Source organism: Bacillus cereus group sp. MG16 (assembly GCF_040459875.1).
In the GTDB taxonomy this organism is placed as follows: domain Bacteria; phylum Bacillota; class Bacilli; order Bacillales; family Bacillaceae_G; genus Bacillus_A; species Bacillus_A paranthracis.
Map to the genome: position 1 here is coordinate 5,080,001 of NZ_JARVHE010000001.1, position 187,500 is coordinate 5,267,500.

The window sequence follows — 187,500 nt, forward strand, 5'->3', positions numbered from 1 at the left end:
GGCTCGTAAATGGCTGGGCTAGCTGGATTCGAACCAGCGCATGACGGAGTCAAAGTCCGTTGCCTTACCGCTTGGCTATAGCCCATCGAAATACTTATCTTATTTTCAAAGACAAATGTTATTGTACCATAATGACCAATAAAAAACAACTGCCAATTAGCAGAAGTTAAAATGGCGGTCCCGACCGGGGTCGAACCGGCGATCTCCTGCGTGACAGGCAGGCATGTTAACCACTACACCACGGGACCATTTAATCTTTACATTAATGTCATTTTACTTTTCATTATAATATTATGGTGGAGGATGACGGGATCGAACCGCCGACCCCCTGCTTGTAAGGCAGGTGCTCTCCCAGCTGAGCTAATCCTCCGAAGTGGTGACCCGTACGGGATTCGAACCCGTGTTACCGCCGTGAAAGGGCGGTGTCTTAACCACTTGACCAACGGGCCAATATGAATGGCAGAGAAGAAGGGATTCGAACCCTCGCACCGCGTTCGCGATCTACTCCCTTAGCAGGGGAGCCCCTTGAGCCACTTGGGTACTTCTCTGTATGGCTCCGCAGGTAGGACTCGAACCTACGACCGATCGGTTAACAGCCGATAGCTCTACCACTGAGCTACTGCGGAATAATAAAGACAATTTGTATCTTATAAAAATTCTCATCGTAAGTCAAGAAGTTTTTTCACAACATCTTGTACAAACGTGACATGTTTATAATATACTGGATTGCGTTTTCACTGTCAAGATGTTTTCTTTATCAAGATTAGTTTCCCTTTACACTTTCCGCAGACATATCTTTTTGTATTTATTTGATGCTTCCTTACATATTGAAGTGAGCATCCCATACATTCATACATATAAACCTTTTTTCCCTTCTCTTCATTTATCATTCGTTTACAAAAGCGTGGTGCATCAACTGCCTTTAATAATTCTCGAAAATCCTTATCCCGATGCTTATACCCTCTTCCCGCAATATGTAAGTGATAATGACAAAGTTCATGTTTAACAATCCCAACTAATTCTTCTTTCCCATACATTTCATAATATCGATAATTCAGTTCAATATTATGTGTATTCAACAGATAACGTCCACCAGTTGTACGCAACCTACTATTAAACATTGCTTTATGTAAAAACGGCATTCCGAAATATTGTAGTGATACTTCTTCCACTAGCCGCTGTATTTCTTGCTCATCCATTTTCATTCCTCCTAAACAAAAAAATATTTTTACACTTTTCTCCTCTCTTATACATATATTAAATAGTACATATACCCATCCTCATTCAAGAAGCGTGGTTTCTAAAAACATAGCAAAAATAGAAATCCACTCACCAACCTCTCATCAATAGTACTTTACATTTATGAGAGTAGGATTAAACAAGGAGGGATTCCTATGCCTACATGGCTCAAAAAACAAATGCAACGCGCATATTTTGAAAAAAACCGGTATCAAATTAAATTACTAAATGAATGCTGGTTTTATTATAGCAAAATACATCAAAGTTCCTAATCCATTACACGTTTTATCCTATAAAAAAAGAGCAGTTTCATCTGCTCTCTTCTCTTACTATTCAATCGGCAACATAGATAATGCAACGCGACCTTTTTTCGTATCAATATCATCTACCCATACTTTGACGATTTGTCCGACAGATACAACATCTAACGGATGCTTCACGTATTGTTTGCTTAGTTTAGAAATATGTACTAAACCATCTTGTTTCACACCTACATCAACGAAAGCACCGAAATCAACAACGTTACGAACTGTTCCTTCCAGTTCCATACCACGTTTTAAATCTTCTAATTTCAAAATCCCTTTTTTCAGAAGCGGTTTAGGCAACTCATCCCTCATGTCTCGCTCTGGACTAATGAGTGCATCTATAATATCAACTAATGTCGGTTCTCCAACTCCCGTTTCTTGCGACAACTTAGAAATCTCTACTTCTTCTAAACTCTTTTGTAATTGCGGTTGCCCTACGTCATCTTTTGATAAACCTAGACTCTTTAATAACAATTCAACATTTTTATATTGTTCTGGGTGAATACCTGTACGGTCTAACGGATTTGCCCCTTCTAATATACGTAAGAAACCTATACATTGTTCATATGTCTTCGCACCTAGACGCGGTATTTTCTTTAAGTCTGTTCGTTTTGTAAATTTCCCTTCTTCTTCACGCTTTGCTACAATATTTTTCGCAACAGTTTTTGATAAGCCTGAAACATATTGCAACAACGCAACTGAAGCTGTATTTACATTCACACCGACTTGGTTAACTGCTGTCTCTACTACAAACGTTAATGATTCATTTAATCTTTTTTGAGACACATCATGTTGATATTGTCCAACCCCAACTGATTTCGGATCAATCTTTACAAGTTCAGCAAGTGGATCTTGCAGACGTCTACCAATAGAAACCGCACTTCTTTCTTCAACCTGTAAATCCGGGAATTCCTCACGTGCTAAATCAGAAGCCGAATACACACTCGCACCAGCTTCGTTTACAATAATATAGAAGACTTCTCGTTTCACATTTTGTAATACATCAACTATAAATTCTTCCGATTCTCTAGAAGCTGTACCATTCCCAATCGCAATCATTTCAACTTGATATTTATCTATAATTGAAAGAACTTTCGCTTTTGCATCTTCATATTTACGCACTGGTGGATGCGGATAAATAACATCAATATATAGAACTTTCCCCGTATCGTCTACGATAGCTAATTTACAACCCGTTCTATATGCAGGGTCTACAGCTAACACAACCTTTCCTTTCATTGGAGGTTGTAATAACAAATTACGTAAGTTCTCAGAGAAAATATGTATCGCTTGTTCCTCAGCTGTTTCTGTTAATTCTTTTCGAATCTCCCTTTCAATAGAGGGTTGAATTAATCGTTTATAACCATCCTCAATTGCTAACTTTACATACTGTGCACTTTTTGAATCGTTATCACGAATTACTTTCTTATATAAGAAAGTTACTATCTCATCTACTGGTGGAACAACAGAAACTCTCAATATATCTTCTTTCTCACCTCGATTCATCGCTAATACGCGATGCGGCACGACTTTCTGCAACGGTTCTTCATAACTGTAATACATTTCATATATATTTTTTTCATCTTTCTCTTCATCTTTTACAGCCGAAGACATAACACCTTTTCGAAAAGTAACATTCCGAATCCAACTACGATATGCCGCTTCATCTGAAACGATTTCTGCAATAATGTCTTGAGCACCTTGCAATGCTTCCTCTGCAGATTGCACTTCTTTCTCGGCATTTATAAACTCTATTGCCTTCTGATTCGGATCTTCTTTCGTATATAACAATAACCATTCAGCTAATGGCTCTAACCCTTTTTCTTTTGCAATCGTTGCTTTCGTTCTTCTCTTCTCTTTATACGGACGATATAAATCTTCTACTTCTTGCAACTTTGTAGCTTTCACAATTTGCTGACGTAATTCTCCTGTCAGTTTCCCCTTCTCATCAATAAGACGAAGAACCTCTTCTTTTCTATCTTCAAGCTGCATCATATATTGCCATCTCTCTAAAATTGTACGAATTTGCACTTCATCTAAAGAGCCTGTCCATTCTTTTCGGTAACGAGCAATAAATGGAACTGTGTTACCTTCTTCTGTTAATTGAATAACATGACGAACTTGCTTTTCGGTAAAGCCTAATTCCTTCACTAACATTTTCATTAACGCTTGTCGATTATCTACCATTTCCATATACACAACCGTAACCTCCTCTATAATAAAAAAAGTTGCCCTTCAAAGAGAGCAACTTAAACTGCCGATTTAAAAATCTATTAGTCCTAAACTAATTTGTAGCGCTTCATCTACACGAATCATCATCACTTCATCTAAGTGAGTGATTTTGTCCGTTAAGCGCTGCTTATCGATTGTTCGAATCTGCTCAAGTAAAATAACAGAATCTCTCTCAAAACCGTACTTTTTCGCATCAATTTCCACATGAGTGGGTAATTTCGCTTTTTGAATCTGTGCAGTAATAGCCGCTACAATCACCGTTGGACTAAAACGATTTCCGATGTCATTTTGAATGACAAGAACCGGACGAACGCCTCCTTGCTCAGAACCAACAACTGGGGAAAGGTCTGCAAAATACACGTCGCCGCGTTTTACAATCAAAATATTACCCCCCGCTAACTAAGCGTTCTACTGTATGAGCTGCTTCATACTCTGCTAAGAAAGCTTCAGATGCAATACCAAGATTAATTTTTCCCATTTCAATGTACCCACGTCGCATTGATTCATGTTGGTAGCGTTTCTTCGTCTTATGTTGACGCAATAACAGTTGTGTTGCCTGGCAAATTAGTTCATGGCGATTCTTATTCTCTTGTTTTCCAATTCCGTCCAATTCCGTTACCATTTGCTTTGGCAACCGAACCACGATTTCAGTAGTTACACTTGATTCGGACACAAAAATACACCTCCACCGTCAACTACACACCCAAATATATATATGACACCTATTGTAATAATACCATTGTATGGAGCCTGTTGCAAAGACTTCCTTATTCCTTGCTTATGTTTTCCAATTCACAAACAAAACATTCATATTCTTTTATTTTTTATCTCATTACAACAAGAAACGGAAGAGTTTCCACGTTAAATTATGTTAAAAGTAATGATAAGTAAAAAGCCTCTCGTCAAAAAACGAACTTATTCTTAGCCAAGGAAAAGTCCTCTCACATGACAAGAAGCAAATCATACTACCTTCTATATATCATTCAAATAATTGATTACTTCCACAACTTTACCGTTCCGTATAAATATTCTCGGCACACGGAAACTAATCGTTGTAATAATTTCATAATTAATAGTCCCTGAATATTCCGCAACCTCTGTAGCGCTAATATATTCATCTCCTTGCCTTCCAATGAGTGTAACTTTCGTACCAAGAGGCACTTTACAAGGAAGGTGAATCATGAATTGATCCATTGTTACTCGCCCTACAATCGGTACTCTTTTACCATTTACAAGCACTTCAAATCCTTGTAATCTTCTAAGCCAGCCATCTGCATAACCAATTGCAACGGTCGCAATCCATTCTTCCGTCTTCGTTCGATAAGTGACGTTATAACTAATTCCATCCCCTTTAATCACCTGTTTAATATGAGCAACTTTCGTATGCAATGATAGCGCTGGTTCTAATTTAAACGGTAAAAAAGGGCGTATTTCTACAGATGGAGATAACCCATACATCGCAATACCAATTCGTACTGCATTAAATGTAATCCCTTGAAAACGTAGCGTTGCAGCACTATTAGCTGTATGAACAAACTTAGGATCCACTCCGAATTCTTTCAACCAACTTAACTGCTCCAAAAATGTGTTATATTGCTTATCAAAGTAAGAAGTCTCCACCTCATCTGCCGTTGCAAAATGTGTATAAACTCCTTCCAATTCTAAGAATGGTGCACCTTCTAAGCTTTTTAAAAATCCTTTTAATTCTTTACGTTCACGTATTCCAATTCTCCCCATACCACTATCGAAATTAATATGGTATTTCATCGTAGACGAACCATCCCAAAGTTTGATTGCTTCATCTACCCATTCCTTTTGAAAAACAGTTAATGCTACATCATTTTCAGCAGCTACATTTATATCACGAGGAGGAGAAGGACCTAACACTAAAATCGGCGCAGTAATACCAGCTCTTCGAAGCACTAAAGCTTCATCTAAGAACGCAACTGCTAACCTTGTCGCCCCCGCTTCTAATGCTGTTTTAGCCACCGGTACATAATCGTGCCCATATGCATTCCCTTTAACAACGGCAAAAATTTCTACATCACTCGGGATAAATTCTTTAATATGTGTAACGTTGTTATAAATGGCATCTAAATCCACTTCCACCCAAGTGTCACGGTAAAATGGCGCTTCTTCCATAAACACACTTCCTTATACACGATATGCGAAGCTTATTCTTTTATATGCTTCTTTTATGAAATCCACCCTTCAAACTAAGAAAAGACGTGGTGCACATATATCACCACGTCTAAGAAGTTTACTTCACTTGCTTCTCTGTAACTGAACGAGCAACCATTAACAGCTCCTTCGGCTCTAAACCTTTAGACACGAGCATATATTCTACTCCGTTATGCGACCACGTTAAAGAGTCTTTCGTCAACGCTCCAATTGTAAAGCCAAGATCAACCAATTCCCCGCTCACACTTATCGCTGACGAAGCCTCTGCAACTTTTGCCTTTTCTTGTATTAAAGTAAAGGATTTCTTACTTCCAGTGTATGTGAGTATCGCACGCTTGCCACTGTCTGTCTTCAACTCTTTTTCATCTTTCAAAGTCATGCCTTGCGGCGTATCACGCGGATACAAAATAGCAAATGGTTTGTCTTCTTTCGCTGTCGTTTGAACATCTACTTGCGCTCTAGACATATTTTGTTTCGTATCAAATGCACCTTTATCAAATTTCGCGTCGAATTTCACTTTAGAGAAATCTACTTTCACAAGAACATTTTGATCATTATCCATTAACTTCACCGAAACTGGTGTTAAATCACTTTTCTTCAATGTAATCTCTTGTCTCGGCAACATGTTTTGATGCTGATAGTTTGTTTTTGTTTTAAAGATATAATACTTATCTGTTTTTTCAAAAGTAAGGTTTTTCTTATCCTGCAAAATATCCCTCACAAGGGATTCGTATAAATAAGCCTGGCTACTATTTTGCGGCCAATCACTTTGGAAACGGAAACTCTTATTAAGCGCTGGCGTTAATACAAATACACCTTCTTCATTTCTTAAAATAATTTGACTTTGATCTTTTTTCGCATTCTGCAAATTCACACGATAAAAAGAAGGTTCCTTATGCCATATTTCTACCTTATACTCCTGAGGCTCATTCCCTGTTTTAATAGATAATTTCGCTTCAGCTTGATAGCTTTTCAACCCTTTTACTTTCGCCTCTAAATCTCTCACAACATCATCTTGTTTCTTTTCCATACAACCGGCCAACACAAAAACGGTTAATAAACCGACAAGAACTAAAAACAGACGCCTTTTCATCACTTCAGCCCCTTTGCCCCTATAAATGAATGGAAGATGTACCTTCCTTATCGCTACCACAAATATATGAGACAAAGATATAAAATATGCAGACTAGCGTGACGAGCTTTCTAAAACAACTTGAGCAACAGCAAATTCCTTACTATGACTAATTGATAAATGAACAATATGCTCTGTACTTGTAATAAGAATCGGCTTACCTCTATCATCATTTCTTACTTCAACATCTAAAAAACTCACTTCTTTCCCGATACCAGTCCCTACCGCTTTTGAATACGCCTCTTTCGCTGCAAATCTTCCAGCTACAAACTCTGTAAGGCGACTTCCCTTCAGCCCCTTAGCAACATTACGTTCACTTTCAGTTAAAATACGTTCCATAAATTTAAGCTTTCCATCTAGCATTTTTTCAATTCGATTCAATTCAATAATATCGATTCCAATCCCTACAATCATTTCAAAATCCCCTTCTTCTATTTAGCTTTCTTTTTTCATATTGTAAGAATAACAGAGAATCTTTCTGATGCAAAAGGAGTGATACTCACCATATGCTAATACCATCCACCCGCATTTCCTTACAACCAATCACCATTGCTTTACTTCTCATACAATTAATCATGATTATATTAGGTGATTTCCCCCTCTTTCCTATGGCAGCTTCTAATGAATATATCGCTAAAGGAGAATGGTGGCGCCTCCTAACTTCCCTGCTCGTACATGTAGACTTACAACATTTTCTTTTTAATAGTATTTGTTTATTCGTGCTTGGCTCTTGTATTGAAAAACAACTAGGGCACTTGTCTTTCATCATTATTTTTTTCCTTTCTGGCATTCTCGGAAATATGTCCTCTTATCTTATTATGCCTCATGAATATATTCATGCCGGGGCATCTGGTGGCATTTTCGGATTGCTAGGCGCACAGTTATTTCTATTGTATAGCCGATATCGTTCTTCCAATCCAAGAGACATCGCTATTTTTTCAATTATTATATGTATATTACTACTATTCACTTTCTTCAATCCCTCTGCCAACCCTATCAGCCATTTAACAGGATTGATCATTGGTGGTATTTGCACTCCTCTATTAATAAAAAAACTCGATGGTGCAGAGCTCATTTAATATAAAAGCTCGCACCATCGACAATTTCCACATCTGTTTGTTCACTTAAATCTCTCATGAGTTGAAATAAAGACTCATCCTTCATCTTCGCTTCAATCATACAATCAATTTGCGGAACACTTCCTTTTATCTTTTTTAAAAAAGATAAAAAAGTATCTACATTAATAAAGTCTGCATGTGCCCTTGGGTCTTTTCCCTCTCTAGGACTAGAAATGTGCATTTTCACCGGTAACAAAGACGATTCCCACGTATGTACAACACGCGCCCAATCTTCATGCCAATCTTCTCGATCATGATTCATCATATGATGATGTAAATCAAATACAACGGGAATGTCCAACTTTTCTCCTAAATATAATGTGTCCTCGAGCGTAAAAGTTGTATCATCATTTTCTAACATAATCATTTCCTGAATACCTCTTGGGACGTTAGACCAATTCTCTATAAAACGCTCTAATGCGAGCTCTTTATCTTTATATCCGCCCCCAACATGCATTACACATCGTTGCTTATGTTCAATTCCCATACCTTTTAATAATTTTCTATGCATTTGTAATGTCTTGACAGATTGTTTAAAAATATTCTCCTCGGGTGAATTAAGTACAACAAAATGATCTGGATGAAAATCAATACGCATATTCATTCGAATAGCGTAATCACCTAACACTTTTAAATTTTCTTTTAAGGGACGAATGTAGTTCCACTCTAACAACTCCTCATGATTCGCTAAAGGAATCAACTTGGAACTAAGTCGAAAAAAGGATATATCATGGCCTTTGTTATGTTTTAATAACCTTAAGCAATTTTCCAAATTCGAATTAGCAATTCTTTCAAGTTTACGAATCGCCGCTTCCCGATCATCTATTTTTTGAAACTGCGCGTACGTCATCGTTTGAGATGGAGATGCGTTTTTCAAATGTACACTCATCGCAACATACCCAAGTCTTACAAGCATGTAGCACCTCATTTCTACACAAGTTATTATGTAGTATGTACAATTACAGAAATAAAAAAAGAGAATGCCGGAAAAGGGCATTCTCTTTTTTACTATTAAGCTTGTGGCTTACGGCTATGATGTTTTCTTTCGCCGCGTCCGTTTGAAGATCCTGGGCGACCTTGACCTTCTCCACGACGACCACGGTTGCCGCCATCACGATTGCGATCACGGTTACCGTCACGATTACGACCATCACGATTGCGGTCACGGTTACGACCATCGCCACCGCGTCCATCACGACTACGATTACGGTTACCATCACGGTATCCGCCTCCGTTACCGCCGCGTTTTTTAGAACCGCCACCTCTTGCAACAACTGGTGGTTCTGATGTTAAAGCGATTGGAGTTGTATCTGGCTCTTTTGTCATCATTTTTAAAGCAGCAGCTACTACTGTTACGGAGTCGTTCTCTTCTAACATTTCTTCCGCAATACGCTTGTAGTATGCTAAGTTTTCATTTTCAATTGTGTTTTGAAGTTTTTCAGCGATTAAACGTTGTTGACCTTCTAGTGCCTCGTCAAGTGTTGGTGCATCCATGCGGTCCATTTTACGTTTTGTTGTACGCTCGATATTTTTTAATTGTCCAGATTCACGTGGTGTTACAAATAGCATTGCAATACCTTTTTTACCTGCACGACCAGTACGGCCAATACGGTGAACGTATGATTCTGGATCTTGTGGAATATCGAAGTTGTATACGTGTGTTACACCTGAAATATCAAGACCACGTGCAGCAACGTCTGTTGCAACAAGAACTTCAATAGAACCTTCTTTGAACTTACGTAATACAGACATACGTTTCGCCTGAGTTAAATCACCATGGATACCTTCGGCAGCATAACCACGTAAATTTAATGCTTCTGATAATTCATCAACACGACGCTTTGTACGACCGAATACAATCGCAAGCTCTGGAGATTGAATGTCTAATAAGCGTGTCAATACATCAAACTTTTTCTTTTCTTGCACTTCTAAATAGAACTGCTGAATGTTTGGCATTGTTACTTCTTTTGCTTTTACTTTAATGTGTTGAGGCTCAGTCATGAAACGCTCAGCAATACGACGGATTGGATCCGGCATTGTCGCTGAGAATAGTAATGTTTGGTGTGTTTCTGGCACATCTGTTAAAATTGCTTCAATATCTTCAATGAAGCCCATGTTTAACATTTCATCCGCTTCGTCAAGAACAACTGTCTCTACGTTTTGTAAGCGAAGTGTTTTACGGTTAATATGATCTAAAATACGACCCGGCGTACCAACAATAATGTGTGGGTGTTTTTTTAGAGCACGAATTTGGCGGTTAATATCTTGACCACCGTAAATTGGTAAGATACGAACGCGTTTATGTTTACCAATTTTGTATAGCTCTTCTCCAACTTGAATTGCTAATTCACGCGTTGGCGCGATAACAATACCTTGAACCGATTCTTTATGTGTATCCACTTTATCTAATAGTGGTAATCCGAATGCTGCTGTTTTCCCTGTACCTGTTTGTGCTTGCCCAATAATATCCTTACCTTGCAATGCATGTGGAATTGTTTCAGCTTGAATTGGCGTAGCCTCTTCAAAGCCCATACTTTCAACAGATTGCAGTAAAGAATCACTTAATCCTAATTCTCGAAATGTTGTCAATGTTACTTCTCCTTTTCTATCCTATACTTATCATTTAAAAAAAGGCGTTTTCCGAATTTGCGGAAAAGCCCTTTTCCTGAATGCTCACGTATATAAACGGGCGTATATTCTTCACGAAAATACTTCTAAACGTTATTACACTTTATCAATTATAAGTTTTGTATGTGTAAAAAGCAAACCCAACTGTTACCTTATTTTCATATTCAGAGGTTTTTTCTTCACTTTTATTTTTTTATATTTACTGTAAGCGCTTATTATAAGTTTCTTCTTTTTTCGTTGCTATCGTCCCTATTTATATACACCAATTATTTCAACATCGTAATTACTTCTTCCAATTTCATACCGCGAGATGCTTTTATTAATACAACATCTTTTGCATCGACTACTGCTTGCAACTCTTTTACTAACTCTTCTTTATTATCATAAGCCTTTACACGTTCGTTAGGGAAATTAATTTTCGCTCCTTCAGCAATTTGAGCCCCTAATTTACCATATGTGAACACATAGGAGATTTTTGCTGGATCGATTAATTTACCTACCTCATAATGAAACTGTACTTCTTGATCTCCAAGCTCTAACATATCGCCGAGAACAACAATTTTTTTAGAGAATCCATCTAAACCATTCATTAGGTGGAATGCTGCTTCCATAGCTGTTGGACTTGCATTATAAGCATCGTTGATAATTGTTAATCCACTATTTGTTTTTACAATTTCCATACGCATGCCTGTCATTTGAAGTGTTACTAAACCTTCTTTCATCTCTTCCCACGTTACACCAAAATGTTTCGCAATTGCCATAGAAGCAAGCGTATTATACACATTGTGTTTCCCTAATACCGGTAGATAGAATGAAATGTTTTCTTCTCTATTCATTTTAAAGTGTGTCCCAGTTGCTTGTAACGTTACAGTCGTTGGATAGTAATCATTTGCTCTAGCATCACCAAACGTAACTGTTTCAGCTATTAAATTCATTTCAGGAACACGATTCGTTAATAATGGCTCATCTCCGTTATATACGAACACTCCACCTTCTTGTAATCCTGTCACAATTTCTAATTTTGCTTCAGCAATTGCCTCGCGAGAGCCTAAGTCCATTAAATGTGCTTCACCAATGTTCGTAATGATAGCTGCATTTGGACGAGCTAACTTAGATAAGAATTCAATTTCCCCACGGCTTGACATTCCCATTTCTAATACAGCTACTTCTGTATTTTCTTCTAAGTTTAAAATAGTAAGAGGTAGCCCGATATGATTATTGAAGTTTCCTTCTGTTTTTTGAACTTTGAATTTAGTCGCAAGAAGACTTGTTACAATATCTTTTGTAGATGTTTTACCGTTACTACCTGTCACACCAATCACTTTAACATCCAATTGGTCGCGATAGTTTTTTGCTAACATTTGTAATGCTGATAGCGTGTCTTCTACAAAAATAACCGGAAGATTCTCAGGTGGATTTGCTACATCTTTCATCCATAATGTCGCCACAGCTCCATTTTCAACAGCTTTATCTACAAAAGCATGTCCATCGAAACGTTCACCTTGAATCGGAACATATAAGTTTCCTTTTTCGATTTTTCTCGTATCAATAGACACTCCTTGTATAGTAATTCCCTCATACTGCTCTGCTAATCCCGTACCATTTGTCATTTGTTCTACTTGTTTTAACGTTCGATTTATCATAAAAACACTCCTTACATAGAGGAAGCACTATTCCTTCGAATAGTGCCTCCTCCTTTTTTTGTTAGATTGTATATTTAATTTTTTGTTTTTCTTCGTGACGCTCCATTGCTAAACGAATTAGCTCTTCAATTAATTCCGGATACGGTAATCCAGTATGTTGCCATAGTAGAGGGAACATACTAAACGGCGTAAATCCTGGCATCGTATTCACTTCGTTAATGTATACTTCTCCATCTTTCGTTAAGAAGAAATCAGCTCGCGTTAAGCCAGCACCATCTAACGATTGGAATGCAACAATCGCATCTCGCTTAATAACATTAGACTCTTCTTCTGTCATTTCAGCTGGAATAATTAACGCTGTATCACCATCGATGTATTTCGACTTATAATCATAGAAGTCTTTTTTAGGTACGATTTCACCTACAACTGAACATTTCGGTTCATCATTACCTAGTACACCAACTTCTACTTCACGTCCAACGATATTTTCTTCCACAATAATTTTACGGTCAAATTGGAATGCCTCTTCAAATGCATTCTCAAGTTCTTCACGATTTTTACACTTATTAATCCCAACACTTGAACCAAGGTTTGCTGGTTTTACGAAGCAAGGGTAACCTAATACTTCTTCTACTTTTTCATATGCTGTTTCACGATCTTTTTCCCATGCACTACGAATAAATGATGCATATTTTGCTTGTTTCAATCCAGCTTCTGCAAAGATGTTTTTCATAACAACTTTATCCATACCAGCAGCAGATGCTAGAACACCATTTCCTACATAAGGAATATTCATTAATTCTAATAATCCTTGTACCGTTCCATCTTCACCATTTGGTCCATGTAGTAATGGGAAAATAACGTCGATAGCATTTTCCTCAGCATTTGCAGATGGAATGATTTCTGTGCTTAATGATAGCGGAGAAATCGCATTTTCTGCACCGCTCATTTTTAGAACTTCAACATCTGTTACTTCACCTTCAATACGCTCACCGCGTACCCATTGACCTTGTTCTGTAATATAAATTGGATGAATCTCGAATTTATCTTGATTTAATGCTTTAATAGCAGCAAGAGCCGTTTGTAGCGAAACTTGATGCTCAGCTGATTTTCCACCATATAATAAACCTAATTTAATTTTTGTCACTGAAATCACCCTAACCAATTGTTTTCATTTTTCTATTTTAGCACTTTTTATAAAAATAGGTAGTTCCTATTTGAAATAAAATGCAACTTCCACAAATAATTAAATGACACCACTTATTGGTTTTCTATACTTTTTCCACTTAACTTTCTTCATACATATATAAAGTGAAACTTTAATCAGCCCTCACCAATCGGACTTTAATGTGCAGCCCGCCCCCTACCTAACTTCTTTGCTTTCGCTGCATTTTGAGGTGGGGGTCTTACTGCCCATTAAAGTGGGATAAAATTGTAAACCAATCTAGTTATGTACCTAAAATATGTAGAAATCCCTGTTTTGTGTATGTCATCTAATTATTAAGAAGATTGTTTGGTTAGTGTGCCTTTTTGCCTTTGTTCAACGAGACGATCTAAAGAAATATATACAACACCTGCAACTACACATCCTATAGCCAAAATTGTAAATAGGAAGTGACCAAGTAATCGATCTAATAAAAACCCCCCAAGAAGTGGACCAAATGCATTTCCTGTAATCCACTGCAAACTTGCAGCCCCCATATAAGTCCCTCTTAAATGCTCAGGGGCCAAATTCGCTACAAACGTCATCTGTACAGGCGACATAATCATCTCGCCTAATGTATATATGGCATACACAAACAGTAACGTTATTAAAATAATTGTAGCATTCGTATCTAATCCTCCAAACCACTTCGGTAACCAACCTATAAAAAACAAACCTATCCCGAACAAACATGCACCATATAACATCGTCTTTCCGACAGGTTTATCTGTGGCCCATTTTGAAATTTGAAATTGGAACAACACAACTAATAGTCCGTTTAACGCCATTAAATATGGGTATGGATTGTTAGTTCCAAAAATATCTTTCATTTCATTATCAAAGTGCAATGGCAACATACCTTCTGTTTGAGAAAATCCCATCGAAATAATGATACCTGCTAATAAATAAATCATGAGTGCCTTATCTCGCAATACAATTTTCCACACCACTCCTGATTCCTTTTCGTTATCCTCTTCCTTATTCTCAATCTTTGGCATTGTCTCTTGAATAAGAACGAATACAAGTAATGCATAGAATAACATCGTAGACGAGGCAATAATAAACACAAGGTTCTTCGACAACATAACTACTGAAGCTCCCATTATCGGGCCAATTGCAGCACCTATATTATGCCCCATCCGCAACAAACCATATGCTTCTGTTCTTTTTTCTGGCGCTGTTACATCCGCAACCATCGCTGATGCAGCTGGATGAAATAGCGAATTGCTTAACCCTAAAAAAATTGATAAAATCGCATACGGAATAAATCCTTCTATAAATAAAAAACCGAGCATTAATAATGCATTACTCACCATCGAAAATATCATAATCGGCTTTCTTCCATATATATCAGCGATTCTTCCCCCTATAATGGATCCAAAACTCGCAGCAATTGGAGAAAGCGCCATAATAACTCCAACCTGTAATAATGAATCTACCTTATCTTTTAAATATAATGCAAAGAAAGGCATCAACATCATCATTGCAATTCCATTTAACGTCTCACCAATAAACCGAATCCATACGTTACGGTCCATCTCCCTTAATTCACGCCACGTATTCTTCATCATTTCACCCCTTTAGTTCACCAACAATTATCTTATAATAGATTCAGAAAAATGTAAATTTTCAAATAAAAAAATCCATTCCAACAGAATTAGAATGGATTTTCCTACTTATAAATTTGCTACATCATCTTCGTCTTTACTATTATTTAAAGCACTATGTTTTCGGCTATATAAAAAGTAAACCGCAATACCAATAACCATCCATACGCCAAAACTAATCCAAGCCGTTCCAGATAATTGAAGCATTAAGTATAAACAAAAAATTACCGTTAACGCTGGTAAAAATGGTACAAGCGGCGCCTTAAATGCTCTTGGTAAATCAGGATGCGTTCTTCTCATTACAATAACAGCAACAGCTACAAGTGCAAAGGCTGATAAAGTCCCCATATTTACAAGATGCGCTAACACATTTAAATCTATTAATCCTGAAATAAGTGCTGCAATAATTCCCGTTGTCCACGTATTTAAAAACGGTGTTTTAAATTTCGGGTGAACTTTAGCAAGACGTTTCGGCAACAATCCATCTCTACTCATTGCATATGAAACTCGTACTTGCCCATACATCATAACTAACATTACTGTTGTGATTCCGGTAATTGCGCCTACTGAAATTACTCCCGCTAAACTATCTTGTCCAATAAATTGAAGTGCAAAAGCGACTGGATCTGATATATTCAACTGCCCGTATGGAACAATTCCTGTCAAAATAAGCGAAACGATAATATAAAGAGCCGTACAAATTAATAAAGATGCAATAATACCAATTGGTAAATCACGTTGTGGACGTTTCACTTCTTCTGCTGCCGTTGAAACTGCATCAAACCCTATAAATGCAAAGAACACTGTAGCAGCTCCAGCCATTACACCATCTAAGCCAAATGGCATAAAAGGCGTCCAGTTTTCAGGTTTCACATAATTAAAACCAGCAAATATAAAAATAAGAACAACCGCTAGTTTAATAAATACCATAATATTATTTACACGTGCACTTTCACGAACACCTCTAGATAAAAGAACCGTCATCACTAAAATAATTAGAACTGCTGGCAAATCAATTATTCCACCCTTTCCTGTACCAGGGGCTGAGGAAAGAATGGTAGGAATATGAATTCCAAATCCCTTTAATAAAGATTGGAAGTACGCGGACCAACCATTTGCCACAGCAGAGGTTGCAAGTAAATACTCAAGCATTAAGTCCCATCCAATTAAAAATGCGAATACTTCTCCCATCGTCGCATATGTGTACGTGTACACACTGCCTGAGACAGGAACTGAAGAAGCAAATTCAGCATAACAAAATGCAGCAAAGGCACATGCTAACGCGGCTATCGCAAATGATAATATAATAGCTGGTCCAGAATGTTTCGCTGCTACCACGCCCGTTAGAACAAAAATACCCGTTCCAACAATTGCCCCGATTCCAAGCATCGTTAAATCTAGTGCGCCCAATGTTCTTGCTAACGCCTTTTGTTTACTCTCTTGCATTAACTTTGCAATAGGCTTCTTTTGAAAAATTTGCTTCATAGCATGCTCCTCCAAGTTTTAAATTTTCTGAAAATTTTTAATTCGCTTTTTCATTTTACTCATAGTACTTTTTCCAGTCAATACTTTTGTCGAAATAAGTAGAAACTCTTATGAATATGCACGATTTTTATCATTCTTTCTATATATCTTTCTATAACTTTTTTTGGTATTATTATACATGTCGATTCCATGAAAAAGGCATGCTCTGTTATTGAGCATGCCTTTTTTTACTTATTTCACAGTATATGATCCCTCTTCAATCCAGCTATACATATATTTTTCATCTTCTGTTTCATGTGCTTGTTTTACAATACGAAGCGGACGGAATGTATCTATCATAACAGCTAATTCAAGCGTTTCTTTTTTCCCTATACTCGCCTCTGTTTTCCCAGGATGTGGCCCGTGAGGAATGCCGCTCGGATGAAGTGTAATAGACCCTTCCTCCACACCTTTTCGGCTCATAAAGTTACCTTCTACATAGTACAGTACTTCATCACTATTCACGTTACTATGATAATACGGTGCCGGAATAGATTCTGGATGATAGTCATATAAACGTGGTACGAAAGAACAAATAACGAAATTGTGACCCTCGAACGTTTGATGTACTGGAGGTGGCTGATGAATACGACCTGTAATTGGTTCAAAGTCTTCTACATTAAAGACCCACGGATATAAATAGCCATCCCAACCAACAACATCTAACGGATGATGTCCTAAAACATGTTTATGCATATATCCCCTCGACTTTGTCATTACGACAAACTCACCTTTTTCATCATACGTCTCTAATTTTTCAGGACCACGAATATCTCTCTCACAAAACGGACTATGCTCTAGCAATTGTCCATATTCATTACGATAGCGACGCGGTGTTGTAATTTGACTATTTGCCTCTACAACAAGAAACTTAGTCTCTCCTTCATCCGGAATAACACGATAAATCGTTCCAATTGGAATTGTTACATAATCGCCTTTTCGATAATGAATCGTTCCAAACATCGTTTCAATTTTTCCTGTTCCGTAATGGACAAACAACATTTCATCGCCATCACCATTACGGTAGAAATAGTCCATTTTTTCTGTTGGGCTCACTACTCCGATTAATAAATCCTCATTCCCAAGTATAAAGTTTCTTCCGCTTACTGCATCACCACTTTTTTTATTTTCTTTCGTGCGAAAGTGACGATGAGAAAGAGCAATATCTTCTTCATACTGCAACTGACAAGAATGAGATAATGCCGCATGCCCTACTTCCGTTGGCATATAATGATGGTACAAAATAGATTGCGTACCAGAAAAACCTTTTGTTCCCATTACCTGCTCACGATAAAGCGACCCATCTTTTTTACGGAATTGTACATGTCGTTTATGAGGTAACTCCCCCATGTGACGATAAAACATGCCCATCACCTGCTTCCCTTTCTATTTTGACCGTATTACGTAATGTACCTAAACCAGTAATCGTAAGTTCTACCACATCACCATCTTGTAGCCACTCTTCTGTGCCTAGTTCTAAAATGCAACCTGTTCCTACTGTTCCAGAACCAATCACATCGCCTGGATATAACGTAACGTCTTCCGAAGCACGTTCAATCATTTCAGCAAATGTATAGTAAATATCTCGGAAGTTCCCTTTTGATAATAGCTTTCCATTTACATGAGCAGTCATCTCTAACTCATAACGGTCACCATTACGATAAATATCTAGTTCCTCTTTCGTAACAAGGTACGCTCCTAATGAAGTTGCAAAATCTTTTCCTTTCGCTGGACCAAGTCCTACCTTCATTTCTGTTGCTTGTAAGTCCCTTGCACTCCAATCATTCATAATACAATAACCAAAAATATATTCCTCTGCTTGCTCACGAGAAATATTTCTTCCTTCTTTCCCAATTACGCAAGCAATCTCTAACTCATAATCAAGTTTTTTAGATTTCTTCGGACTAATTACAACATCATCTGGACCAATTACAGCACGGTGGTTCGTAAAATAAAAAACCGGGATATCGTACCATTCAGGTACAACATCTAACCCTCTTCGGCTACGTGCCGTTTTTACGTGCTGTTCAAATGCATAAAAATCCCTAATACTACTCGGATTAGGAATCGCTGCTGCTAATTGCACTTCCTCTAAAGAATATATGCCCTTTTCCGGATTATTAATATTACGCAACACTTCTACATACTCATCCGCTTTCTCTAAAAAGGCGAACATAGAAGAAGGTAATTTTCCACCACTAGCAAGATTCATATCGATTACTTTGTCACCTTCAAGCCATCCAGTTCGCATTTCTTTTGAAGGAAGACGAAATGTAACAAATTTCATCATGATTCCTCCTTATGAAAATGAAATTTCCACCAGCAAAAGAATTTCTGCTGGTGGATATAAATTTTATAAATTTCCGCGACGCTCTTGTTCTCTTTCAATTGATTCAAATAACGCTTTAAAGTTTCCTTCTCCAAATCCACGAGACCCTTTACGCTGAATGATTTCAATAAATAAAGTTGGACGATCTACAATTGGTTTCGTAAAAATTTGTAGTAAATAGCCTTCATCATCGCGATCTACTAAAATCTTTAATTCTTTTAACTTATCAATTTCTTCATCAATTTTTCCAACTCGTGCAGTTAATTCATCATAATAAGTATCTGGTGTATCTAAAAACTCCACACCATTTGCACGAAGCGCTTCTACTGTTTTAACAATGTCATTTGTTAGTAAAGCAAGATGCTGTACACCTGCTCCATTGTAGAATTCTAGATATTCTTGAATTTGTGATTTTCGCTTTCCATCTGCTGGTTCGTTAATAGGGAACTTAATACGACTTCCATTTGTCATAACCTTCGACATTAATGCTGAATACTCTGTACTGATATCATCATCATCAAAATGGATCATTTGTTTAAAGCCCATAACGTTCTCGTAATAACTAACCCACTCTTCCATCTTTTCAACATTACCAACTACATGGTCTACAGCAATTAAACCTGACTCTTCAAATGGAATATCAAACTCAGCCTTTTGGAATCCTGGCATAAATGTTCCTTTATAATTTTTACGCTCTACAAGCGTATGAATTGTATCACCATACGTACCAATAACTGCTTTTTTCAATGTACCGTTCTCATCTGTTAACTCTACAGGCGGAGCAATTGCGACGGCACCACGTTTCACTGCTTCTGAGTATGCTTTATCAACATCGTCAACAAGTAATGCCACATCTTTCACGCCATCACCATGAGTCTTTACAAACTCTGCAATACGATTGTCACTACTTAAAGCCCCAGACACAACGAAACGCATATTTTTTTGCACAAGAACATAAGATACTTTTTCACGATTACCAGTTTCTAATCCAGAGTAAGCCACAATTTTGAATCCGAATGCTCTCGCAAGATAATAACTTGATTGCTTTGCATTTCCTACGTAAAATTCCAAATGATCTACATCACGTACTGGAAAAAAGTCCTCCATTTGTGCAGCTAGCGTATCCATAGATTTTTGTTTCATAAAATCCTCATCCCCCTGTAAATAGATTAAATGGTTCATACTTAAAACCAACCGAAAACGCTTCCAACATCAATTAATAGAAATTAGTTAGCAAGCTAACAAATTCTGACCTTTAAAATTTTCTATCTTTTCTGTCAAATTCCTCTTTTTTTCTTACATATAAAATTCGACTTTTTTCTCTTTAAAATAAAGGGGGCTATTCATACTTGAAGGGATATAGAAGAAAAAATAAAAAAGACCCCAACATATTAATTACTTACTAATATGCTAGAGTCTTTATTTTTTTTGAATGATTGTATTTATATGTCTCATACTAATACTTTTGCAAGCAATAGAATAAATGATGTTAATACTACCGCTCCACCTAATGATCCTAATAAATCTGTTTTTGTTACTTGTAACACTTGTTCACTGTTCATATTCCTCATTCTCCTTTCGTTTTATAGGATTTAAAACCTCTATTACACTAATACACTTGATAGAAATACGATTAATGCTGTTAATACTACCGCTCCACTTGCTGATCCTACGAAGTCACCTTTTGTTACTTGTAATACTTGCTCCTTCATGTTTTTCATTCTCCCTTCATTTGTTTTTTGTTACAAAATTTCTATTATACTAATACGCTTGATAGAAATACGATTAATGCTGTTAATACTACTGCTCCACTTGCCGATCCTACGAAGTCACCTTTTGTTACTTGTAATACTTGCTCTTTCATATTTTTCATTCTCCCTTCATTTGTTTTTTATTACAAAACTTCTATTATACTAATACGCTTGATAGAAATACGATTAATGCTGTTAATACTACTGCTCCACTTGCTGATCCTACGAAGTCACCTTTTGTTACTTGTAATACTTGCTCTTTCATATCTTTCATTCTCCCTTCTCTTCTTTTGTTACAAAGTTTTTATTATACTAATACGCTTGATAGAAATACGATTAATGCTGTTAATACTACCGCTCCACTTGCTGATCCTACGAAGTCACCTTTTGTTACTTGTAATACTTGCTCTTTCATATTATGTATCCTCCTTTTAATAAGTTATCTATATGTAATTTCTAAGAAATGTTTATTTCATAGTTTTTATGTTGACGTTACATTAAATTTAATAACGTAACGTTTGTAACATTAATGTAACATAACTATTATTACGTTGCAATATAATTACGTAAATTTTATTACACTTTTTTTACGTTTTTTTATAAACACCCTTAAAAACCTTGTTTTAATGCATTTTTTACTACCTTCACGTTTGTAACATTCATGTAATATTACCGTCATATAGCGAAACATCCCCATATCCACCTCTACTTTTGTTACAAATTAACATAAATCTTTCATGAATAAAGTGGAATCTATCAAATTCTTACTGATAGTTCATGCGGGATAAAATACAATCTTTCCAAGATAAGTTTATATGTTTCCTCCATATAACTATGTATAATAAAAACAAAGAGGTGGTCATTTTGAAATTAATCGCATTAGATATGGATGGAACACTACTATCATCTAGTCTTGAAATCTCCAAAGAGAACTTACAAGCTATCCAAACTGCAAAAGAGGCTGGTCATATAGTCATGATTTGTTCTGGTCGTGCAAAAGAGGATGCTTTGAAATTATTGGAAGAATATAAACTATCTCTTCCAGTTGGAGCGAGCAATGGGGCAATTGTTTATGTGGATGGAAAAGTAATTAACTCGCGTTGTTTACAAAACGATAAAGTATACAAGCTTGCAAAATTACTAGAATCTGAAGGTTTTCCTTATAAGCTATATACGAATAAAGGAGTTTATTCTCCATATACATGGCAAGATCAAGTCATGCAAGCGTTCGAAGAGAACAAGCATGCACTAGATGTTACACTTGAGGAACTTGAAAGAATTACAGAGAAACAAAAGAAATCAAACTTAATTACTGATTTCCAAAAGATTGAAGATGTTGTAAATAATCCAAAATTAGAAATATCTAAATTCTTCATTTTGACGTTTAATGCAGGGCATCGCGCACAGCTATTAAGTATGTTACAAGAAGACACTGATATTATGGTTACAGCATCTGCTCCTACTAATTTAGAAATTATGGATAAGAATGGACATAAAGGAAATGGACTGAAACAAATGGCAGCCCATTTTAATATACCAATTGAAGATACAGTTGCTATCGGTGACAATTTTAACGATGTACCCATGTTACAAGTAGCTGGTTTATCAGTGGCAATGGGAAATGCTGAAGAAGATGTAAAAAAACTATGTGATGTTGTAACATTAACAAACAATGAACATGGTGTTGCTCATGCAATCGAGCAATTTGTATTGAAACAAGCTTCATCTAGTAAATAAAAAAAGGACTCTTTCTATTTGAAAGAGTCCTTTTCTTTTATACATGATGACAAGCAACAAAATGCTCCTCACCAACATTACGAAATTCAGGTACCGTTTGTTTACAAATATCTGTTGCAAACGGACAACGTGTATGAAAGCGGCAACCTGAAGGTGGATTCGCTGGGCTTGGAATATCACCCTCTAATATAATTCGCTCTCGTTTCACTGTTGGATCTGGTATTGGCACAGCGGATAACAATGCTTTTGTATACGGATGAAGTGGATTTGTAAATAACTCATCACGTGGCGCTGTTTCCACAATCGTTCCTAAATACATAATTCCAATCTTCGTACATAAATGCTCTACTACGCTTAAATCATGTGAAATGAATAAATAAGATAGTCCCTTTTTCTCCTGTAACTCGCTAAATAAATTAATGATTTGTGCTTGAATAGATACATCTAGTGCTGCCACAGGTTCGTCAGCTACAATAAATTCTGGATTTAATACCATAGCTCTTGCGATAACGATACGTTGGCGTTGTCCACCAGAAAACTCATGAGGGTACCGGTCAATATGATATGGGGCTAAGCCACATAACTCTAATACTTCTTTCACTTTTTCACGAACATTTTCTTTCGTCGCTAATCCGTGAGCTAACATCGGCTCGCCAAGCGCTTCCCCAATTCTCATTCTCGGATTTAACGAGCTAAATGGATCTTGGAAGACAAGTTGCATATTAGGACGATGTTTTCTCAATTCTTCCTTAGATAAAGAGTGAACATCTTGCCCTTTAAACTTCACTTCCCCTTCCGTTTTTTGGACGAGACGTAAAATTGTTTTTCCTATCGTCGTTTTTCCGCTTCCCGATTCACCAACGAGGCCGAATACTTCACCTTTATTAATAGTAAAACTTACTCCATCAACTGCTTTTACATGTCCAACCGTTCTACTAAATATGCCGCCTTTAATTGGAAAATATGTTTTTAAGTTCTTTACTTCTAATAATGGTTCACTCATTGTTCCGCACGCTCCTCATATAACCAGCAAGCAACTTTATGATTCTCATCATGTACATTCAAACTTGGCGCTTCTTCTTTACATATTTCCATACAATGCTCACAACGGCCGCTAAAGTAGCAAAACTCATCCAAACCAACTAAATTAGGAACTTGCCCTGGAATAGAATATAGTTTATCTATTCGTTTACCCATCACTGGTTTTGATTTCAACAAACCTTTCGTATACGGGTGCTTCGGATTTTGGAATATTTCTAGTACTGGGGCTTCTTCAATAACTTTCCCGCCATACATAACGACAACATAATCAGCCATTTCCGCTACGACACCTAAGTCATGTGTAATTAATAAAATCGACGTTTTAAATTCTTCTTTCACTTGTCTTAGTAGATCTAATATTTGAGCTTGAATCGTAACATCAAGAGCCGTTGTCGGTTCATCTGCAATTAATAACTTAGGATTACAACTAAGTGCAACAGCAATCATAATACGTTGTAACATACCACCACTTAGTTCGTGTGGATAAGAATGAACGATTTCATCCGCACGAGCTATGCCGACTTTACGAATTAACTCAATCGCCTTCTTATATGCTTCATTTTTACTAAGCAGTTCATGCTCCCTTAACGTCTCTACAATTTGTTCCCCTACAGTAAAGACTGGATTTAGCGATGTCATCGGTTCTTGGAAAATCATCGCAATATCATTCCCTCGTAAACTACGAAGCTCTTTCTCTTTCATTCCTAAAAGACTTTTTCCTTCATATAAAATGTCTCCGCCTACTACACTACCTGATTCAGCAATAAGTCCCATAATGGATAAAGCTGTTACACTTTTCCCGCAACCTGATTCACCTACAACACAAACAGTTTCACCTTCTCGAACAGAAAAACTAACATGATTCACAGCTTTTACTGTCCCTTCTTCTGTCTGAAAGTGTGTTTGTAAATCTTTCAGCTCTACTACCGCTTTACTCATATTCCCTCACCTACCGTCTCATCTTTGGATCTAACGCATCACGAAGTGCATCACCAAGTAAATTAATGGATACAACTGTTATAAAGATTGCAAAACCAGGCGGAATCCATAACCACGGACGCTTTTGAAAATCAATTAATGAGTTCGCTGCGCTAATCATATTCCCCCATGAAGGTGTAGGTGGGACAACGCCGAGACCTAGGTAGCTTAGTGCGGACTCTCCTAAAATAGAACCTGCAACGCCTAATGTGGATACAACAATTAATATCGGTAAAACATTAGGAATTAAGTGATAGATAATTTTCCGGTAATCTTTTATCCCTAACACATCAGCAGCTTGCATAAACGCTTGCTCTCTGAGTGATAAAATTTGACCTCTTACAAGGCGTGCAAGCCCTGGCCAACCTACTAAACTTAAAATAATCATAATGACATACAAACGATAATCAGACGGTACTTTCCACTCTGATAAAATCGCACCCATTATAATAAGTAGCGGTAATCCTGGCATCGACATTAAAATATCGGCAAGACGCATAATAATATTATCAACGATGCCACGATAAAAACCTGCAATAGCCCCTAATACAGCCCCTAGTATCACTGATAAAACCATTGAAGCTAGGCCAATCGTTAATGAAATTCGTCCCGCTTGCATAAGTCTCGTTAAAATATCTCTCCCTAATTGATCTGTACCAAGCCAATGAGAAAAACTAGGTGGTTTATTAATTAACGCAACTTGTATTTTCCCTGATGCATATGGTGAAAAGAACGGACCGATAAAACAAAATATAAACATAAAAATTAATGCATACAATCCTACGAGCGCCATCTTATTTCTTTTTATCTTTTTAAGAGCTTGTCGCCATGGCGATGATTCATTTTTTCTTCTATTTTTTTCTTTCTTCTCTTTAATTACTGTAACAGTTTCCATCTCATTCCCCCCTTACTTCAACCGAATTCGCGGATCAACAACTGCATATACGATATCTGCGAAAAAGTTTGAAACGATTGTTAAACAAGAAAGAAACATCGTAAATGCCATCAATACTGTATAATCACGGAAATTTAGTGCTTCCAATTGAATACCGCCAATCCCTGGCCAGTTAAAAATTTGTTCAATAATAATCGCTCCAGAAAACAATCCAGGTAACTCAAACGCAAGCAATGTAATAGCCGGTAAAATGGCGTTTTTTAATGCATGTTTATAAATAACAGTCTTCTCTTTTAACCCTTTTGCTCGTGCCGTTCGTATGTAATCTTGTCTTACAACCTCTAACATACTCGTTCTAAAGTAGCGAGTTAATGAGCCCACACCAAGAAGAGTCAAAATAAATACCGGTAAAACCATATGCTTTGCAACTTCTATCACATAAGCGAATCCAGTTGAATTACTACCAACATCAATCATTCCACCTATTGGCAATAAATTAAGATCTACTGCGAACACCTTAATTAGAAACAGACCTATAAAAAATGAAGGAAATGACATTGCTGCAAAGATACCAATTGTTACAAGCTTATCGAATAAAGAATGTTGCTTCGTCGCTGAAAATACACCGATAATAAGTGCGATTAGCCAAATAAAAAACAATGCAACAATTGCTACAATAAAAGAGTTCCAAATAAATTTATTTAATAGTGATGTTACAGGTTCTTGATATTGAAGCGAAAAACCAAAGTCTCCTTGTAACGCATTACCTAGCCAGTGAAAATAGCGTTCAACAATTGGCTTATTTAATCCGTACAATTCCCGAAGCTCTTCCGCCCTTTGCGGTGTAATCTTAGGATTCGAATCAATATAATCCCCTGGAAGAAGTGCAAACAGGAAGAAAATAACAACTGACGTTCCCAAAAGTGTAGGAATCATTTGTAACAACCTACGAACGATATACGTTTTCACCCTTTTTCTCTCCAATCTTATGCTTAAAATAGAAGAACATTTTTTCGAATCAGCATATTACTAGCCGAATGAAAAAATGTCTTCTACTTATACATTCTTCTCGTTATTTCTCAATAGATAATACTGGTGAGTTCGAACTAATACTGTCATACTTCTCAGGATCAATCCCTTTAATGTTTCCATTGTAAGCTGTGATGACTCTGCGATAATTCAATAAAATTACTGGCGGATCATCGCTTAGTTCTTTGTACAGTTCTTTGTAAATTGGTTTACGTTTCTCAATATCTACAGTTTCAATTCCTTTTTTAATTAATGCATCTACTTTTTCATTTTTATAACCTAAGGTATTATCATCACCTTCTGAGGAGTAACCACTTACAGTTTCACTTGGATCTGTTGTAATTGGTGTTGCAACTGAAGCTAAATCATAATCGCCTTTTTTCACTTTTGACAGCATCGTATTGAAATCCATAAATTCAGGATTGAACTCAACACCTAATTCTTTATAGTTCTCTTTTGCTATCGGAATAAACAAATCACCGTCTTTTGCTGAACTTGCACCATAATACGTTAATTTAAGCTTTTGACCATCTTTTTCACGAATTCCGTCTGAACCAGCTTTCCATCCAGCTTCATCTAATAATTTCTTCGCCTTATCTAAGTTATATTCGTACTTATTAATCCCCTCTTCTGTATAAGCCCAAGATGTTGGATGAATTGGAACATTAGCTACTGTACCGTATCCTTTGAAAGCTGTATCTACATATTTTTTACGATCCAAACCATAAATAAGAGCTTGACGAACTTTCTTATCTTTTAAATACGGTTTTTTACTATTCATTCTTATATAACTAAATGAAGAAGCCGTCTCTATTTCAACATTTGCAAACTGCAAACTCTTCACTTGTTCTAAAATTTCATCCCCGTAACCTACTCCTGTATAATCTATCTCACCTGTTTGGAATAATTGGAATTTTGTATCTGGTGAAGTAATCTTATAAATAAAGTTTTGAATTTTTGGTTTACCTGCATAATAATTTTCATTTGCTGTAAAACGAACTTCCTGTCCTGGGATATATTTTTCAAACTTATATGGTCCCGCAGCTATCGGTTTCCCATATAACTCTTTTAAATAATCTAAACTAGTATTTTGCTTATATTCTTTTCCATAATAAGCTTTTGATAATACTGGACCACCTAAAGCAATTAGCGCTTGTGAGTTAACTTTTTCAGTCGTAACTTTAATTGTTTGTGGATCAACAACTTGAATTCCTTCAATAGACGTGGCTTTTCCTTCTTTATATTCCTTACCACCTTTAATTGCATATTGTGAAATATCATCGCCACCTTCATAAGCTTTATCATGTAGAAGTGATAATGTAAATGCTACATCGTCAGCAGTTAATGGCGACCCATCACTAAATTTCAAGTCTTTGCGTAAATGAAATGTATATGTTAATTGGTCTGAAGAGACATCCCATTTCTCGGCAAGATCTGGTATAGGTTTCCCTTGTTTATCTGTTGTAACAAGAGAGGCGAAAATAACCGATGTCACATTGCCATCCCAACCGTTCTCTTGAAAGTAAGGTAGGAAAACTCCCCCCGGCTTTGAGATACCAGAAATAAACGTATCTTTTCTATTTTTCGCCTTATCAGGTACTTTCGTCTTATCTGTAGCCGCAATTTTTTCAACTTTTATATTTTTTAAATCCTGCTGTTTAACCGGTTCTGTAGAAGCCGTATCTTCCTGTCCCCCACAAGCAGATAACACAAGCGAACTACTCAGTAATACCGAAAATACACCAGCCCATTTTTTTGTCTTTTTCTTCATTGTCCCCACCCTAACTTTTTAATAGTGATACCCTTTGAACTTATTACTTTATGTATGCCTCCCACAGCAACATTTATAGCCAATCGGAAAAGTCGGTTTTAATCGTAAAAAAATAGATGTTTTTGAGGGGTAACAATCCTATTCCGACCTTTCCGGTAGACTTTATGGTTATTAGCTTATATCTTACGTTATATTTTGTCAATTCTTTCTAAATAAATATTTTTAAAATTTTTCAAAAATTATTATTCTATCTTTAATTTAGGTAAACTTAACAAGATACCGTTATAGTTATCTTCTTGCAATCCTTGAATGCGCGCATGATGTGCAGACACAACCTTGCTATTATTTAAGAAGATTACAGGCGGATCTTCACTTAACTCCTGGTACAACTTTTTATAAATTTCTTTTCGTTTTTCAATATCTAATGTTTCTAGTGCCTGCTTCGCTAATTCATCTACTTTCGGATTATGGTATCCATCATAGTTTCGTTTACTTGTTGAAACAAACTCTTCAATCGTTCCACTCGGATCATCAATCATTGGCGTAGATACCATCGCTAAATCATAATCACCTTTTATCACTTTTGAAATCATCGTATTAAAGTCCATATATTCTGGATTAAACTCTACACCAAGCTTTTTATAATCCTCTTTCATCACCGGGATCATTACATCATTTATTTTACTTGCAGAAGAAGCAAAATAACTTACCTTCAATTTTTGGCCATCTTTTTCGCGAATTCCATCTGAACCAGCTTTCCATCCAGCCTCATCCAATAATTTCTTTGCTTTCTCTAAGTTATACTCATATTTATTAATCCCTTCTTCTGTATACGCCCAAGAAACTGGCGTAATCGGTACATTAACGAGTGAAGCATAACCTTGGAAATACGTATCAATAACTTTTTGACGCTCTAATCCGTAAATAAATGCTTGGCGGACACGCTTATCTTTAAAGTATGGTTTCTTATAATTCATTTTAATGTAACCATAAGAGCTTCCTGTATATACATTAATATTGGCAAAACCTAAATCCTTTAACTGTTCAATCGTCTCCGTGTTTGTCGTAAAACCATCAGAATCTACTTCCCCGGCTTGAAATTGTTGTAGCTTTGTATCACCTTTTGAAATTTTATAAATAAAGTGCTCAATCTTCGGTTTTCCTTCAAAATAATTTTCATTAGCTACAAATCGAACCTCTTGACCAGGAATATATTTATCTAACTTATAAGCTCCTGCTCCCATCGGTTTTCCATACAACTCTTTTAAATACTCCAGGTGCCCTTGTTTATACTCTTTCCCGTAATAAGCTTTAGATATAACTTCTCCACCGATTAATGATAGTGTTTGAGCATTTACCTTTTCAGTCGTAATCGTAATTGTTTTCGGATCAATGAATTGAATTCCCTCAATAGAGGTTGCCTTTCCTTCTTTATACGCTTGCCCACCCTTTATTGCTGTTTGACTTATATCAGTCGCTTCACTATAAGTTGGATCGTGTAATAGCGTTAATGTAAATGCTACGTCATCTGCAGTTAGTGGTGATCCATCACTAAACTTTAAACCATCTTTCAAATAGAACGTGTATGTAAGCTGATCCTCCGAAATATCCCACTTCTTCGCTAAAATTGGAATTGGTTTTCCTTCCTTATCGAGTCCAACAAGAGGTGCAAAGATAGCTTGCGTTATATTACCATCCCATCCATTCTCCATAAAGTGCGGAAGGAATATCCCTCCAGGACTCGGCATTCCAACTACAAAAGTATCTTTTCTTTCTTTTGCTTTTACGGGACTTTTTGCTTTGTCGCTTGCCTGAATAAATTCATCTTTTACTTTCGGGACGTTCCTGGCCTCGTTTGTACTCGCTTCCTCTTGACCACATCCGGCTAGTAATACTGATACACTCAAAAATGTAGCAATTGCTCCTTTAAAAACATTTTTCATTGCACTATCACCTTTACCTTCCTAATTTTTAACGATGTAGGAACATAGGACTCCTTTCTACAACTATATGAATTATTCCTATAAAAATAGTATGAATTGATTTCAAGATTATTCCTTTCCTTTAAATATGTCAATCGTTCTCTTTTATTTCTTATTAAAAAATTAAAAATTCACTTCTATTCGTTCCGTATGAAACATAGAATACTAATAACCAATTACCAAAAAGGGGGCGAAAACATGGACAACCTATTCCAATACGTCCTTCACTACGTATTATTAACAATTATGATAGTTGGGGCGCTATTACTATTCCCGTTCTTCCCAAAGTTCGTCCTCTTTTTAGCTTTTTTTATTATGCTCGGGATCGCTATTATCATTTCAACAAAGGAAGATACCAAACAAAAAGAAAACAGAGTTCAGCGTGTAAAGCTGTAACTCTGTTTTTTTCAGTCGTAACGTATTCTTGTTAAACTAATTATGAAAAAGACTCCTGCAAATAAAATGAGTATACCAATATATCCTCCTATATCTGCCAATGTACCTCCCCTTACAATTAACTCCGTAAAGCCACGCATCGCCCAAGTTTGCGGAACAAAATTTGCTGCCGTCTGCATCCATGCTGGTTCAATTTCAATTGGCCAATACAGGCCACCAATCATGCATGTTGAAATCACAACGATATTACCTAATGCAGACTGTTGTTCTGTTGTTTTCACGATACTTGCTAATAATAAGGCTAGGCCAATGACAGCTAATAATAATACGGAAACGAGTATCATAACCCCTAACAAATTTCCCCACTGCACATTAAATAAGGAATGCGTTAATATCATTAGAACACCAAATTGAATCCATCCTATTAAGAAGAATGAAAGGATATATCCCGTTAGTATTTGAACTTTTGAAACTGGCGCTTCTAATAAACGAGACCAAACACCAAGTTGTCTAGCTTTCAAAATAGTCCCCGTCGCACTTAACATAACAATCATAACGAATAGAATTGAAAAGCCTGCCGCTCGCCCTGTAACGTTATTTAACTTTTGATCATCATGTGAAATTGACTCTTTTTGAATCGAAGCAGGTTCTACTTTTGTATAAATTTCTTTATACATAGGTTCCCACGAAGCGTTACTTTTCTTCTCAAAATCTCTCGCTGCACTAACTTCTATCTCCATTTTTTTTAATGCACTTGCCAATACTTGCTCTACAGAAGTTCCACCAGTAAAATCAGCACTAGCTTGAAACTGAATATTTTCTACCCTTCCATCTAACATATTCTTTTGAAAGTCTTTCGGAATAAGAACTATGCCGGATGATTTTTTGTTTTCAATCTTCTGTTTGCCTTCCTTATACGTTACCTTCTCTATAGAAATTAAGTCACTTTTCTTTATGTCCTCGTAATACTTGTTAGATAATACAGAATCATCTTCATCTACTAAGCTAACATTTACTTTCTTATTCCCACTTCCACCTAAAAGTCCGCTGAAAATGAGTGTAAAAATAATAGGCATTCCAAACATAAGTATATAACTTTGTGGTTTTATTAAAATTTGTTTTAACTCTAGCCAACAAAGTGCCCAAACCTTCTTCATCATTTCTCCCTCCTATCTCGTACGTAAACGTAATGTCCCTATCATAACGGAGACAATTCCTGCACCACATAAACTAAAAATAACAGGGAGTAACACATCCCAAGATGTTCCCGACATAATATTTAAAAAGCTTGTAAGTGCCCATTTATTCGGAGCAACATTCGCAATGGTTTGAAGTGTATCAGGGAATACGTAAATTGGTAACATCGATCCTCCTAATATAGCGAGTATTTGAATACCGATTCCTCCCATTACATCTGCCGTTTTTTCCTCACGAATAAAAGCGGCAATTAACATAGATAAACCCGAAACACAAATTGCATAAGACATTCCCACCGCTACTATTTGAGATAAGTCTCCGCCCCATTCCACATGAAACATAAAGTGTGTAGCAACTATAAATATCCCAAATTGTATACAAGCAAATAATAATGTACCTAAAAACTTCCCGAATAAAATTGAAAATGAACTCGTCGGTGTACTGAACAAACGCGCCAACGTCTCAGTTCGTTGCTCTGTTACAACTGACTTTGCACCTACTGTTATGTTATATAGTAAAAACATGACTAACATCGCTGCGGCATAATATTGCATCGCTGCAACTGTTTTTTTACCTATCGTTCCTTTTTCAATGTTATCTGCACCCGAAGTTGCTACTGTTTGTAAATCTCCACTTACTTCTTTTGCAACTTGTTCCACATTACTATGCTGAGAATTTGCTAATTCCGTCACAACACTTTTAGTAGATACCGCAACTGTTTGAACACGCTCTGAAAAAGAGCGGACCATTGATTCAGCGATTTTCGCTTGTATATCTTTTGATGGGTCTATAAACACCTTTGGTTCTTTTAATTTTCCATCTTGTACTTGTTCGCTCCATTTATTCGGGATGACGATTCCCACATCGATTTTCTTTTCCTTTAACATATCTTCAAGCTCTTCCTGAGAATTAACTATCTTTACTTTCACATCATCTTTTAATTCTTTAGATTGCAATACGTCTTTTTGAAAGACATCTGCAAACTCATCATTTCCTACTTGATAATAGCCAATCACTGTTTTGGGTAGTCCACCATTATCAAATATATTACTTAACGCTGAACCTAAAATCGCTGTTAATAAAAGCGGCATAATTAACATCATCATAAATCCGCGCCGATCAATTAAACGTATTTTTAAATCTTTCCATGCAATAATAAAACTTTTCATCTCGCACTAACCTCCTTAATCACGAAGTGAACGTCCTGTTAATTGTAAAAAGAGTGCCTCTAAATTCGGTTCTTGCACTTCAAGCTTTAAAATTTGAGCGTTGTTCTCCACAACTACTGACACAACTGTACCAATGGACTCGCCACCATTTAGCCCAATATCAATCGTACTATTATCTTCATCAAAAATAATTCGTTCAACAACAGAGAGTGCTTTCAACTTTTGTAGCAGTTCCGTACTATAACGATTTAATTGCAATCTCACTATAAACCCATCCGCCAGGCGATTACATAGTTCCCTTTTCGTTCCTAATGCAATTACCTTTCCATGATCAACAATTGCAATTCTTTCACATAAATACTCTACTTCTTCCATGTAATGACTCGTATAAATAACTGTCATCCCTTTTTCATTTAACTTTTTAACAGTCTCTAAAATATGGTTTCTCGATTGCGGATCAATCCCAACTGTCGGTTCATCCATAATTAACAACTCTGGCTCATGCATAAGTGCTGCACCAATATTAATACGCCTTTTCATTCCACCTGAAAATGTTTCAATTTTATCTTTTTCACGGTCCTGTAAACCGACGTAAGCTAATACTTCCTCCGCTCGCTCTTTTGCAACTTTTCCATTTAAACCATACATTTTTCCCCAAAAAACCAAATTTTCCTTCGCTGAAAGTGTTGGATAGAGCGCAATGTCTTGTGGAACAATACCAATTTTCTTTTTCGCCTCTAATGGATATTCTTTTACTGATTTCCCACCAACTTTTATATCACCACTGTCGTATGAAATTAACCCGCAAATCATTGATATCGTCGTTGATTTTCCCGCACCATTTGGACCAAGCAATCCAAATGTTTCCCCTTTCTTCACCTCAAAAGAAACATTCTTTATGATTTCCTTCTTACCAAATGATTTCGTAATATGATCTATGACTAACATACTGATTCAGCCCCTTTGCATTCATCTACACTTTCATTGTAGAAAAATTCCTTCTTCTCTCCATCATCCTTGAGATAGAAATACAAAATAAAAAAGCAGCAAATTCTGCTGCTTTTTCACACTTATATATGCCAAAAGTCATGTGTACATCGTGATGCCATACCTTACTGCGTATATGGCTGCTTGCGTTCGATCTCTCAGTTCTAACTTACTAATTAAATTAGAAACATGATTCTTAACAGTTCCCTCTGTAATAAATAACTTTTCCGCAATCTCTTTATTATTTAACCCAAGTCCAATTTCCCTTAAAACATCTACTTCTCGCTCAGTTAATTGCGCTAATTGTTCTGGTGTGGTGCACTCTACTGCTACTTTTGTCTTTTTTAATTCTTTTATGATTTGCGCTGTTATATCCTGAGGAAGCACAGCCCCTCCACTATGCACCGTTAAAATTGCTTGAGCGATTGCATCTGTCTCCATGTCCTTCAATAAATAACCACTTGCTCCTTGCTCCAATGCTTCAAAGATAAGCTCACTATCACTAAAAGTCGTCAACATAAGTACCTTTATATGAGGGAACTGTTCTCTAACTAAACGTGTTCCTTCAACACCATTCATACGGGGCATCCGAATATCCATCAAAATAATTTCAGGATGTAACTCTTTCACCTTTTGTATCACTTCGTCTCCATCTGTAGCAGTTCCCACTACTTCAAGTTCCTGACGTAAATTTAATAACATCGCTAAACCATCACGAATGAGTGATTGATCATCAACAATCATAATCCGAATCATACAGTTCCCCCTATTAACCACGTTTTCTCCTGAAGTGGAAATTCAATCTGTAACCGAAAGCCTTTTTCTATCTCACTCTCAAATTGAATAGTTCCACCATGTTCCTCTACTCGTTCTCTCATATTAAGTAAACCAAAACCTGGGCTTACCTCGTTAACTCCCACGCCATTATCCAAAATACATAGTTTAACTTTTTTCGCCGAACAAGTTAAACTCACTTCACATAAACTCGCCTTGCCGTGCCGCTTTGCATTTGTTAAAGACTCTTGCATAACCCGGAGCAGTGTAGGCTGTAGTGACAGCGGAATCACAACCGGATCTCCTTGTAATTGAAACGATACTTGTACTTTCGTCGCTTTAGAATATCCATGTAACATTTCACGCATATTCTCTATTATGTTCCCTAGTTTACCTTCTTCTTTTAAGGCATGTACAGACGCTCTCACCTCTTGAAGTGATTTCCTGGCTAGCCCATGACATGTATGTAAAACCTCTTCCGTAGCGTCCGACTTTTGTTTCCACAAAGCCTCTGCCAGTTGTAATTGGACAAGTAAAGCTGTCATATTATGACCGACAGTATCATGAATTTCTCGGGCAATATCATTTCGCTCTCGAACGGCTGTCAATTCTTCTACCTCTTTGGCATATAGACGTAATTGTTCATGCGCTTCTTTTAGAGCTGTATGAGACAATGTCAATTCCTCATATTGCTCATCTACCATTTTCCGAGCAGCTGTAAGTTTTTTTATTAAACTTCCAGCTAAAGCACTAAAAACGATGAACATAAAATTAATGGCATTACTCTCCAATTCTAAACTACCTGTATGTTGATACGCATGTAATATATTTATAAACCAACAAAGAAAGAAAAAGGTAATAAAAAAGTACATCATACTTCTACGAAATTCATGAATAAATAGCCCTACTGCATCAATTCCAAATATAATTAAATATAAACATGTCTCGGGAAATAAAAAACCTAATAAAGCTGTGACTATCCCATTTGCTAATAGTGTATAAAAAACAAGTTTTTTACCTCCATTCACTTTTACTAGCAAAATATGATTCACAATATAAATAAAAAGTGCTGTACCCACAAAAAATTGCAAATGTGCTGTTTCACGTGAAACATGATTTGCATAAACAAAACAAATCATGACGATTGTAACAATTCGCGCGTATCCTAACATAAAATTCTCCTCACATTTTAATAACCTAAAGTGCATCTCTTCATTATAATAACAAGAAAATTATACCAATTACTTCTCTTTCCTTACACAAAAAAAAGCAAGCCCCCCTCAAAACATGAGAAAACAACTTGCTCTTTCATTCTAATCTCTTTACTCCATGATATTCTCTAACTCATTATATAACTCCGCTCGTAACAACTCTTTCTTCGTTTTTTCTTCATACAATTGTTCAAGCATTTCAACATCAACTACTTGTTCCATCTTACACTCAAGCGTATATATATCTTCTTCAACATGCATTAACTCGATTTCAATCTCCTCAATATTCCTAACTTCTTTCTTTTTTACAGGGGCTGTTTCAATATTTTTTCTTCCTTGTCGTTGCTGCTTTATCACTTGCGTCTCGAGCTTTTCCTCCCACTTTTGACGCGCCCATGCATAGTTCCCTGCAAACTCAAATAATTTACGCTCATCAATCCAATACGTCTTTTCAAATAACTTATTTAAAAAATAACGATCATGTGAAACAGCTAAAATCGTTCCATTATATTGTTCAAGAGCTTCCTCTAAAACTTCTCTTGATTCAATGTCGAGATGATTTGTCGGCTCATCTAAAATTAAAAAATTGATATCTTGATACATAAGTTGTGCAAGTCTTAATCTCATTTTTTCTCCACCGCTCAGTTGCGTTACTTTCTTAAACACCGCTGGACCATAAAATAAAAACTTAGCTAATATATGTCTCGCTTCCCCCTCTGTTACAGCTACACATTCCCTGAAAGCCTCCAATACGTTACTCTTCATATTTCCGTACGCATGCTGGGATAAATAACCGATTTTCACACTACTTCCAATTCGAATTTCTCCAGCGTCTGGTTCTATTTCTTCTAATAATAACTTTAATAGCGTTGTCTTTCCTGTACCATTACGACCAACAATAGCTGCACGCTCTTGAAAACGAACATGTAAGTTTGCTTCGTTAAATAAAAGATGTTCCGCAAACCCTTTACTCACTTCTTTCATTACAACAACATCTTTTCCACTTCTCTCTTGCCCTTCAAACTGAAGTCCCATTTGTTTTCGTTCTAAAATAGGTTTCTTTAGTTTTTCCATACGTTCCAGTGCACGTTCCATACTTCTCGCTCTCTTATGCAATCCTTCATTCGGAGGATTCGCCTGATTTGCCCATTCACGTAGTCGCTTAATTGCTTCTTTCATTTTCTTTATTTTCTTTTGCTGTTCTTGATAAGCCTGAAACTCCTGAAGCAACCTTTCTTCCTTCTCTTCACCAAACCGAGAATAGCTTGTATGATACACGTTAATCTCTCCATCTTCTAAATCAAAGATCTTCGTTACAACTTCATCAAGGAAATAGCGATCATGTGAAATAACCATAACTGTTCCGTTGTATTCTTTTAAAAATTGCTCTAACCATTCGACTGCAAATAAATCTAAATGATTGGTTGGTTCATCTAATAAAAGTAAATCTGGTTTCTGCAACAGCATGTATGCAAGGCTTACTTTTGTTTGCTCCCCACCACTTATCTCCACAAATGATCGTGGGAATAGTTCTGTCACCTGTAAACCATTTGCTACCTTCATAATGTTCGCTTCGATTTCATAACCACCAAGAAACGCAAACTTTTCTTGGATGATTCCGTATCTTTCCATTAATTTTTGTAAAACAGAAGATTCCTGTTCTTCCGCCATATCTTTTTCTAAAGTACGCATTTCTCTTTCTAATTCCTTTTCTATTTTAAAAGCGGAACTCAATACTTCATATACAGTCATACTCTCATCAAATTTCGGAATTTGTGCCACATGACCAATACGTGTACCTTTCTTCATATGAATGGCCCCTGCATCCAAACTTTCCATTCCAGTTAAAAGCTGAAAGATTGTTGTCTTCCCGCTACCGTTACGACCAACTAATCCAACACGTTCACCATTCTTTATTTCAAGCGATATATTTTCAAATATGATGTTTCCACCAAAAGATTTCGTTACATTATTTACACTACAAATTGTCATTTTCCGTACTCCTTTCAATATAAAAAACCATGGGAAAGAAACATTCCCCATGGTTTTCGGCATAGAAAAAGGAAGCTAAATAGCTCCCTTTTCACACGTTTATTAAAAATGGGTGAAGAGATTTCTATCGTTCTATAGCTACTATGCAATTGTTAAAAAAGGACAGACGTATCCCGTTAACAACTACATCATGAAAAATCGCACGACAAAAATAGATAAAATCTAAAAATTTGGCACGTGCAGCTAAAGAACGTTTCATCTCATTCACCTCTTTCGTACGGAATTTAATACTTACTTCTTTATTATACTTTCCCATTTCATGTTTGAATAGTCATTTTTCTGAAAATAATGAAGATAGACTAAACATTTCAATAAGTGACATCAAATCTTACAAAACTGTTATGTTCACGTAATGGAAAGCGATAGTACGAAAAGATGCCTCCCTATACAATAAAGATGTAAACAAGAGAGACAACAAAAGGAGGAAACAATCATGATGAAAGAAATCGTAAAAGCAATCTTTGAGGTATTAGTGAACGGACAAGCAGTTGTAAAAGAACTAAATGAACTATAAAAAGGAGTGAAAGAATATGATGAACATGGTAAAAATGATTTTACACGCTCTAGTTGATGCAAAAGCAGTTAGCCAAGAATTAAACCAACAATAAAAAAGGGGGAAACGAATATGAAGAAAGCCATTATTGTCATCGCAAGTACAGCAATTGCCTTATACACAATAAAAAATAGAAAAAAGAAGCATAATAAAAACGATTTATATTATCCATACACATTATTAAAGAAAAAATAAAAGACAAGGTACCCTATCTTAATGAGGATATCTTGTCTTTTATTTTTTATATTCCCTTTAAAGGATTTTCTTCTCCTTTTCCCGAATGTATTAAGCGGGATTTTTACACATATTTTAAAGGGGCATATATACAAATGGATACACAACAACTATACTTTTTAAACGATATCGGCAAACAAAAACCAGAAAGCATCCGGAATAGAAGCGCTGCATGTCCTTTTTGTGACAGAGAAAATTTAACGGATATTTTAGCAACTGAAGGCTCAATTATTTGGCTAAAAAACAAATTTCCTACATTAAAAGATACATTTCAAACGGTGCTAATCGAAACAGATAATTGTGAAGATCATATTGCGACATATACAGAAGAACATATGCGATCGTTAATCCGTTTCTCCATTAAACATTGGTTAGATTTACAGAAGAATGAAGAATTCACATCTGTAATTTTATACAAAAATCATGGTCCATTCTCAGGTGGAAGTTTGCATCATGCACACATGCAGATTATTGGAATGAAATATGTAAACTACCTCGATAACGTAGAACACGACAACTTCCAAGGCGTAATTGTTCAAAAGAACGAACACATTGAACTCAATATCTCAGATCGTCCTATTATCGGTTTTACTGAATTTAATATCATTATTGAAGATATTGGATGCATAGATGAACTAGCAACTTATATTCAGCAAACTGTACGTTACATACTGACAGATTTCCATAAAGGATGTAGTAGTTATAACTTATTCTTCTATTACTTAAACGGAAAAATCATTTGTAAAGTTGTTCCTAGGTTTGTCGTTTCACCATTGTATGTAGGATATAAAATACCGCAAGTTTCCACCAAACTAGAAGACGTGAAAATACAACTAGCAGCATATTTCACAAAACAAAACGACGCGATTATCCACAAAAAATAGAGTAGGTATCAAAAACCTACTCTTTAATTACACCTTTATTTCGATAGTACACATCTTCTAATCCGATGTTATACTTCATATTATTATCCGTCCACTCTGGCCCTAAATTCCCTGGCCACCCAGATGTATTTGCTATATATTTTAGTAATGCAAAATCCGTCAAACCTTTTTGCACCCCGCGCTTATATCCTTTCATTAAATGCGGCATTGCAATTTGCGCGTTTGTACGTGGATCTTTTAGCTCATCATCCGTTAAATGATCCGGCGCAAGTCCACCACCGCGATGCAATTGAAACAATCCGAATGAAGTTCCGTTATCTCCAACACTTCTTGGATTTAAACGGCTTTCATGTTCGGCAATTGTAAGAGGTATCCATTCTGGAAGATTGACTTTCTTTGCTTCCTCTATAATAATTTGTTTCATCTGTTTTGCTTCTTCTGAGTCAACATAGCTTGTCTCATTTACTAATTTGCCCATTCCTTCAGACTTTCCTTGGAAATATAAGTACACCCCAAGAACAACTAAAAATCCTACAAAGAATTTCTTCACTACCTCTACCTCTTTCTCCGCTGAAATTTGTCCCCTTTCAGCCTTCTTCCCTTTACAATTACCCACATTCTATCATTCTCTTACTCTTTTATCATAGCAAATAACTATACATATTATCATCATGCTTTAGACCGATTTTGTGAAAAAACAGCTGGTAAATACGTGCAAAAATGTAACTTTCATAGACTACAACGTATTTCTTGTATATAATTGTAAATTGAACTCTACATATAGAATAGGAGCAGACCAAATGAAAAAGTGCATAATACTCTTGTTCAGTATTTTACTTCTTATACCTATCCACATCTCTGCACAAACGTCATCAAAACCAAAAGTACTTGTTTTATATAGTACAAAAGAAGATAAAATTACAAATAATATTCAAATTCTTAACACTCAATTAGGACATTTTACAAACGATATAACTACGAAAAGTTTAAACAAAGCTCATGAAATTACTAATTCATCTTCTTATACACATATTGTCTATATCGGTGAACAAAAAGAAGAGGTTCCTACTGAAGCAAAACAACTTATAGAAAATTTCTCAGGCCCAGTATTAGTTTTAGGACAAAATGTTGAACAATTATCTAATCGTTTTTCATTCATTACCCTAAAGGATAATGATATACGAACTAATAAAATCGAATATCCAAGTAATAAATTAAAAAACACTCTAGAAGAAGAACGTTTGATTCAATCTTTTGATACAAACGGAACTGTTCTTGCTAACGCTTTAAGCTCAAATAACAAGAACCCACTAATCGTTCAACATGAAACATCTTACTACGTTGCAACACCAAATCTCTTTGACTGGATCTCTCATTACGTCGGTGAAATGCTATTTTCTTACTTTGGACAAAAACCAACGACAAATAAAGTAGAAGCTTATTTACGTCTTGAAGACGTTCATCCAGCCGCAGATATAAATCAATTAAAAGAAATTGCTGAATTACTAAAAGAGAAAAAGATGCCATACATGATCACTGTTATACCTGTATATACGGATCCAGAAACAGGTAAAACACTACATTTAAAAGATAAACCCGAACTAGTCGATCTTTTACGCTCTATGCAAGATGATGGTGCAGCAATTATTATGCATGGTTATACCCACCAATTTTATGATAGTGAAACTGGTGAAGGTTTTGAATTTTGGGACGTAAAAACAGACCAACCAATTCGTCAACCAAAGCATGAAAAACCAAAAACAAAAGATGATTTCCCTAATATAGAGGCATATAATACATACGTAAAAAAAGGGGAAGAATTTGAAGAAAAATATACGACTGATCATATTGAAAAAGGCATTCAAGAACTTGTAGATGCCAAATTATATCCTGTCGCATTTGAAGCACCTCATTACACGATGTCTCAAAAAGGATATGAAATATTATCAAGGTACTTTTCAACTTATGTAGGACAACTACAGCTAAGTGATACAACTTGGAAATCCATGCACTCACCATTTTATACAAGTACCCCCTCCTTTTTACATGGCATGAAATTAATGCCTGAAACAGTTGGATTTATTGAAGAAGATAAGCCACATGCTATCGCTAAAATGAAAGAACGTGCTATATCTGTTGCAAAACTATCTGACGGCATTATCGGTGCATTCTATCATCCTTACTTAGGTGCGAAACCATTAAAAGAAGTACTAAAAGATCTAGAAAGTATCCCAAATATAGAATGGATTGATTTGCAAAAAGAAACAAATGAAGTGAAAATGAAAGATATTCATATTACTACTAATAAAGATGGCATTCACGTTGAAAAACCAACAAGCACTAGTGACGTAATGGATTATATAAAACAATATGGATTCTTCCTTATACTTGGTCTCTTCGTCCTTGTCTTCCTCTTATTATTAAGACGTGCGAAAAAATTAGAGTCCTAATACAAAACCACCAAGCAAAATGCTTGGTGGTTTTTTTAACTTAAACCAAAACGTGGCATATTATTAATAACCCATTGATTATGTTCATAAATAAATTCAACTTCCGCTTTTTCCGTTACATTATCATAATCATTATACGTTTCTACCTGCGCTTTTATTTTTCCATCCTTTAACTCGGCAGAAATAATTTTTGTAAATTTAGTTGCTGCTTTTGACCCTGGATCTCCAATAGCATAGTGCATTTTTCCATTTAACTCTTTCACATACTTACTCTTCATATACTCTGCTATAAATGATTTTGAGAAATACGTAGATAGCGTAGTCTCTAAATTATCCTTCGTATTATAAATAGGGTTCACTAATTCCCCGTATGAAAAATCCCCTACTCGTTTTGGATTTCCTGTTAGTGCAGCCATTTGAACATTAGTAAGTTCCTTCTGTGCATTCCATACTTTCTGTAACATAACGTCGTCTGCTAGCTTCTTATCTTTTACTTCATTTGATTTCTTTTTATCTAGATTCATGATAGTGCCATTATCCGTATAGAGGTACATATCTCCTGCTACAAAATATAAATAAGATTTAGTTGGTTCAACCGCTTTATTATAAATTACTTTTTCCTTTCCTCCATTCATTCTCTTCTTATATACTCCATCCTTTTTTATATAATAAAAAGTGTCCCCTTTCACATTCATCTGCAAGGCATCCTTTACCAATAACTTTTCATTATTTTGTTGAACGTCTATTTCATATATGCCATGCTCAGCTTCATTTATTTCAAAAGGTAACGAAAAGTCGACAACAGCATATAATTTTTCATTATCATATGTAGCACTAGATATTGTTGCATAATTTTCTTTTGACCAAGTTTTATTATCTTTTGTAACTTGTGTTCCACGATTTTTATTCCAATGTAGAATACTATCATCTATCGTTTGAGACCAACCAGAATTTTTAAATGCCGCTTCTTCTTCCTGTCCCGTTTTCAAATCCATTTTACAATCCCTACAATATCAAAACCACCATGCTCAGAATATTTTTTCGGATAAAATAAAGTTTGATCTTTTATATAAACATAATTTATATCCGCTTTTAACGTGTCTAGCTTTTTGTTAGATATATCATACTTCATTAAAGAAGATAATCCCGCATTCTTATCTTCATCCGTATGAATAAAATATAAAACCTTGTTTTTTATATTTATGTAAGAAGCATTTACACCTTCCACTACACGTTCCGAAGTCTGAAATTGATCTTTCGTACGATAAATGCCTCCTGTATTTTTATTACCATTTACTGCATAGTAAACCCATCCATCACTCTCTGCCATCTTCCCTTTATTAGAACTGTTTCCAACCGTATTTCCATTTTTTTCATTTTCTTTCATCTGTTTTTCAACTACTGGATCAATTTGTTCTTCTTTATTTTCTTGTGTTACGTTTGAATTGATAGTCTTTTTTTCTGCTTCACATCCAAACGCTGCAAGTGTAAATGTACTGATCATCATTGTAATAGCTATTTTTTTATATGCTCTCCCCATTTTCTTCCCTACTTCCCTCATCAAATTAAACATATCATAAATTATAGAAAATATTAGAAAAAATATCCATAATAAAAAGGATAAGAGTAACGCTCCTATCCTTTCAAATAAAGTGAAACTTTAATTAGTAGGGTTTTGTCCATCCCCCACTGGTTATTAGTTGAACCAATCGGGCTTTACGGGCAGTTGATCTCCCACCTAATTCCTCCGCATTAGTCAAATTTTGAGGTGGAAGTCTTACTGCCCGTTAATGCGGGGTAAAATTGAATCGTATTTTCATATATCGTTTTCATAACCTTATCAACAGACATGTTTTTTATAACACTAATTTCCTTTAGTACATCTCTAATCATTCCCGGATGCGTCATAACATCGTCTTGAAATTCCCACGGTCCATCTGTTTCTACCATCATATATTCAAGAGGATAATACGAAACAATTTTTCTAATCTTCTCCTTATGTAAAACATCTGGTGTAATAGAAATATAATAACCGTTCCTCATCATACGTTTCATTGTTGTTTCACTTCCTTTAAACCAATGAAAATGTGCACGTGAAACTTTATATTTCTCCAATAAATCACATACAATATCAGCATCTTCATATACTGCATGCAATATAATTGGTAAATCATATTTACTAGCTAGTTCAACAAACCGTTGTAACACTGATATATACGAATTGATAGCAATGCGCTCATCTTCTTTTCTTAAATAATACGGTAAGCCAACTTCACCAATCGCAACTATATCATCTACATGCTCTTCAATTAATTTATAAATTTGCTCACATTCTTCTTTATGAATCGGTTGCTCCGGATGAAAACCTATTGCTGGATGTACAAAAGGATATCGTTTTGCTAAAGATAAAGTTTCTTTACATGATTGATAATTCATAGATACTGCAATAAGCCCCTTTATCTCTTTACTATGCTCCACATCTTTAAGTAATTTACTTTTCTCTTCATCCTTATATTGGTCAACATGTATATGACTATCAATCCACTTCACCTTTATTCCCCCATAAAAAAACAAGAAAGGATCTCCCTTCTTGTTTTGTCATCTATATTATTTAACAATTAAGTTTGTTATGATATCAAATAACCCAATACATACTACGGCAACAGTAAAGTAGCTACAGAAATCTTTAATTGGAAACTTCACTACTTCTTCTTTACGCATCCCATTCTTCTCCCTTCTTACTATATCCCTAATTATTTTTATCTATTTGTATCTATTATGCAAAAAATATGACAAAATTACTATCGAATTAACTTACGTAAACCTTACAATGTTGTAAGGTTTATAAAAAGGGCCTCATCTCCATACAGATGAGGCTATTAAAAAGTAGTTGGTTTTTCATTCTTCATTCATATTACAAACAGAAAGTAATACAGTGAGACTTTCTAATTACACTATATAAAATTCACTATCTTTTAACCATCGAATTACATTACAGAAGACTTACATGTTTGTAAGCTATGTGTAATGTAATTCGATAGTTTCTCTTACTGACATCTCGTACAATAAAGTTAGCAAGTAAGCCAAATAAGAAGAACACTCACATAACCAAATTACATTGCTAGTAGCTACTCTTCTTATACCTTTCACTCATGCTACTACAATGTACCCCCTTCCCCTTTATATATTAAAAAAAGCCTTAGTCCATATGGACTAAGGCTTTTTTGCACACATCAAAATACCCCTACCTAGTATTTTTATTTTCGACAAAAAATAGGTGGGGGTATAATTCGCTATCTCATCACTAAAAGTTTACTCTTTGCATTAATGGGAATATTTACAGCTTCAATTTCTTCAATTGACTCGCCGTAGCGTCCTTTTGCGTACACCTTTAATGTTTCATCTCTCTTTAACATATGCTTAACAGTCTTCTTTATTTTTTGTTCTCTTCCACGTTCGTCAAATGCAATAAATTCATATTCATACCACTCATCGCCAATATGCTGACCAATTGTATTCACAACCGTATAGTATTCTTTCGTCTTATAAAATGGATTATATTTATCGATAACCGGTCCAAGTTTCGTAGGTAGTAACATTATTACTATGACTATCATCACTATTATAGTAGTGATCATTTTTTTCTTCATAATAAACATTCCTCCTCTGCAGGATATATATACATCCATTTTAAAAAGAAGGAATACAATCTACTATTGAATCTCATTACATTACACTTACATTTTTGTAAGAATTAAAAAAAGGTGAACGAATTTACTCGTTCACCTTTTAGCTCGCTTTAAAGCCCCCACCAAGTACATCACGTACATCATGGATAACGACGAAAGCATCGTCATCTACTCGGCCGATAACTTGCTTTAACTTAACAAGCTCTTGTTTATTAATAACAACATATAAAACTTCTTTATTTTTACCAGTATATCCGCCGCGCCCTTCTAATACAGTAACGCCGCGTGTCATGTTTTTCGTAATAGCCTCACGTATTAACTCTGGTTGATTTGAAATAATTGTAACAGCCGTTTTTGTGTCCATTCCTTCTACAATGAAATCAATTACTTTCGCTCCGATGAATACTGCAACAAGTGTGTACATCGCTTTTTCTTGCCCTATTATAAATACGGAACCAGCAATTACAACGATATCAATAATAAGTACACCTTTACCGACGCTCCAACCTAAATATTGATTTGCTAACCGTGCTAAAATTGCCGATCCTCCTGATGTACCTCCAGCTTTGAACATACAGCCTAATCCGATACCGACAAATACACCAGCAAATAGTGCCGCTAATAACGTATCACTATTTACATGATACTCAATATGTTCCGTAACATATAAAAACAAAGATGTTTCTACAATCCCTAAAATTGTATAAACCATCGTTTTCTTATCAAAAAATTTATAACCAACAGCTAGTAAAATTGCATTTATAGCAAAATTCACAATCCCCGGCGACCAATCAAATAAATAGTACGTAACAACCGTTAAACCAATAATTCCACCCTCTGATAGACGGTTTGGAATTGCAAAGTAATTAATACCAATTGCGAATAATAATGAACCAATTGTAATTAGTGTTATTTCCTTTATACGTTGATTAACCATAGTTCATACCCTCCCCCCATTTGACATTGTATCACTATCTCCTAGAGGTTTAGAAGTTGTTTTTATTCTGCATTTTCCCTCTTAAAAATCAAGATATTATGTTTAAACAAAGGGGTGATTAATTATTCATATTTGTTCTCACTGTACGGACAAATCGCTCTACATTCCCTTTCTGAATACACTTAGCTCTAACCGTTTCATGATTACAAGTAAATTCAAAATACGGACAGAAATCTATGCTATCTATATGCAAATATGAGTACTCTTTACATGTTGAAGGATAGTAAGGAAATTTCCCGTAAAACAGGAGACGTCTAGTAGTGGCAACAAAAATTCCATGTTGATAACATAGCGTGAAATTATCCTTCTCAAAGATCCCTACCACAAAGGCTACAATATTTTCGTCATTCTCTAGATACTTTTTCATACTTAATAAAAGTTCACTCATGCATACCCCTCCAAAATACTATTCTTGAAAAGAATCCATGGATTATTACAGACCGGTTTAACTCCTTTATAAAGTATGAAACGCGTTTCCTGTCAAAGGTATTTCAAAAAAATAATCCGTTATGCACTTATACACATAACGGATTAAAACTACACTGTAGATCGCTCCACAAGTTCATATGGAATTTCCACCTTTTCTTGTTTAGAACTTTCATCATTTGTTTGCCGATAAAACATTTCAAAGGCTTTTTTACCTATTTCCTTTAAATTTTGATCAATAGTTGTAAGTTGTAACACTTGCGAGATAGGTTGATTATCAAAGCCAATAATCGCTAAATCCTCAGGAACTTGAATACCTAATTTTTCAACTTCTGTCATAACCCCAATCGCAACTTCATCTCCTGCTACTATTAATGCTTCAGGAAGATGTTGCATCTCCTTTAATTTATGAGCCACTCTCACACCATCTTCTAACGTAAAACATTCTGTGAAAATCCATTCTTCATTCACTTCTTCATCTATAGATTGCAATTGACGCTTATACACATCAAAACGCTTTTGACTACTCGGTCCTAGCTTTCTCCCCGTGCAATAACCAATTTTTTTATAACCTTTTTCAATAAGGTGATTCATTCCTAGCTGGAAAGCTGCCGAATGATTTGTATATACACTTGAGATATTTGAAATATCATTGTCTTCACAAGCAATGATTGTACCGTATGAAGCATACGGTTCTATCATTTCCCAATCATTTGCACGTGAACAAATAATAAGGCCATCTAATTGTTTCGTTTTTAACATATGTAAACTTTTCATTTCTTCTTTTTTATTATAGTTTGTTTGGCAAAGTAGCACCCTGTAGTTATGAGTTAACGCTCCCTCCATCATTCCCCCTACCATTGCATCGAAGCTCGGGTGATTAATGTAAGGGAGAATTACACCAACAATATTCGTCTTTCCTTTTGATAAATGAACAGCATTTGCGTTTTGTGAGTAATTCAACTTCTCAACTATCTCTATAACCGCTTTCCTTTTTTCTTCACTTACATACGGATGATCATTCAACACTCTCGAAACAGTCGTAACTGAAACTCCCGCCATCTTTGCAATATCTTTAATATTAGCCATACACTCACCTCTACTTTTAAATTAATAAATTCCATGAACATATGTCAAACCTTCTCATCATTACACCTTCATTCATTTTTCTTACAAAAGTGTAATTTCCCTGTAAGCTAATTCGATAGTTACTCTCCGCTATTTTTCATACAATTAAGTCAGAAACAGGGCAACCATTATTCGAAAAGGAGCGGATTTATATGATGAACAAAGTGAAATCAAACAATTTTTTAAATACAATGGGCATGGTATTTTCCGCTCTTATCGATGCAAAAGCTGTTGCCTCTACATTAAACAAGTAAGGAGAATATACGATGAATAACATTACTTTTAACAAATTAGATTTTTTAGGACTAGCTAGCGGATCAGTTCTTCTTACTGCTTTTATTTACGCCGCTACGCTTGTATAACTTTTGTGTCCCCTTTCCCCTTCATTATAAATAGTAATAGAAAAGACGACCGTCTATGCCCGGTCGTCTTTTCTTACTTTTGATTTGATTGCAAAGCTTCCTTTAGCTCCTCAAACCTCTCATTTAATTGATCTGTCATCATTTTCATAGCTGTTTTTCGATCTATTTGTTCTTCAGCATCAATTTGAATTGGGTCTCCAAAAATTAATTGTGCTCTTTTTCCTTTTATTAATTCTTTTACACTTGAGGGACCAATATAAGCTGCCGGTATTAATGGAACGTTAGAACGCATCGCAATTGTCACAGCACCAGCTTTTAACGAAACGTCTTCTGTCGATCTCGTTCCACTCGGGAAAATCCCTACCACTTTTCCTTCTTTTAATAAGCGTGATGGAATTTTAAGTGTACTCGGTCCTGGATTTGCACGATCTACAGGGAATGCATTTACATTTTTAAAGAACCAATTTTTGAATTTCCCTTCAAATAATTCTTTTTTGGCCATGTAATGAATCTCTGTTGGGTACATCCCTGTAGCTAACATTAATACATCCATAAAACTTGTATGTGTACACGCAACAACATACGGGCCACCTTCTGGTAGCTTTTCTCTTCCTTGCACTTCTACTTTCCCAGCTGTTTTAAATATATATTTCAACAAAAATGTAATTGGTTTATACATTGGTTTCGTTCCTTTCTGAACATCCGAAGTATAGTCATTTTCTTACCTTAATTATAACACTAAGTTATAGGAGTTGGTAATAAAAATGAGTATTAATTGTTAATTTTCAATTCTTACAAAAGTGTAATTTTCTTGTAAGCTAATTCGATAGTTACTTCTTGCGATATTTCATACAATTAAGTCAGAAACAGGGCAACCATTATTCGAAAAGGAGCGGATCAATATGATGAACAAGCTGAAAACGAACAATCTTTTAAATACAATGGGCATGGTATTTTCCGCTCTTATCGATGCAAAAGCTGTTGCTTCTACATTAAATAAGTAAGGAGAATGCATCATGAATAACATCACTTTTAACAAATTAGATTTTTTAGGATTAGCTAGCGGCTCTCTTCTTCTTACTGCTTTTATTTACGCTGCTACGCTTGTATAACTTTGTGTCCCCTTTCCCCTTTATATAGAAGAAGACGACCGTCTATGCCCGGTCGTCTTTTTAAATGTTTTTTTCTTTTAACTCTTTTAAAAGCTGTATCATTTCAGCTTGTTGTTTTATCTTCTTACGACCATTTCGATTAATTGCTGCAAGCTCACAAGCAACTCCAACGGCAAAGAAAAACAATAAACTTTCTAACATATGAAATCCTCCAATTGCCTATTAAACAGCTTGACGTAATTGCTCTTCTTGTAACATCTTCTTATTTATATTTTCTTCTTTTCTCTGACAAACATTATTGCGAATAAGCGCTGCAATAACAAATAAAGTCCCTACAATATCAAACATCGTGATTTGATATCCTTGCATCATCATAATTATTAAAGTCGTAATAGGCACACAGTTAATAAACAAAATCCCATTAATAGATGATAAAATCTTCACACCGTAATTCCAAGCAAGTAATGCTACAATTCCCGGTAATGTCATCATAAATAACAAATCATATTTCACGACAGAAATCGTTCCCATACTCGGAACTGAAACATATCCAAGCGACGTAATAAGTACCGTTATAATTCCTGTAACGGTCGTACCGAATACACACGTCAATGTAGAGTAACGTAATGTCGACCAATCGCTACACGTTTGACCACCCATCGTATAAATAACCCAACCTACAACTCCAACAAATATACATGCTAGTGAAAACATGTTATCTTTCAATGTTAAAAAGAAACTCATGTCGCCCTTTGTAATAACAAATACAGTCCCTACAAAAGCGATAATCATGCTCGTTATCATATATTTTTTCGGTTTTACATGCTTATATCCCCATAAAATACAAATAGAAATCATCGGCATAAGTGCTTCCATAATGGAAGCTACCATCACACCTGATTTTCCCATTAACATTTGACCTAAAAATACAAGTACATTATATACAGTAAACGCCATCGTTCCGAAAAAGACGAGTAACTTTCCTCTTCCCTCTAAACGAAATGCCCGTTTTCCTTCTTTCATTAACAACAATACAATCAGCATTATCGCCACCGCTCCATAGCGAATAAGTGAAAAGTAAAATGGATCTATGTATTCTAACGCATGATCAGCAACTGGAAACATTGCTCCCCATGACATACTTGCAATTAAACACGCTAAAGCGCCTATTATCATTTGACCTTTTCTCACCGCAATCCCCCACTTCTTTCTATTTGCACAAAGAGAATTGTAAAAGAAAAAATATATCACGTAAAATGATTCAAAATGATGTTAACTATCATTTATAATGATAGTTAACATCAAGGAGGATCGTATTATGGAATTAAGAGATTTGCAAATCTTCCAGAGCGTTGCTGAACAAGGTAGTGTAAGTAGCGCAGCAAAGGAATTAAATTACGTACAATCAAATGTAACAACGCGTATTAAACAACTGGAGAACGAGCTGAAAACACCGCTCTTTTATCGTCATAAACGAGGCATGACTTTAACAGCTGAAGGAAGAAAAATGCTCGTTTATGTTAATAAAATTTTGCAAGATGTTGAGGAGCTAAAACAAGTATTTTTAGATAGTGAAACACCCTCTGGCATATTAAAAATCGGTACTGTCGAAACAGTAAGTACATTACCTACCATTTTATCTTCTTACTATAAAAGCTATCCGAACGTCGATTTATCATTACAAGCAGGTCTAACAGAAGAATTAATTAGAGAAGTACTCGATCATCAACTAGATGGCGCTTTTATATCAGGGCCAATAAAACATCCCCTTATTGAACAATATGATGTTAGTACAGAGAAATTAATGCTTGTAACACAAAATAAAGCTTTTCATATAGAAGAATTTACAACAACGCCTCTACTCGTTTTTAACCAAGGTTGTGGATACCGTTCCAAACTAGAACGATGGCTGAAAGACGAAGGTTTGCTACCAAAAAGAATTATGGAATTTAATATATTAGAGACTATATTAAACAGTGTTGCACTCGGCCTTGGAATTACGCTCGTACCACAGTCTGCTGTCCACCACCTTTCTAAAGCAGGGAAAGTACATTGTCATGCAATCCCTGAAAAATACGGCAGTATTTCAACGGTTTTCATACGCCGCAAGGATAGCTATATGACAAATTCAATGCGTAGCTTTTTAAAAACAATCGAAGAGCACCACCACATTAATATGCTTTAAAAGACATTCTTACACGAATGTCTTTTTTTCTTACAAAAGTGTAAGTCTTCCGTAAGCTAATTCGATAGTTGCAGGCGATCATATTTCCTATAATTAAGATATAAAGCAGGGCAACAACAATTCGAAAAGGAGCGGATACGCATGATGAACAAAATGAAATCAAACAAATTTTTAAATACAATGGGCATGGTGCTATCCGCACTTGTCGATGCAAAAGCTGTTGCAACTACATTAAACAAATAAGGAGAGATTATAATGAACAACATTACATTTAACAAATCAGACTTTATCGGACTTGCAAGTGGAGCGACTCTTCTTACAGCTTTCATTTACACACTTGCTAAAGGTCTTGTTTAACACTTTGTTTCCCCAAACCCCTTTATATATAGAAAAAGCTGCTCGTCTTATAGACAAGCAGCTTTTTAGTTTGTCCCGCTTTAATGGGCAGTAAGATCCCCACCTCAAAATTCAGCGAAAGCAAAGAAGTTAGGTGGGGTCGGGCTGCCCATTAAAGTCCGATTGGTGGGGGATGAAGCCCCCCACTGATTAAAGTTTCACTTTATTTCATATATAATTTGACCTGTTTTCGTCATATCATATCCGCCAATCGCTTTTAGTTCATTATGAAATTCTTCCGATTGCAGAATGTCTTTTACAACTTCGATCAACTCTTCATTTTCTTTATTCTTCAAAATCACTAAATCATACTGCTCTTTCATGATTGGAATAAAGTCTACATTTACAATTTGCGAAAACTTTTCTGATCCTACTCCCACATCAGCTTTCCCATTCGCGACTTGCGTAGCAACACCAAGATGATTCGATTCTTCCCATTCATATCCACTAATACGTTCTTTATTTAAATTTTGAATGCGCAATTGTTCATCGACTAACACCCTAATACCAGAACCCTTTTCTCGATTTATAAATCGTATAGATGATTGAGATAAATCAGCCCATGTTTTTATATTTTTAGGATTCCCCTTTTGCACATAAAACCCAACGTTCCTTGCTAATAAATTAATCATCGTACATGGTTGTCCTACTAAAATACGTTTTACGTAAGGAACATTATATGTACCCGTTTCGCCATCAAACAAATGCAAGCTAACGATACTTCCTTCTCCTTGATACATTTTTACTAGGCTCGTTAAACTACCTTGATATGCCCTTAATATATTTGAACTTGGCAGGCGATTTTCTATACGTTTTGCCAACATGTCTAACGTTAGTTCTTGTCCGCTAATAATACATGTATTCGAGATACTATTACTGTCATTCTTTACAGAAGTAACTTGTACGTTACCTGTTTTCATTTGCTTAATATATTGTTCTAAATCTGCTGCATCAATGCGCATCTGTCTACCAATTCTATAAGAAGGCAGTTCTCCTTTTTTAATTAAATCGTATACAGTTAATTTTGATACTTTTAATCGCTTCGCTACTTCTTCCGTTGTGTAGGAATGATGATCCATAGACGATTCCTCACTTTCTTTCTTCATTGTAACAAAGAAAAGAATATTTCTCCTATATTTTAAAAATAACTACATCGTTCAAATTATATTCAATTATAACTAGTTATAATTAGTTATAATTAGTTATATTTAGTTATAATTAATTATGTAAAAACGAAAGGGGATTTTTTATGAATAAGTTTACATTACAATCCATCGGGGCACTTATCCTTTCTTTTCTTCTTATATTTAGTGTTGCATGTACAAGCGGAGAGAAGAAAGAGAAATCAACCGCTAAAGAAGGAAAAACAGTTGAACTTACTATATCAGCAGCTGCAAGCTTACAAGATGCGCTAAAAGAAATTGAAACAAAATATAAAGAAAAAGAACCTAATATTAAACTTTCTTTTAACTTCGGCGCTTCTGGTGCACTTCAACAACAAATCGAACAAGGTGCACCTGCTGATTTATTCTTCTCAGCAGCCGAAGATAAATTCCAAACTCTCGTTAAAAAAGGATTCATTAATGAAAAAGAGGGGAAAAATCTCCTTGGAAACGAACTCGTTCTAGTCGTCCCAAAAGATAGTTCTCTTACAAAAATTCAAGATTTAAAAGATGAAAAAATAAAAAAAATCGCACTTGGTACACCTGAATCTGTACCTGCGGGAAAATACGCAAAAGCTTCTCTCACACATGAAAATCTTTGGAATGACATTCAAAATAAAGTCGTATTTACAAAAGATGTTCGCCAAGTGTTAACATATGTAGAAACAGGTAATGTTGATGCTGGTATTGTATACAAAACAGATGCTCTTATTTCAAACAAAGTAAAAATTGGTGAGACAGCAGCGGATACTTCTCATGAGCCAATTCACTATCCTTTAGGTGTTATAAAAGAATCTAAACACAAGAAAGAGGCGACTTCATTTTATGAGTATTTGCAGTCAAAAGATGCACAATCTATCTTTAAAAAATACGGATTTACAGTCCTATCATAATTGCCATGAGCTTTGATACTATTTTATCACCAATCTTTCTATCTTTACGAGTAGCTGCATGTGCCACCATTATCGTTACCATTTTAGGAACGATAATCGGACGAGCGCTAGCACGCTCCTCATGGAGATATAAAGTAATATTAGAAACTATTTTCTTACTACCAATGGTACTTCCGCCAACTGTAATCGGCTTTTTTCTCATTATCATTTTTGGAAATAACAGTCCCATTGGAATGTGGATAGAATCAATATTTCAGCAATCTATTATGTTCACATCTACTGCTGCTATCATTGCTTCTACAGTTGTTGCATTTCCGCTTATGTACCAATCAGCAAAAACAGGATTTTCTATCGCGAATGTACAAATTGAAGAAAGTGCTCGTGACCTTGGTGCAAGTGAATATCAAGTTTTTCTACACGTCACACTTCCGCTTGCATTTCCTGCCTTACTAAGTGGAATGATTTTGAGCTTTGTTCGTGCGCTTGGTGAGTTTGGTGCTACGCTCATGTTTGCCGGAAACATTCCTGGTAAAACACAAACTATCCCAACTGCCATTTACATGGCGATTGATGCAAGTAATATGCAGCTCGCCTGGACACTAGTAGTTATCACTATTAGTATGTCCCTCCTATTTTTGCTATGTATTCAGCTTATTAATAAAAGAATTACTGACTCTTAAGGCAGCTCTTTTTGAAGCTGCTTTTTTATTTCTTAGGAAATAAAAATATACCACCGGGAAATAACTGAATTTTAAATTTTATTTAAATATACATTCTATTTGAATTTACTTTCTAAAATAGGCAATTTCCTGTTATTATATGGAGGTGTTTGAAAAAATGAAGAAATGAAAACGCATTTATATCGTGAATTCTTCATCCTGTTTTAGCGATCGGTAATCTTCTACTCTAGTAGTGGGGCATTACCGATCGTTAGAACGATATGTAATTATATTGGTATAGCAAAACGAAGGGAGTCTTGTAATGGACATTTTATTAGCGCTTCTTCCTGCAATTGCATGGGGAAACATCTTATTAGTAAGCGTAAAAATGGGCGGTGGTGCATATAGCCAAACGGTAGGTATGACAATCGGTGCTCTATTCTTCGCAACAATTATGTATGTATTTACTCAACCAGCTTTAACAATGACAATCTTGATTGTTGGTTTTATTTCAGGTTTATTCTGGGCTTTAGGACAAGTAAACCAATTAAAAACAGTTGAAAAACTAGGCGTTTCAACTACTGTAACAATTTCTACTGGTATGCAACTTGTTGCAACTTCTATCTTTGGGGTTATCGCTTTCCGTGAGTGGACTACTACTACAACGATCATTCTGGGAACGATTGCAATCCTATTAATCGTAGTTGGTGTTGTATTCACATCATTAGATGATAAAGAAAATGCTCAGCCACCAGGACAATTGAAAAAGGGACTTCTTACTTTAATTGTTTCTACTTTTGGCTATCTTGTATATGTAATTATTATTCGTTGGTATAATATCGATGGTTGGTCTGCTATTTTACCACAAGCAGTTGGTATGTTTGTTGGTGCGGTTGTACTGACATCTAAACATAAACCATTTAACAAATATGCAATCCGTAACGCTTTATCTGGTTTACTATGGGGAACTGGAAACTTATTCTTACTTCTTTCATTACCACGTGTCGGAGTAGCAACAAGCTTCCCATTATCTCAAACTGGAATCGTTATCTCAACATTTGGTGCGATTGTCTTCTTAGGCGAAAAGAAAACGAAACGTCAATTGATCTTTATTGCACTAGGTAGTGTTTTAATTATCGGCGGCGCTGTATTACTTGGTATGACAAAAGCATAAACTTATAATCTATTAGTAAACCCCTGAGGCACATATGCTTCAGGGGTTTTTTAATTCTAATTATTTTCTAGATATAATTATTTGTATGTTTTTGGCCCTTATAATTATTCTTCCACTCTAGCAAACCCGCTACACATATAAAGAGATTAATAACAGCTAATATTAGCATAACATATAACCCAGTGGAGATATAAATTGAAATACTAACTACATTATATAAAATCCATAAATGCCAGTTTTCTAGGATTTTTCGACTTAGCATAAATTGAGCTACTAATCCTAGTACAGCATTTAAAGCGTCTAAATATGGACTTGTTGATTCTAAGTAATGGACTTGATAATACCCCCAACCAATCCATGCAACTAAAATAAAGATTATATAAAAAATCCAACCTTGCAAATCTAAACGAACTGTTGCTTTTACCTCTTCCTCCCCACTACGTGCAATCCAATGATACCAACCATATACATTAAATATAAATTGAAAACCTGCCAATACTGCCATTGCATATAAACCTTGTGTAATAAAAATATAGAGAAATACCGCAACGGTAATCATACCGAATAAAAAGTTGGATACTTTTTCTCTTGCTAATAGCCAAACATTAATAATTCCCATGACCGATGCAAAGATTTCAATATAGCTCGATTGAATATACAATCCAACCAATACACAAATAATACTAGTAATGAGTAAAAAGAGCGGACTTCTAATCATAATCATCTCTCCCCAGATGTGTAATAAATTCCCTATCACCAGTATAAGGAATCACTCTCCCTTTCACCATTAATTTCCTACTTTTCATTATCTATTCCATCTACAATAAGCCTTTTCTTTTTACAAAATTCTCTTAAAAATGGTATCGTTTTTTATAACATATCTCCACTAGAAAGGAATAGAGGATATGCTAACTAAACATCGAATTCTATTTATTGGTGCTGGTCGTATGGCAGAAGCTATATTTTCTGGATTACTTAAAACAAGCAAAGAATACATTGAAGAGATTATCGTTTCTAACCGAAGTAGCGTAGAAAAGCTAGATCAATTACGAGCGCGATATAATGTGTCTACTACAACAGATTGGAAGCAACATGTTACATCTGTTGATACGATTGTTTTAGCAATGCCGCCTTCTGCACATGAAGAATTATTAGCAGAGTTATCTCCGTTACTATCGAATCAACTTGTCGTAACGGTAGCTGCCGGCATCGGCCCATCTTATTTAGAAGAAAGACTTCCTAAAGGAACGCCTGTTGCTTGGATTATGCCAAATACAGCTGCTGAAATTGGTAAGTCTATCTCCTTATACACGATGGGACAATTCGTAAACGAGACTGATCAAGAAACCCTGCAATTGCTTTTAGGGGGCATTGGTACTTCGCAACTTTGTACCGAGGAAGAAGTTCATCAACTTACTGCAGTTACTGGAAGTGCACCAGCCTTCCTTTATTACTTTGCTGAAAGTTTAATTGAAGCAACAAAAAGTTATGGAGTCGATGAAGCAACCGCAAAACACCTTGTCATTCAAATGATTTCTGGCTCTGCTTCTATGCTTGAACAAACACAAGATCCAGCTAACCTCCGTGAACAAGTAACAACGCCAGGTGGTTCCACAGCTGAAGGTCTCAAAGCTTTATATGAATATAATTTTTCAGAGGCAATTCAAAAAGCAGTAGAAGCGACAAACAAAAAAGCTAGGGGGAAATAATATGAGTTTAACAAGTTTAAAAGACTATACAACATTACATAACGGTGTAAAAATGCCTTGGTTCGGCTTAGGTGTTTTTAAAGTAGAAGATGGTTCAGAAGTAATTGAGTCTGTGAAAGCAGCAATTAAAAATGGCTACCGCAGTATAGATACTGCAGCAATTTATCAAAATGAAGAAGGCGTTGGCCAAGCAATCCGTGAATCAGGTGTTTCACGTGAAGAATTATTTATTACATCAAAAGTATGGAATAGCGATCAAGGGTATGAAACAACACTTCAAGCATTTGAAACTACATTAGAAAAATTAGGACTAGAGTATTTAGATTTATATTTAGTACATTGGCCTGTAAAAGGGAAATATACTGAATCATGGAAAGCGTTAGAAAAACTTTATAAAGACGGCCGTGTTCGTGCAATTGGCGTGAGTAATTTCCATATTCACCACTTACAAGACGTATTTGAAATTGCTGAAATTAAACCAATGGTCAATCAAGTGGAATACCACCCACGTCTAGCACAAGAAGAGTTGCACGCTTTCTGTAAAGAACATAATATCCAGCTTGAAGCTTGGTCACCGTTAATGCAAGGACAACTACTAGATAATCCAACGTTGCAAGAAATTGCGACAAAATATAATAAATCAACTGCGCAAATTATTTTACGCTGGGATTTACAAAACGAAGTTGTAACAATTCCTAAATCAATTAAAGAACATCGTATTATTGAAAATGCAAACATCTTCGACTTTGAATTAAGTGCTGATGATATGAAAGCAATTCAAGCTTTAAATGAAGATCGTCGCGTTGGTCCAGATCCAGATAACTTTAACTTCTAGTAGAAAAACCACTGCCATATGCAGTGGTTTTCCATTTAAGAAAACCGAAAATTTAAACTATATTTCATTCAGTTGACACTTCATCATCCAAGGTGTAAGATTTTGAATTATCAAAGAAACACAAAAATTAATAAAGTTTATTCGTTTACTCATTGTATCAAGAGAGGTGGAGGGACTGGCCCTTTGAAACCTCGGCAGCAGGTTCATTTTTGAATACTGTGCCACTTCCTGCAAGCTTTATAGCTTGAAAGATAGAATGAGGGACTTCGTTTATATACGGGTGCATAACTTGTACGTAAAAATCCCTCTTTCTCAATATGAAAAGAGGGATTTTTTATTTTTCATTTCCCTCATCATCATCCAAACTTAATTATTTAGGAGGAAAATCAAATGAAAAAAAAGTTTGTACCCGGTATTGCATCAGTTGTAGGAGTAAGTATTTTATTAACTGGTTGCGGTAGTTATAAAAACGAAGCAAGCGGAGCAAATGCAAAAGACGAGGCGCCTAGTAAACAGGTTTTAAACTTATCTTCACCTACCGAAATACGAACAATGGATACAGCTCGTGCTACAGATACTGATTCTGGTCAAGTAATGAGAAATGTATTTGAAGGTTTGTATAACCTTGGTGAAGGTAATAAACCTGTCCCTGGTGTTGCAAAATCTCATGAAGTAAGTGGCGATAAAACGAAATACACATTCCACCTGCGAGATTCAAAATGGTCAAACGGTACTCCTGTTACAGCGAAAGATTTTGTCTTCGCTTGGCAAAGAGCTGTCGATCCAGCAACAGCCTCTGAATATGCATTTCTATTCTTTGATATTAAAAATGCAACAAAAATTAACAACAAAGAACTTCCAGCCGACCAACTTGGTGTAAAAGCAGTTGATGACCATACATTTGAGGTAGAATTAGAACGCCCTGTTCCATATTTTATTAGCTTAACAGCGTTCCCAACATTTCTACCAATTAACGAGGAATTCTTTAAAAAACAAGGTGATAAGTACGCTTTAGAAGACAATACAATCTTGTACAACGGCGCTTTTACACTAAGCGATTGGAAGCATGAACAAAGCTTTAAATTCAAGAAAAACCCTACCTATTGGGATAAAGATACTGTCAAACTAGAGGAAATCAATTTTAACGTCGTAAAAGAAAAATCAACAGAAGTAAACCTATTCGAATCAAAACAATTAGACCGTATAAAATTAACATCCGACTTCGTTGATAAATATAAAAAAGATGCGAACTTTAAAGAACGCCCGAACGTAGGCGTACAATTTTTACGTATGAACCAACAAAACAAAGTACTACAAAACGTGTCTGCACGCCAAGCAATCGATCAAACAATTGATCGAAAATCCTTTGTAAATACGTTATTAAATGATGGCTCTACACCAACCTTTGGTCTCGTTCCAAAAAACTTTGCAAAAGGGCCTGATGGAAAAGACTTCCGTACTATAAACGGAGATTTAACCAAAGTTGATACAAAATCTGCACAAGAGTTATGGAAAAAGGCGAAACAAGAGCTTGGTTCTGAAAAGATAACATTAGAATTATTAACAAGTGATGCTGACCTTGATAAGAAAACTGGTGAGTTCTTAAAAGGACAACTAGAAAAGAATTTAGATGGATTAACAGTAAATGTGAAACCACAACCACGTAAACAACAAGTTTCACTTTTATTAAAAGGTGACTATGAAATTGGTATTGACGGCTGGAGCCCTGACTTTGCTGATCCAATTACATTCCTTGAATTGTTTACAACGAATAACCCTTACAACTTGGATCATTACTCTAATAAGGAGTTCGATGAAACAATTGAAAAAGTGAAAACGACTTTAGCTGGTGATGAAAAAGCTCGCTGGGAAGCATTACTAGCATCTGAGAAAATATTATTTAAAGACTCTGTTATCGCTCCCCTTTACCAAAAAGGCGAATCTTATTTAGAACGTTCTTATGTGAAAGGAATTGTGCAAGTAGACTTTGCAGGCCAATTAAACTTCAAATGGGCACAAATTGAAAAATAAAGTGAAACTTTAATCAGCCCCAACCAATCGGGCTTTTACGGGCAGTTGATCTCCCACCTAACTTCTTTGCTTCCGCTGAATTTTGAGGTGAGGGTCTTACTGCCCGTTAATGCGGGATAAAAGGCAAGCTGAATCGATGTTTTTCTATCTACAGTAATTATTTTATTGAAAAAATGTATTAAAAGCGGATTCTCAATAAGAGGAAATCCGCTTTTTTAATATATTATTTTAAAAAATTAATGCTCAACTTTTTATTATTGACATATAGTTCTCTCCAGTGTTAATATTCTAAATAATCAAAGAAACGAAATATTTCACCATCATAATATAACGTCTACTACGTCGAAGCATATAATGATAAATTATAGTTCAACATGTATATACATATAGAACACCTGATTACCTACATGTACATATTTATAATAGGTTTTCTCTTCTTCTATAGATACACTTCAAAACATGGACATTATGACGTTACGAACAACACATTTAGGGAGGAACGAACAATGAAGAAAAAAGTTGTACCTGTTGTTGCATCTGTTTTAGGGGCAAGTCTATTACTAACTGCTTGCGGGGGAAATAAAGATAACGCAAGCGGAGCGAAAGCAAATGATAAAGCACCTGATAAACAGGCAATTAACTTATCATTTGCTTCAGAAATTCCAACAATGGATGTTGCAAAAGCAACGGATGGGGAATCCATGAACGTAATGCGTAATGTTTTTGAAGGGTTATATGCAATGGGAGAAGATAATAAACCGATTCCTGGTGTCGCTGAGTCGGTTGACGTTAGTCCCGATAAAACGAAATATACATTCCATCTGCGTGATTCAAAATGGTCAAACGGTACTCCTGTTACAGCAAAAGACTTTGTCTTCGCTTGGCAACGTGCCGTAAACCCTGATACAGCAGCTGAATATGCATTCTTATTCTTCGATATAACGAATGCGAAACAAATAAACCAAAAACAATTGCCGATTGATCAACTAGGGGTCAAAGCTATTGATGACAAAACATTAGAAGTACAACTAGATCGTCCTGTTCCCTACTTCTTAAGTTTAACGACATTCTCAACATTCTTACCAATTAATGAAGAGTACTTAAAGTCTCAAGGCGATAAATACGGTTTAGAAACAAATCATTTAATTTACAACGGTGCCTTCACATTAGATAACTGGAAACACGAGCAAAGCTTCCAACTGAAGAAGAATCCTAACTATTGGGATGCTAAAACGGTGAAATTAGAAGAAATCAACTTCAATGTCGTTAAAGATAAGTCTACAGAAGTTAATTTATATGATTCAGGACAAATTGATCGCGTTGCTTTAACTGCGGAGTTTGTTGATAAATATAAGGGCGATCCAAACTTCAAAGAACGCGCTGAAGTTGGCATTCAATTTTTACGACTCAATCAAAAAAATGAAACATTAAAAAATCAACATGCACGCCTTGCTATTAACGGAGCAATGAATAAGAAAGCATATGTAGAAACAATTTTAAATAACGGCGCTGTTGCAGCTGAAGGAATGGTTCCTGCGAAATTCGCAAAAAGTCCTGATGGCAACGACTTCCGTAAAGAAAATGGAAATCTAGTGAAAGATGATGTGAAAACAGCGAAAGAAAACTGGAAAAAAGCGAAGCAAGAACTTGGTACTGATAAAGTAACAATTGAACTCTTAACAAGTGATAATGCTTTAGCTAAAAAGACTGGTGAATATTTAAAAGGTGAACTAGAAAAGAACTTAGATGGATTAACAGTGAATTTAAAACCACAACCACGTAAACAACAGTTAAAACTACTGTTAAGTGGTGACTATGAAATCGGTATTGATGGCTGGGCCCTGACTTCGCTGATCCAATTACATTCTTAGATTTATTTACAACAGATAGTGCTTACAACTTCGATAAATACTCTAACAAAGAGTACGATGAGCTAATTCATAAAGTAAAAACAGATTTAGCTGGTGATGAAAAAGCTCGCTGGGAAGCAATGAAGCAAGCTGAAAAAATTCTATTACAAGACGGTGCTGTCGCTCCTTTATACCAACAAGGTCGTTCTTACTTACAACGCTCTTTCATTAAAGGACTTGTAACAACTGACTTCGGTGGTGAGTTTAACTACAAGTGGACAGAAGTTGCAAAATAATAAGTGCTAATAAAAAGGTATCCCACCGAGGATACCTTTTTATTTTATGCTTCTTTAACTACAGAGCTTCTTCTTCCCTTTACCATTCCTTTTATAGCTAAAGTCATCACTGCTACTGATTGTGTAACCAATACAATAATTAATAACGAAATAATATTTCTCTCTAAATTAACTCCTCCAAATATTATTGTATAATAGCCATTCGCTGCATATGTTGCAGGAAATAATCCGCCGATTGTTTGATATGTTTTAGAAAGCATCTCATGCGGTACGATTACACCCGAACTTACAAGTTGTAACGATAGTGAGATAATATTAAAAATCATACCTGCGTTTCCAAACACAGTTAGAAACATTTGTGTTAATGAAAGAAATGCAAAGAAAACTATCGCTTGAAATATCCATACACTCCATACCGTTTCGTGCATTTCGATTTGGAACCCTTTCATTAAACCAATTGTAATACATGCAAGTAAAATTGATACTGTACCGTTTATGATTTGTCTTGATAAGAAATTAATCCAACCGCCCTTTACTTCTTTTGCAACTTTTGATAGTTCCATACTCATAATCATTGCTCCTACAAATGAAGCTAATACGATCATTAGCGGTACCATATTCACTGAAAATCCTTTTGCATCATTTACTTTATGAACTGTAAAACCAATTGAATCTTCAGTTAACCCTTTTATCACTTCTACATTCTCAGGTCCTACAGCTTGTAGCTTTCCAACAATCGCTTGTTTCTTATAATTTGCTATCTCTTTATTTACATTATCTCGAATTTGTTTTGCAGCTCCTTCCATCATTTGCTTTGCCATCATGGCATTCGCTTGATTAATATAGAAGTGTAAATTTGTCTTTCCTGTTCCATTTATATCTTTTGAAAAAGAAGCAGGAATTTCAATAATCATATCGTACACATGGTCATTCATTTCTTTGTTTGCTTTTTCTACAGACCGTTCTGCTTTCACTTGAAATGGTAAATTTCTCTGTAAGCCTTCTGCTATTTTACTACCTATATTGACATCTTCATTCACAATAGCGATACGCATTTGATCTGCTCTTTCATTCACTCCATCATACGCTGTTAACCACACGCAAAAGAAAATAAGTTGGAATGATAATGCCACTACCATTCCTACATACGTACCAGGTCGTTTTAAAAATTGTTTTAATGATTCCATCTTCTCACTCTCCTATCTAGCAAGCAAGTACATGCTTGCATTTTATTTTAAATAAATACTAGGGTCTTAATGCCCTAGCATATAAAACAATATTATTTTCAATAAATTTCTCATCATCAACTTCTGTCAGGCGATCTGCAAAACGTAATTTAGATAAGAAATATCCAAAATTAATCCAGATAAAGTTCATTACTTGCGCTTCAATATTCGTATCAATAATGTTTCCTTTTTCCTGCATTTTTGCAAAATAGATACTTAATTCTTCTTTTAGTCCTTGTGGTATTTTAGCAATTTCCCCGTCTAATTCAGGAAATTCTCCAGCCTCACGTATACCAATAGCAATAATATCTTTTACCCCATCTAAAAAATTATGATAATGCCTTGCTAAATTTTTTAAATCCGTTTCTAATTCCCACACAATTTCTGTTTGTAAAAACTGTTTTAAATGCGGTACATATGAAAATTCAGCAACCGCCGCTTCAATAACACCCTTCTTACTTTTAAAATTGCGGAATATCGTTACTTCATTAACACCAGCACGCATTGCAATTTCTTTCGTTGTCGCTGCTGTATATCCTTTTTCTTTCACTAGTTCTATCGCTGCTTGAATAATTTTTTCTGCTGTCTTTGAGCGCGCCATAAAATCCTCTCTTCTTCATGCAAGTGATCACTTACATTTAGATTATATAACTTTTCTAACAATTGTCAACAATCCTCTTCCCCTTCTTTTTGCATTGAACTAAAACTCATCATAAATATAAACAAAAACATTAAATATGTTCTCCATGTCAAAGAAGGTGTATGCCCTGACCAAAGATAGCTAACTAAATAATTAATTCCCATAATACAAGACGATATTACTAAACTAATACTTATTAGTTTTACATATTTGAGCATATCTTTTCTCCTTGCTTTTTATTTTTCTAATTCTTCAAATTGTAGATTCACTGGTTCTTCTAAAAGTGTTTCATAAAAGTTCTCTGCCAAATCTGTTGTAGGAATTTTTTCATCTACTTCATCAAATCGAATACTATCTAGCCACACACAACCTTCTCCTGATAATAAAACACCAAATGCAATACCAAGCGCTCCTTCTTTTATATCTAATACAACCGAGTACGATTGCCAATTATTCGTATTTTTAATGGGACGATTTTGCATATTATCCATAGCAAGCGGTTCTGTCTCTTTTCCGTCTACTCGCATCCACAATCCTGCCCAATCTCTTACATTTTCACTCTTAACAAATGCTGTAAAACGTAATCTCTTCCCTACATATTTATCTGCTCGGAACATTTGCATTAATGTTGAAAATCCTCCGTGCGTAACATTCTCTTTTGCTTTTATGTATGCAGATACTTTCCCTTGATGGACAACTTCATAATCTAAACCCATCTCATATTCAGCAGGATGACTTCCACTTAAGATCCATCCTTTCGGTATACCTTTTTGCATTGAAACACCCTCTCTTTCTATATAAAATGACTGGAAGTACTTTCGATATTTCTTTGGTGGCAATTGAAACATTCTTTTAAAAGCTCTCGTAAATGCCTCCTGTGAGGAAAAACCATATTGCATTGCAATATCAATAACTGCTCTTTCAGTCGATACTAAAGTCTGCGCAGCATGAGTTAACCTTCTCTTTCGAATATAATCCGTTACACTCATCCCAACATATCTTTGAAAGATACGATGAAAATGGTACATCGATACTGCACTGTGAGATGCCACTCTTTCTGTTGTAAGCTCCTCATGTAAGTGATTCTCTATATATTCAATTGATTTTTTTATTATCTCTTTATACTCTTCATGCATTTTAGTCCCTCCCTCACAACTTCAATTTACCATATACATACAAATCTTTTTTGATTTAAATTGCGGATTAGCCATTGTGACTACAGAATAATAATTTATTTTCAACACATACATAATTACATGTTTTTGGGAAAAACTTGTATAGAACGAATTTACATAAGGAGGAATTTATAATGAGAATTCTACTATCAGTTTTATTAGCTCTTATGCTAGTACCTGCATTAACAGGATGTAAAGCTCCTGCAAAAGAAGATACAACTTCTAATAAAAAGACGACTGAAGAAGCAAAAAACGAGGCTCCTGCAGATTTAAAACTAAACTTCAATGAATTCGATTTAAAGGCAGACTACCAAGATACAAAGAAAGACTACGAAGCAGACTATAAAAATGTAGCAGCTGACAAGAAAATGGAAGCAAAAATTGAAGATCATAAAGCAGATGTAAAATTAACAGGAGACGAGGCTATCACAAAATTAAGCCCACTTCTACAAGAATTAAAATTTGATAAAGATACTCCTGACCAAGAAGTAATCGATCAAGTAGTGAACGTGTTCAAACTTGATAAAGACTATCAAAAATTTGATTTAGAAGTTGTCTTCTCTGATGGAACGAAAAAAGAATATAAGAGAGAAATAAAATAAAGAAGTAGGCAGTTGCCTACTTCTTTATTTTTGCATATCTTAAATCTGGTTTAGATCCAACATAATATTGAAGTCCAGATACCGTTTGTTTTTGTAAATAGGAATCCGACGGGAATATAATTGGAATTAATGGTGAATCTGTAAACATAATATCTTCCGCTTTATGCAATAAGTCAAAACGCTTATCTTCATTTTGTTCAACTTCTGCTTCCTTCACTAAAGCATCAAATTCTTTATTATGCCATTTTGCATAATTGTTTGGACCATCACCTGCATATAAATCTAATTTAGTAATTGGGTCTAATAGAGAACCGCCCCATCCCATATAAGCTAATTGGAAATCACTTTGCTTATATGTGTCGATGTAACTCTTCCACTCTTTATTTTCTAATTTAATATCTACGCCAAGATTTTTCTTAAACATTTCTTGCATTGCTTCTGCTACTTTTTTATGTTGTGTATCTGTAGTGAACTTTAATGTTACTTCAGGTAATGTAGACCAGCCTTGTTCTTTCATGCCTTCTTCTAATAATTTTTTCGCTTCTGCTGGATCAAATTTAACGTAACCACCTTTTTCTTTACGGAAATCACGCCCACTTTGTGTTTTTGCTCCTTCTGGAACGAATGCATTTGCTTCTTGTGCATTGTTTTTATACAGTTTTTCAACAATAAACTTACGATCAACTGCTAACGAGAATGCTTTACGTACCTTTGCATTTGTGAACGGCTCTTTTTCTACGTTAAACGAATAAATATAAGATGAGAATCCTGCAACACGCTTGTATTCTTTATTTCCTTTTTCTTTCTCAATCATCTCTTGTGGTAAACCACTTAGTACATCTAATTCTTTTGATTTGTATAATTGGTACGCTGTTTTAGAATCTGGAATAATACGAAACTCAATTTCTTTTAATGTTACCTTTTTATCATAGTATTCTTTATTTTTTTGTACTGTAATAGCCTGATTATGCTTCCATTCTTTTAATGTGAATGGTCCGTTCGTAATTAACTCTTTTGGATCTGTTTTTAATTTATTATTATCATCAATTGATTTTTTAGATAATGGAATGAATAATGAGCTTGCTAACTTTTGTTTAATAGAAGACACTGGGTGCTCAAGTGTTACCTTTAATGTTTGAGGATCAATGACTTGAATGCCAACTTGTCCTTCTTCACCTTTTCCAGTATTGTATGCCTCTGCCCCTTTAATAAAATACATTTCTGTCGCATTCATAGAACCCGTTTTCGGATTTAATAATCGCTTCCATGCAAATTCAAAATCATTTGCTGTAATAGCAGAACCATCTGACCATTTAATATCTTTCTTTAAATGAATTGTATACTCAGTTCCATCAGCATTTACTTCTTCTTTCTCTGCTAATTCATTTTGATATTTACCATCACTATCTTGCGTATATAAGCTTGAGAATAAATGTCCAATTACATAACCTGAAGTACTATCTGTCGCGATAGCGGAATCAAGTGTATATGGATCGCTACCAATATTCGTTACTAATCGATCTCCTTCTCCCTTACCAGCACTCGCCTTTTGCGTCTCTTTCTTACCGCAAGCGACAGAAGTAATTGCTAAAACAGTCATAATGACAAACAGTAAAAACTTCTTCATCCTACATTCTCCTTTAACCTGAAATTTTTGGTGTTGATGCCAATAGTGTTTTTGTATAAGAATGTTGTGGATTACGGAATACTTCGTCCGTATTTCCAAATTCAACAAGTTCTCCTTTGTATAAGACAGCTACTTTTTCACATAAATAGTGAACCATCGGTAAATCGTGCGCGATGAATAAATATGTATAACCTTGTTCTTTTTGGATTTTTTGCAGCAGATGTACAATTTGAATTTGCAATGAAACATCTAATGCTGAAATTGGTTCATCAAGAATTAATACTTCTGGCTCACACAATAACGCTCTTGCAATAGCAATTCGTTGACGTTGTCCTCCGCTAAATTCGTGCGGATAGCGATCAATATATCGTCTATCTAATCCCACACGTTCTAGCGCATCACCTGCTACTTTATCCTTTAATCCTTTATCACCTAAACTGAATGAAATATAACCTTCCGTTACGCTATCGCGTACTTTCCAGCGCGGATTTAATGCTGCTGTGGAATCTTGAAAAATAAACTGTACTTTCTGTAAGAAATCACGTTTATGAGCTGCCTTCAACTTGTGAACGACTTGACCGTTATAATCAATTTCACCAGACGTTGGGCTCTCAATCCCAGCTATGAGCTTACCAAGTGTTGTTTTTCCTGAACCACTTTCTCCAATAATGCCAAGCGTTGTGCCTTTCGGGATCGCAAGTGATATGTCTTTTAACGCTGCGATTTCTTTATTTTTACTTCCATACGTTTTCGTTACTTGCTTTACAGTAATTAAATCTGTCGTCATGAGGCATTCACCTTCTCTTTTGATTTCGCTTTATTATGCTCCAGAACATGTTGCCAGCAATGTGAACTATGCTCCTTGGAATATGTTGTTCTCTCTGGGAAACGATGAATACATTCTTTTATCGCTACTGGACAACGATTTACAAAAGGACAACCAAAGCTATTTAACGTCTCAATGGAAGGTGTCGTCCCTTCTATTGCACGTAATACTTTTTCGGAATCGTCCATATTGGGAATTGCTTGTAATAAGCTTTTTGTGTATGGATGTTTAGGAGAACCTATCACTTCCTCTATCGTTCCTTTTTCAACAACACGTCCTCCATACATCACAACTACTCGATCCGCTACTTCACGTACAAGTGCTAAATCGTGCGTAATTAGTAAAATACTCGTATTTTGCTTTTCCTTTCTTTCCTTTAATAACTCCATAATTTGCTTTTGAATTGTTACATCTAATGCTGTCGTAGGTTCATCCGCAATAACGAGTTTTGGGTGGCAAGCAAATGCGATTGCTAAACAAATACGTTGCCTCATGCCTCCGCTTAATTGATGTGGGTACTGTTCAAAGCGTTTCTCTGCTTCATGTATCCCTAAATCATTTAATAAGTTAATCGCAATTTCTTTTGCTTCTTTTTTCGATTTCTTTTCGTGTTGCAAAATCACCTCTGTAATTTGCCTTCCCACCCTCATCGTCGGATTTAAAGATGAAAGTGGATCTTGAAAGATAAAAGCAATATCTTTCCCACGAATTTGATTCCATTCTGATTCTTGTAGATTCGTTAATTCCTCTGATTCAAAAGATATATTTCCATCATCAATATGAATTGATTCTTGATTTAAGCCGATAATAGATTGTGCTGTAACACTTTTCCCTGAGCCACTTTCTCCTACAAGTGCAACAATTTCACCTTCGTTAATAGAAAAGGAAACATGTTTCACAATTGCTTGTTTACTATTCTCTTTTTCAACGGCTAACGTTACGTTTTCTAAAGATAAGAGCTGTCCCATGCTTTTTCTCCTTTCTATTCTGTTTTACGATTTTTGGATCAATTGCATCTTGTAAACCATCACCAATCGCATTAAATGCGAACATAATAAGCGCAATCATGATTGCTGGGAAGAATAGCTGCCACCATTCCCCGCTTAGTAATGTCCCAAGTGCATCATTCGTCATCGTCCCCCAGCTTGCTGCCGGTGATTGCACTCCTAGTCCGATAAAGCTTAAAAATGATTCTGAAAAAATAGCTGCTGGAATTGTAAATGATAAATTTACGATAATAATGCCTGTTAAGTTCGGAATTAAATGCCCGTATATAATTTTCATATGTGATGTACCTAATCGCTCCGCTGCAATAACAAACTCTCTTTGTTTTAAAGATAAAACTTGCGCCCTAACGAGACGTGCCATACCAATCCATCCTGTTAATGCAAGGGCGATGATAATGGTAAAAAGACCTGGTTTCATAACAATTAATAGTAAAATAACAATTAATAAATATGGGATACCGTATAACACTTCGATTCCTCGTATAATCCACTCATCAATTAATGTCCCAAGGCGATTGCGCCCTCTCACATATCCACTAAACCCTCCGATTAGCACACCAAGTCCTATATCAAGAGCAGCTGCCACTAATCCAACTGTTAATGAAATTTTCCCGCCGGCCCAAGTACGTGCCCATATATCTCTTCCCAAATCATCTGTTCCGAACCAATGCTCACTACTAGGTGGTAAGTTTGTTGCCTCTTTTACTTGTTCACTCGCAGTAAATGGCGTTAAACTTTCACCAACAAGTGAGAAAACAATAATGAGTAATAACGTCACTGATCCTAAAACTGCGATTGGATTCGATACAAACTTACGAAACACTTCTTTCTTTCGGCTAATCTTTTGCTGATCTTTATTTATTGTTAATTCTTTTTTCTCTTCATTTGTTAATAACTGGTCATTAATTTCATAAGCCCCCATCTAAACATCTCCCTCCTTACGTAATAGAACGAATACGTGGATCAACAATACGATGAATAATATCTGTAATAAAAATACATACAATTAAAAGTGCACTATAAAAAATGGTTGTTCCCATAATCACTGGATAATCTCGATTAAAAATACTATCTACAAAATATTTTCCGAGACCAGGAATTGAAAAAATCTTTTCAATAACGAAAGTACCTGTTAAAAGTCCCGCCATTAATGGTCCAACAAATGTAAGTACCGGAACAATTGCATTTCGAAGAGCATGTCTTATAATAATCTTCTTAATCGGTATACCTTTCGCTCTCGCTAACTTAATATAATCACTCTGCAGTACTTCGATCATATTAGAGCGAACAAATCTTGTAATCACTGCGATTGGTCCTAACGCTAATGCAAAGGATGGCAATACCGTATGTTCAAATGTACCCCAAGAAGCTACTGGTAAGAGCTCGAATTGAATAGCGAATACTTGTATAAATAGTGGTGCTAAAATAAAGCTCGGAATAGAAATACCGAGGATGGCAAGTAAACTTACACCGTAATCAATTACCTTCCCATGATAGAGAGCAGCAAATGTACCCGCAGCAATTCCGACTAGCAATGAAATAATAAGTGCTTGTAAACCAATAATTGCTGATGGACCAAAACCAGTTGTTATAATTTCTGATACACCTTGCCCGGTTGATTGAACAGATTCACCAAAATCAAAATGAACTACGCCGTCTAAATAAGCAACATATTGCTTCCATAACGGTTCATCAAGGTGATACTTCGCTCTCATGTTTTGGATCACTTCTTCAGGAAAGATTTTTGCATCTGATGAAAATGGATCCCCCGGAATAATATGCATAATTAGAAATGTCACCGTCGTAATAACCCATAGCGTGAACACCATAACTGATAATTTTTTAATTACATACACTTCAATAACCCCCTAAACACATATATTTACTTAGTTTTATGAACGTACTTTTTCCATTACTCCCTTTTCTCTTTTTAGAATACAAAAAGCCTTGATCTTAAAAAATAAGATCAAGGCTTAATAAACAAAGGCCCATCACTTATCTTTCAAGACTTGCTTGCTGGAATTAGCACGGTGTTCCTATTACAGAACCCGCTGCTGAGGTGTCATAGGGCCAGTCCCTCTACCTCTCTGGATAAGTAAATTGCTATATTATTATTTGGTTCAAATTGTATATTTCGAATTATAATTCTGAAAAAATGAAAAGTCAATCAAATTGGATATATTTAGAAAAATCAGTTTTTAATAGTGTATTTATCTAAATTACAGTTTTTCGCCTATAATAAAAAAAAACGATATGAAAGGAATTATATGATGGATCCCTTACTTCTAGCAACTATAGGATTACCATTAACAATCGTTATACTTGTTATCATTGGATTTTATAAGCTTTTCATTAAAAAGAAAAGCATTACCTCTTTTTACACCCCCTTTGATAATATTACCGGGCAAACTATTTCCGAATTTCACGAAGAACAGAAGATATTAGTATCCGAGGATGAAGATGGAGATGGCAAGAAGAAAAAATAACCTTGCATAGGCAAGGTTATTTTTTCGTTTCTGCTTGAAAACGTTTATAGTATGTCGATGCTGTTGCAAAATTAATTTCTATATCACGAATCAACGATGAATCTTCTTCTTTAGCTAACTTCTGTAATTTTTTCATTGCTTGTTCCGATTCATTCAAGAAACCGACATATACCTCATGTTCTTGCTCTTTCGACTTCGGAACACGAATTTCTTTTCGTATATGATCAATATCTTCTAACATGCTCGTTGTTACCTTTTGCACATCTTCTTTATATGTAGCAGTCGTTATTTCCTTACCGCCCTTTTCTTTTGCCACTTCAAATAACTGCAGTGCATTATTAATTTCTTTATTCATTTTCAAATCGTATTTTTCATGTACTGCACGGTATTCTTTCATTTCTTCTGTTTGTTCTGTAGATTGCTCTACCTTTTCTTTCGGTTCTTTCGTATCCTTATTTCCATTACATCCTGCTAGAAGGATCATACTTCCCATTACAGCAATACCCAAAACCTTCTTCATCTCTTCTTCTCCTTTTATCTACAGCTACTACTCATTATAGTTTCTTTTATCTCCACTTGTTATTATACCGAGAACATCCTACTTTTTACACTTAAGACGACATCGTAATATATATACCAACATGTTTGTCACAGTATCGTCACTTTATACAAATAACTTTTGCACTGCTTTACTACAGCACCTTACAAAACTATATGAGGTATTTCAAAGAAATGAAAAAAGAACTGATTCAAATATTCCCTTTGAATCAGTTCTTTTTTGTTAAGCCTCTAAATTTTGTCTTGCTTGCAGTTCAAACTGCTTTTCACTTCTTCTAGCCATAAATAAATAGCATAGTACCGCACCAATTTCACAAAGAGCTATTACAACACCCATCGGTAATGCGGTATTACTTCCACCAATGCCTACTAGAGGTGCAACAAGCGCTCCTGAAATGAACTGTAATAAGCCTAATAAAGCTGATGCTGTTCCTGCAGCTTGTTTTTGATTTCTCATCGCTAATGAGAACCCAGTTGTTGAGACAACCCCAACACTTGATACGACAAGGAATAACGAGCATAAAACACCAATTAACCCTATTCCTAGCAAGATTGTCAGTAGTAAAGATAAACCACCAACAGCTGCAATAATGATACCAGAGACAAATAATGTCTTCTCATTCACTTTCCCCGCTAAACGACCCGTAACCTGACTAGCAATAATAATACCGATACCGTTGATTGCAAAGAATAAACTAAATTGCTGTGGTGATGCCCCGTATATATTTTGCAATACAAATGGTGATCCCGAAATGTAAGCAAACATTGCCGCTGTTACTAATCCTTGTGACAATGCATATCCCATAAACAAACGATCCTTTAACAGTTTTCCGTACGTCGCTAACGTCCCTGACAAACCGCCTGTTTCTCTTTCTTCAGGAGGTAATGTTTCACGTAATACGAAAGTAGCTGATATTAACATAAATACACTTATTGCTCCGAGAACGATAAAGACACCGCGCCACGTTGTAAACTGTAATAATTGTCCCCCTATAATCGGTGCCAAAATAGGTGCTGCTCCGTTTACTAACATAAGTAGTGAGAAGAATTTCGTCATTTCAGAACCTGAATACATGTCACGTACCATTGCACGTGATATAACAATTCCGGCTGATCCTGAAGCTCCTTGTAGGAAGCGTAATAACACTAAAGTCCAAATAGATGGTGCAACAGCACAAAGTAAAGAAGAAGCAACATAAATAATAAGAGCAATAATAAGAGGTTTGCGTCTTCCGTAAATATCACTAATTGAGCCAACAAATAATTGTCCTACTGAAAGCCCAAGCAAACAAGCTGTTAATGTAAGCTGTGCTAGAGATGCACCCGTTTGCAAGTCATCCGTTAACTTCGGTAACGAAGGCAAATACATATCAATAGATAACGGCCCAATTGCCGTAAGTGTTCCTAATACAAGAATCATCCATAACCTGTTCATCTTTACAGGCTTATATATTTCCTGATTAACTTCATTCACTTTTTCCGTTCACCCTTTCCTATAACATACTAAATCGTAACAATTATAGTTACAACATAAACATACGTCAAGTATAGCTCATTTTCCTGTTTAATTCTGTAAAAAAAGCGATAGAATTTCTATCGCTTTACTTGTTCAAATTACTATTTGTAAATTTAGATACGGAAGACATCGCCTCTCCTGTATCTAAATATGTGATTTGAATTGGATCTCCCACTTCTGTAAACATAGCATATGGGAATTTCTTCACAGGTATCATAAATACTTTTTGTTCATTCTCTAACAGTACGTACACGATTGTATTTTCACCTGATTTTTCTTTATATACACGTTGTACAGTGCCTTCTTTTTGCGCCTCTTTTCCATTTGAAGTCGGTCTAAATGAATCTCCGCTTCCACTCAGCGCATTTTTATAATTCTCAAGCGCTTCTTTTTGCGTCGAACCTGTTGCAAATATTTTCGCATTAGAAGCATAGATAACCGTATGGGCACGTACTAACCCTCCATCATCAATAACAGGTACAATCCAAGAAGGTTTACCATACACGTTATAAATAACCGGCATCGTTCCATGCCACTTTTCTCTCTTAAAGGAATTATCCACGACTTCCGAAGCAGCTGAACCATCCATAATTCCCTTTACTTCTTTTCCGTTATAGTAATACAACTTACCTGTACGTGCATCAATAAGTGAGTAACCTAACGCAGAATCTACTCCTTCTTTCGGAGAAGTAAAATCAGTAAAGTAATATAGTGTTCCATCCTTACCGAAAATCGGTGTAACTCCTTCTTTCATTCCCCACTCAGTCGGGATCTTCATATCAGTTTGCGAGAATTTTGTATTCCAAAATCCGTGAATATATTTACCGAAGTACGTATTTAACGTAGATGCAGTCTCGTGATTTAATACGCCATCAACAAATTTAGGTGCCTTTCCTTTATCGTATCTTTTCACTTCGCCTGTTTGTGCATCTACTACTACAACGCCCTCTACCTCAAATCCAGATCTTCCTGAAATAAATTCACCGTACGTCATTGTATAATACGGTTTCCCTTTATCATCCACTTCAAATTTAGGTTTTCCTTTAAAGATTAAATTTGGTTCTGCTTGCCTTACCACACGCTCTAAATTATTTCCGAAAAACATGCTTGGCACGTATTTCATTTTATAACCAAGGTGCAGCTTTGCTTCTGCATCAGGATTCGTACCTGACATCGTGACGTACCCTGGAATTGTCTCAGCTTTACGTGCTTTAAAAAATCCTGAAACTTCAATCGGTGCTACATATAAAGCCTCGCCATTTACCATTTGTGGCGTTAATTCTCCTAGCTCAAAATAAGCTACTTTCGGAATATCCCCAAATACTTTTTTCATCTTATTCTCCGCTGTCTTTGGCGGCACTGTAAATGGCTGATCATTTTCAGTAAATGGCTCTGAAATATCTTTCTCTACCTTTACAACAGAATCATATTTCTTTTGCGAGATTACTATATCGTGCAAATAACCAAAGTAGCCGTAACTTGCAAGTAAAACAAGCATTAGAAGTCCTTTTAACGTACCTTCTAATTTACCTATTTGATCTTGGGAAAATAAAACAAGCCCAATTAAAATCGCTACTGCAACAGAATAATGAGTAAGAATTGAATCTGCTCGATCATCAATTAGCCAAAAATATTCATAGATTGCAATACCTATCCAAAATAAAACTGGAATAACTAAAATAGATGATTTCTTACCCTTTACAACCTTCTCATCCCCTTTCTTATCCACTGCTCGAAGTTTACTACCGCTTCTTCTTGTCCATGGAATCAAAAACAAAGTGAGAATAGCTAAAATTAAAAATTTCATCAAAGGCAATGTCCCCTTTTCTTTTGTCTTCCTCTTTAGTATAACAAATAAAGGTTATTCAGGTAAAAATGGGAATTGTTATATTTTTTTACTACTTAATACAACTCTGCTCACTACATATAAGATAGATGCAATATAAAAAATCGTGCCGATCGTAAAGAAATCTACTAAATATCCTGTTGCAATAATTGCTACCGCTCCTCCAATCGATGTCCACACATGATATTTTCCAATCTCATAACCAGCATTTTCTTGTACAACTTTTCGTGCTAACGAAGTCTTCTCCGTATTACGCTGCACAGCCCCTAAAATACCCATTAAAATTTGAAGAATGTATACATGCCATACTTCTGTTGCAATAGGAAAACAAAGCATTAATATTGCCATAGACCAGGCGTATATAATTAGTAACTTTCTATCACCTACTCTATCAGAGATTCTTCCAACTAACGGATATACTAGAGCTGAAGTTAAGGCAAATAAGCCATATGCCCAGCCAAACTGTGAGAAGCTATTTCCAACATTCCGAAGCAATAGAATGTAAAAAGGAAATACCATACTTCCAGCCATCATAATCATGCTTTGTGAAGCTACAAATCTTCTATATGTCATTTCGTATACTCCCTATAAAATAAATTCACAAATCTCTCTTTTGGATCCACTTCTTTTTTCTTCTGAAGAAACTCTTCTATACGAGGATATGCTCTCCTTAACTGTTCTTTCGATGGATAAGAATAATACGGTAAATAATAACTACCGTTATGCTTTAACGTAACATCAATCATCTTCTGAATAACATCCTCTGTTTTCTTTATCTCATTTTCAGAACGCCCTTGATTAATTAAAAGAACCAGTGCAAACATATCATCTTTCGCATAGGATAAAACTGCATTTTCATTCTTTTCCACGTAACGAATCGTAATATTGAGCAAATTAAACTCTTCTTCATTTAATACGTTACGTAAATCATCTATGTATTCCGTGAAAGAATCTATAGGCACAAAATATTCTTGTAACACCTCTGTCCTATTCGGATTTTCATATTCCATAAAGGCACTATCTGACCTCATAACATTATTTCGCGTCTCATACTTTCCATCTGTACGTTCGAAATAACTTCTTTGTATATCCCAGAATGTATTTTTTCCCCAATCACTATAGCGTGATAATCCAAGTAAAAATTTAGGCGCTGCTATAATAGTTTCTTCTTTTAATTCACTATACTCCTCCCTCATATTTTGGTTTTGTGCCAATGTATAATCTGTCACATACATTTCTCTTAAAAATGAATTTGGAGCAACAGAAATACGAGCTAAGTGCATACGAACATTAGCATCTTTTTTCACTTTTTCTTTGAAATAAGACGTGTATTCTTTATAATCTAGCATTTTCGTGTGCGTTTCATATAATTCATCATTTGTTAACTTTAAGGTCACATCTAAAATGACACCAAATAACCCGTAACCGCCAATGACATAAGGAAATAAATCTGCATTCTCTTCTCTACTTACATTACGCACCGTACCATCCGCCATTAGTAATCTAAACGACTCTACTGTATCAATCAATGCTTCATGACGAATATCACGACCATGTACATTTACACTTAATGAACCGCCAACCGTAAAAATATTTTGAGATTGCATAACTTGAACTGCAAGACCATATGGATTTATTTTCTTCTGAATATCATTCCACGTGACACCACTTTGAACTGTAATGCGCTTCTTCTCTGGATCAAATTCTAATATTTTATTATACCCTTTCATATCAAGCATCGTACCATGTGGATAATACGTCTGCCCGCCCTGACTATGTTGCATACCAGCAATAGAAATCTTCTCTCCAGAAACATTCGCATCTTGCACTAATTTTATTAACGATTGCTCATCAGTAGCACTTTCAACACGTTTTATTTTTGTCGGAAGCAATTTACCTACATCACTCATAATAGGATGATCGAGTTGTTTTTTATATGTATGTACAGACGTTGCAAGCAACACTGTATATGCTACAATGGCCACTACTATCTTTCTTTTTTTCAAATGACACTCTCCTTGTTTGAATTTCTTTCACTACATATTGTACCTATTTTTCTAAGAAGAAAATATGTTAGTAACGAAAAAAGAGAGATGCCCTTACTTTTTTGGGCATCTCTCTACAAATCAATCAATTCGTTGCTGGTAACTGTATTGGATCAAATTTTTCATACGATGTATATTTTATATCCGTCATAAAATGTGCTTTCTCCTTACTATTTCTACTCACAACTATATCCATTCTCAATGACTCATATTTAAAATCTTTTGTAATCATATATTCTGCATCTATCTCTTCTACCTTTGCATTTTGTGCTTCTAATGCTTTCTTCTGCGTTTCACCTATACTACCTAAAATACTCTCTGCATCTTTTCCTTTTAACCTGAGCTTTAATTTATATTTGTCTCCGCTTTTTTCTATCTTCATTTTTTGTACAATTTCTGGCGGGATTTCTACATTCTCTTTCACACTCTTGGCTGCATTCATCCCACTAATATTTAATTTCTCCTCTGGTATAGATATAACTTCACCCGTATTAGGATTCTTCACTTGACCAACAATTTTATCATTTACACCATAAATGATAATATCAGTACCCGAAACATTCATTTCAGCACGAGAACTCTTTGTTTTTGGCTCTATTTGTATTTTAGCCTTCACTATACTCAGTTCTTGTCCGTCAGCCTTTATGTCCATATTCTGCATCAACGTTACATACTCTTCATTTTTTAAGTTTTCATACGCCTTATTAAAAACATCCTTTGCGGCTAATTCCTTCTCTTTCTTTACTGATGCCGTTTTGGGTCCATCAGTCTTTGATACTTTATCACTACTACACCCTACCCCTAAACCAATTGTAAGTAACAAACTAGAAGCTATCATGATTTTCTTCATATAAATCCCCCTTTACCAAATAATACCACCAATTTTTCTTTTAAATCCATATGATTTTCAATTTCATTATTTAACATGTTTGGTGAAAATTTTAAATAGGATATAAATAACAACAACTAAATTCAGGAGGTCATTATGAAAGCAATTATTTGCACACAGTATGGACCACCTAACGTTCTTCAGCTTCAAAATATAGAGAAACCTATACCTAAAAAGAACGAAGTATTAGTTAAAATTCACGCAACAAGTGTATCGACTGGAGATTGTAGAATACGCGGATTTAATAGCCCTCTATTATTTTGGATTCCTATGCGACTTATATTAGGACTTAGAAAACCGAGAAACCCTATACTTGGCGTAGAATTAGCAGGAGAGATAGAGGATATCGGGACAGATGTAACTCAATTTAAAAACGGGGATCAAATTTTTGCATTAACAGAACTCAATCTTGGTGGTTATGCCGAATACACATGCGTGCATGAAAGTGGATTAATAACATTAAAACCTACCAATGTAACGTATGAAGAAGCGGCAGTTATTCCTTTTGGTGGAACTTCAGCGTTGCATTTTCTGAGAAAAGGCCGGATAAAAAAGGGGCAACAAGTTCTCATATATGGTGCCTCTGGATCAGTAGGAACAGCTGCCATACAACTCGCTAAATATTTTGGTACGACCGTTACGGCTGTTTGTAGTAATTCAAATTTTGAACTCGTTCAATCTTTAGGGGCTGATAAAGTAATTGATTATACGAAAGAAGATTTTACTAAGGGGTGCGAGCGCTACGATATTATATTTGATGCAGTTGGGAAGTATAAAAAATCCCTTTGTACAAATACATTAACACCCAATGGAAAATATGTATCTGTGAATGGAATGATGGCAAAGGTAAGTAAAGAGGATATGATTCTACTAAAAAAACTAACTGAAACAGAACATTTAAAGCCTGTTATTGATAGAACTTACCGATTAGAAGAAATTGCTGAAGCTCATATGTATGTGGAAAAAGGGCATAAAAAAGGAAACGTTTCGATTACCTTAAAATAAAATATATTCAGAAAATAACATTGACAATTCCTGTTGTAAGTTTTACTATTAGTACTACATTCAAAAAACTACATACACATACTCTTATCAAGAGTGGCGGAGGGACTGGCCCGATGATGCCCGGCAACCGAGCTTATAACGTATAAGCTAAGGTGCTAATTCCTGCAAAACGAGTTCTCGTTTTGGAAGATAAGAGAGGAATCTATTTTGTCTATTCGGCACCTCTCTTATTTTTGAGAGGTGCTTTTTATTTTGGAACGTATATTTAAGGGGGAATTATAGATGAAGAAAGTATTATTAAGCATTGTAAGTGGGGCTGTATTATTATTAAGCGCATGTAGCGGGAGTTCAGATAAAGAAGTAAAAGCGTTAGATGAGAAAAAGATTACTGTCGGTGTAACAGGAGGGCCACATGAACAAATTTTTGAAAAGGTAAAAGAAGTAGCAGCGAAAGACGGTCTCGAAATTGATATAAAAGTATTTAATGATTATGTAGCACCGAACGTATCCCTCGATGAAAAAAGCCTTGATGTAAATAGCTATCAAACAAAATCATATTTAGACGTATTTAAAGCTGAACGTAATATGAAATTAACCGAAGTATTTTCAACAGTAACATTCCCTATGGGCGTATATTCAAAAAGCTTAAAGGATGTAAAAGAATTAAAAGAGGGCGATGCAATTGCTGTACCAAATGATCCAACGAATGAACTTCGAGCTTTAAAACTATTTGAAAAAGCAGGAGTTTTAAAAGTGGATCCAAAAGCGACAGAAAAAGCGACTGCAAAAGATGTAATTGAAAATCCAAAAAATTTAAAGATCGTTGAATTAGAGGCATCTCAATTACCAACACAACTAAGTGAAGTAAAAGCAGCTGCCATTAATACAAACTTTGCATTAGGTGCAAAATTAAGCCCTGCGAAAGATTCTATCTTCCGCGAAGGAAAAGATTCACCATATGTAAACTGGGTCGTTGTTCGTACTGAAAATAAAGATGATGCTGTTGTAAATAAATTAAAGAAAGCTTATCAATCTAAAGAAGTAAAAGAATTTATCGATAAAAAATTTGATGGTTCTGTTTTACCGTCTTGGTAGGAGCTGACGATAATGATTGAATTAAAAAATGTATCCAAAGTATTTACAACAAAAAAGGGGAACGTGGAAGCTCTTAAGTCTACTTCCCTCCAAGTAAAAAAGGGCGAAGTATTTGGAATCATTGGATATAGCGGCGCTGGCAAAAGTACATTAATTCGCTGTGTAAATTTATTAGAAAAACCAACAACAGGAAATATTATTGTAAACGAGCAAGATTTAACAACACTGTCTACAAAAGAACTAGCAAAAGCGAGACAAAAAATCGGGATGATTTTTCAAGGGTTCAATTTACTTAAAACCGTTACCGTCTATGAAAATATCGCACTACCTTTACGCCTTGCTGGCATTCCAAAAGTAGAAATTGAAAAAAGGGTAGAAAAGTATTTACGTATTGTCGATCTCTTTAATCGAAAAGACGCCTATCCAAGTGAACTTTCTGGTGGCCAGAAACAACGTGTAGCCATCGCGCGTGCACTATCACATGAACCGGAAGTGTTATTAAGTGATGAAGCAACGAGCGCTTTAGATCCAGAAACAACTGATTCTATTCTTGACCTATTATTAAAGATTAATGAGGAAATCGGGATTACAATTTTATTAATTACACATGAAATGAATGTCATCCAGCGTATATGCGACCGAGTTGCTGTTATGGAACATGGAGCAGTAGTCGAAAGTGGGACTGTGAAGGATATATTCACAAACCCACAACATGTAACAACGAAGAAATTTGTAAATAGCGCATTTGCAGCAAAAATTCCAGAAGATGTACAAAAAGAACTTCAAACTACTGGTGAAATTGTAACTCTTTCTTTTATAGGAAATTCTTCAGGAGAACCAGCATTAGCTGTCGCTACAAAACGATTCCAAGTATATCCGAATATTTTATCCGGTAATATTACTCAATTAAAACATGAAGCATACGGGAAACTTATCATTCATATGCAAGGGGAACAAAATGAAATCAACCGTGCTTTATCATTTTTACAAGAACAGGGAATCATCGTAGAAGGAGGTAGAACAGACCATGGAAAACAAGTCCTTTTTGGATGAATGGGGTAAAGTTATATGGGAGGCGACCATACAAACTTTTCAAATGACATCTATTTCATTACTCATCTCGATCCTTATTGCACTGCCACTTGGTGTCACACTTGTTTTAACGAGACCTGGTGGACAGCAAGAAAACAAAATCATTTATCCAATTCTTAATACAATTATTAATATCATTCGCTCTCTTCCATTTATCATTCTATTATTCTTCATTCTACCTTTTACAAAATTTCTAATGGGAACATCCATTGGTGTACAAGGTGTTATCGTACCGCTTGTCGTCTTCACTGCTCCCTATATCGCAAGATTGATGGAGACCGCATTATTAGAAGTCGATCGTGGTGTGATTGAAGCTTACCAAGCGATGGGCGTTTCTACTATAAAAATTATTTGGCACGTCATGATGAAAGAAGCTCGTCCCTCCCTTGTACTTGGATTAACAATTGCAACGATTGGCTTAATCGGCGCAACAGCAATGGCTGGCCTTGTAGGTGCTGGTGGGCTAGGGGACTTAGCATATCGCTTCGGACATTTACGCTATGAACCTGAAGTAATGTATGCAACTGTCTTTATTTTAATTATCCTCGTTCAAGGATTACAGTCTTTAGGGAATGGTATTGCACGAAGATTGAAGAAAGATTAAAAAAGAAGGTATCTCACCAGGGTGAGATACCTTCTTTTTACCTTTTGAATCCACCTTCTGAATGAATAACTTGTCCAGTAATCCATTCCGCTTCTTCACTTACTAAAAACTTAATAAGTCTTGCTGCATCCTTTGGTTCACCAATTCTACCAAATGGAAACATCGGTTTTAATCCTTGCTTTATCTCTTCAGTCATCCAGCCTGTATCGGTTGGACCTGGGTTAATTGCATTCACTGTTATTCCTAAATGAGCTACTTCTGCTGACAACGTACTAGTTAGAGCATCAATAGCTCCCTTCGTTGTTGCATACGCTAGTTCTCCCGCCATAGGCCCTTGGAATTGTCCCGACGTCATATTCATATTCACAATTCTACCACCAGATTTCTTATCAAATCCTCTGGCAAATTGACTACTTAACAATGTAGTCGCACGAACGTTTACCATGTAATGCTTATCCAGTTCTTCAGCAGTCAAATTAGAGAAATCATTATTCGTAGAATATGCTGCATTATTAATTAATATATGGGGGTAGCCTAGTTGTTCAGTAACTTTATTTATAAGCTCTTTCGGTGCATCATTCTGAGTTAAATCTAACTCCATACTCGATACTTTCACACCATTTTTTAGTAACTCTTCTTGTAATTGTATTTGTTCACGTTGATCAACGCCCCAAGGCATCTCTTTATCGTAAGCTGTCCAATATGTAAAAAATATATCGTATCCTGCTTCAGCTAATTTTTTACAAGTTGCTGCACCAATACCATCTAGACGACTTACACCTGTAACAACTGCTACTTTATGTTTTAATTGATTCATCATATACTCCTCCAATTTTAAAGGACGCATATTTTATATAAGAGATATGAATTTCCCCACATACGTATCTATCCTTACAAAGGGGATGCACAAGCCAAATATGCAATCCTTGCATGATTTACAGATAGCTAAATAACCCCTCACTTATGAGAGAAAAATTCATCTATCTAATTTCTAATCATTACAAGTTCATCCACATATTGAGTCCTTGTCTCCTTTCCATATACCTCTATTTCTATCTTAACAATATGATGTAATATTTTAAATGATAAAAAATAAAAACCAATATTCCATTCCAAACTTCTATCAAATTTATTATATTATAATATTTAAATAATGGGAATAATTTTAAAAAAAACACTGGTAAATATTGACTAGCCTTCTTATAATAAAACGTGGGGCTAATGTGAGAGTTTAGTTTTATACAAATAGGGGGAAGAAACATGTCAAAAAAATTACTTTCTTTATTTTCAGCAATAATCGTAGCAGCTTTTGTAATAACCGGCTGTGGTCAAAGCGATACGACAAATAAAGAACAAAAAGAGAATGCAACAAAAGAAAGCAAAACAGAAAAAACGGATACGACGAAAGAAAATAAACCTGAAGATAAAAAGACGGAAAATACCGCTACTAGCTCCAGCGATTATTCTAAACTTATTTCCTACATGGAAAAAGAAACAGGTGGTAAAACAAAAGTTCTTTTTGAAAATAAGGAACCACAAGTCCATAAAGCTGAAGATGTTTCAGTATCGATGAACAGCTATACATTAGTTGAATTAAATGGATTCCATACGGACTTTAACATTCCATTTAACCGTCAAACAGAGGGCGGAGTTATTCTTGTGAACTATAGCGTAAAAAATAGTTCAGCTAAAGATATTTATTATATGCCAGCATTGGACATGTCATTTACTGGTGCTCAGAAAGTATATAGTAACTATAAAGACTTAATTCCAAAAGAAGATCAGCTACCAACTAAGCTTGCTCCAACGAATGATTACTTAGTAAAAGCAGGAGAAACTATTTCTGGTTATATCGCGTATCCATTTGGAAAAGATGATCTAGAAAAAATTTCAAGTCTCTCAACAGTCTCAGTCACAGTCCCAACTGCACAAGCTAATAAAGGAAAATTCGATGCTCCAATTGGAAGCCCTGGAAGCTTTTCATTAAGTTTAAACAAACAAGGTGCTGAAAAGGTTGCAACAGATAAAGCTTTCTACCAAGATAAAGCTACAGCTAATAACATGGGCGATAAAAAAATGTTAAAAGAGAAATCAAGTATTAATAACAGCCAAGAATTAGGTGCTGTTCATGTTACATTAGACGGATACCAATTTACTCAATTCACACCAAATTCCGTCGAAGCACCACGCTTTGCAAATTTCAAAAATGGTATTGTTCTATTAACAGTGAAATTCAAGCTTGATAACAAAGATACTCAAGACGTTTCATTATCTCCTATAAGCTCTACATTAAGAGTGAATGATGGTACACAATATACAATTAATGAAGGTATGCTACTAAATTACGACTATAACGCTTCAGTCAAAACGGGAACATCTGGAGAGTTACTGCAAGTATTTATTTTAGATCAAGAGCAGTATGAGAAGATTTGGAAAGACAAAAGCTTTGAGATTGAGTTAGGACCTATGAGAAATAAAGAAGCTAAAGATATTTCACAAGGTAAAAAAGTTAAGTTTACATTACCTAAATAAATTACTAAATATATAATAGAAAAGGCATATAACATATGATTGTTATATGCCTTTTCTATTTGTATCAAGAACAAAACTTTCATTTAAGTGTATACATTTATGATTACCTATCCGTTGTATAAGTATAGGGAGGAAAAATGATGGGAAAAGAAAATATATTGACCTCCTATCTTATCAATTTAGGGGAGGAAGTGTTCAAACTATTACTAGCGAAAGGGGCTATAAAAGAAGACGCAGAAGACATCATCCAAAATACTTTCTATAAAGTATATACGTTGCTAGATGACCTAACAAAGAATAACATACGTCCATGGTTTTTTAGGGTTGCATTAAACGAATACATTGACTTGAAGAGAAAAAAAGAGCAGCAAAACATCTATTTAACTGAAGAGATTTATTCAAAACTACAATATACAGACCGAGAATTAGATGCTGTTTTAAATAAAGATGAGATTTTCTATCTATTAAAAGATATAAAACTAGAATATAAAGAAGCCTTCTTTTTAAAATATTATTATGATTTTTCATATGAAGAAATCGCCCTAATACTAGATATTCAAGTGAACAGTGTTAAACAAAAATTACATCGTGCACGTAAAACAATTCATTCTACAGTAGGAGGAAAAACTTAATGGATACTTCTTTAAAAGATGCATTAAAAAAAGCTAAAAGGAAACAGTTACTTAAAATCATTATTACTTCTATTATCGTTGTAATCATGCTGATTCCTATAATGTACAAGGTTGGCAATTACTTCGCAGCGAAAAGTTCTACGAAGCTGCACGAACATCTCTTTTTACATAACGCAATTGCAGAACCGAATGTGCAAATTGATTCTCAAGTAACGAGTAATTCTTCTATGTTTGGCGGCAATATCGTATCTAATCGCTCTAAAAACATTAACGGTTACGTAGTACGATGGAATACACTGACAAGCTCTTACGATTGGTTTCGCTCTAATATCGATTACAACGAGTTAATACCAGGATCTTATTGGTCTAGCTCTAGTAAAGAGGCTTATAATTATGATAAACAAACGAAAAATAAAGTTGCTACATTTTATAATCCGGCTATCAAAGAATATCATAATGGAGTCAAAAATGAATTAAGTGCCGTTTCAACAATGGAAAACTATGTAGCGGAAGTTGCTATCTCTTTCAATCAACCTTATACATTAAAAGAAATTCAAACAAAAATACCAGACAACTTAAATATCGTATGGCTATATATGGTCTCACCTATTAAAGACGAAAGCAAAGGTCCTGCCGGTATGCAAGTTTACGGATTTGCCCCAGAAAAAGAGCCTGAAGAAGCGTACAAAAGGTTCTTTGACTCTCTTAAACAATACGATGACGATGGATATGACGAAGATATCCAGAAGTTTTTAAAAGCAAACAAGGACAAACCATTTGATCAAGTGAAAATCTTAGGGGTTATGCTAACTGGAAAAACGGAAAACTTTAAGCCATTAGAAAATCAAGAATTTATTCGTGGTGCTTCTGTAGGGGTTACTGCACCAATTGTTCCTTATATAAAACCAGAGAAATAATAAGGAACCCCCAGATGAACTTAAAGAACATACATGAACCTGTTTACTACGGGAGCTATCCGCTACAATAGATAGCTCCCATCTCTCATTTATTGCTTAATTTTCAAAAATAAACTTCATAATATTTTAGGTGCAATTTTATAAATAAAAAATCATATATTTGTTCACATTATATCCATTGTGAATTTTTTCACAATGGATATATAATAAACTTGTAAATACAATATTGGAGGGATTTCAATGGTTATCAATTTTTTAAGAACTGATAAACGTGCTACTTTCATATTATTATTTTTACGACTTTACATAGGGTATACATGGCTCGCTGCTGGAATAGGCAAAGTCTTTGGACAATCTTTTGACGCAAGTGGTTTTCTAAAGGGTGCTATCGCTCAAGCATCCGGTGACCATCCTGCAGTACAAAGTTGGTGGGCAAATTTTCTTCAACATTTTGTTCTTCCAAACGCAGACCTATTTAGCTTTTTAGTTCAATGGGGAGAAATTTTAGTAGGTCTAGGTTTAATTTTAGGTGGATTAACAAAAACAGCTGCATTTTTCGCAATCATAATGAATCTTTCATTTTTATTAAGCGGAACTGTTAGTGTAAATCCAAACCTGCTTATTTTGACTATGTTCATTTTAGTTGCAGGACAGAACGCTGGACGTATTGGATTAGATGGCTATGTTTTCCCAAAACTTTTCCGTAAAAACAGCCATGGAACATATAAATTAAGCAAAACTGCGTAGTAACGGTTTACTCTTAAAATATAAATAAGAAAAAGAGCCTGCGTATAGGCTCTTTTTTGTTTACTCCAAATTTAAACTCTTAACGAGCCACGAAAACCTCTGGCAGCATAATAAGAATCTGCCCCATTGTGATACACGAAAACATGCCCGAAGCGATAATCGCAAAATAGCGCACCACCGAGTTCTCTAATATCTGAAGGTGTTTGTACCCAGCTTGATGATTTCATATCAAAATCTCCAAGTTGTTGTAACTCTCGATATTGTTCTTCAGTTAATAGTTCAATACCCATAGCGGCTGCCACATCAATAGCGTTATTTTCTGGTTTATGCTTCTTTCTTGATTCTAACGCTTCAAGATCATAACAAAGGCTTCTACGACCTTTAGGACTCTCCTTTGAACAATCGCAGAAAATATACTCGTCCCTCTCTTTGTCATATCCAACAACATCCGGCTCACCGCCAGTTACTTCCATTTCGTTAAGTGACCATAACTTTTCAGGGTTAGCATTCAGCTTTACCTCAACTTTAGCCCATTCAAGACCTTCATGGCGGTTCATGCTTTTCTCAAAACGAGCTTGTAATACTTTTATTAGTTCTTCACGTTGTTCTACAGATAACTCATTTTTATTCTCTGTCATATTCGTCCTCCGAATTAAGCTTCCTTATAACCACTTAAATCTTCTCAATAATGGTTTACTTGCAGTTTACAACAATCTGGCCCGATTGCACAACGAATAATCCCTGTGCGGATATCCATTATATAGTACTAAAACCCTCCATACTTTCTCCAAGAATATAATGTGAAAACCACATCAAATTCTGCTTCATAATAGCTACATTCATTCCTGGCTGATCAGGACTATATGCCATTCCTTTAAATATCATTAATTCTGTATCAACTTCCATATCTCTTAATCCTTGATGTAGCTCATATGCATTTGTAACTGGAATTCTTGCATCCTTTTCGCCATGTTGGATTAAGGTAGGCGTACAAGCTGATTTAATATACGTCATTGGTGATGTTTTCGTATATATATCTGGATCATTCCATGGAGTATTTCCTAAATGCATCCTAATGAAGTAAGGGATATCTGTATTTACGTAATGAGTACTCCAGTTCGTAATTCCGCCCCCAACTGAAATTGCCTTAAATCTGCTACTAAATGTAGAACAGAAAGCTGATATATATCCTCCGTTACTCCATCCCATAACTCCTACTCTATCTTTATCTACCATCCCTTGATCAACTAGCTTATCCACCCCTGATATAACATCATCGTAGTCAGCGATTCCCTGTTTTCTATAGTTTGCTTTTAAAAATTCATTATCATAACCAGAACTTCCTCTATAGTTTGGTTCTAAAACGATAAAGCCCTTTTCAACAAACTGTTCAATCGGATATTTCTCATTAAAGCAGTCTGAAAATATCGGAAAGGATGCCCAAGCCGGACCACCGTGAATTACTACTAATAAAGGATACTTTTTATTTGCATCAAACTCTACTGGTGTTGATAAAACACCCTCTATTTCAAGACCATCACTACTTTGCCATGAAATGTTTTCCCTGTTGCTTTTAAGCTTCCCTTCGAAAAAGCTATTTTCATTCGTTATTTTTTTATTATCCAAATAGATTTCAAAAGTTTCATTTGTTATAGCCTTATTATAGGTTATATGATTTCCATCTCTTGTTATAGAGGCATCCATTATAAATCCATCTACTTTTTCGCTTAATGTTTCTACAGTGCCATCTTCAGCTAGCACACCAATAAGGTAATTCGTTTTATCCTGCCATCTAATTAAAATCCCTTTAGCTGTCCACTGTAATGGCTTAACCGTACTATCAAAGTTTGTTAGAGGTTGAAGTACCTCTCCCGTATTCATATCATATATCTCTAATGTACTCTCTTGTATATGATTTCTATAGTAATCCTTCTCTCTTATGCTTGCTGAGTAACATATTTTGCTGCCCTCAGGAGAAAAGCAAACGCTCCCGCCCAACAACTTATCTACATTCATCTTTTGCAGTTCCTCAGCTTCAACATCTAATATATATAGATCACTATTCATATAATCGTTTAGACTTGGTGTAGCCATACATACAACCTTTTTCCCGTCATTTGAAATATCAAAGTTATGTATATAAAAATCCTTACCATCAGTTAATTGATAAACACCGTTAATCTCTCGTTCCCCTTTATCATTTTGTATCACTTTTTCTATTTCAACGTAGCATAAACAATTATTTTGATGTTCCTTACCTACATGTTGAAAATCTCCATATAGCTCCTTACGTTTCTTTATTTCCTCACATTCTTTTGACTGTGCAATATAATAAAAACCTTTACCAGTATGATCCCATTTGAATGTACTGATCCCTTCTTCCTCATCAGTAATTTGCACCCCACCATAACCATCTAATGACTTAACAAAGATTTGATTTTTCCCATTACCACCAGGGCTAAAGTATGCAATATCCCTAGAATTTGGAGACCATAACGGGCATGTACTATCTATATCCCCATTTGTTAATGGATAACTCTGCCCTTTACCTTTTTCATATATCCATACATGATTTCTATATGTATTGTCTTTCCAGTTAACTGTCCTCTTAACAAATGCTACATTTTTGCCATCATCACTTATGTTTGTACTTGATACGGCCGGTAATGAAATAATCTCTTCTATACTTAAATATGTTTTTTCACTCACTTTCATCAATATGCCCCCTTGTAATGTCCATAAATCTCTCGTCTCTTTTTGTCATAATAAAGGAAATTGTTCACAGATACTTAAAATAATAACGGAAAATTCAGATAAATAAAAGTGAAATTCCATCAGTGGGAGTCTTATAGCCTACGAATTGTGGAATGAAAAATGGACTAAGAATTTAATCTTAGTCCATTTATTATTTTATATCCATTTTGTATGGAATGTACCTTCTTTATCTACTCGTTTATACGTATGCGCTCCAAAATAATCGCGCTGCGCTTGCAACAAGTTTGCAGGTAGTTTGGCAGTACGATAGCTGTCATAATAAGAAATTGCTGCTGAAAATGCAGGTATCGGAATGCCCTGTTGTACCGCCATTGAGATAATTTGGCGTAATCCACCTTGATATGACTCTACAATTTCTTTAAAGTATGGATCAAGTAAAAGGTTCGGTAGGTCAGTGTTAGTCTCATAAGCCTCTTTAATGTTCTGTAAAAAGGCAGCACGGATAATACATCCGCCTCTCCAAAGCATAGAAATGCTGCCAAAATCAAGGTTCCAATCATATTCCTCAGAAGCTGCCTTCAATTGCGTGAATCCTTGTGCATAAGAACAAATTTTACTCATATATAAAGCTTGGCGCACCGCTTCAATTAATTCGGCTTTTTCAACTCCAATTGCCGTTTTATCTTTAGGGCCAGATAAAACTTTGCTTGCGTTCACACGCTCTTCTTTTAAAGCAGAAATGCAACGTGCAAATACAGATTCCGTGATAATAGGCAGAGAGATACCTAAATCAAGTGCGCTTTGACTTGTCCATTTCCCTGTACCCTTTTGTCCTGCAGTATCAAGAATAACATCCACTAATGGCTTACCAGTTTCTTCATCTTTCTTCTTGAAAATATCGGCTGTAATCTCAATTAGATAGCTGTTCAGTTCACCTTTATTCCATTCAGCAAATATTTCATGGAACTCTTCTGCAGTCAAATCTAGTGTTTGTTTCAAGAAGAAATATGCTTCACAAATTAATTGCATATCTCCATACTCAATACCATTATGAACCATCTTTACATAGTGTCCTGCCCCATTAGGTCCGATATAAGAACAGCAAGGCTCGTTATTCACTTTTGCAGAGATGTTTTCAAGCATATCCTTTACTTTTTCGTATGCATCCTTCTGTCCGCCGGGCATAATAGATGGTCCCTTCAATGCACCCTCTTCGCCGCCTGACACACCTGCCCCGATGAAATTGATTCCTTCTTCGGCAAGACGTTTGTTTCGGCGAATTGTATCGACAAAGTATGTATTACCACCGTCAATTAAAATATCACCTTTATCGAGGTGAGGGACTAGAGAATCAATCGCTTTATCTGTAATTTCCCCCGCATTAACCATTAATAAAATCTTTCTAGGTGATTCGAGTGAGTTAACAAACTCTTCAACTATATGAGTACCAACTAAGTTTTTACCACGGTTTTCCTCAATGGTTTCATCAACTTTTTCCTTTGAAATATCATATAGGGCAACAGAATACCCTTTACTCTCAAAGTTAAGTGCGAGGCTTTTTCCCATAACGCCCACACCAACAACTCCAATTTGTAACTTTTCCATATTCTATCGTTCCTTTCCATGTATGTTACTCTGTATTATAGTATATATACCTAAAATAACATTTTAATCAAATAATCCAACTTTTTCATTTCAATAGGCTCTGCCAGTATTCGTGCAAAAGGTTAAAGGGACACGGCACATCACTATCAAGTTAAAAAATAAAGAGAAATTTTCATCCTTATTAATCAATCATGAAAAATAACTGGTTAATTATGAAAAATCACATTAAACAGCTTCCGTATCCCTTTTACTGTTTAGAAAGATCTATACAAATAAACTTAATAATAAAGTAAACCCTAATCCGGCTACAGAAACGATAGTCTCAAGTAAAGTCCATGTTGCAAATGTTTCTTTCATGCTTAAACCAAAGTACTCTTTGAACATCCAGAAACCAGCATCGTTCACGTGTGAAGCAATTAAACTACCAGCCCCTGTTGCAAGGACAACTAAAGCAAGGTTAACATCAGATTGGCCTAACATCGGAATCACTAAACCGACAGTTGTTAATGCAGCAACCGTAGCAGACCCCAATGAAATACGTAAGATGGCAGCGATAATCCATGCGAGCAAGATCGGTGATAATGAAGTTCCTTTGAATAATTCGGCTACATAGTTACCAACGCCTCCATCAATTAATACTTGTTTGAAAGCGCCGCCTCCACCAATAATTAAGAGCATCATCCCAATATTCGAGATCGCTGTTGTACAAGATTCCATAACGTTTTTGATTGGAATATTTCTTGCCAATCCCATTGTATAGATCGCAACTAGTAAGGATATCAACATAGCAGTATCCGCATTCCCAATAAACTCGATCGTTGCTAGTAAACTATTATCTTTGAATCCCATTGTTTTTTGCAACAAAGTAATAATTGTAGCGACTGCCATTAAAAGAACAGGCAGTAAAGCGGTAAAAACACTGATTCCAAAACCAGGAGTTTCTTCAAGTTTAAATACTTTCTGCTCACCTAATGATTGTATATTACCGGTTTTTGTGAACGCCTCAGGTACTAGTTTTTTTGCAAGTTTAGTAAATACAGGTCCAGCTAACACAACCGTTGGAACCGCTATCATAAAACCGTAAAGTAATACTTCACCGATGTTTGCATGCAATTCACCAGCGATAGCAGTTGGTCCTGGGTGTGGTGGTAAAAATCCGTGTGTTACAGATAAAGCAGCTGCCATCGAAATACCGAGATATAAGATAGAAACTTTTAATTCTCTTGAAATTGCAAATACAATCGGAATTAATAATACTAATCCTACTTCAAAAAATAATGCAATCCCGATAATAAATGAGGCAGTCACAACAGCCCATTGAATGTTCTTTTCACCAAATTTTTTCACAAGGGTCATGGCAATGCGTTGTGCACCCCCAGAATCTGAAAGCAACTTACCTAACATCGCACCAAGTCCAAAAACGAGTGCTAAGTGCCCAAGTGTTCCACCTAATCCCGCTTCAATGGTTTTAAAAATCTTTTCTGATGGCATTCCAAGTGCTAAAGCAACCCCGACAGATACAATGATTAATGAAATAAAGGTATTTAATTTAAAGCGCATAATCAGTAAAAGTAATGCTAAAATCCCAATTGCTACAATGACTAATGGCATCGTAGTTCCCCCCTAATCTTAGCTGTATTTGTATTTATCCCACTATTCGTGGGCAGTAAGGCCCCCACCACCTCGAGATTTAGATAGAAGCGAGGCGTAGGAGATTACTGATGAAAGTTTTACTTTATTAAATTTCTTTGATAATTTGCAATTCGTGTATAATCATCTTCTAACGCCCTTGATAGGTTAATAAATATAGGCAGTAATTGTCTGTATTCTTTTGTTGCTTCTTCTTTCGGTGTATGTTTGTAGGTACTACCAACCATTTCGGAAACGATTTCAAAAGAATCAATTTTTCCTGTGGCATAGAGACCTAATATACATGCACCTAGACACGAGCTTTCGTAGCTCTTTGGAACAACGACTTCAGATGCGAAAATATCGGACATCATCTGTCGCCAAACGTCAGACCTTGCGAAGCCGCCTGTTGCTTGAATACGAGTTACAGGACCATCCATACATTCTGTTAATGCTAAAAATACAGTGTATAAATTATATATAACGCCTTCTAAAGCTGCACGAATCATATGTTCCTTCTTATGTGACATCGTTAAACCGAAGAAGGAGCCACGTACATCTGGATTCCATAATGGTGCACGTTCCCCTGCGAGGTATGGATGGAATAATAATCCGTCTGCACCAGGTCTCACGCGTTCAGCTATTTTAGTTAATACATCGTATGGATCAATTCCTAGTCTTTTCGCAGTTTCTACTTCTGATGAAGCAAGTTCATCACGAATCCAACGAAGGACCATTCCTCCATTGTTTACCGGTCCACCAATTACCCAATGCTTTTCCGTTAAGGCATAACAAAATATTCTTCCTTTTTTATCTGTTTGTGGTTTATCAATGATGGTCCGAATAGCACCACTTGTTCCAATTGTGACAGCAATCTCCCCTTTCCGAATTGCGTTCACACCTAGATTAGAAAGCACCCCATCACTGGCACCAATGACAAACGATGTTTGGGAATCGATACCAATCTTTTGGGCTAAATCTGGATTGCAGTTGCTGAATATTTTGGTGGTTGGTACGAGTTTAGATAATTGAGCTGATGTTATACCAGCAATTTTTAAAGCTTCCTCATCCCAATCTAGCGTTTTTAAGTTCATCATACCCATGCACGAGGCGATGGAATGATCAACAACATATTGATCAAAGAATTTTTTGAAGATATATTCTTTAATTCCAATATATTTTTTCGTTCTAATCGCAATTTCCGGATGGTCATTCACAATCCATGTAATTTTACTTAATGGTGACATTGGGTGAATAGGTGTTCCTGTTCGTCTATAAACTGCATGGCCATTCAATTCATCTTTGATTTTATGTGCCCATGCCTCACTACGATTATCTGCCCAAGTGATACAAGGTGTCAGCGGCTGATCATTTTCATCCATAGCAATGACACTATGCATAGCACTGCTAAATGAAATAAACGATGGTTTTTTATCTGAATGCTGTTTCGTTATATTTGATATTGCTTGTAAAACAGCTTGGAAAATCTCTTCCGGATCTTGTTCCGCCGTGGATATATCCGGTGTGCGAAGTGGATAACCAATATTCTCGGTTTGAATGACTTCGCCTTTCTCAGTAAATAAAACTGCTTTCGTACTTGTTGTACCGATATCTATACCTAACATATAGCTACTCATGTCCTTGCTCAACTCCTTTAGATAACATTTGTTGTGACATCCAGGGGTCTTCGACTTTCCCTTGAACATCATCAAAGTTTTGATGTAAGGCCTCAATCATGAGGGCTCGATCTTTTGATTCAATTGCTTTTATATAAAGCTCATGATTTTTAATAATCCGTTCAAAGTCTTCGTACTTTTCCTTGAAACGAGTACGCATTGATAAAAGGATTAAGCTTTCCATAACAGGCTTTAAATTATTCCAAATCATCAGGATGTAGGAATGCTCAATGGTTCGAATAATCGTTTCATGGAATAAGAGATCTTGATAAGAAAATTCATCAGAATCATGATATTTAATGGCAATTTTCATCATTTCCATTATTTTATTTAGTTCTCTTACTAAATCATTTGTGTCTATCTTTCCAAGTCGCTCAAAAATAAACGTTTCTATAAGTAAACGAACATCATATATTTCTTCGATTTCTTTCTCGGTTAAACCAATGACAACTGCGCCCATTCTTTCTAAACGAATAATATTTTCAGAAGCTAGTAATTTTAATGCTTCACGAACGGGTGACCGACTTACAGAAAAATCGGCAGCTATTTTATTTTCTGACAGGATGGTACCGCTTTCAATTGCGCCTGCAATAATGCGCATTCTCAATTCGCTCGCAACACGATCACCTGTAGAAGCTTTTGAAAGCCATTTTTCAGGATAAAGAAATTCCATTGATTTCGTCATAAATCCACCTCGTGTTAATCAAGTATACTTGTATACAAGTATTATAACTCGGATTTTTAATTATGCAAGCGCTTTTATTGTTCGCGTTGGTTCTATTAGAGGAAAACCCATAATTATTAAGCTAACAAATCAAGTCACCCCAAAACTATTATTGTTGATAAAGAAGATTTAGGAAATGGAAAACGAAACAAGTGGTATGAAAGACAAATAATTATAGAATCTATGTAAAAAGAAGCAGCTACCTTTAAATGGAGAGGTAGCTGCTTTTTTAGTTGTTCATATTCTGCTGATGCTTTGAAATTAATTTAGACATATAGACAAAACCCTAAATTACGTATTGTCTTGTAACTCCATGAATATCTATTCGCGCTATTGTGTTTATACACTGCTCATTGATAGTTTCCCGATTAATTCTCAATAACATCATGTAACCTCTCAGCAAACTCTTTATGATGCACTGTGTTATAACCCACATGATGTCCTGGAAACTCTGCGAATTCTGTTCCGAGGTGTTCTGCTAAGTTGAATGCGCAATGATAAGGAAAAGATTCTCGTGAAATACTTCCACCGGCTGGAAGTACCTGTATCGATGCAGGTTTTAATAGGGACTTTAATGCATCGATATTTAAAGTATAGCTGAGAATTCCCGGGATTTCATACTCAGTGAAATACATCGAATTGCCGAGTAGTCGCTCTGTTAGCATATCCTTCGATGGTTCGGAATTACTATCATCAATATTTGACAATAACTTCATGACCTCACTTTGATGATTCCCTTTAAGGTCTTCCATGAAATTTATAGCCTGCTTCAATTCATTTTCAGGTAAAAGTTGTAATAAAACCGGTTCGTGTGGGATTAGTAACTGTACCTGCTCAGGATGACGTATGCACAAATCAAGTCCGATAACAGCACCAGAACTACTTCCGAATACATAAGCCGGTTCTTTGGTCAGATTAGCTAGCAAGCGATGAGCATCTTCGCTATGCGTGTGCACATGGTAATCCTCATTTTTATTGACGAGATTGCTACGGGAATGACCACGACGATCGTAAGTAACAACGGTATACCATTTAGCAAGATGGTCGGCGACATTATGGAACTTGTCGGCATCACCACCCCCACCATGAATTAAAAGAAGAATTGGACCCGAACCACGCACCTCATAATAGATGCTTGCTCCAATTACTTGCAATATTCCGTTTTTTACTATACTCATTTGTACATTCTTCCTTTCTTTTGTCATCTCCCTTAACATTACATGATTGGTGAATGATATAAAATGCAGGAAATAACTAAGAAACAAATTCACCATAAGAAAAAGTAATGTGTGGCTTTAAAATAAAGTTTGATTAAAAATATTGTGTTAAACCGTATTCTATGATGAATAAAAAGAAACCATTTTGAAAAAGTCTAATCAAAATGGTTTCTTATCCAAAAGGTTTATGTTTATGTTTATGTTTATGTTTATGTTTTATAAAAAAGTTTGATCATAGCTTATTTACAATTCTTTGATTAAAGAGATAAAGCATCGCACCTTTTTTATAAACGTCTTAACTTTATTTCAAAACTACACTATTGTATAGTGATAATAAAGTTATTGAATTTTGATTAAAAAAGATACGAGCCTTACTACATTCTATATGCAGCAAGGCTCTTTAAAGTTGTTTCAAATTATATCCATCTGCTTATGTAATGCTTAAAAAATGAATAATAAAGTTGTTTACTTCTTATTAAACTAACGCCCCCGTTAGTTTAAGTGTAACTCTTCACAATCATTTGATATTATATAGATAAATAGAAATATAAATCAGAATTTAGTTTATAGTTATAAAAATAAGTTATTTATACCCTTATAATTCTTCAGAAAGGAGAGTGTATGAAAAAGACTATTGTTTTTGTATTAACGATATTTATATTATTCTCAGGATTCGCAACACAAAGTTATGCGTTGTCAGATTCGAAATCTGTGGCAATACAAGCATTGCTAGATGATGCCTGTCGTACGTCAGGTGTGCCTGGAATGTCACTCTCAATACTTGCTGATGGTGAAGTGTTCTACTTTTCTTCTGGGTATGCAGATCTTGAAAAGGGACTGTCTGCAAGTGAAAATACACTCTATGAGTTGGCCTCGGTGAGTAAAGCTTTTACTGGTATGGGGATTTTGCTAATGGAAGAGCAAGGGCTGCTATCAATGACTGACCCTATCCAAAAATATTTACCTTGGTTTACGTTAAAGTATGAAGGTAAACCTGTTGATATGCAAAACCTTACACTAAATAACTTTCTTCACCATACCAGCGGCCTAACAAATATTAGACATACTCAAAATATTCCACAAGGTAATACGCCTGATATGTTGCAAAAGACTGTGGAAACGCTGGTAGATGCAGAATTGGCGTTCTCTCCTGGTGAACAATATAACTATGGAACTGTTAATTATGACGTATTGGGTTTGGTTATTGAGATTGTATCAAGACAAAGCTATGAAGACTTTATGAAGGAGCAGGTATTTCTACCCTTAGGTCTTCACCAGACGTATGTTTATAAAGAAGATGCTCAAGCCACTGGACAGTTAGCACAGGGTTACCGTTCTTCCTTTTTTATAACAACTCCATTTAACGCTCCGTATTATACTGGGAATAAACCTGCCGGCTATATCATTTCTAATACAAAAGATATGGCGCGTTGGATGGGCATACAGATGGGTATCATGCAGGACATACCCGAAATATTTCACAGGGCCATCGAAAAATCACATAGGGGTGATATGTCTGTTTCGGCTGTCAATGATATGTATTATGCGGCAGGTTGGTCGGTAAACGCCGAACAAACGTTTATAGAACACACTGGGGGTAATCCAAATTTTAGTACCAAAGTAGCCATACTGCCAAATGAAAGAACAGCCATCTGCTTACTGAGCAACGGCGCAAATACCAATATAAACCTGGTACTACAAGTTAAAAATATATTAAACGGCAATCTAACTCAGTCATATGAGATAAGTGGCACACAGCTTTTGGACATCATTTTGTCGTCTACCACAATTATTCTTTGCCTATTAGCCGTTCTGTTATTTTTCTTAGGATTAAGAAAAGGGAAAACGAATGAGCAGCAGCCAATGACAAAAAAGAGAACAATCGTAACAATTATTTTCCTAATCGCTACGATTGCCCAGTGTATAATGTTTTTTGCCTTCGATTGGTCAACGATACTTATTTGGCAAACATATAGTGTTCTTACAGCTTTAATTTCGTCGACATTATTAACAGCAAGCATTACTTGGTTTGTATATACTCACCGATTAGATGCCTCGGTCCGAAAATAAGTACAATGTTAAGTAAATAAATCTTAATTTATCGATATCCTTAATTAAAAAAACAGAAGACACCTCGGTGTCTTCTGTAATGTCATCGGCACTTCTCCTAGTTAAACCCACTTGCTATTTCTTCCACTAACCTGCCTCGTTAGTAGAAGAAGGATTTTTAAACTACTATATTATTTTTTAAATGACTTTATTGTAAATTAAACAACTTTATTATCTCTGTACAACTATATGTAACTTTAAAATAAAGTTTGATCAAAAACGTTCGACAAATCCATATTTTACGGTAAAAGAAAAGAATCCATTTTGAAAAAAGATTGATCAAAATGGATTCTTTTCTTTTTGAATGAACATTCCTTTTTATAAAAAAGTTTAATTAAAACTCACATAGAATCCTTTAATCGAAAAGGAATAAAACGGTGCAACTTTTTTGTAAACGGTATAACTTTCTTTAAAACGGTACATCTTTTTTATAAACGGTACGACTTTATTTCAAATCCACAATTGTGTAGGTATTGACGAGAATAAATCATCTTTGGAGATTCTTGAACAAAAATTAAAGTTGCCAAGGTGGAACCCTTGGACCTATTCAAATTTCTACAAAAGCTGTGCAAAAATATGGAACGGTCCAATTAATAGATGTTTATGGGGGCAACTATAATGTGTTTCCATTGGGTTGAGTTAGGAATATCAATCTGAGAATGGGACTGGCATCAGTCATACATTTTATGCCTGAATTTTTTGAAAAAATAACGAATAACGAGTTTGACCCACATACAAAGTGGCCCTTGGATAAGCAAGTCATGGTTATCAAATGTTTAATAATCGTGAGGACGACTGTATAAAAGTCGTTTTAAAACCGTTATCCTATTAGTTTAAATGGATGAATTGAAAGTTAGCATAATTGCGAACCCTAAGCGAAATGTTGAATGGACTTCCACACTGTGTATAGAAGTCTTTTTGTCTTTTATCATTTAGATTATTGGATAATTCAGCTCGTAACTTGGGTAGCAATAATATGGTGGTCTCAGTCCTATTTTTGGCATGGGCCAGGAATCCTCCATATAGACCATCCTTACTTTTTCATTTGAATGGTTTACTAGCAATAGCTTTACTTCTGGATTAAATTCATATCTCAAAATGGTAACCCCCTTCCATTAGGAATGTGTGGATTCTCCCCCATCAACATGAAGAACTTGACCAGTAACAAAACGAGAATCATCAGAAGCAAGATAGACAAAGGTTGGTGCGAGTTCAAATGGATGGGCAACTCGTTCCATTGGATTAAATGCTCCATATACAGCGACTTGGTCTGACGAGAAACTTGCTGAAATAAGTGGGGTCCAAATTCGGCCGGGGGCGACGGCATTGACTCGGATCCCTTGTTTCACGACATTTTTAGCCAAGGCACGTGTCCAACCAACTATTGCGCCTTTTGTGGCCGTATAATCAATCATTTGCTGCTCACCTACATACGTCACCACTGAAGAAGTGCCAATGATTGAGCTGCCTGGTTTTAAATGAGGAAGCGCTGCCCTTGTTGTGTAAAAATGAGAGTATATATTAACTTTGAAGGTGTCATCGAATTGCTCATCTGTAATGTCAAGCAGACTTAGTTGTTGGAATTGGATACCAACGTGGTTACAAAGAATATCGAGACGTCCAAACGTATTTACTGTTTGTTCTACAATGGAGATACACTGTTGTTTGTCTCGCAAGTCCCCAGGCATTAGAAAACAACGTTGTCCGAGTTGTTCAATCCTCGTTTTTGTTCTATTTGCATCCTCATGTTCATCTAAGTATGAAATAGCAACATCTGCGCCTTCTTTAGCAAACGCAATTGCTACTGCTGCACCAATACCACTGTCACCCCCTGTAATAAGTGCTACTTTTCCTGTTAACTTTTCACTCCCTTTATAGTTCGGGTTTTCGATAATTGGAAGGGGTACCATAAATTTTTCCACTCCGGGATGGCGCAGCTGGCGCTGTTCAGGTAAACTTATCGGAATTTCTTCGTAACGTGTGATTTTCCCATAGTTAGGGTACATGGGATAAGGTTGAGTTTTCATGTTCGCTTTAAACATTTGTTGCATTTGCTTTATTTGGTCTAATTGACGACTTTGATCCTTTTGATCCATGGAAACCTCCTATAGAAATAATTTTCTTCTATAGAATGTTTATGTTGTTCACTACAAATAAATTAAAAAAGTTTGAAAAAAGTGGTTTACTTTCAACACAGAAGCTTATTCTTCCTCAAAAGAGACACCTTTTTTCTTTATTGAACTGACCTTTAGGACAAGGAGCTTTACTCAATATTCTACCCCTTTAACGGATCAACTTATTTTTACTTAACAGTTCTTTAATCCCGGCTACCTCAAGAATAGTACCTAAAAAAATAGGTCAACCAGAAAAAACCGGCTAACCACATAATACGATTTGACCCTATTGCTGAATAACAAAAAATACGTTTTGTTGTTCCACAAATTCTTAATATCATGAAGTAATTCTGTAGAGATGTTCAGTTTCCATTAACCAATCTCGGCGAGCAACGAGAGTTCTAAATGTGATAAAGTCGCTCTTTTTGCATCCTCTTTCAATTGATTCCATGGACTGTTTGTAGAACCTTCTGATACCTCGAAAAGTTGATTCACGCTCTCTTTTTGATTTTCATTAAGTAAGTTATGATAAATCATACGATAAGACCTTTTTCGAACATCATTGGCTGCATCTTTTAAAGTATTGTAGATGGGAAGTTCATATTTTTGATGTATTAGCTCTTCAATTGCTACATTGACTAGGTCAGCAGGTTCGTCTTTACTGTATGCGAGTTTATTCATTGTATCTATCAATTACTTTTTGACCTTCTTGGCTAAATGGTCGAATAAAAAGACTTCTATACAAAGTATGAAGTCTTTTTGGAAAGAGAAGAGGATTACGGTTTTAAAACGACTTTTATACATTCATCCTCACGATTATTAAAAATTCGATAACCATGACTTGCTTCTTCAAGGGACATCTTGTGTGTGATAATATCTCTTGGGTCAAATTCGTTATTTGTTATTTTTTTAAACAATTCTGGCATAAAATGAATGACTGGAGCCTGTCCCATTTTAAGATTAATATTTCTAATCCAAAATGCACCTAATGGAAATAGATTATAGTTACCCCCGTAAACACCAGTCATTTGCACTGTCCCATACTTTCGGACAGCTTTAGTAGAAATTTGAATAGGTCCAAGGGTTCCGCCCTGCAGTTTGAATTTTTGTTCCAGAAACTCTAGGGGTGATTTCTTTCCGTCCATACCTACACAATCGATGACGACATCTGCCCCACCATGTGTGATCTCTTTTAAATGTTCGCCCATATCAGGGTATTTTGTGAACTCAAATACCTCAACATTGTTCATCTTTTTCGCATGATTGATCCGGTAATCCAAGTAATCAACTGCTATTACACGCTTTGCACCTTCCATCCAGGCAAATTTTTGTACCATCAACCCAACAGGTCCGCATCCAAGAACAATAACTGTATCGCCTGATTTTACACCTGCATTTTTTACACTCCAATAAGCTGTTGGCAGAACATCCGATAAAAAGAGCAGTGACTCATCCTCCAATTCGCATGACTCCGGGATAACAAAGGGAGTGAAGTTTCCAAAAGGGACTTTTAAATATTCAGCCTGACCACCCGGATGGTTACCGAACTTCTCAGTATAACCAAAGTATCCGCCAGAATCATAATGAGGGTTTGAGTTATCACATTGGCTTTCCATTTCATGTTGGCAATAAAAGCAATGTCCACATGAAACATTAAAGGGAACGACAACACGGTCTCCCTTTTTTACTTTTGTGACTTCAGGTCCAACTTCTTCCACAATACCCATTGGTTCGTGGCCAATAATATATCCTGGGGGTAATGGCATGTTACCTTGATATAAATGCAAATCAGATCCGCAAATAGCAGTAGAAGTAATCTTAACTATAATATCGTCTTTTTTTTCTAATTTTGCATCCTCTACTTGATTAACCTGTACATGATTTGGTCCTTGATAAGTTACAGCCTTCATAAATGCAGGGCCCTCCTATTTCTAATACTGTTAACACTCTTAACTATTGTCAACAAAGAAAGTAAATAATATACTTAGTCACTCTTAGCGTAATTGTTTTATGTAAGTTAAAGAAGTCGCACCGTTTTGATTACGAAGTATTGGTGATAGCTCTCGAATTAGTTATTGTAAGTGTATATAGCGTGAATTAATTCGGGGAAATATTTGGATTATTCTTTGAGGGAAGAGGTATTTCATTTATTCCTTTACTCAAATCTTCACTGCTATTCTAACTTATTTAATAGAATTTCAGCCTTATGCTTAACCCCTTTAGAACTGTGTTTAGCTTTCATCACTGTAACCCTACTCTCCTCAATACTTTTCAGCGACTTACTTGTCCACGTACCACTATCATTCACAAGGTTTACTAACAATCTATCATAAATCGATTTCCAATCATTTATTGCAAGTGATGATAAAATTAGCATTGATAAAGAGCGATCTTCTCGCTCAACTTCAATAATATTGAATTTCTTCCCACTTATCATATATACTTCTGCAATCACATAACGTCGTTTCGTGATATTATCACTCAATTTCGTAAATCTGCGGTCTCCAATTCCCTCTGGTAACACATCTATAAATGCTCGTATCGCACTTACTTCTGGATATTGCTCCATTATTCTAAGGACATTAATGAAATCTTGCAATTCACCTTGTACTTGAATTTCAGATAACATTTGATGTTCTATTCCTCTTGCTAGTTTTTGACCTCCAGTGTCTGCTGTAGATCGAATTGAATCATTGCTGCCATAGTATTTCTTAGTATTTTCATCTTCTTTCGTTCGCTGCTTTGAGGAACTACTTTTAATTCGTTTGATTTTGGGTACCGATGTATATTCATGTTTCAACTGATTCATTTGTACAAGATCAAAGTCTTCTGTAGAACCATCTACTTGTTCATCTAATGTAAAGCCCTCTTCATCACCCTGTCTATTTAGAAAACGATAAGTGTATTTCTTTGCCTCATTGGATTTCTCTTGATTTTGTATTTCTGGATGCGAAATCGAAATATGTTGGTACGGAATATCTTTATTTTTCACATTAACAATTTGTAATACTGTACACGTGTTATTCTTCTCCTTTACACGAGCTGTTATTGTAATCGGTTGTGTAAAGTTCCATTCGAACTTCAAAGTCTTTTCCTGCAACCAAGTAAATGCTATATTTTCATAGGCTTGTCGTAGGTCTCGATTCGTTAGCAACCACACCAATTGATAAATGAACGTTGTCTTTGTGTATTTCAATTCATATTGTGATGAAAAGCTAAGATGGATTTTATTAGGTTCATATGTTTCTGTGAAGAACTGAGGAAATGAATTCGATTCAAACAAGCGATATAAAAGGAAGCCGTTCGGAGCTAAAATGCTACGCAATACTTCAATGACTGGTAAAATCACATTCTTTCCATCAAAAGAGAACACGAAACTACGGGAAGTTGCAGGATCACTGCTTCCTTGAATAGACCAAGGGCGTTCGTGAAATTTAACTTTATTAGGATAAATAGTCATATCGATTTCTTGTACACTTTCAGAAACTTGACTAGCCGTTATGATGCCATCAGTATAATAATGTTGGATTGCTAAGCATGGTAATGTACCCCAATCCATTAATATACCTTCTGTACGACCTTGTGAGCGAAAATAAGCTTTGATTATCATTTTATGATCATATCGAAATGGCTCACCAATCCATATTAGTTGTGCTTTTTCACCTTTAGCAAAAGGCCAAGCTAGTTTAACCTGTTGTTTGCTCATAACTTTTCACTTCCTGTTTTGTTCGTAAATACTCTTCCAAATACGGTTTTATTTCGTGAAAATGATGTGACTTAACAGCGCCAATACGCTGTACTTTCCATAATAAAACTGGTTCTTGCTCCAGCAACATACGATCAATAATTTTACAGCATCGTCGAATCTGAAACTGTTGTATAGATTCCGTAATTTTATTTAGATATTTTTCAGTTTGTGGCAGCTTATCAAGATGTTTCTCCAAATTTGATAAGATTCCTAGACGTTTCCCAATTATCGAAATCGTGATACGTACGGGCTTTTCCAGTTCAATTAATTCTTTGTAAAGCTGTTTAATTTTAGAAAGATATTCTCGATCACGTACGTCCCAATTGACAATTGATTTTGGCTTTTCCTTCGCCTGAATTATAGGTAACTGTTCAAACAGCCATTCTTTATCATTTCGATATAAGTAAATATATTCTTTCGGTAAACATTGACGAATTTGTGTTCTCGAGTAACTTGGATATTGCTGCATTCCTTTTAATAATTGCTTTCGATACATATGTAACATTGGTGGGAAAACTTTATCAGGTAATTTCTCTATTTTCTCAAAGGCAAGATGTCCTTTAACTGTTTTCGAATCCACGCCAAGCATTCTAGCTAATGCTCTTATACTGTAGGTTCCATCAACTGCTAATTCATGTAATTTAGCCTTCCAGACATCTCCATATGCTTTTGTACGTCCAATACGATATTTATCTTCAGATAATCTATCAGGACCCTTTCTAGCGTAAATAAAGCCACAAGAGCATTCAAACGTGCCAATGGGTGCATTTGATTTAAAATCCCTTGTAACATTTACTTCATGAATCACAAATTCCTTATAATGATTAGCTGCTTTATTTAAACAGGGCCATGGGCCACTACCGAAAGGACCTGTATCAGCTTCAATTTGTAAAAAGGACTCCAAATCTTGTTCTAAGAAATAAAGAATAAGCAAATGACGGAAAGGATGTACATGACGTTTTAGATTGCGTGTAATGACCTTCAGCCAATTGTATTCATCATTTACATTGATTGCTGATTCGTACTCATCTAAAAAGCCTTTTGGGAACTTTGATTGAAATGCTTTGTATAGCTCCTTTTGCCGAATTCGATTAGACGTTGTTATTAAATTACGCTCCCGTAAAAGAACACGATATTTAAGATTAATAGATTCTCTTGAAAATTGATGTATTGGAACTTGCAGCAGTTGATAAGCCATCTTTGCTAAAGCAATTTGAATGGCTATAAACTCTTTTAGTTCAACTTCTTGAATCATTGATAAGTTCATTAGCTTTTTATCAAATCGAATAAACTCAATTCGACTTTGCTTTGAAAAATCGATAGGATACTTCATTAATTTCAGTTCATGATGTGCACAGAAATCAATCCCTTGTAGCTGGTGCTCACGATGAAAATAGGGTTCTCCATGTTGCTCAATATCATTAGTTGCACACTCTGGGCAATAAAAGAGTCCATTCTTTCTGCAAATGCTTCCTGCAACTATGCCAAGTCTTGTATAAAGTCCTTTTCCATCTACTTGAACATCTTGTAGAAGTTCTTTCTGGCGTTGCTTGGAAAGAAACGAAGCATAGTAAGGGTAGATCGTATGCTTAGCTAATAAGCTTTCAACAGAATAGTTGGAGCCTAATTGCTCAGCTAATATAGAAAAATGACTACCAATCTCTACACTCGGTATTACAGAACGACTTTGAAACACTTCTTCCAATGTATCTTTGTAATCAATATTTCCACTGTAAAAGTGATATCGCGCAATCGCCGAATATATCAATTCATCTGGATATGGATCCGTAAAGAATGGCAGCATTTGATTCCCTCCTAGTAGAATTCCTTCAAAGGATTTTTAATGTATCCATTTGCTTTCAATAATTCATGAGGATGTTGCTTTTTGTCCAATGCTCGCTTTCTTAGCGTTAGTAATGGTAAAACCTCTGCATTTTTCACTTTTGGCTTATCTTTTTGTTCCTTCTTTTGTTGATTTAATGCAATCGCCTGCTGAATTACATCTGATTTAAGCTGGTGAAAATCAATATCAAGTGGATTTTCACCGACTATTTTTTGTACGAGTTTTTTAATGTCGTTATCTTTCAAACTATCAAAAATACCTAGGGCTGCCACTTCGACACTTAAAGTTTCTATAGTGTCTTGGCGTTTATACTGGATTGTATTTTGGCGTTCCCTAAACGCTTCTTGAATACGCCCTGTAACTTCTGTATTTCGCTTATGATTCAGCATTATTTCATCAAGGTTGATCATGATATCTTCATATTTCGTCATTTCAGCCAAATTGTTCTTCTGAATAGCTGTCATCATCGGTTGAATCATTTGCATATCGTCTTTGGCAGTCTTTTTTAATACTTTTGGTGTAATAATTTCATTCGGATTATCCTCATCAAACAATGCTCTTTCTTGTGCTAGAATAAATAAGTTTACAGCAACAGAAGTTATCCCTTGGCATTCATAATAAAATGCCTTTTTCGTTTCCTCTGTAAGCTTGGATTGGGTTTTTAAGCACTGTAATTCCCAAAGCGTTTCTAGGAAGAACTCCCATTCTTCACTATCTTCCGCCATACGATCCCAAATAACTGCTTCACTTGCAGCACGTCTTGCCTGTCTGAAGTTTCCTTTGAATAGTTTTTGCGCTTTAGAAGTACCGATTAAGACTGTTGGAATACCAACTGTATTGGACAACGTTACAAAAAAATTAAGCATTTCTTCCTGATCGTTTTTAGAATGTAATAAGTGCTGGATTTCATCAATTACTAGAACACCGATACCATACATGCTTGCCAGTGATGTCATATGCAACAGCATTGTCGATGTCACCCGGTTTAGGTACCCGAATTTTTCAAGATATCGTGTTTCTAGTAAATCATCAATCGCTTTAAAGAAGCTTTTACAAAGGGTAGATAAGCTTCCGTCATAAGGACAGTCAATTTTGAGCCATACAATTTGGGTTCGATTAAACGGTTGTCCCTTATATTCTTCATGCTTGATCACCTGTGGATACATAAGCAAAAGACGTTCAATTGCTGTTGTTTTACCAATTCCAGAAATACCGATAATGGATAAGCTATCGGCAGTTGAACGAATATAATTTAGTCGTTCATCTATATATTTGTGAGCCGTTTCCTCTTCCTCACGCAATTCATGCAACACACGAACACGTTCTAGAAATGTTCTATCTAATGGGTTACGCGCTAAATAACCTCGCCGAATCAATGTAGACAATCGACGTTCTACCTCGAAATGAATCGGTAACGGCTGGATAAAATTTTTCACACGTTTTAAGACGTGGTAACGAATATTCGTTTCACTTAACTTATCTTGATCACTAATTCGTGGGGTCACCATAAATCGCTCTAGCACATCATCCTCATTGAATATAGGTGGAAGAGCTTCGATGAAGGGATTATTGGTATATTCACTTAAAAGTTGCTCCTTATAGACACCTTTCTCAAAATCTCCTTTTAAGACAACCATGTCATTTGTCTTTCCCAAATTCCTCATCTCGCTTCTTCTTTAGTTTTTCCATAAGACGTGAGCTTGATTTCTTAGGTGGTGTTTCATCAATCTTCTCTTTTGTAACGAAGTCGATTACTTCAGCTGCTTCACTAACTTTATTAGGTGATAAATCAAACTTTTCAGTTTCACGGTTTAACTGTTTTTCAACATCCTTGTTATCACGAATAGCAGCTATTTTAGCTTTCTTACTTGTTGGTTGATTAAAAGATTGTTTTTTGTTCTTCACAGCTTTTTTAATAATTTCTTCCAATGCAGCATCAGTATTTACTGTGAGCTGAATTTGATTTGTTCGTTCCATTTCTTCTAGTTCATTCCGAAGTTGTTGTTGGAAGACAATTTCTTCTAAGAAGTCACCTTTATATTGCTGACTAGGTTCTAATAAAATACATGTTTCAAAATCCATTCCGTTATCGTGAGGAATATAGATTTTTTCAATATGTCGCGGATCATAAACGATTTCTAAACTTCTATTTTTCAACTTCAAATACCATTGCTCTTCAATCGCTTGGCGAGAACCATATAGAAGGTTTTTAAACTTGATTCCAGCTCTTGAAACTGTCGCTTTTCCTCTTGGAAGCACGTTCAAACGAAGTACATTTCTATCAACTTTTCTTAGTCTTCCTTTACGATTTTGAATGCCCCAATTCCATAAGTTAATTGGCGTTGGCACTAGTCCATCAGCTACCATTTCTTTTTCAACAGGATATTTATCAATGACCTTTTGGTTATGATACAGCGCCATTGTAATAATTAGAGATGTAAATTCCTTTAAATTCAGAGTAGCATTTAAGCGATAATCCTGATCTCCTCGTTCTCGATATTCCTTTTGAATTGCTCCGGGAGCTTTTTGCTTTACCTTCCCATTAAACGTACGGAATTTCCTTTCAACAATCCCTTTCAAATCCCCACGATAAGCTGTAGTATTCTCAATTTTAAGATTAAGATTATTAATTAAATTCTCTACCGAATACCCTTCAAACTCACCTCGGTCAGCAATAATAATTTCAGGTAAATGATGTGTTGGCCATTGCTCAGGAGTAATATCAATTCCATATTGCTTACAAAATTCTACTTTATCTGCGATCATATTATCTAAAGCCATCATTGCACCAATCCATGATGGACCTTCTAGTCCAACATAAAGACCTGTAATAATACGTGAATACACATCAAGTACTGCATAAATAACTGGTCGCCCAATTACTTTATTTACATCAAGCGAACTAACCAAGTAAATATCCGCAATGGTAGCATCAACTTGAAATCTAGTACCTGGACCATTTGTTTCCGATTTAGAGTCACTTAAAATAGGGCGATATTTCAATTCATATTCTTTTGTACTTTTACGGAACTGAATATCTTTTTTTGGGTCTTCAAGTTTTTTAAACCAATAGTAAAATTGATGATATGAGGGAATTCGAGTGGCATCCCAAATACGGTACTTCATCTCACCATTTTCCTTATAGCGATCAGAATAGAAGTCACGCAGAATGAAATTATAAACATCTTTCAACGAATAGTTATTTGAAGCTCGGTAATACTTGTTAATGGCGTGTTCAAATTGAACTTTTACTTCATCCGTAATATTAATACCTGTTTGATATTCATTACTGATACTCACCTTTCGTGGGCGACCTACCTTAGCTTTATTTAAAGTTTTTGTTTTACCTTTTCCTCCCGAATTCGAGTAATCAGGGAGCATTGCATTTTTCGTCATACCTCGCTGCCAATAACGGCTAAGTAGCTTTTTTATTTTCGTAGAACTTGTTCCACTTTCATCTGCAATTTCTTTTATTTTCTTTTCACGACCACCTTTTTGAAGCAATGCTTCCATGTGTTCTAAACAATAATGTTGAATAATCGACCAACCCTCATCTCTTTTCTGAATTCGAAGGTCGGATAATTCACTATCTATTATTACTTTTGCAAATGGATCGCTAATCAGAAGTAATTCACCTTGCTGGATTTCCTCTATTAGATTCGAATATAATTCCTTTTTCGGCATGGAACTAATTGCATCAATATCAACAATAAACACATGAAACTCTTCCATCTCAATGATACGAATCCGTTTAGAATCTACTGTATATTGAAGTACTTGATTAATATAAATCATCCATATTTCACCTTCTTCAAGTTGCTTTCATCAATATACTTAATTTCAATCGACTGCTCTAAATCCAATGGCTTTTGCAAATCAATGACAATAATTTTTCTAGCAAGTAAGTGATAAAAAAGCGTAACACCACTACCAATTGGCAGGTGTGTATCTATATCGAATTCATTTGTAATTGTTCTTATGCTTGCCGAACTATCTAGCAATCTACTTAGTAATGACATAACCAAGTCTTCAATGTTTTTCGCATTCAATTCTTGAAACACATCATAGCTACAAATATCATAATAATCGTGAATATAGCTAATGTTTCTCGCAATTATTTTATTGATTTCTTCTTCTGTTACAATACCCCAATCAATTCCTTTACGCTTCCAATATTCTCTTTCAATTTCGAACTTCTCAAGTACATTCTCTTTTAATAACTCATCTTTCATTTTAATTGTACGTGCGACTTCATGAATCCCTTGCCCTTTATTAATTGTCAATAAAAAATCCGTTGTCATTACAATAGGCTCTCCGTTTTTCGGATTTCTAGGATGCTTTATTCCAAGTTCATCTGCTATCAAAAGCGTTTCTTCTTGAGGTAATAAAGGAAACTGCTCTCTTATATCTGTAATAACATCAGAAAATTCAGTCAAGTAAAAGTAGTTTCGCTCTAAGTCTGATAAAAATTCGTGCTGTCTACTAGTTTTAATGCCTTTTAACCTCGTTGACCGACCTAATGAGGAAACATCTTGAATCTTTAGCCATGGCCGGTAGTCTGTACCTGTTCCTGTACCACGACCTTCTTTGATCCATTTTTCCACTGTAGATGTTCTTTTTCTTTTGGACATAAAAACACCCCTTTAGACAATCATATCCAAAGGGGTAAAACGGTGCAACTTTTTTATAAACGGTTAATCTTTTTTTAAAACGGTCAAACTTTTTTATAAACAGTTAAACTTTATTTTAAATCCACACTATATTTACTAACCTACTAATCTCCTACTCAACCGTAACAGACTTAGCTAAGTTACGTGGCTTATCAACGTCACACTCGCGGTGAAGTGCTGCGTAGTATGAGATAAGTTGTAATGGAATAACTGCTACTAGCGGTGCTAGTGCTTCGTGTACAGCTGGTAATACGAAGCTGTCACCTTCCATTTCTAAGCCTTTCATTGAGATGATACATGGGTTAGCTCCGCGTGCTACTACTTCTTTCACGTTACCACGAATTCCAAGGTTTACGTGCTCTTGTGTAGCAAGTGCGATAACTGGTGTACCATTTTCGATTAAAGCGATTGTACCGTGTTTTAATTCTCCTCCAGCAAATCCTTCTGCTTGGATGTAAGAGATTTCTTTTAGCTTTAACGCTCCTTCTAATCCTACGTAGAAGTCTACGCTACGTCCGATGAAGAAACAGTTACGAGTTGTTGCTAAAAATTGTTTTGCTAATGCGTCCATTTCTTCTTTTTGATCACAAAGTTGTACCATTGCATTTGCTACAAGTCCTAGTTCGTGTGTTAAGTCAAAACCAAGAACTTCACCTTTTGCTTTAGCAATATCTGCAGCTAAAATTGAAAGTACTGCAAGCTGTGCTGTGTAAGCTTTCGTTGATGCAACGGCGATTTCTGGTCCCGCGTATAACGGAAGTGTATAATCCGCTTCACGAGAAAGTGTAGAACCAGGTACGTTTGTAATTGTTAATGCTTTATGACCCATTTCATTTGTTTGTACAAGTACTGCACGGCTATCAGCTGTTTCACCACTTTGTGAAATGTAAATGAAGAATGGTCTTTCTGTTAATAATGGCATGTTATAAGAGAATTCACTTGCTACATGCACTTCAACTGGCATTTTTGCAAACTTCTCGATAAATTGTTTTCCAACAAGACCTGCATGATAACTTGTTCCACATGCAATGATGTAAATACGATCGCTATCTAAAATCGCATTGCGGATGTCTTGATCTAATTCAATCTCGCCATTTTCATCTTGGTACTTTTGAATTATATTACGGATAACAAGTGGTTGCTCATCGATTTCTTTAAGCATGAAATGAGGGTATGTTCCTTTTTCAATATCACTTGCGTCTAATTCCGCTGTAAACGGTGCACGTTCAATCGTTTCACCTTGTAAGTTTTTAATTGTAATACTTTCTTTCGTTACAATTACAATTTCTTTATCCATTAATTCAATAAATTGATCTGTAACTTGTAACATCGCCATAGCATCGCTCGCCACAACATTAAAGTTGTCACCAACACCTACTAATAACGGGCTTTTGTTTTTAGCAACATAAATCATGTTTGGATTTTCAGCATCAAGTAATCCGATTGCATAAGAGCCATGTAAAAGAGATAGCGTATTACGGAACGCTTCTTCTACACTTAGTCCTGTGCTCACTTGTTGTTCCATAAGCTGTACGATAACCTCTGTATCCGTTTCACTTACGAACGTTACATCTTGTAAATATTCCTTCTTCACTAACTCATAGTTTTCAATTACACCGTTATGAACTAGTGTAAAACGCTTTGATGTACTTTGATGCGGATGCGCGTTTACTTTGCTCGGAACACCATGTGTAGCCCAGCGTGTGTGACCGATCCCCACGCTTGTTGCTACGTTCTCATCTACGATTTCGCGAAGTTTTGCAATACGGCCTTTTTCTTTGTATACAACAACACCGTTCTCTGCTTGTACTGCAATACCTGCTGAATCATATCCACGATATTCTAGCTTTTCTAAACCTTTTAATAAAATTTCCTTTGCATCTTGCTCTCCAATAAATCCTACGATTCCACACATGTTTAGTCGCCGTTACAAATGCTTACACTGCTCTGCGAACATGTAACGACATAGTCCGATACCATTTTTATTTATACTAAAAAACGGATTACATATTGCTAGCCCTGTAAGCTTGTAACGGCTTTCACCTTCCTCTCGATTGAGTTTAAGTCCGTATATACTTATACAGCTAGTTTGTATCCGTTCCTTTTCTCTCATCACACTTTCACCTTTGTCCACTAAGTCACCTTAATGATTTAAGTAAAAGCTTGCGGTTGTGATGAACAACCGGGAGCCATCCGCCGAAATCTCGATAAACCCCACCTCGTCAACTACACTACTTGTAGTTCTGGCGCTTCTATAATTTACAATATTTCCTTTGAGAAAAAGAACAAGACCATCTTATAACAAACATGGATAAACCGTCAATGAAAATTTTTTCACCATCTATAAAACATATGAAAAAGGAGCACTTATTGTGCTCCTTTTCAATAAATTTATTAAATTATTCAGCGCCAACTTCCGCTTTCACAACTTCTACAATGCGATGTACATATGCATCACAAACTTCTTGTGTTGGTGCTTCTGCCATTACACGAATAAGTGGTTCTGTTCCAGATGGACGAACAAGAATGCGGCCATCACCGTTCATTTCTTCCTCTACAACACGAATAATTTCTTTAATTTTTTCGTTTTCTAGTGCTAGTTTTTTATCTGTCACACGAACGTTTACTAGTAATTGCGGGAATTTTGTCATTTCTCCTGCAAGCTCAGATAATGGTTTTTTCGTCATTTTCATAATGTTTACAAGTTGAAGTGCACTTAACATTCCATCACCAGTTGTAATGTAATCAAGTAAGATAATATGGCCTGATTGTTCTCCACCTAAGTTGTAACCTCCGCGCTTCATTTCTTCCATTACGTAGCGGTCACCAACTGCTGTTTTATCACTTGTAATACCGTTAGCTTCAAGTGCTTTGTAGAAACCTAAGTTACTCATAACTGTTGAAACAACTGTATTATGCTTTAGTTGACCAGTTTCTTTCATGTACTTTGCACAAATAAACATAATTTGATCGCCATCAACAATGTTTCCTTTTTCATCTACAGCGATTAAACGGTCACCATCACCATCGAAAGCAAGACCAATATCAGCACCTTTTTCTTTTACTAATTCAGCTAATACTTCTGGATGCGTAGAACCTACTCCATCGTTAATGTTCATACCGTTTGGTGAAGTTCCCATTGTTGAAATATCAGCTTCTAAATCAGCAAATAAGTACGGAGCTAAAGAAGACGTAGCACCATGCGCACAATCTAAAGCGATATGTAAACCTGAGAAATCTTCCTCTACAGTTTGTTTAATGTATTGTAAATACTTTTGTCCACCTTCAAAATAATCACTCACTTGCCCAAGGTTCGTACCTGTTGGACGTGGTAATTCATCCACTTCTTTGTCTAATAAAGCTTCAATTTCTGCTTCTTGCTCATCTGTTAATTTAAAACCGTCTGAACTGAAAAATTTAATTCCGTTATCTTGTACTGGATTATGAGATGCAGAAATCATAACACCAGCTTGTGCATCTAACGCTTTCGTTAAATAAGCAACACCTGGTGTAGAAATAACACCAAGACGCATTACTTCTGCTCCAGTTGATAATAGACCTGCTACTAAAGCTCCTTCTAACATATGTCCTGATATACGTGTATCACGGCCGATAATTACTTTTGGACGGTCTGTATCTTTTGTTAATACATAACCACCAAAACGTCCAATTTTGAACGCTAATTCAGGTGTTAACTCCTTATTCGCAACCCCGCGTACTCCATCTGTACCAAAATATTTACCCATTATGATTCGCTCCTTTTTCTGGCTCTTTTTGATTATCTACTGTTGGCTCTTGGCTAGTTTCTTTATCTTTATTTTGTTCCGATTCCTTCTCCTTTTCCTTTTCCTTTTCTGGATCAGGCTTAGGTTCAGGTTCAGGATTTTTTGGTTTTTCAGTTTGATTATCTTTATTATTATTTGAATTTGGTTGCTCACCGTTACCCTGTACTTCTTTATCAGGATTTTCTTTCTTCACAATTGTAACTTTAGCACTTTTTTGTTTTGGCTCTATTGAAATATTACCAGGGCCACTCACTTGAATAGCAACATCCTTCGTCCCAGGAGACACATTTTGTAGATTAATCACTGCTGTTATTTGAGCAGCTGTTATTTTATCTACTATACTTGTTTCTCCTGAAATATCAACGCTTATCTTCCCATCTTGCGGCGAAAGTAACTGGGCCGTAACGTCTTTAGAAAGTCCATTTTTTTGAATTGATATACCATCAATCGTTCTTGTTTTCGTTTGTTTTGTTTTTTGTACGCCTACTGAAACCTTTACTTGATTTGGCTTCGCACTTGTTACACCCTTTGGTAATAAAACAGAGGTATCGAATGTTGTAGACTCTGTCAATTGACTAAGATCTACTTCGACCCCCTCTATCGATTGTATATTATCCAATATATCTTTTGGACCTGCTATCGTGACTTCTCTCGGCTCAACGCTAATATTTGTAACGGCCAATCCTTCCGGTAAACTCCCCTTTTTCGCATATGTTATAGGAACAGTTTTTTCAGTATTATTGGCCGTAGCTTGCGTCGCCACATTCAACGTTACACTAATTTTAGATGGACTTGTTCTTACATTTAAACGTTTTCCTTCTTTATTGTATAATGTAACTTCGGCTGTTTTTGTAACAGTTTTATTAACACCTTTTAAATCAACATACGCCTTAGCAGATGAAATACTTTCAATTTCTTCTTTCGTCCCAACTACCTCAACCGTATCAGGTTTAATGTTTGATTTTTCGAGAGTAGCACCAGCTGGCATTTGATCCTCATTTGATAATTTCAAGTCTACATGAACATATTTTCTCGCTTTTTCATGAAGAGTAATTTTAATTGTTGATGGCTGAACTGTTCCTTTCACATCATCTGGAAGTCCATTCGTTTTCAAAGAAACTTCATACGTTCCTTTTTCGCTACCTCTCAAATCAACTGGTATATCAAATTGTTTTTTCGCTTTTGCCGTAGCAACTGCTGCTTTTGGACCCTCTAACTTCACCTTAACGCCCTCTGCCGGAATACCACTTACAATATATTTCTCTTCATCATACTTAACGTTAATAGCATAATTAGTTAATGTTTCTTTCGCATCATTTGCAAAAGGTAGTATCCCCGATGTCGTATTTTTTTCAGTTAAAGTCGCTGACATAAAAAGCATACACGCCAATAGTAATGAGATCCCCTTTAAAAACCAATGATTCTCCATTAACTTATCCATGACGCTTTCTCCTCCAATTCCATAAAGACGAAGAAGTCGTTTTTTCGTTCGCACTAAATTCAGCTAACAACATATCTTTCAGTTGTTCTGTCTTCAAATCACGATGCAACTTACCATTTTTCGTTAAAGAAATTTGGCCTGTTTCTTCCGACACAACTACTGTAATACTATCAGTAACTTCACTAACTCCCATTGCAGCGCGATGCCTAGTTCCTAACTCTTTAGAAATAAATGGACTTTCCGATAACGGAAGATAGCAAGCTGCTGCTTTAATAGTACTTCCTTGCATAATTACTGCTCCATCGTGAAGAGGTGTGTTTGGAATGAAAATATTAATGAGTAATTCCGATGATACGTTTGCATTTAACGGAATACCCGTTTCTACATAATCACCCATACCGGTCTCTTTTGACAAGGTAATTAATGCACCAATTCTACGTTTTCCCATATATTCCGTTGCTTTCGCTATCGCTGTTGCAACCATTTCAGGCTCATCATCCTCGTGAGTTCCAGTACGCGAAAATAAACTCCCGCGTCCTAGCTGCTCAAGCGCTCTTCGCAATTCTGGCTGGAAAATAATAATAACGGCTAAAAATCCCCACGTTAATACTTGTTCAGTTAGCCAATATAGCGTTCGCAACTCAAGGAAAATACTGATCATCCGAACGACAATAATAACTGTAATCCCTTTTAAAAGTTGAACAGCTTTCGTCCCTCGGATTATGAGAATTAGCTTATATATAATAAACCATACAACGGCAATATCTAATGCCGTACTAAGATATTTCAAAATGGTCGTATCTTCAAAAGGCATGCTAACCCTTCCTCCTACTTACGAGCAATTCTATCCATATATTGAAATATTGTTTTATGCTCTATCTGTATGTATTTCCAACAACTAGTTAATTATACCATACATGAAACAAACGACAATTACAAACAACCCCCTTTAGTCTAAATTGGTAAGATGTCAAACATTCTTATCGTACAGTATAATATAAATCATTATTATACGCCTATTTTCAAATAAAAAAAGCAACTTCTCAGTTGCTTTTCTTACATTTATTTTAGTTTTTCACCGAATAAAGAACCCATTAAAGCAACCGCTGTTGTTGCCGTTCTATTTCGCTCATCTAAAATCGTATTTACCTCAACAAACTCGGCAGATGTAACAATATCAGCTTCCGCTAACATCTCCATTGCTAAATGACTTTCACGATAAGATAAGCCACCAATTACAGGCGTTCCAACTCCTGGTGCATCATGAGGATCAAGACCATCTAAATCTAATGATAAATGCACACCATCAGTATGAGATAAATACGCGATTGTTTCTTCCATAACAGCCGTCATACCCATACGATCAATCTCGTGCATTGAAAATACTTTAATACCTTCATTTCGAATAAAGTCTTTTTCTCCTTCATCTAATGCACGTGCACCGATAATTACAACATTCTCTTTTTTCACCTTTGGATATGCCCCGTATAAATCTACAAGCGTGGGATGTCCATACCCTAAACTTGCTGCAAGTGACATACCGTGAATATTTCCAGATGGTGAAGTTTCTTCTGTATTTAAATCACCATGTGCATCATACCAAATAACACCTAGGTTTTTATAATGTTTCGCAACACCAGCTAATGTACCAATAGCGATACTATGATCGCCACCTAATACAAGTGGAAAACGCCCTTCTTCTATAATATGATCCACCTTACTTGCTAATTCGTTACATACAGTTGCAACTTGTGTAAGGTTTCTTAAGCTTGTATTTACATCTACTTCTTTTTCTCTCTCTATACATATATCTCCCATATCTTTAACGTTATATCCAATTTCTTCAATTCTTTCAATTACACCTGCATAACGGATTGCGCTCGGCCCCATATCAACTCCACGACGCATCTGGCCTAAATCCATTGGAACTCCAATAACTGAAATTTCTTTTTTCATAGATAGTATCCCCCTTTTGTGCCTTCACTAAATATTTTAAATCTTTTATATACTCTGACTCAACTCGACATTTTTCTGTATGGATATACAAATTATTCACTTATATCCACTACAAAATCAAAATGTTAAGACTATTCTATGTATAAAGTTAACTTAATGAAGCAACTACTATCATTATTATCAGATAATAATAAAAAACACTCCCGCATTTAGAAGTGTTTTTCTGATGCTATTTTCCACACTGCTGCAATATTCTTTGCTGTCATTTCAATATTCTCTTCTGCTACTTTATATGCCTCCTCTAATGTCATCGGACTTGTTGTAATACTAAATACTGCATCAACTCCTTTTTCATGAACAGCCGAGTAATTCGGAGATACTGATCCCCCAATCGCAATGACAGGAATATGAAGACGCTTTGCACGCTCCGCAACACCTACTGGTGCCTTTCCATATGCTGTTTGTTCATCTATTCTCCCTTCGCCAGTTATAATTAAATCTGCACCTTCTATATGCTTATCAAAATTTGTATAATCTAATACAATTTCAATTCCTCTCCGCAAGCCTCCCTTTAGCACTGCAATAACAGCTGCTCCCATACCTCCTGCAGCTCCTGCACCAGGTATTTTAGATACGTCGCAAAATAGGTATTGTTTAAGGATATGCGCATAATGCTTTAAATTCTCATCCAGCTCTTTCATCATCTCTTCATCCGCACCCTTTTGTCGTCCAAATACGAAAGATGCTCCTTTTATTCCAACTAACGGATTATCTACATCACATGCTGCTTCTATCTTTATATGCTTTAAGCGTGAATCCATTTGTGAAAAATCAATAGAGACAATCGAATGTAACGTTCCACCAGACGGCTCTATTACTTCTCCTTTTCCATTTATAAACCTGACTCCTAAAGCTGACAACATACCCGCTCCTCCATCATTTGTAGCACTTCCCCCAAGTCCTAAAATGATATGCTCAGCTCCTTCGTCTAGCGCATGTAGTATAAGTTCTCCTGTTCCTTTCGTCGTCGTAATAAGTGGGTTTCGCTTTTTAGCCGGAACGTGTTGTAAACCTGATGCTGCTGCCATTTCAATAAACGCTGTCTTTTTATCTTTAGACATACCGTAAAAGGCTTGTACGCTCTCTCTAAGCGGTCCTGTCACATGAAATGATATAATCCTCCCGCTTGTAGCATCAACAAGGGAATCGACCGTTCCTTCCCCTCCATCTCCAATTGGTATTTTTACGTACTCTGCTTTAGGAAAAATTGCTCCAAAACCTCTTTCAATAGCTTCACATACTTCTATAGCTGTTAAGCTTTCTTTATATGAATCAGATGCAATAACAACTTTCATAATTATCCCCATCCTTTATTTTCACGTTTTCTCCATTTTAAATGACAAGTATGAAAGTTGTCTTTTTAAACACAAAAAAAGCTTACATCATATGATGTAAGCTTTCTCTATTAGATGGAGCCTAGCGGGATCGAACCGCTGACCTCCTGCGTGCAAGGCAGGCGCTCTCCCAGCTGAGCTAAGGCCCCTTAGTAATTAAGCGGAAGACGGGATTCGAACCCGCGACCCCAACCTTGGCAAGGTTGTATTCTACCACTGAACTACTTCCGCGAAAATGGTGAGCCATGAAGGACTCGAACCTTCGACCCTCTGATTAAAAGTCAGATGCTCTACCAACTGAGCTAATGGCTCGTAAATGGCTGGGCTAGCTGGATTCGAACCAGCGCATGACGGAGTCAAAGTCCGTTGCCTTACCGCTTGGCTATAGCCCATTAATATTTACTAGTATGGTTATCTTTTCAAAAAAATAAACCCTCTCAGGTTATTTTAAAGAAAATGGTGGAGGGGGGCAGATTCGAACTGCCGAACCCGAAGGAGCGGATTTACAGTCCGCCGCGTTTAGCCACTTCGCTACCCCTCCGACATTTAAAATATATATGGTGGAGGATGACGGGATCGAACCGCCGACCCCCTGCTTGTAAGGCAGGTGCTCTCCCAGCTGAGCTAATCCTCCAAAAGTGGTGACCCGTACGGGATTCGAACCCGTGTTACCGCCGTGAAAGGGCGGTGTCTTAACCACTTGACCAACGGGCCAAAAAAGTTTTAAACCTATTCCCAAGCTTCCAACCGGGCTTGAACCGGTGACCTCTTCCTTACCATGGAAGTGCTCTACCAGCTGAGCTATGGAAGCATAATGGCTCCGCAGGTAGGACTCGAACCTACGACCGATCGGTTAACAGCCGATAGCTCTACCACTGAGCTACTGCGGAATAATATTAGCCTGGCAATGTCCTACTCTCACAGGGACAAGGTCCCAACTACCATCGGCGCTAGAGAGCTTAACTTCCGTGTTCGGTATGGGAACGGGTGTGACCTCTCTGCCATCATTACCAGACTTTTATCATTATAAACATTTCTTTCGAAATGTCAAGAAGAAAATTATATATTCCTTCAAAACTAGATAACATTTGCTACATATTATATGGTTAAGTCCTCGATCTATTAGTATTCGTCAGCTCCACATGTCACCATGCTTCCACCTCGAACCTATCAACCTGATCATCTTTCAGGGATCTTACTAGCTTACGCTATGGGAAATCTCATCTTGAGGGAGGCTTCATGCTTAGATGCTTTCAGCACTTATCCCTTCCGCACATAGCTACCCAGCTATGCCCTTGGCAGAACAACTGGTACACCAGCGGTGCGTCCATCCCGGTCCTCTCGTACTAAGGACAGCTCCTCTCAAATTTCCTACGCCCACGACGGATAGGGACCGAACTGTCTCACGACGTTCTGAACCCAGCTCGCGTACCGCTTTAATGGGCGAACAGCCCAACCCTTGGGACCGACTACAGCCCCAGGATGCGATGAGCCGACATCGAGGTGCCAAACCTCCCCGTCGATGTGGACTCTTGGGGGAGATAAGCCTGTTATCCCCGGGGTAGCTTTTATCCGTTGAGCGATGGCCCTTCCATGCGGAACCACCGGATCACTAAGCCCGACTTTCGTCCCTGCTCGACTTGTAGGTCTCGCAGTCAAGCTCCCTTATGCCTTTGCACTCTACGAATGATTTCCAACCATTCTGAGGGAACCTTTGGGCGCCTCCGTTACACTTTAGGAGGCGACCGCCCCAGTCAAACTGCCCACCTGACACTGTCTCCCGGGTCGATAAGACCCGTAGGTTAGAATTTCAATACAGTCAGGGCGGTATCCCACCAGCGCCTCCACCGAAGCTAGCGCTCCGGTTTCAAAGGCTCCCGCCTATCCTGTACAAACTGTACCAAAATTCAATATCAGGCTACAGTAAAGCTCCACGGGGTCTTTCCGTCCTGTCGCGGGTAACCTGCATCTTCACAGGTACTATAATTTCACCGAGTCTCTGGTTGAGACAGTGCCCAAATCGTTACACCTTTCGTGCGGGTCGGAACTTACCCGACAAGGAATTTCGCTACCTTAGGACCGTTATAGTTACGGCCGCCGTTTACTGGGGCTTCAGTTCAGAGCTTCGCTTACGCTAACCCCTCTCCTTAACCTTCCAGCACCGGGCAGGTGTCACCCCCTATACTTCGCCTTACGGCTTCGCAGAGAGCTGTGTTTTTGCTAAACAGTCGCTTGGGCCTATTCACTGCGGCTTTCCGTTAAGAAAGCACCCCTTCTCCCGAAGTTACGGGGTCATTTTGCCGAGTTCCTTAACCAGAGTTCTCTCGCACACCTTAGGATTCTCTCCTCGCCTACCTGTGTCGGTTTGCGGTACAGGCACCTTTTATCTCGCTAGAAGCTTTTCTTGGCAGCGGGGAATCAAAGACTTCGCTCCATAAGGAGCTTCCCCATCACAGCTCAGCCTTCACGATAAGCGGATTTGCCTACTTATCAGCCTAACTGCTTGGACGTGCACAACCAATCGCACGCTTCTTCTATCCTTCTGCGTCCCTCCATTGCTCAAACGATAAAGAGGTGGTACAGGAATATCAACCTGTTGTCCATCGCCTACGCCTGTCGGCCTCGGCTTAGGTCCTGACTAACCCTGAGCGGACGAGCCTTCCTCAGGAAACCTTAGGCATTCGGTGGACGGGATTCTCACCCGTCTTTCGCTACTCATACCGGCATTCTCACTTCTAAGCACTCCACCAGTCCTTCCGGTCTGACTTCACTGTCCTTAGAACGCTCCCCTACCACTGATACCATTGGTATCAATCCGCAGCTTCGGTGGTGTATTTAGCCCCGGTACATTTTCGGCGCAGAGTCACTCGACTAGTGAGCTATTACGCACTCTTTAAATGGTGGCTGCTTCTAAGCCAACATCCTAGTTGTCTAAGCAACTCCACATCCTTTTCCACTTAATACACACTTTGGGACCTTAGCTGGCGGTCTGGGCTGTTTCCCTTTTGACTACGGATCTTATCACTCGCAGTCTGACTCCTAAGGATAAGTCATTGGCATTCGGAGTTTGACTGAATTCGGTAATCCGATGAGGACCCCTAGTCCAATCAGTGCTCTACCTCCAAGACTCTTACACTTAAGGCTAGCCCTAAAGCTATTTCGGGGAGAACCAGCTATCTCCAGGTTCGATTGGAATTTCTCCGCTACCCACACCTCATCCCCGCACTTTTCAACGTGCGTGGGTTCGGGCCTCCATTCAGTGTTACCTGAACTTCACCCTGGACATGGGTAGATCACCTGGTTTCGGGTCTACGACCACGTACTAAACGCCCTATTCAGACTCGCTTTCGCTGCGGCTCCGCCTCTTCAGCTTAACCTCGCACGGGATCGTAACTCGCCGGTTCATTCTACAAAAGGCACGCCATCACCCGTTAACGGGCTCTGACTATTTGTAGGCACACGGTTTCAGGATCTCTTTCACTCCCCTTCCGGGGTGCTTTTCACCTTTCCCTCACGGTACTGGTTCACTATCGATCACTAGGGAGTATTTAGCCTTGGGAGATGGTCCTCCCAGATTCCGACGGAATTTCACGTGTTCCGCCGTACTCAGGATACATTCAAGAGAGAACGAAGTTTCGACTACGGGGTTGTTACCCTCTACGACGGACCTTTCCAGGTCGCTTCGTCTACCTCGTTCCTTTGTAACTCCGTATAGAATGTCCTACAACCCCAAGAGGCAAGCCTCTTGGTTTGGGCTATGTTCCGTTTCGCTCGCCGCTACTCAGGAAATCGCATTTGCTTTCTCTTCCTCCAGGTACTTAGATGTTTCAGTTCCCTGGGTCTGTCTTCCTTACCCTATGTATTCAGATAAGGATACCATACCATTACGTATGGTGGGTTTCCCCATTCGGAAATCTTCGGATCAAAGCTTACTTACAGCTCCCCGAAGCATATCGGCGTTAGTCCCGTCCTTCATCGACTCCTAGTGTCAAGGCATCCACCGTGCGCCCTTTCTAACTTAACCAAACTAAAAATTAAAAAATATGAGCTACACTGTTATCTAGTTTTCAAAGAACATACATTTATATATGAGAGATAGTTCTCTCAAAACTGAACAAAACGAAACACGGAAACTTATATTGATAAGCAGCGCTTATCAATTCTCCATAGAAAGGAGGTGATCCAGCCGCACCTTCCGATACGGCTACCTTGTTACGACTTCACCCCAATCATCTGTCCCACCTTAGGCGGCTGGCTCCAAAAGGTTACCCCACCGACTTCGGGTGTTACAAACTCTCGTGGTGTGACGGGCGGTGTGTACAAGGCCCGGGAACGTATTCACCGCGGCATGCTGATCCGCGATTACTAGCGATTCCAGCTTCATGTAGGCGAGTTGCAGCCTACAATCCGAACTGAGAACGGTTTTATGAGATTAGCTCCACCTCGCGGTCTTGCAGCTCTTTGTACCGTCCATTGTAGCACGTGTGTAGCCCAGGTCATAAGGGGCATGATGATTTGACGTCATCCCCACCTTCCTCCGGTTTGTCACCGGCAGTCACCTTAGAGTGCCCAACTTAATGATGGCAACTAAGATCAAGGGTTGCGCTCGTTGCGGGACTTAACCCAACATCTCACGACACGAGCTGACGACAACCATGCACCACCTGTCACTCTGCTCCCGAAGGAGAAGCCCTATCTCTAGGGTTGTCAGAGGATGTCAAGACCTGGTAAGGTTCTTCGCGTTGCTTCGAATTAAACCACATGCTCCACCGCTTGTGCGGGCCCCCGTCAATTCCTTTGAGTTTCAGCCTTGCGGCCGTACTCCCCAGGCGGAGTGCTTAATGCGTTAACTTCAGCACTAAAGGGCGGAAACCCTCTAACACTTAGCACTCATCGTTTACGGCGTGGACTACCAGGGTATCTAATCCTGTTTGCTCCCCACGCTTTCGCGCCTCAGTGTCAGTTACAGACCAGAAAGTCGCCTTCGCCACTGGTGTTCCTCCATATCTCTACGCATTTCACCGCTACACATGGAATTCCACTTTCCTCTTCTGCACTCAAGTCTCCCAGTTTCCAATGACCCTCCACGGTTGAGCCGTGGGCTTTCACATCAGACTTAAGAAACCACCTGCGCGCGCTTTACGCCCAATAATTCCGGATAACGCTTGCCACCTACGTATTACCGCGGCTGCTGGCACGTAGTTAGCCGTGGCTTTCTGGTTAGGTACCGTCAAGGTGCCAGCTTATTCAACTAGCACTTGTTCTTCCCTAACAACAGAGTTTTACGACCCGAAAGCCTTCATCACTCACGCGGCGTTGCTCCGTCAGACTTTCGTCCATTGCGGAAGATTCCCTACTGCTGCCTCCCGTAGGAGTCTGGGCCGTGTCTCAGTCCCAGTGTGGCCGATCACCCTCTCAGGTCGGCTACGCATCGTTGCCTTGGTGAGCCGTTACCTCACCAACTAGCTAATGCGACGCGGGTCCATCCATAAGTGACAGCCGAAGCCGCCTTTCAATTTAGAACCATGCGGTTCAAAATGTTATCCGGTATTAGCCCCGGTTTCCCGGAGTTATCCCAGTCTTATGGGCAGGTTACCCACGTGTTACTCACCCGTCCGCCGCTAACTTCATAAGAGCAAGCTCTTAATCCATTCGCTCGACTTGCATGTATTAGGCACGCCGCCAGCGTTCATCCTGAGCCAGGATCAAACTCTCCAATAAAGTTAGTTTGTCTAGCATCATAAAATAAAAATTGACGTTTCACGTTGTTTGTTTCGTTCAGTTTTCAAAGAACTACTTGGTCGCTCATTTGCGACTTCCTTATGTTAACATCTTCGTTTTTCGATGTCAACTAAGTTTTTTAATTTCTTTTTTGTCGTTTTTTGCGTTTCCGCATCAGCGACGGTTATTAATTTATCATATAATATCTATCGACGTCAACAATTTTTAATAAAAAGTTCTTTTTCTTACATAACGAATACATTCTTCTGCATTAGCGACTCTTCGAAACAAACAAAAAATGATTTTATATCTTTCTTCCATTGCCTTTTTTACAACGTCATGAATACGTTCATCTTCAAAATCAAATAAAAGTTCTTCTAACTCTCTCTTCAATATGTATTCCATTTCTTTTTTCTCTTCTTTCGTTAACATAAACCCAAGCAAATCATCACCTCAATCATTTCTTCCAGAGCAATAAAAATTAAGCCCATTTTCATTTAACAAAATCCTACCATCCATTATATCCACTACTTACGATATTAATCCCTTGTTCTCTTTTTTATATTTACAGCATATATGTAACTGAAAAGGATTGGACAAAGGGGCGTAATATTATGTTTTTCTTTTTTATTACGAGTAAAAGAAACTTTAAACACATTAGCTTAATAGTGATACTTTCCTTATTTACAGCATGGCTACTCTTTTTGAAAACATATTCACACGAGTCTGCTTTTTCAACCGCTACAGGACCTAAAGTTATTTACAAAGGCGACACCTCTAAAAAACAAGTTGCATTCACGTTTGATATTAGTTGGGGAGACAAAAAAGCAATTCCAATCCTTGATACACTTAAAGAAAGAGATATTAAGAATGCAACCTTCTTCCTTTCTGCTGCATGGGCAGAAAGACACCCTGATGTTGTTGAACGCATCATAAAAGATGGACATGAAATCGGTAGTATGGGTTATAATTACACGTCCTACACTTCTCTAGAGGCAAATGAAATACGAAGAGATCTTCTGCGAGCACAAGATGTTTTTACAAAACTCGGTGTGAAACAAATTAAACTATTGCGTCCACCTAGTGGAGACTTTAACAAGGCAACACTTAAAATAGCAGAATCACTCGGATACACTGTCGTTCATTGGAGTAATAACTCAAACGATTGGAAAAACCCTGGCGTAAACAATATTGTTTCCACCGTCTCTAATAATTTAAAAGGTGGAGATATCGTCTTATTACATGCATCCGATTCTGCTCTTCAAACAAATAAAGCTTTACCACTGCTTCTACAGAAATTAAAGAGTGACGGCTATGAGCAAATATCCGTATCACAACTTATTTCCAACACAAGTACGAAAAGTAAAGATGTCCAATAATTTTTTACACATAAAAAGCTCTACTACCTTTCGTTCAGGTAATAGAGCTTTTTTATCCCGATATTTTCATTCGTACAACTACCCTGCGTAAAAACTCTCTTAATTAGGCCGACTTACTCGTCTTTCCAATTAAACGATGTAATATAAGTAACTGATATGCATTACATAATAAAAGTGGTATCACCATTAAATACAACCAATCTGTATCATTAATTCGAAGTGCTGGTACCCACTCAAGAATTGTTACAACCACCATAAAGAACAAAGCTGGCACAAATGCCTTTTTATTCGTTTCCTTACTTTTTATATAAGCAACGATGGCACCAAACATAAATAACACACCAGCAACAAGTATGTTATTCCCTAATGAAATTTCCCCATTTGCAATCAATACCGATCTTAAATACACAAAATCAAATAAAACGAATGCAATGAAGAAGAGCTGGACTATATTCCATAAAGAAGATGACCTAAACATCCCTAATCCAAAACGATGGATTGTTAAATAGGCAAAGAACCCCATTTGACTTATCACACTAAAAATAAATCCTACACCCATCAACCAGAAGGAAACTGCCAAAATTTCCTTTCCGTCGAAATTTTTAAAAAATTTAGCGTACTTGTCCCACTCTAAAACAAATCCAATAATGACTGTACTAACCCCACCAAGAAACAACGTCGTAAAAAATAGTCGAACCCACTTGCGGCTATTCACAACACATCCCCCATTATCCTTATATTTCTAATTAAATTGTATCAATGACAATTTCAAAAAGCTAGCCATGTTCATGTATAAATTCCTTAAAGATATTTATATTAAAAAGAGAGAACTGTGCTGAAAGGAGTTCCAACTTATGAAACGGATGCTGCTCGTTTTGACTTCTTCTTTTCTATTTCTTGTACTTGTAGCATGTGCACAAGAAAAAGAAGCAAAGTCCGAACTTGATTATGATCAAACGAAGAAAATGATTGTTGATATTTTAAAAACCGATCAAGGTAAGAAAGCCATTCAAGATGTGTTAACTGATGAAAAAATGAAACAAGCACTCATACTAGATGAAACAGTAGTAAAGAAAACGATTGAAGATGCAATGGTATCCGATAAAGGGCAACAATTCTGGGAAAAGCTCTTTAAAGACCCTGAGTTCTCATCGAAATTCGCTAAAAGTATGGGAAAAGAACAAACAGCCTTAATGAAAACATTACTAAAAGACCCTGAATACCAAGCAGGCGTTATAGAAATTATGAAAAACCCTGAAGTAGAAAAAATGATGTTACAAACAATGAAGAGCAAAGAATACCGTCAATATTTACAACAAGTATTAACAGAAACTGCTGAAAGCCCACTCTTCCAAGCTAAGATGATTGATATTATTAGTAAAGGTGTCCAAAAAGCCGAAAAAAGTGGTTCTGATAAAAAGGAAGCCGGCGGTGAAGGTGGTTCCCAAGAAGGTAAAAAGGAACAGCAGTAAAAATAATAACGATAATAATGAGTGGACAATACATGTATCATCCACTCATTATTATTTTATTTTTGCGCAACAGTTGTTTTATCAATTACCGCTTCAGCTATTGTGCGATAAATAAGACCTGTCGTATGCGTATCTTCATATACTGACGGCGCAAAATCTTCTTTATTCCAATCAGGTTGTTGAAGCGGGATTCGGCCAAGTACTTCTGTTTGAAGTTCTGTAGCTAGTTTATCTCCACCACCTCTTCCAAACACATATTCTTTTTCGCCAGTTGTTTTACTTTCAAAATAAGCCATATTTTCAACAACACCAAGAATACTATGTTCTGTACGTAAAGCCATTGCTCCAGCACGTGCTGCTACAAATGCCGCTGTTGGATGCGGTGTTGTGACAATAATCTCTTTACAAGCCGGCAACATCGAATGTAAGTCTAGCGCAACATCACCTGTACCTGGTGGTAAATCTAAAACTAAATAATCTAAATCGCCCCACTCTACTTCCGTAAAGAAGTGATTTAACATTTTCCCGAGCATAGGCCCTCTCCAAATAACCGGTGCATTATCTTCTACAAAGAATCCCATTGAGATTACCTTTACACCTAGACGCTCCACTGGAATGATTTTATCTCCTCTTACTACAGGGCGTTTTTCTATCCCCATCATATCAGGTACGCTAAAACCATAAATATCAGCATCAATGATACCAACTTTTTTCCCTAGACGAGCTAAAGCAATAGCAAGGTTAACAGAAACTGTTGATTTCCCTACTCCACCTTTTCCACTCGCCACTGCTAAAAATGTCGTTTTCGAATTTGGTGACAATAAAGATTCAGTTTGCTCTTCTTCTTGTTCTGGTGCAAACTGAGCTAATTCTTCTTCTGTAAATTCTGCAAAGCGAAGCCCTACTGTTGCTGCTCCTAGTTCTTTTACTAACTTTACAATTCCAGATTGCAATTGCATTTGTTCCGCGGTACCAGTTTTTACGATTGCAATTTTAACACTTACATGTTCCTTCTCAGGCTTGACTGTTACCTCTTTAATTGCCCCTGTTTCTTTTAACGTTTTATGTAAAAACGGATCTACAATCCCTTCTAACGCTTCCACTACTTGCTCTTTCGTTACCATAATTAGCCCAGCCCCCTGTATGAAAAATAACATAATGTTAATTAAATATATCTCTCTTTACTTTTGAAATAAATGCGTTTACATTTCCAGTATAACATATTTTCGGAAAACTTCGTTAACGAGAGAAACGCAAAAAAATCCTCCTTATTCTGGAGGATTTCCTTTTTCCGTGAAATAACGTAATATACCACGATATACTGCAGCTGCTACCTTTTGCTGATATTTCTCCGAATTTAACATATACCTTTCATTTACATTCGATAAAAAGCCAGCTTCAATTAAAGCACCTGGGTTTTTCGCATACTTTAATAAATACACATGAGAAATTGTTTTAGCAGAACGATTTGTATTCTCTAAACTCGTTCTCAACTCAGCTTGTATAAATTTTGCAGCACGTTCATTTTCAATTGAAGAACGGTAATAGAACGTTTGTGCGCCCTTTGATCCACTACTAGTTAAAGCATTTAAATGGATACTTGCAAAAAAATCTACATCGGGTTTATTAATAATCTCTACACGTTTTTTTAAATCTTCTGCTTTACGTCTACTATATGACTTTGTATCTTTCTGGGCTAAATCATAATCTCCCTCACGCGTTAAAATAACTAGTGCACCTTGCTCTTGTAAATAATCTTGCACCTTCTTTGTAATCTCAAGCGTAATATCTTTTTCTACAATATCCTTGCCACCAACAGCCCCTCCGTCTGGTCCACCATGCCCAGCATCTAATACGATTACTTTCCCTGATAAGGGTAAATTCCAAGCTCGCCACGATTTTGTAATTTGAAATTCTTGTTTGACTAAAAAAAACAAAATAACCGCAGCGAGTGCAAAAGAGATAATTCGAATTCTCTTCATACCTTTCCTCCTCCAGCTAGTCCCTCTAATTACTTATATGGGACAAGAGGAAAGTTTATGCTTGTCTTAATGAAGCTTTAATCGATATCTTCTTTCACCTTTTTCATATCCTTCCTGCCACCATAAGCCGATAAACTGCTGGCAAGATTCAAAAAGTAATTCCTCATCTTGTAACTTAATCTCCCGCATAGTCATGCTCGTTAAAAATTGAAATAGTGTTTCCGTTAATTGTTGCTCTTCTTCTAAGGCCCTATATTTCACATCAAAGAGCGATTCGCCATAATAACCAAATTTACTATATCTCGCTCCTAATAAATACGATTCTATCCCTAATTCAATGCAGTAATCTTCATACTGACGATGAAGTTCCTGCATCTGAAAGGCATCTCTAATATTTGAACGTAATGTTTTTAATGATAATTCCCGCAGCATCTTCCGCTCATATTTCAACTGCTTTTCTTTTTGTTTTTCTTGTAAGCTGACAATGACATTCATAGTACTTATAAACCTCCCTAATACGTATTAGTCTAAACTTCTAAAGAAGAAGCATACGCGAGAGGATAGCACTAAAATATTCCAAACTACAAAAATTTCAAAAGAGGAATGAAACATAAAAAACCCCAACCAAAATGGTTGGGGTTTGTAGTTCGCAAAAATTAACGTTTTGAGAACTGAGGTGCACGACGTGCGCCTTTAAGACCGTATTTTTTACGCTCTTTCATACGTGCGTCACGAGTTAATAGACCTGCACGTTTTAGTGTTAGACGGTATTCTGGATCAGCTTTTAATAAAGCGCGAGAAATACCGTGACGAATAGCACCAGCTTGACCAGTGTATCCACCACCATTTACGTTTACAAGTACATCGTAGTTACCTAAAGTTTCTGTTGCAACTAGAGGTTGTTTCACTACTTCACGTAATGCAGCAAATGGGATATAGTTTTCAAAATCACGACCGTTAATGATAACGCGTCCTTCGCCTGGAACTAGGCGTACGCGCGCTACTGAACTCTTACGACGTCCAGTGCCATAGTATTGAACCTGTGCCAAAGTAAGCCCTCCTTTAATTGATTATCCGCGAAGTTCGTAAACTTCTGGTTTTTGTGCTTGGTGTGGATGCTCTGCTCCAGCATACACGTTTAGTTTCTTAGAAACTTGACGGCCTAAGCGTCCTTTTGGAAGCATGCCTTTAATTGCAAGCTCTAACATTTGTACAGGGTAGTTTGTACGCATTTCAAGAGCTGTTCTTTGTTTAAGTCCACCTGGGTGGTTAGTGTGACGGTAGTAAATTTTATCGTTTAATTTATTACCTGTTAAATGAATTTTCTCAGCGTTAATAATAATTACATGATCACCCGTGTCAACGTGTGGTGTAAATGTAGGTTTGTTTTTACCACGTAAAATGGATGCTACTTCACTAGCAAGGCGACCTAAAGTTTGACCTTCAGCATCAACCACATACCATTTACGCTCAACTTCGTTAGCTTTTGCCATAAAAGTCGTACGCATGTGTTTCCCTCCTCGTTATCTTTTCCATAGAAAAAATCTATTGTTTATCTTAAACACGATTTCCTTCCGGGGCTAATCGTGGTTTTAGAAACAATACCATATGTTATGATATACTTTTGAGTTTCTAATGTCAAGCAAATGTTACACCAGGATTAGTTGTTATAGTTTACCTGCCATAAATAAAGCCCATGACCAGGAGCCATCTTTCCAGCAAACTGACGATTTTGTTTCGCTAAAATCTCTGGAATGCTATCCGGATCAAGCTTTCCTTGCCCTACGCTCAGTAACGTACCAACAATAATCCTGACCATATTATATAAAAATCCATTACCTACAAAACGAAAAATTAATTCGTCGTCCTGCTCAATTAGCTCGATTTCATAAATTGTTCTCACTTTATCTTTTTTGTCAGTTTTTGCCGAACAAAAAGAAGTGAAATCATGCGTTCCAATAAAATAAGGGATCGCTTTTCTTATAGCATTTATTTCGAGCGGATATGGATATTGATATACGTAATTTCTACGGAATACATCCGCAGTCTTTGATAATAATACACGATAACGATATTCTTTTCTCTCGACACCGTAACGTGCGTGAAATTCTTCTGTTTTTTTCTCTACCTGTGTGATAACAATATCATCTGGTAACATAGTGTTTAATGCATTGCTCCATTGCCACTCTTCAAGAGACAACGGTGTATCAAAGTGTATCACTTGTCCTTTAGCATGAACAGTAGAATCTGTTCTGCCCGATGCCTGAACACGAACAAGTTCCCCTTTATGCAATTTCTGTAAAGCTTTCTCTATTTCTTGTTGAACAGTACGATGCTGCGGTTGAATTTGATAACCACAAAAATGCATGCCATCATATGCAACCGTACATTTTATTCTATCCATTTCTTTATTCTCCATTACGATCGCACCCATGCCAAAATACAAGCTAAACAAAGTAAGCTTATAATCGTTACAGTATCGCTTGTTTTCCAGCGTAGTTGCCTAAATTTAGTACGTCCTTCGCCACTTTGATATCCACGGGCTTCCATAGCAATTGCTAAGTCTTCTGCACGCTTAAAAGCACTGATAAATAGAGGAACGAGTAGTGAAATGATAGCTTTCATCCTATCTTTTATCGGTCCCCCTGCAAAATCAATACCACGTGACGATTGTGCCTTCATTATTTTACTCGTTTCATCCATTAATGTCGGGATAAAACGAAGAGAAATTGACATCATTAATGCGATTTCATGAACAGGAACTTTTATACGCTTCAACGGCTTTAATAACGTCTCCAAACCATCTGTAATCTCAATGGGTGTCGTCGTTAACGTTAATAATGTCGTCATTAAAATAATAACGAAGAATCGTATAGAAATGTATATTCCTTGCTCTAATCCTTTTTCATGTATCGAAAACCAACCAAGCTGGAATAGTACTTCCCCTTCTTTATTTGTTAAAATATGCAGGAAAAATGTAAAAAGAAAAATCCATAGAATTGGTTTTAAGCCCGAAAGTACATAACGAATCGGCACTTTTGCAAAAAATAAAGCAATGAGTGCATATAAAAATAAAAATCCATATGAAATCGCATTATTTGCTAAGAAAACAACAAATACATATAAAAAGACAATCAGCAGCTTCGTAGGTGGATCAAGTTGATGAATAAGAGAATTCCCTGGAATATATCTTCCAATAATCAACTGCTGCATGATTCATGACCACCTTTTCGTAACACCTGCACAACTTCATGAGTAAGATCCTCTAAAGATAAGGTAGCCTTTGGGATTGAAATGCCAAACTTCTCTTCAATTGCACGTTTATACTTTAAAGACATAGGAAGATCCACACCAATTTTCTCTAGTTCATCAGCATGTGAAAATACTTCCTCTGCACTTCCTTGCAAAAAGACCGTTCCTTTATGCATGACTACAATCTGCTCGGCATATTTAGCAGCATCCTCCATATTATGCGTTACAAGGATAACTGTAAGGCCTTTCTCCTTATGTAGCTTATAAAACATCTCCATAAGTTCATTTTGCCCTTTTGGATCTAGTCCTGCTGTAGGTTCATCTAATACGAGCACTTCGGGTTCCATCGCTAATACGCCTGCTATCGCAACACGCCTCATTTGCCCACCACTTAACTCAAATGGTGAACGTACTAACAGTTCTGGTTCTAACCCTACAAGTTGAATTGCCTCTCTTGCCTTTTGCTTCGCTTCTTCTACAGATACACCAAAATTAGTAGGTCCGAAGCAAATATCTTTCTCCACAGTCTCTTCAAACAACTGATGTTCTGGGAATTGAAAGACAACACCTACCTTTTTACGTAGTGACTTTAGCTTTTTTTCTTTCTTTCCTGCCGAAATGAAATGTTCACCAATTTGAACTGTGCCATTTGTCGGCTGCAATAAACCATTTAAATGTTGAATCATCGTCGACTTACCTGAACCAGTATGACCGATAATGGCATAATAGCCCCCACTTGGAAACGACACGTCTACATCATAAAGTGCGCGTCTTTCAAATGGAGTTTTATATTGATAACGATGTTCTACTTTTTGGAATGTAATCTCCAAAGTTCGTTCACCAAGCTTTCCATTGTAAGATGCGTATTTTGCAAGAGAATTTCATTTCTTTTTAATAATTCTGCTATTTTCACTGAAAATGGTACATCTAATCCAATTTCTTGGAGCATATGAGAGGACTTGAAAATTTGTTCTGGAGTCCCTTCCTCTAATATCTCTCCCTTATTTAAAATAATGACACGGTCTGACTGTGCCGCTTCTTCTAAATCGTGCGTAATTGATAACACGGTAATACCTTTTTCATTAACAAGTTGTCTAACCGTTTCTACCACTTCACGTCTCCCTTGAGGGTCTAGCATTGACGTTGCTTCATCTAATATCAAAATAGACGGCTGAAGTGCTAAAACGCCTGCTATTGCTACTCGCTGCTTTTGCCCACCAGATAACGAATGTGGCTCATCATTAAGAAAATCTTCCATACGGACTAGTCGTAAGGCCTGATCTAATCTTTCTACCATTTGCTCTCTTGGCATTCCGATATTCTCTAAACCAAAGACAACGTCATCTTGCACTGTTGTTCCAACAAATTGATTATCTGGATTTTGAAATACCATTCCAATTTGTTTTCGAACATCCCATACCGTTTCCTCTGACAAAACCATTGTATCATTTACTGTAATTGTCCCTGCTTCCGGCAAAAACAAACCATTCAATAATTTTGCAAGTGTAGACTTCCCAGAACCGTTTTGTCCAATAACAGATACCCATTCTCCTTCATATAAGGAGAATGAAACATCTTTTAATGCATAAGTGGCTGCACCAGGATATTGAAATGATATATTTTCTGTCCGAAGTTTCTCTTTTTTCAATACAAGGCACCCTTTCCTTCGCCAAGTAAGCCTATTTTTATATTTAAAAAAAAGGGCCATGACCAGTTTCTTGAAAAGAACTGTCCTGCCCTTTTAATTATCATTATACTAACTCGATAATTACCATTGGTGCTGCGTCTCCGCGACGTGGACCAATTTTTGCAATACGAGTGTATCCGCCTTGGCGCTCAGCATAGCGTGGAGCTACATCAGCGAATAGTTTTTGAAGTGCATCTTGACCAGTCTCAGCGTTAGCTACTTCATTGCGAATGAAAGCTGCTGCTTGACGACGAGCATGAAGATCTCCGCGTTTACCTAAAGTGATCATTTTTTCCACTACAGAACGAAGTTCTTTTGCACGAGTTTCTGTCGTTTGGATGCGCTCGTTGATAATTAAATCAGTAGCTAAGTCACGTAACATAGCTTTACGTTGCGCACTTGTACGGCCTAATTTTCTGTATGCCATTCGTAGTTCCCTCCTTTGTTGATGGGTTTAAATCCTCAGTCGTCTTTACGTAAACCTAAACCTAATTCCTCAAGTTTATGTTTAACTTCTTCTAAGGATTTACGTCCTAAGTTACGAACTTTCATCATATCTTCTTCTGTTTTGTTCGCAAGCTCTTGTACAGTATTAATTCCTGCACGTTTTAGGCAATTATAAGAACGAACAGAAAGGTCTAGTTCTTCGATAGTCATCTCAAGAACTTTCTCTTTTTGATCTTCTTCCTTCTCGACCATAATCTCAGCATTTTGTGCTTCATCAGTTAAACCAACAAAGATATTTAAATGCTCAGTTAAGATTTTGGCACCTAAAGAGATAGCTTCTTTTGGCCCGATGCTTCCATCCGTCCATACATCAAGCGTAAGCTTATCATAATTAGCCACTTGTCCGACACGTGTCTTTTCCACTTGGTAAGTCACACGTGATACTGGAGTATAAATAGAATCAATAGGAATTACTCCTATTGGTTGATCTTCGCTTTTATTTGCATCAGCTGGCGTATACCCACGGCCACGCTTTGCAGTTAAACGCACGCGGAAATGCGCATCTTTTGCTAACGTTGCAATGTGTAAATCTGGATTTAAGATTTCTACATCACTATCGTGAGTAATATCAGCAGCTGTGACAATACCTTCGCCCTGCACATCAATTTCCAACGTCTTCTCTTCTTCAGAGTAGATTTTAAGAGCTAACTTTTTCAAGTTTAAGATGATCGTTGTAACGTCTTCTACTACGCCCTCAACTGTTGAAAATTCATGTAATACGCCATCGATTTGGATAGCAGTAACAGCGGCACCAGGGAGTGAAGATAAAAGAATACGACGTAAGGAGTTACCCAACGTAGTACCATATCCACGCTCAAGCGGTTCAATTACGAATTTACCATATTTAGCATCTTCGTTAAGTTCAACCGTTTCGATTTTCGGCTTTTCGATTTCAATCATTAACTAAACCCTCCTTCAAAACGTCGAAACCCCGGTTAAACAAAGGTATAACCTCTGTCTAACCGAAAGTCCCCCTTAGGCAGTTCCCGATTGTGCACAACAAGCGATGTTTCTGTACGAAATTTCTCGATAATGCATCATATCCATTATAGACAAAAGGGAAAATTCTATACAGAAAAATTACACACGACGACGTTTTGGTGGACGACATCCATTATGAGGAACTGGAGTAACATCTCTAATTGCTGTTACTTCTAGACCTGCAGCTTGAAGAGCACGAATTGCAGCTTCACGACCAGCACCAGGACCTTTAACAGTAACCTCTAAAGTTTTTAAACCGTGCTCCATTGCAGCTTTAGCAGCAGTTTCAGCAGCCATTTGCGCAGCGAATGGAGTAGATTTACGAGATCCACGGAAACCAAGTGCACCAGCACTAGACCAAGAAAGCGCGTTACCGTGAGTATCTGTAAGTGTTACGATTGTGTTGTTGAAAGTAGAACGAATATGAGCTACACCAGCTTCAATATTCTTTTTCACACGTTTTTTACGAGTGTTTGTTTTACGTGCCATTGTTAGTTCAACCTCCTTTACTTATTATTTCTTTTTATTTGCTACTGTACGACGTGGACCTTTACGTGTACGAGCATTGTTTTTAGAGTTTTGACCACGAACTGGTAAACCACGACGGTGACGAAGACCACGGTAAGAACCGATCTCCATTAGACGTTTGATGTTAAGAGATACTTCACGACGAAGGTCTCCCTCAACTTTAATACGATCGATGATATCACGGATACGTCCTAATTCGTCTTCCGTTAAATCACGAACTCGTGTTTCTTCAGAAACACCAGCTTCAGCAAGAATTTTTTCAGCAGTTGTGCGACCAATGCCGAATACGTAAGTTAAAGAAATAACAACGCGTTTGTCACGAGGAATATCTACACCTGCGATACGTGCCATTCCGAATGCACCTCCTTCTGATTAACCTTGTTTTTGTTTATGTTTAGGGTTTTCACAAATAACCATTACTTTTCCACGTCTACGAATAACTTTACATTTTTCGCAGATTGGTTTAACTGACGGTCTTACTTTCATGTCTCGAACCTCCTTAAAGATTACGGAGTGCTATATTATTTAAAACGGTACGTAATACGACCACGATTTAAATCGTACGGAGATAATTCTACCGTAACTTTGTCTCCTGGTAAAATACGAATGAAGTTCATACGGATTTTACCAGAAACGTGAGCCAATACGACATGCCCATTCTCTAATTCTACTTTGAACATAGCATTTGGCAACGTTTCAAGAACGGTACCTTCGACTTCAATTACATCATCTTTAGCCATTCAATAGTTCTCCCTTCTTCAAATCAGTAACATTTTACACTGCTCTGAAATCCCGGAGAGCCAGCTACTTATAAAGTGGTAAGGATTTCGTATCCTGCTTCTGTAAGAGCAATCGTGTGCTCAAAATGGGCACACCATTTACCATCTACCGTTACCACTGTCCAGTCATCAGATAGTGTTTTTACATATCGTCTTCCTTGATTCACCATCGGCTCAACACAGATGACCATTCCCGGCTTTAATCTAGGGCCTCTATTTGGTGGACCATAGTGCGGGATTTGAGGGTCCTCATGTAAGTCTTGCCCGATTCCGTGACCAACATACTCCCTAACGATCGAGAATCCATTCTCTTCAGCATGGGTTTGAACCGCATGTGAGATATTTGATAATCTCTCGCCTGGTTTTACTTGTTCTAGACCAAGATACAACGATTTTTCTGTGACATCAAGTAGCTTTTGAACAGATTCAGAAATGTTTCCAACTGGATACGTCCATGCAGAATCTCCATGGTACCCATTGTATTTCGCACCAATATCGATACTGATGATATCGCCCTCTTTGAGCTTGCGCTTCCCTGGAATTCCGTGTACAAGCTCTTCATTTACAGAAGCACATATGCTCCCCGGAAATCCGTTGTATCCTTTAAAAGATGGCGTAGCACCATATTTTTGAATCGTCTTTTCCGCTATTTGATCGAGCTCTTTCGTTGTAATTCCTGGAGTAATGTGCTGTTTTAACTCTTGATGAGTCAAAGCAACGATCCTGCCCGCTTCTCGCATGATTTCTATCTCGCGAGGAGTTTTGCAGATTATCATTACGCTAAGCCTCCGATGAGAACATCGATATCAGCAAATACTTTATTGATATCTTGCTCACCATTAATGCTTTGTAGGTAACCAAGCTCCTCGTAGAAATCAAGCAAAGGTTTAGTTTGCTTAATATTTACATCTAAGCGATTTGCTACAGTTTCTTCATTGTCATCAGAGCGTTGATATAACTCGCCACCACATTTATCGCACACGTCAGCTTTTGCTGGCGGATTGAATTCTAAGTGGTAAGTCGCACCGCACTCTTTACAAATGCGACGGCCTGTAAGGCGTTTTAATAACAATCCTGAATCCACATTAATGTTTAAAACATAGTCGATTTTTTTGCCAAGATCTTTCATAATCTCTTCAAGAGCTGATGCTTGTGCAACAGTTCGTGGGAAACCGTCTAATAAGAAGCCTCTTACGCAGTCTTCTTGACTTAAACGTTCACGAACGATTCCGATTGTAACTTCATCTGGAACAAGTGCCCCTTTATCAATAAAGGATTTTGCTTGTAAACCCATTTCAGTTTCAGCCTTCATAGCTGCACGGAACATATCTCCTGTTGAGATGTGAGGGATGTTATACTTGGCAACAATCTGTTCGGCTTGTGTACCTTTACCAGCACCAGGAAGCCCCATTAAAATTAAGTTCATCCTTGTTCCCCCTCAGAGTACATGAGCATGTAGGGAAGACAATACTTCCCACTTACTCACTGCTTGATAAACCCTTTGTAATGGCGTTTTACCAGTTGGCTTTCTAGTTGCTTCATTGTTTCTAAAGCAACGCCGACAACGATTAACATACTCGTTCCACCGATCTGTGCAGATGGAGGAAGATTTCCCAGCTTCGTAAAGATAACTGGTAAGATTGCAATCGCTGCTAGGAAAATTGATCCTACAAAGGTCAAACGATACAAGATTTTTGTTAGATATTGTTCTGTATTCTTACCCGGACGAATACCTGGAACATATCCACCTTGTTTGTTTAGATTCTCTGACATTTGCTCTGGATTAACCTGAACAAACGCATAGAAATATGTGAAGGCTACAATGAGCGCAACATATATGATCATTCCCACTGGGTGAGAATAGTTAAAGTTTGCAATAATCCACTGCGATACATCATGTTTCGGGAAGAACTGTGCAATAGTCGGAGGAGTAATTAAGAATGAAACAGCAAAAATTACTGGAATAACACCGGCACTATTTACCTTAAGCGGTAAATGTGTGTTTTGTGCTCCAGCATAACCACCATTTCCTCCTGTTACACGCTTCGCATATTGAATTGGGATCTTCCTAACAGCCTGTTGAATGAAAATAACACCCACAATAACTGCTAGCACAGCTAGTAAAATCAATGCAACTTTAACGATACTCATGAACAATTGATCTCCGATATTTTGAAACTGTTGCTGATACACTTGAGATATAACACTTGGGATCGCTGCGGCAATGCCACCAAAGATAAGAATGGAAATACCATTACCTACACCTTTAGCTGTAATCTGTTCACCTAACCACATTAAAAATGCAGTACCAGCAGTCAGTACCGTAGCAATGTATAAATAAGTGCTCCAACCAGGATTCAAAATTAATTGTCCACCTACCATACCGTTAAAACCGATTGACATACCAAACCCCTGAATAAACGCAAGAACAATTGTAAAATAACGCGTGAATTGCGTTAGTTTACGACGGCCCATTTCACCTTGCTTCGCCCATTCCGAAAATTTAGGAACAACATCCATCTGCAATAATTGCACGATGATGGATGCTGTAATATACGGCATGATTCCCATCGCAAAGATGGAGAAGTTTTTCAAGGCTCCACCGCCAAATGTATTTAGAATACCTAAAGCATTTAATTGATCTTGTGCCTTCAGTACGTCTCCATTTGTAAATGGCACGGGGATAAACGTGCCAATCCTGAATACGATTAACATCGCTAAAGTGAATAATATTTTACGTCTTATCTCAGCAACGCGCATAAAGTTGGAGATTGTACGAAACATTAGATCACCTCAACTGATCCGCCAGCTGCTTCAATTGCTTCTTTAGCACTTGAAGAGAACTTGTGCGCTTTAACAGTTAGTTTTTTCTCTACTGCGCCGCTTGCAAGAATTTTAACACCGTCGTTTAATTTGCTGATAACGCCAGTTTCCAGCAATAATTCAGGTGTTACTTCTGTACCATCTTCAAAACGATTTAACGTTGATAAGTTTACAATAGCAAACTCTTTACGGTTAATGTTTGTGAAGCCGCGTTTTGGTAAACGACGGAATAATGGAGTTTGACCACCTTCGAAGCCAAGACGAACACCGCCGCCAGAACGTGCGTTTTGTCCTTTATGACCTTTACCAGCAGTTTTACCGTTACCAGAACCGATACCACGACCGACACGGTTACGTACTTTACGAGAACCTTCTGCAGGTTTTAATTCATGAAGTTTCATTCCCAGGCACCTCCTTATATTAATGAGTTATCCTTAAGCTTCTTTTACAGTTACAAGGTGAGAAACTTTGTTGATCATACCAAGAATAGCAGGAGTTTCTTCCTTAACTACAGTTGAATTCAACTTTTTAAGACCTAAAGCTTCTACCGTCGCACGTTGATCTTGTGGACGACCAATTACACTACGAGTGAGGGTAATTTCTAACTTTTTCGCCATTTGTTTTCCCTCCTTAACCTAGTAGCTCTTCTACAGATTTACCGCGTAATTTTGCAACATCTTCAGCGCGCTTAAGTTCGCTTAATCCGTTCACAGTAGCGCGAATCATGTTGATTGGTGTGTTAGAACCAAGAGATTTCGAAAGAATATCTTGTACACCTGCTAATTCAAGGACCGCACGAACAGGTCCACCAGCAATAACACCAGTACCCTCAGCAGCAGGCTTTAAGAATACTTCACCAGCTCCAAAATGACCGTTGATTGTGTGTGGAATTGTTGTACCAACTAATGGTACAGCGATTAAGTTTTTCTTAGCGTCTTCGATAGCTTTGCGGATTGCGTCTGGTACCTCTTGTGCTTTACCAGTACCGAATCCAACATGACCGTTTTTATCGCCAACTACAACTAGTGCAGCAAAGCGGAAACGACGACCACCCTTAACAACTTTCGCGACACGATTTATCGTAACTACACGTTCTTCAAGTTCTAATTTACTTGGGTCAATGCGATGCATCAATTTTCCCTCCTTTGACCATTAAAATTGTAATCCAGCCTCACGAGCAGCTTCAGCTAGAGCTTTAACACGGCCATGGTATAAGTAACCACCGCGATCAAATACTACTTCTTTAACGCCTTTCTCTACAGCACGCTTAGCAACTGATTCTCCAACTTTCGTAGCAGCTTCAATATTGCTAGTACCGTTAAGAGCAAGGTCTTTATCAAGAGTAGATGCACTTACTAACGTTACACCATTCACATCATCAATAACTTGAGCGTAAATATGTTGGTTAGAACGGAACACGTTTAAACGTGGACGCTCTGCAGTACCAGTAAGTTTAGCACGTACACGTGCATGTCTTTTCTTACGAGTCGCATTTTTATCAGCTTTAGTGATCATTCTTGTCACTCCTTTCTCTCACCTAACGGGTTTACTTAGCAGTTTTACCTTCTTTACGACGAACAACTTCGCCTTCGTAACGAATACCTTTACCTTTGTAAGGCTCAGGAGCACGTACAGCACGGATGTTAGCAGCGAATTCGCCAACACGTTGCTTGTCGATACCTTTGATTACGATCTTAGTTGGTGCAGGTACTTCAACTTCAAGACCTGCTTCCGGAGTCATTTCTACTGGATGAGAATAACCTACGCTTAATACAAGTTTATCACCTTGTTTTTGAGCACGGTAACCAACACCGACTAATTCAAGTCCGCGTGCGAAACCTTCAGTTACACCTTCAACCATGTTTCCGATTAAAGCACGAGTTGTACCGTGTAATGCACGGTGTTCCTTCTGTTCAGATGGACGCTCAACTGTTAATGTATTCTCTTCAATTTTGATAAGCATATCAGCATTGAAAGTACGAGTTAATTCACCTTTAGGGCCTTTTACTGTTACAGTATTGTCTTCTGCAACTGTAATAGTAACACCTGCAGGGATTTCAAGAATCTTTTTACCAATACGAGACATGTGGTCACACCTCCGTTCGTTTTAAATATATATTACCAAACGTATGCTACTACTTCTCCACCAGTTTGTAATTGACGAGCGTCTTTGTCTGTCATTACTCCCTTAGATGTAGAAACAAGAGCGATACCTAATCCGTTAAGTACACGTGGTACTTCGTCAGCTTTAGCGTAAACGCGTAAGCCAGGTTTACTGATACGTTTTAATCCAGTGATTACACGTTCATTGTTTGCACCATATTTCAGGAAAATACGAAGGATACCTTGTTTGTTATCCTCGATGTATTCTACATCACGAATGAAACCTTCACGTTTTAAAAGTTCAGCGATCTCTTTTTTGATTTTAGAAGCAGGAACCTCTAATTTCTCATGACGTACCATGTTCGCATTACGGATGCGAGTAAGCATGTCTGCAATTGGATCTGTCATCACCATGTGTTTTACCTCCTTCCCATTTGTGGGTTTTACCAACTAGCTTTTTTAACACCAGGAATTTGACCTTTATATGCAAGTTCACGGAAACAAATACGGCAAAGTTTAAATTTGCGGTATACAGAATGCGGACGACCGCAGCGTTCGCAACGTGTATACTCTTGTACTTTAAACTTAGGAGTACGCTTTTGTTTCGCTATCATAGATTTTTTAGCCACGTTTTCGCCTCCTCTACTTAGCGTTGGCTTCCATTATTTTTGGAATGGCATACCGAATTGTGTTAACAGTTCACGAGCTTCTTCATCAGTTTTCGCTGTAGTAACGATTACGATGTCCATACCGCGGACTTTGCTTACTTTATCATAATCAATCTCAGGGAAAATAAGTTGCTCTTTAACACCTAATGTGTAGTTTCCACGACCATCGAATGATTTCTTAGAAACACCACGGAAATCACGTACACGTGGTAAAGAAACTGATACTAATTTGTCGAAGAACTCATACATTTGCTCGCCGCGTAAAGTTACTTTCGCACCGATTGGCATACCTTCACGAAGACGGAAACCAGCGATTGATTTTTTAGCACGAGTTACAACAGGTTTTTGACCTGTGATTTGTGTTAATTCTTCTACTGCGTTGTCTAACGCTTTTGAGTTAGATACCGCGTCACCAACACCAGTGTTGATTACGATCTTTTCGATTTTTGGTACCTGCATTACAGATTTATAGTTAAACTTGCTCACTAGAGCAGGAGTAATTTCCTTTTGGAACTTCTCTTTAAGGCGATTCAATGAAGTGACCTCCTTTCTTAAGAAAATTATTTATCTAATAATTCACCAGATTTTTTTGCAATACGAACTTTTTTACCATCTTCTACTTTGAAGCCTACACGAGTAGGTTCACCTGTTTTCGGATCTAAAATCATAACGTTAGAAACGTGAATAGGTGCTTCTTTAGTAATAATTCCACCTTGTGGATTTAATTGAGATGGCTTAGAGTGCTTCTTAACGATATTGACACCCTCAACGATAACACGGTTTTGCTTTGGAAAAGCCACAAGGATAACGCCTTGTTTTCCTTTGTCTTTACCAGTGATTACCTGTACTTTATCACCTTTTTTTACATGCATCTTAATTCTGCACCTCCTTAGCAAGGCAATACCTTAAATTATAGAACTTCTGGAGCTAAAGAAACGATCTTCATGAAGTTGCTATCACGTAATTCACGAGCTACTGGTCCGAAGATACGAGTACCACGTGGGCTCTTATCGTCTTTAATGATAACCGCTGCGTTTTCATCAAATTTGATGTAAGAACCGTCCGGACGACGAGCTCCACTCTTCGTACGTACTACTACTGCTTTAACAACGTCACCTTTTTTAACAACGCCACCTGGTGTTGCTTGTTTTACCGTAGCAACGATAATGTCACCAATGTTAGCATATTTACGACCAGAGCCGCCTAATACTTTAATTGTTAAAAGTTCACGTGCACCAGAGTTGTCAGCAACTTTCAAACGAGATTCTTGTTGGATCATGTTATGAAACCTCCCTTCGGACTAAAAATTCCGATTCGTCTATTTAGATAATAACCGCTTCTTCAACGATTTCAACTAAACGGAAACGCTTAGTAGCAGAAAGCGGGCGAGTTTCCATGATTTTAACGATATCGCCAAGTTTCGCTTGGTTTTGCTCATCATGGGCTTTGTACTTCTTAGAATACTTAACACGTTTTCCGTACAAGGAATGAGTTTTGTAAGTTTCAACTAAAACTGTAATCGTTTTGTCCATTTTGTCAGACACTACACGACCAGTATAAACTTTGCGTTGGTTACGTTCGCTCACTATGCAAACCTCCCCTCAATTTATCGATTAATTCCGATCTCTCTTTCACGAACTACAGTTTTCATACGAGCAATTGCTTTACGCACTTCACGAATGCGAGTTGGATTCTCTAATTGTCCTGTAGCAAGTTGGAAGCGAAGATTAAACAACTCTTCCTTTAAAGCTTTAACTTTTGTTTCGATTTCGGCAGTGGTTAATTCACGAATATCATTAGTTTTCATTAGATTCACCACCATTTTCTTCACGTTTTACGAATTTACATTTCACAGGTAACTTGTGAGCTGCAAGACGTAATGCTTCGCGTGCTACCTCTTCAGATACACCCGCGATTTCGAACATAATTTTCCCAGGTTTTACTACTGCTACCCAGCCTTCTGGTGCCCCTTTACCGGAACCCATACGTACTTCTAGAGGTTTTGCAGTGTAAGGTTTAGAAGGGAAAATTTTAATCCATACTTTACCGCCACGTTTCATGTAACGAGTCATTGCACGACGAGCAGCTTCGATTTGACGGTTTGTAATCCATGAAGCAGCTTGTGCTTGTAAACCGAATTCACCGAAAGCAATTTCAGTTCCACCTTTTGCACGACCACGCATTTTACCACGATGCTCTCTACGATATTTTACGCGTTTTGGCATTAACATATTATTTTCCTCCTTCCTCAGAAGCTTTCTTTTTTGTAGGAAGGACTTCTCCACGGTAGATCCATACTTTTACGCCTAATTTACCGTATGTTGTATCAGCTTCAACTGCTGCATAGTCAATATCAGCGCGAAGTGTATGAAGTGGAACAGTTCCTTCACTGTAAGATTCTGCACGAGCGATATCAGCTCCGCCAAGACGACCAGAAACCTGTGTTTTAATACCTTTAGCACCTGCACGCATAGCACGTTGAATAACTTGCTTTTGTGCACGACGGAATGATACACGGTTTTCTAATTGACGAGCAATGTTTTCGCCTACTAATTTAGCGTTAAGATCAGCTCTCTTAACTTCTAAAATGTTGATGTGTACACGCTTGCCTGTTAATTGGTTAAGAGCTTTACGAAGTGCTTCAACTTCAGTACCACCTTTACCAATTACCATACCAGGTTTTGCTGTGTGAATTGTAACATTTACACGATTTGCTGCACGTTCGATTTCTACTTTAGCAACAGCAGAATCTTTTAAGCGTACATTAATGTACTCACGGATTTTGATGTCTTCATGTAATAATGTAGCGTAATCTTTCTCAGCGAACCAACGAGATTCCCAGTCACGGATAACGCCGACACGAAGACCAATTGGATTAACCTTTTGACCCATCGATTATCCCTCCTTCTTTTCTGATACCACAACTGTGATGTGGCTTGTGCGTTTGTTAATTTGGCTTGCACGACCCATTGCACGTGGACGGAAACGTTTTAACGTTGGACCTTCGTCAACGAAAACTTTCTCAACAACTAGGCTGTTGATGTCCATTTCATAATTGTGCTCTGCATTTGCGATTGCAGATTTTAAAACTTTTTCTACAACTGGAGAAGCAGTTTTTGGTGTGTGGTTAAGGATAGCAATCGCTTCACCCACTTGCTTACCTCGGATTAAGTCTACAACTAAACGAACTTTACGAGGAGCAATACGAACTGTTCTCGCTACTGCTTTAGCTTGCATTGAAGTGCCTCCTCTCATTATCTTCTAGTTTTCTTATCGTCAGCATCATGACCTTTATACGTACGAGTTGGTGCGAATTCACCTAACTTGTGGCCTACCATGTCTTCAGTAACATATACAGGTACATGTTTACGACCGTCATATACAGCGATTGTGTGACCGATGAACTGAGGGAAGATCGTTGAACGACGAGACCAAGTTTTAACAACTTGCTTTTGCTCAGTTTCATTTAGCTTTGCAATTTTACTCATTAAATGATCATCGACAAATGGTCCTTTTTTCAAGCTACGAGCCATTTTGGTGCCTCCCTTCGTGATTGCCGTACGGTTCTCAAAGTGAACCGTACTACAATCCCATTATTTTTTACGACGACGAACGATGAATTTGTCAGACGCTTTGTTTTTCTTACGAGTTTTGAATCCAAGAGTTGGTTTACCCCATGGAGACATTGGAGACTTACGTCCGATTGGTGAACGTCCTTCACCACCACCGTGTGGGTGATCAACTGGGTTCATTACAGAACCACGAACAGTTGGGCGCTTACCTAACCAGCGAGAGCGACCAGCTTTACCGATCTTGATAAGTTCGTGTGACTCGTTACCAACTTGACCTACAGTTGCACGGCAAGCAGATAATACAAGACGCACTTCACCAGAAGTTAAACGTACAAGAACGTATTTACCTTCTTTACCAAGTACTTGTGCAGATGTACCAGCAGAACGAACTAATTGTCCACCACGACCTGGTTTAAGCTCGATGTTATGAACAACAGTACCTACTGGAATGTTGATTAATGGTAATGCGTTACCGATTTTAATGTCAGCTTCAGCGCCAGACATAATTCCCATACCTACTTCTAAGTTCTTAGGAGCAAGAATGTAACGTTTTTCACCGTCAACGTAGTTAATTAATGCGATATTCGCAGAGCGGTTTGGATCGTATTCGATCGTAGCAACGCGTCCTGGAATTCCATCTTTGTTACGTTTGAAGTCGATGATACGGTATTGACGCTTATGTCCGCCACCTTGATGACGTACAGTGATTTTACCTTGGTTATTACGACCAGCCTTTTTGCTTAAAGGAGCAAGTAAAGACTTTTCGGGTCTGTCAGTCGTGATTTCAGCGAAATCATTCGTAGTCATGTTACGACGACCGTTAGTAGTTGGATTATACTTTTTAATTCCCATCTCAATTTCCCTCCTTCTTTAGTAAGAATTAAACGCCTTGGAAGATTTCGATTTCTTTGCTGTCAGCAGTTAGCTTAACGATTGCTTTACGACGACGGCTAGTAAAACCAGCGTGACGACCAACGCGTTTTGCTTTCGGCTTGTAGTTCATGATGTTCACTTTTTCTACTTTAACACCAAAGATCGCTTCTAGAGCATCTTTAACTTCTGTTTTATTAGATTTAACGTCCACATCGAACGTGTATTTTTTTTCAGCCATCATTTCCATAGAACGTTCAGTGATAACTGGGCGCTTAATGATATCACGAGGATCTCTCATTATGCAAGCACCTCCTCTACTTTTTCCACTGCCGCTTTTGTCATGATTAGCTTATCATGATGAAGCACGTCTAAAACGTTTACGCCATCAGCAGTGATTACTGTTACTCCAGGGATATTGCGAGCAGATAACTCTACAGATTCGTTTGCATCAGCAGTTACGATAAGAGCTTTCTTCTCAACAGTTAATCCTTTAAGTACTGCTAGCATATCTTTTGTTTTTGGTGCATTTAACACTAGGTCTTCAAGAACTACAATGTTGTTCTCAACTACTTTAGTAGCTAATGCAGATTTGATTGCTAAACGACGAACTTTCTTAGGAAGTTTGTACGCATAGCTTCTTGGTGTAGGTCCGAATACCGTACCACCACCACGCCATTGAGGAGAGCGGATAGACCCTTGACGAGCACGTCCAGTTCCTTTTTGACGCCATGGTTTACGACCACCACCGCGAACTTCAGAGCGAGTTTTTACTTTGTGTGTACCTTGACGTAAAGATGCACGTTGCATCATTACAGCTTCGAAAAGTACAGCTTCATTTGGTTCGATACCGAAAATAGCTTCAGCTAATTCGATTTCACCAACCTGTGAACCAGTTTGGTTATATACAGTAACTTTTGGCATTGGAATTCCTCCTTCCTATTGTGAATTATTTGCTAACCTTCACAGCGCCTTGAACAACTACAAGAGATTTCTTAGCACCTGGAACGTTACCTTTTACTAGTAATAAGTTGCGCTCAGTGTCAACTTGAACGATTTCTAAGTTTTGGATAGTAACTTGGTCTCCACCCATACGTCCAGCAAGTTTTTTGCCTTTGAATACACGGTTCGGAGCAACTGGGCCCATTGAACCTGGACGACGGTGATAGCGAGAACCATGAGACATAGGTCCGCGAGATTGTCCGTGGCGTTTGATAACACCTTGGAAACCTTTACCTTTAGAAATTCCTGTTACATCAACGATTTCACCTGTAGCGAATACGTCAACTTTTACCTCTTGACCAACCTCTAATCCGTCCACGTCTGCATCGCGGATTTCGCGAATGAAGCGCTTAGGAGTTGTAGATGCTTTAGCAGTGTGGCCTTGTTCAGGTTTGTTAGTTAACTTTTCACGTTTATCTTCAAATCCTAACTGAATTGCGTTGTAGCCATCAGTTTCAGTTGTTTTCTTTTGAAGAACAACGTTTGGATTAGCAGCGATAACTGTTACTGGGATTAACTCACCGTTCTCAGCAAATACTTGAGTCATACCGATCTTTCTTCCTAAGATTCCTTTGGTCATGAGTTACACCTCCTACATTTTTAAGTTATATAAATTATAGTTTGATTTCGATATCTACACCAGATGGTAAGTCTAAACGCATTAATGAATCTACTGTTTGTGGAGTAGGACTCACGATGTCGATTAGACGTTTGTGCGTGCGCATTTCGAATTGCTCACGAGAATCTTTGTACTTATGAACAGCACGAAGAATTGTGTAAACAGTTTTTTCAGTTGGTAATGGGATCGGACCAGAAACTGTTGCCCCAGAACGCTTAGCTGTTTCTACAATTTTCTCAGCAGACTGATCAAGAATACGGTGATCGTAAGCTTTTAAACGGATACGAATTTTTTCTTTTGCCATTATTTTCCCTCCTTCGTTCGCCTATTTCTAAAATAGACCTTCTCCATGGAAATTTCCTCACACCATGCCATGGCAAAGCGGCCGGGTGTGTCAGCAACCTTCCACTTCATCGCAGTCAAAGACCAACATTGTCTATTATACAATGTTATTCGTCTAGATGCAAGCATCTTTTTGTTTGCATCTGCTTTTCTCTACTTTTGCTATTATACATGGCACTTTAAAGAATTTCAAGTTTTCATCTACCAGAATTCATTTTACAGTTTCTGGGTTTTGTTTATTACTTTTTATATATTATAGAAGAAACTCGTCAAAACATAAAAATATGATTTCATTTATTATATAAACGCAAACAAAAAACCCAAGGGAAAATCCCTCGGGGTTTTTTATATCAGTTAAGATTACTCAACGATAGTAGCAACTACGCCGTAACCTACTGTACGTCCACCTTCACGAATAGAGAATTTAGTTCCCTCTTCGATAGCGATTGGAGCGATAAGTTCGATAGTCATTTCTACGTTGTCACCAGGCATTACCATTTCAGTACCTTCTGGTAATTGGATGATACCAGTTACGTCAGTTGTACGGAAGTAGAACTGAGGACGGTAGTTAGCGAAGAATGGAGTGTGACGTCCACCTTCTTCTTTAGATAATACGAAAACTTCAGCTTTGAATTTAGCGTGAGCTTTTACAGAACCGCTTTTCGCAAGTACTTGTCCACGTTGGATGTCTTCACGAGCAACCCCACGAAGTAAAGCACCGATGTTGTCACCAGCTTGAGCTTGGTCAAGAAGTTTACGGAACATTTCTACACCAGTTACAGTTGTAGAAGCATTTTCTTCAGCAAGACCGATGATTTCTACTACGTCACCAACTTTAACGATACCGCGCTCAACACGACCAGTAGCAACTGTACCACGACCTGTGATAGAGAATACGTCCTCTACAGGCATTAAGAATGGTTTGTCAGTTTCACGTTCTGGAGTTGGGATGTAAGCATCAACTTCAGCCATTAATTCAATGATTTTTGCTTCCCAATCAGCTTCTCCTTGAAGAGCTTTAAGAGCAGAACCTTTGATTACAGGAATGTCGTCGCCTGGGAATCCGTATTCAGATAATAGGTCGCGAACTTCCATTTCTACTAATTCTAATAATTCTTCGTCGTCTACCATGTCGCATTTGTTTAAGAATACAACGATGTAAGGTACACCTACTTGACGAGAAAGAAGGATGTGCTCACGAGTTTGAGGCATTGGGCCATCAGCAGCAGATACTACTAAGATACCGCCGTCCATTTGAGCAGCACCAGTGATCATGTTTTTAACATAGTCAGCGTGACCTGGGCAGTCAACGTGTGCATAGTGACGAGTTTCAGTTTCGTACTCAACGTGTGCAGTTGAGATTGTGATACCGCGCTCTCTTTCTTCTGGAGCAGCATCGATTTGATCGTATCCGCGTGCTTCAGCACCACCAGCTTTTGCAAGTACTGTAGTGATCGCAGCAGTTAATGTAGTTTTACCATGGTCAACGTGGCCGATTGTACCGATGTTAACATGGGGTTTAGAACGTTCGAATTTAGCTTTAGCCATTCTAAATTCCTCCTTAGTTTATATAGGTTATTTTATATTTAGGCTAGAAAGCGAAACTTGCGTCCCACTTTCTAAGCTTACATAAGTAGTTATACGTGAAGAATCGATAAAAATCAATTATTCACCTTTATTTTTTTTGATAATTTCTTCAGAAACAGACTTTGGTACTTCTTCATAGTGATCAAACACCATAGAGAATGTTCCGCGTCCTTGAGTGTTAGAACGTAATGACGTTGCATAACCGAACATTTCAGAAAGTGGAACCATAGCGCGAACAACTTGAGCGTTACCGCGAGCTTCCATACCTTCTACACGTCCACGACGAGATGTTACGTCACCCATAATGTCACCCATGTACTCTTCAGGAATTACAACTTCAACTTTCATCATTGGCTCAAGAATTACTGGGTTACATTTAGAAACCGCAGCTTTAAGTGCCATAGATGCAGCGATTTTGAACGCCATCTCAGATGAATCGACATCATGGTAAGATCCGTCAACTAATGCAGCTTTAATGTCTACTACTGGATATCCAGCAAGTACACCATTTTTAAGTGCATCTTCAAGACCTGCGCCTACAGCTGGGATGTATTCACGTGGAACAACACCACCGACGATCTTGTTTTCGAATTCGAATCCTTTACCTTCTTCATTAGGTTCAAACTCAATCCAAACGTGACCGAATTGTCCACGTCCACCAGATTGACGAGCGAACTTACCTTCAACTTTCGCAGCAGCGCGGAAAGTCTCACGGTATGCTACCTGAGGAGCACCAACGTTTGCTTCAACTTTGAATTCACGGCGCATACGGTCAACGATGATATCAAGGTGAAGTTCACCCATACCAGCGATGATTGTTTGGCCAGTTTCTTGGTCAGTGTGAGCACGGAATGTTGGATCTTCTTCAGAAAGCTTAGATAATGCTGTACCCATTTTATCTTGGTCAGCTTTTGATTTTGGTTCGATAGCTACAGAGATAACTGGCTCTGGGAATTCCATAGACTCAAGGATAACAAGGCTCTTCTCGTCACAAAGAGTATCACCAGTAGTAGTATCTTTTAAACCTACAGCAGCAGCGATATCACCAGCGTAAACTGTTGAGATCTCTTCACGGCTGTTAGCGTGCATTTGTAGGATACGACCTACACGCTCACGCTTACCTTTAGTTGAGTTTTTCACGTATGATCCAGAGTTTAACACACCAGAGTACACACGGAAGAATGTTAACTTACCAACATAAGGGTCAGTCATGATTTTGAATGCTAGAGCTGAGAAAGGCTCTTCATCGCTAGACTTACGTTCTACTTCTTCATCTGTATCCGGAAGAGTACCTTTGATTGCAGGTACATCTAATGGAGATGGTAGGTAGTCGATAACTGCGTCTAACAGAATTTGAACACCTTTGTTTTTGAATGCAGAACCACAGATTACTGGGAAGAATTCTACAGAAGTTGTAGCCTTACGGATACCAGCTTTAAGCTCTTCTACAGTGATTTCTTCACCTTCTAGGTACTTCATCATCATTTCTTCATCAAGCTCAGCTACCGCTTCAATAAGTTTTCCACGGTATTCTTCAGCTAGTTCTTTATGCTCTTCAGGAATTTCAACACGTTGAATGTCTGTTCCTAAATCGTTACCGTACATGTAAGCACATTCTTCAACAAGGTCAATGATACCATTGAACTCATCTTCAGCACCGATTGGTAACTGAATTGGGTGTGCGTTTGCTTGTAAACGATCGTGGATTGTTCCTACAGAGTATAAGAAATCTGCACCGATTTTATCCATTTTGTTAACGAATACGATACGAGGTACGCCGTAAGTAGTAGCCTGACGCCAAACAGTTTCTGTTTGTGGTTCTACACCAGATTGTGCATCAAGTACTGCTACTGCGCCATCAAGTACGCGTAAAGAACGTTCTACTTCTACTGTGAAATCTACGTGACCTGGAGTGTCAATGATGTTTACACGGTGACCTTTCCATTGTGCTGTAGTTGCAGCAGAAGTAATTGTGATACCACGCTCTTGCTCTTGCTCCATCCAGTCCATCTGAGATGCACCTTCGTGAGTTTCACCGATTTTATGAATACGTCCTGTGTAGTACAGAATACGCTCAGTAGCTGTTGTTTTACCAGCATCGATGTGAGCCATGATACCAATATTACGAGTGTTTTCTAAAGAGAACTCTCTTGCCATTTGGTGTCTTGCTCCTTCCATATATGGATTGGATTTTTTATTTTAAGTAGCAAAAAAGCCACTTTATATTGTTACACATGTCAGTATGTCCAGTACCCTCATTATGTAAAACGAGCGCCCAACGAAAGGGAGAGGCATTCTCCCTCTCCACACTTCCATAAGCGACAAATAAAGCGGTTTATGCTTACATTTATTTTACGTTGAATCCTACCAACGGTAATGAGCAAATGCTTTGTTAGCTTCTGCCATTTTATGAGTGTCTTCACGTTTCTTAACAGATGCACCAGCGTTGTTAGCTGCATCTAAGATTTCGTTAGCAAGACGCTCTTCCATAGTTTTTTCACCACGAAGACGAGCGTAGTTTACTAACCAACGAAGACCTAAAGTTGTACGGCGTTCTGGACGAACCTCAACTGGAACTTGGTAGTTAGCACCACCAACACGACGAGCGCGTACTTCAAGAACAGGCATAATGTTCTTAAGAGCTTGCTCGAATACTTCCATTGGCTCTTTACCAGTACGTTCGCTTACGATATCGAACGCATTATAAAGAATTGTTTGAGATTTACCTTTTTTACCGTCAACCATCATTTTGTTGATAAGGCGTGTTACTAGCTTTGAATTGTACATTGGATCTGGTAACACGTCACGTTTTGCAACAGGTCCTTTACGAGGCATATTGAGTTCCTCCTTTCATTAAAAAGTTATTATTTCTTAGCCGCTTTAGGCTTTTTAGTACCGTATTTAGAACGGCCTTGCATACGCTTGTCAACACCAGCTGTATCAAGCGCACCACGAACGATGTGGTAACGTACCCCTGGTAAGTCTTTTACACGACCACCGCGAATTAATACTACGCTGTGCTCTTGTAAGTTGTGACCGATACCTGGGATGTATGCTGTTACCTCAATACCATTTGTTAAACGAACACGAGCATATTTACGTAACGCTGAGTTAGGTTTCTTTGGAGTCATTGTACCAACACGAGTACATACACCACGTTTTTGAGGTGCAGAGATATCAGTTGATTTTTTCTTTAAAGAGTTAAAACCTTTGTTTAACGCAGGTGATTTAGATTTCCATACTTTATCAGTACGACCATTTCTCACTAATTGGTTAATAGTAGGCATTTGATTATCCTCCCTTCGCATGTTTGTATGACCACATATCCAGGTGGTTCATTATTAGTTGAAAACAAAGTTTTTGCAAGGGAGAGCAAATGCTCTCTCCTCACAAAAACAGTTTTAACTTATTATTCCTATTGCTGAAGCTCCCACTTGAATCCCCGCAACTTTTCCAAGTTTACGAACTGATTCAACTTTGGTTATGGGTATGTTATGTTGCAATGCAGTGCGAATGATAATATGGGTTAACCGCATATCAGCATCTTCTGCAATGACAACTTCTTTAACTATACCATTTTTGATTGCCTCCAATGTGCGTTTATGACCAACGACCACATTTTCAGCATTTGACACTTTTTGATAAGACATATAAATATCCTCCAAAGCATCGTTCAGGAGCAACCTTGCTTATAGTAACATTTTGACTCATACAATGTCAACTAGGATTAACTGTTTTTATACAAAATTTACGACGGAAAATTTTACTGTTCCACATAAACTTCATCGTTTTCTACATTCATGTCATCTTGTGTTGTTTTAACAAGATCCACTTTGCGATAACGATTCATACCTGTTCCAGCAGGAACAAGTTTACCGATAATAACATTTTCTTTCAATCCTAGAAGTTCATCGCGTTTACCCTTAATTGCTGCATCAGTTAAGACACGAGTTGTTTCTTGGAACGATGCTGCAGATAAGAATGAATCTGTTTCAAGTGAAGCTTTTGTAATACCAAGTAGAACAGGTCTAGCTGTTGCTGGTTGTTTACCTTGTAGTAACACCTTCGCATTCGCATCAGTAAACTGATGGATATCTAGTAATGTTCCTGGTAATACATCTGTTTCACCTGCATCACTTACACGTACTTTACGTAACATTTGGCGCACCATTACTTCTACGTGTTTGTCACCAATTTCTACCCCTTGCATACGGTATACTTTTTGAACTTCACGTAATAAGTATTCTTGAACTGCCGTAATGTCAGTTACCTTTAGTAATTCTTTCGGATCGATAGAACCTTCTGTTAACTCTTTACCGTGGCTAATTTTCTGTCCTGGAATTACTTTCAGACGAGCACCGTAAGGAATAGCATACGTACGAGCTTCAACTTCACCCTGTACAACTACTTCTTGGCGATCTTTAACATCGTTGATCGCTGCGATAACACCGTCGATTTCACTGATAACAGCCTGACCTTTCGGATTACGAGCTTCGAAGATCTCTTGGATACGAGGTAAACCTTGAGTGATATCATCTCCGGCAACCCCACCTGTATGGAACGTACGCATCGTTAACTGTGTACCTGGCTCACCGATAGATTGAGCTGCGATAATACCTACCGCTTCCCCTACTTCTACGTCTGTTCCAGTTGCTAAGTTACGACCGTAACACTTCTTACATACACCGTGGCGAGTGTTACACGTGAACGCTGAACGAATGTTTACAGTTTCAACACCCGAATTTTCAACGATATGAGCGATATCTTCAGTAATTAATTGATTTTCAGCAACTAATACTTCACCTGTTTCAGGATGTTTTACAGTTTTTCTTGCAAAACGTCCAACAAGACGATCATATAATGACTCGATAACTTCATTACCCTCTTTAATCGCACCAATTAATAAACCGCGATCTGTTCCACAATCATCTTCACGAACGATTACATCTTGTGCAACGTCAACAAGACGACGTGTTAAGTAACCAGAATCGGCAGTTTTCAGTGCTGTATCGGCAAGACCTTTACGCGCACCATGCGTAGAGATGAAGTACTCAAGTACTGTTAAACCTTCACGGAAACTTGATTTGATTGGAAGTTCGATGATACGACCAGATGGATTGGCCATCAGACCACGCATACCAGCAAGCTGAGTAAAGTTCGATGCGTTACCACGGGCACCGGAATCACTCATCATGAAGATTGGGTTGCGTTTATTCAAGGACTTCATCAGTTTTCCTTGGATAACATCTTTTGCATTACTCCAAATAGAGATAACGCGATCGTAACGTTCTTCTTCCGTGATTAAACCGCGACGGAATTGTTTAATTACATTATCTACTTTTGCTTGTGCTTCGTGGAGAATTTCATCTTTTTCACCTAATACAAGAATGTCAGATACCCCAACTGTAATACCAGCTTTTGTAGAGTACTTGAATCCTAAGTTTTTCATACGGTCAAGCATGCGAGACGTTTCTGTAATTTTGAAACGTTTAAACACTTCCGCAATGATGTTACCAAGGATTTTCTTGCTGAATGGCGCCACTTCTTCGCGACTAGCAATAATCTCTTTAATGTTCGCACCTTTTTCAACGAAATATTTCGCTGGTGTTTCTTTTTCAAGGTTTGAATTTGTTGGTTCATTAATATAAGGGAACGACTCTGGTAAGATTTCGTTAAATATTAATTTACCAACTGTTGTTAATAGAAGCATACTCTTCTGCTCTTCAGTAAATGTTGCGTTGTTTACTGCGCTTGCAGCTACTGCAACACGTGTATGAAGATGTACATATCCATTTTGGTATGCAAGTAATGCTTCGTTCGCATCTTTGAAGACCATACCTTCACCGATTGCACCTTCACGCTCAAGTGTTAAGTAGTAGTTACCTAATACCATATCCTGAGATGGAGTAACAACTGGTTTACCGTCTTTCGGGTTCAAGATGTTTTGTGCCGCTAACATAAGAAGACGAGCTTCTGCTTGTGCTTCTGATGATAAAGGTACGTGAACGGCCATTTGGTCACCATCAAAGTCCGCGTTGTATGCAGTACATACAAGTGGGTGAAGACGGATTGCGCGACCTTCTACTAATGTAGGTTCAAACGCCTGAATACCAAGACGGTGAAGTGTTGGTGCGCGGTTTAGAAGTACTGGATGTTCTTTAATCACAGATTCTAAAACGTCCCAAACTTCAGGTTGTACACGCTCGATTTTACGTTTCGCACTCTTAATGTTGTGTGCTAATCCTTTTTCAACTAACTCTTTCATTACGAAAGGTTTGAACAATTCAAGCGCCATCTCTTTCGGTAATCCACATTGATACATCTTTAAGTTCGGTCCTACAACGATTACAGAACGACCAGAGTAGTCAACACGTTTACCTAATAAGTTTTGACGGAAACGTCCTTGTTTACCTTTAAGCATGTGAGATAGTGATTTTAATGGACGGTTACCTGGTCCAGTAACTGGACGGCCACGACGACCATTATCGATTAATGCGTCTACAGCTTCTTGTAACATACGTTTTTCGTTTTGAACGATAATGCTTGGTGCACCTAAGTCCAATAGACGTTTTAAACGGTTGTTACGGTTAATTACACGACGGTATAAGTCGTTTAAGTCAGAAGTAGCAAAACGTCCACCATCTAACTGTACCATTGGGCGTAGTTCTGGTGGGATTACTGGTAGAACATCTAAGATCATCCAAGATGGCTCATTTCCAGAGTTACGGAATGCTTCTAATACTTCTAGACGTTTAATAGCACGAGTACGGCGTTGTCCTTGTGCTGTTTTTAATTCTTCTTTTAAGAAGTCTACTTCTTTATCTAAATCGATGTCTTGTAATAGCTTTTTAATCGCTTCTGCACCCATAGCAGCTTGGAATGTGCTACCATATCGATCACGATATGCACGGTATTCTTTTTCAGAAAGTAATTGCTTCTTATCAAGTGGTGTATCTCCACTTTCTGTTACAACATAAGAAGCGAAATAAATTACTTCTTCAAGCGCGCGAGGGGACATGTCTAAGACAAGTCCCATGCGGCTCGGGATACCTTTGAAATACCAAATATGAGATACAGGAGCAGCTAATTCGATATGACCCATACGTTCACGACGCACTTTCGCACGCGTTACTTCAACGCCACATCGATCACAAACTACACCTTTATAACGTACACGTTTGTATTTTCCGCAATGACATTCCCAGTCCTTTTGTGGTCCGAAAATGCGCTCACAGAACAAGCCGTCTTTTTCAGGCTTTAACGTACGATAGTTAATTGTTTCTGGTTTCTTAACTTCACCGTATGACCAAGAACGAATCTTGTCAGGTGAAGCAAGTCCAATCTTCATATATTCAAAGTTATTTACATCTATCAAGGGGCCTACCTCCCTTTTAGTCTACAGGTTATCCCAATTATTCCTTAGTTGTCTCAACTTCGACATTCAATTTATCTGCTGATTGATGATCATCGTCATCTTCTGTATCACGCATTTCAATTTCTGTATCGTCGCTAGACATCATTTTAACGTCCATACCTAAACTTTGCAGCTCTTTAATCAATACTTTGAATGATTCAGGAACGCCTGGTTCTGGAACATTTTCGCCTTTAACAATTGCTTCATACGTCTTAACACGTCCAACAACATCATCAGACTTCACTGTTAAGATTTCTTGAAGAGTATAAGCAGCACCGTAAGCTTCAAGTGCCCAAACCTCCATCTCACCGAAACGCTGTCCACCGAACTGAGCTTTACCTCCAAGAGGCTGCTGCGTTACAAGTGAGTATGGTCCAGTAGAACGAGCATGAAGTTTATCGTCAACCATGTGCGCAAGTTTGATCATATACATGACACCAACAGATACACGGTTATCGAATGGTTCACCAGTACGTCCGTCATACAGGATTGTTTTCGCGTCATTTGCCATACCAGCTTCTTCAATCGTGCCCCAAACATCTTCCTCACGAGCACCATCGAATACTGGTGTTGCAATGTGAATGCCAAGGTATCTTGCTGCCATACCAAGATGAAGCTCTAATACCTGACCGATATTCATACGAGATGGTACCCCTAATGGGTTTAACATGATATCGATTGGCGTACCGTCTGGTAAGTAAGGCATATCTTCTTCTGGTAAAATACGAGAGATAACACCTTTGTTACCGTGACGTCCGGCCATCTTGTCACCTTCAGAAATTTTACGTTTTTGAACGATATATGCACGTACAAGTTGATTCACGCCTGGTGGCAATTCATCGCCATCTTCACGGTTGAATACTTTTACGTCTAAGATAATACCGCCACCACCGTGTGGTACACGTAGTGATGTATCACGTACTTCACGCGCTTTTTCTCCAAAGATAGCATGTAATAGACGTTCTTCAGCTGTTAATTCTGTTACACCTTTAGGTGTTACTTTACCAACAAGTAAATCTCCATCTTTTACTTCCGCACCAACGCGAATGATACCGCGCTCGTCAAGGTTGCGTAATGCATCTTCCCCAACGTTTGGAATATCACGTGTGATTTCTTCTGGTCCAAGCTTCGTATCACGAGCTTCTGACTCATATTCTTCAATATGAATAGAAGTGTACACATCATCTTTTACAAGGCGCTCACTCATAATGATCGCATCCTCGTAGTTATAACCGTCCCAAGTCATGAAGCCAACAAGCACGTTACGTCCAAGTGCTAGTTCACCTAATTCCATAGAAGGACCATCCGCAAGGATTTCACCTTTTACAACTTCATTTCCAACACTTACGATTGGACGTTGGTTGTAGCAAGTTCCTTGGTTAGAACGAATGAATTTTTGCATTTTGTAGCGATCTAAGTCGCCTTTTACTGTTTGACCGTCAACTTCTACATAGCGACGTACCCAAACTTCACGTGCTTCTACGCGTTCAACAACACCAGGGTGTTTACAGATTACTGCAGCACCTGAGTCTTTTGCTGATACGTACTCCATACCTGTACCTACAATCGGAGATTCCGGATTCATTAACGGAACCGCCTGACGTTGCATGTTCGCTCCCATAAGTGCGCGGTTAGAGTCATCGTTTTCTAAGAACGGAATACAAGCTGTCGCTGCCGACACTACTTGTTTTGGTGATACATCCATGTAGTCGATGCGTTCTTTATTTGTGACAATGTTTTCACCGCGGAAACGAGCTACGATATCTTCATCAAGGAATTCTCCTTCTTCAGATAATTTCATATTCGCTTGGGCTACAACATAATTATCTTCTTCATCTGCTGTTAAATAATCAACATGCCCTGTTACAAGACCAGTTTCTGGGTCAACACGACGGTATGGTGTTTCAATGAAACCAAACTCATTTACTTTCGCGAACGAAGATAATGAGTTAATCAAACCGATGTTTGGTCCCTCTGGTGTTTCAATCGGACACATACGACCATAGTGAGAGTAGTGAACGTCACGTACTTCAAAGCCTGCGCGCTCACGCGTTAAACCACCAGGTCCTAATGCAGATAATCTTCGTTTGTGAGTTAACTCTGCTAACGGATTTGTTTGGTCCATGAACTGAGATAACTGAGAACTTCCGAAGAACTCTTTAATAGATGCAATAACAGGACGAATATTAATTAATGCCTGTGGTGTAATTGCATTTGTATCTTGGATCGACATTCTCTCACGAACAACACGTTCCATACGAGAAAGACCGATACGGAATTGATTTTGTAATAGTTCTCCAACAGAACGCAGACGACGGTTTCCTAAGTGGTCGATATCATCTGTATCCCCTACTTTATATAGTAGGTTGAAGAAGTAACTGATAGAAGCAAGGATATCACCTGGTGTGATGTGTTTTACATCGCGAGTAATATTTGCATTACCAATTACGTTAATTACGCGCTCGCCTTCTGACTCAGGAGCATAAATCTTAATAGATTGCAGCTCAACATCGCCTTCTACCACTCCACCCATTGGTTTCGCTGTTTTGAATCCAATGTTTTTCTCTAAGTAAGGTAAAATGCGATCAAGTGTACGACGATCTAAGATTGTTCCTTCTGCCGCTAAAATTTCACCAGTTTCTGGATCCACTAATGTTTCAGCTAAACGTTGATTAAACAATCTGTTTTTAATGTGTAACTTTTTGTTGATCTTGTAGCGACCTACATTTGCTAAATCGTAGCGCTTTGGATCAAAGAAACGAGACACAAGTAAGCTCTTAGCATTTTCTACTGTTGGTGGTTCACCAGGACGTAGACGCTCATAAATTTCAAGCAATGCTTTTTCTGTGCTATCTGTGTTGTCTTTTTCCAATGTGTTGCTTAAGTATTCGTTATCACCTAAAAGCTCGGTGATTTCTTGATCAGAGCCAAACCCTAATGCGCGTAACAAAACAGTTACAGGAAGTTTACGCGTACGGTCAATACGCACATATACAACATCCTTAGCATCTGTCTCATACTCTAACCAAGCTCCGCGGTTTGGAATTACAGTAGCAGTAAAACCACGTTTTCCGTTTTTATCCACTTTGCCACTATAGTATACGCTTGGAGAGCGAACTAACTGGGAAACGATAACACGTTCTGCACCGTTAATTACGAATGTTCCAGTCTCTGTCATGAGTGGGAAATCTCCCATGAACACATCTTGTTCTTTTACTTCACCAGTTTCCTTGTTGATTAGACGCACTTTTACACGAAGTGGTGCTGCATACGTCACATCACGCTCTTTGCATTCGTCTACAGAGTATTTAGGTTCACCTAAGCTGTAGTCGATAAATTCAAGCGATAGATTTCCCGTAAAGTCTTCAATCGGAGAAATGTCTTGGAACATTTCTCGCAAACCCTCATCAAGAAACCACTGATAAGAAGAGGTTTGAATTTCGATAAGATTTGGTAACTCTAATACTTCACTAATACGGGCATAACTTCTTCGTTGGCGGTGGCGTCCGTATTGAACTAGTTGACCTGTCAACTGCTTCACCCCTCAAATCATGAGTATTATAAATGCACAAAAAAATTTGTGCAAAATCACAAATAAATACAACTACTGCTATTTAGCGTAGTCTTTTTCTCTTAAAGATAAATACGTTGAGTCTTTCTACCTGTTCAAAAAAGAAAAATGGCTTCTATAAGAAAACCATCATTCTGTTTCATAATCCGCTGATTTTACTATCTTTTCCAAGAGAAACAAAAATATACATCTTTCTCAACGCAGAAAATCATATATTGGCATTGTATAATGTTAACATAGCCAAAAATAACCGTCAACGTTTTTTTGATTTTATGATATAATATCCTTTTTTCTTTTCTACAACTTCGACTTCAGAAAATACTTCTTCTAGTTTCTTCAGCGCAGATGGTGCACCTTGTTTCTTTTGAATAACAATCCACAACTCCCCACCTGGAACTAAATGTTCTACAGCTTTTTCTAAAATCTCATGCACGATATCTTTACCTGCACGAATTGGAGGATTAGATAGAATAGCAGCATACATACCATCTACATTTTCATAGACGCTACTTTGAAAAATGTGCACATTTCCAATTCTATTGTTAGCGGCATTTTCTTTCGCAAGCTCAAGTGCCCTTTCATTCACATCCACCATGTGAACTTTACGGTCTTGAAACTCTTTCGCCAACGATAAACCAATTGGTCCATATCCACAACCTACGTCTAATATGTCACCTTTAATATCTGGCACTTGAAACGCTTCAATTAAAAGACGAGAACCAAAGTCCACTTCGTTTTTCGAGAACACCCCACGGTCAGATAAGAAAGTAAATTGAGATCCACGAAGCGTAAATTCCCATCGCTTACGATCACTTTTACTAGAAGGGTCGTTAGAAAAATAATGGTCTGCCATATGGCCACCTCTTTTCTTTACAGTTAAAAAAAAAGCTCGCATGAGAGCGAGCTTTTTTTAAAGCATCAAAAGTTAATTACTTAACTTCTACAGCAGCGCCAACTTCTTCAAGTTTAGCTTTGATTTCTTCAGCTTCTTCTTTAGCAGCAGCTTCTTTGATTACTTTTGGAGTGTTGTCAACTAATTCTTTAGCTTCTTTTAAGCCAAGACCAGTGATTTCACGAACAACTTTGATAACTTTGATTTTTTGTGCACCAGCGCTAGTTAGTTCCACATCAAATTCAGTTTTCTCAGCAGCAGCTTCTCCAGCGCCACCAGCAACAGCTACAGGAGCAGCAGCAGTTACGCCGAATTCTTCCTCGATAGCTTTTACTAAGTCGTTAAGTTCTAATACAGTCATAGATTTAACTGCTTCAATGATTTGTTCTTTAGTCATTGTAAATATCCTCCCTTAAATAGGTTTGTATTGTTTTATCGATAATACGTAATTATCTTTTAAAAAATTAAGCGCCTTGCTCTTCCTTTTGGTCTGCAACTGCTTTAGTAGCAAGTGCAAGGTTACGGATTGGAGCTTGAAGAACGCTAAGAAGCATAGAAAGTAAGCCTTCACGTGATGGAAGAGTAGCGATAGCTTTAACCTCATCAAGTGTTACAAGTTTACCTTCGATTACGCCTGCTTTAATTTCTAAAGCTTCATGATCTTTAGCGAAGTCGTTTAATACTTTCGCAGGAGCAACTACATCCTCGTTACTGAACGCGATTGCGTTTGGTCCTGTTAAGAATTCATTTAACTCAGCCATTTCAGCAGATTCTGCAGCACGACGAGTTAGAGAGTTTTTGTAAACTTTGAACTCAACGCCAGCTTCACGTAATTGCTTACGTAATTCTGTTGCTTCAGAAACTGTTAAACCACGGTAGTCAACAACGATTGTAGATTTACTAGCGCGAAGTTTGTCCGCGATTTCAGTTACAACTTGTTGTTTAGTTTCGATTACTTTGCTCATGTTATTACACCTCCTGTAGATTATATAGAAGATGTACCGAAAGTGCACTAAAAACCTCCATGCCCAACTTGTAGACATGGAGGCATATAGTCACAGAAAAAAATTCCGCTTCGTATATTAACACCTAGGTAGGAAATTAAGTCTATTGACACCTACTGTCTACGGTACACTAATTAAATTCACAACATAAATGATTATATTAAAACTTCTTTATGAAGTCAACTTCCAAAATTTACGCTAATGTAGAAACGTCTACACGTACGCCAGGTCCCATTGTAGAAGCAACTGTTACGTTCTTCATGTAAGTACCTTTTGCAGCAGCTGGCTTAACTTTTTGTAAAGTGTCAGCGATTGTTCTGAAGTTTTCTACTAATTTAGCATCTTCGAAAGATACTTTACCGATTGGAACGTGGATGTTACCAGCTTTATCAACGCGGTATTCAACTTTACCAGCTTTGATTTCGTTAACAGCTTTAGTTACATCGAAAGTAACTGTTCCAGTTTTAGGGTTTGGCATTAAACCTTTAGGTCCTAATACGCGACCAAGTTTACCAACTTCACCCATCATGTCAGGAGTTGCTACTACTACATCGAAATCGAACCAACCTTGTTGGATTTTACCGATGTAATCAGCATCGCCTACGAAGTCAGCTCCAGCAGCTTCAGCTTCTTTAGCTTTTTCACCTTTAGCGAACACTAATACACGTTGTACTTTACCAGTACCGTGTGGAAGAACAACTGCACCACGGATTTGTTGGTCAGCTTTCTTAGGGTCAACACCTAAACGGAATGCAGCTTCTACAGTTGCATCAAATTTAGCTGTGTTTGTTTTCTTTACTAATTCTACTGCTTCTGTTGCAGAGTAAGCAGCTGCACGATCAACAAGCTTTGCAGCTTCTACGTACTTTTTACCTCTTTTAGCCATTTTTATTTCCTCCTCGAATGTGGTTTTAGCGGAATAACCTCCCACGTTTACGCTTATTTTCAGGTATAACCTGAGGATGCGCGCCACCCATTTATTTAAAAACGATAATCATTTACGATAATAAAGGTTGCGAATTGGAATTCCAGACCCGCAACCTTTTTTAAAAAACAAATCGAATTAGTCTTCGATAACGATGCCCATACTGCGTGCAGTACCTTCAACCATACGCATTGCAGCTTCTACGCTAGCAGCGTTTAGGTCAGGCATTTTAGTTTCAGCGATTTCGCGTACTTTATCACGCTTAACAGTTGCCACTTTATTACGGTTTGGTTCACCAGAACCAGACTCAATACCAGCTACTTTCTTAAGAAGAACAGCAGCAGGAGGAGTTTTAGTAATGAAAGTGAATGAACGGTCCTCAAATACCGTAATTTCAACAGGGATGATAAGACCAGCTTGATCTGCTGTACGAGCGTTAAACTCTTTACAGAAGCCCATGATGTTAACACCTGCTTGTCCTAATGCTGGACCAACTGGTGGAGCTGGGTTAGCTTTACCTGCAGGAATTTGAAGCTTTACCATTTTAATTACCTTTTTAGCCACGAGACACACCTCCTTAAGTCCGTGATGTGGTCAATTGGACAGTGATTTGCCCTCCCACGTCATATTTTATCTCTAAGGATAAAATCTTTCAAAAAACGTCTCCGATAACGAAGACGTACTGACTTAAAAGATATTATCACTTTTTACAATTCATTTCAAGTTTCATTTTATAATTTTTCAATTTGATGGAAGTCAAGTTCAACTGGAGTCTCGCGACCAAACATGTCCACAAGCACGCTAACCTTCTTCTTCTCCACATCAATTTCTTCGATAGCACCTGTATAATCTGCGAATGGTCCCTCATTTACACGTACTGTCTCATGAAGTTCAAAGTCGAAATCAACCACTTCATTGTCCATTCCCATATGTTTCATAATGGTAACAACTTCCTCTTCTAATAGAGGTGATGGTTTAGATCCAGAACCAGAAGAACCAACGAACCCAGTTACACCTGGCGTGTTACGTACAACATACCAAGAGTCATCAGTCATGATTAATTCTACTAATACATAACCTGGGAACACTTTTCTTTTCATTAATTTTTCTTTACCATTTTTCATTTCTACTTCTACTTCTTCCGGGACAACAACACGGAAAATTTTATCTTGCATACCCATTGATTCTACACGTTTCTCTAGGTTTGCTTTTACTTTATTTTCATATCCAGAATAAGTATGGACAACATACCAACTTTTTTCCATTCATTTAGGACGAGCGTCCTTCCCTCCCTGACGTACATTTTTTTGCGCAAATGAAAAAACCCGTTCACCGGGCTTTTACACAGTTCTTATAAATAACATTATATCATGGATAAGTGCTTCTTATTCAAGAATTAACCAAGAATTAACCGAATTAAAGAAGAAATGCCCATATCAACAACTGCGAAGAAAATCGCAAAGAAGACAACTGTAGCGATAACAGTCGCTGTTGAACGGAGTAATTCATCTTTTTTAGGCCAACTTACTTTTTTCATTTCGCGACCTACATCGCCGAAAAAGTTCGTTAAACGCATCTACGGGACCTCCAGTGTATTATTTCAATTATTTATTTTGTTTCCTTGTGAACTGTATGCTGATTGCATGTTTTACAAAATTTCTTTATTTCAAGTCGCTCTACTGAGCTCGTATCTTTCATCGTAGAGTAGTTTCGATTTTTACACTCTTCACATGAGAGTACAACTTTTTTCCTCATTAGTTACACCAACCTTGTAACATTATGTCCCTAAAAATGTATCATACAATAAAAGACAATGTCAATGTCATGCCTTTTGTACTCCCTACAAAAAGAAAACAGGTGATTTTTTACACCTGTAGTACTTGTTATGAATTTAAAGTGGTACTCTCTCTCATTTCCATATATCGTTCCAATTTCCGCTTCACCCTCTGTAAAGCGTTATCAATAGATTTCACATGTCTATTTAACTGTTCCGAAATCTCTTGATAAGAACGGCCGTCTAGATATAAAGAAAGCACCTTTCTTTCTAAATCGCTTAATAATTCAGATATTTTAGATTCTATGTCTGTATATTCTTCCTGACTTATAATCATTTCTTCAGGATCAGTTACCTTCGCTTCCGAAATAACATCTAATAATGTCCGATCAGATTCCTCGTCATAAATCGGTTTATCTAAAGACACATATGAATTTAACGGAATATGCTTTTGCCTGGTTGCTGTTTTAATAGCGGTAATAATTTGTCGAGTGATACACAGTTCAGCAAATGCTTTGAACGAAGACAGCTTGTCCTCCTTATAATCACGAATCGCTTTAAACAATCCAATCATACCTTCTTGAACAATATCTTCTCGATCGGCACCCACTAAGAAATAAGATCTCGATTTCGCGCGAACAAAGTTCTTATATTTGTGAATCAAATATTCTAGAGCGTCAGTATTACCTTTTCGAACTAACTCAACGATTGCCTCATCTTCTAAATCACGAAATGTAACGTCGCCTACACTTACGAAGCCTGCTTCCACCTTGATCCCTCCGACCGCTATTTATTTAGCAATATTATACAGTAAAAAGACAAAGAGCGTCAATGCTTCAACGCTCTCCTCTTCTTAATTTTTCTAACTTTTCTGTAATATCTTTACTAAATATCTTTCGCATGGCGGGTTGCTTTTCTTTTGTGTCTTGTGTACGCCTTCTTACTTGTTGCTCCATCGCTTGTACTTCCAACTCTAATTCACGCGCAGATTTCCGAAGCGCACCTTGAGCAAATATAACCCATTGTTCCGTATAATCAGAAGTCGCAACATATATTTGCGTATTTATATTTCTAAGCTCAATCGCAAGTTGCTCTATCTTTTCATCTGCCGTTTGATTCTTCCTCGTGAATATAACTTCCACACGCGATTGTTTCATCTTTTTTTCAATACCGTGGACTGTATACGCATCAAAAACTATCATTACCTTTGTCCCTGTGTAACCTTGGTAATCCGCCATCTTATCAATCAGTGCATCTCTTGATGACTGTAAATCTACATCCCGTAGTTTCTTCAAGTCTCCCCAAGCTCCAATAATGTTGTAACCGTCAACGATTAAAATATCGTTCATTTTTTATTTACCAATTTCGTTACGTTTACGATATACCTCATACATTAACAAACTTGCGGCCACTGAAGCATTTAAGGATGTAACTTTACCAACCATCGGTAAAGTAATTAAGAAATCACATTTTTCACCAATAATACGACTCATACCTTTTCCTTCACTTCCAATTACTAATCCAATTGGCATTTTACCATCTAAATTACGATAATCCGTTTTCCCTTTTGCATCTGTACCAGCAATCCAAAGTCCACTTTCTTTTAATTCATCGATTGTACGAGATAAATTCGTTACGCGTGCAACAGGAATATATTCAATTGCCCCAGTAGATGCTTTCGCAACTGATGCAGTAAGTCCCACAGCTCTTCTTTTCGGAATTATAATTCCATGAGCTCCTGTCGCATCCGCAGTACGCATAATAGAACCGAGGTTATGCGGGTCTTCAATTTCATCTAAAATTAAGAAGAACGGATCTTCGTTACGCTTCTCTGCTACTTTGAATAGATCTTCTAGCTCAGCATATTGATATGCGGCCACTTGAGCAATTACACCTTGATGGTTCCCCTCAACTAATTGATCTAACTTCTTTTTTGGTGCATGTTGCAAAATAATTTTATTTTCTTTCGCTAGTGCTAGTACAATTTGTACTTGTCCTTTGGCAGCACCTTCTGCGATCCAAATTTTATTAATATCTCTCCCTGATCGTAACGCTTCAATTACAGGGTTACGTCCGATAATATATTCACTACTCATGATGATGTGCCCCCTTCCTTTTCTTCTAGAACAGCAATTGCCTTATATACAATTTCGTCTAATCTTTCACGATTATTTAATAAGTGATGATAGCCAATTAACGCTTCAAAGGCTGTACTATGTCGATATGTTTGTACATCTGTATTTTTCGGAACAGTACCTGAATTTGCATTACGCCCTCTTCTTAGTACTGCCTCTTCTTCCTCAGTTAAAAATGCTGTCTCTAATAAATGATAAACAACTTTCGCCTGTGCTTTTGCCGAAACAAAGCTTGTCCCTAATCGATGCAACTGATTAGGACGAACCTTCCCTTTTTGAAGTAGGTGATAGCGGATATATTGTTCATATACCGCATCACCCATATATGCTAACGCTAAGCTGTTTAATTGCTTTGCATCAATCATTCTTATCCTCTTTTCCATCTTGTACCTTGAGCGGTATCTTCTAAAATAATATTACGGTCTTTTAAATCATCGCGAATTTGATCTGATAATGCAAAATCACGATTTTTACGAGCTTCAATACGTTTTTGAATAAGCGCCTCAATTTCTTCATCTAGTAACTCTTCTTGTGCTAATTCTAACCCTAAAATATCAAATAATGTTTCAAGTTGTTTTACGTATGCTTGAATTACCACTGTAGACGTATGTTCTTCCAGTAAATATTGATTTGCATGATTTGCTACATTATATAACTCAGTGATTGCATTAGCAGTATTGAAATCATCATTCATCGCTTCTTCAAATGCAGTTTGGAATTTTTCCAGATCAGCTAACCATTTCTCATTATGATCTGTTAAATCCGTACTACTTTCCATACGGTGTTTCAAATTACCGTAAGCTGTTTTAATTCTTTCCAGTCCGTTATTTGTGCTTCGTAATAACTCTTCACTGAAATTAATTGGGTGACGATAATGTACTGATAGCATAAAGAATCTAATTAACTGCGGATCATATTGCTTAATGATATCGTGAACTAAAATGAAGTTCCCAAGTGACTTAGACATTTTTTCATTATTAATATTAATATATCCATTGTGCATCCAATAACGTGCAAATGTTTTTCCTGTTAGCGCCTCAGACTGCGCGATTTCATTCTCATGATGAGGAAATGCCAAGTCTTGACCACCGGCGTGAATATCAATTGTATCCCCTAAGTATTTACGTGCCATTGCCGAGCATTCGATATGCCAGCCTGGACGACCTTGACCCCAAGGGCTTTCCCAGAAGATTTCTCCTTCTTTCGCAGCTTTCCATAGTGCAAAATCAAGAGGATCTTGTTTCTTTTCTCCTACTTCAATACGCGCACCGTGACGTAAGTCCGCAATCGGTTGATGTGATAACTTACCGTACCCTTCGAATTCCTTCGTTCTAAAGTACACATCCCCTTCTGATTCATATGCATATCCTTTATTCACAAGTTCTTGAATAAATTCAATAATAATATCCATATTTTCTGTTACACGCGGATGAACTGTTGCATGTTTGCAACCTAATGCCGTTACATCTTCAAAGTACGCTTCCACGAAACGGTCCGCAATTGTCGGCACATCTTCGCCTAACTCATTTGCCGCTTTAATTAATTTATCATCTACGTCAGTAAAGTTAGATACATACTGCACATCGTATCCTTTATATTCTAAATAACGGCGCACTGTATCAAATACCATAGGTGGTCTTGCGTTCCCGATGTGAATATAGTTATAAACTGTAGGTCCGCATACATACATCTTTACCTTATTTTCTTCTAATGGAATAAACTCTTCTTTTTGACGTGTTAACATATTATAAATGTGAATAGTCATTTTTATCCTTCCTTTCTACCTTTACTTCAAGTTGTTTTTTCAATTTATCAAGTTCTACTTCCATGACCTTTAATTTATCAAAAATTGGGTCTGGAAGGTCGGAATGATTCAATTCTTGACCAATCTTTACGCCATTTTGAATAACGACTCGGCCAGGTATACCTACAACTGTAGAATGTGCAGGGACTTCTTTTAATACGACAGAACCTGCTCCAATTTTAGAATTCTCTCCAACTGTAATAGAGCCTAGTACTTTAGCACCTGTTGCAATTAATACATTATCCTGAATTGTAGGGTGCCTCTTTCCCTTTTCTTTACCCGTACCACCTAATGTAACTCCTTGATAGATCGTTACATTGTCACCAATTTCGCACGTTTCTCCAATTACAACTCCCATTCCATGGTCAATGAAAAAACGACGACCAATTGTTGCTCCTGGATGAATCTCAATTCCAGTAAAGAAACGACTAACTTGTGAGATCCAACGTGCAATAAAGAAGAAATTCTTTTTATAAAAAGCATGTGCAATTCGATGGGCCCAAACTGCATGTAATCCAGAGTAAGTCAAAATGACTTCGAAATAACTTCTTGCCGCTGGATCCTGTTCAAAAACGACTTCAATATCTTCCCGAAGCCTCTTAAACATCGACGTTCCCTCCCCTTTATGGGCTGCTTTTTCGAGTGAACTAACTCCCTACTTATCCCCCTAAATCTTTATACACGTGGATAAAACTTATACTCATACCCAATTTTACGGTATAAAAAAAGACGCCTCTGTCATATTGACAGAGACGCCTTATAAGCGCGGTTCCACTCTGTTTAGGCTAAAAAAAGCCTCAAACTCATCTCTGATAACGGTGTACACCGCTTCTGCTTACTTTACGTCCTAAGACGTTTCGCAAAACAATTTGCTGTTCAGCAGAAGACTCGAAGGGGCATTTCAAAAATCCGCTTATAAACCACTTCCAGCCTAAGGTGGTTCTCTCTGTAAAAAGCCTGATTTTCTACTTCTCCTTCTCGTCGCTTTTCCTTATTAGGTTTTAAGTATACTTATTATATTTCTAAACCTAGAAAATGTTAACCAATTACTTTTTGAAGACGATTTAAAACTTTTTCTTTTCCAAGAAGTGCAATAGCATTAGGAAGCTCCGGACCGTGTGTTTGACCAGTAGTTGCAACACGGATTGGCATAAATAGGTTTTTACCTTTATGACCTGTTTCCTTTTGAACTGCTTTAATAGCCGCCTTAACTGCTGCCGGTTCCATAGCTTCTAGTGCTTCTACTTGACCAGCAAATGCACGAAGTACTTCTGGTACTTGTTCACCTTTTAATACTTCTTGTCCTTCTTCTTCATAATCAACATGATCTTTGAAGAACATTTCAGAAAGCTCTACAATTTCAGCTCCAAAGCTCATTTGTTCATGATATAACGCAATTACATCACGAATCCAAGCTTGTTCTTGTTCACTTAAAGTTTCACCTATACGTCCAGCTTTCACTAAATGCGGTAAGCTTAATTCTACCACCGTATCTAAATCTTGCTTTTTCATATATTGGTTGTTCATCCATTTCAGTTTTTGAGAATCAAATAATGCAGGTGATTTTGATAAACGAGCTGCATCGAACATTTTGATAAACTCTTCTTGAGAGAAGATTTCTTCTTCTCCTACTGGCGACCAACCTAGTAGTGCAATGAAGTTAAAGATTGCTTCTGGAAGATATCCAAGCTCTTTATATTGCTCGATAAATTGAATAATAGATTCATCACGCTTACTTAATTTTTTACGGCTTTCATTTACAATTAAAGTCATATGACCGAATTGAGGAATATCCCAACCGAAAGCTTCATAAATCATCATTTGTTTTGGCGTGTTTGAAATATGGTCATCACCACGAAGTACGTGTGTAATTTCCATTAAGTGATCATCTACTGCTACTGCAAAGTTATAAGTTGGAATCCCATCTTTTTTCACGATAACGAAATCACCGAAATCATTTGAATGGAATGCAACTTCATCTTTTACAATATCTTTAAATGTGTAATCACGGTCAGCTGGTACACGGAAACGAATACTTGGAATACGTCCCTCAGCTTCAAATTCTTTCACTTGCGCTTCAGTTAAATCACGATGGTTACCTGCATAACGAGGTGTTTCACCACGAGCAATTTGCCCTTCGCGTTCTGCTTCTAGCTCTTCTTCTGTCATATAACATTTGTAAGCTAAACCACGCTCTAATAAATCTTCATATAACTTTTTATAAATATCTAAACGCTCTGTTTGACGATATGGTCCAAATTCACCACCAACATCAACACCTTCATCCCAGTCCATACCGAGCCATTTCAAGTATTTTAATTGGCTTTCTTCTCCACCAGCAACATTACGTTTTACATCAGTATCTTCAATACGAATAATAAACTTACCATCTTGATGACGAGCAAATAAATAATTAAATAATGCCGTACGCGCATTTCCGATATGTAAGTGTCCTGTTGGACTTGGCGCATAGCGCACTCTCACTTGCTTTTCCATAATTGGTACACCTTCCATTCTTAATGTCAACACATTCTATAATTGTACACCAAAAAAATGTGATTATCCATCTTACGAATTAAAAACCATTATTTTTTCTGTAATAAAACAACTGCTTGAGACGCAATTCCTTCTTCTCTACCTGTAAATCCTAGTTTTTCTGTTGTTGTTGCCTTTACATTGATATTATCAATAGACGTTTCTAATAGTTCACTAATGCGTTTACGCATACTTTCAATATGTGGTGCCATTTTTGGCTTTTGAGCAATAATTGTACAATCTAAATTCCCTAATTCATAACCTTGTTCACGCACAAATCCCCAAACCTTTTGCAATAATACAGCTGAATCAGCATCTTTAAAGGCGGGGTCTGTATCAGGAAAATGTTTCCCAATATCTCCTGCTGCAATTGCACCTAAACACGCATCCGCGATTGTATGTAACAATACATCTGCATCAGAGTGACCGATTAATCCTTTCTCATGTGGAATTGTAATTCCGCCAATAATTAACGGTCTACCTTCCGCGAATTCATGCACATCAAAACCTTGTCCAATTCGAAACATTTTTTACATCCTCCTCGAGCTAAACTACTGAGCTTTATGATTCTATATTATATCGCTATCCTTATAAAGAAAAGCCCGGCCTTTGCCGAGCTTCTCTTCGCTATAATCATTGCTATCATTTCTTTTGAACGTGAAGAAAACTTTCAGCAATTAGTAAATCCTCTGGAGTCGTCACTTTAATATTATAGTAACTCCCCTCTACTACACCTACTTGCTTCCCGATACGTTCTACGAGACTTGCATCATCTGTACCAAGGAAACAACTCTGCTTCGCACTTCTATGAGCTTCTAACAAAAGAGAAACAGAGAACCCTTGCGGTGTTTGTACAGCTGTCAGCTGAGATCTTTCTACTGTTTCTACAACAACACCCTGCTCTACTTTCTTAACAGTATCTTTCACTGGCACCGCACAAATGGAAGCTCCATATTTTTCTGCTGCAGTTAATACATCTTGGATCACTTTATTCGTTACGAACGGGCGCGCACCGTCATGTACAAGAACATACTCAACATCACTCGTATGCTGAATCGCATTATATACACTATCTTGTCTTTCAGCTCCACCTTGAATAAATTGTACTGGCTTTGCAACCGGATACTTCTGCATTAACTCTTCAAAATACGGGCGCTCTTCTTCGTTAATTGCCATAATAATATTTTTACATGCTTTATCCTGTTCGAAAGCACGTAACGTATGCACAATAATCGGTACTTCATTAATAAGTAAGAACAACTTATTTTTGCCAGCACCCATCCGCTTTCCTTGACCAGCTGCTGGAATAATTAATGTATACATATTAATAATCCTCTACTTATAATGCTTTTTCTAATAATTTACGTTTGGCAAAAATCATGCGCCCAGCCGACGTTTGTAACACACTCGTAACGAGTACATCGAGTTGTGAGCCTACATATTCTCTACCATCTTCTACTACAATCATCGTGCCGTCATCTAAATATGCTACACCTTGATTTTGTTCTTTTCCATCTTTTACAACATAAACACTTAGTTCTTCACCTGGGAGTACAACAGGTTTAATTGCATTAGCTAAATCGTTAATGTTTAACACCGTTACCCCTTGTAATTCAGAGACTTTGTTTAAGTTGAAGTCATTCGTTACTACCGTTCCACCAGTGATTTTCGCTAACTTTACAAGTTTGCTATCCACTTCTTGAATATCGTCGAAATCGCCTTCATAAATTTCTACCGGAATCGGCATCTCTTTTTGAATACGATTTAAAATATCTAATCCTCTACGGCCACGATTACGTTTTAAAGCATCAGAAGAATCGGCAATGTGCTGAAGTTCTTCTAACACGAATTGTGGAATGACAATTGTTCCTTCTAAAAACTTTGTTTGGCAAATATCAGCAATACGTCCATCGATAATTACACTTGTATCGAGAATTTTCCAATGCGCTAAAGATTCTTCTACCTCATTTTCTGGTTCTTCATTCTCACTATTATTATTTTTCTTTTTCCCACGTTGTGGTAATGTAAATAATCCTAGCAATTCATTCCTCTTTTTAAACCCTACTTGGAATCCTAAATATCCTAGTAAAAGAGTAAAGAACACTTGCAACACTGTACTAATAACTGGAATTGTAAATTCACGAATTGGTATTAAAATTAAATACGCAACAATAAGCCCAGAGATTAAACCTAATGTACCAAACAAAACATCTGCTACAGGCGCTTTTACAAGAGCCTCTTCAATATGCTTAATAAGTTGAACAATATAATCTACAAGCCAAAATGTTGTTAAAAATAAAATAATTGCACCAATAATTGCACGAACATACGATCCTTCCAATAATGGAACAGCACCGATGTCTAATACATTAATAACTTTTGGGATTAAGTAAATCCCTAACGCTCCCCCGATTACTAAAAAGAAGAGCTGTACAATCCGTTTTAACATCCAACCACCTCCTACTCATTATTAACCATTGTTTCGCTAATCAAAACGCCGAATGCAAAAGCGGACGTGTTTTTTTATAAATAGTTTTATTTACCAATATATCATATCATATACCAAAAATGTTCTAGTGTCGTTATATTATAGAATCAATGTAATATTCTTAATTGTGTCTACTCATATAGAGATGCTCTTGAATTCTTTTTAGACCTTCTCGTATTTTCTTCGCCCTGACTTCCCCAATTCCTTCCACATCATCTAATTCATTAATAGTTGCACGACAAACACCTTGCAAAGTTTTAAATCGATTAATTAAATTTTCAATGATAAGTGGTGGAACACGCGAAATTTTGCTTGTGATTCGGTATCCTCTCGGCGTCACACTTTCTTCTAAACTCGTTTGTCCCGGGTATCCGAGCAATTTAACTAAATCACTGTCCTCTAGAAGTTGTGTATTCGCAAGTTCTTGTAACTTTTTCAAAATTTGATGATGGTCTTGTGTTTTTTCTTGATAGTAATCTTTAATTAATAGCGCTGCCTCTGCTTCTAAGTCGGCTAATAGTTCCGTAAGTTGTAAACGAATTAACCTACCTTCTGTTCCCAATTCATGAATATAGCTCAATATTTCATTTTTAATACGTAGTACCATTTCAACACTATGTAAAACATGGACTACCTCGGACATTGTAACAACCTCTTCAAATTCTAGAATGCCCAAATTCGTAATCCCATCATTCCATACAGCCTTATATTTTTCTAACGTTTGGATAGCTTGATTCGCCTTTGTTAAAATAACGCCTATATCTTTTAGTGTATAACGTAAATTCCCTTGATATAGCGTAATTACGTTACGTCTTTGTGAAATAGCCACAACAAGGCTGCCTGTCTGCTTTGCTACACGCTCCGCCGTTCGGTGACGCATACCTGTCTCAATAGAGTCAATAGATGACTCTGGAACTAACTGTGCGTTCGAAATCAAAATTTTACTTCCAGTTTCATTTAAAATAAGTGCCCCATCCATTTTTGCTAATTCATATAAACTAGCTGGAGAGAATGCACAATTAATATGAAAACCTCCATCAACAATACTTTTAATCTGCTCATTATATCCAAGAACAATTAATCCCCCTGTTTGTGCGCGAAGTACATTATCTATCCCTTCGCGCAGTGGTGTTCCCGGGGCCACAAGTTGTAAAATATTAATCATACTTTTGACACGTTGCTTGTTTTCTTCCATAGCCTAGCCTCCTAATGTCAAACGAAGTGCTTCTCCTAAATTAGATACACCAACTACCTCAATCCCGTCTGGAATTGTCCATCCTCCCAAATTTTTTCTAGGAATAATAGCGCGTTGAAATCCTAATTTAGCCGCTTCTTGTACACGTTGTTCAATTCTTGATACTCTTCTTATTTCTCCAGTTAATCCTACTTCTCCTATTACTGCATCGGTTGGTGCCGTAGATTTATCTCTAAAACTTGAAGCTATACTTAAAGCGACGGCTAAATCAATTGCTGGTTCATCTAACTTCAAACCACCTGCTACTTTTAAATATGCATCCTGATTTTGCAATAATAAGCCTGTTCTTTTTTCTAGCACTGCCATAATAAGCGATACACGGTTATGATCAATTCCCGTTGCCATTCTTCGAGGGTTTCCAAAACTAGTAGGGGAAATTAATGCTTGTATTTCTACTAAAACTGGTCTTGTTCCTTCCATTGAGGCAACCACTGTTGATCCCGCAACCCCAACTGGTCTTTCCTCAAGGAAAATCTCAGAAGGGTTTAATACTTCTGCAAGACCAAGTTCTTTCATTTCAAAAATACCCATTTCATTCGTAGAACCAAAGCGATTCTTTACTGCTCGCAAAATACGGTATGTATGATGACGGTCTCCTTCAAAGTAAAGAACTGCATCGACCATATGTTCTAACATACGAGGTCCTGCAATCGCTCCCTCTTTTGTCACATGTCCAACGATAAAAATAGGGATTCCTTTCGTTTTTGCGAGTTTCATTAATTCCGCTGTACATTCACGAACTTGTGCCACACTTCCCGGCGCTGATGTTACCTCAGGTAAATGTATTGTTTGAATAGAGTCAATAACAACAAAGGCTGGGTTCACCTCTTCAATGTGTGCCGCAATTCGCTGTAAATCCGTCTCTGATACAACAAATAGATTACTACCATTTACATGTAAACGATCCGCACGCAGTTTAATCTGTTTTGCTGATTCTTCACCCGATATATATAGTACATCATATGAAGAATCCGCTAATTGCGATGATATTTGTAATAGTAACGTTGATTTTCCAATCCCAGGGTCTCCACCAATAAGTACTAAAGAACCATCTACAATCCCGCCACCAAGTACACGATTAAATTCTTGAAATTTCGTTTCAATACGCGCCTCAGACTTTGTTTCTACTTCTGTTAGGCGTCTTGGTTTTGTTACTTCCGATTGAATTGCATTCGCATAATTAAGGCGCCTTGATGATACAACCGGTTCCATCTCTTCAACAAGCGTATTCCATTGACCACATCCAGGGCATTTCCCCATATATTTCGGTGACTGATACCCACACTCTTGACATGTGAATTTTGTTTTCTTTTTAGCCATATCGTTTTATATTTCACTTCACTTTCATCTATAAACAGTTTATCCTTCTCGTACAAGAAAGAGGGCTATCTCGTAGCCCTCTTAGTTTGTCTATACTTATTTTACCTTTTCAGCACTATGAATGACAAATGATTCTCCTTCAACATCAAAGATAACTTTTTGTCCTTTCTCAATAGCACCTTTTAATAGTTCTTCCGATAGTCTATCTTCTACATGTTTCTGAATTGCTCTACGAAGTGGGCGAGCACCGTACTCTCGGTCAAACCCTTTATCAGCAATGGCCGAAATTGCTCCTTCTGTTAATTGCAATTCAATTTCTTGCTCTTTTAAGCGATTTACTAACTGATTTACCATAAGTGTTACAATCTCTTGAATATGTTTTTTCTCAAGCATATGGAACACGATAATTTCATCAATACGGTTTAAGAATTCTGGACGGAAGGCTTTTTTCAGCTCATCCATTACTTTACCTTTCATATCTGAATAATCGCGGCTCTCATCTTGTACGTTAAATCCAAGATGCTTATTACGTTTTAACGCCTCTGCACCAACGTTAGATGTCATAATAACAATTGTATTGCGGAAATCAACTGTACGCCCTTTCGAATCTGTTAAGCGACCATCTTCTAATACTTGTAGTAAAATGTTAAACACATCAGGATGAGCTTTCTCTACCTCGTCTAATAGGACAACTGAATATGGCTTACGGCGAACTTTTTCTGTTAATTGTCCACCTTCTTCATATCCAACATACCCTGGAGGAGATCCAACTAAACGAGAAGTAGAATGTTTCTCCATGTACTCAGACATATCGATGCGAATCATTGCATCTTCATCACCGAACATAGATTCTGCTAACGCTCTTGCTAACTCCGTTTTACCTACACCTGTTGGTCCTAAGAAAATAAATGAGCCAATCGGACGTTTCGGATCTTTCAATCCTGCTCTAGCACGACGAACAGCTTTCGCTACAGCTACTACCGCTTCATCTTGACCAATAACACGATCGTGAAGAATCGATTCTAAGTTTAATAATTTATCAGTCTCTGTTTGTGCAAGCTTAGAAACCGGGATACGAGTCCACGTAGAAACAACATTTGCAATATCTTCTACTGTCACTTCTGAGTTTTCTTTTCCTTGTTGCTCTTTCCATTGACGCTTCGTATCTTCTAACTTCTCACGTAAACGTTGTTCCATATCACGTAAGGAAGCAGCTTTTTCAAACTCTTGACTTTGTACAGCTGCATCTTTTTCTTTTCTAATTTCCTCAAGCTTCACTTCAAGCTCTTTTAGATTTGGTGGTGTTGTATAAGAGCGTAAGCGAACCTTTGAAGCAGCTTCATCAATTAAATCAATTGCTTTATCTGGTAAGAAACGATCTGTAATATAACGATCTGAAAGCTTTACAGCTGCATCAATTGCATCATCTGTAATAGATACGCGGTGATGTGCCTCATAACGATCGCGTAAACCTTTCAAAATTTGAGTTGATTCATCTAAACTTGGCTCATCAACGTGAATTGGTTGGAAACGTCTCTCTAAAGCTGCATCTTTTTCAATATATTTGCGATATTCATCTAACGTTGTCGCCCCAATACATTGTAATTCCCCACGAGCTAAAGATGGTTTTAAAATGTTCGATGCGTCAATAGCACCTTCTGCTCCACCTGCACCAATTAATGTATGAAGTTCATCAATAAATAGAATGATATTTCCTGCTTGGCGGATTTCATCCATTACTTTCTTCAAACGGTCTTCAAATTCACCACGGTATTTCGTTCCGGCTACCACTGTACCCATATCTAGTGTCATAACACGCTTATCTCTTAAAGTTTCAGGAACTTCATTATTTACGATTTGTTGTGCTAATCCTTCTGCAATTGCCGTTTTACCTACACCAGGCTCCCCAATTAATACAGGATTGTTTTTTGTTCTACGGCTTAAAACCTCAATTACACGTTGAATTTCTTTACCACGTCCAATAACAGGATCTAAACGATTTTCACGTGCAACAACTGTTAAATCACGTGCTAAGCTATCAAGTGTTGGTGTATTTGCATTTGTTGAAGAACCACCTTGATGACCTGAACTTGCTTCATTACTTCCAAGAAGTTGCAATACTTGTTGTCTTGCCTTATTTAAGCTAACACCTAAGTTATTTAAAACACGTGCTGCTACCCCTTCACCCTCGCGGATTAAACCAAGTAAAATATGTTCTGTTCCAACGTAAGAATGACCTAATTTACGAGCTTCATCCATAGACAGCTCAATAACCTTTTTAGCACGCGGTGTATAATGTACGGTTTGAGAAGCTTCTGTTCCGCGTCCAATTAACGCTTCTACCTCTTTTTGAACTTTCTCCGGGCTTAATCCAAGAGCAATCAACGCTTTTGCTGCAATTCCTTCACCTTCGCGTACAAGCCCAAGTAAAATATGTTCTGTTCCAATATTGTTATGCCCAATACGAATCGCTTCCTCTTGAGATAAAGCTAATACTTTCTGTGCTCTTTCTGTAAATCTTCCAAACATCATAGAAATCGCCTCCTACTTGCGCTTAGTTTTTTTCAATACGTAATCGCTCACGGATTAAGGTTGCTCTTCGATAATCTCTTTCTTCTGGCCCTAAAGGTCCTCCCGCATATTGTTGTAAAATGCCCGGTTGTGTAAGAACCATTAGCTCAGTCAAAATATTTCTCGATATACCTTTTATATATCCTAAATCAATACCAAGTCGTAAATCTGATAAGCAATTGGCTGCTTCCGCAGATTGAATTAAACGACTGTTAGCTAGTATGCCATAAGAGCGATAAACTTTATCTTCAAGCTCAATACTTGAATTTTGTACAATTAATTCTCTAGCCATCTTTTCTTGCTGTATGATTTGTTGAATAACACTCTTTAAATCTGCAATAATATCTTCTTCAGATTTTCCTAGCGTCATTTGGTTTGACACTTGAAATATATTACCTAACGCTTCGCTACCTTCACCGTATATTCCTCTTACTACTAACCCTAATTTTTGAATTACTTGTATAATACGGCTAATTCTTTTCGTTAAAACGAGCCCCGGTAAATGGATCATTACGGAAGCCCTCAATCCTGTACCAACGTTAGTAGGGCAGCTCGTAATATATCCAAGTGATTCATCAAAAGCATATTCAACCTCTTTCTCAATCCAATTATCTATTTGATTGGCACTTTGAAGGGCCTCTGATAACTGCAATCCTGAAAATAAGCATTGAATCCGAATATGGTCTTCTTCATTCAGCATAACACTAATATGTTCGTTTTCTGACAATAGACACGCTCCATATTCTGTTCCTGCAAGGTTGGGACTAATTAAATGCTTTTCAACTAATACTCTCCTTTGAAGAGGCGTTAATTCATTCATTTTTAATAGTTCAAACTCTCCAAAAGGTTCTACTGTTTTATTTATAAATTCCTTTTTAAATAATTCTTGAATCTGTTTAGCTTCTTCTTCGTTTTGCATAGTAGAGAATTGATATTTTTTAAAATTACGAGCCAAACGAATTCGACTACTTAAAACAATATCAGAATCAGGGCCATCCCCCTTCATCCATGGACTAATCGCTTCATTCATAATTTTGTCCAGTGACATAGAACTATTCCCCCTCTCTATGCTCACTAAGCTGAGTTTCAAGGTTTCTAATTTTATCCCTTACTTCAGCAGCTTTCTCAAATTCCTCTTTCTGTACGTATTGTTTCAGAATGAGTTTTAGTTCATCTAATTCTTTCTTTAAGTGAATATTTCCTTCTATACGCTCCGGAATTTTTCCACAATGATCTGTATGCCCACCGTGAAGACGTTTTAATAACGGCTTTAAATGTTCCTTAAATGTATCGTAACAAGAAGCACATCCAAAGCGTCCTACCTTTGTAAGTTGCTCATATGTCATTTTACAATTTGGACATCTCAATATACTTGTGTTCGAAAATCCGCTTTTTTCTTCTTCAAACATTGTTGATTCACCGTGTAATAACCCAGCAAATAAATCATGGAATGAAAAGTTAGACTGCGATGATTGAAAGAAAGACGTATAGCCACTTTGTTCTGCACATTGCTCACAAAGATGAACTTCCGCCTTCTTTTCGTTAATTACTTTTGTATAATGTAAAGTTGCTGGTCTTATATTACAGTTTTGACAAGTCATCACTATCCCCACCTTTACAACAGGAACGATCTATCTCATAGTACTTTTCATACATTACTAGACTGTTCACTTTCCTTTATTCGTTTACATAAAAGTGCGTGTTCTTTTTTCAAAACTTCTACAATATTTAACTGCCTTATCTTTTAGTTATTATTCTTTTACAAAAGCTGTATTTATTTATATTTCAGTGTTCTTAACATTGCGCATAATATTCGAGCCCTAAGTTCATCTCGAGAAGGAACATCCATTGATAATACAGAACGATCTAGTACGCTTAACATAAGTTTAGCTTCACGATTCGTTATGATTCCCTCTTCTATTAAACGTATAATCATACTCTCTGCATTTCCTTGCGCAACGCTATGATCAATCATATGAAGCATTTGATCAATAATGTCTATATCGTCATGCAGTTTGACTTTTATAATGCGAATGTAACCTCCTCCACCACGTTTACTTTCTACTACAAATCCTCTTTCTAACGTAAAACGGGTATTGATTACATAATTGATTTGAGATGGTACGCACTCGAATCGATCCGCAATCTCATTTCTCTTGATTTCAATCACATTATTATTACTTAAGTCAATAACTTGCTTTAGATATTGCTCAATGATATCAGATATATTTCTCATTTATCCGCCACCTTTATTGACTTTGACTATCTTTGACTTTAATTATATACGTATTAATAAAATTTGCAACTCTTTTGCTTATTTACTATCCTAGCCACATTCCCCTGTATTTAATCAAAATAATAATGATTTAAATACATTTTTTTATTACTATGGATTATAAAAGAAAACACGAAAAAACACGAGTCATTTGACTCGTGCTTAGTTGCTTGGCGACGTCCTACTCTCACAGGGACAAGGTCCCAACTACCATCGGCGCTAGAGAGCTTAACTTCCGTGTTCGGTATGGGGAACGGGTGTGACCTCTCTGCCATCATCACCAAACTATGAAGGCATATTCCTTCAAAACTAGATAACATTTGCTACATATTATATGGTTAAGTCCTCGATCTATTAGTATTCGTCAGCTCCACATGTCACCATGCTTCCACCTCGAACCTATCAACCTGATCATCTTTCAGGGATCTTACTAGCTTACGCTATGGGAAATCTCATCTTGAGGGGGGCTTCATGCTTAGATGCTTTCAGCACTTATCCCTTCCGCACATAGCTACCCAGCTATGCCCTTGGCAGAACAACTGGTACACCAGCGGTGCGTCCATCCCGGTCCTCTCGTACTAAAGACAGCTCCTCTCAAATTTCCTACGCCCACGACGGATAGGGACCGAACTGTCTCACGACGTTCTGAACCCAGCTCGCGTACCGCTTTAATGGGCGAACAGCCCAACCCTTGGGACCGACTACAGCCCCAGGATGCGATGAGCCGACATCGAGGTGCCAAACCTCCCCGTCGATGTGGACTCTTGGGGGAGATAAGCCTGTTATCCCCGGGGTAGCTTTTATCCGTTGAGCGATGGCCCTTCCATGCGGAACCACCGGATCACTAAGCCCGACTTTCGTCCCTGCTCGACTTGTAGGTCTCGCAGTCAAGCTCCCTTATGCCTTTGCACTCTACGAATGATTTCCAACCATTCTGAGGGAACCTTTGGGCGCCTCCGTTACACTTTAGGAGGCGACCGCCCCAGTCAAACTGCCCACCTGACACTGTCTCCCGGGTCGATAAGACCCGTAGGTTAGAATTTCAATACAGTCAGGGCGGTATCCCACCAGCGCCTCCACCGAAGCTAGCGCTCCGGTTTCAAAGGCTCCCGCCTATCCTGTACAAACTGTACCAAAATTCAATATCAGGCTACAGTAAAGCTCCACGGGGTCTTTCCGTCCTGTCGCGGGTAACCTGCATCTTCACAGGTACTATAATTTCACCGAGTCTCTGGTTGAGACAGTGCCCAAATCGTTACACCTTTCGTGCGGGTCGGAACTTACCCGACAAGGAATTTCGCTACCTTAGGACCGTTATAGTTACGGCCGCCGTTTACTGGGGCTTCAGTTCAGAGCTTCGCTTACGCTAACCCCTCTCCTTAACCTTCCAGCACCGGGCAGGTGTCACCCCCTATACTTCGCCTTACGGCTTCGCAGAGAGCTGTGTTTTTGCTAAACAGTCGCTTGGGCCTATTCACTGCGGCTTTCCGTTAAGAAAGCACCCCTTCTCCCGAAGTTACGGGGTCATTTTGCCGAGTTCCTTAACCAGAGTTCTCTCGCACACCTTAGGATTCTCTCCTCGCCTACCTGTGTCGGTTTGCGGTACAGGCACCTTTTATCTCGCTAGAAGCTTTTCTTGGCAGCGGGGAATCAAAGACTTCGCTCCATAAGGAGCTTCCCCATCACAGCTCAGCCTTCACGATAAGCGGATTTGCCTACTTATCAGCCTAACTGCTTGGACGTGCACAACCAATCGCACGCTTCTTCTATCCTTCTGCGTCCCTCCATTGCTCAAACGATAAAGAGGTGGTACAGGAATATCAACCTGTTGTCCATCGCCTACGCCTGTCGGCCTCGGCTTAGGTCCTGACTAACCCTGAGCGGACGAGCCTTCCTCAGGAAACCTTAGGCATTCGGTGGACGGGATTCTCACCCGTCTTTCGCTACTCATACCGGCATTCTCACTTCTAAGCACTCCACCAGTCCTTCCGGTCTGACTTCACTGTCCTTAGAACGCTCCCCTACCACTGATACCATTCGGTATCAATCCGCAGCTTCGGTGGTGTATTTAGCCCCGGTACATTTTCGGCGCAGAGTCACTCGACTAGTGAGCTATTACGCACTCTTTAAATGGTGGCTGCTTCTAAGCCAACATCCTAGTTGTCTAAGCAACTCCACATCCTTTTCCACTTAATACACACTTTGGGACCTTAGCTGGCGGTCTGGGCTGTTTCCCTTTTGACTACGGATCTTATCACTCGCAGTCTGACTCCTAAGGATAAGTCATTGGCATTCGGAGTTTGACTGAATTCGGTAATCCGATGAGGACCCCTAGTCCAATCAGTGCTCTACCTCCAAGACTCTTACACTTAAGGCTAGCCCTAAAGCTATTTCGGGGAGAACCAGCTATCTCCAGGTTCGATTGGAATTTCTCCGCTACCCACACCTCATCCCCGCACTTTTCAACGTGCGTGGGTTCGGGCCTCCATTCAGTGTTACCTGAACTTCACCCTGGACATGGGTAGATCACCTGGTTTCGGGTCTACGACCACGTACTAAACGCCCTATTCAGACTCGCTTTCGCTGCGGCTCCGCCTCTTCAGCTTAACCTCGCACGGGATCGTAACTCGCCGGTTCATTCTACAAAAGGCACGCCATCACCCGTTAACGGGCTCTGACTATTTGTAGGCACATGGTTTCAGGATCTCTTTCACTCCCCTTCCGGGGTGCTTTTCACCTTTCCCTCACGGTACTGGTTCACTATCGATCACTAGGGAGTATTTAGCCTTGGGAGATGGTCCTCCCAGATTCCGACGGAATTTCACGTGTTCC

185 protein-coding genes, 16 tRNA genes, 5 rRNA genes, 4 pseudogenes, 3 riboswitches and 2 other annotated features (2 of these 215 only partly in view) are annotated in these 187,500 nt (G+C 37.4%); of the genes and pseudogenes, 32 read left to right on the forward strand and 178 right to left on the reverse strand.

The features are described 5' to 3' along the window. The 8 genes from QCI73_RS26260 to QCI73_RS26295 form a co-directional block, all read right to left on the reverse strand. Window positions 1–5, reverse strand: a tRNA-Lys gene (locus QCI73_RS26260) (it extends 68 nt beyond the left edge of the window). 5 nt (window positions 6–10) lie between these two features. Further along, a tRNA-Gln gene (locus tag QCI73_RS26265) sits at window positions 11–85 on the reverse strand. 87 nt (window positions 86–172) lie between these two features. Then, a tRNA-Asp gene (locus QCI73_RS26270) sits at window positions 173–248 on the reverse strand. A 46-nt stretch (window positions 249–294) separates the two neighbouring features. Next, window positions 295–370: transfer RNA gene (locus QCI73_RS26275), tRNA-Val, on the reverse strand. A 4-nt stretch (window positions 371–374) separates the two neighbouring features. Further along, a tRNA-Glu gene (locus QCI73_RS26280) sits at window positions 375–449 on the reverse strand. 8 nt (window positions 450–457) lie between these two features. Continuing rightward, window positions 458–548, reverse strand: a tRNA-Ser gene (locus tag QCI73_RS26285). A gap of 3 nt (window positions 549–551) precedes the next feature. Beyond that, window positions 552–626 (reverse strand) — tRNA-Asn (locus QCI73_RS26290). A 114-nt stretch (window positions 627–740) separates the two neighbouring features. Next, complete coding sequence (locus tag QCI73_RS26295; RefSeq protein ID WP_353824037.1) at window positions 741–1,199, reverse strand: SprT family protein; 459 nt, start codon at window positions 1,197–1,199, stop codon at window positions 741–743. Between the two features lie 195 nt (window positions 1,200–1,394). Here QCI73_RS26295 and cmpA point away from each other — a divergent pair, with 195 nt between their 5' ends. After that, window positions 1,395–1,511: a cortex morphogenetic protein CmpA gene (gene cmpA / locus QCI73_RS26300; protein WP_001143642.1), complete on the forward strand. Its 117-nt coding sequence runs from the start codon at window positions 1,395–1,397 to the stop codon at window positions 1,509–1,511. Window positions 1,512–1,568: 57 nt separating this feature from the next. Here the strand turns inward: cmpA and QCI73_RS26305 are convergent, their stop codons facing one another. The 6 genes from QCI73_RS26305 to acpS form a co-directional block, all read right to left on the reverse strand. Then, window positions 1,569–3,737 carry a Tex family protein gene (locus QCI73_RS26305; protein ID WP_353824134.1) on the reverse strand — a complete coding sequence of 723 codons (2,169 nt, stop codon included), beginning with the start codon at window positions 3,735–3,737 and terminating at the stop codon, window positions 1,569–1,571. Between the two features lie 69 nt (window positions 3,738–3,806). Continuing rightward, the gene (ndoA, locus tag QCI73_RS26310; RefSeq protein ID WP_000635963.1) at window positions 3,807–4,157 is read right to left on the reverse strand and encodes a type II toxin-antitoxin system endoribonuclease NdoA; all 351 of its coding nucleotides are present in this window, start codon (window positions 4,155–4,157) and stop codon (window positions 3,807–3,809) included. Window positions 4,158–4,161: 4 nt separating this feature from the next. Beyond that, entirely contained in the window at window positions 4,162–4,449 is a 288-nt protein-coding gene (locus tag QCI73_RS26315) for an antitoxin EndoAI (protein WP_000004570.1), read from the reverse strand. 299 nt (window positions 4,450–4,748) lie between these two features. Continuing rightward, window positions 4,749–5,918, reverse strand: a complete 1,170-nt coding sequence (gene alr / locus QCI73_RS26320) for an alanine racemase (RefSeq protein ID WP_000390601.1) — start codon at window positions 5,916–5,918, stop codon at window positions 4,749–4,751. A gap of 118 nt (window positions 5,919–6,036) precedes the next feature. Then, the gene (locus QCI73_RS26325; protein ID WP_025991724.1) at window positions 6,037–6,987 is read right to left on the reverse strand and encodes a LolA family protein; all 951 of its coding nucleotides are present in this window, start codon (window positions 6,985–6,987) and stop codon (window positions 6,037–6,039) included. 156 nt (window positions 6,988–7,143) lie between these two features. Further along, on the reverse strand, window positions 7,144–7,503 hold the full coding sequence (gene acpS, locus QCI73_RS26330) for a holo-ACP synthase (protein WP_353824038.1): 360 nt from the start codon (window positions 7,501–7,503) through the stop codon (window positions 7,144–7,146). Window positions 7,504–7,595: 92 nt separating this feature from the next. Here acpS and QCI73_RS26335 point away from each other — a divergent pair, with 92 nt between their 5' ends. Beyond that, window positions 7,596–8,168, forward strand: a complete 573-nt coding sequence (locus QCI73_RS26335) for a rhomboid family intramembrane serine protease (protein WP_327923338.1) — start codon at window positions 7,596–7,598, stop codon at window positions 8,166–8,168. Here QCI73_RS26335 and uvsE read toward each other — a convergent pair. The 14 genes from uvsE to QCI73_RS26405 form a co-directional block, all read right to left on the reverse strand. After that, complete coding sequence (uvsE, locus tag QCI73_RS26340; RefSeq protein ID WP_327923339.1) at window positions 8,161–9,123, reverse strand: UV DNA damage repair endonuclease UvsE; 963 nt, start codon at window positions 9,121–9,123, stop codon at window positions 8,161–8,163. The genes QCI73_RS26335 and uvsE overlap by 8 nt on opposite strands. A 95-nt stretch (window positions 9,124–9,218) precedes the next feature. Further along, window positions 9,219–10,796: a degradosome RNA helicase CshA gene (gene cshA, locus QCI73_RS26345; RefSeq protein ID WP_000206582.1), complete on the reverse strand. Its 1,578-nt coding sequence runs from the start codon at window positions 10,794–10,796 to the stop codon at window positions 9,219–9,221. A 305-nt stretch (window positions 10,797–11,101) separates the two neighbouring features. Continuing rightward, window positions 11,102–12,478: a UDP-N-acetylmuramoyl-tripeptide--D-alanyl-D-alanine ligase gene (murF, locus tag QCI73_RS26350; protein ID WP_000610682.1), complete on the reverse strand. Its 1,377-nt coding sequence runs from the start codon at window positions 12,476–12,478 to the stop codon at window positions 11,102–11,104. 61 nt (window positions 12,479–12,539) lie between these two features. Continuing rightward, the gene (locus QCI73_RS26355; RefSeq protein WP_000161443.1) at window positions 12,540–13,625 is read right to left on the reverse strand and encodes a D-alanine--D-alanine ligase; all 1,086 of its coding nucleotides are present in this window, start codon (window positions 13,623–13,625) and stop codon (window positions 12,540–12,542) included. 353 nt (window positions 13,626–13,978) lie between these two features. Continuing rightward, window positions 13,979–15,250, reverse strand: coding sequence for an MDR family MFS transporter (locus QCI73_RS26360; RefSeq protein WP_353824039.1), 1,272 nt, complete (start codon window positions 15,248–15,250; stop codon window positions 13,979–13,981). 108 nt (window positions 15,251–15,358) lie between these two features. Beyond that, a complete protein-coding gene (bcaP, locus tag QCI73_RS26365) occupies window positions 15,359–16,774 on the reverse strand; it encodes a branched-chain amino acid transporter BcaP (protein WP_353824040.1) in 1,416 nt (471 codons plus the stop codon). A gap of 231 nt (window positions 16,775–17,005) precedes the next feature. Next, window positions 17,006–18,178 carry a homogentisate 1,2-dioxygenase gene (locus tag QCI73_RS26370; protein ID WP_262725869.1) on the reverse strand — a complete coding sequence of 391 codons (1,173 nt, stop codon included), beginning with the start codon at window positions 18,176–18,178 and terminating at the stop codon, window positions 17,006–17,008. Then, window positions 18,144–19,100, reverse strand: coding sequence for a fumarylacetoacetate hydrolase family protein (locus tag QCI73_RS26375; protein ID WP_353824041.1), 957 nt, complete (start codon window positions 19,098–19,100; stop codon window positions 18,144–18,146). The genes QCI73_RS26370 and QCI73_RS26375 overlap by 35 nt, the downstream gene beginning before the upstream one ends. Window positions 19,101–19,166: 66 nt before the next feature. After that, window positions 19,167–20,285: a 4-hydroxyphenylpyruvate dioxygenase gene (gene hppD, locus QCI73_RS26380; RefSeq protein ID WP_000810913.1), complete on the reverse strand. Its 1,119-nt coding sequence runs from the start codon at window positions 20,283–20,285 to the stop codon at window positions 19,167–19,169. A gap of 308 nt (window positions 20,286–20,593) precedes the next feature. Next, on the reverse strand, window positions 20,594–20,713 hold the full coding sequence (locus tag QCI73_RS26385) for a DUF3948 family protein (RefSeq protein WP_353824042.1): 120 nt from the start codon (window positions 20,711–20,713) through the stop codon (window positions 20,594–20,596). Between the two features lie 33 nt (window positions 20,714–20,746). Further along, complete coding sequence (locus QCI73_RS26390) at window positions 20,747–20,863, reverse strand: DUF3948 family protein (protein ID WP_001984868.1); 117 nt, start codon at window positions 20,861–20,863, stop codon at window positions 20,747–20,749. Window positions 20,864–20,898: 35 nt separating this feature from the next. Next, the gene (locus tag QCI73_RS26395; RefSeq protein WP_000664237.1) at window positions 20,899–21,006 is read right to left on the reverse strand and encodes a DUF3948 family protein; all 108 of its coding nucleotides are present in this window, start codon (window positions 21,004–21,006) and stop codon (window positions 20,899–20,901) included. A gap of 44 nt (window positions 21,007–21,050) precedes the next feature. Continuing rightward, the gene (locus QCI73_RS26400) at window positions 21,051–21,167 is read right to left on the reverse strand and encodes a DUF3948 family protein (RefSeq protein ID WP_000654250.1); all 117 of its coding nucleotides are present in this window, start codon (window positions 21,165–21,167) and stop codon (window positions 21,051–21,053) included. 33 nt (window positions 21,168–21,200) lie between these two features. Beyond that, the gene (locus QCI73_RS26405; RefSeq protein WP_000664237.1) at window positions 21,201–21,308 is read right to left on the reverse strand and encodes a DUF3948 family protein; all 108 of its coding nucleotides are present in this window, start codon (window positions 21,306–21,308) and stop codon (window positions 21,201–21,203) included. A gap of 449 nt (window positions 21,309–21,757) precedes the next feature. On the opposite strand from QCI73_RS26405, the gene QCI73_RS26410 reads away from it, so the two are divergent. After that, window positions 21,758–22,630: a Cof-type HAD-IIB family hydrolase gene (locus QCI73_RS26410; protein WP_262725871.1), complete on the forward strand. Its 873-nt coding sequence runs from the start codon at window positions 21,758–21,760 to the stop codon at window positions 22,628–22,630. Between the two features lie 37 nt (window positions 22,631–22,667). Here the strand turns inward: QCI73_RS26410 and QCI73_RS26415 are convergent, their stop codons facing one another. The 6 genes from QCI73_RS26415 to QCI73_RS26440 form a co-directional block, all read right to left on the reverse strand. Further along, window positions 22,668–23,633 (reverse strand): ABC transporter ATP-binding protein, encoded by a 966-nt coding sequence (locus tag QCI73_RS26415; protein ID WP_062822149.1) that lies wholly within the window; start codon window positions 23,631–23,633, stop codon window positions 22,668–22,670. Further along, window positions 23,630–24,610: an ABC transporter ATP-binding protein gene (locus tag QCI73_RS26420; RefSeq protein WP_262725872.1), complete on the reverse strand. Its 981-nt coding sequence runs from the start codon at window positions 24,608–24,610 to the stop codon at window positions 23,630–23,632. Before QCI73_RS26420 ends, QCI73_RS26415 begins: the two co-directional genes overlap by 4 nt. A 10-nt stretch (window positions 24,611–24,620) precedes the next feature. Next, the gene (gene opp4C, locus QCI73_RS26425; protein ID WP_048553619.1) at window positions 24,621–25,544 is read right to left on the reverse strand and encodes an oligopeptide ABC transporter permease; all 924 of its coding nucleotides are present in this window, start codon (window positions 25,542–25,544) and stop codon (window positions 24,621–24,623) included. 12 nt (window positions 25,545–25,556) lie between these two features. Next, complete coding sequence (locus tag QCI73_RS26430; protein WP_000860750.1) at window positions 25,557–26,513, reverse strand: ABC transporter permease; 957 nt, start codon at window positions 26,511–26,513, stop codon at window positions 25,557–25,559. Between the two features lie 103 nt (window positions 26,514–26,616). Then, window positions 26,617–28,344 (reverse strand): ABC transporter substrate-binding protein, encoded by a 1,728-nt coding sequence (locus QCI73_RS26435; protein WP_000730684.1) that lies wholly within the window; start codon window positions 28,342–28,344, stop codon window positions 26,617–26,619. A 242-nt stretch (window positions 28,345–28,586) separates the two neighbouring features. Beyond that, window positions 28,587–30,287, reverse strand: a complete 1,701-nt coding sequence (locus QCI73_RS26440) for an ABC transporter substrate-binding protein (RefSeq protein ID WP_353824043.1) — start codon at window positions 30,285–30,287, stop codon at window positions 28,587–28,589. Window positions 30,288–30,524: 237 nt separating this feature from the next. On the opposite strand from QCI73_RS26440, the gene QCI73_RS26445 reads away from it, so the two are divergent. Next, window positions 30,525–30,722, forward strand: coding sequence for a hypothetical protein (locus tag QCI73_RS26445; RefSeq protein WP_262725874.1), 198 nt, complete (start codon window positions 30,525–30,527; stop codon window positions 30,720–30,722). Window positions 30,723–30,733: 11 nt separating this feature from the next. Here QCI73_RS26445 and QCI73_RS26450 read toward each other — a convergent pair whose 3' ends face one another. The 7 genes from QCI73_RS26450 to QCI73_RS26480 form a co-directional block, all read right to left on the reverse strand. Beyond that, window positions 30,734–31,879 (reverse strand): ABC transporter permease, encoded by a 1,146-nt coding sequence (locus QCI73_RS26450; protein WP_353824044.1) that lies wholly within the window; start codon window positions 31,877–31,879, stop codon window positions 30,734–30,736. A gap of 12 nt (window positions 31,880–31,891) precedes the next feature. Then, the gene (locus tag QCI73_RS26455) at window positions 31,892–33,088 is read right to left on the reverse strand and encodes an ABC transporter permease (RefSeq protein ID WP_000834534.1); all 1,197 of its coding nucleotides are present in this window, start codon (window positions 33,086–33,088) and stop codon (window positions 31,892–31,894) included. 15 nt (window positions 33,089–33,103) lie between these two features. After that, window positions 33,104–34,036, reverse strand: a complete 933-nt coding sequence (locus QCI73_RS26460) for an ABC transporter ATP-binding protein (RefSeq protein ID WP_000960161.1) — start codon at window positions 34,034–34,036, stop codon at window positions 33,104–33,106. Window positions 34,037–34,174: 138 nt separating this feature from the next. Next, on the reverse strand, window positions 34,175–34,831 hold the full coding sequence (locus tag QCI73_RS26465) for a response regulator (RefSeq protein ID WP_000619343.1): 657 nt from the start codon (window positions 34,829–34,831) through the stop codon (window positions 34,175–34,177). After that, window positions 34,828–36,021 carry a sensor histidine kinase gene (locus QCI73_RS26470; protein ID WP_048553625.1) on the reverse strand — a complete coding sequence of 398 codons (1,194 nt, stop codon included), beginning with the start codon at window positions 36,019–36,021 and terminating at the stop codon, window positions 34,828–34,830. The genes QCI73_RS26465 and QCI73_RS26470 overlap by 4 nt, the downstream gene beginning before the upstream one ends. A 150-nt stretch (window positions 36,022–36,171) precedes the next feature. Then, the gene (gene abc-f, locus QCI73_RS26475) at window positions 36,172–38,052 is read right to left on the reverse strand and encodes a ribosomal protection-like ABC-F family protein (protein ID WP_353824045.1); all 1,881 of its coding nucleotides are present in this window, start codon (window positions 38,050–38,052) and stop codon (window positions 36,172–36,174) included. A 124-nt stretch (window positions 38,053–38,176) separates the two neighbouring features. Further along, on the reverse strand, window positions 38,177–38,311 hold the full coding sequence (locus QCI73_RS26480; protein ID WP_000830642.1) for an RAxF-45 family protein: 135 nt from the start codon (window positions 38,309–38,311) through the stop codon (window positions 38,177–38,179). Window positions 38,312–38,737: 426 nt separating this feature from the next. On the opposite strand from QCI73_RS26480, the gene QCI73_RS26485 reads away from it, so the two are divergent. Both QCI73_RS26485 and QCI73_RS26490 read left to right on the forward strand, forming a co-directional pair. Next, window positions 38,738–38,860 carry a hypothetical protein gene (locus QCI73_RS26485; RefSeq protein ID WP_000709145.1) on the forward strand — a complete coding sequence of 41 codons (123 nt, stop codon included), beginning with the start codon at window positions 38,738–38,740 and terminating at the stop codon, window positions 38,858–38,860. A gap of 134 nt (window positions 38,861–38,994) precedes the next feature. Next, window positions 38,995–39,783 (forward strand): DUF4931 domain-containing protein, encoded by a 789-nt coding sequence (locus QCI73_RS26490; protein ID WP_241747714.1) that lies wholly within the window; start codon window positions 38,995–38,997, stop codon window positions 39,781–39,783. A gap of 16 nt (window positions 39,784–39,799) precedes the next feature. On the opposite strand, the gene QCI73_RS26495 is transcribed toward QCI73_RS26490, so the two are convergent. After that, window positions 39,800–40,333 carry a transglycosylase SLT domain-containing protein gene (locus QCI73_RS26495; RefSeq protein WP_000713259.1) on the reverse strand — a complete coding sequence of 178 codons (534 nt, stop codon included), beginning with the start codon at window positions 40,331–40,333 and terminating at the stop codon, window positions 39,800–39,802. A gap of 250 nt (window positions 40,334–40,583) precedes the next feature. On the opposite strand from QCI73_RS26495, the gene QCI73_RS26500 reads away from it, so the two are divergent. Then, window positions 40,584–42,233 carry a DUF2334 domain-containing protein gene (locus tag QCI73_RS26500; RefSeq protein WP_353824046.1) on the forward strand — a complete coding sequence of 550 codons (1,650 nt, stop codon included), beginning with the start codon at window positions 40,584–40,586 and terminating at the stop codon, window positions 42,231–42,233. 35 nt (window positions 42,234–42,268) lie between these two features. Here the strand turns inward: QCI73_RS26500 and QCI73_RS26505 are convergent. From QCI73_RS26505 to QCI73_RS26530, 6 genes and pseudogenes are all read right to left on the reverse strand, one after another. Next, window positions 42,269–43,773: pseudogene (locus QCI73_RS26505) on the reverse strand (DL-endopeptidase inhibitor IseA family protein). A gap of 212 nt (window positions 43,774–43,985) precedes the next feature. Further along, window positions 43,986–44,783 carry a TatD family hydrolase gene (locus QCI73_RS26510; RefSeq protein ID WP_353824047.1) on the reverse strand — a complete coding sequence of 266 codons (798 nt, stop codon included), beginning with the start codon at window positions 44,781–44,783 and terminating at the stop codon, window positions 43,986–43,988. 743 nt (window positions 44,784–45,526) lie between these two features. Further along, window positions 45,527–45,883: a YxeA family protein gene (locus QCI73_RS26515; RefSeq protein WP_327923351.1), complete on the reverse strand. Its 357-nt coding sequence runs from the start codon at window positions 45,881–45,883 to the stop codon at window positions 45,527–45,529. A 139-nt stretch (window positions 45,884–46,022) separates the two neighbouring features. Further along, window positions 46,023–46,859 carry a YitT family protein gene (locus tag QCI73_RS26520; protein ID WP_049111060.1) on the reverse strand — a complete coding sequence of 279 codons (837 nt, stop codon included), beginning with the start codon at window positions 46,857–46,859 and terminating at the stop codon, window positions 46,023–46,025. A 118-nt stretch (window positions 46,860–46,977) separates the two neighbouring features. Continuing rightward, entirely contained in the window at window positions 46,978–47,307 is a 330-nt protein-coding gene (locus QCI73_RS26525) for a PH domain-containing protein (RefSeq protein ID WP_353824048.1), read from the reverse strand. A 149-nt stretch (window positions 47,308–47,456) separates the two neighbouring features. Next, window positions 47,457–48,434, reverse strand: a complete 978-nt coding sequence (locus tag QCI73_RS26530) for a LacI family DNA-binding transcriptional regulator (RefSeq protein ID WP_327923353.1) — start codon at window positions 48,432–48,434, stop codon at window positions 47,457–47,459. Window positions 48,435–48,739: 305 nt separating this feature from the next. On the opposite strand from QCI73_RS26530, the gene QCI73_RS26535 reads away from it, so the two are divergent. Next, window positions 48,740–48,835, forward strand: a complete 96-nt coding sequence (locus QCI73_RS26535) for a DUF3948 family protein (RefSeq protein WP_001060010.1) — start codon at window positions 48,740–48,742, stop codon at window positions 48,833–48,835. Between the two features lie 73 nt (window positions 48,836–48,908). Here QCI73_RS26535 and QCI73_RS26540 read toward each other — a convergent pair whose 3' ends face one another. After that, window positions 48,909–49,514, reverse strand: coding sequence for a lysophospholipid acyltransferase family protein (locus QCI73_RS26540; protein WP_000277773.1), 606 nt, complete (start codon window positions 49,512–49,514; stop codon window positions 48,909–48,911). A 337-nt stretch (window positions 49,515–49,851) separates the two neighbouring features. Here QCI73_RS26540 and QCI73_RS26545 point away from each other — a divergent pair, with 337 nt between their 5' ends. Beyond that, window positions 49,852–49,947 (forward strand): DUF3948 family protein, encoded by a 96-nt coding sequence (locus tag QCI73_RS26545; protein WP_001060007.1) that lies wholly within the window; start codon window positions 49,852–49,854, stop codon window positions 49,945–49,947. Window positions 49,948–50,007: 60 nt separating this feature from the next. Here QCI73_RS26545 and QCI73_RS26550 read toward each other — a convergent pair whose 3' ends face one another. Together QCI73_RS26550 and QCI73_RS26555 are read right to left on the reverse strand one after the other, a co-directional pair. Further along, window positions 50,008–50,148 carry a YrzO family protein gene (locus QCI73_RS26550; RefSeq protein WP_000894067.1) on the reverse strand — a complete coding sequence of 47 codons (141 nt, stop codon included), beginning with the start codon at window positions 50,146–50,148 and terminating at the stop codon, window positions 50,008–50,010. 21 nt (window positions 50,149–50,169) lie between these two features. Then, window positions 50,170–51,138 carry a DMT family transporter gene (locus QCI73_RS26555; protein ID WP_353824049.1) on the reverse strand — a complete coding sequence of 323 codons (969 nt, stop codon included), beginning with the start codon at window positions 51,136–51,138 and terminating at the stop codon, window positions 50,170–50,172. Between the two features lie 127 nt (window positions 51,139–51,265). Between QCI73_RS26555 and QCI73_RS26560 the strand changes: the two genes are divergently transcribed. Beyond that, entirely contained in the window at window positions 51,266–52,132 is an 867-nt protein-coding gene (locus QCI73_RS26560) for a LysR family transcriptional regulator (RefSeq protein ID WP_000423069.1), read from the forward strand. Window positions 52,133–52,387: 255 nt separating this feature from the next. Beyond that, on the forward strand, window positions 52,388–52,489 hold the full coding sequence (locus QCI73_RS26565) for a DUF3948 family protein (protein ID WP_001060016.1): 102 nt from the start codon (window positions 52,388–52,390) through the stop codon (window positions 52,487–52,489). Between the two features lie 197 nt (window positions 52,490–52,686). Here QCI73_RS26565 and QCI73_RS26570 read toward each other — a convergent pair whose 3' ends face one another. Further along, a complete protein-coding gene (locus tag QCI73_RS26570; protein WP_000712210.1) occupies window positions 52,687–53,634 on the reverse strand; it encodes a helix-turn-helix transcriptional regulator in 948 nt (315 codons plus the stop codon). A 143-nt stretch (window positions 53,635–53,777) separates the two neighbouring features. On the opposite strand from QCI73_RS26570, the gene modA reads away from it, so the two are divergent. From modA to QCI73_RS26585, 3 genes are all read left to right on the forward strand, one after another. Beyond that, entirely contained in the window at window positions 53,778–54,584 is an 807-nt protein-coding gene (gene modA / locus QCI73_RS26575; protein ID WP_327923355.1) for a molybdate ABC transporter substrate-binding protein, read from the forward strand. Between the two features lie 5 nt (window positions 54,585–54,589). Beyond that, window positions 54,590–55,264 carry a molybdate ABC transporter permease subunit gene (gene modB / locus QCI73_RS26580; RefSeq protein ID WP_327923356.1) on the forward strand — a complete coding sequence of 225 codons (675 nt, stop codon included), beginning with the start codon at window positions 54,590–54,592 and terminating at the stop codon, window positions 55,262–55,264. A gap of 301 nt (window positions 55,265–55,565) precedes the next feature. Beyond that, entirely contained in the window at window positions 55,566–56,417 is an 852-nt protein-coding gene (locus QCI73_RS26585; protein ID WP_000353544.1) for a GRP family sugar transporter, read from the forward strand. Window positions 56,418–56,484: 67 nt separating this feature from the next. Here the strand turns inward: QCI73_RS26585 and pnuC are convergent, their stop codons facing one another. Then, a complete protein-coding gene (gene pnuC, locus QCI73_RS26590) occupies window positions 56,485–57,135 on the reverse strand; it encodes a nicotinamide riboside transporter PnuC (RefSeq protein ID WP_000621368.1) in 651 nt (216 codons plus the stop codon). A 187-nt stretch (window positions 57,136–57,322) separates the two neighbouring features. Here pnuC and proC point away from each other — a divergent pair, with 187 nt between their 5' ends. The 4 genes and pseudogenes from proC (at window position 57,323) to QCI73_RS26610 (ending at window position 63,138) form a co-directional block, all read left to right on the forward strand. Continuing rightward, the gene (gene proC, locus QCI73_RS26595; RefSeq protein WP_353824050.1) at window positions 57,323–58,126 is read left to right on the forward strand and encodes a pyrroline-5-carboxylate reductase; all 804 of its coding nucleotides are present in this window, start codon (window positions 57,323–57,325) and stop codon (window positions 58,124–58,126) included. Between the two features lies 1 nt (window position 58,127). Continuing rightward, the gene (locus QCI73_RS26600; RefSeq protein WP_000060176.1) at window positions 58,128–58,961 is read left to right on the forward strand and encodes an aldo/keto reductase; all 834 of its coding nucleotides are present in this window, start codon (window positions 58,128–58,130) and stop codon (window positions 58,959–58,961) included. A 151-nt stretch (window positions 58,962–59,112) separates the two neighbouring features. Then, a riboswitch (SAM riboswitch) is annotated at window positions 59,113–59,219 on the forward strand. Window positions 59,220–59,351: 132 nt separating this feature from the next. Beyond that, window positions 59,352–60,992 carry a peptide ABC transporter substrate-binding protein gene (locus QCI73_RS26605; RefSeq protein WP_000726476.1) on the forward strand — a complete coding sequence of 547 codons (1,641 nt, stop codon included), beginning with the start codon at window positions 59,352–59,354 and terminating at the stop codon, window positions 60,990–60,992. A gap of 506 nt (window positions 60,993–61,498) precedes the next feature. Continuing rightward, window positions 61,499–63,138, forward strand: a pseudogene (locus tag QCI73_RS26610) (peptide ABC transporter substrate-binding protein). A 44-nt stretch (window positions 63,139–63,182) separates the two neighbouring features. On the opposite strand, the gene QCI73_RS26615 reads toward QCI73_RS26610, so the two are convergent. From QCI73_RS26615 to QCI73_RS26630, 4 genes are all read right to left on the reverse strand, one after another. Further along, window positions 63,183–64,325, reverse strand: coding sequence for a YhgE/Pip domain-containing protein (locus QCI73_RS26615; RefSeq protein ID WP_353824051.1), 1,143 nt, complete (start codon window positions 64,323–64,325; stop codon window positions 63,183–63,185). A gap of 58 nt (window positions 64,326–64,383) precedes the next feature. Beyond that, window positions 64,384–64,965, reverse strand: a complete 582-nt coding sequence (locus QCI73_RS26620; protein WP_000124366.1) for a TetR/AcrR family transcriptional regulator — start codon at window positions 64,963–64,965, stop codon at window positions 64,384–64,386. Between the two features lie 65 nt (window positions 64,966–65,030). Further along, window positions 65,031–65,222 (reverse strand): hypothetical protein, encoded by a 192-nt coding sequence (locus tag QCI73_RS26625; RefSeq protein ID WP_163072876.1) that lies wholly within the window; start codon window positions 65,220–65,222, stop codon window positions 65,031–65,033. A gap of 18 nt (window positions 65,223–65,240) precedes the next feature. Beyond that, the gene (locus tag QCI73_RS26630; protein WP_046199329.1) at window positions 65,241–66,140 is read right to left on the reverse strand and encodes a helix-turn-helix transcriptional regulator; all 900 of its coding nucleotides are present in this window, start codon (window positions 66,138–66,140) and stop codon (window positions 65,241–65,243) included. Window positions 66,141–66,313: 173 nt separating this feature from the next. Here QCI73_RS26630 and QCI73_RS26635 point away from each other — a divergent pair, with 173 nt between their 5' ends. Further along, entirely contained in the window at window positions 66,314–66,781 is a 468-nt protein-coding gene (locus QCI73_RS26635) for a YusW family protein (protein WP_001221552.1), read from the forward strand. Window positions 66,782–66,797: 16 nt separating this feature from the next. Here QCI73_RS26635 and QCI73_RS26640 read toward each other — a convergent pair whose 3' ends face one another. Genes QCI73_RS26640 through QCI73_RS26660 form a run of 5 tightly spaced genes read right to left on the reverse strand, consistent with a single transcriptional unit; the run spans window position 66,798 to window position 72,097 of the window. Then, window positions 66,798–68,408: a peptide ABC transporter substrate-binding protein gene (locus QCI73_RS26640; RefSeq protein ID WP_074608890.1), complete on the reverse strand. Its 1,611-nt coding sequence runs from the start codon at window positions 68,406–68,408 to the stop codon at window positions 66,798–66,800. Between the two features lie 13 nt (window positions 68,409–68,421). After that, window positions 68,422–69,195 (reverse strand): ABC transporter ATP-binding protein, encoded by a 774-nt coding sequence (locus QCI73_RS26645; RefSeq protein ID WP_327923361.1) that lies wholly within the window; start codon window positions 69,193–69,195, stop codon window positions 68,422–68,424. Next, window positions 69,192–70,202, reverse strand: a complete 1,011-nt coding sequence (locus QCI73_RS26650) for an ABC transporter ATP-binding protein (RefSeq protein ID WP_353824052.1) — start codon at window positions 70,200–70,202, stop codon at window positions 69,192–69,194. The genes QCI73_RS26645 and QCI73_RS26650 overlap by 4 nt, the downstream gene beginning before the upstream one ends. Continuing rightward, complete coding sequence (locus tag QCI73_RS26655; protein WP_000501524.1) at window positions 70,159–71,163, reverse strand: ABC transporter permease; 1,005 nt, start codon at window positions 71,161–71,163, stop codon at window positions 70,159–70,161. The genes QCI73_RS26650 and QCI73_RS26655 overlap by 44 nt, the downstream gene beginning before the upstream one ends. 16 nt (window positions 71,164–71,179) lie before the next feature. Next, window positions 71,180–72,097, reverse strand: a complete 918-nt coding sequence (locus QCI73_RS26660; RefSeq protein ID WP_353824053.1) for an ABC transporter permease — start codon at window positions 72,095–72,097, stop codon at window positions 71,180–71,182. A gap of 136 nt (window positions 72,098–72,233) precedes the next feature. After that, window positions 72,234–72,339: riboswitch (SAM riboswitch) on the reverse strand. A 172-nt stretch (window positions 72,340–72,511) separates the two neighbouring features. Here QCI73_RS26660 and QCI73_RS26665 point away from each other — a divergent pair. Further along, window positions 72,512–72,727, forward strand: coding sequence for a DUF3951 domain-containing protein (locus QCI73_RS26665; protein ID WP_000371388.1), 216 nt, complete (start codon window positions 72,512–72,514; stop codon window positions 72,725–72,727). Window positions 72,728–72,743: 16 nt separating this feature from the next. Here QCI73_RS26665 and QCI73_RS26670 read toward each other — a convergent pair whose 3' ends face one another. From QCI73_RS26670 to QCI73_RS26695, 6 genes are all read right to left on the reverse strand, one after another. Further along, window positions 72,744–73,247, reverse strand: a complete 504-nt coding sequence (locus QCI73_RS26670; RefSeq protein ID WP_000756528.1) for a hypothetical protein — start codon at window positions 73,245–73,247, stop codon at window positions 72,744–72,746. 261 nt (window positions 73,248–73,508) lie between these two features. After that, window positions 73,509–74,720 (reverse strand): multidrug effflux MFS transporter, encoded by a 1,212-nt coding sequence (locus tag QCI73_RS26675; protein ID WP_116777297.1) that lies wholly within the window; start codon window positions 74,718–74,720, stop codon window positions 73,509–73,511. A gap of 166 nt (window positions 74,721–74,886) precedes the next feature. Further along, window positions 74,887–76,608, reverse strand: coding sequence for a DUF3981 domain-containing protein (locus QCI73_RS26680; RefSeq protein ID WP_353824135.1), 1,722 nt, complete (start codon window positions 76,606–76,608; stop codon window positions 74,887–74,889). A gap of 78 nt (window positions 76,609–76,686) precedes the next feature. Then, window positions 76,687–77,220, reverse strand: a complete 534-nt coding sequence (locus QCI73_RS26685) for an MFS transporter (protein WP_353824054.1) — start codon at window positions 77,218–77,220, stop codon at window positions 76,687–76,689. Further along, window positions 77,217–78,653, reverse strand: a complete 1,437-nt coding sequence (locus QCI73_RS26690) for an FAD-binding oxidoreductase (RefSeq protein WP_353824055.1) — start codon at window positions 78,651–78,653, stop codon at window positions 77,217–77,219. Before QCI73_RS26690 ends, QCI73_RS26685 begins: the two co-directional genes overlap by 4 nt. A gap of 124 nt (window positions 78,654–78,777) precedes the next feature. Continuing rightward, window positions 78,778–79,542 carry a DUF6612 family protein gene (locus QCI73_RS26695; protein ID WP_000723287.1) on the reverse strand — a complete coding sequence of 255 codons (765 nt, stop codon included), beginning with the start codon at window positions 79,540–79,542 and terminating at the stop codon, window positions 78,778–78,780. A gap of 135 nt (window positions 79,543–79,677) precedes the next feature. Here QCI73_RS26695 and QCI73_RS26700 point away from each other — a divergent pair, with 135 nt between their 5' ends. From QCI73_RS26700 to QCI73_RS26715, 4 genes are all read left to right on the forward strand, one after another. Then, window positions 79,678–80,586 (forward strand): NAD(P)-dependent alcohol dehydrogenase, encoded by a 909-nt coding sequence (locus tag QCI73_RS26700; protein ID WP_353824056.1) that lies wholly within the window; start codon window positions 79,678–79,680, stop codon window positions 80,584–80,586. 81 nt (window positions 80,587–80,667) lie between these two features. Further along, window positions 80,668–80,782, forward strand: a riboswitch (SAM riboswitch). Window positions 80,783–80,868: 86 nt separating this feature from the next. Beyond that, the gene (locus QCI73_RS26705; RefSeq protein WP_000757003.1) at window positions 80,869–81,681 is read left to right on the forward strand and encodes a MetQ/NlpA family ABC transporter substrate-binding protein; all 813 of its coding nucleotides are present in this window, start codon (window positions 80,869–80,871) and stop codon (window positions 81,679–81,681) included. 12 nt (window positions 81,682–81,693) lie between these two features. Next, window positions 81,694–82,734, forward strand: coding sequence for a methionine ABC transporter ATP-binding protein (locus QCI73_RS26710; protein WP_076870233.1), 1,041 nt, complete (start codon window positions 81,694–81,696; stop codon window positions 82,732–82,734). Continuing rightward, window positions 82,709–83,377 (forward strand): methionine ABC transporter permease, encoded by a 669-nt coding sequence (locus tag QCI73_RS26715; protein WP_353824057.1) that lies wholly within the window; start codon window positions 82,709–82,711, stop codon window positions 83,375–83,377. The genes QCI73_RS26710 and QCI73_RS26715 overlap by 26 nt, the downstream gene beginning before the upstream one ends. Window positions 83,378–83,414: 37 nt before the next feature. On the opposite strand, the gene QCI73_RS26720 is transcribed toward QCI73_RS26715, so the two are convergent. Next, entirely contained in the window at window positions 83,415–84,197 is a 783-nt protein-coding gene (locus tag QCI73_RS26720; protein WP_353824058.1) for an SDR family oxidoreductase, read from the reverse strand. 440 nt (window positions 84,198–84,637) lie between these two features. Between QCI73_RS26720 and QCI73_RS26725 the strand changes: the two genes are divergently transcribed. The 4 genes from QCI73_RS26725 (at window position 84,638) to QCI73_RS26740 (ending at window position 88,205) form a co-directional block, all read left to right on the forward strand. After that, window positions 84,638–85,909 carry a DUF5068 domain-containing protein gene (locus QCI73_RS26725; RefSeq protein WP_353824059.1) on the forward strand — a complete coding sequence of 424 codons (1,272 nt, stop codon included), beginning with the start codon at window positions 84,638–84,640 and terminating at the stop codon, window positions 85,907–85,909. Between the two features lie 140 nt (window positions 85,910–86,049). Then, entirely contained in the window at window positions 86,050–86,541 is a 492-nt protein-coding gene (locus QCI73_RS26730) for an RNA polymerase sigma factor (RefSeq protein WP_353824060.1), read from the forward strand. Next, window positions 86,541–87,458, forward strand: coding sequence for a sigma factor regulator N-terminal domain-containing protein (locus QCI73_RS26735; RefSeq protein WP_353824061.1), 918 nt, complete (start codon window positions 86,541–86,543; stop codon window positions 87,456–87,458). Before QCI73_RS26730 ends, QCI73_RS26735 begins: the two co-directional genes overlap by 1 nt. 240 nt (window positions 87,459–87,698) lie before the next feature. Then, window positions 87,699–88,205 carry a DoxX family membrane protein gene (locus tag QCI73_RS26740; RefSeq protein WP_262725602.1) on the forward strand — a complete coding sequence of 169 codons (507 nt, stop codon included), beginning with the start codon at window positions 87,699–87,701 and terminating at the stop codon, window positions 88,203–88,205. Between the two features lie 71 nt (window positions 88,206–88,276). Here QCI73_RS26740 and QCI73_RS26745 read toward each other — a convergent pair whose 3' ends face one another. The 7 genes from QCI73_RS26745 to QCI73_RS26775 all read right to left on the reverse strand — a co-directional run bounded on the left by QCI73_RS26745 (window position 88,277) and on the right by QCI73_RS26775 (window position 97,732). Beyond that, window positions 88,277–88,843 (reverse strand): DUF4256 domain-containing protein, encoded by a 567-nt coding sequence (locus QCI73_RS26745; protein ID WP_353824062.1) that lies wholly within the window; start codon window positions 88,841–88,843, stop codon window positions 88,277–88,279. Window positions 88,844–88,961: 118 nt separating this feature from the next. Next, window positions 88,962–90,920: a S9 family peptidase gene (locus QCI73_RS26750; RefSeq protein WP_353824063.1), complete on the reverse strand. Its 1,959-nt coding sequence runs from the start codon at window positions 90,918–90,920 to the stop codon at window positions 88,962–88,964. 195 nt (window positions 90,921–91,115) lie between these two features. Beyond that, a complete protein-coding gene (gene gndA, locus QCI73_RS26755; protein ID WP_000413557.1) occupies window positions 91,116–92,525 on the reverse strand; it encodes an NADP-dependent phosphogluconate dehydrogenase in 1,410 nt (469 codons plus the stop codon). A 264-nt stretch (window positions 92,526–92,789) separates the two neighbouring features. After that, on the reverse strand, window positions 92,790–94,136 hold the full coding sequence (gntP, locus tag QCI73_RS26760) for a gluconate permease GntP (protein ID WP_074608912.1): 1,347 nt from the start codon (window positions 94,134–94,136) through the stop codon (window positions 92,790–92,792). 119 nt (window positions 94,137–94,255) lie between these two features. Next, entirely contained in the window at window positions 94,256–95,791 is a 1,536-nt protein-coding gene (gene gntK, locus QCI73_RS26765; protein ID WP_097851556.1) for a gluconokinase, read from the reverse strand. Next, on the reverse strand, window positions 95,784–96,515 hold the full coding sequence (gntR, locus tag QCI73_RS26770) for a gluconate operon transcriptional repressor GntR (RefSeq protein ID WP_353824064.1): 732 nt from the start codon (window positions 96,513–96,515) through the stop codon (window positions 95,784–95,786). Before gntR ends, gntK begins: the two co-directional genes overlap by 8 nt. Before the next feature lie 407 nt (window positions 96,516–96,922). Continuing rightward, window positions 96,923–97,732, reverse strand: a complete 810-nt coding sequence (locus QCI73_RS26775) for an alpha/beta fold hydrolase (protein ID WP_327923373.1) — start codon at window positions 97,730–97,732, stop codon at window positions 96,923–96,925. Between the two features lie 660 nt (window positions 97,733–98,392). Here QCI73_RS26775 and QCI73_RS26780 point away from each other — a divergent pair. Beyond that, window positions 98,393–99,841, forward strand: coding sequence for a serine hydrolase domain-containing protein (locus QCI73_RS26780; RefSeq protein WP_353824065.1), 1,449 nt, complete (start codon window positions 98,393–98,395; stop codon window positions 99,839–99,841). Between the two features lie 499 nt (window positions 99,842–100,340). Next, window positions 100,341–100,712 (forward strand): annotated as a pseudogene (locus tag QCI73_RS26785) (glutathione-dependent formaldehyde dehydrogenase); the annotation flags it as partial. A gap of 283 nt (window positions 100,713–100,995) precedes the next feature. Here the strand turns inward: QCI73_RS26785 and QCI73_RS26790 are convergent. The 29 genes and pseudogenes from QCI73_RS26790 to QCI73_RS26930 all read right to left on the reverse strand — a co-directional run bounded on the left by QCI73_RS26790 (window position 100,996) and on the right by QCI73_RS26930 (window position 126,996). Continuing rightward, a complete protein-coding gene (locus QCI73_RS26790; RefSeq protein WP_001993829.1) occupies window positions 100,996–101,976 on the reverse strand; it encodes an SDR family oxidoreductase in 981 nt (326 codons plus the stop codon). A 390-nt stretch (window positions 101,977–102,366) separates the two neighbouring features. Continuing rightward, a complete protein-coding gene (locus QCI73_RS26795; RefSeq protein ID WP_156827723.1) occupies window positions 102,367–102,675 on the reverse strand; it encodes a DUF4158 domain-containing protein in 309 nt (102 codons plus the stop codon). Between the two features lie 95 nt (window positions 102,676–102,770). Beyond that, window positions 102,771–103,904 carry a zinc-dependent alcohol dehydrogenase gene (locus QCI73_RS26800; protein WP_000649059.1) on the reverse strand — a complete coding sequence of 378 codons (1,134 nt, stop codon included), beginning with the start codon at window positions 103,902–103,904 and terminating at the stop codon, window positions 102,771–102,773. Between the two features lie 263 nt (window positions 103,905–104,167). Further along, window positions 104,168–105,700, reverse strand: coding sequence for a Tn7-like element transposition protein TnsE (locus QCI73_RS26805; RefSeq protein ID WP_000043576.1), 1,533 nt, complete (start codon window positions 105,698–105,700; stop codon window positions 104,168–104,170). Further along, on the reverse strand, window positions 105,681–107,546 hold the full coding sequence (locus tag QCI73_RS26810) for a TnsD family Tn7-like transposition protein (RefSeq protein ID WP_353824066.1): 1,866 nt from the start codon (window positions 107,544–107,546) through the stop codon (window positions 105,681–105,683). Before QCI73_RS26810 ends, QCI73_RS26805 begins: the two co-directional genes overlap by 20 nt. A gap of 11 nt (window positions 107,547–107,557) precedes the next feature. Further along, window positions 107,558–109,249 carry an ATP-binding protein gene (locus tag QCI73_RS26815; RefSeq protein WP_043897415.1) on the reverse strand — a complete coding sequence of 564 codons (1,692 nt, stop codon included), beginning with the start codon at window positions 109,247–109,249 and terminating at the stop codon, window positions 107,558–107,560. After that, window positions 109,224–111,380, reverse strand: a complete 2,157-nt coding sequence (locus QCI73_RS26820; RefSeq protein ID WP_000639389.1) for a Mu transposase C-terminal domain-containing protein — start codon at window positions 111,378–111,380, stop codon at window positions 109,224–109,226. The genes QCI73_RS26815 and QCI73_RS26820 overlap by 26 nt, the downstream gene beginning before the upstream one ends. Further along, window positions 111,377–112,021 (reverse strand): TnsA endonuclease N-terminal domain-containing protein, encoded by a 645-nt coding sequence (locus tag QCI73_RS26825; protein ID WP_227494627.1) that lies wholly within the window; start codon window positions 112,019–112,021, stop codon window positions 111,377–111,379. Before QCI73_RS26825 ends, QCI73_RS26820 begins: the two co-directional genes overlap by 4 nt. Before the next feature lie 52 nt (window positions 112,022–112,073). Further along, a pseudogene (locus QCI73_RS26830) lies at window positions 112,074–112,216 on the reverse strand (hypothetical protein). Between the two features lie 151 nt (window positions 112,217–112,367). Next, window positions 112,368–114,170, reverse strand: a complete 1,803-nt coding sequence (glmS, locus tag QCI73_RS26835; RefSeq protein WP_000334168.1) for a glutamine--fructose-6-phosphate transaminase (isomerizing) — start codon at window positions 114,168–114,170, stop codon at window positions 112,368–112,370. A gap of 12 nt (window positions 114,171–114,182) precedes the next feature. Further along, a complete protein-coding gene (locus QCI73_RS26840) occupies window positions 114,183–114,368 on the reverse strand; it encodes a hypothetical protein (protein ID WP_353824067.1) in 186 nt (61 codons plus the stop codon). Window positions 114,369–114,654: 286 nt separating this feature from the next. Further along, complete coding sequence (gene glmM / locus QCI73_RS26845; protein WP_353824068.1) at window positions 114,655–116,001, reverse strand: phosphoglucosamine mutase; 1,347 nt, start codon at window positions 115,999–116,001, stop codon at window positions 114,655–114,657. Further along, complete coding sequence (locus QCI73_RS26850) at window positions 115,994–117,481, reverse strand: CdaR family protein (RefSeq protein ID WP_000359578.1); 1,488 nt, start codon at window positions 117,479–117,481, stop codon at window positions 115,994–115,996. Before QCI73_RS26850 ends, glmM begins: the two co-directional genes overlap by 8 nt. Continuing rightward, window positions 117,474–118,295, reverse strand: a complete 822-nt coding sequence (gene cdaA / locus QCI73_RS26855; RefSeq protein ID WP_001115700.1) for a diadenylate cyclase CdaA — start codon at window positions 118,293–118,295, stop codon at window positions 117,474–117,476. The genes QCI73_RS26850 and cdaA overlap by 8 nt, the downstream gene beginning before the upstream one ends. 248 nt (window positions 118,296–118,543) lie before the next feature. Then, the gene (gene rocF / locus QCI73_RS26860; protein ID WP_262725597.1) at window positions 118,544–119,437 is read right to left on the reverse strand and encodes an arginase; all 894 of its coding nucleotides are present in this window, start codon (window positions 119,435–119,437) and stop codon (window positions 118,544–118,546) included. Between the two features lie 209 nt (window positions 119,438–119,646). Then, entirely contained in the window at window positions 119,647–120,792 is a 1,146-nt protein-coding gene (locus QCI73_RS26865; RefSeq protein WP_262725596.1) for a glycerate kinase, read from the reverse strand. Window positions 120,793–120,907: 115 nt separating this feature from the next. Then, window positions 120,908–120,980 (reverse strand) — tRNA-Ala (locus QCI73_RS26870). A 10-nt stretch (window positions 120,981–120,990) separates the two neighbouring features. Further along, window positions 120,991–121,062, reverse strand: a tRNA-Gly gene (locus tag QCI73_RS26875). A gap of 5 nt (window positions 121,063–121,067) precedes the next feature. Continuing rightward, window positions 121,068–121,143 (reverse strand) — tRNA-Lys (locus QCI73_RS26880). Between the two features lie 5 nt (window positions 121,144–121,148). After that, window positions 121,149–121,223 (reverse strand) — tRNA-Gln (locus tag QCI73_RS26885). 65 nt (window positions 121,224–121,288) lie between these two features. After that, window positions 121,289–121,372, reverse strand: a tRNA-Tyr gene (locus QCI73_RS26890). 17 nt (window positions 121,373–121,389) lie between these two features. Continuing rightward, window positions 121,390–121,465: transfer RNA gene (locus QCI73_RS26895), tRNA-Val, on the reverse strand. A gap of 5 nt (window positions 121,466–121,470) precedes the next feature. Beyond that, window positions 121,471–121,545: transfer RNA gene (locus tag QCI73_RS26900), tRNA-Glu, on the reverse strand. A gap of 24 nt (window positions 121,546–121,569) precedes the next feature. Further along, a tRNA-Thr gene (locus QCI73_RS26905) sits at window positions 121,570–121,642 on the reverse strand. Window positions 121,643–121,646: 4 nt separating this feature from the next. Continuing rightward, a tRNA-Asn gene (locus QCI73_RS26910) sits at window positions 121,647–121,721 on the reverse strand. A 9-nt stretch (window positions 121,722–121,730) separates the two neighbouring features. Beyond that, window positions 121,731–121,846, reverse strand: a 5S ribosomal RNA gene (rrf, locus tag QCI73_RS26915). Between the two features lie 87 nt (window positions 121,847–121,933). Further along, window positions 121,934–124,855, reverse strand: a 23S ribosomal RNA gene (locus QCI73_RS26920). A 146-nt stretch (window positions 124,856–125,001) separates the two neighbouring features. Next, window positions 125,002–126,552, reverse strand: a 16S ribosomal RNA gene (locus tag QCI73_RS26925). The 16S, 23S and 5S rRNA genes sit together here with 9 tRNA genes alongside, the layout of an rRNA operon. A gap of 225 nt (window positions 126,553–126,777) precedes the next feature. Next, window positions 126,778–126,996: a hypothetical protein gene (locus QCI73_RS26930; protein ID WP_000900296.1), complete on the reverse strand. Its 219-nt coding sequence runs from the start codon at window positions 126,994–126,996 to the stop codon at window positions 126,778–126,780. A gap of 170 nt (window positions 126,997–127,166) precedes the next feature. Here QCI73_RS26930 and pdaB point away from each other — a divergent pair, with 170 nt between their 5' ends. Beyond that, a complete protein-coding gene (gene pdaB / locus QCI73_RS26935) occupies window positions 127,167–127,931 on the forward strand; it encodes a polysaccharide deacetylase family sporulation protein PdaB (RefSeq protein ID WP_000464707.1) in 765 nt (254 codons plus the stop codon). Window positions 127,932–128,034: 103 nt separating this feature from the next. Here pdaB and kbaA read toward each other — a convergent pair whose 3' ends face one another. Then, on the reverse strand, window positions 128,035–128,646 hold the full coding sequence (gene kbaA / locus QCI73_RS26940; protein WP_200730755.1) for a KinB signaling pathway activation protein KbaA: 612 nt from the start codon (window positions 128,644–128,646) through the stop codon (window positions 128,035–128,037). Window positions 128,647–128,785: 139 nt separating this feature from the next. On the opposite strand from kbaA, the gene gerD reads away from it, so the two are divergent. Then, on the forward strand, window positions 128,786–129,403 hold the full coding sequence (gene gerD, locus QCI73_RS26945; RefSeq protein ID WP_000827519.1) for a spore germination protein GerD: 618 nt from the start codon (window positions 128,786–128,788) through the stop codon (window positions 129,401–129,403). Between the two features lie 56 nt (window positions 129,404–129,459). Here gerD and QCI73_RS26950 read toward each other — a convergent pair whose 3' ends face one another. The 72 genes from QCI73_RS26950 to QCI73_RS27305 form a co-directional block, all read right to left on the reverse strand. Further along, complete coding sequence (locus QCI73_RS26950; RefSeq protein ID WP_000256607.1) at window positions 129,460–130,527, reverse strand: Mrp/NBP35 family ATP-binding protein; 1,068 nt, start codon at window positions 130,525–130,527, stop codon at window positions 129,460–129,462. A gap of 144 nt (window positions 130,528–130,671) precedes the next feature. Beyond that, window positions 130,672–131,385 (reverse strand): N-acetylmuramoyl-L-alanine amidase CwlD, encoded by a 714-nt coding sequence (gene cwlD / locus QCI73_RS26955; protein ID WP_000822435.1) that lies wholly within the window; start codon window positions 131,383–131,385, stop codon window positions 130,672–130,674. A 66-nt stretch (window positions 131,386–131,451) separates the two neighbouring features. Continuing rightward, window positions 131,452–131,880: a DUF2521 family protein gene (locus QCI73_RS26960; RefSeq protein ID WP_149176131.1), complete on the reverse strand. Its 429-nt coding sequence runs from the start codon at window positions 131,878–131,880 to the stop codon at window positions 131,452–131,454. Between the two features lie 161 nt (window positions 131,881–132,041). After that, the gene (rpsI, locus tag QCI73_RS26965) at window positions 132,042–132,434 is read right to left on the reverse strand and encodes a 30S ribosomal protein S9 (RefSeq protein WP_000079986.1); all 393 of its coding nucleotides are present in this window, start codon (window positions 132,432–132,434) and stop codon (window positions 132,042–132,044) included. A 21-nt stretch (window positions 132,435–132,455) separates the two neighbouring features. Then, window positions 132,456–132,893, reverse strand: a complete 438-nt coding sequence (gene rplM, locus QCI73_RS26970) for a 50S ribosomal protein L13 (protein WP_001260793.1) — start codon at window positions 132,891–132,893, stop codon at window positions 132,456–132,458. 152 nt (window positions 132,894–133,045) lie between these two features. Further along, window positions 133,046–133,789: a tRNA pseudouridine(38-40) synthase TruA gene (truA, locus tag QCI73_RS26975; RefSeq protein ID WP_002163776.1), complete on the reverse strand. Its 744-nt coding sequence runs from the start codon at window positions 133,787–133,789 to the stop codon at window positions 133,046–133,048. A 14-nt stretch (window positions 133,790–133,803) separates the two neighbouring features. Continuing rightward, window positions 133,804–134,598 carry an energy-coupling factor transporter transmembrane component T family protein gene (locus QCI73_RS26980; RefSeq protein ID WP_200730754.1) on the reverse strand — a complete coding sequence of 265 codons (795 nt, stop codon included), beginning with the start codon at window positions 134,596–134,598 and terminating at the stop codon, window positions 133,804–133,806. Continuing rightward, window positions 134,586–135,467: an energy-coupling factor ABC transporter ATP-binding protein gene (locus tag QCI73_RS26985; protein WP_200730753.1), complete on the reverse strand. Its 882-nt coding sequence runs from the start codon at window positions 135,465–135,467 to the stop codon at window positions 134,586–134,588. Before QCI73_RS26985 ends, QCI73_RS26980 begins: the two co-directional genes overlap by 13 nt. Next, complete coding sequence (locus tag QCI73_RS26990) at window positions 135,443–136,285, reverse strand: energy-coupling factor ABC transporter ATP-binding protein (protein ID WP_000711783.1); 843 nt, start codon at window positions 136,283–136,285, stop codon at window positions 135,443–135,445. Before QCI73_RS26990 ends, QCI73_RS26985 begins: the two co-directional genes overlap by 25 nt. 103 nt (window positions 136,286–136,388) lie before the next feature. Continuing rightward, complete coding sequence (gene rplQ / locus QCI73_RS26995) at window positions 136,389–136,751, reverse strand: 50S ribosomal protein L17 (RefSeq protein ID WP_000331490.1); 363 nt, start codon at window positions 136,749–136,751, stop codon at window positions 136,389–136,391. A gap of 35 nt (window positions 136,752–136,786) precedes the next feature. After that, on the reverse strand, window positions 136,787–137,731 hold the full coding sequence (locus QCI73_RS27000; RefSeq protein WP_000569643.1) for a DNA-directed RNA polymerase subunit alpha: 945 nt from the start codon (window positions 137,729–137,731) through the stop codon (window positions 136,787–136,789). Between the two features lie 180 nt (window positions 137,732–137,911). Then, the gene (gene rpsK / locus QCI73_RS27005) at window positions 137,912–138,301 is read right to left on the reverse strand and encodes a 30S ribosomal protein S11 (RefSeq protein WP_000101799.1); all 390 of its coding nucleotides are present in this window, start codon (window positions 138,299–138,301) and stop codon (window positions 137,912–137,914) included. A gap of 24 nt (window positions 138,302–138,325) precedes the next feature. Further along, window positions 138,326–138,691, reverse strand: a complete 366-nt coding sequence (gene rpsM, locus QCI73_RS27010; RefSeq protein WP_000090789.1) for a 30S ribosomal protein S13 — start codon at window positions 138,689–138,691, stop codon at window positions 138,326–138,328. A 21-nt stretch (window positions 138,692–138,712) separates the two neighbouring features. Beyond that, window positions 138,713–138,826 carry a 50S ribosomal protein L36 gene (gene rpmJ, locus QCI73_RS27015; RefSeq protein WP_000868344.1) on the reverse strand — a complete coding sequence of 38 codons (114 nt, stop codon included), beginning with the start codon at window positions 138,824–138,826 and terminating at the stop codon, window positions 138,713–138,715. Between the two features lie 35 nt (window positions 138,827–138,861). Continuing rightward, the gene (gene infA, locus QCI73_RS27020; RefSeq protein WP_001029884.1) at window positions 138,862–139,080 is read right to left on the reverse strand and encodes a translation initiation factor IF-1; all 219 of its coding nucleotides are present in this window, start codon (window positions 139,078–139,080) and stop codon (window positions 138,862–138,864) included. 68 nt (window positions 139,081–139,148) lie between these two features. Further along, on the reverse strand, window positions 139,149–139,895 hold the full coding sequence (gene map / locus QCI73_RS27025; protein ID WP_000582539.1) for a type I methionyl aminopeptidase: 747 nt from the start codon (window positions 139,893–139,895) through the stop codon (window positions 139,149–139,151). Continuing rightward, window positions 139,895–140,545 (reverse strand): adenylate kinase, encoded by a 651-nt coding sequence (locus QCI73_RS27030; RefSeq protein ID WP_001048996.1) that lies wholly within the window; start codon window positions 140,543–140,545, stop codon window positions 139,895–139,897. Before QCI73_RS27030 ends, map begins: the two co-directional genes overlap by 1 nt. Before the next feature lie 56 nt (window positions 140,546–140,601). Then, complete coding sequence (secY, locus tag QCI73_RS27035) at window positions 140,602–141,903, reverse strand: preprotein translocase subunit SecY (protein ID WP_000490114.1); 1,302 nt, start codon at window positions 141,901–141,903, stop codon at window positions 140,602–140,604. Next, entirely contained in the window at window positions 141,903–142,343 is a 441-nt protein-coding gene (gene rplO / locus QCI73_RS27040; protein ID WP_000766080.1) for a 50S ribosomal protein L15, read from the reverse strand. Before rplO ends, secY begins: the two co-directional genes overlap by 1 nt. A 33-nt stretch (window positions 142,344–142,376) precedes the next feature. Then, a complete protein-coding gene (rpmD, locus tag QCI73_RS27045; protein ID WP_001085234.1) occupies window positions 142,377–142,559 on the reverse strand; it encodes a 50S ribosomal protein L30 in 183 nt (60 codons plus the stop codon). A gap of 13 nt (window positions 142,560–142,572) precedes the next feature. Then, window positions 142,573–143,073 (reverse strand): 30S ribosomal protein S5, encoded by a 501-nt coding sequence (gene rpsE / locus QCI73_RS27050; protein ID WP_000554646.1) that lies wholly within the window; start codon window positions 143,071–143,073, stop codon window positions 142,573–142,575. 21 nt (window positions 143,074–143,094) lie between these two features. Continuing rightward, on the reverse strand, window positions 143,095–143,457 hold the full coding sequence (rplR, locus tag QCI73_RS27055; RefSeq protein ID WP_000628816.1) for a 50S ribosomal protein L18: 363 nt from the start codon (window positions 143,455–143,457) through the stop codon (window positions 143,095–143,097). A gap of 31 nt (window positions 143,458–143,488) precedes the next feature. Then, complete coding sequence (rplF, locus tag QCI73_RS27060; RefSeq protein ID WP_000086558.1) at window positions 143,489–144,028, reverse strand: 50S ribosomal protein L6; 540 nt, start codon at window positions 144,026–144,028, stop codon at window positions 143,489–143,491. Between the two features lie 32 nt (window positions 144,029–144,060). Continuing rightward, complete coding sequence (gene rpsH / locus QCI73_RS27065; RefSeq protein WP_000245511.1) at window positions 144,061–144,459, reverse strand: 30S ribosomal protein S8; 399 nt, start codon at window positions 144,457–144,459, stop codon at window positions 144,061–144,063. A gap of 29 nt (window positions 144,460–144,488) precedes the next feature. Next, window positions 144,489–144,674 carry a 30S ribosomal protein S14 gene (rpsN, locus tag QCI73_RS27070; RefSeq protein WP_001085700.1) on the reverse strand — a complete coding sequence of 62 codons (186 nt, stop codon included), beginning with the start codon at window positions 144,672–144,674 and terminating at the stop codon, window positions 144,489–144,491. Window positions 144,675–144,707: 33 nt separating this feature from the next. Then, window positions 144,708–145,247, reverse strand: coding sequence for a 50S ribosomal protein L5 (gene rplE / locus QCI73_RS27075; protein ID WP_001080831.1), 540 nt, complete (start codon window positions 145,245–145,247; stop codon window positions 144,708–144,710). A gap of 26 nt (window positions 145,248–145,273) precedes the next feature. Continuing rightward, window positions 145,274–145,585 carry a 50S ribosomal protein L24 gene (gene rplX, locus QCI73_RS27080; protein WP_000558200.1) on the reverse strand — a complete coding sequence of 104 codons (312 nt, stop codon included), beginning with the start codon at window positions 145,583–145,585 and terminating at the stop codon, window positions 145,274–145,276. Window positions 145,586–145,623: 38 nt separating this feature from the next. Beyond that, complete coding sequence (rplN, locus tag QCI73_RS27085) at window positions 145,624–145,992, reverse strand: 50S ribosomal protein L14 (RefSeq protein WP_000615912.1); 369 nt, start codon at window positions 145,990–145,992, stop codon at window positions 145,624–145,626. Window positions 145,993–146,035: 43 nt separating this feature from the next. Next, a complete protein-coding gene (gene rpsQ / locus QCI73_RS27090) occupies window positions 146,036–146,299 on the reverse strand; it encodes a 30S ribosomal protein S17 (protein WP_000004106.1) in 264 nt (87 codons plus the stop codon). A gap of 20 nt (window positions 146,300–146,319) precedes the next feature. Then, window positions 146,320–146,520: a 50S ribosomal protein L29 gene (rpmC, locus tag QCI73_RS27095; protein WP_000855718.1), complete on the reverse strand. Its 201-nt coding sequence runs from the start codon at window positions 146,518–146,520 to the stop codon at window positions 146,320–146,322. After that, entirely contained in the window at window positions 146,510–146,944 is a 435-nt protein-coding gene (rplP, locus tag QCI73_RS27100; protein WP_000928969.1) for a 50S ribosomal protein L16, read from the reverse strand. The genes rpmC and rplP overlap by 11 nt, the downstream gene beginning before the upstream one ends. Window position 146,945: 1 nt before the next feature. Next, a complete protein-coding gene (gene rpsC, locus QCI73_RS27105; protein WP_000529956.1) occupies window positions 146,946–147,605 on the reverse strand; it encodes a 30S ribosomal protein S3 in 660 nt (219 codons plus the stop codon). Between the two features lie 3 nt (window positions 147,606–147,608). Continuing rightward, a complete protein-coding gene (rplV, locus tag QCI73_RS27110; protein WP_001148025.1) occupies window positions 147,609–147,950 on the reverse strand; it encodes a 50S ribosomal protein L22 in 342 nt (113 codons plus the stop codon). A 17-nt stretch (window positions 147,951–147,967) separates the two neighbouring features. Next, a complete protein-coding gene (gene rpsS / locus QCI73_RS27115; RefSeq protein WP_000124453.1) occupies window positions 147,968–148,246 on the reverse strand; it encodes a 30S ribosomal protein S19 in 279 nt (92 codons plus the stop codon). 60 nt (window positions 148,247–148,306) lie between these two features. Next, window positions 148,307–149,137, reverse strand: a complete 831-nt coding sequence (gene rplB / locus QCI73_RS27120; RefSeq protein ID WP_200730752.1) for a 50S ribosomal protein L2 — start codon at window positions 149,135–149,137, stop codon at window positions 148,307–148,309. Window positions 149,138–149,165: 28 nt separating this feature from the next. Continuing rightward, window positions 149,166–149,456 carry a 50S ribosomal protein L23 gene (rplW, locus tag QCI73_RS27125; RefSeq protein ID WP_001205558.1) on the reverse strand — a complete coding sequence of 97 codons (291 nt, stop codon included), beginning with the start codon at window positions 149,454–149,456 and terminating at the stop codon, window positions 149,166–149,168. After that, window positions 149,456–150,079, reverse strand: coding sequence for a 50S ribosomal protein L4 (gene rplD, locus QCI73_RS27130; protein ID WP_001127258.1), 624 nt, complete (start codon window positions 150,077–150,079; stop codon window positions 149,456–149,458). The genes rplW and rplD overlap by 1 nt, the downstream gene beginning before the upstream one ends. A 25-nt stretch (window positions 150,080–150,104) precedes the next feature. Continuing rightward, the gene (gene rplC / locus QCI73_RS27135) at window positions 150,105–150,737 is read right to left on the reverse strand and encodes a 50S ribosomal protein L3 (protein ID WP_000160207.1); all 633 of its coding nucleotides are present in this window, start codon (window positions 150,735–150,737) and stop codon (window positions 150,105–150,107) included. Between the two features lie 34 nt (window positions 150,738–150,771). Further along, window positions 150,772–151,080, reverse strand: coding sequence for a 30S ribosomal protein S10 (gene rpsJ, locus QCI73_RS27140; RefSeq protein WP_001040596.1), 309 nt, complete (start codon window positions 151,078–151,080; stop codon window positions 150,772–150,774). 398 nt (window positions 151,081–151,478) lie between these two features. Then, on the reverse strand, window positions 151,479–152,666 hold the full coding sequence (gene tuf / locus QCI73_RS27145) for an elongation factor Tu (protein ID WP_001029615.1): 1,188 nt from the start codon (window positions 152,664–152,666) through the stop codon (window positions 151,479–151,481). Window positions 152,667–152,783: 117 nt separating this feature from the next. Continuing rightward, window positions 152,784–154,862 (reverse strand): elongation factor G, encoded by a 2,079-nt coding sequence (gene fusA, locus QCI73_RS27150; RefSeq protein ID WP_000090372.1) that lies wholly within the window; start codon window positions 154,860–154,862, stop codon window positions 152,784–152,786. A 207-nt stretch (window positions 154,863–155,069) separates the two neighbouring features. Then, window positions 155,070–155,540, reverse strand: coding sequence for a 30S ribosomal protein S7 (gene rpsG / locus QCI73_RS27155; protein WP_001137493.1), 471 nt, complete (start codon window positions 155,538–155,540; stop codon window positions 155,070–155,072). Between the two features lie 29 nt (window positions 155,541–155,569). After that, window positions 155,570–155,992 (reverse strand): 30S ribosomal protein S12, encoded by a 423-nt coding sequence (gene rpsL / locus QCI73_RS27160; protein ID WP_001142340.1) that lies wholly within the window; start codon window positions 155,990–155,992, stop codon window positions 155,570–155,572. A gap of 114 nt (window positions 155,993–156,106) precedes the next feature. Then, window positions 156,107–156,355 (reverse strand): ribosomal L7Ae/L30e/S12e/Gadd45 family protein, encoded by a 249-nt coding sequence (locus QCI73_RS27165; RefSeq protein WP_140972910.1) that lies wholly within the window; start codon window positions 156,353–156,355, stop codon window positions 156,107–156,109. A gap of 113 nt (window positions 156,356–156,468) precedes the next feature. Next, on the reverse strand, window positions 156,469–160,080 hold the full coding sequence (gene rpoC / locus QCI73_RS27170) for a DNA-directed RNA polymerase subunit beta' (RefSeq protein WP_000567937.1): 3,612 nt from the start codon (window positions 160,078–160,080) through the stop codon (window positions 156,469–156,471). A gap of 37 nt (window positions 160,081–160,117) precedes the next feature. Then, window positions 160,118–163,651, reverse strand: a complete 3,534-nt coding sequence (rpoB, locus tag QCI73_RS27175) for a DNA-directed RNA polymerase subunit beta (protein ID WP_000147555.1) — start codon at window positions 163,649–163,651, stop codon at window positions 160,118–160,120. 292 nt (window positions 163,652–163,943) lie between these two features. Next, window positions 163,944–164,543: a class I SAM-dependent methyltransferase gene (locus QCI73_RS27180; RefSeq protein ID WP_000763282.1), complete on the reverse strand. Its 600-nt coding sequence runs from the start codon at window positions 164,541–164,543 to the stop codon at window positions 163,944–163,946. Window positions 164,544–164,619: 76 nt separating this feature from the next. Then, on the reverse strand, window positions 164,620–164,979 hold the full coding sequence (gene rplL / locus QCI73_RS27185) for a 50S ribosomal protein L7/L12 (RefSeq protein ID WP_000159736.1): 360 nt from the start codon (window positions 164,977–164,979) through the stop codon (window positions 164,620–164,622). Window positions 164,980–165,046: 67 nt separating this feature from the next. Then, entirely contained in the window at window positions 165,047–165,547 is a 501-nt protein-coding gene (rplJ, locus tag QCI73_RS27190; protein WP_000048716.1) for a 50S ribosomal protein L10, read from the reverse strand. A gap of 39 nt (window positions 165,548–165,586) precedes the next feature. Further along, window positions 165,587–165,730 (reverse strand) — a sequence feature (ribosomal protein L10 leader region). A 49-nt stretch (window positions 165,731–165,779) separates the two neighbouring features. After that, window positions 165,780–166,472 (reverse strand): 50S ribosomal protein L1, encoded by a 693-nt coding sequence (gene rplA / locus QCI73_RS27195; RefSeq protein WP_002020168.1) that lies wholly within the window; start codon window positions 166,470–166,472, stop codon window positions 165,780–165,782. A gap of 177 nt (window positions 166,473–166,649) precedes the next feature. After that, the gene (gene rplK / locus QCI73_RS27200) at window positions 166,650–167,075 is read right to left on the reverse strand and encodes a 50S ribosomal protein L11 (protein ID WP_001085872.1); all 426 of its coding nucleotides are present in this window, start codon (window positions 167,073–167,075) and stop codon (window positions 166,650–166,652) included. 167 nt (window positions 167,076–167,242) lie between these two features. Beyond that, window positions 167,243–167,776, reverse strand: coding sequence for a transcription termination/antitermination protein NusG (gene nusG, locus QCI73_RS27205; RefSeq protein WP_000415794.1), 534 nt, complete (start codon window positions 167,774–167,776; stop codon window positions 167,243–167,245). 131 nt (window positions 167,777–167,907) lie between these two features. Continuing rightward, window positions 167,908–168,087, reverse strand: a complete 180-nt coding sequence (gene secE / locus QCI73_RS27210) for a preprotein translocase subunit SecE (protein WP_001241321.1) — start codon at window positions 168,085–168,087, stop codon at window positions 167,908–167,910. A gap of 32 nt (window positions 168,088–168,119) precedes the next feature. After that, the gene (gene rpmG, locus QCI73_RS27215; RefSeq protein WP_002070160.1) at window positions 168,120–168,266 is read right to left on the reverse strand and encodes a 50S ribosomal protein L33; all 147 of its coding nucleotides are present in this window, start codon (window positions 168,264–168,266) and stop codon (window positions 168,120–168,122) included. Window positions 168,267–168,394: 128 nt separating this feature from the next. Then, complete coding sequence (locus QCI73_RS27220; protein WP_000387198.1) at window positions 168,395–169,054, reverse strand: RNA polymerase factor sigma-70; 660 nt, start codon at window positions 169,052–169,054, stop codon at window positions 168,395–168,397. Window positions 169,055–169,121: 67 nt separating this feature from the next. Beyond that, complete coding sequence (locus QCI73_RS27225; RefSeq protein WP_000997883.1) at window positions 169,122–169,634, reverse strand: NYN domain-containing protein; 513 nt, start codon at window positions 169,632–169,634, stop codon at window positions 169,122–169,124. Window positions 169,635–169,637: 3 nt separating this feature from the next. Further along, complete coding sequence (gene rlmB / locus QCI73_RS27230) at window positions 169,638–170,381, reverse strand: 23S rRNA (guanosine(2251)-2'-O)-methyltransferase RlmB (RefSeq protein ID WP_200730751.1); 744 nt, start codon at window positions 170,379–170,381, stop codon at window positions 169,638–169,640. Beyond that, window positions 170,378–170,785, reverse strand: coding sequence for a Mini-ribonuclease 3 (locus QCI73_RS27235; protein WP_000564261.1), 408 nt, complete (start codon window positions 170,783–170,785; stop codon window positions 170,378–170,380). Before QCI73_RS27235 ends, rlmB begins: the two co-directional genes overlap by 4 nt. Window positions 170,786–170,787: 2 nt before the next feature. Then, the gene (gene cysS, locus QCI73_RS27240; RefSeq protein ID WP_200730750.1) at window positions 170,788–172,185 is read right to left on the reverse strand and encodes a cysteine--tRNA ligase; all 1,398 of its coding nucleotides are present in this window, start codon (window positions 172,183–172,185) and stop codon (window positions 170,788–170,790) included. Then, window positions 172,166–172,831 carry a serine O-acetyltransferase gene (gene cysE / locus QCI73_RS27245; RefSeq protein WP_000476500.1) on the reverse strand — a complete coding sequence of 222 codons (666 nt, stop codon included), beginning with the start codon at window positions 172,829–172,831 and terminating at the stop codon, window positions 172,166–172,168. The genes cysS and cysE overlap by 20 nt, the downstream gene beginning before the upstream one ends. A 138-nt stretch (window positions 172,832–172,969) precedes the next feature. Continuing rightward, window positions 172,970–173,215 (reverse strand) — a binding site (T-box leader). A 47-nt stretch (window positions 173,216–173,262) separates the two neighbouring features. Further along, window positions 173,263–174,720: a glutamate--tRNA ligase gene (gene gltX / locus QCI73_RS27250; protein WP_044790591.1), complete on the reverse strand. Its 1,458-nt coding sequence runs from the start codon at window positions 174,718–174,720 to the stop codon at window positions 173,263–173,265. A gap of 89 nt (window positions 174,721–174,809) precedes the next feature. Then, window positions 174,810–175,286, reverse strand: coding sequence for a 2-C-methyl-D-erythritol 2,4-cyclodiphosphate synthase (gene ispF / locus QCI73_RS27255; RefSeq protein WP_000488392.1), 477 nt, complete (start codon window positions 175,284–175,286; stop codon window positions 174,810–174,812). Window positions 175,287–175,401: 115 nt separating this feature from the next. Continuing rightward, on the reverse strand, window positions 175,402–176,082 hold the full coding sequence (ispD, locus tag QCI73_RS27260; RefSeq protein WP_000288305.1) for a 2-C-methyl-D-erythritol 4-phosphate cytidylyltransferase: 681 nt from the start codon (window positions 176,080–176,082) through the stop codon (window positions 175,402–175,404). A gap of 16 nt (window positions 176,083–176,098) precedes the next feature. After that, complete coding sequence (locus tag QCI73_RS27265) at window positions 176,099–177,208, reverse strand: PIN/TRAM domain-containing protein (RefSeq protein ID WP_000919684.1); 1,110 nt, start codon at window positions 177,206–177,208, stop codon at window positions 176,099–176,101. Between the two features lie 160 nt (window positions 177,209–177,368). Then, entirely contained in the window at window positions 177,369–178,442 is a 1,074-nt protein-coding gene (gene disA, locus QCI73_RS27270) for a DNA integrity scanning diadenylate cyclase DisA (RefSeq protein WP_000392171.1), read from the reverse strand. A gap of 3 nt (window positions 178,443–178,445) precedes the next feature. Further along, window positions 178,446–179,822 carry a DNA repair protein RadA gene (gene radA, locus QCI73_RS27275; RefSeq protein ID WP_001085207.1) on the reverse strand — a complete coding sequence of 459 codons (1,377 nt, stop codon included), beginning with the start codon at window positions 179,820–179,822 and terminating at the stop codon, window positions 178,446–178,448. Between the two features lie 96 nt (window positions 179,823–179,918). Then, window positions 179,919–182,354, reverse strand: coding sequence for an ATP-dependent protease ATP-binding subunit ClpC (gene clpC, locus QCI73_RS27280; RefSeq protein WP_071730792.1), 2,436 nt, complete (start codon window positions 182,352–182,354; stop codon window positions 179,919–179,921). 22 nt (window positions 182,355–182,376) lie between these two features. Further along, window positions 182,377–183,441, reverse strand: coding sequence for a protein-arginine kinase McsB (gene mcsB, locus QCI73_RS27285; RefSeq protein ID WP_000050825.1), 1,065 nt, complete (start codon window positions 183,439–183,441; stop codon window positions 182,377–182,379). Window positions 183,442–183,445: 4 nt separating this feature from the next. Continuing rightward, window positions 183,446–183,994, reverse strand: a complete 549-nt coding sequence (gene mcsA / locus QCI73_RS27290) for a protein-arginine kinase activator protein McsA (protein ID WP_001979504.1) — start codon at window positions 183,992–183,994, stop codon at window positions 183,446–183,448. 173 nt (window positions 183,995–184,167) lie between these two features. Beyond that, window positions 184,168–184,629, reverse strand: a complete 462-nt coding sequence (gene ctsR, locus QCI73_RS27295) for a transcriptional regulator CtsR (RefSeq protein WP_001244563.1) — start codon at window positions 184,627–184,629, stop codon at window positions 184,168–184,170. Window positions 184,630–184,836: 207 nt separating this feature from the next. Beyond that, window positions 184,837–184,953 (reverse strand): 5S ribosomal RNA (gene rrf / locus QCI73_RS27300). Window positions 184,954–185,002: 49 nt separating this feature from the next. Beyond that, window positions 185,003–187,500, reverse strand: a 23S ribosomal RNA gene (locus tag QCI73_RS27305) (it continues 425 nt past the right edge of the window).

Coding starts and splice junctions, on each gene's coding strand:
- QCI73_RS26295 (WP_353824037.1), bottom strand. CDS start 1,199: ATGGATGAGCAAGAAATACAGCGGCTAGTGGAAGAAGTATCACTACAA.
- cmpA (WP_001143642.1), top strand. CDS start 1,395: ATGCCTACATGGCTCAAAAAACAAATGCAACGCGCATATTTTGAAAAA.
- QCI73_RS26305 (WP_353824134.1), bottom strand. CDS start 3,737: ATGGAAATGGTAGATAATCGACAAGCGTTAATGAAAATGTTAGTGAAG.
- alr (WP_000390601.1), bottom strand. CDS start 5,918: ATGGAAGAAGCGCCATTTTACCGTGACACTTGGGTGGAAGTGGATTTA.
- QCI73_RS26325 (WP_025991724.1), bottom strand. CDS start 6,987: ATGGAAAAGAAACAAGATGATGTTGTGAGAGATTTAGAGGCGAAAGTA.
- acpS (WP_353824038.1), bottom strand. CDS start 7,503: ATGATTGTAGGGATTGGAATCGATATTATTGAATTGAATCGAATTGAA.
- QCI73_RS26335 (WP_327923338.1), top strand. CDS start 7,596: ATGCTAATACCATCCACCCGCATTTCCTTACAACCAATCACCATTGCT.
- uvsE (WP_327923339.1), bottom strand. CDS start 9,123: ATGCTTGTAAGACTTGGGTATGTTGCGATGAGTGTACATTTGAAAAAC.
- murF (WP_000610682.1), bottom strand. CDS start 12,478: ATGATAAATCGAACGTTAAAACAAGTAGAACAAATGACAAATGGTACG.
- QCI73_RS26360 (WP_353824039.1), bottom strand. CDS start 15,250: ATGAAGAATACGTGGCGTGAATTAAGGGAGATGGACCGTAACGTATGG.
- bcaP (WP_353824040.1), bottom strand. CDS start 16,774: ATGAAGCAAATTTTTCAAAAGAAGCCTATTGCAAAGTTAATGCAAGAG.
- QCI73_RS26370 (WP_262725869.1), bottom strand. CDS start 18,178: ATGTTTTATCGTCACATGGGGGAGTTACCTCATAAACGACATGTACAA.
- QCI73_RS26375 (WP_353824041.1), bottom strand. CDS start 19,100: ATGAAATTTGTTACATTTCGTCTTCCTTCAAAAGAAATGCGAACTGGA.
- hppD (WP_000810913.1), bottom strand. CDS start 20,285: ATGAAACAAAAATCTATGGATACGCTAGCTGCACAAATGGAGGACTTT.
- QCI73_RS26385 (WP_353824042.1), bottom strand. CDS start 20,713: ATGAGGAATATGAACAGTGAACAAGTGTTACAAGTAACAAAAACAGAT.
- QCI73_RS26390 (WP_001984868.1), bottom strand. CDS start 20,863: ATGAAAAACATGAAGGAGCAAGTATTACAAGTAACAAAAGGTGACTTC.
- QCI73_RS26395 (WP_000664237.1), bottom strand. CDS start 21,006: ATGAAAGAGCAAGTATTACAAGTAACAAAAGGTGACTTCGTAGGATCG.
- QCI73_RS26400 (WP_000654250.1), bottom strand. CDS start 21,167: ATGAAAGATATGAAAGAGCAAGTATTACAAGTAACAAAAGGTGACTTC.
- QCI73_RS26405 (WP_000664237.1), bottom strand. CDS start 21,308: ATGAAAGAGCAAGTATTACAAGTAACAAAAGGTGACTTCGTAGGATCA.
- QCI73_RS26415 (WP_062822149.1), bottom strand. CDS start 23,633: ATGAGTGAACCATTATTAGAAGTAAAGAACTTAAAAACATATTTTCCA.
- QCI73_RS26420 (WP_262725872.1), bottom strand. CDS start 24,610: ATGAGTAAAGCGGTAGTAGAGCTGAAAGATTTACAAACACACTTTCAG.
- opp4C (WP_048553619.1), bottom strand. CDS start 25,544: ATGGAAACTGTTACAGTAATTAAAGAGAAGAAAGAAAAAAATAGAAGA.
- QCI73_RS26435 (WP_000730684.1), bottom strand. CDS start 28,344: ATGAAGAAAAAGACAAAAAAATGGGCTGGTGTATTTTCGGTATTACTG.
- QCI73_RS26440 (WP_353824043.1), bottom strand. CDS start 30,287: ATGAAAAATGTTTTTAAAGGAGCAATTGCTACATTTTTGAGTGTATCA.
- QCI73_RS26445 (WP_262725874.1), top strand. CDS start 30,525: ATGGACAACCTATTCCAATACGTCCTTCACTACGTATTATTAACAATT.
- QCI73_RS26450 (WP_353824044.1), bottom strand. CDS start 31,879: ATGAAGAAGGTTTGGGCACTTTGTTGGCTAGAGTTAAAACAAATTTTA.
- QCI73_RS26455 (WP_000834534.1), bottom strand. CDS start 33,088: ATGAAAAGTTTTATTATTGCATGGAAAGATTTAAAAATACGTTTAATT.
- QCI73_RS26460 (WP_000960161.1), bottom strand. CDS start 34,036: ATGTTAGTCATAGATCATATTACGAAATCATTTGGTAAGAAGGAAATC.
- QCI73_RS26465 (WP_000619343.1), bottom strand. CDS start 34,831: ATGATTCGGATTATGATTGTTGATGATCAATCACTCATTCGTGATGGT.
- QCI73_RS26470 (WP_048553625.1), bottom strand. CDS start 36,021: ATGTTAGGATACGCGCGAATTGTTACAATCGTCATGATTTGTTTTGTT.
- abc-f (WP_353824045.1), bottom strand. CDS start 38,052: ATGACAATTTGTAGTGTAAATAATGTAACGAAATCTTTTGGTGGAAAC.
- QCI73_RS26480 (WP_000830642.1), bottom strand. CDS start 38,311: ATGAAACGTTCTTTAGCTGCACGTGCCAAATTTTTAGATTTTATCTAT.
- QCI73_RS26485 (WP_000709145.1), top strand. CDS start 38,738: ATGAAGAAAGCCATTATTGTCATCGCAAGTACAGCAATTGCCTTATAC.
- QCI73_RS26490 (WP_241747714.1), top strand. CDS start 38,995: ATGGATACACAACAACTATACTTTTTAAACGATATCGGCAAACAAAAA.
- QCI73_RS26500 (WP_353824046.1), top strand. CDS start 40,584: ATGAAAAAGTGCATAATACTCTTGTTCAGTATTTTACTTCTTATACCT.
- QCI73_RS26515 (WP_327923351.1), bottom strand. CDS start 45,883: ATGAAGAAAAAAATGATCACTACTATAATAGTGATGATAGTCATAGTA.
- QCI73_RS26520 (WP_049111060.1), bottom strand. CDS start 46,859: ATGGTTAATCAACGTATAAAGGAAATAACACTAATTACAATTGGTTCA.
- QCI73_RS26525 (WP_353824048.1), bottom strand. CDS start 47,307: ATGAGTGAACTTTTATTAAGTATGAAAAAGTATCTAGAGAATGACGAA.
- QCI73_RS26530 (WP_327923353.1), bottom strand. CDS start 48,434: ATGGCTAATATTAAAGATATTGCAAAGATGGCGGGAGTTTCAGTTACG.
- QCI73_RS26535 (WP_001060010.1), top strand. CDS start 48,740: ATGAATAACATTACTTTTAACAAATTAGATTTTTTAGGACTAGCTAGC.
- QCI73_RS26540 (WP_000277773.1), bottom strand. CDS start 49,514: ATGTATAAACCAATTACATTTTTGTTGAAATATATATTTAAAACAGCT.
- QCI73_RS26545 (WP_001060007.1), top strand. CDS start 49,852: ATGAATAACATCACTTTTAACAAATTAGATTTTTTAGGATTAGCTAGC.
- QCI73_RS26550 (WP_000894067.1), bottom strand. CDS start 50,148: ATGTTAGAAAGTTTATTGTTTTTCTTTGCCGTTGGAGTTGCTTGTGAG.
- QCI73_RS26560 (WP_000423069.1), top strand. CDS start 51,266: ATGGAATTAAGAGATTTGCAAATCTTCCAGAGCGTTGCTGAACAAGGT.
- QCI73_RS26565 (WP_001060016.1), top strand. CDS start 52,388: ATGAACAACATTACATTTAACAAATCAGACTTTATCGGACTTGCAAGT.
- QCI73_RS26570 (WP_000712210.1), bottom strand. CDS start 53,634: ATGAAGAAAGAAAGTGAGGAATCGTCTATGGATCATCATTCCTACACA.
- modA (WP_327923355.1), top strand. CDS start 53,778: ATGAATAAGTTTACATTACAATCCATCGGGGCACTTATCCTTTCTTTT.
- modB (WP_327923356.1), top strand. CDS start 54,590: ATGAGCTTTGATACTATTTTATCACCAATCTTTCTATCTTTACGAGTA.
- QCI73_RS26585 (WP_000353544.1), top strand. CDS start 55,566: ATGGACATTTTATTAGCGCTTCTTCCTGCAATTGCATGGGGAAACATC.
- pnuC (WP_000621368.1), bottom strand. CDS start 57,135: ATGATTAGAAGTCCGCTCTTTTTACTCATTACTAGTATTATTTGTGTA.
- proC (WP_353824050.1), top strand. CDS start 57,323: ATGCTAACTAAACATCGAATTCTATTTATTGGTGCTGGTCGTATGGCA.
- QCI73_RS26600 (WP_000060176.1), top strand. CDS start 58,128: ATGAGTTTAACAAGTTTAAAAGACTATACAACATTACATAACGGTGTA.
- QCI73_RS26605 (WP_000726476.1), top strand. CDS start 59,352: ATGAAAAAAAAGTTTGTACCCGGTATTGCATCAGTTGTAGGAGTAAGT.
- QCI73_RS26615 (WP_353824051.1), bottom strand. CDS start 64,325: ATGGAATCATTAAAACAATTTTTAAAACGACCTGGTACGTATGTAGGA.
- QCI73_RS26620 (WP_000124366.1), bottom strand. CDS start 64,965: ATGGCGCGCTCAAAGACAGCAGAAAAAATTATTCAAGCAGCGATAGAA.
- QCI73_RS26625 (WP_163072876.1), bottom strand. CDS start 65,222: ATGCTCAAATATGTAAAACTAATAAGTATTAGTTTAGTAATATCGTCT.
- QCI73_RS26630 (WP_046199329.1), bottom strand. CDS start 66,140: ATGCATGAAGAGTATAAAGAGATAATAAAAAAATCAATTGAATATATA.
- QCI73_RS26635 (WP_001221552.1), top strand. CDS start 66,314: ATGAGAATTCTACTATCAGTTTTATTAGCTCTTATGCTAGTACCTGCA.
- QCI73_RS26640 (WP_074608890.1), bottom strand. CDS start 68,408: ATGAAGAAGTTTTTACTGTTTGTCATTATGACTGTTTTAGCAATTACT.
- QCI73_RS26645 (WP_327923361.1), bottom strand. CDS start 69,195: ATGACGACAGATTTAATTACTGTAAAGCAAGTAACGAAAACGTATGGA.
- QCI73_RS26650 (WP_353824052.1), bottom strand. CDS start 70,202: ATGGGACAGCTCTTATCTTTAGAAAACGTAACGTTAGCCGTTGAAAAA.
- QCI73_RS26655 (WP_000501524.1), bottom strand. CDS start 71,163: ATGGGGGCTTATGAAATTAATGACCAGTTATTAACAAATGAAGAGAAA.
- QCI73_RS26665 (WP_000371388.1), top strand. CDS start 72,512: ATGGATCCCTTACTTCTAGCAACTATAGGATTACCATTAACAATCGTT.
- QCI73_RS26670 (WP_000756528.1), bottom strand. CDS start 73,247: ATGAAGAAGGTTTTGGGTATTGCTGTAATGGGAAGTATGATCCTTCTA.
- QCI73_RS26675 (WP_116777297.1), bottom strand. CDS start 74,720: ATGAACAGGTTATGGATGATTCTTGTATTAGGAACACTTACGGCAATT.
- QCI73_RS26680 (WP_353824135.1), bottom strand. CDS start 76,608: ATGAAATTTTTAATTTTAGCTATTCTCACTTTGTTTTTGATTCCATGG.
- QCI73_RS26685 (WP_353824054.1), bottom strand. CDS start 77,220: ATGACATATAGAAGATTTGTAGCTTCACAAAGCATGATTATGATGGCT.
- QCI73_RS26695 (WP_000723287.1), bottom strand. CDS start 79,542: ATGAAGAAAATCATGATAGCTTCTAGTTTGTTACTTACAATTGGTTTA.
- QCI73_RS26700 (WP_353824056.1), top strand. CDS start 79,678: ATGAAAGCAATTATTTGCACACAGTATGGACCACCTAACGTTCTTCAG.
- QCI73_RS26705 (WP_000757003.1), top strand. CDS start 80,869: ATGAAGAAAGTATTATTAAGCATTGTAAGTGGGGCTGTATTATTATTA.
- QCI73_RS26710 (WP_076870233.1), top strand. CDS start 81,694: ATGATTGAATTAAAAAATGTATCCAAAGTATTTACAACAAAAAAGGGG.
- QCI73_RS26715 (WP_353824057.1), top strand. CDS start 82,709: ATGGAAAACAAGTCCTTTTTGGATGAATGGGGTAAAGTTATATGGGAG.
- QCI73_RS26720 (WP_353824058.1), bottom strand. CDS start 84,197: ATGATGAATCAATTAAAACATAAAGTAGCAGTTGTTACAGGTGTAAGT.
- QCI73_RS26725 (WP_353824059.1), top strand. CDS start 84,638: ATGTCAAAAAAATTACTTTCTTTATTTTCAGCAATAATCGTAGCAGCT.
- QCI73_RS26730 (WP_353824060.1), top strand. CDS start 86,050: ATGGGAAAAGAAAATATATTGACCTCCTATCTTATCAATTTAGGGGAG.
- QCI73_RS26735 (WP_353824061.1), top strand. CDS start 86,541: ATGGATACTTCTTTAAAAGATGCATTAAAAAAAGCTAAAAGGAAACAG.
- QCI73_RS26740 (WP_262725602.1), top strand. CDS start 87,699: ATGGTTATCAATTTTTTAAGAACTGATAAACGTGCTACTTTCATATTA.
- QCI73_RS26745 (WP_353824062.1), bottom strand. CDS start 88,843: ATGACAGAGAATAAAAATGAGTTATCTGTAGAACAACGTGAAGAACTA.
- QCI73_RS26750 (WP_353824063.1), bottom strand. CDS start 90,920: ATGAAAGTGAGTGAAAAAACATATTTAAGTATAGAAGAGATTATTTCA.
- gndA (WP_000413557.1), bottom strand. CDS start 92,525: ATGGAAAAGTTACAAATTGGAGTTGTTGGTGTGGGCGTTATGGGAAAA.
- gntP (WP_074608912.1), bottom strand. CDS start 94,136: ATGCCATTAGTCATTGTAGCAATTGGGATTTTAGCATTACTTTTACTG.
- gntK (WP_097851556.1), bottom strand. CDS start 95,791: ATGAGTAGCTATATGTTAGGTATAGATATCGGTACAACAAGTACGAAA.
- gntR (WP_353824064.1), bottom strand. CDS start 96,515: ATGACGAAATCAATGGAATTTCTTTATCCTGAAAAATGGCTTTCAAAA.
- QCI73_RS26775 (WP_327923373.1), bottom strand. CDS start 97,732: ATGAGTATAGTAAAAAACGGAATATTGCAAGTAATTGGAGCAAGCATC.
- QCI73_RS26780 (WP_353824065.1), top strand. CDS start 98,393: ATGAAAAAGACTATTGTTTTTGTATTAACGATATTTATATTATTCTCA.
- QCI73_RS26790 (WP_001993829.1), bottom strand. CDS start 101,976: ATGGATCAAAAGGATCAAAGTCGTCAATTAGACCAAATAAAGCAAATG.
- QCI73_RS26795 (WP_156827723.1), bottom strand. CDS start 102,675: ATGAATAAACTCGCATACAGTAAAGACGAACCTGCTGACCTAGTCAAT.
- QCI73_RS26800 (WP_000649059.1), bottom strand. CDS start 103,904: ATGAAGGCTGTAACTTATCAAGGACCAAATCATGTACAGGTTAATCAA.
- QCI73_RS26805 (WP_000043576.1), bottom strand. CDS start 105,700: ATGAGCAAACAACAGGTTAAACTAGCTTGGCCTTTTGCTAAAGGTGAA.
- QCI73_RS26810 (WP_353824066.1), bottom strand. CDS start 107,546: ATGCTGCCATTCTTTACGGATCCATATCCAGATGAATTGATATATTCG.
- QCI73_RS26815 (WP_043897415.1), bottom strand. CDS start 109,249: ATGAGGAATTTGGGAAAGACAAATGACATGGTTGTCTTAAAAGGAGAT.
- QCI73_RS26820 (WP_000639389.1), bottom strand. CDS start 111,380: ATGATTTATATTAATCAAGTACTTCAATATACAGTAGATTCTAAACGG.
- glmS (WP_000334168.1), bottom strand. CDS start 114,170: ATGTGTGGAATCGTAGGATTTATTGGAGAGCAAGATGCAAAGGAAATT.
- QCI73_RS26840 (WP_353824067.1), bottom strand. CDS start 114,368: ATGAGAGAAAAGGAACGGATACAAACTAGCTGTATAAGTATATACGGA.
- glmM (WP_353824068.1), bottom strand. CDS start 116,001: ATGGGTAAATATTTTGGTACAGATGGAGTACGCGGGGTTGCGAATAAG.
- QCI73_RS26850 (WP_000359578.1), bottom strand. CDS start 117,481: ATGGATAAGTTAATGGAGAATCATTGGTTTTTAAAGGGGATCTCATTA.
- cdaA (WP_001115700.1), bottom strand. CDS start 118,295: ATGCCTTTTGAAGATACGACCATTTTGAAATATCTTAGTACGGCATTA.
- rocF (WP_262725597.1), bottom strand. CDS start 119,437: ATGAAAAAAGAAATTTCAGTTATTGGAGTTCCAATGGATTTAGGCCAG.
- QCI73_RS26865 (WP_262725596.1), bottom strand. CDS start 120,792: ATGAAAGTTGTTATTGCATCTGATTCATATAAAGAAAGCTTAACAGCT.
- pdaB (WP_000464707.1), top strand. CDS start 127,167: ATGTTTTTCTTTTTTATTACGAGTAAAAGAAACTTTAAACACATTAGC.
- gerD (WP_000827519.1), top strand. CDS start 128,786: ATGAAACGGATGCTGCTCGTTTTGACTTCTTCTTTTCTATTTCTTGTA.
- QCI73_RS26950 (WP_000256607.1), bottom strand. CDS start 130,527: ATGGTAACGAAAGAGCAAGTAGTGGAAGCGTTAGAAGGGATTGTAGAT.
- cwlD (WP_000822435.1), bottom strand. CDS start 131,385: ATGAAGAGAATTCGAATTATCTCTTTTGCACTCGCTGCGGTTATTTTG.
- QCI73_RS26960 (WP_149176131.1), bottom strand. CDS start 131,880: ATGAATGTCATTGTCAGCTTACAAGAAAAACAAAAAGAAAAGCAGTTG.
- rplM (WP_001260793.1), bottom strand. CDS start 132,893: ATGCGTACGACTTTTATGGCAAAAGCTAACGAAGTTGAGCGTAAATGG.
- truA (WP_002163776.1), bottom strand. CDS start 133,789: ATGGATAGAATAAAATGTACGGTTGCATATGATGGCATGCATTTTTGT.
- QCI73_RS26980 (WP_200730754.1), bottom strand. CDS start 134,598: ATGCAGCAGTTGATTATTGGAAGATATATTCCAGGGAATTCTCTTATT.
- rplQ (WP_000331490.1), bottom strand. CDS start 136,751: ATGGCATACAGAAAATTAGGCCGTACAAGTGCGCAACGTAAAGCTATG.
- QCI73_RS27000 (WP_000569643.1), bottom strand. CDS start 137,731: ATGATTGAAATCGAAAAGCCGAAAATCGAAACGGTTGAACTTAACGAA.
- rpsK (WP_000101799.1), bottom strand. CDS start 138,301: ATGGCACGTAAAACAAACACTCGTAAAAAACGTGTGAAAAAGAATATT.
- rpsM (WP_000090789.1), bottom strand. CDS start 138,691: ATGGCACGTATCGCAGGTGTAGATATTCCTCGTGACAAACGCGTTGTT.
- rpmJ (WP_000868344.1), bottom strand. CDS start 138,826: ATGAAAGTAAGACCGTCAGTTAAACCAATCTGCGAAAAATGTAAAGTT.
- infA (WP_001029884.1), bottom strand. CDS start 139,080: ATGGCTAAAGATGATGTAATTGAAGTCGAAGGTACCGTTCTTGAAACG.
- map (WP_000582539.1), bottom strand. CDS start 139,895: ATGATAATCTGCAAAACTCCTCGCGAGATAGAAATCATGCGAGAAGCG.
- QCI73_RS27030 (WP_001048996.1), bottom strand. CDS start 140,545: ATGAACTTAATTTTAATGGGGCTTCCTGGTGCTGGTAAAGGTACACAA.
- secY (WP_000490114.1), bottom strand. CDS start 141,903: ATGTTTCGTACAATCTCCAACTTTATGCGCGTTGCTGAGATAAGACGT.
- rplO (WP_000766080.1), bottom strand. CDS start 142,343: ATGAAACTTCATGAATTAAAACCTGCAGAAGGTTCTCGTAAAGTACGT.
- rpmD (WP_001085234.1), bottom strand. CDS start 142,559: ATGGCGAAAAAGTTAGAAATTACCCTCACTCGTAGTGTAATTGGTCGT.
- rpsE (WP_000554646.1), bottom strand. CDS start 143,073: ATGCATCGCATTGACCCAAGTAAATTAGAACTTGAAGAACGTGTAGTT.
- rplR (WP_000628816.1), bottom strand. CDS start 143,457: ATGATCACTAAAGCTGATAAAAATGCGACTCGTAAGAAAAGACATGCA.
- rplF (WP_000086558.1), bottom strand. CDS start 144,028: ATGTCTCGTATTGGTAAAAAGATTCTTGAAATCCCTGCAGGTGTTACT.
- rpsH (WP_000245511.1), bottom strand. CDS start 144,459: ATGGTGATGACAGATCCAATTGCAGACATGCTTACTCGCATCCGTAAT.
- rplX (WP_000558200.1), bottom strand. CDS start 145,585: ATGCATGTAAAAAAAGGTGATAAAGTACAGGTAATCACTGGTAAAGAC.
- rplN (WP_000615912.1), bottom strand. CDS start 145,992: ATGATCCAACAAGAATCTCGTTTGAAAGTTGCTGACAACTCTGGTGCA.
- rpmC (WP_000855718.1), bottom strand. CDS start 146,520: ATGAAAACTAATGATATTCGTGAATTAACCACTGCCGAAATCGAAACA.
- rplP (WP_000928969.1), bottom strand. CDS start 146,944: ATGTTAATGCCAAAACGCGTAAAATATCGTAGAGAGCATCGTGGTAAA.
- rpsC (WP_000529956.1), bottom strand. CDS start 147,605: ATGGGTCAAAAGGTTAATCCAATTGGTCTTCGTGTCGGCGTTATCCGT.
- rplV (WP_001148025.1), bottom strand. CDS start 147,950: ATGCAAGCTAAAGCAGTAGCGAGAACAGTTCGTATTGCTCCTCGTAAA.
- rpsS (WP_000124453.1), bottom strand. CDS start 148,246: ATGGCTCGTAGCTTGAAAAAAGGACCATTTGTCGATGATCATTTAATG.
- rplB (WP_200730752.1), bottom strand. CDS start 149,137: ATGGGAATTAAAAAGTATAATCCAACTACTAACGGTCGTCGTAACATG.
- rplW (WP_001205558.1), bottom strand. CDS start 149,456: ATGAGAGATCCTCGTGATATCATTAAGCGCCCAGTTATCACTGAACGT.
- rplD (WP_001127258.1), bottom strand. CDS start 150,079: ATGCCAAAAGTTACTGTATATAACCAAACTGGTTCACAGGTTGGTGAA.
- rplC (WP_000160207.1), bottom strand. CDS start 150,737: ATGACCAAAGGAATCTTAGGAAGAAAGATCGGTATGACTCAAGTATTT.
- rpsJ (WP_001040596.1), bottom strand. CDS start 151,080: ATGGCAAAAGAAAAAATTCGTATCCGTTTAAAAGCTTACGATCACCGT.
- tuf (WP_001029615.1), bottom strand. CDS start 152,666: ATGGCTAAAGCTAAATTCGAACGTTCTAAACCCCATGTTAACATCGGT.
- fusA (WP_000090372.1), bottom strand. CDS start 154,862: ATGGCAAGAGAGTTCTCTTTAGAAAACACTCGTAATATTGGTATCATG.
- rpsG (WP_001137493.1), bottom strand. CDS start 155,540: ATGCCTCGTAAAGGACCTGTTGCAAAACGTGACGTGTTACCAGATCCA.
- rpsL (WP_001142340.1), bottom strand. CDS start 155,992: ATGCCTACTATTAACCAATTAGTGAGAAATGGTCGTACTGATAAAGTA.
- QCI73_RS27165 (WP_140972910.1), bottom strand. CDS start 156,355: ATGTCTTATCAAAAAGTGTCAAATGCTGAAAATGTGGTCGTTGGTCAT.
- QCI73_RS27180 (WP_000763282.1), bottom strand. CDS start 164,543: ATGGCAGACCATTATTTTTCTAACGACCCTTCTAGTAAAAGTGATCGT.
- rplL (WP_000159736.1), bottom strand. CDS start 164,979: ATGACTAAAGAACAAATCATTGAAGCAGTTAAATCTATGACTGTATTA.
- rplJ (WP_000048716.1), bottom strand. CDS start 165,547: ATGAGCAAAGTAATCGAAACTAAACAACAAGTTGTAACTGAAATCGCG.
- rplA (WP_002020168.1), bottom strand. CDS start 166,472: ATGGCTAAAAGAGGTAAAAAGTACGTAGAAGCTGCAAAGCTTGTTGAT.
- nusG (WP_000415794.1), bottom strand. CDS start 167,776: ATGGAAAAAAGTTGGTATGTTGTCCATACTTATTCTGGATATGAAAAT.
- secE (WP_001241321.1), bottom strand. CDS start 168,087: ATGCGTTTAACGAACTTTTTCGGCGATGTAGGTCGCGAAATGAAAAAA.
- rpmG (WP_002070160.1), bottom strand. CDS start 168,266: ATGAGGAAAAAAGTTGTACTCTCATGTGAAGAGTGTAAAAATCGAAAC.
- QCI73_RS27225 (WP_000997883.1), bottom strand. CDS start 169,634: ATGAACGATATTTTAATCGTTGACGGTTACAACATTATTGGAGCTTGG.
- rlmB (WP_200730751.1), bottom strand. CDS start 170,381: ATGAGTAGTGAATATATTATCGGACGTAACCCTGTAATTGAAGCGTTA.
- QCI73_RS27235 (WP_000564261.1), bottom strand. CDS start 170,785: ATGATTGATGCAAAGCAATTAAACAGCTTAGCGTTAGCATATATGGGT.
- cysS (WP_200730750.1), bottom strand. CDS start 172,185: ATGACTATTCACATTTATAATATGTTAACACGTCAAAAAGAAGAGTTT.
- cysE (WP_000476500.1), bottom strand. CDS start 172,831: ATGTTTAAGAGGCTTCGGGAAGATATTGAAGTCGTTTTTGAACAGGAT.
- gltX (WP_044790591.1), bottom strand. CDS start 174,720: ATGGAAAAGCAAGTGAGAGTGCGCTATGCGCCAAGTCCAACAGGACAC.
- ispF (WP_000488392.1), bottom strand. CDS start 175,286: ATGTTTCGAATTGGACAAGGTTTTGATGTGCATGAATTCGCGGAAGGT.
- ispD (WP_000288305.1), bottom strand. CDS start 176,082: ATGTATACATTAATTATTCCAGCAGCTGGTCAAGGAAAGCGGATGGGT.
- QCI73_RS27265 (WP_000919684.1), bottom strand. CDS start 177,208: ATGTTAAAACGGATTGTACAGCTCTTCTTTTTAGTAATCGGGGGAGCG.
- disA (WP_000392171.1), bottom strand. CDS start 178,442: ATGGAAGAAAACAAGCAACGTGTCAAAAGTATGATTAATATTTTACAA.
- radA (WP_001085207.1), bottom strand. CDS start 179,822: ATGGCTAAAAAGAAAACAAAATTCACATGTCAAGAGTGTGGGTATCAG.
- clpC (WP_071730792.1), bottom strand. CDS start 182,354: ATGATGTTTGGAAGATTTACAGAAAGAGCACAGAAAGTATTAGCTTTA.
- mcsB (WP_000050825.1), bottom strand. CDS start 183,441: ATGTCACTGGACAAAATTATGAATGAAGCGATTAGTCCATGGATGAAG.
- mcsA (WP_001979504.1), bottom strand. CDS start 183,994: ATGACTTGTCAAAACTGTAATATAAGACCAGCAACTTTACATTATACA.
- ctsR (WP_001244563.1), bottom strand. CDS start 184,629: ATGAGAAATATATCTGATATCATTGAGCAATATCTAAAGCAAGTTATT.